This is a genomic window from Rothia koreensis, assembly GCF_052232265.1.
Lineage (GTDB): Bacteria > Actinomycetota > Actinomycetes > Actinomycetales > Micrococcaceae > Rothia > Rothia koreensis.
The window spans coordinates 288,358-519,043 of record NZ_CP197643.1; the positions used below are offsets into that span (position 1 = coordinate 288,358).

The window sequence follows — 230,686 nt, forward strand, 5'->3', positions numbered from 1 at the left end:
GGAGGCCGGCTTCCTCGAAGATGCCTGCCCACAGGGAGGCGGAGAGCGGGGTGAACTCCGCTGGCTTCAGCACCACGGTGTTGCCGGTCGCGATCGCCGGGGCAAGCTTCCAGGACTCGAGCATGAAGGGCGTGTTCCAGGGGGTGATCAGTCCCGCGACGCCGATGGGCTTGCGGTTGACGTAGTTGGCCTGGCGGCCCGGGACCTTGAAGGCGTCGTCGTGCTGGGCGACGATCAGGTCCGCGAAGAAGCGGAAGTTCTCGGCGGCGCGGCGCCCCTGGCTCAGCGCCTGGCTGATCGGCAGCCCCGTGTCGAAGCACTCCATCGCGGCCAGCTGGTCGCCGCGGTCCTCGACGATGTCGGCGATCGTGTTGAGCACGCGAGCGCGCTCCCGAGGAAGCATGCTGGGCCAGGGGCCTTCGTCGAAGGCCTTCTTCGCGGCGGCGACCGCGGCGTCGATATCGGCCTGTTTGCCGGCCGCGGCCGTGATGTACGGGTCGTTGGTCACGGGGTCGATGACGTCGAATGTCTCACCGTCCAGGGAGTCGACGAACGAACCGCCGATGTAGTGACGGATGGTTTCGGGCAGGTTCTCCGGACGGGCGTTGACCTGGTGTGCAGTGGTCATGGTGCTCCCTTCGATCAGGAATTCGTGCTGAAGTCTGTGTCGGCGGCGTCGGACTGCTTGCTCTTCAAGTAGCTCGCCAAGGTGTTCTGTCGGTGTCCGCGGGCGGCGCGCTCGATCTCCACGGTGCTCGCGCCGCTCTCGATGAGTTCGAGCATGCGCGCGTGCTCCTCGACGGATTCGCGGGCGCGCCCCGGCACGAACGAGAAGGTCGAATCGCGCAGGTGCCCCAGACGTTCCCACTCGGCTCCGACCAGGTCCATGAGGCGCTCATTCGGGCACCGGGAAAACAGAACCTGGTGGAAATCGTGGTTGGTCTGCGTGAAGGCGTGGGGGTCGAAATCTTCGAGCGAGGCCGCGAGGCGGTCGTTGAGCTCGCGGGCCCGCGTCAGGTCCTCGGTCGTGAGGTTCGGGGCGGCAAGCGCCGTCGCCGCGCCCTCCAGGATCCCGAGGGTCTCCATCGAGTGGCGGTACCTGGACTCGTCGACCATCGCGACCTGCGCCCCGACGTTCCGTCGAAAAGTCACGAGCCCTTCGGCCTCGAGCCGTCGAATGGCCTCCCGCACGGGAACGACCGACATGTCCAGACGCTGGGCGATGGTGCTCAGCACGAGCCGGTATCCCGGGGTGAATTCCTGCTCGGCAATCTTTTGTTTGAGCCACTGATAGGCCCGCTGCGCCTTGCTCACATCCGGTGACATCGAGGTCAGGGTCTGGTCCTGGGTCGTTGGTTCTCTCCGCTCCCCGTGGAGGGCTGGTCCCTGGAGGCCAGCCACGACTCGTATTCGTCCTTCCACCGGCCGACCGGGGGAAACAGCCCGTCCACCGGGTGGCCCTCGGCCACTCTCTCGGCGACCCAGGCGTCCTGGATTTCCTTCGTCTCTGCGCCGTCGACCACGTCCTCGACCAGGTCGCGCGGGATCACGATGACGCCGTCGTCGTCGCCCACGATCACGTCCCCCGGGAGTACGGTCGCATTTCCGCAGGCGACGGCGACGTCGGCCTCCCACGGGACGTGCTTCCGCCCCAGGACCGCGGGGTGCGAGGCGCTCGAGAACACCGGCAGCCCGATGTCCCGGACGGCGGCGGAGTCGCGAACCCCGCCGTCGGTGACCACGCCGGCCGCGCCCTGCGACTTGGCCCGCAGCGCCAGAATGTCGCCCAAGGTCCCGGACCCGGGTTCACCACGGGCCTCGATCACGATCACTTCGCCGTCCCCGACCGCGTCGAAGGCTTGCTTCTGGGCGTTGTACCCGCCGCCGTGCTTCTTGAACAGGTCTTCGCGAGCAGGGACGAAACGCAGGGTCTTCGCGACGCCGACCAGCTTGGTGCCCGGTTGCGACGGGGCGACGCCCTCGATGCTGACCTGATTCAGGCCGCGCTGACGCAACTGCGCCGAGAGCCCGGCCGTGGGGAGATCGAGGAGCCGTCGCCGCAGGTCCTCGGGCAGCGCAGATGGTGAGCCGGGGGCGGTGGCGGCGTCGCCGGAGGCGGGGCCTGCCGGGGCGGGGCCGGCGTCGGCGGAGGCGGCCGGGGCGATCGCGGGGAGCCCCGCGGCCTCGCGGGACCCCCAGGCCTCTTCGCGCTGCTTGTCGTCCACGGCGGGAAGCGCGCCGAGGGACTCGTCGAAACGACCCGTCCCCTCGACGACTCGGGTCCGCAGACGCCCCGATGACGGCGCGCCCGGTGCGTTCGGGGCGTCGACCTCGACCTCGACGACGTCGCCCGGTGCCACGACGCTCGAACCCGCGGGTGTTCCGGTCAGGATGACGTCGCCCGGCTCGAGGGTCACGTGCTGCGACAGATCGGCGACGAACTGGGACAGCGGGAAAATCAACTGCTCGTCCGAGGTACCGTCCTCCTGGGCCAGGGAGCCGTTGACCCAGGTGCGCACCCGGAGTTCGGTGGGTTCGACGCCGCGCGCGTCGATGAGCCGGGGGCCGACGGGGGTGTACCCGTCCCGGCCCTTGTTCCTGAGGTTGGATCCCTTGTCCGCGGCCCGGTAGTCGTAGATTCCGAAGTCGTTGGACGCGGTGACCGAGGCGACGTGGCTCCAGGCGTTCTCCAAGGACACGTTCTTGGCGGCCCGGCCGATGACCAGTGCGATCTCGCCCTCGAACGCCAGCAGTTCGGTTCCTTCGGGACGCTCGATCATTGCGCCGGAGCCGGCGAGCGAGCTGGCGGGTTTGATGAAGTAGGAAGGTTTCGCGGGTCGGCGACCTCGCTGGGCCGCCCGGGATTCGTAGGCCACGTGGACGGCGATGATCTTCCCCGGATCCACCGGCACGTCGGCGACCTCTCCCCCGGAATTCTGCGCGGCGCGCTCTGGCTCCTCGTACGGAGTGGTCATGCAGCCTCCTCGTCGATGAATGCTTCGCCACAGATCGTATATCATTTCGGATTTGGCAACAAGTAGCCCAAGTCACAAAGTAATGAGCCTGCTTGGTGAGGCTGGGGTGCAGGGCGGCTGATTCGCTCGGGCGGGGCAGCTGAGGTGGCCGCCTGGCCGAGGTGGCAATGGCGTGCGGTTGCGGGATCGAAGTGGCAATCACGTGCGGCTACGTGGCCGAGGTGGCAATTTTGTGCACTTTTAGGCCCCAAAAAGTCCCAAAACTGCCACCTCGCGAGCAACGCCGCACGAGGTTGCCACCTCGCCAGCAGACCCGCACAAAATCGCCACCTCGTCGCGCGTGACCGCACGAAACTGCCACCTCGCGGACAACACCCCGCACGCCATTGCCACTTCGCCGCCTCGCCGCACAAAATCGCCACCTCGTCGCGCGTGACCGCACGAAACTGCCACCTCGCGCACAACACCCACCCAGCCAGCACGCGCCCCACCTCCGCCTCGCGCAGGACGACGACGTCACACGCCCGACCGCCCTTGACCTGAACCGCACATCGTATATCATCCAATATCACATCGAGAGTATTCTGGATCACAACCTTCGGGCATCCATGCGCCCGTCCGGCCCGCGACAACGGGGTTCTGCGGGACGCGGCCATGGAGCAACCGCACCGCAAGCCGAAAACCGAAATGCGGAAACCGAAATCCAGAAACCACACACTCGCACCGCACGACGAAGGAGTCGAGATGACGACCCACCACGATCCAACAACCAGGACGGCGGCGTTGCGCACCGTCCAGCAGGCCAAGGAGCAGCGCCGCGTGATCGCCGGAACGGTGATCGGTACGAGCATCGAGTGGTACGATTTCTTCCTGTACGCCTCGGCCGCCGGACTCGTCTTCGGCAAGCTGTTTTTCGGCCCCCTGGGACCTCAGGCGTCGGTCATCGTCTCCTTCATGAGCGTGGGCCTCAGTTTCCTCTTCCGACCGCTCGGAGCTTTCGTCGCGGGGCACCTCGGCGACAAATGGGGTCGCAAACGCGTACTCATGGTGACCCTGGTCGGGATGGGCGCCTCGACCACCCTGATCGGTGTCCTTCCCACCTACGCGAGCATCGGTGCGGCCGCGCCGATTCTCCTGATTCTCTTGCGCCTGGTCCAAGGCGTTTCGGCGGGTGGCGAATGGGGAGGCGCCGCACTCATGGCGGTCGAGCACGCCCCCGTGGATCGTCGCGGCATCTACGGGTCGGCACCCCAGATCGGTGTTCCGCTTGGCTTGCTCATGGCTTCCGGCATGCTGACCCTGATGACGACGATCGCCCCCGGCGATGCCTTCATGCAGTGGGGCTGGCGCGTGCCTTTCCTGTTGAGCGTGGTACTGATCGCCGTCGGGTACTGGATCCGCCACGGCGTCGAGGAATCACCCGTGTTCAACCAGATCGCCGAGCTCAAGGACGAACGCAAGGCCCCGATCGGTGTCCTCTTCCGCAAGCATGGCGTGCTCGTAATCTTTGCCGCGCTCATCTTCGCCGGCAACAACGCCGCCGGCTACATGACCACGGGTGGGTTCATCCAGAGCTACGCGACCGACCCCGAGGGGCCCCTCGCCTTCGAACGCGGCCCCGTTCTTCTGGCCGTGACCGGGTCCGCTGTGACCTGGTTGATCTTTACGCTGGTCGCCGGTTGGGTTTCGGATCGGATGGGTCGCCGCAACAGCTACATCTTGGGGTGGATCCTCTTGTTCGTCGGCGTCGTCGCCCTCTTCCCCCTGGTCAAGAGCGGAAGCATCGGGATGCTGTTCTTGGGACTGGTGGTGCTGACCGTCGGCCTCGGCTTCACCTACGGCCAGCAGTCGGCGACCTACACCGAGCTGTTCCCCGCATCGGTCCGATTCTCGGGAGTCTCGATCTCCTACGCCATTGGGGCAATCGTCGGCGGCGCATTCGCACCGACCATCGCCCAGGCGCTCCTGAATGCCACGGGGAGCACCCAGTCCATCGGCATCTACCTGAGCATCATGGTGATCCTGGGAATGGTCGCGACGCTTCTGCTGCGAGACCGCACCGGGATTCCCCTGGGCCACGGCAGTGAAGAGGAGCAATCGCGCAGCCCGCTCGTCTTCGTGAAGTCGAACGCGCAGTAACCCGGCCCGAACGACGTCGGCCGCTCGTACGGGGGGGGGATGTGGACGCCGGAGTGTCCGCGGTTTATTTGCCGTTCGTGATGAGGTCGATGACTTCGTTGAAGTGGGTCGACCCGTAGGTCAGGAACGAGCCGTGGGTTTCTCCGTAGAGGAGCTTCAGGTCGGCCTGACCACCCCGGGCCTGGAGAGTCTGGACGTACCGCTGGGAGTTCTGCCACGCGACCGTCGAGTCCGCGGTGCCGTGCACGGCGGTGACGGGAATCTGGGGATCGAGGTTCTGGATAGGGTCGACGGCGGAGTAGTTCGTCGGAACCTGCGACGGCTTCCCGCCCATGACGTGGAACAGGTCGTGATCATCCGTCGTCGCCTCGAAGGTCATGTCCATGGGACCGGACAGCGCGACGATGCGCGATGGCCTGAATTTCGGGGCACTCAGCCCCGGAACCAGCTGGGAGTCGCCACGCGTACTCGCCCACGTGGCCAGTTGGGCCCCCGCGCTGTGGCCCACCGCAACGGCGCGCCCGGAAAGCTCCGGGTGCTCGGCCATCAGCTGCTTCACGTGGTCGAATGCTGCGGCGACGTCGGTGAAGGTGGTCGGCCAGCCGCCGCCGGACCCGACGCGACGGTACTCGATGTTGTAGACGGCGTAACCGCGCGCGGAGATGGCACGCGCGTAATCATCGAAGGTGCTCGCGCCGATGGAATGGTGCCAGGCACCGCCATGGACCAGGACCACCATGGGTACGGTGCCTCGCTTGTGGACTCCACCGGGAAGGTAGAGGTCTCCCCAGTTCTGGCTGGGATCCCCCTGACCACCCACAGGATAGGGGACGCGCTGCGCGGTGGGTTCCGCCCTCTCGGAGACTGGTTGCTCGGCCGAGGCGATGGTCGAGTCCTGGATCTTCAGAGGCCCAGGATCCTCTTTCGAAAAACATCCCGAGCAGGCCACGAGCAGAACCAAGGCCATCGAGCCGGCCGCGATCTTGCCGGCGCGAGGAACGCGTGTCGGCTTGGTCAGTCCGATCTTCACAGGATCCTTTCAACGGTGGTTCGCCGAACTCCCCACACCCATTCATTCAACAACCACACAAGATCCCACGGATCGTCAAAATCTTATGTCACGGATACGGAGAACCTCAACGACGTCGATCACGTTTCCACAGACGGTCGTCTTACCACCGGATCACGAATCCGGACGTGCATCAAGGTGCAGTATCTTCGGGACACAAGCCATGTTTTGACCGACATCACTCCACGGAGCGGCCATGAAAAAGTCCCATGCATTCCGTCGAATCACACACTTCGCCCGGACCGCTTTTCTCGTCCGGACCGCTTTTCTCGCAGCGCGGTTCATCTGGGGCGTCGTCGTCCTCTCGACGGTCACGCCGCGGACGAGGCCAGGGCACCTGTGGCGAGTCCGGTTGAGAGCATGGTCAGGTCAGCGCCGGGCGACGATATCGCCACAAACACTCCAGGCGGCCGGACACGTCTGTGTCCGACCGCCTGTTGTTCACGAGTCGTATGCCCTTCACCCTGTGCCACCCGATGTGGGTGCCCTCAAGTGTGGGCCGGTCCGGGCCGAGGGCTCCTCAGCTCCACGCCGGTGGGTTCCACGTCGTGGGGTTCCACGTCGGTGGGTGGGACTCCGATGGCTCACGCATGCAGGTGACGCCCGCCGACTTCGTGCGCGCTCCCCCGGTCACCATTCGTGCCGCGACCGCCACAGGCCGCACCCGAAGGGTTCCAGGATGAGGTGTCCATCCCGAGCATCTCCTCGACGTGCGGGGCCGCCCGACGCGCCTCCTCCACCGTCTCGATGATCCAATCGGCGCGGACGCTGTTCGTGATGCGGCAGTCCAGGACATAGATCCCGTCTTCCTCGGCGGCGATCCACTGCTCGAAGTCCCTGAGGTCCGCCAAGGTCCGCACCGTATCGCCTTTGGCTCCCAGGGCGCGGAAGATTCCGGCGAAGTCGACATCGGGGATCAGCATGGGCTCAGGGGCCAGCCCGCGGGCGGCATACTGGTGCACCTCGGCGCCGTAGCCGGCATCGTTCAAGAACACGACGACGCCGCGGCGAGTCGTGCGCACGAAGGTCTCGGCGTCGGCGATTCCCATGAGCCCGCCCCCGTCGCCGGAGACCAGCACGGGCAATCTCTCGCCCGACGCCGCCAGAACACCCGCGGCGCTGGCGAAGCCCAGACCGATCGACTGGAATTGCGTACCCACAGTCACGTGACTGTCCGGCTCGTTGACCTTCAGATAGGTCAGCGGCCACTGCATGAAGTGCCCGCCGTCCGTGAACACAACACGGTCCTCGGGCAGCAGGTCGTTGAGGCGGCTCATGACCCGCCGGGGATCGAGCCGCCCATCGGGGGCCTGTTCATCGCCCTCGGTGCGCCATTGGGCTTCTTCCGAGGTCGGGGAGACCACGGGCGTGCGTCCGCTGACCCCGAGCTGCAGGATTTTGTCGTGGATCAGCCCCACGGCGTCGGCGGCGTCGGCGCGGCAGTACTGGTCAACCCGCGAATTGGTCGGCTCCTCGGTGTCTCCGACCTGGACGACTCGGGCGTCGTCAGAGAAGGCAGTGCCGAATGCCATCGTGAACTGGTTCAGGCCCGCTCCGACCACGAAGACGACGTCGGCACGTCGGATCTCGCGCAACGCGCCGGGTGCGGAGAATCCGCCGCACACCCCGAGATCACGGAAGTTCGTCGGTCGCCTCGCGGGGACGGAGAAATAACCCTGGGTGGGAACGGTCGTGACGACGTCGGCCCCCAATGTTTCCGCGAGCGCCAGCAGGTCGGAACGCGCCCCGATCGCGCCCCTGCCCGCCAGGATGAGCGGCCGCTCGGCGTCGGCGAGGTGGTGAGCAATCCGCGCGGCCTCGATGTGGTCGGGGGACGGCAGACGCGTTGGTTCGGGCAAGTCGGGAATGATTTCCCCGCGCTCGCCGATGAGTTCGGGAGCCAGGTCGTAAGGAATCGCGAGCACCACGGGCCTCGAATTCTCGATCGCGTCGGCCAGGGCCTGAATGGTCACGGTTCCGGCGTCCTGGACTCCCACGGTGTATGTGGGTACGTCCATGGATGCGGCCGTCATGGTCTGGTCGATGTCGAGCGGTCGAGGACCCGCGGTCGGTGCGGAGCCGACGACAAGGACCAACGGCATTTTTGCCAACGACGACTCCGCCAGCGACGTCAGCGTGTTGGTGAATCCGGCGCCGTAGGTGGCCGTAGCCACGGCGACTTCTCGGGTCATTCGATAGTAGGCGTCGGCCGAGGCGACGGTGCCCGACTCATGGCGCACGGGAATCGGCGGGACGCCGAGACGCTCGAGAGCGTCAATGAAGTAGGCGTTGCCGTTGCCCATCAGGCAAAAGAATTTTTCGACATGGCGCGTCAGGGCGCGCGCAACCGTTTCGGATACGGACTGCATGGTGTTCCTCCGGAACCACATATGAACTTTTAGGCCATATATGTCTCGTTCCGGGATCGCCGCAACTGAGTGCCCCTTTTTCGAACACCGGACATGCTCTGTGATGTCGGACACGCTTAACATAAGTCTTCGGTCACGATTCCGCAACCGTTCCTGCGTCGGTGCGCCCGGACGTTCGACGGTGCCGCGCGAGGTGGCAATCACGTGCGCCTCCAACGCCGAGGTGGCAATTTTGGGACAAAATCCGCCCAAAAACCGCACGCGGCTGCCACCTCGCCACCGAAACCGCACACCACTGCCACCTCGAGCGCCCGAGCAACACAGAATCACCGCCTGGAGCGCCCGAGCAACACAAAATTGCCACCTCGGGCGGGGACCTCCTAGTCAGAACCCAGAGTCCACAAACCTGAACCCAGAACCCTGAACCCACAACCCAGAACCCAACCCAACCAACCACCCCTCAGGCGCCGCTTCTCGAAATGACGTCGGCGGCTTGGCGCAGTCTCGCCGCGATGGCGGGACGGTCGCCGTCGCCCACAAAGACCGCAGCGAGCGCCGCGGCCTGGCCGCCCCGGAGATCCAGGGGTACGCCGACCGAGTGGAGCCCGGTGATGACCTCGTTGGTGGTTTCGGCCCAGCCGTTGGCCCGGACCCCGTCGACTTTTTGGCGATCGGCATCGGTGACCCCTTCAGGCCATTGGTCCTCGGGGAGCATGGAGAGGATCGCCTTCCCCGGGGCGCCCAGGGCCACCGGGTGTCGGGTACCGGGACGTTGAGCGACCACGGCCACCGTCTGCGGGGGCTCCACGCTGGCGAAGGTCAGACACTCACCCCGGTCATGCACGCCCAGAAAACAGGTCATCCCCAGGTCCCGGGCGGCGAGGGTCAGCTCGGGAACGGCGACCGCCTGCAGGTCACGCTCGACGCCGCCGGCGAGCGCCGCCAGCCGGTTCCCCAGGGCCAGCCGGCCATCGTTCTTCCTGACCACGAGCCCGTGTTCCTCAAGGGTCCGGATCAGGCGGTAGGCGACGGAGCGGTGCACGCCGAGGTGCGCGGCGACGTCGTCGATACCGAGGGGGCCGCTGGCGTCGGCGAGGATTTCGAGGATGCTGAGGCCGCGGCTCAGCGTCTGGGAGGGGGCTCTGGTGGGAGTGGGCATGACCGACCTTTGGTGAGACCCTTGCCACACAGGATGCGGGTCGTATATGATTTAGCGAGTTTCGTTATGTGAACGCCATATTCGCATATGGAACATGGAGAATCAATCAACGCTCCAACACCGTGGTTGGGGAGGGAGTTCGTCTCATATGCAGTTCCATCATCATGGATACGTTTCGGGTGACCCGCGGATTGAGGAGGCGGCCGGCCACGGCGTCGATCGTCCCGAGGAACTGCCCGATGACATGGACGTCCTGATCGTCGGCACGGGTCCGGCCGGCATGATCCTCGCCGCCCAGCTGTCCCAGTTCCCCGAGGTCTGCACTCGGATCATCGAGCGCCGCCCGGGCCGCCTGGAGATCGGTCAGGCCGATGGGATCCAGGCCCGCAGCGTCGAGACCTTCCAGGCCTTCGGTTTCGCGAACCAGATCGTGGACGAGGCCTACCACATCACCGAGATGTGCTTCTGGAAGCCGGACCCGGAGAACCCCGAGAACATCGTTCGCACGGCACGCCCGCTCGATGATCCCCAGGGCATCAGCGAATTCCCGCACCTCATCGTCAACCAGGCCAGGGTCCTGGACTACTTCGCCGAATTCGCCGCGCACTCCCCCGGGCGCATCACCCCGGACTACGGGATCGAATTCCTCGACCTGCAGAACACCGGGGAGGGCGAGTACCCCATCCACGCTCGTCTGCGCTACGCCGCCGGGAATCGGGAGGGTGAGGAGCGCACGGTTCGGGCGAAGTACGTGGTCGGGTGCGACGGCGCCCGCAGTCCCGTCCGGTCGTCGATCGGCCGCAAGCTGACCGGCGACGCCGCCAACCATGCCTGGGGCGTGATGGACGTCCTGGCGAATACGGACTTCCCGGATATCCGCACCAAGTGCGCGATCCAGTCCGTGAACGGTTCGATCCTGCACATCCCCCGCGAAGGCGGGCACCTGTTCCGCATGTACGTGGACCTGGGCGAGGTGCCCGTGGACGACAATCACGCCGTCCGCGACACATCGCTCGAGGACATCATCGACAAGGCCAATTCGATCCTGCACCCCTACTCGGTCGACGTGAAATCCGTGGCCTGGCACTCCGTCTACGAGGTCGGACACCGACTGACGGACAAGTTCGACGACGTCTCCGAGGCAGAAACCGGAGAACGCACGCCGCGGGTCTTCATCACCGGGGACGCCTGCCACACCCACTCGGCCAAGGCCGGCCAGGGAATGAACGTCTCGATGCAGGACGGCTTCAATCTCGGGTGGAAACTGGGCCACGTCCTGACGGGGACCAGCCCGGAGGAGCTGCTGAGCACCTATTCGGAGGAACGCCAGGTCATCGCCAAGAACCTGATCGACTTCGACAAGGAATGGTCCACTCTGATGGCCGCCAAGCCGGAGGACCTCCCCGACGAATCCACCCTGGAGGACTTCTACGTCAAGACCGCCGAGTTCCCGGCAGGGTTCATGACCGAGTACACCCCCTCGCTGATCACGGGCGGGACCGAGAACCAGGGGCGGGCCAGCGGGTTCCCGATCGGGAAGCGTTTCAAGTCGGCCAAGGCCAACCGTGTGTGCGACGCGAATCCCGTTCACCTGGGGCACCAGGCGGTCGCGGACGGACGGTGGCGCATCTACGTCTTCGCGGACCGGCCGGCGGCGGGCGAAGCGTCCCGTCTCGCGGATTTCGCGGAATGGTTTGCCCACGACGACGCCTCGCCCCAGGTCCGCTGCACGCCCCAGGATGCCGACGACGACGCCGTCTTCGACACCAAGGTCGTCTACCAACAGCTCCACACGGACGTCGACCTGTCCCGCGTCCCGCAGGCCTTCTTGCCCAAGGTCGGCGAATTCGGGCTGGTCAACAGGGACAAGGTGTACGCGACTCTGCCCGATGAGGACATTTTCGAGGAGCGAGGGATCAGCCGGGATGGCGCGATCGTCGTCGTGCGGCCGGATCAGTATGTCTCCGCGGTTCTGCCGCTGACCGACAGGGAGGGTCTGGCGGAATTCTTCGGGCCGATCCTCGTCGAACGCTGAGATCTCATTCCGGCGAGTCGGTGGACACTCCCTGAGCGGGCCGACATCATGGATGGACAATCCGATGTCGGTATATAACGGAGATGATCATGGCTGAGAGCCGCGTTCCGAACCAGCAGTCCCCCAACTTCCTCTCGGAAGCGACGGTCCTCGCGAATGAGCTCAGCCATCTCCGACGGACCCTCCACCGGAATCCCGAGCTGGGCAACGATCTGCCCCAGACCCAGGCGACCGTGATCGAGGCCCTCTCGGGGTTGCCCCTCGAGATCCATCGCGGCACCGACGTGTCCTCCGTGATCGCGGTGCTCGAAGGCGGAAAGCCGGGCCCGACCGTTCTGTTGCGAGGCGACATGGACGGCCTTCCGGTCGAAGAGAACTCCGGCGAGGAGTTCGCCTCGACGAACGGCGCGATGCACGCGTGCGGGCACGATCTTCACACTTCCGGGCTCGTCGGCGCCGCGAAGCTGCTCAGTGCCCACCAGGAGGATCTTCCGGGCAAGGTCGTGTTCATGTTCCAGCCGGGCGAGGAAGGACCCGGCGGCGCCAAGCCGATGCTGGACGAGGGCCTGCTCGATGTGACCGGGGAGCGCCCGGTCGCGGCCTACGGGTTCCACGTGGCCCCGGGCGAACGCGGAGGCTTCGCCTACCGTTCGGGAACCGTGATGGCCGGTGCCTACAACCTCAGCATCACCGTGCACGGCAAGGGCGGTCACGGCTCCGCCCCGCACTCCTCGCTCGATCCCGTTCCCCCGCTGACCGAGATCGCCTCGGCCCTGCAGAACGCGGTGACCCGGCAGTTCAACGTCTTCGACCCGGTGGTCGCGACCATCACGCAGCTCGAGGCGGGAACCGCGGCCGTCAACGTGATTGGCGACGACGCCCGCCTCGGAGCGACGGTTCGGGCCATGACCCGGGAGTCCGGCGAGAAGTTCGACGTCGTGGTGCGGCGTATCGCGGAAAATATTGCCGCGGCGCACGGGTGCACCGCTGAGGTCGAGTTCTCGACTCTCTACCCGCCGACAATTTGCGACAAGTCCGAGACCGAATGGGCCGCCGACACCCTGCGCGGCGTCCTGGGCGAGGAAGGGGTCCGGGAGGTTCCGGAACCTCGCATGGGCTCCGAGGACTTCTCGTTCGTGCTCGAAGAGGTCCCGGGAACGTTCATGTTCCTCGGCGCGTCGTACCCGGGAACCGACCCGATGACGGCGCCGATGAACCACTCGGCCGAGGTGCGTTTCGACGACGCGGTCCTTCCCACCCAGTCCGCGGCCTTGGCCACGCTCGCCTTCGAGCGCCTGCTCGCGGCCTGAGGCGAGCGACGCTCCGTCGCGTCCTCCGGGCGGCTCATGCGGCGTCGGCCTGGAGGACGCGAGCGCGGTAGGCGGACGGCGATTCGCCGTATTCCGCCTTGAACGCCTTGCTGACGTGCGACGGGTCGTAGAGACCGTACCGTGCGCTGATCGTGTGCACGGTCTCGTTGCCCAGGAGCGGGTTCGCGAGGTCCTGCCGAATGGCCTGCAGGCGCCTGTTCCTGATGTAGGAAGCGACCGTGAGCCGGTGCGCGGCAAACCGGCTGTGCAACTGGCGGACCGAGATGTACAGGTAGTCCGCTATCCTTGCCGGGCCCAAGTCCGGGTCGTCCAGGTGGTGCTCGATGTACGAAATCGCCTCGTGCAGCAAATACCCCTCCGACAGGTCCTGCCCGCTGTCCCGGGCCTCCGCGGAAAGAACCGTGACCAGCATGTCCAGGGACGAGCGGATCAGATTCATCGCGTGGGCACCGTGCAGGAGGTCCATGTTCTGGGCCAACTGCTCGAACAGGGGAACGGCGACCTTCCCCAGGCCGCGGCCGCGGGTGATGGGCCTGGCCGTGACCATCCGCACCTGGTCGGGAGGCATCTGGACGTAGGAGGCAGGAAAGTGCACCACCAGGCCGTGCTGCGGCTCGGTGTAGGACAGTTCGTACGGCCGCTGGGTGACGTACAGGGCCAAATCACCCGGGTACAGCCTGCACTGGCGGCCGTCCTGTTCGAGCCCTGATGTGCCCGCGAGCTGCAGGCTCAGCTTGCAGTAGGCGACCTCGCCCTCGGTGATGAGATCCGGGCTGCGCGTCACGATGTGAGGATCCGTGACCATGTCGTGCAGGTGAACGTCCCCGACCGCGACCTGGTGCACGTCGGCACGGAAGTCCTGGCCCTCGGGGAAGGTCATCCGGAGGGGCGCAAAATACCGTGCCGCGAAATCCTGCCACTGCCGCGGGGTCAGCCCCGACCGGGAAGCTCGGGTTTCTTGCGCAGGGTATTGGGTCATCTCAGCACCTTCGGGGGGGTCACGGCGCGGCGTCGTTGCCGGCCGTCGCGGTGGTATCCGTCCACCGGTTGCATGCTTCAAAATATCATCGATGTGACCTGGAGCACGCTCGTGGACAACAACGTTGCACTGTACGGCAATTGTTCTGCGCCGGTCGCTGGGGACCATGAGGGAAATGCACCCTACGAAGCAAGGAACCCTCATGAGTCAGCTTCCTTCCACGTACGCCGACCTTCTTGCCGCCGTCGACGCCGGCACGGGCGGCCGCGAAATCCGGGATCCCGCGACGGGCGAGACGATTGGTCACGCACCGCGGGACACGACAGAAGATCTCGACGACGCCATTGCGGCCGCCACGGCTGCTCAGCCCGCATGGGGTCGCCGCAGCCACAAGGAGCGCAGCGACCTGCTTCTGCGCGCCGCCGACGCCGTGGAAGCGTGCGCCGAGCCTTTGGCCGAGCTCCTCTCCCGCGAACAGGGCAAACCGTTGAATGGACCCAACGCCCGTTTCGAGGTGGGGGCCTGCGCCTCATGGCTGCGGGCGACCGCCGGCTTCGAGCTCGAGGAGAACGTGCTCGTCGACGACGGCGAGACCCACGCGGTGCTGCGCTACCGGCCGATCGGCGTCGTCGGCGCCATCAGCCCCTGGAACTGGCCCATGATGATCAGTGTCTGGCAGCTCGCTCCGGCCCTGCGGATGGGCAACACCGTGGTCACCAAGCCTTCGGAGTACACGCCGCTCAGCGTCCTGGCCCTGTGCGCCGTGCTCAATTCGGTGTTCCCGGACGATGTGCTCCGCGTGGTTTCGGGTGAACGGGAGATCGGTTCGGCCCTGAGTTCCCACCCGGACATCGACAAGGTCACGTTCACCGGCTCGACCGCAACGGGCCGGAAGATCATCGAGTCCTCCGCGGAAACGATCAAGCGCCTGACACTGGAGCTCGGCGGCAACGACCCCGGGATCGTGGCTCATCGCATTTGAGGGTGTAGGTGGTTCCTGAAGCCGCCGGTGTCGAGCAGCGATCGGGCTATGTAGTTCGTGAGGTTCCGGAATCCGAGGGCGGAGCCGCGGAGGTGTTCCAGGCGCCCGTTGATCGCCTCTGTTGGCCCGTTGGACGTGCCGGGCCGGTCGAAGAACGCGAGGATGTCGGCGGCGCGCTGCTTGAGCGTGCGGCCGAGCTTGCGGACCTCCACGAGCGCGGCGGGGACGCCGCTGGAGACGGAATCGATGACGGCTGTCATCAGCTTCTTCGCCGTCTTCCGATCGGGTTCGCGGTAGGCAGCGATCACGCGCTGGTAGATGCCCCAGGTCGCCTCGACCTCGACGTGCTCGGAGACCGCGAACAGTGCCTCGAGACGGGTCTGCTGCCGGTCAGTGAGCAGCTGCGCGCCGGTGTGGAGGATGCGGCGGGCCTTGTAGAGCGGATCGTTTTTGCGGCCCCGCCGGCCGTGCAGGCACTGCTGGACGCGACGACGGCAGGTGTCGAGGGCGTCGCCGGCGAGGCGGACGACGTGGAACGGGTCCATCACCGCCTGCGCGTCCGGGAGCTCCTCGCTGACGGCGGTCTTGAAGCCGGTGAACCCGTCCATCGCGACGACCTCGACACCATCGCGCCAGTCCTGCGGGCGTGCGGCGAGCCAGGTCTTGAACACGGCTTTCGAGCGACCCTCGATCATGTCCAGCAGACGGGCGGGGCCGGTCTTGTCGCGGTTCGGGGTGAGGTCGATGATGACGGTGACGTACTTGTCGCCGACTCTCGTGTGGCGCCAGACGTGCTCGTCGACGCCGATCACGGCGACGCCGTCGAACCGGGCGGGATCGTCGATCAGCACTCGACGCCCTTCAGCGAGGACCGCGTTGTTCGCCGTGTGCCAACCGACACCGAGTCCGGCGGCGACGCGGGCGACGGTGAGGTGGTCGATCACGAGCGCTTCCAACGCCCACCGCATCCCGCTACGGGACAGCTTGGCTCGCTCGGGCGCCGCTGCCGTGAGGTCCTCACGCCAGGACCGTCCGCATCCCGAGCACTTGTAGCGGCGGACCCGGACCAGCAGCGTCGTCGGGCGATGACCGAACGGCTCGTGGGCGAGACGCCGCGTGTCCGTCCCGCGCGAGAGCGCCTGGCTACCGCATCCCCGGCACCACGGATCCGGCTCGGCGACGCGGCACTCGATCACCGCGCGATCCGGCTCAAAAAGCTGACCGGTGGCCACGAGGCCGAGCTCGTCGAGATGGCAGAACACGGTCAGATCAGGGGTCGCGAAGGTAGCGTGGTGCACGTCGAGGTCTTCCGGCAGATGGTCAGTGTGAGAACTTCCATCATCGGAAGGCCTCGACCCTCATCCGGCGACCGACGCGCTCAGCCACCTACCCCCTCAACTGCGAAGAGCCTGTTACATGGCGCGAATCACATCAACAAGAGTTTCTCTCAATTTAATTTTGGATGTTGAAATATACTTTTTCTATCTAAGTGACTCGTGCGCGTCGTGGGGGAACACGGGACGCAGTCACCGCAACTCGCGTGCCGTCACTCCCCGACCAGGTGTCCTCGCAGCGTCGCGGCGTCGTACTCCGTCCGGAAGCGACCGCACCTCTGGAGCTCCGGGATCACCAGGTCCACGAAGTCTTCGATGCCTCCCGGCAGGGTGGGTGGCATCAGGTTGAACCCGTCCGCTCCCCCGCGGTCCAGCCAGAGTTCGATCCGGTCAGCAATGGTCTCCGGTGTGCCGACCATCGTGCAGTGGCCGCCTCCGGCTGCCAGACGGCCGAGAAGTTCACGCACCGTGGGCTTCTCGGACTCGACGATGCGCAGAATCGTCGCGTATCGCCCCTTGGGGCCGGTGAATTGTTCGAGCGGCTCGAGATCCGGAACGGGCGCATCGAGTTCCCAGTCGCTGCAATCGCGCTGCACGAATTTCCCCAATTGGCGCAGGGAGGCCTCGACCGGCAGGAGCGCGTCCAGGTCCTTCCGCTTCCGTTCGGCTTCCTCCACGGTCGAGCCCACGTACGTCACGAGACCGGGCATGACGACGACGTCGTCCGGGCGACGTCCAGCAACCTCGGCCCTCCGACGGATGTCGGATCGGTATTCCTCACCCTGATCCAGGTCGTAGGCGACGGCGTATATGCCTTCCGCGCGACGCGAAGCAAGGTTGCGCCCGGGCTCCGAGGCACCGGCTTGGAACAGCACCGGCCGCCCTTGGGGCGGTTGGGGCACGTTGAGCGGACCGGCCACCGAAAAATGCTCGCCCGCGTGATCGACGCTCCGGATCATGGTCGAGTCCGCATAGCGTCCCTCACGGTCGGCAAGGATGGACTCCCGCGGCCACGAATCCCACAGGGCCTGGACGGCGTCGACGAACTCCTCGGCCCGACCGTAGCGTTCCTCATGCCCGGGCAGGGACTGGCCACCGTAGTTGCGGGCTTCGGCGTCGAACATGGACGTCACGACGTTCCAACCAACCCGCCCACCGCTGATGTGGTCGAGACTCGCAAGGATCCTGGCCGCGTGGAACGGCGTCCAGAACGAGCTGGACACCGTGCTGACGAGGCCGATTCTCGACGTCGCCCGCGCCATCGCGGACAGGCAGGTGAGCGGCTCCAGAAACCACGCGGGAGAGTCCTCGAGTCCGCCGGGGCTCAAGGACTGCCCGTCGGCGAAGAAGACCGCGTCGAGCTTGCCGCGTTCGGCCACTCTCGCGAGTTCCTCGTAATAGGCGATGTCCCCGAGCCTGTCGACCGAGGAGCCCGGGGCGCGCCAGGCCGCGTTGTGATGCCCGCAGCCGTAGATGAACAGATTGATGTGTGCTTGCTTTTTCCGGTCGCTCATCCTTTGACCAGCCCTCCGTCGACGATCAGGTTCTGACCGGTCACCGCACGTGCCCACGGGGATGCGAAGAACAGGACGGCGTCGGCCAGTTCGTCCGGAGTGGTGACGGAGCACAGGGGCGTGCCTTCGGCGATCGCGTCGAAGACTTCGGCCGGCGTCGCCGAACTCGCGTCGGTCTCCCGCAGCAGACCGCCCGAGACCATGTTGACGGTGATGCCCTCCGGCCCCAGGTCATGCGAGAAGGTCCTGGTCAGGGACAACAATGCGGCCTTGGCGGCCGTGTAGTCGTGGTACGGGACCACGGGGTTCTGAAAAAGGTTCGTACCGATGTTCACGATGCGCCCGAATCCCCGTTCGGCCATCCCCGGCCGGAGCGCCTGGATCATCGCGAGCGGCCCGTGGAGGGACCCGTCGAGTTGCGTCCGAAATTCCTCGGCGGAGATGTCTGCGGCCTTCGGCCGGGCCTCGCCGTTGAAGCTGAAATCCACCAGGGCGTTGTTCACCAGCGTGGTCGGGGCGGCGCCGAAGAGTTCGGAGGACGACGCCGCAAACTCCTGGATGCTCTCCCGGTCGCGGATGTCCAGGTGCGCGCACCGGGCCCGGTCGGGGTAGTCGTCGACGATGCGCTGGGCATCGTCCTGACTGCGGTGATACCCGATCACCACCCGGGCGCCTTCCCCGAGGAACGCTCGGCTGATGCTCGCCCCCCAGGCCCCGTGCGCCGCCGGTCACGACGACGATGTGCTCGTTCAGGGGAATCGCGGTGCGTGCTTCTGTCATGGTCTCTGCCTCTCTGCCGAGGCGAAGGCACCCCAAAGAGCGAAGCCTCCCTCGACGAGAGCGGAGGTGCGCGGGTGCGCGAGCGCTCTGCGGACATTCCCTTCGCCAGTGCTAACTGCATCAGGTTCGACGGGTCTCATCTCAGCCTCCCTCGGAGGCACCCCGTGTCGCGCGTCTCATCGTAGCACCGCTAGTCGAACAGGCGCTGGCCCACCAGGGCGTCCCCTTCCCGAATGCCCGGCGGTACCGCGAAGAGGGCCGAGGCCTGGTGCTGGAGGTACTCCGTGAGGGCGTCCTTCTCGGTCATCTTCTTCAAGACCGGGTAGAAGCCCGTCCGCGGATCGCGCACGAATGCGACGAAGAACATCCCGGCGTCCAGACGGCCAAGCGAGTCGTTGCCGTCGGTGTAGTTGTAACTGCGGCGGAGCATCCGGACGCCCTGGTTGTTGTCGGCACCGACCACCGCCACATGCGAGTCGGCAGGAATAGCGGTGCCGCCGTCTCGGCCGGGAGCGGCGAAGTCGGGGCGGGCGAATTCGTCCGAGTCCTGTGGGTCGGAAACCGACAAGGGCGCACCGTGGTACTTGTCCCGACCGATCACCTCCTGCTGTTCGGAGAGTCGGACACGATCCCAGACCTCCAGGTGCATGTGGATCTTGCGCGCGACGACGTAGGTCCCGCCGTTCAGCCACGAGGCCGCGGCGTCGTCCTCCGGCTGGACCCACACGTGGCGGCGAAGCAGCTCGGCGTCGTCCTCCGCCTTGAGGTTTGCGGTTCCGTCCTTGAAACCGAGAAGATTTCGCGGGGTCCGCTGCTCCTTCGACGTCGACGAGCTGCGTCCGTATCCGATCTGGCCCCACTTGAGTGTCGCGGACCCGAAGGCGATGCGGGTCAGGTTTCGAACCGCGTGGACGCAGACCTGGGGGTCGTTCGAGCAGGTTTGGATCAGGATGTCCCCGTCGCTGGCCGCCGCCCGCAGGGCCTCGTTCGCGAATTTGGGAACGCCGTCGGCCAGGACCCGCGGCATTCTGTCCTTGAGGCCGAAACGGTCGCCGCCGTGCTCGTCCACGAACAGGGAACGCCCGAACCCGAAGGTGATGGTCAACCCGCTCGGCGGATACCCCCACACCTCGCCGGTGTCGGACGGCGGCAGCTCGACGTCGTTCTCAGCGCCTCCCACCGGTTCGCCCGCAACCATCTTCTCCGCGGCGGACGTCCATGCGGTGAGCAGTCGGCGGAGCCCGTCCCGATTGCGGGTCGTGACCGTGTAGGCGACCGTATACATGGTGTCCTGCGCGGGAGTCAGGATTCCTTGTTGGACCTCCCCACGGAAGGGGTACCGGAGTTCGTCCGGGCTGGAGGCCGCGGCGGCGTCGAGCCCCCTCCGGCGCCCCAGGACCTCGCCGCCGAAGCCCGAGACGCCCATGAGACCCGCGACGCCGGCCGCGCCGACCAGCCTGCGCCGGGTGAACCCCCGGTCCCGCCCGCCGGCCGACACGGCCTCATCCCCTGTCACGGCCTTGATCCCGTTCCCGGCATGCTCGTGTGCTGACATCGTCGCGGTCGTGTCCTAGTGGAGGACCGTTCCGGCGATCTTCGACAGCGGCTCGCTCAGAGCGTTGACCGCATCGGAGAACTTGCGCTGCGTCTCGGTGTAGGCGGAGGCATCTGGCGCCTCCCCGGCGTCTTTCTGGACCGCGGCGACCAGGGAGTAGTCCCGGAAGGTTTCCGTGCCGTCGTCGGTCCTGCCCGAGACCTGCTCCTCGATCAGGGCCTTCACGGTCTCGAGATTCGATTCGATCGACTCCGCCGGGGCGGGGTCCTTCTTCCGCACCAAATCAGCCACGTTGCCGTAGGCGACCTCGGCCCCCTCGACGTTGGCCCTGAAGTCGTACATGTCGGTGTGGGAGAAGGTCTCTTCCTCGCCGACGATCTTGGACTTCGCGACCTCCTCCAACAACGACGACGCCCCGGTCGCCACGTCCGCCAGCTTCAGTTCGAAGTCGCCGTCCACGCCCTTGATCTGCCGTAGACCAGGTCGTAGAGCTTCTGGGTGTTCTGGGTCAGGTCGTCCGCGGCCTGCTGGCGTTCCTCGTCGCTGGCAAAACGGAAGGGCGAGTCGTCGTTCCCGAACAGGTCCGCCTCGATGCGGTGCCATCCGGTCCACCCCTTGAGGACCTCGGGGTCGGTGGGCTCCTTGTGGGCATCCGTCGAAAGGTCCTGGACTCGGGCGTCCAGGGCGGCGTCGAGGTCCCCGGCCTCTTCGATCCCGAAGGCCTCGGCCGTGGGCTCGATGCGCTCGTAGTGCTGGCGCGCCAGCGGGTAAAGGGTTTTGGCTTTCTCGACCTCGCCCGAAGTGTAGGCCTGCGCAAATTCCTGGGTCGCGGTCAGCAACTGGCCCGTCTGGTCCTTGACGTAGGACGTGTATCCGGCGATCGCCCGATCTTCTGCGGCCTTGGTGTCCTCGGAGACGTCGACGTCGTCGCCCTGGGAGACCTCGAACTCGGACAGGCCCACGAAGTTGCCCACCATGTTGGGCTTGCACGCGGTGTAGTAGGTCCCCTGTTTGAGCGCGGTCGTGAGCTCGGCGGTGGTACCGGGGCCGAGGTTCTCTTTCTCGGAGGCGATCTGGAGTTTGTTCTCCGTGAGGATCTCGAACTCATTGGGCTTGGTTCCCTTGTTCGAGATGCTGAATTCGACCTTGCCGGACGGGATCTGCGAGGGGTTCGTGGTGCACGTGTCGTCGGTGATGTCCACCGTGACCTTGTGGGTGTCCCCCGCGCTTGCGGACGCCCCGGACGAAGCCTGGGGATTGTCGGCGCAGGACGCCAGGCTCAGTGCCAGGGCGAAGGTTGCGGGGACGAGAAGATATTTGGTGTTCTTCATGATTTCCTCTGGGTGCGGTGAGGGCCCGAGCGACGTCGTCCGGGCCTGCGGTGTGGAAGAAGGCCTGTGGGGCGCCAGGTGGCGACGGGTCCCCGCGGATCAGTGGGGTTTCGCCGCCGGCACGGTCTCGGAGGGGGCTCTTCGTACGATCCCGGAGCGGTAGGCGTACAGGGCGGCTACGGGGACGAAGTACGCGATCCACGCGATGACCTGAAGAATCGTGGGCTGGAGGTTCACCTGGAAGATGGCCTGACCGAGGACGTACAGCCAGAACAGAGGGGAGCCCGCGGCCGGGAGACTGCCGCTGAGGTCCCACGCGTGATTCATGACGCCGGGAAGAACGCCCGCCTCCTGGAGGTCTCCGACCCCGTAGGAGCAGATGCCGGCCGCCACAAGAATCAGGAAGCAACTCGTCACGGAGAAGAACCTGCGGAGGTCGATGGTGCGGGCCCCGCGGTAGACGAGGTGGCCGAGCAGGAGGGCCAGGAGCAGGCCGGTGACAACTCCGGCGGTGCTCGCCACGGCGTTGGTCTCGATGGAGGAACGAACCGTGGCCCAGATGAACAGCGCGGTTTCGACCCCTTCCCGGCCCACGGCCAGGACAGCGATCCCCACCATCCCCCAGCCCGAGGACCGTTCGACCAGGGATCGCCGCGTGGACGATTCCAGCTCCTCCTTGAGACCCCCGGAGTGTCGGCCCATCCAGAAGATCATCCACGTCACCATCGCCACGGCGACCAGAGACAGGCCACCACCGATGATTTCCTGGGCCTGGAACGTCAGGGTCTTCGGCCCCCAGGTCAGCGCGGCGCCGATCGCCAGTGGAAACAGGGCCGCCAGGCCGACTCCGAGCCAGAGCCGGGGAAGCACGTCCCGTCGATCGGCTTTGACCAGGCATGCGACCAGAATCCCCACGATGAGGGACGCCTCGAAGCCCTCACGGAGGGCGATCAACAGGTTTGCGAGGAACACAGAATCTCCATGACACCGTGAATCGTCGGATGCCTGCTGCGGACCCCCGACGGCCGGATAGACAGAAGAAGTATATCCTAATTCGCTATGAAGTGTACCCTATCCACATAGTATCCCGAACCTTCTACGGGGACATCGTGTCAACAGGACGGTGCTTCAGGCCCGGATCCACACGTCGGACCGCGAACGCCATCCCAAGGTGATACCCCGCAGACCCATGAAGCCCATCGCGTAGGCGAGCCATATGCAGACGAACCCCCAAGGATCGACGCCGTCACCCCGGTCGCCGCTCACGGCCAGAATCCACCAGAGCAGCGGAGCGTAGACGATCAGGCACACGAAGGAGGCCAGCGCCAAGTACTTGACGTCCTGGGCCCCGATCAGCACGCCGTCGAGAATGAAAACGTACGAGGCCAGAGGCTGCCCGATGGCCACCACGATCATGGCGATCGCGAAGAGATGCTGGACCTGGGGGTCGGGGGTGAAGGCCCAGCCGAATCCGTAGCCCAGGATCGGGCAGATGAGTCCGGTGATCACGCCGAAGCCCAGCGACCACCGGATCAGTCGGTGCATGAGGCCACGGACGTGCTGCTTCTCGGAGTCCAAGGTCAGATCCCTGCTGCCCATTTCCTTCCCGAGCAGTGCCTGTGCGGCGATCGCGAGCGCGTCGAGCCCGAAGGCCATGAACCCAAAGAGCGACATGGTCAGCTGGTAGCCGGCGAGGTTGACGGGTCCCTGGTGGGTGACCACGAAGACGGTCAGGAGCATCGCGGCACGCATCGAGGCGGTTCGCAACATGAGCCAGGATCCGACCGAGAGGATCTCGCCGATCCGCCGCGACGTCGTCCTCCACGAGATGCCGTGCTCCCGAGACCCGCCGATGATCATGCGCAGATAGATCGCCGCCATGCCCCACTGGACCAGGGAGGTGCCCATGGCAGAACCCGCGACCCCGAGGTCGAGGAGGAACACCAGGATCAGGTTGAGGACGATGTTCACGCCGGCCCCGACCGAGGCGACGTACAGCGGCGTCCTGGTGTCCTGGAGGCCGCGCAGAATTCCCAGTGCGGCCAGGACGATCAGCATTCCGGGAAGGCCGGGCATCGACCACCGCATGTACGCCACCGCGTGGTCCAGGGTCTCGCCCTGCGCGCCCATGTGCCCGAGCACCGTCGGCGCGAGGATGGTCCCAGCGACGGCGAGCACGACGCCGATCCCGAGCGCGACCCAGAGACCGTCCCGACCCTTCTCATAGGCGGCCTTGAGATTCCGTGCGCCGAAGAATCGTGCGACGGCCGGGGTGGTCGAGTAGGACAAGAAGATCATGAGTCCGATGACGGTCTGGACCACGGTCGATGCGACGGAGAGACCGGCCAGTTGCTTGGTTCCGAGGTGACCGACGATCGAGGTATCGGCGAGGATGAAAATGGGCTCGGAGATCAGAGCTCCGAAGGCGGGGAGTGCGAGGGCCAGAATCTGCCGGTTCAGGCTTTTCGCGGACGTCTCGGCAGGGCTCTGGTCAGGAGGATTGTTCACCTGATCAGTCTAGGAGGACCCTGGGTCCCGGGTCATCTGGTTGAATCACATCATGAGCACCCCCTCAGCCCAGGTCCACCCCGCCGACTCCCACGACCTCATCCGGGTGCATGGCGCCCGGGAGAACAACCTCAAGGACATCGACGTCGAGCTCCCGAAGCGACGCCTGACCGCGTTCACGGGCGTGTCCGGCTCCGGAAAGAGCTCCCTGGTCTTCGGAACCATCGCCGCGGATTCCCAACGACTCATCAACGAAACCTACAGCGCTTTCATCCAGGGCTTCATGCCCAGCCAGGCACGGCCCGAAGTAGATTTCCTGGACGGTCTCACCACCGCGATCATCGTGGACCAGGAGCGGATAGGCGGCAATGCCCGGTCCACGGTCGGCACGGTCACGGACGCGAACGCCCTGTTGCGGACGCTGTTCAGCAGGGTCGCGGAGCCCTCGATCGGCGGGCCCAAGGCGTACTCCTTCAACGTGCCCTCCGTGAAGGCCTCGGGCGCCATCACGGTCGAGAAGGGACACCGGAAAGCCACCAAGGCGACCTTCTCGGTCACGGGTGGCATGTGCCCCAGGTGCGAAGGCATGGGGTCCGTGACCGACGTCGACCTCAAGGAACTCTACGACGAGGACAAGTCCTTGGCCGAGGGGGCCATCAAGGTCCCCGGGTACACCGGCGGCGGATGGAACGTCCGGCTCTTCAGCGGGTCGGGGTTCGTGGATGCGGACAAGCCGATCAAGGAATTCACGCAACGGGAGATGCACGATTTCCTGTACAAGGAGCCGGTGCGCATCAAGGTCGAGGGCATCAACATGACCTACGAGGGTCTGATCCCCCGCATCCAGAAGTCGATGCTGTCCAAGGACAAGGAGTCGATGCAGACCCATGTGCGAGCTTTCGTGGATCGCGCGGTCACCTACGTGACCTGCCCCGATTGTGGGGGAACGAGGCTCACGCAGGGCGCGCTGTCCTCCACGATCGAGGGCAAGAACATCGCCGACCTGTGCAGCATGCAGATCAGCGACCTCGCTGACTGGGTTCGGAATCTGGAGATTCCCTCGGTCGAACCGCTGCTGGCCACCCTGCGCCATCTCCTCGACTCGTTCGTGGAGATCGGTCTCGGCTATCTCTCCCTCGACCGCTCCTCCGGGACCCTGTCCGGCGGCGAGGCCCAGCGCGCCAAGATGATCCGGCACCTGGGGTCGTCGCTGACGGACGTCACCTACGTCTTCGACGAGCCGTCCATCGGTTTGCACCCGCACGATATCGAACGCATGAACAAGCTCCTGCTCCAGCTCAGGGACAAGGGCAACACCGTGTTGGTGGTCGAGCACAAACCGGAGATGATCCGCATTGCCGACCACGTGGTGGATCTCGGTCCCGGCGCCGGGACCGACGGCGGAGAGGTGTGTTTCGAGGGCGACGTCGATGGGTTGCTGGCCTCGGACACGATCACCGGGAAGCACTTGGAGGACCGCGTCAGCCCCAAGGAGACCGTGAGGACGCCGACCGGGGCGCTCGAGATACGCGGAGCGAACCGAAACAACCTCCAGGACGTCGACGTCGATATCCCTCTCGGGGTACTGACGGTGGTCACCGGCGTCGCCGGCTCCGGGAAGTCCACGCTGCTTCACGGGTCCCTGCTGAAAGGCACCCGTGCCGAGGACGAAGGGGTCGTCGCAATCGACCAGTCGCCGATCAAGGGGTCACGGCGCAGCAACCCGGCGACCTACACCGGGCTCCTCGACCCGATTCGCAAGGCGTTCGCGAAAACCAACGGGGTCAAGCCGGGTTTGTTCAGCTCCAACTCCGAGGGTGCGTGCCCGACCTGCAACGGAGCGGGCGTCGTCTTCACCGACCTCGGCATGATGGCGGGGCTCTCAACCGTGTGCGAGGACTGCGGGGGCAAGCGCTTCCAGCCGGAGGTGCTGGAATACACCTTCGGCGACAAGGACATCAGCGAGGTCCTGGCCATGTCCGTCGCGCAGGCCCTGGAGTTCTTCGGTGCGAGCGAAAGCAAGGTGCCGGCGGCCCACAAGATCCTCAAGCGGCTCGACGACGTCGGCCTCGGCTACCTGAGTCTCGGCCAGCCGCTGACCACTCTCTCCGGCGGCGAGCGCCAACGCCTCAAACTGGCCTCCCACATGGGGGAAAAGGGCGGGGTGTACATCCTGGACGAACCGACCACGGGGCTGCACCTGGCCGACGTCGAGCAGCTTCTCGGCCTCCTGGACCAGCTCGTGGACTCGGGGAAGTCGGTCATCGTGATCGAGCACCACCAGGCGGTCATGGCTCACGCGGACTGGATCATCGACCTGGGACCGGGCGCCGGGCACGACGGCGGCCGGGTGGTCTTCGAAGGGACACCGGCCGAGTTGATAAGGTCCGGATCGACGACGACCGGCCGCCACCTGAAGGAATACGTCGAATCATGAGCACCCGCCACGGAACCTCGGAGCGCGGACCAACGGCTGACGTGATCGAAGGGTCCGGGCCCGGGGCTTCTGGGGCGGAGGTCCCCGGAGCGGCGGGCTCTTGGGCGACGTCCGGGCCGGCGGCGCCCGGGTCGGCAGCGTCCGGGCCGGCAGCGTCGCGAGACCACGCCCGCTTCGCGCGCTCCGCGGCGCTTTCCGGTTGACCCGGGGCACGCTCCTGGCGGCGCCGGCGGCCTTCAGCCTCGGTGGCCCCAGAGCTTTTCGAGCTCGCGCCGTTCCTTCTTCGTCGGACGACCTGCGCCCGGTTCACGACGTGGCACCGGTGCCGACAAGGCGCTCGGCTTCGGCGGCGAGTGGTCGACGTAGCACGTGCGAGCGATCGGCGCCCCAACCCGCTTGGTCAGCAATTTGGTGACCTCGAAGACCCGTTCCCAGCCGGGAGTCCTGACCTTGACGACGTCGCCCACTCGAATCGCCTGCGAAGCCTTGACGGGCTGGTCGTTCAGCCTCACGTGCCCCGCCCGACACGCTGTCGTGGCCGAGGACCGGGTCTTGTAGAGCCGGACCGACCAGAGCCACGCGTCGAGCCGGACGCTTGACGGCCCTTCTTGCGGAGCCTGGTTCTGGGAAGTCATGGGCACCATTCTAAATCGCGCGGTCGAGACCACCCCAGCGGCCTGGGGCCGGGGCCGGGGCGCGGGGTCGGGGTGGCTGGGACGCGGGGTCGGGGTGGCTGGACATACGGAGGGGGGACGGTTGGTTTGGGCGGCTGGTTTGGGCGGCCGTTGAGGCGGCGGTTCGAACGGCCAGCTCCGGTGGCGGTGTGGGCGGCCAGCTCCGGTGGCGGGGTGGACGGCCAGCACCGGTGGCGGTTACCGAATTCGGAGGCGGTTCCCGACGCCGGCCCACGCTTCCTGCTCTCGTGTGCTCCCCGTTAGGTGGCGGTTGCCCACTTCGGAGGCGGTCGCCGACGTCGACCTACCGTCCTTTACCTCGTTGATTCGCACGTTGGGAGGCGGTTGCCCAATCCGGAGGCAGTTCCCGCCCTCAACCACCGATTTCTGACGCCGTTGGCCGCGCCGTTGGGAGGGGGTTAGCCAATCCGGAGGCATTCCCCGTCGTTAGGTGGCGGCTAAGCCCCCACCTAACGACGGGGAATGCCTCATTTTCGGGTAACCGCCACCCAACCCGCGGTCGGCCAATCACACAGACCGCATCCGCGGTCATCCGAGCTTGTCCATCGCGGCCGCGATTCGCAGACGCAGACCGGCCGGATCCCGGGTAACTTCGTTCCAGTTCGTCCGCAGGATCGTCCAGCCCTCAGCGACGATCAGTTTCTCCCGATGCCTCTCCTTGAAGACCACCTGATCCGTGGGGGCGAAGTCGAAGTACTTGGACTTTCCGTCGACCTCCAACCCCAGCTTGAAGCGCGGCCACCCGAAATCCAGATGCTTGGTCCCCTCTCTCGTACGAACGGGTTGCTGCGAGACGGGAGGAGGCAGGCCAGGCAGGCACAGAACGAATCTGGTCATTGTTTCGGCGACGGACTGGCACCGTGGGTCGGCGAGCTCAAGAACCTGGCGCGCCCTTCCGATGCCGTGCCGACCTCGCCCACGTACCACCATCGATTCGACCTCGGACTTCTCCACTCCACGTGCCAGGATCTGGTCCATAACGATCAGCCCCTCGCTCACCGGAAGGATCATCGAGCACTCGAAGGCCGTCCTCGCCAGCGGTGTCACGTGTGGCCCTTCCCTGTATCTGACCCAATCAGCCAGTGCATGCGGGCGAGCATGCGCCCTCACCAGAGGGTTGCTCGGGAAGGTGCGCTGCGGCGTCGTGATGTGGATGCGGTCCGGAAGACGAAGAAGGCTGATGTCGTGAAACAGCGCCGCCGACGCATGAGAGAAGACGAACGAGAGCTGAGTTGTCTTCCATACCGCGAGGTGCCGGGCGATTGTTCTTTCACGCTCATTCGCCTGATGCCACCGGTCGGCGCGGACATAGACCCCGCGCGAGATCCGGGTGAACTCCCCTGAGCGAATCTTGTGGCTCAGTGTCTTCTCCGTCTCGCCCTGAGCCAGCAGAAATCTGGTTGTCATGACGTCCGAGGACGCTATCGGAGGGCATTTGTCGTTCATACGACCACTATCGACGCCGTTGACTGCCCCTGGCACCCGTTCCGGCAATCTGTGGAAAACGGAATGGGAGGACGACGCCGCAAAGTTGGACGTCGGCACGCGTCGGGCGGAGGCTCCTTCGAGGAACAGTTGCCCAATTTGGTGGCGTTCGCCCGGTTCGGTGGCGGTCGCCCGGTTCGGTGGTAGTCGCCCGACTCAGTAGCGATTCCCGGCGTCAACAACCGGTTCTCGGCTCCGCCCCGACCTCCGTCAGGTGGTGGTTCCCCGCTGAGGTGGCGGTTTTCGGCGCCAACCGGCGGACTGCCTGAGGACCCGACCCCACGCTGGGAGGCGGTTGCCCAATTCTGTGGCGGTTTCCGTCCCCAAACGCGATTCCGGACCCGAGTTTGCCCCCCACGTTGGGAGGCGGTTTCCTGCAAAAGTGGCGTTCTCCGTCGTTAGGTGGGGTTTTGGCCACCACCTAACGACGGAGAACGCCTCGCAATCGGGTAACCGCCACAAAACCGAACCTGCGGCGCGCAAAGAACCACGGGCCGCAGCAGAACCGTGGGACGGCGCAGGCGCGCGTCGCGCAAAGACGCATGAGCTCCGGTCGAACGTTGGGGCGGTGCCGGAGCGCGGGCCGCAGCAGAACCGCGGCCCGACGCCGACCCGGACGCGAAGCGGGACCGCGGCGGCGTCGAAGTCCCGTTGCCAAGGACGCCGGATCCAACCGCGCCGCCCACGGCCCGAAACCCTCGTCCCGAAGCCGCCCCGTTAAAAACCAAAGGCCGGGAGTGGAGCTATAGGGAAAACGCTCCACCCCCGGCCGATGATCCGAGACGGATTCGCGGTCCGCCTCTCATCAATCACTCGCACCTTATGAGGTAGTTATTAACCTAATCGCCCCGGCTGGAACACAACCCCACATGGCCTGAAAGCCTCCTGTTAAACAGATAACGACTTGGACACGAAGCTGAACGCCGCGCCTACCTTGTGACCAGGTTAAATGGAACGTCCCGCTCGAGTGCGAGCACGAGCGGGACGTCAGCTTCCGCAATTCCCCCATATGGAGGGGCGCCGTACGACGTCGGTCGCCAACCTCCGTGCGGAAGCAGTTTCGGTCGCACGTGTTCGGCCGGAACAGCGTCGGACACCCTGGGTACAAACCTGACCCACTTCCGGGCGTTGGACGGTGCCCGATGCTCCGCTGCGGAAGTGACTTTCCCCAGGACAGGAAAAGGATCACGGAAAGTCGGGGGACCGCCTCGCCGGGCAGTTTGTACAAGGACTTGTATCCGTTGCTGGTACTGATAATAACGGATGGGAGGTCGATGGCAACACGCTCGACACGCAGGTATTCATGATTTGTAGCACCCCGATTCCCGACCCGTGCGGCAACGATTCCGGTCACCTCTCCCCTTGATCACACCCTGGCCGTAAAGTGACATGCATGAACGATTCGACCGTCACACCGAACACCGTGTCCGAATCCCTCGAGAGGATCCGAGACCTCACCGCATCCCATGAGAACCATCCCGTCGTCGTCGTGACGGGGGCTTCCGGCGGGATCGGCTCCGAAGTTGCCCAGGATCTCTCCCGCGACCGTTTCGTCGTCGCCATCGGGCGCAATCGGGAAAAACTTGCAGAGCTCGCCGAATCGGGCGGCCCCGAGGGCGGGATCGTGCCGCTGGTCATGGACTTGAACGACGTCGACGCCATCGCGGGGGTGCTCAACCTCCTGCCGCGCGTCGATGCTCTGGTCAATGCGGCGGCCGTCGCGCCTCGGTTCACCCTCGAGGACGCACGCCCCACCGACTGGCAGGATGCATTTCGGACCAACGTGACCGCGCCCGCCGAGGTCACGCGGGCCGTGCTGCCGCAACTGCGTGAGAGTCAGGGGAACGTGGTGTTCCTCGGTTCGGGAGCGTCCCGGGGGTCGAACCAGTACAACGTAATCTATTCGGCCACCAAGCACGCCCTTCAGGCAACGGCCGACGGATTCCGCAAACAGGTCGCGGAGGACGGCGTCCGGGTCGCGACGGTCGCCCCCGGACCGACGGATACGAAAATGGTCCAGTGGGACGACGACTACCCCAAGTCCGAGCCGCCCCAGTTCATCGAGCCCTCGACCGTGGCCCGCTCGATCCGCCACGTGATCGACGCCCCGACCGACACGCAGATCACCGAGGTCTGGGTCAGGCCCCGAGTCGAGGCCAAATAGTCGGGACGCGGCCTCCGAACCCCTGCCGACGACGCCGCGCCGTCGCCCGCCCTATCAGACGGGAGCGCGGTCGCGGCGTCGTCGGACACAAAAAGCCACAGACATCGCGCCCGGCGGAATCGACCGCCATCGTGACAGATCGTTCACACGCGACGTCCAACGCCTGGTAGGGTTGAATCCGCACACGCCGAGCCGCAGACGCACAAAGAGGTCCGTCAGCACCGCCGGCAATTACCGTCGAAACCACCGCTCCCCTGAAAAATACCGCGAGCATCCCATCACCAACCGGAGCGGAGACAACACTATCCCGCTTCAGCACCCCCAAAAATTTTTGAGTTCTTTAAAGCAGTACGTCTGCGTTCAGCAGCTCAAGAACCGCGTCGGCAGAATCGTCGCGGAGTACATGGTCACCCCAGGTGACCGCCACGAAGGAAAGTTAGAATAATGGCTACAGGCACCGTCAAATGGTTCAACAGCGAAAAGGGCTATGGCTTCATTGCCCCGGATGACCATTCCAGTGATCTCTTTGCTCACTACAGCGCTATCGAGGGCAGCGGCTTCCGCAGCCTCGAAGAGGGCCAGAACGTCGAGTACCAGGCCGAGCAGGGCCCCAAGGGTCTCCAGGCCACGAGCATCCGCGTTATCTGAGCGTGATTCCCCCTCGTCAGGGGGACTGCCGAAGGGCCGTTGGCGAACAAGAGTTCGCCAACGGCCCTTTTTTGTTTGCCGCATACCCCCGGAATGTACTTTGGAAACCCTGACCTAAATTCAGCCGATGCACACCTGAAGTCGGTCTGAGGAAAGGCTGTACACGGCTGACAAGCCGCACAAACGGGCATATTCTCGAACCTATGAAGATGTCTACAGATCTTGAAAAGAAGTTCCAGGACCAGATCACCCTCGAGTTCGAAGCGTCCATCACCTACCGTCAGCTCGCCATCGAGGCGGACGAGCAGGACCTTCCCGGCATCGCCTCGTGGCTGCGCCACCAGGCCGATGAGGAAATCGTCCACGCCAACAAGTTCATCGATCATCTCTCCGACCGCGGCAACCACGCCGAAATCGGTCAGATCAACGCACCTGCCGTGAAGACCGGCCTGTCCGTTCTGGAAATCTTCGAGGCCGCACTGGCCCACGAGGAGAAGGTTTCCCAGTCGATCCGCGATCTCTACCGCGAGGCAGAGGCGGAGGGCGATTTCGATTCCCGCCCGCTGCTGAACTGGTTCGTCGACGAGCAGATCGAGGAAGAAGCCACGGCTTCGGAGATCATCGGCCGCGTCAAGCTCATCGATGGCGAAGGATCCGGAATCCTCCGTCTCGATGCCGAGCTCGGCCAGCGCCCCGAAGAGGGCACCGAGGACTGATCGCCCGGTACCCCACGCAACCAAGGGCCCCGAACATCCATTGATGTTCGGGGCCCTTTTTCGGTGCAGTCACTTCTCGGAGTTCTTGCCGTCCTTGTCGATGCGCTGTTCCTCGGCCTCCTGGGTGGTTTCGCCCTGGCCGGGAACCTCCTCGGACAGTTCCTTTTCTTCCTTGTCACCATTCGAAGCGGTCATGGTGTCACTCCTTTCGTTGCGACGTTCCGGCCCGTTCCGGACCGGCGGCGTGACCCGGGGCCGATGAGCCCGGGGCGAGGGAAGGGAACCGTACCCGCTCGGTCGCGGTGGTCGGGTCCCTGGGCACACGATTCCAGAGGATCCCGGCGCGGGGATCGCTCCTGTCCTTGGGGATGATCCACCCCAAGGAGATCATGGTTCTGGTCAGTTCCTTGATGTCCTTGGCGAGGAGGTTTCCCGCGGCGTCGCGGACCTCACCGCTCGTCGGGTGACACTCCCACTGGTATTTCGCGCACACCTGGAGGGCCCATTGGGACTCGTGGCGCACGTATCGTGCGGGAATCGTCAGCGCAGTGACCGGTATCGGTCGTGTGTTGTACAAGATGCTGAGCTCCTTAGCTCGGCAGAACAGTCACGCGATCCCGACCGCAGGGCGACTTCGGTGCGCCCTGGGGGCATCCTCGCCCCGTCGGCGGGTGAGGGAACGCGTTCTCGTGTACTGGTCAGCCATTATCGTTCTTCTCGTGATGTCACGGCTGTACGCTTCACTGCCCACTCAACCCTGCCAGAGCCGTCAGCGCAAGTATTTTCCCTTGTCAACGCCCTTTAATTCCGTCTTGCGCACCTTCTTGGCGACACTGTTCCGGCCGGCGTCGTTCCGCCGATCCATCTCACGCATGTATGCCGAGAACCCATCGGGCACGCGTCCCTCCCGTCTCGCGGAGGTCACCACCCGGGTGATGTCGGTCGCTGTCCACCGCGCGCCCGATGCCTTCAGGCGCTCGACGGCGTCCACGTCCTCCCCCAGGCGCAGGTCCCGAAAGTTTCCCACCGACAAAAGGCTCGACATTCTCACACCCAGGTTTGCGCCATGAATCGCAGAGTGGCCCTCGCCCGGAGGATGCCCCTCGAGCCACAGCCTGTACGTCGGCGCCCCGACGGGTTCGTCTGGCTCAACGCTGCCGATGACGACGTCGTGGCCCGCTTGCGCCAGGTCAACCTGACGACGCAGCCAGGTCGGGGGGACCCGGGTGTCGGCGTCGGTGTGGGCCGTCCAGACAGCCTCGGGCGGCAGGCCCGGAAAGGCCTCCACAAGGCTGCGCGTGCCCGCGGCTCGGGCCGCCCCGACGCTCGAATACTGCCCCTCGAGCACCGTGATCACGGTTGAGGCCCCTCTCGTTCCGGTTGGACCGATCAAGGACGCGACGACGCGGGCACTGGCATCCGTGCACCTGTCCAGGACCACGACCACGCGAACCGGGAGGACAAGGTGCTCGGTCGCCGCCAGAAGGGAGGCGAGGCATGGGCCGAGGTGCTCTTCCTCATTGTGCGCGGGAACGACGACGCCGACGGCGCGCACGGCGTCGGGCCGCCCCAAGTCATCACGCCCCATCAGGGCCACCGCCCCATGAGGACGTCGCCGACCACACCGCGAGATCGAAGTCCGGGTCAGTCAGCGTGACCGTGCGCGGCACAACCATTCTTTCGTCGAGGATTCGATGGACCTCGCGCGCGGTCAGGGGCCACCCGACCACGGGATGTACCCAGTGGCAGGCCACAACGGTGTGTGCTCCGGAATCAGCGATGCATTCGGCGAGACGGGCCAGGCGGTCGGGGCTGAGGAAGTATCCGACCTCAGACAGGATCACGGCGTCGAATGGTGCCCTTTCGGCCACCCTCTCCCAGTCCTCCGGGACGGAGGCCTGCACCCAGTCGATGTCGGGCGAATCGCAGACCCGACGGGCCCGTTCCAGCGCCTTCGCGCTCTCGTCGACGGCGACGACCTTCTCGCACCGTTCGAGCAGGTCGCGGGCCAGTGTTCCCACGGAACACCCGAGCTCGAGCACAGTCCCGTACCGGGGGACCGGCAAAGAAGCCACGGTGAGGTCGCGCTTGCGCCGTTCGTACCAGCTGCTCCGGGTCCGCCAGGGGTCCCCGGAGAGACGATGAAGCTCGTCGAACGGGCTTTCCGCGTCATGCCGCGGGCTCACGAAAATCTCGAACGGCCGCTCGAAGTGGCTGGTGACCTGCGGTGGCAGCAGGACTTCGTTGCCCGGTTCGCTCCCGAGAGGGGTCGTCTGCGACGCGTGCGCGACCATGGCGGAGCGTTTGGCCGCCATTGCTGCGGCGTCGAGGTCGAGGCGCAGAAGCGCCCGGTCACCGGCCAGCGCGGACAGGTCCTCCGGGGTTCCCCAGTGCCAGAGCCACAGGGGCGCCTCGAGGTGAGTCGCGTCGGTCCGCCATGCGGCGGCCGCGGCCGCCTGACCCGCCGCCTCGTGGTCGGTGTGTCCGTCCGTACGGCACGTCGAGACGACCAACGTCCGACCTGCCGTCTGCCCGATCACGTCCACCAGTGCGGCGACCAGCTGGTGGACGCTCTCCCGAAGGCGGCCGTCGCCCAAATCGAGGCTATGGACGCGAGCGCTCGGGTCCAGCGTACCGACGGCTTCTCGCACTTCCCGGTCCCGGATACCACGCAAATCGTCCGGACCGTGTGTAGGAGAGGCCGGGTGGGATGCCTCGCCGGCCGTCGCGACGACGACGTCGACCCCAATCCCTTGTGACGAAGCGGCGGCGATGAGGCCGCCCGCCGTCAGGGTTTCGTCGTCGGGGTGGGCGGCCACGACCACGAGGTTGTCGAAGCAATCGAGCCGCAACGGGTCTGCACGCTCGAGCAGCGACTCTGAGGCCCACACGGACTCCGGTGTCCCGGCGTCGTCGTGACGGAACGCGGGGGCACGACGCGGGGTCAAGGGAGACCCCCAAAGATCGAGGGACCGTCCAGAATGGACTGGCCCAGGGCGGCGACGTCGCGTTCCGGCTTGTACTGTTGCAGGTATATCTGCAGGTCAGCGACGCGGCTGGCGTATTCGTCATCCTGCGTCAGGGGCCCAGGGCCCAGCGTGTGGCCAACGGCGGTCAGGACCACTTCGCAAGCGCGGTGCACCGACCCTCGCACTCGCAGGGCCGTGGCCCAGGCGGCCTCCGAGCCTTCCGCGGTAGAGCCAACAGCCAGGTCGAGGGCGTCCGCGCGGTGTGCGGCATCGGCCAGCACCGACTGGGCGGCCTCCAGGGCAAGTGAGCATTGGCCCAGGTGAAACTGGGCTATCTGGTCGGGAGTGCGCGAACGGCAGGAGCTCTCGAGCTGCGCCGCCAGCTTGCACGCCGCACCCCACCACACTGCCGCGACCCCGATGCCGCCGAAAGCGAAGCCGGAGCGCGTGAAATACCATTCGTCGTCGCCGACCGGCGCCGCGGGAGCCGCGTCGAACTCGAGGGATGACGTCCGGAGGCGGCTGAGCCCCCTGGCGACCCAGCGGTCCTCACCGGCACGAACCCGCGACGACGCGAGATCCACCGCGAAGAGCCTGCGCGCCGTGGTCGACGTCCAAGCCGTCACGAGAGCATTCGAGACGGACCCCGCCAGGGAACACCAGGGCTTGTGACCCGTGATCCTCCAGCGGCCGTCATCCGACTGATTGGCCTCGAGCCGATGGTCCGGGGACTCGGCGGCGTAGACACCCCAAGTCCGCGCTCCACCGGCGTCTTCCGGGACCAGCCCTACGTCTCGTGGTTGCCCAGGTATCCCTGCTTCGGGATCCCCGACGAACGAACCGGCTTGATCGAGGATTGCTCGGGCGTCCAGATCGGGTTCGAGGGTGCGGGCCACGGTCAAGTCGATGGCGCCCAGCTCGGCCAGGCCGCGCCATAGGTGCCGGGTGTTGCCCCCTCCCGGCCGCCCGAGGGCCTCCGCGACGTCGGGAGCGAGCCGCAACGCGGCCTCCGGGTCGCCGGCCGCCTCGCGCGCGGACCGAACGAGGGCGGGTGGAAGTGATGGACTGTCAAACACTATTCACCTCGAGTGTGGTTCGTTTTCCCTAGTCAAACCGAGGTTACCAGTACCCTGACCGGCCCTGTCGCTAGTGCTCGCCGGGCGTCACCATCGATACGGCGTCGTGCGCCGCGCTGTACTTCAGGAAGCCGAGGTGGGCCTCGAAACGGTCCAGGACGTCGTCGATCACCTGTTGCTGCGTGAGCCCCATGAGGTCGTAGCCTTCCGAGCCGGTCTGGGTAAAGACCTCGAGCCGGTAGTACACGTCGACCTCGCGGGACATGCGGCCACCGAACATCGGGACGGGCGCCTCGACCGCGGCAACCTCGTACCGGAAGGTGCGGTGATCCGGGATCTCGACCAGGAGCGTGCGCTCGTCCACGCCCGTCTCCTCGTTGGACTGGGCAGACAACGTCGCCGCATATCCTTGCTCCACGAATTCGGCGGCCACGGCCTCGAGCGCGGGCCCGATCGTCTGCTTCTCGAATTCCTTGACGGCTCGCTGGGATGGGTAGGAACGCATCCTGGCCAGTCGTTGCCGCCAGGTCTTCTCGGGCTTGACGCCGCCGTCGGGCGCTATCGACGACCTCATCAGCAGACGTCCCTCGCGCTCGGCGCGTTCCATGCGCAGAACCTTGGAGAACGAAGCCATGACCAGGTAGGCCACGATCGTGACGGGCAGGGCGAAGATCAACGTCGCGTATTCCATGGTCGTGACGCCGCCGGCGACCAGCATCGCGATCGTCAGCAGTGCGGTCAGGACGGCCCAGAAGATCCGCAACCACTTCGCGCCGTCCTGGGAGGGGTCGGGAATCGTCGAGGAGAAGTTCGACATGACCATCGCGCCCGAGTTCGCGCTGGTCAGATAGAACAGCAAGCCGGACAGCGTGGCCAGGCCGATCAGGAAGGCGGCCCCCGGGAAATTCTCCAGGAGCGCGTACCACCCGGCTTCGGGCGAGTCCATCGCGAGCTTCGCGAAGTCCTTGTCACCGCTCATGACCCGGGAGAGAGCGCTGTTGCCGAAGATGGTGACGATGAAGAAGTCGCACATCACCGGAGCGGTGATCGCGGCGATGACGAATTCTCGGAGCGTGCGGCCCCGGGAGATGCGTGCCAGGAACAGCCCGACGAAGGGCCCCCAGGCCAGCCAGAAAGCCCAGAAGAACAGGGTCCACATGGACATCCACCCGGACCCGCCGTCTTCATAGGCCATGGTCTGCATGGTCCGCTCGGGGAGGGACCACACGAAGCGACCGATGTTTTCGACCATCGCGTTGAGGAGGAAGGCCGTCTTGCCCGTGACCAGGATGTAGATCATCATCGCCGCCGCGGACCACAGGTTCAGCTCCGAGATCAGACGAATCCCCTTGTCCACGCCGGAGGTGCAGGCAGCAATCGTCATGACGACCGCAACCAGGACCAGTGCGATCTGGAGGGCAAGCCCTTCGGGAAGTCCGAAGAGCCAGGCGAAGCCGACGTTGAGGAGAACGACGCCGATACCCATCGACGTCGCCACGCCGAACACCGTGCCCACCAGGGCGAAGATATCGATCACGTCGCCGGTGGCCCCGCGAACGTGCTTGCCCAGCAACGGGTAGAGCACGGCACGAATCGACAAGGGCATGCCCCAGCGGTAGGCGAAGTAGCCCATGGCCATACCGAGCAGCGAGTAGGTGGACCACCCGGCGACGCCGTAGTGGAACATCGTCCAGACGACGGCCTCGTGGGCGGCCTCGGAGCTCTCGGGAGACGCGTTGATCGGCTGGATGTACTGGGTCACCGGACCGGTCACGGAATAGAACAGCATGTCGATCCCCACGCCCGCGGCGAAGAGCATCGACACCCAGGTGAAGAGTTTGTACTGGGGCCTGGAGTGGTCCGGCCCAAGTCGGACGCTGCCCTGCTTGGAGAAAGCCACCCAGAGGACGAAAAGGATCACGCAGGTGACCGTGAGGACGTAGAACCACCCCAGGTTCTCCGAGATCCAGGCGACCACCTGGCTCATCGTCGATTCGGCCGACTTCGGTACGACGATGGCCCACAGCGAGAAGGCCAGGACCACGGCTGACGAGATGAGCAGAACTTTCCAGTTGACCTTCGGATCCGCGGCCTTGCGCAGTTCGGAGGGGCCGCGCCGCATGTCCTCGCTCGAGCTAGGAGGTCGGTTCTCCTGACGTTCGACCACGTCCGCGAAGGAACGCTGGGAACCGCCGAAGCGTTCGCGCTCCACCCCTCGGGACGTCGCGTTTTCCGGCGAACTGAACTCCTGCGAATCCGACACTTCTCTCCTGACTGCTTGGGGCACGGTCCACGAGCCGTGGGCGGCAGGCACACACGTGCCCGGAGTCCCACGGGATCTCGATCGCGCACTCGCTCTCGGGCTCCGTCCGCGAGGCGATGTGAGCCGGTTTCTCGGCTCCGGGTGGCGGCCCGACATACGGCCGCACACGAATAGGCGCACTATTCAAATTAGTAGCCTGTGAATTTTCTGGCAATTTCGTGACGGCCGCGGGGTCGGTGGGGCGGAGATCGTCTGGCGAGGCTGTCCGGGCGGTGCGGGGGGGGGGCGAGCGGGGGGGCGAGGGGGCGAGCGGCGCGGGGGCGAGCGGCGAGCGGCGAGGCCAGCGTGGCGATGCGGCGAGGTGGCAATCTGGTGCGGCCAACGCGCCGAGGTGGCAACCCCGTGCACACTTCGGCGCGAGGTGGCAGTTTTGGGACAAAAATCGACGAAATTTGTCCCAAAACTGCCACCTCGTGGAGAGACCCGTCCCGAAATTGCCACCTCGGCGCGTCAGGCCACCTCATCGGCGTCGTCGGGCCGCCTCGGGCCACCTCCGGCCTCGTCGTCGGGCCGCCTCGGGCCGCCTCGGACCTCGCCGGGCGCGTCGGGCCACCTCGACGACGCCGTCACGCCCGCGCCCACACCCGCACCCAGGCCCGTATCGCCCCTGGCGGCACGGCGATTCCGTCATACGAACGAATATTAAGGAGCAGATCAGCGCGAACGATACTGTGATGTTCGGTGACCGGGGCCACGCGCAAGGACGCGCGCGGTCGAGGCCACTGACGCCGTTCGGTTCCCGTCCGTGCTCGGTGCGCGAACCGGTCGACGGCGTCCGCTCCTACAGCCGGAAAGAGACCGACTCCATGACCTCAGCGGGACACGCGATCGTCCGCTCCCTTGAAAACCACGGCATCGACAGGATTTACACCGTTCCCGGGGAAAGCTTCCTCGACGTCCTCGATGGCCTCCACGACTCGTCGATCGACACCGTCGTCTGTCGACATGAGGGCGGGGCCGCATACATGGCCGAAGCCGAAGGAAAACTGACCGACTTGCCCGGCGTCGCCATGGTCACTCGCGGGCCCGGTGCGGCGAACGCGCACGTCGGACTGCACACGGCGTGGCAGGATTCCACGGCGATGGTCCTTTTCGTCGGACTGATCCCGTTCGAGCACAGGGAAAAAGAAGCATTCCAGGAATTCGACCCCAAGGCCTGGTTCGATACTGGCGCCAAACGTGTGATGGTGCTGGACCACCCGGAGCGGGCCAACGAACTCGTCGCTGAGGCGATTTTTGCGGCGCGTTCGGGGCGGCCCGGGCCCGTTGTCTTCGGCCTCCCCGAGGACATCATTCAGCAACAGATCAATCCCGTTCCGCATCCGGAGATCCCGATCGCGATGGGCGGCATGACGGTCAGCGACTGGAAAGAACTCCACAATGCCCTCCTCGACTCGGAGAAACCGTTGTTCGTGTTCGGGGGAAACGACTGGACCCAGAAGGCCGCGGCCGATTTCACCGCGTGGCTGGAGGCCCACGATCTGCCGGCGGGCGCCGAGTGGCGCTGCGAGGGCACCGTCCCCTTCACATCCCCCAGTTACATCGGGCCCCTCGGATACGGGCGTCCGGCGCATTCTCAGCGGGTTCTGGACGAGGCGGACCTGATCGTATTCGTGGGAACGGTTCCGGGCGACGTCATCACCGGCGGCTTCACCTCTCGACAGGACTGGAACAAGAGGAACTTCCTGGTGACCATCGACCCGGGGCTCCGGGGACGCTCAGGCCCGGTCACGCACCAGATCGTGGCGAAACCGGACGTCTTCGTGCGAGATCTTCTGCGCATGGACCTTCCCGTCAACGACTCGTGGAAGAGCTGGCGTGACAAGCTCAGGGGCCTTCAGGTCGAGTTTTCGACCCTCCCCGAGACGAAGACTTCGGGGCAGGTCACCATGGACTCGTTGATGAGCCACCTGGTCCCCCGCCTGCCCGAGGACTGCATGGTCACCTTCGGGGCCGGTGAGCACACCAACTGGGCCCACCGCTATTTCCCGACCCACGGCTATGCGCGGATGATTTCGGCGCGCAACGGTTCGATGGGTTATTCGGTGCCGTCCGCGGTCGCGGCTTCACTGCGCCACCCGGAACGACTCGTTGTCTCGATTGCGGGCGACGGCGAGTTCCTGATGAACGGCCAGGAGCTGGCGACGGCGACCCAATATGGCGCGAAACCACTGGTCATCGTGGCCGACAACGGCGAGTACGGAACCATCCGCACCCACCAGGAGCGCCAGTATCCCGATCGGATCAGCGGCACCCAGCTGCAGAACCCGGACTTTGCCCTTCTGGCCCAGGCCTACGGCGGTTTCGGGATCCGCGTCGAGGACAACGAGTCTCTGCCCCAGGCCCTCGACGACGCCCTGCACGCCGTCGACGACGGCCGGTTCGCGGTCATCCACCTGGTGGTCCCCCAGCGCGACAAGGCCTACTGAACCTTCCACTTCAAGTACTGATACCGGATGAAGGCATCACGGTCGGCTGGAGTCCTGACGATAGGAATGCGAGGTGAAGCCAAGGACCCGACGAAAGTCGGCGGTGAGGTGGGCGTGGTCGGCGTATCCAAGGCGGGCCGCAACAGCGGTGATCGTCAGTGACGGATCATCGCGCAGGTGCTGCGCGGCTTCTTGGAGCCGATAACGTCGGATCATGCTCAGAGGCGACACGCCAACATAACGATGCGCCAGACGCTGTACTCGACGGACCGAAATGTGCAGGGACGACGCGAGCTGATCCACTCGTCCTATCGAAGCGTGGGAAGAGATGCGTTCTTCCATCTCGTTGGCGAGAAGGCCACTGTCGTCCGGTGCGGGACAGTGCTCGGAGATCCACGCACTGTAGGCGTGAATCGCGCGCTCCCGGCCAAGAGCCCGGTCTTCCAGAGTCATCGCTGCCGAAACGCTGCGATGCAGCTCGGGTGCTTCGGAGGGCACCTCGACGTCTCGGTTTCCAGACGGATTCTGACTGATGGCGAAGATGGCGGCCGGGCGCAATAGAGCCCCGACAGCCCAGCCCTGACCGCTCAGATCGCGCTGTGATGGCCCGGTCGTCGGGCCGGCAAGAATTGCGCCACCAGGCTCGACGACCAGGTTCGACGCCGGAAACGGGAGCACTTGTTGCCGAATGGTTCGTCCGGGTGGAAGATCCCAACGTGGAATCCAGAACCAGCGAACCAGTTCACGCAAGGCTCCTGGCGCAGGCTCTCGGTGGAAAGACGGGAGTCTGGCCGGGTAGAGGACTCCGCGGCCATCAAACTGGTCGTCCACCATTGCTGCCTTCCCCCTGATCGTCGCGAATCTTCAAGCACGCTCGGTGCGGGAAGTGCGACAGTAATTCCATGAATACAAACGACACACCCCAAACCGGAGTATCAGGAAAGTACACCAACAATGGCATACCGAACGGGACAACAAGTCTGACACCATTCTTGGTGGTTGTACATGCGGCCGACGCCATCGAATTTTACCGTTCCGTGTTCGGCGCCCGCCTGATCGACGTCACCGAGATGAGCGACGTCGTGGTTCATGCCGATCTGGATTTCGGCACCGGACGACTGCAATTGGGCGCGCCCAATACCGAGAACGGACTCGTTCCTCCCCCCGCGGGAGACGGAGACTGCTATTCGATGGGATTGTATTGTGCGGACGTCGATACGACCTTCGCGCGAGCCGAACAAGCCGGGTCGGAAGTCCTCGCTCCAGTCAGCACTTTTGTGTCCGGTGACCGGTTCGCATCCATCCGAGATCCTTTCGGAGTTCGCTGGTCAATCATGTCCCGGGTCGAGGACCTCTCCGAAACCGAAAGCGCACGCCGGGTCGCCGAGTGGGCAGCTGAACAGGGCGCATGAACCGACGAGTGCATGGAGCCCGATCAGTCGGCTCCGAACGCCTCAGCGTTGCCCGGGGCCCCATGACGGACAGATATTCTGTCAGGACCCGCGATCAAGAACACCGTCGAGGTTGCCGCCCAGTTGCGAGCTGCCATCGCCCGGTCAACCTCGGTCGACGCCCGCGTTCTCGTGCGAACCCGTGACGAACTACGTGACCTGGTGAGAGCCAACCCGTTCTCGGACGGACGAGCGGGGTCCAACCAGCTTCATGTTGTTTTCCTGCCCTGTGACGCTTCCGACGCCTCCGCTTCCGTCGCCGGCGTCGACCTCTCGCGCTACCTGCCCGAAGAAGCTGCCTTCATGGGGCACAACGTGTACATGCGTCTTCCACAGGGGCCCGGAAGCAGCAAGCTGGCTGCGGCGATCGCGAGGCACACGCAGGGATTGGGCACGCAACGCAACTGGCGCGTGGTGCTCAAACTCGCCGAACAAGCCGACCAGTTGCCCGAATCCTTGTAGCCGATCGACCTTCGTCCGACCAGCTATCGGCACGGGGCTGACGACGTCGGCAGCCTCAGGCGCGCGGCGTCGTCGGGCGTCGGTGTGTTTCTCCCGTCATGGTTTCGAGCTCTTGTTTCTTCGTTTCCGGCACGAACCGCAGGACGAAGAAGAAGGAAGCCAGCGCGAAGAAGGCGAAGGCTCCGTACAGCCAGGACAGACCGACGCGCTCGGTCATGGGCTCGAAGGCGAACGTGACGATGAAGTTGAAAATCCAGTTCGAGGTCGTACCCACGGCCAGGGCCATGGCTCGCATTCTGTTCGGGAACATCTCGGCCAGGAGGATCCACATGACCGGTCCCCAGGACAGAGCGAAGAACACCACGAACGCGTTGGCCCCGAGCAGAGCGAGCGGGCCGTATGCGCCGGGCAAGCTCACGTTGTCACCGCTGCCGAGTTGGTGCGAGAACGAGATGGCGGTCAGCAGAAGCGACACGAACATGCCGATCGACCCGATGGTCAGCAGACGACGACGACCGATCCGGTCGACAAGCAACATCGCAACCACCGTCATCACAACGTTGATGCCCGCCGTGATGACCGAGGTCGTGAAGGAATCGGATTCGCTGAAGCCAACGGACTTCCACAACGTCGTGGAGTAGTAGAAGATCGCGTTGATCCCGACGAGTTGCTGGAACGCGGCAATGATGATGCCGACCCATACCAGAGGCTGGAGACCGAACCTGTTTCCACGAATGTCGTTGAAGGTACTCTTGTGCTCCTTGTCCAGCGTCTGACGGATTTGCTGGACCTTGGCTTCGGGGTCGGGCTCGCCGGATACCCGTTTCAACACGCTGGCAGCTTGGTCGAACCGGCCGCGCAGGACGAGGAACCGGGGGGACTCTGGGATCGACAGTGCCAGGATGCCGTACACGAGTGCTGGCAAGACACCGACCAGGAACATCCAACGCCATGCCGGAATGTTCAGCCACAAATCCTGGGAGGACCCGCCAGCGGCACCGGCAAGGCTCTTGTTGGAGCTGAGGACGACGAGCTGGCCGATCGTGATGGCCAACTGTTGCAGGGACCCGAGAGCACCGCGGCCCTTGGCCGGCGCGACTTCGGAGATGTACGCCGGGGCGATCACCGAGGCGATGCCGATTCCCAGGCCACCGATGACGCGCCAGACCAACAAGTCGACCACTGAGAAGGCCAGGCCTGAGCCGAGTGAGCTGATGATGAACATCGCGGCGCCGAGCAGCATGACGTTGCGTCGCCCCCAGCTGTCTGCCAGTCGCCCGGCGTACCAGGCACCGACGGCGCAGCCCAGCAGGGCAATCGAAACGACGAAGCCCGACAGGAAGGACCCCAATTCGAAATGGGAGCTCAGCGCGTCGACGGCACCGTTGATGACCGAGGAGTCGAAGCCGAAAAGAAAACCGCCAACCGCGGCAGCAATCGAAACTGCTACGGCCTTTCCTTTGCCGGTAACTGCTTCGGCGCTGTCGTTAGCACCTACCGTCATCCTGTTCATCTCCGTTCGATTGCAACCGGTCATCGGCCGCCCTCTGGGTACGTGTGGGTGTGTGTCGCCGGCAACACTACTCCGACACATCGCCAAACGGGAAAAAGGTTGGATACGACATACCGCACTGACCTGGTAGTTCGCTCAACTAGGCCCGTTTTCCCGTCAGATCCAGTGGTGTCTTGACCCGGTCAGAGGCGGGTCGGTTTCCATATCCTCGGGGCATCGCCGACCAGGAACGTGGTCGGGTTCGGCCGGTGTGCAAGCAATCAAGTCAGCTGAGAACTGGGGAAAACAAAAAACTCCCCGATCACTGGGTGATCGGGGAGTTTCGCTCCATTGTCGCGAGAGATTCTCTCTGGAGCCTTTGGTGCGCGAGGGGGGAGTTGAACCCCCACGCCCTCTCGGGCACACGGACCTGAACCGTGCGCGTCTGCCTATTCCGCCACTCGCGCAAGTGACTCGCTCGCCACCAAGCAGGCGACGCGCGAAAAGCAACGCTGATTATCGTACCCAGACCTTCAACGGCCTGTCCAATCGCGGAGCGGGTGTCTTCCGACACCTCGACCGGGCGTTTGGGGTTCACCTCGGCCGGGCGCTCGGCGTTGGGTGGCTGTTACCCGATTCGGCGGCGTCGTCCGCCGTTAGGTGGCGGCTCAACCCGCACCTAACGACGGTAAGTTCCTCTCCATCTGGCAAACCCCACCCAAACGCAGCACCGCCCTGGGAGCCGACGGGTACGTTGCCCCACCGGGCAGGCGCTGTTCTTGTTCCGACGCCCGCCTCGCCCGTCTCGCCCGCCTCGCCCGTCTCGCCCGCCTCGCCCGTCTCCCGTCGCGAGGTGGCAATCTGGTGCGACAAACGCGCCGAGGTGGCGATTCCGTGCGCAAATCGACCCCAAAAGTGCACAAGATTGCCACCTCGCGCCGGAGAACGCACTTGATTGCCACCTCGCGCCGGGAAACGCACATAATTGCCACCTCGCGCCGGGAAACGCACGAAACCGCCACCTCGCCGCGCCGAACAACCCACAGGAAAAGTCCGAGACCCGCCCCGGGCCTTGCCCACGACTGACCCGGTCGGCATCCGCTCCTCGCCCGCTCTTCCGCGCATCTAACGGTTCGTCCACATGCTGCATATCAAGGTCCGCGACCACTGTTCGTCCACGCGGGGGCGGCCTTGATGCGCCGTTGACGGTCTATTCAGGATGAGTCTCTACTATCCTTGTGTCCGAAGCCGTACGCGGTTGCGGTAGCCCGTACCCTAAAACAGGGGCGGCTCGGAACCGACGTCGCAGAACCAGGAGGCAACCCATGGGACTCATTGAAAACGTTGAGCGGAGTCTCGAAAAGGCTGTGCGAGGGGTTTTCTCGGCCGGGTCGAAGAGCCGCATCGAGCCGGTGGACGTCGCGAGTCGACTGCGTTCGGAGATGGACAAGAAGTCCTACGCGATCGCCGAAGGGCGCACCATCGCGCCCAATGTCTTCACCATCGAATTTTCCGACGCCGATTTTTCGCGCGCCCAGTCCTGGGGTCAGGACCTCGCGGAGGAATTGTGCGACGTCGCCATCCGCCACGCCAGGTCCCAGGGTTACACCCTCAGGGGCGCCGTGCGAGTGACATTCACCCGGGCCCACACGGAAGAGCTCCAGAGGGGCGAGTTCCTGGTGCTCTCGGCCCAGGAACGGGCCGGTCGCTCGGCGTCGAGGGGACAGTCGACCCGCACGGCACCGCCGACGTCGGCCGCCGCGGCCAGCGAGCGCTACGGTGCGGCGCAGCAGCGCGGACGGGCCGAGGCATCGCCGGTCGCACAGCAAGCGACCACCACGCCGTCCGAGCCCGAACCGACGTACGCGCCCGAGTACGAGTCGGATCCGGCCGACGCCGCCGCCTCCGCGGCTCCTGCGGCCACCGCGGCCGCATCCAGTGGACGGCTTCCCAGCGGCTCGTCCCGGATAGCTCCTCGCGTGCCCGGACGCGGCGCGGGAGGCGCGAACCGGCACCATGGCGAGGACCAGAACGCCACCCAGGCCATTCCTTCCCCGCAGCGGCAGGAACAACCCCGGCGTGCTTCTCCGAACTACAAGCCTGTTCTGGACATCAATGGGCAGCGGTTCTCGATCCAGGCCAACTCGATCGTTCTCGGTCGGTCGTCGGAAGCGAATATCACCGTCGAGGACACGGGTGTCTCACGACGTCATTTGGAAATCCTCAACCAGGACGGCGTTTTCCTCGCCGTGGACCTGGGTTCGACCAATGGATCCTCCGTGGACGGAACCCGGCTCAGGGGTCGCCGCGAGCTCGTGGACGGGACAGTCATTACAATGGGTCGGACCAAGATCACTTTCCGTCTGCTGGCCCCGAGGAGTAGTCGCTAATGGCCTCAGAGCTGACCGTCACGCTGCTCCGTTTCGGATTCCTCGCCCTGTTGTGGGTTTTCGTCTTCGTGATCCTCGCCGGACAGCGTCGGGACCTCGGTCTCGGACAGACCCTGCGATTCACGTCCCTGCCCGGCAGGAAGAAGAACAAGAAGAAGGGCGAAGCCGGCGCGGCCGGCACCGCGGGCACCGAAAAGCAGCAGGCCCCCAAACGGCCCAGCCAGCTCGCGATCATCGGTGGACCCGGAACCGGGAGCATTGCGCGCCTGGGCGATTCCCCCGTGCTCCTGGGACGCGCCCAGGACTGCACCCTCCCCCTGGACGATGACTACTGCTCCGGACACCACGCGCGCCTCTTCCCGCAGGGGTCGCGCTGGTTCCTGGAGGACCTCGGATCCACCAACGGCACTTTCGTCAATGACCAGAGACTCACCCGCGCCACGCTCGTCGAGCCGGGCGTTCCCTTCACCGTGGGACGCACCGTCATCGAGTTGAGGGCGTAAGGCCCATGAATATTGCCTTCCGGTATGCCGCCCGCTCGGACACGGGTCGAGTGCGCAGCAAGAACGACGACTCCGCGTACGCGGGGCGCTACCTGGCCGTGGTCGCCGACGGCATGGGAGGCCATGTCGGTGGCAATGTGGCTTCGGCGTCCACGGTCCTGGACCTGACGCCCCTGGACCATTCGGAGTACGACGGCTCGGCCGGGACCATTCTCGCCGACGAAATCCAGACGGCAAACATCATCCTCAACCAGTTGGTCGAGATGAACCCCCTTCTGGCGGGCATGGGCACCACCTGCACGGCCCTCCTGGTGGACGGCGACGAACTCGAGCTCGCCCACATCGGTGATTCTCGCGCCTACCGGCTCCGCGGCAAGAAGTTCGAGCAGATGACCACGGACCACACCTTCGTTCAGCGTCTGGTCGAGGAAGGCCGGCTGAAGCCGGAGGAAGCGGAGAATCACCCGCACAAGAACGTGATCATGCGCGTCCTCGGCGACACGGACGCCTCTCCGGAGCTCGAGCTCAAACGCGTGGACGCGCAGGTCGGAGACCGATGGTTGCTGTGCTCGGACGGCCTGTCCGGCGTCGTGTCCGACGAAGTGATCGAATCCGTCCTCGGATCAACCAATGACCTCCAGGAGATCTGCGAATCCCTCGTGGAACTGACCCTCGACGGCGGCGCACCCGACAACGTCACCGTGGCCGTCGTCGAGATCAACGACTCCGCCAACCTCGCCAACGCCGTGACGAGTCGTCTCGACGCCGTCGGTCGGGACAGTCGCGCGGACGAACACCCGGAGGGCGTTTCGGAGGAACCCCAGGCACCGGCGTCCGGTTCCGGCACCTCCGAACCGGAGGCGGATCACGGCTGGCCCGAGTTCCGGGAGATTGATGACGACTCCGGACTGGCGCCCTGGGAAGAAACCTCCCCGGAAACCGGCGCCTCCGACGTGGGCCCGGACGACGTCGCCGGCGTCGGAAGCACCTCCCACGGGTCGCACTCGGGTGAGCAGGACCCTGGGGACGACCCCGAGGACAGGCGAGCGCCGTGGCGGCGTCGTCTTCCGCGCCAGAGGGGAGAGAGCTTCCGGCACACCCTCCGGCACGGCAGGTGGCGGGGAGATTCGTTCTCCGACTCCGTGCTGAACGCCATGGTCCAACGCTCGGGCATCGACCTGGAGGAAGCCAGCCAGCAGGAAGAGAGCTCGGCCTCCGTGCTGCGTCGCGAGCTCGAAGAACGGCCGCACCTTCTGGTGGGGGCGGCATCGTCGGCGACCCACACGGGCCAGATCCCCACCGTCACGGATGCGACTGTGCAACGCAGGGCGACTCTGGCGCGAACGCCCTCGATGGACACGGACGAAGGCGAGGAACTCCCGGACGAGCTCCTGGAGGAGCTGGACAGCCCACGACGTCGCAAACGTCGCTGGGGCTTGGCCGCCTTCATTTGGGCGTTCATCGCGGTGCTGATCGTCGGCGCCGCCTGGGCCGGCCTGACGTGGGTCAACAACCAGTATTACGTCGGCGTGAACGAAGGCAAGGTCGCCATCTATCGCGGCGTGGACCAGTCTCTCGGGCCGTTGCATCTGAACAGCCTGGAGAAGGAGACCGACGTGAAGGTCTCCCAACTTCCGAACTATTCCAAGTCCCGCGTCAAGGAAGGGATCCACACCTCGTCGAAGGCCGAAGCCGAACGGGTCATCTCGGATCTCGACCTGGGCGCCCAGGGAGACGATCCCAGTCCGGCGCCGCAGGGAACGGTATCGAGTGCCCCGCCGTCCGGTGATAAATCCTCGGATTCGGGGAATGATGATCAGAAGCCCGATCGCAACGACCAGGGAGGTGACAACCAGTGACAACACGTGCACAGTCTTCGCAGGAGCAGTCCACCGCTCCCGACGCCGAGCAGCATGTCCCCAAGCCGCGGCGGTTCTTCGAGCTGCTGTTGCTGGTCCTCTCGTGGATCGTCGCCATCGGCGCGATGTGCCTCGTGGACCTGGGCAATACGGCCTCATGGGACCATCGCATCGTCGCTGCCGCGGCAGTGCTGATCTTGGGCTCCCTGATCATCCACGTGATCCTCCACCTCAAGGCGCGGTACGCGGATCCCTTCATCCTGCCCATTGTCGTGGTTCTCAACGGAATCGGCCTGACGATGATCTATCGGATCGATCTCACGACGCCGAACTCCTCGGTCGGCTCCCAGACGGCCTGGAGCGCCGTCGCGATGATCGCGTGCGCCGCCGCGCTCTGGTTCCTCACCGATCACCGGGTCCTGGTCCGGGTGACCTACATCAGCCTTGCCGCCTCGATCTTCCTCCTGCTGCTGCCGCTCGTGCCCGGCCTCGGGACGGAGATCAACGGCGCCCGGATCTGGATCTCGATCGGCGGGCGCACCTTCCAGCCGGGAGAGGTCGCCAAGATCACGCTGGCCATATTCTTCGCCGGGTATCTTTCGACCAATCGTGACCTCATCCTCCTGGCCGGAAAGAAGATCGGCAGGGTTCGCCTGCCGCGTTTCAAGGACTTCGCCCCGATGTTCGTGGCCTGGCTCGTGAGCATCGGCGTGCTGGTGGTCCAGCACGATCTGGGCTCGGCCATCCTCTTCTTCGGGCTTTTCCTGGCGATGCTGTACTTGGCAACCAACCGGTTCACTTGGGTCGGCGTCGGGCTGATCCTCGTGGCCATCGGCGGTTTCTTCGCGTACAAGACCATCAGCCACGTCACCGTCCGCATCGACTCCTGGCTCCACGCCTTCGACCCCGCGGTCTACAACCAGCAGGCCGGCGGTTCCGGCCAGATCATCCAGGGCCTGTTCGGCCTCGCCTCGGGCGGGTTGTTCGGTCGCGGCCTCGGCAACGGACGACCGGATCTCGTCTCTTTCGCGAACTCCGACATGATCGTGACCGCAATCGGCGAGGAGCTGGGTCTCCTGGGTCTCGGCGCGATCCTGATGCTGTTCCTGATGCTGGTCTCTCGCGGCTTCCGCGCGGCATTGGGCACCCCGGACGCCTTCGGCAAGCTCTTGGCAGCGGGCCTCTCCGCCGCCATGGTCCTGCAACTGTTCGTGGTGATCGGTGGCGTGACCCGTTTGATCCCCCTGACCGGGCTGACGACGCCGTTCATGTCCGCCGGTGGTTCGTCCCTCCTGGCGAACTGGTTCATCGTCGGGCTGCTGCTCGCAATCTCCCATTCGGCCCGCTCGCCGCGCGTGGTCAACGAGGACGCCGGCGACGCCGAGGACATTGCGGACACCGGTCAGTTGGGGGCCACCGCGGCCATCTCCAAACTTGGTTCGTCTTCTCATGAGGAAACTGCTTCTTCCCCACATACAGCAGGAGGTCACTCGTGAATCAGGCCATCCGAAGAACATGGCTCGCCGTCGCGGGCGTGTTCATCCTCCTCGTCGGTTCCCTGACATACGTTCAGTTCATCCACGCCGGCGCCCTTGAGGACAATCCCTGGAACTCCCGGCAGCTGTACGACCAGTACGGCTCCGCCCGTGGGTCCATCCTCGTGAACGGGTCCGAAATTGCACAGTCCGTCCCCTCGGACGACAGCTTCGGATACAAGCGCGAGTACTCGCAGACGGACGAATACGCCGCCCTGACCGGCTACTTCTCGATGGTGTACGGCTCCACCGGGCTCGAATCCGCGCTCGGCGAGGAACTGTCCGGCAAGTCTGACTCGCAGTTCTACGACCGCATCGCGCAGATCTTCTCCAACAAGGAGACCCACGGGGCCTCGGTGGAGCTGACGATCGATCCGAAGTTGCAGAAGAAGGCGACCGAGTTGATGTCAGGGCACAAGGGGTCGATCGTCGCGATGAATCCCAAGACGGGTGAGATCAAGGCGATGGTCTCGGCACCGAGCTACGATCCGAACCAGCTCTCCTCCCACGACTCGAAGTCGGTCATCCAGTCCTATTCCGAGCTGAACCAGGACCAGGACAAGCCGTTGTACAACCGCGCGGTGTCGGGGGACCTCTACTCGCCGGGTTCGACGTTCAAGATCATGGACGCCGTCGCGGCCCTGGAATCCGGGAAGTACAACAAGGATTCCGAGCTGGACAACCCGCAGAACCTGCCCCTGCCGGGCACGGACACAACCTTGCCGAACTACGTCAACGGCCAATGCGCGTCCCGTTCCAAGGCGGATATCCAGTGGGCTCTGGAGCAGTCCTGCAACACTCCGTTCGCTCAGATCGCCATGGACCTCGGTGAGGATAAGATTGCCAAGACGGCCAAGAACTTCGGCTACGGACAGGATCTGTCCGTTCCGTTGAAGGTCACCCCATCAAACTTCCCCAGTGGCATGTCCAAGAGCGAGCTCGCGTTGTCTTCGATCGGTCAGTACGACGTCAAATCCACCCCGATGCAGGTGGCCATGATGTCTTCCGCTATCGCCAATGACGGCGTCCAGATGAAACCGAACATGGTCAAGACCGTTCGGTCGAACAGCTTGAGCACGCTCTACGATTTCTCCGCGGAGAAGCTGCGCGAGTCGACCTCGCCCGACGTCGCTCACCAGGTGCGCGACTGGATGGTCAACGACGTCGACAACGGCATCGCGTCCGGGGCCCAGGTGGACGGAACCAAGGTCGCAGGCAAGACCGGTACCGCCGAGACCGGCACGGACGGGAACAACCAAGCATGGTTCACCGGCTTCGCGCCGGCGGACGACCCGGAACTAGCTGTTGCTATTGTCTATGAAGATGTAGACGCGGTCACAGGAGCCCAGCTCACGAGCCCCGGTGCCAAGCAACTTTTCGAGGCGGTGTTGAATCAGTGAGGCCCTCATCATCGACGACCCTCGGTGGTCGCTACGGCCTGACCGAACGCATCGCCGTCGGAGGCATGGGCGAGGTCTGGAAGGCCAAGGACAAGGTCCTGGGCCGCATCGTCGCCGTCAAGATCCTGAAAGAGGAATACACCGGCGACCCGGGCTTCCTCGAGCGTTTCCGCGCGGAGGCACGGCACACGGCGTTGCTGAACCACCCGGGCGTCGCCAACGTCTTCGACTACGGCGAGGAAGAAGGCTCGGCCTACCTGGTCATGGAGCTGGTCCCCGGGGAACCTCTGTCCAACATCATCGAACGGGAGAAGACACTCCCGGCGGACCGCACGCTCAACATCATCGCCCAGACGGCGCGTGCTCTGGCGGCCGCGCACGCCCAGGGTCTCGTGCACCGCGACGTCAAGCCCGGAAACATCATGATCACGCCGGACAACCGCGTGAAGGTGACCGATTTCGGCATCGCCCGCCTCGCCGACCAGGTTCCGCTGACGGCGACCGGGCAGGTCATGGGCACCGCCCAGTATCTTGCCCCGGAGCAGGCAACCGGGCAGACCGCCACGGCGTCGTCGGACCTGTACTCGCTGGGCATCATCGGGTACGAGTGCCTCGCAGGCAAGCGCCCCTTCACGGGCGAATCCCAGATCGCGATCGCGTTGGCCCAGGTCAACGATCCGCCGCCGTCCCTGCCCAAGTCGGTTCCCGTACCGGCGCAGGCGATGATCATGTGCCTGCTGTCCAAGGACCCGGCGCAACGACCGGCGAACGCGACCACGTTGGCCAGCGCGGTGGACGCCATCCGGCGCAACGACCTCAAGGCAGCGGTCAAGGCCGTCCCCGGCCTGTCGACCTACCTTCCGATCAGCACCGATACCGGACAGACGCAGCCGGTGACGGCCCCCACGGAGTCGATGGGCAGCACGGACGCGACCCGGCAGTTCGGTTCCGGTGCGTCGGCGGCCGGATACCAGCCGCAACCGACGACCTCGCAGTTGCCCGCCGTGGGCGAGCCCCGGTCCCTCCAGTACCAGGGCGACTACACGGACAAGGGCGAGAAGAAGTCCCGTCAGGGCACGGCCGTGTGGAAGTGGCTCGTCCCGCTCCTGGTCCTGCTGCTGGCCGCTGGTCTGGGGATCTGGTGGGTCGTTCAGTCCGACTCCGGCACGGACGCATCGGCCTCTCCGAGCACCGCGGGGCCGGCCGCCACGAGCGCGCCGTCGTCCTCATCGCACCCGACCTCCAGTTCGAGTTCGGCGAAGATGCTCACCATCAAGTCCTCCGACTACAAGGGCAAGAAACTGGACGATGTCGTCTCCCAGCTCGCCAGCATGGGCTTGTCCGTCCACTCCGAGGGCAAGAGCTCGAGCGAGGAGAAGAACTCCGTGCTCGAGGTGTCCCCCGAAGGTGAGGTCGCCGCAGGTTCGAACGTGACCGTGGTGTACTCGACGGGTCCCGAATCGGTGACCCTGCCGAACAAGATGGTGGGCCAGGATGCGCAGACGGTGATCGACGAAATCACGCAACTGGGCGTCAACGTGACCCGCCACGACGAGAACTCGAGCGAGCAATCCGCCGACAAGGTCATTCGGACCTCGCCGAGCGAGGGCAACAAAGTGACGGTCGGCTCCAACGTGGACGTCTACGTGTCCAAGGGCTCCGGGAAGACCTCATCGTCCGCTCCCGCCCCGGAGAATCCGAGCCAGGAGCCCTCCACAACCACGCCCACCCCTCAGCCGAGCGAACCGTCAGCCCCGTCGACCGGCTCACCACAGGCCGCGCCATCTGCGGCCCCCGAGAACGATCACCGGGATGAGCCGTCGGGAGACGGCACCCAAGGCTCCAACGAATAACTGAAACCTATGAATCTGCGCGTTCCACGTATTCTCGACCACCGGTACGAACTGGGTGAGATCCTGGGCTCCGGCGGCATGGCGACCGTCTATGCCGCCGAAGACAATCGCCTCGGCCGTCAGGTGGCCATCAAAGTCTTGCGTCCCGAGCACGCGGAGAACGGCGTGTTCCGCACTCGCTTCCGTCGGGAGGCCGAGGCCATTGCCTCGATGAACCACCCGACCGTGATCGCCGTTTTCGACACGGGGACATTCAGTCCCGTGACCGAGGAAAAGGCATTGGAGGACCCGGAAGCGACGGCGCCGATGCCCAAGGTCGAACCGGAGCATCCCGAAGACGACGTCGAACCCGTCGAAGAGGTCGACTCGGACTCGGTCCCGTACATCGTGATGGAACGCCTGAACGGGAACACGCTCAAGGACGTCCTGTCCGAGAAGGGGCAACTCCCGATCGACGACGCCCTCAGTTACGCCGAAGGGATTCTGGACGCGCTGCAGTACAGCCACGAGCGCGGCATCATCCACCGGGACATCAAGCCCGGGAACGTCATGGTCCTCGACCGCACCGAAGAGGACGAGGCCCTGGGCCGTCCGGCCAGGATCAAGGTCATGGACTTCGGCATCGCCCGGGCCATGACCGAGACCGCGCGTCCCCTGTCCGAGGCACAGACGATCATGGGCACGGCCAGGTATATTTCCCCCGAACAGGCGCGGGGAGAAACCGCCGACGAACGCTCCGACCTGTACGCGGTCGGGTGCCTGCTCTATCAGATGCTCGCTGGACGGCCGCCCTTCGACGGCTCGTCGAGCGTTGAGGTCATGGAGCAGCACATGCGCGATACCGCGGAGCCGCCGAGCACGTTCCGACCGGAGATCTCGCGGGCGCTGGATGCCCTCGCCCTCCGCTCCTTGGAGAAGAACCGGGCGGACCGTTTCCAATCCGCCGAGGACTTCTCCTTCGCCCTCCAGAACGCCTCGCACGGGATCAGCGTGGACCACGCCGGAAACCCCGCTGAAGATCCCACGCAGGCCATCGGCGGTGTGACCGGCATTGCCGCGGGAGCAACGGCCGCAGGCGCCGGGGCAGCCGCATCGCGGTCGGCGGACGATGCGAACGTCGCAAACGGCGACCACGCGTACACGTCCTCCCTGAACTCTCCCGAGGACTCGGCGGGCGGCCAGGACTCGGAATACACCATGCACGAAGGGCGCACTCCCCAGATGGAGGACTCCAGCGTCTCGGGCTTCTTCCCTTCGGCACAGGATGAATACACCGACGAGGAGTTGTACGACTACGAGCGGCACAAGGCCTTGGCCGCCAGGAAGCGGCGTCGTGCGGCGTGGAAGAACGTGATCCTCGGACTCATCATCTTCCTGCTGGCGGCCACCGCCCTGGGTGCCTGGCTCTACTACCAGAACGAACTCAACAAGCCGGTCTACGTCAATGTGCCCGCGGTCGAGAACCAGTCCGAATCCGACGCTGAGAACCGCCTCCGCAACGAGGGGCTGAAGGTCAAGGTCTCGGAAGACTTCTCGGACAAGGTCGAGAGCGGAAACGCCATCAAGACGGACCCGAGCAAGGGAACCGAAGTAGAGAAGGATTCGACCGTGACCCTGCACGTGTCCAAGGGCCCGGAGAACCTCAGTCTGCCCGATGACCTCGCCGGCCAGTCGGAGGCCTATGTCCGCTCCCGCCTCGAGGAGCTGGGGCTCAAGGCCGGACGCGTCGAGACCGCCAACAACCCGACCATCCAGGCCGGTCTCGTGGTGGGGACCCATCCGAACCTGGGCGAGCAGGTCAAGGCCGGCAGCACCGTGAACCTGGTGCTCTCCACCGGCAAGGTCCAGGTCCCCGACGTCGTCGGCAAGACCCGCGACGAGGCCGTGGCCGAGCTGACCGGCAAGGACACTCTGCTCTCCACGGAGATCACGACCGAGAACTCGAGTCAGCCCGCCGGAACCGTCGTCCGACAGTCGGCCCAGGGCGGAACGTCCATCGCCCAGGGCTCCACGGTCACGATCACCGTTTCCTCGGGCCCGCGGCCGACGTCGACGCCGTCCCCCAGCCCCTCGAGCAGCCACGGCACCTCGAACGGGTCGGGCCAGGGATCCAACGGTTCAGGGTCGAACAACGGCTCGGGCAATGACCGTGGCAACAATGGGAACGGCAACAACAACGCCAACGGGAACGACAAGCCGGGGAACAGCCCGTCTCCCAGCAGCAGCCCCTCGAACGCCTCGCCGTCGCCCAGCCCCAGCCAACCGCGGTGACTCCCGGTCCCAACAGGGACCGGCAACGGATCACCGGGCCGTGATCACGCCTCGATCAACGGGGACAGGTCGCGGCCCTTCATGACGGCCCCCGAGAGCCCGAGGGATTCGAGCCAGTTCCCCACCATCAGGTAGCCGTCCTCCGTCAGCACCGATTCGGGGTGGAACTGCACCCCGTGGATCGGGGCCGTGCGGTGACGCACGCCCATGATGATGCCCGACTCGGTCCAGGCGGTGGCTTCCAGGACCTCCGGCAGGGTCCCGTCCTGAATCGCCAGCGAATGGTATCGGGTTGCCGTGAACGGGGTCCTGACCCCCGAAAAGACCGAGGTCGAGTTGTGGGTCAACCGGGACGTCTTGCCGTGCATGAGTTCGGGCGAATGGGTCACGGTCCCGCCGAAGGCCTCGGCAATCGCCTGGTGACCGAGGCACACCCCGAAGAGAGGTCTGTCGCGCTCGGTGGCCCAGTTGATGAGGTCGATGCAGACACCGGCCTCGGCGGGTGCGCCGGGGCCGGGCGAGAGCAGGACGCCGTCGTGCTGTTCGGCCAAGTCCCTGGCCTCGGCCGAGGTCAGATCGTCGTTGCGGATCACGGTGGTCTCCGCCCCGAACTGTTGGACGTATCCGACGAGAGTGAAGACGAAGCTGTCGTAGTTGTCCACCACAAGGATCTTGATGGTCATGGGATTCTCCTACTCGTCGACGGTCACATTGGGGCTCAGCGGGCTGTACTCGGCAAGCCAGGGAAACAGGTACTCCACCATGAGGCAGACCACCGCAACCACCAGAACTATCGCAATGATGATCCGGACCCACAGGGGACCTGGCAAGTGGGCGAAGATCCAGCCGTACATCTATTTTCCGCCCTCTCCCACCTGGTCGGCAATCTCCGTGGGCGGGCCCTCCGCCTGGGGCCGCCATCCCTCGTAGACAGCGTAGGCGATGATCCGTTCGGACGACCCGAAACGGGGGTTGCAACTGGTCAGCGTCATGAGTCGGTCCTGGGGTTCCGCCCCGGGGTTCCCGGGAACGGGGGCGGTCACGTCCGTGGCGGAGGGGAGCACGATTTCGTTGTTTCGGAAAACGTAGGTGTAGTAGCCCGAAGCGGTCCTGACATAGATGCGGTCCCCGGCCACCAACTGGTCGATCTGGTCGAAAACCTTGCCGTTGGTCTGGCGATGTCCGGCCACGGCGAAGTTGCCCACGTCCCCCGGCATGGCGCTGGATTCGTAGTGCCCGATGCCCAAGGTGTCCAGGACGTCGCGTCCCGTTCCCTGCATGATCGGGCGTTCGTAGTCGTGCCCGAATCGCGGAATGTACATGATGCCGATGCCTTGCCCGTGGCCCGGGGCGGCGTCGACGACGGGGTTCTCTGAGTCGCCCTTCGTGTCTTCGGGTGGCGAGGAGCGGAAGTCCTCCTTGAGGTGGGCGACGGCGTCGGCCTGCGTCCGGTCGGATTCCAGGTTGGTCCACCACAGCTGCCAGGCGACGAAAAGAACCAGCACGAGTCCGGCAGTGATGAGAAGCTCACCGAAGACCTGGACCACTGTTCCCACGACTCCGCCGCGACGTCGTCCGGCGCATTCGGGCCTCTCACTGGCCGACACGTCTACCTCCAGGCGCAGAATGTGTTGCCAAAATCATTGGGGCGAGCTGTGAATCCACCTGCCCGTATCGGCAACACCCTGGCGGATTGGTTAGACTCGACAATCAGGCGAACGGACGCCGAAGACGGGCCGTTGCGCGCAAGAATCATACCTGATGTGGACACCGCGGTCGTCGAGCGCGGGATTCCAGGAGGACCGAGAATGGCCGAGGACAAGAACAACGGCGAGGACACGCCCACCGGCGGCACGTCGCCCGACAAGAAGGCCCGGCGCGGGCGCTTCGGATCGCGCCGCTCCGGCTCGAGCGTCGCGGGTTCTGCAACCGACGCCGCGTCGAACGACACCGGGGACGCCGTCGCCGAAACGGACCGCCAGACCACCCTCGTGGCCGACAAGCAGGACGAGACCGAGACCTCGGAGACCCGCTCGACCGTGAAATCCAAGCGGTCGCACGAGAGCGCCGAGGACGAGCGTCTCCGCAAGATCGCTGACGACATGACCTCCAACATCCGGCAGTCCTCGCCGACCCCCACGTGGTACATCGCGATCATGCTGGGCTTCATGATCATCGGGCTGCTGTGGATCATGACGTTCTACATCTCCAACCAGGCCCTCCCCATTCCGGATCTCAGCTTCTGGAACATCGCAATCGGCATCGGACTGATGATGATCGGACTCATCATGACCACCAGGTGGCGCTGAGTGGCCGTTGACCGGTCTCCCCTCGGCCCCGAGGACGAGCCGGAGCGTGACCCCGACGCGGTGGACGGCACCAGCGGCGGGACCGAGGACGGGCGCGGGGACGCGCGTGGGGACGGGCGCGGAGGGACCGGCGACGCGCGTGGGGATGCGCGTGGAGATGCGCGTGGAGACGGGCGCGGCGACGACGTCGTTCGTGGCGACGAACCGGATCCCGGGCCGGTCGCTCACTTGAGGAGCGAGCCCGACGCGGATCCCGGCGCCCACGCGCAGGAACCCCGACCCGACATCAGGGCCGCAAAAACCGAAACCCGACTCCGGCGGTGGGCTCTCCTCCTGCTCGTTCTGGTCCCGGCGATCTACTTCGTGATCCAGAAATTGGTTTCGTAGCGGGTTTTGGCGCCGTCCTCGGGGTCGAAGTGGCAATTTCGTGCACTTCCAGGGCCGCCCCGGCGTCGAAGTGGCAGTCTTGTGCAGTTGCAGCGCCAGCCCCGCGGTCGAAGTGGCAATTTCGTGCACTTTCGGCGCCGAAGTGGCAATCACGTGCACTTCCGGCGCCGAGGTGGCAATTCCGTGCGGAAACCGGGCCTAATTCCGCACGGAATTGCCACTTCGCGGGCCGAAACGCACGTGATTGCCACCTCGCGGGGGTGAGCGCACAAAGCTGCCGCCTCGCGGATCAGCGACGCACGTAATTGCCACTTCGCGGAGAGCAACGCACAATACTGCAGCCTCGCGGGCCAGGGGCGCACAACACTGCCACCTCGCGGGGTCAGAGCCGCACAAGATTGCCACCTCGCGGACGGCCGGGGCCGAGGCCGGCCGGGGGTCTCGCCGCGGCGCGAGGCCGGGGGGGGGTCGCGCGGCCGGCCAGCCGCGGCCGACCCCCCCCCGCGAGCCCCGCGAGACCGAACCGGACTCAGGCGTTCAGGGCGGTGAACCCGGCGTCGATCGCCATGAACAGGGGGATCACCCAGAACACGGCCAGGACAAGGGGCGACGTCGAGCGTTTGAGTCGCAGCGTGGAGATCACCGCGATGGCCAGAACCCCGAGGATCGCGACCACGGCCAGCAGCACCGGGGTCCCGGAAAAGACCATGGGGAGGTCGGCCCGCGACAGGACCGCGCCGGCGACGCCCATGACGATGGCGATTCCGAAGACGATGCCGAAGACCCATGCGTTGTAGATCGCGGTGCTCCCCCAGGCCGTCGTCGCCGTGGTGACCCCGACCAGCGCGACCAGAACGATCCAGCAGATCAGGGTGCCCATGTTGATCACGAGGTCGGTGCCCGTGATCCAGTCGCGGATCGCGTAGGAACCCACGAGCAGCAGGAGAACCTGCACGACGACGGGCAGGGCGATGTGGAGAATTCCTCGCTTCTCCGTGGACTTGGGTTCGAATCCCAAGGACCGCACGTAGCTTTCGGCGTCGCCGTACTCGTCCTCGGGGAACCGGTCGACGTCGTCGCACTGGGCGTGCACGGCGGAGAGACGGTCGGCGATCTCCTCCGACGTCGCCCCCGCGCTCCTGAGGCTCAGAACGAAGTCATCGACCCACGATCGGTGGGCTTTCGTCCAGTCTTCGAGCGTCGCCATGGCGAACCTCCGTCGGCGGGTCGGTCAATGTATCTCCTTCGACCGTAGCGCACGGTCGAGGACGCCCGAACGGCGCAAGGCCTCCGGCCTCGGGAGGAGGTCGGGAGGCCTTGCGCGGGCGGGGATGCCGTCAGGCTTTCATCACGCGGTCGGAGCCACGAATGCGACGTCGAGCGAGATCGTGACCTTGTCGGACACCAGGACTCCACCGGTCTCCAGGGCTGCGTTCCAGGTGATGCCGAATTCCTTGCGGGAGATCGACGCCGCCACCGAGAAGCCGGCGCGGGTCGCACCGAACGGGTCGACGGCGACGCCGCCGAACTCGCCCGTGAAGGACACGGGACGGGTCTCGCCCTTGATGGTCAGGTCACCGTTGAGGGTGAAGTCTTCGCCATCGGACTCGATCGACGTCGAGGCGAAGGTCATTTCCGGGTGGTTCTCGGTGTCGAAGAAGTCGGCTCCCTTGACGTGCGCGTCGCGGTCGGCGTTGCCGGTATCCAGGGATCCGACGTTCACGGAGGCGGTCACGGAGGATTCCTCGCAGACGTTGAGATCTGCGGAGACCTCGTTGAAGGTGCCGCGCACCTTCGAGATCCCTGCGTGGCGGACGGTGAACTCGACCTCGGAGTGAGCGGGGTCGAAGGTCCAGGTGCCGGGGGTGAGCTCGTTGAATGCGGTCATGGTGATGATCCTTTCTCGATCTGTGTTCGCCATTTACTTTACAAGTAAACCTTTTCCACCGTAACCCCCTGGCGTCGAAATCTATTCCCGACCCCACGCGAGCTTTCCGTTGCGCGGCAGCGGCAAGTCATGACGGAAATTTTCCCTCGATGACGTCCGCGCCTCGACGCCGCCGCACACCTGTCACACCACGAGATTTCCATCTACCCTGTTAGGTACACCTAAACCGATGGAGGACATGTGACTACCGCACCCGTGTTTGAGCCCCGCGAAGAATCCGAGCAGTACGAGGCAGATCTCGTCGTGCTCGGTGCGGGCGGCACAGGAATTGCAGCAGCACTGGCCGCGGCCGAACAGGGAATCAGGGTCGTCCTGCTCGAGAAGGGCAACCGCCCGGGCGGGGCCGCGATGTTCGGCGCCACCGGCTTCGCCGCCTACGAGTCGGATCAACAGCGCGAGGCCGGCGAGACCTTCAGCGTGCAGGACGCCTTCCACGCGATCACCGAGTACAACCGTCACCGGTGCAACGAGAAATTGGTGCGCGCCGTCGTCGGACGATCGGGCGAAACCGTCTCCTGGCTCGAAGGGCACGGGCTCAAAACCACCCTGGCCGAGCACGACGACGCCCACGTCGCCCCGGTCCGCGCCGAAACGGGGATCCTGACGGCCCATCGCAACGCGCGCACGTACCACCGGTACGCCTCCAAATTCGGCGGGTTCAAGAAGATGCTGAAGTCCTTCGAAGCCATGGGCGGAACCCTCCTGACCGAAACCGCGGCGACCTCCATCGAGATCGGCGACGAGGGAGAAATCCTGGGCATCCGGGCCGACAAGACGGAGGCCGGAAAGCCGATCTCCACCCCGACCGCGCTCAGCAAGGATGCGACGGAGGATCTCGCCTCGGACGAAAACTCCGCCCCCATCCATGTCGACATCCGTGCGCGTGCCGTCGTGATCGGCACGGGTGGATTCGTCGGGAACCTCGAGCTGGTCCAGAAGGAACTCGGCCCCATTGACGCTTCGACCCTCCACTTCACCGGGGAACGCAAGTCCGTGGGAACCGGCCTGGACATCGCTTCTGCGGCGGGCGGCGTCGCGACCGCCGACCGGACCTTGGACATCCCGAGCTTCACGGTCCCCGGGCGCTTTTCCTCCCGCGCACTCGCAGTCCTCGCGAACCTTCCCTTGTTGTGGGTCAACACCGCGGGCAAACGGTTCATCGACGAGGCCGTGACGTATCGGTTCGGGCAGCGCGGGTCGGCGGTCTACCAGCAGGGCGGTCATTTCTGGATGATTCTGGATTCGGAAACGGTCGAGAAGCTGTCCTCGGACGGGCTCGATCTCTCGCCGGCCGAGGACCACGGCGCACCACTGCCTCCCGGAACCGTGGGCACTCCGGCCCAGCCGCAACTCGTGGAGGCCCTGGGCGAAGCCGTGGATTGCGGATCGGCTTACATGGGCACTTCCGTCGAGGAGTTGGCCGGCGCCGTCGGCTTCCAGGCGCAAGAGTTCGCCGCGACCGTCGACCGTTACAACGAAGCCGTGGAGAACGGCGACGACGACGAATTCTTCACTCCCGCCTCGATCCTCCGCCACCGAGTGAGCGAAGGGCCGTTCTACGCCGTCAAGGTGGTCAACACCGTCCGCGGGACGCTGGGCGGAATCCGTATCGACGAACGTGCCCGCGTTCTGGATGCGCACAGTGTTCCGGTTCCCGGCCTGTTCGCCGGCGGCAACGAAACCACCGGTTTCTACGGAGGCACGTACCCTCAGATCGACGGCCTGACCCTTGCCTTCGCGTTCAACTCGGGCCGCATCGCCGGCGAGACGGCCGCGGAGTACCTGAGTCGATAGAAGCACCTCACGCTGGCGCCGGGCACGCCGTGTCCGGTCGATTCGTTTCGCCCTGAGATGGGGGGCAGCCCCGGGACGGCGTTCGCCGTCATTGGCGGAGGCGGGCGTGGGCCGTGGCCCTGATGGCTTCGGTGAGCGTCTGGAGCGCCGGCGAATCGATCGTCCACCGTTGCCAGTAGATGGGGATGTCGATGGGCCGGTCTACGAGCTTGATGAGCTCACCCCGTTCGAGCGCTTCCTCCGCCTGCAGGTCGGGCACGGCGCCCCACCCCATGCCCAGAAGAACCGAACGGTAGTACTGGGTCGATGAAGGGATGTACACGCGGGGAGCCTGCGTCTGCGGCCTGAGACCGTGGCTCTCCGCGAGCAGCTGGACCATGTCATCGAGCATGATATCCTTGCGCTCGAACTGGATCACCGGTGCCTCGCGGAGCCGCTGTTCCGTGAGCATGTACGGGAGGCCGTCGGCCCCAGGAAAGAAGTGGTCGATGAAGTCCGGGGACGCGGCAATGAAGTAACGCGTGGATCCCAGGACTTCCACGGAACACCCCTGAACCGGTTGGGGATCCACCGTGAGCGCGCCCATGACCGACCCGGACCGCAGCAGGGCCGAGGAATGTCTTTCGTCCTCTCGGTGGACCTCGCAGTAGATGCGCTCGTCACGGGGCACCGAGGCGAGCGCGTCCAAGAGCCAGGTGGCCAGTGAATCCGAGTTGGACGCGATCGCGAGTCGCCGAGCCTGGTCCCCGCCGGTGAGTCCTCGTTCCGACTCCACGGTCAGCAGTTCGATCTGCTTCGCGAGCCGGAGGACCGTGGCCCCGGGGTCGGTGGGTTCGACAGGGTTGGATCGCCGGAGGAGGATCTGCCCACACGATTGCTCCATGGCCTTGATTCGTTGCGATACTGCGGACGCGGAGACCCCCAATACTGGTGCGGCTTCTTCGAAGGTTTTTTCTTCCACCACGGTGGCGAAGGTTCTGAGCTGCTCGGCGGTAAATCTCCTCATGGCCTCATCCTAAGATGATCTAAGGTATCCTGAAACAGTTTAGCTGTACTGTTTCCTGCGGCCGTCCTACCGTGGTTCCATGACCATCGACTTCTCGCTGATTCTCCTGGGCCTCGGGACGACTCTCGCCCTCATCACGGCCATTGGCGCGCAAAATGCGTTCATTCTGAAGCAGGGGATCCTGGGACGCCCGATGATGCCGATCATCATTTTCTGCATCGCTGCCGATGCCCTGCTGTACGCGGCCGGCATCGGCGGAATGGGATACCTGGTCCAGGAGGTTCCGTGGGTGCAGACCGTGCTGCTCTGGGCGGGCGTGGCCTTTCTGCTCGGCTACGGCCTGATGGCCGCCAAGAGGGCGATCTGGCCCAGCGGTGAGGCCTTGGTGGTGACGCCGCAGGACGCCATCGGGCCCGGCGCGAGAGTTCCTGACGAAGGTTCGACCGTCCAGGATCTCGAGCGAGACGAGGTCGACGCGATGCACCGGGGCGGCGTCGCCGTGAAGAGGCGCGCGAAGGCCCGCGCCCGTTCCACCGCTCGCAGGTCAACGACGTCGGAACCCAGCGTGCTGGCCCTGCTTCTCACCTGCGCCGCGATGACCTTTCTGAATCCGCACACGTACCTGGACACCATGGTGCTGATCGGGTCGGTCGGCAACCAACAGGGCGATCCGGGTCGGTGGCTCTTCTTCGTGGGTGCCGTATTGGGCTCAACCGTGTGGTTCTTCGCCCTCGGCTTCGGAGCGCGGCTCCTTCGCCCCTTCTTCGCGCGCCCCGGAACGTGGAGGATCCTCGACGGCTTCATCGCGCTGCTCATGTTCTTCATCGCAGGTCACCTGATCCTGGGGTAGGCATCTGCCTCTTTCTCCTGTGACGCCGCGTGCGCTGCTGCCACGGGCGCCGTTCATGCCTGGAGTTTGAACGCTACTATGTTTATGTTCAAGGTATCCTTATCAGTTACATAGGAAAGATTAAGTAGTGTCTTTCTCCCACTCGCACACCACTCCTCCGGATTCCGACTACCGCCGCGTAGGCCGCGACCTCCTCTGCGCAGGAGCTCACTGGCTCGCCGCCCCCAAGGGGGATGAGCAGGGCGCGAATCGTGCCCTTGCGCTCCTCCGGTGAGGAATACCTGAAGGGCACTGTCATCCGTGTGAGCATCAGGAGAACCGCACTGGGGGCTGTCCAGGTTTCACTGGAACCTCCCGCCATCGCCGTGCGACACCTCCGATTGATATTCGAATGGCTCGGGCCTCATCGGAGCGGCACCCGACCATCGGCCCGACCGTCGTGGGTCACGAACGGGCAATGAGCCTCCGGCTCTCATGGCAAATCCTGACGTGTGGCAGGTGTCGGGCCGAGACCCCCAGCGCCACGAAGGATGCTGGTCAAGCATCAGCGAGGCCCCTGGCCCAGCGGCCGAGGCCAATCCCCTGGATGTGGGCTACAAGGCCGCGCACCCTCCTCCTGTCCGACGAGAGAACCACCGTCCACGTGCAGTGCACGGACAACCCTTCAGGAAGACCCCCGGCACCTCTGCACGTCGAGAAGTCCTGCCCTTCGGATCCCCAACGAGTGCACCACCGCCCCAGCGCCGCGATGCTCCTTCCGCAGACCTTCTGGGAGAGGTCACGGGCAGTTCAGCTCGCGTTCGTCTGGGCAAACCTACCGTGAAGCGTCGAGAGACCCGCCGGCCCGCGGCACGGGCCATCACATACAAGGAAAGCAGACATGAGAATCGCAATTTTTGGTTCGGGATACGTCGGGCTCGTGACCGGGGCCTGCCTGGCCGACGGTGGGCACCACGTCACCTGCATCGATGTCGATCGAACCCGTGTCGACATGCTCCGGTCCGGGGGCTGCCCCATCTGGGAGCCCGGCCTCGAGGACATGATCCGTGCCAATACGGCTCAGGGTCGCCTGAACTTCACAGACGACGCCGCCGAGGGGCTTCGCGATGCCCGAGTAGCTTTCATAGCAGTGGGAACGCCCCAGAGCCCGGACGGTTCCGCGGACCTGACCTATGTCGACGCCGTGGCCCGTGACATCGGTCGGCTCGCCGAGGATCGGCTTCTGATCGCCAACAAGTCCACGGTTCCGGTCGGCACCGCCGCGCGCGTCCAAGCCATCGTGGACGATGCCTTGTCGCACCGCGAGAATCGCCCCACGATCACCGTGTGCTCCAACCCGGAGTTCTTGAAAGAAGGGGCCGCGATCCAGGACTTCAAGCACAGCGAGCGGATCGTGATCGGCACGTCGTGTCCGGAGGATGAGCAGACGATGCGCGACGTGTACAAGCCCCTCAACTGGCAACACGAGAAGATCCTGGCCATGGATGTCCCGTCGGCCGAGTTGACCAAGTATGCCGCGAACGCGATGCTCGCCACCAAGATCAGCTTCATGAATGAAATCGCGACCATCGCGGAGGCGACCGGGGCCGACGTCGAGAAGATCCGTGTGGGTATCGGATCGGACTCGCGCATCGGATACCCGTTCCTCTATGCCGGTGCCGGATACGGCGGGTCGTGTTTCCCCAAGGATGTCGCGGCGCTCGCCCACACCGCCCGGACCACGGGGTGTCAGCCGCGTATCCTCGACGCCGTCGACGCCGTGAACGTGACGCAGAAGGCGTCGTTGTTCCGCAAGCTGGCCAGGGCCGTACCTTCCCTCGAGGGTGCGAAGGTGACCGTCTGGGGCCTCGCGTTCAAGCCGAAGACCGACGACGTCCGGGAAGCGCCTTCCCTCGACCTGGTTCGTTCCCTCATCGAGGCCGGCGCCAATGTTCGGGCATACGATCCGGTGGCTATGGAGACCTTCCGGGCCGCCCTGGGCCGTCAGGCCGACCGGGTGGTCTTCACCGGCGGCAACCTGGACGCGCTCACCGGCGCGGACGCCTTGGCTATTTGCACCGAGTGGGAAGAGTTTCGCATGTTCGATCCCGATCGTCTCGCGTCCCGAATGCGTGGCCGAGTCATTGTCGACGGCAGGAACCTCTACGATCCGTCCCGCGTGGCAGAAGGCGGGTTCCACTACATCTCGGTCGGACGTCGGGAAGCGGAACCGACGGTTTCCGCCGATGCCCGGTAACGGCCGACGACGCAGCAGCCCCTCGCGCGAGGAGCCAACCCCCAGCATCCGAGACCGCGCGAATTCACACTGCGGTCACATTGGGAGATGAGACGTAAGAATACGTCTTCGCCTGCGTGGCGCCGGACGGCCGCTCTATCGTGAGACGAAAGGCAGGCCTAGCGGGAATCTGGAGCGAACCCGCTGAAAGGATGATCGATGACTGACGCGAGCCCAGAGAACAGGGAGACCATCTCCGAGATCTTCAAGGAGATCTTCGGGCACCACCCCGCGGGCGTCGCCATCATTACGGCCACCGACGAGGAAGGGCCGGTGGGCCTGACCGCCTCGTCCGTTTCCTCCATATCCGCCGACCCCGCCATCCTGGGGTTCTCCCTGGCCGCTCGGCGCGGGTCGGCGGCTCACATAGCCGACGCAGACACCTACCTGGTTCACCTCCTGGACGCGGAGAACGTGGAACTGGCCAAGACCTTCGCGACTCACGGCGCGCCCCGCTTCGGCGACGTCATGAACTGGGAGACCCTGCCCACCGGTGAACCCTTGCTCACGGACGTGAGCCGTGTGCTCCGGTGCCGCACCCTGACGCAGGCCCAGGCCGGCCCCGCCCTGGTTTTCACCGCCGAGGTCATCGAAGCCGCACGGAACGACGATCCGGGAACTCCCTTGGTTTATCACCGAAGAGCATTCCATTCCTTGGGCGAACACTCATACATAATTTAGTTACTGTCCAGTCCGCTATCAGGAAAAGTATTTTCTCCGTAATTTGTTGAAATAATTATTGTGGTCGCTCGCGGACAGGCTAGCTTTGTGGGGCTGGGTTGCTCGTGTGCACAGTGCGGCAATTCGGTGAGATGCGGTCAGACCCCCATAGACCGATCGCGTCATTCAATCACCGAAAATCACTACGGCATCTGATCCCCCAATTTTGATGCCGTCGGCACACGGCAACCCAGCGCTTCTCTTCGAGCAGCGAGGCCCTCGCGATCGCACGAAACGAACTTCTTTCCGCCGGCGAGCCACGGACTAGGCTGGGCCTATGGGCGTTGACAAGGTTTCCACTGAACAGACCGTGCACACTTCCGGGCCGGCGGCCCTCCCCTCCTCCTTCGAGCAGATCGACCGGCTCCTCCGTTTTCCCACGGTGAGTGAGACCTCGAATCTCGACCTGATCGAGTACATCGAGGAGCAGTTCGAGCGCCATTCGATCCCGACACACCGCACGTATTCCGACGACGGCGAGCGAGCCAATCTTTTTGCGACCGTCCCGGCCGCCGACGGTCGCACGAGTGGCGGCGTGGTCCTGTCCGGCCACACCGACGTCGTTCCGGTCGAGGGCCAACCGTGGGACACGGATCCGTTCGTGCCGACCATCAGGGACGGCAAGCTCTACGCCCGCGGCGGCGCCGACATGAAATCCTTCATCGGCGTCGCGCTCTGGCTGCTTCCGCGCGTGGTCGAGCAGGAACTCTCCGACCCGATTCACTTCGCCTTCACCTATGACGAAGAGCTCGGATGCCTGGGCGCGCCCCGCATGATCGAGGAATTCGTGGAACGCGGCGTCCGGCCCCAGTACGCGATCGTGGGCGAACCGACGCTGATGAACATTGTGGTGGCCCACAAGGCACCCCAACGCGGCCGCCTGACGTTCCGCGGCGTCCCCAAGCACTCTTCCCTGGCACCCCTGGGAATCAACGCCGTGAAACACGCCGGCGAATTCATCCACTTCTTCAACGGGCTGGTCGACGACCTGCGGGACAACGGCCCCCGGAAGGAAGGCTTCAACATCACCTACACCACCGGAGGCGTGAACTTCGCGCAGGGAGGATCGGCCTACAACATCGTGGCCGATCGTTGCGTGCTGGAATACGACTTCCGGATTGTCCCCGGCATCGACCCGGACGACCTGGCCGAACGGATCCGCAAGTACCTCCGCACCACCGTCGAGCCGGCTCTCGAACAGGAGATCGACCGCGTGCGCTCGTTCGGTGGTGCGGACGAGAAGGCCCTGGGCAAGGTCGGTGTGGATTTCGAGCTCCTGGCTCAGGTCCCCGCGTTGAATACCGACGCCGATGCCCCGATCGTGAAATTCGCCAAAGAACTCGGCGCCGTGCTCGATGGCGGCGGCGAGTCGCCGTATGTCTCCTACGGGACCGAAGGCGGTCAATATTTTGCCGCCGGAATTCCGGCCATCGTGTGCGGCCCCGGGTCCATTGCTCAGGCCCATACGGAAAATGAATGGGTCGAGTTGTCCCAGATCGAAGCCTGTGAACGGTTTATGATAGAAATCTTGAAAAAATCGAAGGCGTAAACCGACCGGCCTCACCGTTCAATGCGTGCCGCGCGAATAGCTTTTTATCGAAGAATATTGGCCGGGGAGGGTGCAGACATCACACATATTCGGAGGAGATGACATGCCCCGGAAACGGCGTATGGAACACGAACAAGCACGCGAACTGATTCTCGGAACGGCGCTGAAGGCCTTTGCCCATCAAGGATTTCACAGCACCACGATGGATGAGATCGCGGAGACCTCGAACTTGTCCAAGCCGTTCCTGTATCGATATTTCAAGAGCAAGGACGATCTGTACCTGGCCGTTATCGAGGACTGCTCCGAACAGTTCCTGTCCATGATGTACACGCCTCTCCACGCGGACTTGGCCTCCGAAGAGCGTACGGAAAGTTCCATCCACGTCCTGACCGATTTCGTGATCCAGGAGCCCGATCGGTACACGATCCTGTTCGAGTCGGACATGCTCAACACCAAGGCGGTCGACCAACGCGTCGGAAAGTTGCGCGATCGTCTCGTCGACACCCTCACCGAGGTTCTCCGCGAGGAATCGAAATTCACGGAGGAAGCCGCCTGCCGTCTCTGCGCGGAGGCCATCATCAGTGCGGCCCTGACGGCCTCGAAGGTGATTTCCACCGCCGAGACTCCCGAAGAGCAGAAGAGGCTCAGTGACGTTCTGGTCCGCTTCACCTGGGGCGGCATCAAGCACATGGACGACTGACCGACCAGCGGCCGCCCGCCTCCCGGCCCCAGAGCGAACCTCGGGGGGGGCCGGGAGGCGACGCGACCTGCGCGGCCTTTACTTTTCCTTGGTCAGGTCGTAGACCGTCGTGCCGCCGACGGTCGAGGCCTCGTAGTGGGCCTTGACCCATTCCTGGATTTCGGAGGACGACGACTCCCCCATTCCGCCGCCGCCCATGCCGCCGGCCACGAAGTACCGGATCCGTCCGTCATCGACCATGGACTTGAACTCGTCGACGGTCGGGTAGGGGTCGGACCCCATCCAGCCGCCGATGTCCAGGACCTCGGTATCCGAGGACAGCATGTAGCTCGCGGCACTCGTCGCGCCGACCGTCGCGGCGGAGTATTCCGTCCCGGCGTTCTTGAGAAGGTCGGTGAGCTCGCTGTTCGCTTCTTCTCCGCCCATTCCGCCGCCGTTGGCTCCGCCACCGGGTTGCGAGGACTGGCCCTGTCCATCCTGTTGGGCACCCTGCCCCTGTCCTGCTTGTTGGTCCACCTGATTCTGGCCGTCCTGACCGTCCTGGCCGTCGCCCTGTCCTTGGCCTCCTGCGCCATTCTGAGGACCTCCGGCGCCTTGGCCCATTCCGCCCTTCTCGCCCGCGGCCGAGGGGCCCGACGTCGGAATCGACCCATTGTGCGCATTGCCGACCGTTGCCAGGGCCCAGGCCCCGGAGCCCAGACCGCCGAAGACGAGGGCCGCCACCGCCAGAACCGCTGCGCCGCGTCGGACCGACCCGGTCCCGGACCTCGGCAGTCCCACGAAAATCAGGACGGAAGTCACCGAGCCGCCGATCAGAAGCACCCACCGGAGCCACGGCAGCCAATCGGGGGCCTCGCGCTGCATCAGGGCGAAACTCCAGATGACGGTCGCCAGCAGAGCAAGAGCGGCGGTTCGCCGGGTCACCGAGTGCCGCCGTCCTCGCCAGAATTCGGCGACGCCGATACCGACGATTGCGGCCACCGCAGGAGACAGAACCACCACGTAATACGGGTGGATGGTCCCTTCCATGAAGGAGAAGACCCCGGCGTTGACGATCAGCCAGCCGCCCCACACGATGAGTGCTGCCCGCGTGTCGTCGGTCCGCCGCGCGCGGCGCGTCAGCCAGAAGCCGGCGACCAGAATGATCACCGCGGCCGGAATCAGCCAGGAGATCTCGGCACCGAACCCTGAATTGAACATGCGGAAGACTCCGACGTCGCCGCCGAACATCGTGCCGCCGCCGGGCCCGCCGCCACCGGGGGCTCCGCCCGCCGCGGCCCCGGCCGCCGCGCCGCCACCGGCGGTCTCCGCGGCCTGGTCACTCGCGCCGCCCGGCGCACCCCCGCCACCGGAATTTCCGAAGATCCTGGCCAGGCCGTTGTAGCCCATGACCAGCTCCCAGAACGAGTTCGATTCCGTTCCGGCCATGTACGGACGTGATCCCTCGGGCCACCACGCGAAGACTGCCGCATAGGCACCCACGGGGAGGCACACGCCGATACCGGCCACGACGACGTCGCGGATCTTTCGCAGCCAGCCGGCTTGGGCCGCGATCGCGAAAGCCACCACGAGAGCCGGAATGGTCATGAACCCCTGAAGCATCTTGACCAGGAACGCCAGGCCGAGGATCAGCCCGGCCCCGAGCATCCACCCGGCCGATGCGAACCTCGCGGCGCGGTCGGACTGGATCGCGCGGATCGTGAAGTAGGCTCCCAGCACCAGGCAGAGCGTCAGCATGGCATCCGGGTTGTTGAACCTGAACATCATCACGGCGACCGGGGTGAGGGTCAGCGTCGATCCGGCGACGAGCCCCACGATCTTGCCGTTGGTCCGCCGGACGGCCAAGTACAGGACCCACACCGTGGCGATTCCCATGAGGGCCTGCGGGAGCAGGACCGTGAAGGAACTGAAGCCGAAGACGCGGGCGAAGAGGGATGGTATCCAGTAGGCCGCCGGGGGTTTGTCCACCGTGATGCCATTGTTGGCATCCAGTGACCCGAAGAGCATCGAGGTCCACGAGGTGCTCCCGGCTCTGACCGTTGCGGCGTAGAAACTGTTCCCGTAACCGGAAATCGTCAGATTCCAGAGGTAGACAGTCGTCGCAGCGACCATCATCGCCGCGATGGCGGGGTTGATCCAGGCGGGCTCCCCGGGTTCCCTTCGAAAGAGTATGGGCCGACGGCGCGGCACGGGGTCGGCGTTCGGCGCCTCCGCGGTCGGTGCGGTCCTGGTCATGGCGTGTCTGGTGATAGTTGAAGGAGTCATCGCATTCCTGGGTCGGTCGATTCGGGCGGGCCGGTTACGCGGCGGTCCGCGCGGCGTCGTCGGCTTCGTTCGTGCGCTTGGATTCCGCATCGGGGCGGAAGACCCACCACCGGAACATGAGGAACTTCAGCAAAGTGGCCATCAGGTTGGCCATGACCAGCGCGCCCGTCTCGACGACGGCGTGATCGCCCCGCAATTGGTGGACGCCCCACAGGGCCCCCGAAGTCAGTGCCCATCCCAGCCCGAAGACGAGCAGGCCCTGGACGTGATGGGTCATGGCCTTGTTCCGGCCGGTCACACCGAAGGTGAAGAACCTGTTGACCCCGGTATTGGCCACGGCCGTGATCAGCAGCGCGGCAAAATTGGCCCATTGCGCGCCCAACGCCGAACGGAGAAGCAGGAAGACCACGATGTAGGCGAGGGTCGATCCGACTCCGACGACGCAGAACCTCACGACCTGGCCGAAGAGATTGTTCGTCTGGCCGGCGATCGCGCCGCGGCCCAATTCCTCACGCAGCGCCGAGATCGGGATCCTGCCGTTGGCCATGGCCGCGGAGAGTCGAACCATGCCTTTGAGGTCGTCGGTGGCGGTTCTGACGACGTCGACCGAGCTGTCGGGGTCATCCGTCCAGTCCACGGGAACCTCGGCAACGCGCAGGCCGATTCTCTCGGCAAGCACGAGCATCTCGGTGTCGAAGAACCACGCCCCGTCGCCGGTGTGGGGGATGAGCTGACGGGCGACGTCGGCCCGAATGGCCTTGAACCCGCATTGTGCATCGGAAAAGTGGGCGCCCATGAACGTGCGGAGCAGAAGATTGTAACTACGAGAAATGAATTCCCTCTTGGCGCCCCGCACCACCCGGGCGTTACGAGCGAGCCGGCTCCCGATCGCGAGATCGGAGTGACCGGTGAGCAGTGGTGCCACCAGCGGCTGAAGGGCGGCGAGGTCGGTCGAGAGGTCCACGTCCATGTACACGAGGACGGCGGCGTTGGGCTCGCTCCACACCCGCCGGAGGGCGTTGCCTCGCCCTTTTTCGTCCAGGTGCACGACCCGCACGTGGGGCAGTTCCCGGGAGAGCCGCTCCGCGATCACCAGGGTCTGGTCGGTCGAGGCATTGTGGCTCATCGCATTTGAGGGTGTAGGTGGTTCCTGAAGCCGCCGGTGTCGAGCAGCGATCGGGCTATGTAGTTCGTGAGGTTCCGGAATCCGAGGGCGGAGCCGCGGAGGTGTTCCAGGCGCCCGTTGATCGCCTCTGTTGGCCCGTTGGACGTGCCGGGCCGGTCGAAGAACGCGAGGATGTCGGCGGCGCGCTGCTTGAGCGTGCGGCCGAGCTTGCGGACCTCCACGAGCGCGGCGGGGACGCCGCTGGAGACGGAATCGATGACGGCTGTCATCAGCTTCTTCGCCGTCTTCCGATCGGGTTCGCGGTAGGCAGCGATCACGCGCTGGTAGATGCCCCAGGTCGCCTCGACCTCGACGTGCTCGGAGACCGCGAACAGTGCCTCGAGACGGGTCTGCTGCCGGTCAGTGAGCAGCTGCGCGCCGGTGTGGAGGATGCGGCGGGCCTTGTAGAGCGGATCGTTTTTGCGGCCCCGCCGGCCGTGCAGGCACTGCTGGACGCGACGACGGCAGGTGTCGAGGGCGTCGCCGGCGAGGCGGACGACGTGGAACGGGTCCATCACCGCCTGCGCGTCCGGGAGCTCCTCGCTGACGGCGGTCTTGAAGCCGGTGAACCCGTCCATCGCGACGACCTCGACACCATCGCGCCAGTCCTGCGGGCGTGCGGCGAGCCAGGTCTTGAACACGGCTTTCGAGCGACCCTCGATCATGTCCAGCAGACGGGCGGGGCCGGTCTTGTCGCGGTTCGGGGTGAGGTCGATGATGACGGTGACGTACTTGTCGCCGACTCTCGTGTGGCGCCAGACGTGCTCGTCGACGCCGATCACGGCGACGCCGTCGAACCGGGCGGGATCGTCGATCAGCACTCGACGCCCTTCAGCGAGGACCGCGTTGTTCGCCGTGTGCCAACCGACACCGAGTCCGGCGGCGACGCGGGCGACGGTGAGGTGGTCGATCACGAGCGCTTCCAACGCCCACCGCATCCCGCTACGGGACAGCTTGGCTCGCTCGGGCGCCGCTGCCGTGAGGTCCTCACGCCAGGACCGTCCGCATCCCGAGCACTTGTAGCGGCGGACCCGGACCAGCAGCGTCGTCGGGCGATGACCGAACGGCTCGTGGGCGAGACGCCGCGTGTCCGTCCCGCGCGAGAGCGCCTGGCTACCGCATCCCCGGCACCACGGATCCGGCTCGGCGACGCGGCACTCGATCACCGCGCGATCCGGCTCAAAAAGCTGACCGGTGGCCACGAGGCCGAGCTCGTCGAGATGGCAGAACACGGTCAGATCAGGGGTCGCGAAGGTAGCGTGGTGCACGTCGAGGTCTTCCGGCAGATGGTCAGTGTGAGAACTTCCATCATCGGAAGGCCTCGACCCTCATCCGGCGACCGACGCGCTCAGCCACCTACCCCCTCAACTGCGAAGAGCCGGCATTGTCCGCGACCGTGACGGAGAAGGAATAGGGAAAATGTCCTTCCAAGTAGTTGCCGAGCCTGCGGATGCAGGTCTCGATGTCCTTCTCCTCGTTGTATACCGGGATGGTGATGTCCAGGACGGTTTCGGGGGCGTCCGTGTCAATTGCCCGCCGACCGATGTCTGTGATTCTGGACGACGCCGCGGGCGAAGTTACTGCCCGGTCGGATTCCGGGGAAGTTTTTCCTCCGAGGCGGTCCAAGGGCTCCGTGGTTGCCGTGGGCTCCGTGGGATCGAGAGTGCGGCTGCGGCCTGTCGTTGCGCTGCTGGTTGATGTGATCATGCATCCAACGGTTCACGTCGGACTTATGTCGTCGATGGGGCTCTGCTGTGCCGCTCCTGTGACTGATTCCGAGGGGCTCCGGGGGCGCCTGGTCACACAGCATGTGGACAGAGAAGAGGCCCGTGTTTGGGGGAACCACAACCACAAACACGGGCCTCTTCGACCCCGAGCGTACCTTAAAAGTTTAAAACTTCATAAGGCCCTAGGGAGAGGGCTCGGGGCGATGAGCGTACCGACCGGTTACCCAGCGGTACAAGAATTATCTCCGGTCACCAACCCTATCGCAAGATCTTCACCGGCGCATCGTCTCCGACGAATGAAACTGCATGCAATACACCACGGAGTATTCACGCCCCGGTGCCGCCCGAGCTCGCGGGCTTCTGCCCGTCCGCTCCGCCACCTGGTGGATCGCCGGCACCCGGCGCCTGCTTCGACCCGCCTCCCGGATCATTGCCGGCGCCGGAACCGCCGTTGGCACCATCACCGTCGGTGTCGCCGTCAGCAGCGCCGCTCTCTCCGTTGCCCTGTCCGGGGGCGCCCTGACCGTTCGTCGAACCGCCTGCGCCGGTCGAGCCCTGTCCACCCGCATCGGCCTGACCGCCGTCGTCGCCGTCTTGCCCAGAGCCTGCGGCGTTGCCGGAACCGCCGGAACCTTGGGCATCGCTCGCCCCCTGATTTTCTCCGGCCTGTTGGGAATCGGACGAGGTCTCCCCCGCCGTGGAGAGCCCGTATGCTGTTGCCGTTGCACCCCCGGTGACGGCGAGCGCGAGCGCGGCCGTGGCCACCGCCGTCTTGGCCGTGCTCGCGGGACCCTTCGGGATTGCCGCCCTACGGTACTCATTCCATTCCGAGGCGGGGGCTCCCCACGCGGGCCGGCCAGCGGCGGGTGTGGCCGGACGCGTGGTCCGATCCGGATGGACGTTCCACGATGTGTTCATTCTCTTCGAGGTCATGTACAGCCTTTCTGTCGACCGGATGGCCTTCCGCCTGGTCGCCCTGGCGGCCGATGCAGCGGGTCATCCGGTAGGTCCTCGACCCGTTGGTCCCCGACTCTGTCCCTGCATCTTGTGAATGGCCTGTGTCCGGTCGAAGGCGTGTCTGTGAGCTCCGGGAATTCGCGCTTTCGGCCTCCCGCCATGCCGTCTGCGGGATTATTCTTGGAGCCATGAGCCAATCCCCTTCGTCCTCCTCGGCCGCGCAGGTCGCCAAGAACCTTCCCTTGCTGGAGCACCCGGACGGCAGTCCGATTCGTGCCCTCGTGGTCGACGACGAAGCCATGCTCGCCGAACTCGTCGGCGTCGGTCTCCGCATGATCGGCTGGGACGTCCGGCAGGCGGGCGACGGCCCCACCGCGCTCGATACGGCCCGCCGGTTCCTGCCCGATGTGCTGGTGCTGGACATCATGATGCCGGGCTTCGATGGGCTCGAGGTACTGTCCCGCATTCGACGCACCCAACCCGAGGTGCCGTGCCTTTTCCTCACGGCCAAGGATGCCGTGGACGATCGGATCGAGGGCCTCGCGGCCGGCGCGGACGACTACGTGACCAAGCCCTTCTCGATGGAAGAGGTCATGATCCGCCTGCACCGCCTGGTCCAGCGCTCCGGGGTGGCGGCGGCCGACGACGCCGAGCTCGTGGTCGGAGACCTCGTGCTCAATCAGGACACCCGGGAGGTCACGCGCGGTGGGGAAGAGATCCAATTGACGGCGACCCAGTTCGATCTGTTGCGGTACCTCATGGAGAACCCTCGGCGGGTCGTCTCGAAGGCACAGATCCTGGACAACGTGTGGAAGTACGATTTCGGCGGCCAGGCCAACATCGTCGAGTTGTACATCTCGTATCTCCGCAAGAAGATCGACGTCGGCCGCGACCCGATGATCCACACGGTCCGTGGCGCCGGATACGTCATCAAGCCGGCGGTGTGATGCGGCAGGCCACCGGCAGGGACAGCGATTCGACGACTCCTCGGAGGGGCCGCGCGTGGCGCCTGAGAACCCGACTCATCCTGATCCTGATGCTGCTCCTCGGGCTGGCCAGCATCGTGATCGGTGTCGTGAGCTACGGAGCCATGAACGCGACGCTGACCAATCAACTCGGTTCCCAGCTGACGGAAGCCTCGGATCGGGCCACGAATTTCTCGGGGGTCCGACCGGGCGACGCCGGCGACGTCCCTCAAGGGGCACCCAATCCCCTGAACGCGCCCGGACAGGCGGCGGGAACGCTCAACGCAAGGATCGACGACGGCCGGTTCCTCGCGGGCGGCATCCTGGACACGGGCGGATCCGTGGTGAATCTGACCGACTCGGATCGCGAGACCCTGAAGAATCTCGAGCCCGGTAGTCCGGCCACCAAGGTCGACCTGTCGAAGGGCAAGTACCTGGTGGTCTCCGACGTCGACCACACGGGCCAGGTGGTCGTGACCGGACTGCCCCTCAAGAATGTTCAGCGAACCCTGAATATTCTGGTCGCGATCATGGTGGGAGTTTCGGTTGCTGCTCTGCTCCTGGTGGGTTTGTTGGGGTCGGTCGCGGTCAGACGCACCATGAAACCCCTCGAGCGCGTGTCGGCGGTTGCGACCAGTGTGTCGAGGCTCGACTTGGAATCGGGGCAGCTTCCTGGTGCCAGCCGCGTGGCCCGCAGGGACGCCCACCAGGACACGGAGGTGGGCGCCGTCGGACATGCCCTGAACCGGATGCTCGACAACGTGGGCGCCGCGCTCACGGCTCGGCAGAAGTCCGAGGACCGGATGCGGGAGTTCATCGCCAACGCCTCGCACGAGCTTCGCACGCCGCTCGCCGCGATCCGCGGTTACTCGGACCTTCTGAAGTGGACCGAGGACTTCACCCCGAATGGGGAGAAGTCCCTGGCCCGCATCGACTCCCAGTCCCAACGCATGTCAGGACTCGTGGAGGATCTGCTGCTCCTGGCCCGGCTGGACGAAGGCCGCCCGCCGGAGAAGGAGGCGGTGGACCTGACCGAACTCGTGGTCGAGAACGTTTCGGACCTCCAGGTCGCCGCGCCGGACCACGAATGGGAGCTGGCCCTGCCGGAGGAGCCCGTCACGATCCGGGCGGACCGGAGGCAGATCCAGCAGGTCCTGCTGAATCTGCTCTCGAACGCCCGCAAGCACACGGACCCCGGAACTCGGGTCTCCACGGGGCTGTACGCCTCGGCAAACCACCGCGACGCGATCCTGAAGGTCGCCGACGACGGCCCCGGGATCGATCCGGAATTCCAGGACAAGATCTTTGCGCGGTTCGCGCGTGCCGACCAGGCGCGATCCGGCGAGGTCGGCACCTCGGGCTTGGGGTTGCCGATCGTCAAGGCGATCGTCGAGGCCCACGGCGGCACCGTCTCCTTCACCTCTCGGCCGGGGAACACCGAATTCGAGGTGAGGCTGCCGCTGCTGCTCGAGGCCGAGGACTCTGACGAGAACGACACGGCCACGAGCGGGATGAGACCGTCACCGGAAGACTGAGGCGTCCATCCCGGTGACGTAGGTGGCCTGACCCAAATGCTGCAGAGCGTCCTCGGTGACGCTGACCAGGCGAGGGCCCCGGCTGACCGGAGGATCCCACTGCTCGTCGATGATGTCGTCGAGGTCAGCGGGGCCCAACGTATCGATGTAGTCCTGCTCGGCCGCGACCACGGCGTCGAGGTGCTCGAAGAGCAGGCCGGCATCGTCGACGACGATGGAACGTGCCCTCTCCGCCGACTGGCCGAAGCCCAATTCGTGCGGTTCCAGATCCAACCCGAATCGTTCGTCGAAGTTCTGCGAGACCCAGACGGTCTCCTGCCCGGACAGGGCGCTGACCTGCTCGTCGATCTCGCGCGCGGTGTGCCAGAGCAACCATGCGACCGAATTGTCGTGCTCGCCGGGATGGGCATTGAGCATCTCATCCCTGACTCTGTCCTTGAGTCGGACGGCGACTTCGGACGGACGGTTGGCCAGATCCTTCAAGAGTTCGATCGCATCCATGGTCTCGACCCTACGCTCCGCCGCACGGGACCGTAACCCCTCGCCGCGAGTGCCCCAACATGGCTCCGAGAAGTGCATTTGCCCAGGTCAGAGCGGATTCATTAGAATAAATAGTGCTCGAGCGGCGTGTTGGCTCAAGAGCCGCTCGGGGGTTACCCCGGGCAGAGATCTTGTACGCTTCACCTGCCCGGGTACCGGGCCGGTACTGAAGCTGTTGCTTTCGTACCGGCCCCTCACTTGACCGCCACCCAACGGCGGAAACGGCAAATCCCCCTCATTCCGTGATGCAGTGCCGGGAACCCCGTGCGATGTTGCCGCCATGGAGCGCCCGGACATCACCGCGTGCCGCACCCTTCGCTTTTCGCAGGACCCGAATTATCCTGGCGATCAACAAGCCTGCCCTGACCAGGGAATAGAGGAGCTGAATTCTTGAGTACACCATCCGATTCGAAACCGAGCATCCTCGTGGTCTCAGATCCGGGGGTCCCGACCGCAAGGATCAAACACTTCCTGCCGGACATCCAAACCGAGCTGAACACGGTGGTCGGCCACGAGGTCGACATCAAACACATCAAGCATCTGATCCCGATCACCCCGGAGAACCAGATCACCAGCGACCTCGACCTCCCCGACGAGGCGCGCGACATCGACTACGCCGTCCGGATCCTTCTCACCGAGATGCCCCTGCACCACGGCAAGCATCCCGTGGTCGCGCAGGTTGATTTCGACCGCGGCATCCTGGTGGTTTCCTGCCCGCCCATGGGAATGCTCTACCCCCGACGCCGCCTCGTGAGCACCATTGGCCGCGGCGTGGAGTCCTTGATCCAGAATTCCACGTCCGACGGCGAACACGTCCAGAACTGGAACGAATGGAGCAGCGAGGGCGATGACTCGTTCACGCGGCTCTACTCCAACACGTGGACCGGCGTTCCCCGCACGATCTTGGGCATGGTGCGCTCCAATCGACCCTGGAAGACCGCGCCCAAGCTCTCCAGTGCGCTGACGGCGGCCTCCGCGGCCGGGGCGTTCGGCATCTTCTACAACTCGATCTGGCAGATGGCGGAGTCGCTGTCCAGTCTGAGGATGGCGATCATCACGCTGGTCGCGATCTTGGTCATGACCACCTGGCTCATCCTCCGCAACCAGCTGTGGGACAGGCCGATCCACGACCGTCTCGCCCGGGTCGTCGCCCTCTACAACATCTCCACGGTAGTGACGCTGGTGATTGCGATTTCGATCCTCTACATCGCCTTGTTCATTCTCATTCTGCTCGGCGGCCTCGTGGTGATCAGCCCCGGATTCATGCAGGAAACGCTGGGGATCCCCACCCAACCGGGGAATTACTTCAACATCGCGTGGCTCAGCGCGTCCATGGGTGTCATTGCGGGTGGGCTGGGATCCGGATTCGACTCCGAGGCCGACCTGCAACAAATGACCCACGGACGCCGCGAACGCCAGCGGGTTCTGAGCAAGGACAAGGACGAAGACGACTGAGTCCCGGTGCCTCAAGAGAGCGGGTCGACGGCGTCCCAGCGACACCGCTCGGGCCGCGGCCCAAGCGGTGAACACACAAAGAGGGGCGGACTGTGAACAGTCCGCCCCTCTTCCGGTTCAGAGAAAGCTTCGGGCTATGCCTTGTTCTTCCGACCGAAGATCAGGCCCCAGATGAAGAGCACGATCAACGAGCCGACGAGGGCGAGAATCCATGTGGTCAATGAGAAGAACCCATTGCCGTGGACGCCGAAGATGGCGCCGCCCAACCAGCCGCCCAGCAGGCCGCCGACGATGCCGAGGATCATCGTGACGATGATCCCGCCACCCTGGCGCCCCGGCATGATGAGCTTGGCGAGAGCGCCGACGATAATTCCAATAACGATCCAGCCAATAAAACCGAGTCCCATGATATATACCTTTCGCGAGCAATTATATGTTTCTGGTGTTGGCTCTCTTTCAAGGATACCTGGTCAGCCCCGAACAACAATAGTCCAAAATTCACGCATTGCTCCGGCCGAATATATACTCCGGAAATCACATGAATATTGAGACAAAATGTGGTGCCGAGTTCGATGGAGTACGCAACCCGTCGGTGCGCCTGACGCGCCCGAAAATCCGCCCGAAAAGGGGCAGAAAACCGGAACATCAAGGACACAGGAAAGGCCTGCGGGTTGGAACCCGCAGGCCTTCTCTTCTGCCCGATACCGGGCTCCGGAGTCGTGGAGTCCCCCAATACTCCCCGGCCGAGCGTGTCGCGAGCGCCACGCCCGGTCCAGGAAACTCCACGACTCGACCCCTACTGCAGCTTGACCTGTCGCTTGGACCGCGACTGTCGGGAGACGGCGTAGACGATCCCGACGCTGCCCAGGGGGCTGCCCAGCGCGGACTTCACCGAGGGAAGCACCTGTTCTCGGATTTCCCGTGTGACATCGGCGAGGTCGGCACGCTCGTTGACCGTGACGTCCAGGACGAGACCGGCATTGGTTCGCTGGCCCTTGAGGCCTGCCTTCGCGTCCGTGACGTACGTCAGGTCTTCGAGGTGCGCCGCCACCGCATCGGTGATGACTTTGGGCTCCACCTGCGTGAATCCGCGCTTGGGATCCTTGTGGAAGCGGAACGTCGAGGCCTTCTCGCTCCTCGGGATCTGGCGGACGAGCCACCAGAGCGCAAGGATCACGAGGACTGCACCCGCCACGATGAGCACGGGCGCGAGCCAGGTTCCGTCGAGCGCGGACGATGCTCCCTGGAAGGGCTTGCCGGATGGGCCCCAGTGCCCGCTCGAGGCGCCGGAGGAGGCCAGCAGTCCCGCGGCCACGATTCCCCACAGCACGCCGGCCGCGAGAAGGACCACGCCGATGATCGCGAGCCATGTTCTGTTGAATGATCCAGCGGTTTTCTTCATGACACGTCCTTGCTCTGTGCGCTGACCCGCACCTTCGGGAATCGTGTGAGATCCGCCGATGCGAGTCGCTCCTCGACCGCGGCCTTGACCTCGCCCACGAGTTCGGAACTCTCGTGCAACGGCGTCGTCACGCGAACGATCACGGTCTTGGCCGTGGCCGATGATTTGACTCCCGACACGCCGTCGATCTGGGCCGCCGCGGATGAGGCCAGCGTGGCCAGACCTCGGTTGCCGATCACGGCCTCGATCGGAGCACCGGAGTAGTCAGCGTCCACCGGCTGCCTGTTCAGGCGTGCCGCGTTGAACCCGCCGGGCAATACTGCACACAGGAGCAGGATGAGTCCGAGAACCACGGCAACAGCGGCCGCGCCCCACCCCCAGGGAGAGTTCCAGGAGGCGGAGGACGCGGAATCCGCGGCACTGCTCAGCTGCGGCCACCACTGTCCCGTGGACAGCTTCTGGATCCCGGCCCACAGCAGGCCAACGCCCACAATCAGCACAAGGACCAGCACCACGACGGATGGTATGGCGCGAGAGGGGCGCCGTCGAAGTGATTTCACAGCAATACCCTTTCCTTCCGGCCCCGTTGAGGCACGAGGTACGTGACCCTGATATCCACCTGCCGGACGTCGACGCCGGCCAGGTCGGACACTCTGCGCACGAGAGTCTCTCGGACTCTTTCGGTTGTTTCCTCGATGGGAAGCGGGTACTCGATGCCCAGATCCACGCTCAGTACGGCGATCGAACCGGTCAGTTCGACCCTGACACGCGGCCGGGAATCCAGATCCGCGTGGCTTCCCACACCGAGGAAACCTCCCTCTCGACCCCCGATACCGGGGATCTCCGAGGCGCATTGCGCGGCGATCTTCTCGACCACACGGTCCGCGATGACGAGACCCCCGCGGCTCTCCGCCGATGAGGAACCGTCAGCCGACCCTGTGTCCTCGCGATGGGACGGAGCCGGCCGATGTGCGCTGGCCATCATCTCTACCTCCTGTCAGAGCCGCGGCCCGTCATGGAGCGAAGATCCAGCCGACCCTCCAGGAAGAGCCCGACGGCCGCACCGATCACGGCGAAGACGGCGGAGACGAGGAATGCGAAGAATCCGCCGAAGAAGGCGATCGCGCCCAACGCCAGACCGACGATGAGTCCCAATTGGCTCGGTTTCATGCTGATATCCCTTTCCATGGTGCGAGGGCAGGCCCCGAAGCCTCGGCTCCGGGGCCCGTTCTCATTACTGGAGCTCGCGGTCGGTGGAGTCCTTGTCGTCGTCCTCCTCGTTCGGGAGGTGGACGTCGGTGACATCGATGTTGACCTCGATGACCTGCAATCCGGTGGCCTGCTCGACCGTGCGGATCACGTTGCGACGGATGCCGTCGGCGACGTCGACCACGGAGGTGCCGTACTCGATGACGATGCTCAGGTCGATGGCCGCCTGCTTCTCACCCTTCTCGACGGAGACGCCGCCGGAGACGTTGGTCTGCGATCCGGGGATGCGCTCGGAGATCGAATCGAAGGCGCGGCGGGCAGCGTTGCCCATCGAGTAGACACCGGGGACCTCGCGGGCGGAGACTCCGGCGAGCTTCTGCACCACGGTGTCGTTGATGGTCGTGTTGCCCTTGGACGTCTGCAACGGGCTGTTCCGCTCGGCCTCATTGCCCTGCTGTGCGGTCTTGACGTTGTTTTCGGTAGCCATGATTTCTAACTCCCTAAGTTCTGGTCGAAACGGGCTTGTACTTATACTGACGGGCCGTGTGCGGATTCGTCACGAAGTTTTTCGAAGTTTTTTTCGGGGTGCAGTTTCGCCGGCCATTCTGGAAGTATGGTCCGTGAGGGATACGGCCGATTGCGGCAAAAAATGGATCGACATCGAGGGGACTATGAGTTCGGACAGGAATGGCTCTTCCGAGCGCATCACCACGCTCGTTCTCCGCGCACAGGACGGCGACGTTGATTCCTTTGAACGACTCGTGGACACCTACCAGGCGCCGCTGTTGCGATTGGCGTTCCGCATGCTCGGGAATCGGGCCGATGCGGAGGACGTCGCCCAGGAGTCCCTCATGAACGCGTGGGTCAAGCTCGACCTCCTGGAGACCCCACAGGCCTTCCCGACGTGGCTGTACCGGCAGGCCGTGAACAAGTGCAGGGACATCCTCAGGTCACCGCGGCGCGATTCCACGGTTCCGATCGACGAGGCACCCGAGGGAAACCCCGTGTGGACGGATACCCGGGCGTCCTCGGATCCGCAGCGCGCCGCGGAGAACAGTTCGAGCATGGACGCCCTGTCGGCCATGTTGCAGAAGCTCCCTGCCGAGCAACGCGCCTGTTGGATTCTCCGGGAACAGACGGAACTTTCCTACGGCGAGATATCGCAGACGCTGGCGATCCCTGAAGCCACGGTGCGGGGCCGTCTGGCGCGAGCACGCAAGACGTTGGCCAACGAGATGAAGGAGTGGCAATGACGGACGACGAGTCACTCGAGTGCGGGCGCACGGTCGAGTCGGTGTGCGAGACCGTCGACTCCGAGCCCGATGCCCACCAACGCGACTGCCCCTACTGCGGCGAGGTCCGCGAGCGATTGAAACAGCTCGATCGCTTGGCCCGCGAGGCGAAGGAGGCGGACAGTTCCCTGGAGATCGAGCCGCATGTTCGACGCCGCATCGTCGACTTTGCCCGTAGCAATCTTCGCCGCGGAGCGGACATACCGGTGCATCGCGAACCTGCGGCGACCGTCTCCTTCAGCGAGATGCTGATCGCCCGCACAGCGCGTGAAACGGTGGACACGTTCCCGGGCTTCACGGCGCGCCGGTGCAGGGTCAGGACCATTGCGACCCCCGATCACGGCCACCAGATTCTGGGCCTCTCGATCGGTGTGGTGATGGCCCCGGACGCGGTGGTCGAGAATCTCGACCGGAGCGTTCGCGACGCCGTCATCGACGCAGTGGCCCGCAAACTCGGCGCTCACGTGGCCGAAGTCGACTTCACGGTAGAGGATGTGCACTATGGCTAATCATCACTCGACGGGTTCTCCGGTTTCCCCGACCGAGGAGGCCGGATCGACCGGCCTTCTCGCAGAGGTGGCCCGGACGGTCGACGCGGTGCCCGGCGTCGCGAGGCGGGAGCCCAGCGTCGGCGATTTTCTGCGGACACTGTGGAAGAAGTCGACGTCGGCGGAAGACCAGGCTCCCGACACACAGGGACTGCGCCTGGACCAGGTGGACGGGAAGGCTTCGCTCACGGTTGCCGTGTGGGTGAGTCGCGAGGCACCGGGCAACCCCTTGATGGTTTCCCAGGAGGTGGCCGCCAGGGTCAATCACACGCTCATTGAGCGCGGTATCGCACCCGGTTCCCACCAGATCATCGTTCGCGAGACCGAGTAGGCGCCTCCGGGGCGAAGCGTCCGACACTCGGTGGTGCGAGCGCCGGACGCGCCGTAACGGGTTACTGGAGCCTGCCCGTGACCGATTCGACGGCGTCCAGAAGGGCCCCGGAGGAGACGAGCTGGACGACGCTCTCGATTTCGGGCGCGAGGAACCGGTCCGTGCCCGGTCCCTGGACCCCGGACTCCCGGATGGCTGCGATGACGCGGGCCGTTGCCGGCGATGCCTCGGGTTCCCGCAGGTCGATGCCGCGCGCGGCCGTCAGGATCTCGATCGCGAGGACCCGGGTCAGACCGTCGATGGCCTTGCGCAACTTGCGCGCGGCGGACCAGCCCATCGAGACGTGGTCCTCCTGCATGGCCGAAGACGGTATCGAATCGACCGAGGCCGGATTCGCGAGACGCTTCAGCTCGGAAACCACGGCCGCCTGAGTGTACTGGGCAATCATGTGGCCGGAGTCGACACCGGCGTCGTCCGCAAGGAACGGAGGCAGGCCCCGGTTCCTTGCGGCGTCGAGGAAACGGTCGGTGCGGCGTTCCGAGATGGAGGCGGCGTCGGCAACGGCGATCGCCAGGAAGTCCAGCACGTAGGCGACGGGTGCGCCGTGGAAATTGCCGTTGGACTCGACGCGACCGTCCAGGGTGACCACGGGGTTGTCCACCGCCGAGGCGAGTTCGCGGCCGGCGACCATGCGAGCGTGCTCGATCGTGTCCCGGGCCGCGCCGGCCACCTGGGGCGAGCACCGAAGGGAGTAGGCATCCTGGACGTAGGTGCAGTCATCGCCCTTGTGGCTGAACACGATTCCGGAATCGGCGAGGATCGCGGACATGTTCGCCGCGGAGGCTGCCTGACCGGGGTGCGGGCGAAGCGCCTGGAGGTCTGCTCGGAACACCCGGTCCGTGCCGAGCTGCCCCTCGACCGACATTGCCGCGGCCAGGTCGGCCAACCTCATCAGGCGGTCCAAATCGGAGATGGCCAGGACCAGCTGCCCCAGCATGCCGTCGGTGCCGTTGATGAGGGCGAGGCCTTCCTTCTCCGCAAGTTCCACGGGCTCCAGACCGGCCTCGGAGAGGGCTTCGGCCGAGGTCGTGAGCTCTCCGTCCCTGGTCCTGACGGGCCCTTCGCCGATCACGGCGAGCGCGCAGTGGGCCAGGGGCGCCAGGTCGCCTGAGCAACCCAGTGATCCGTATTCGTGCACCACGGGGGTGATTCCTGCCGAGAGCATTCCGGCGTAGGCCTGCGCGACCTCGGGGCGAACCCCGGTGCGTCCGGTGGCCAGAGTGGACAGGCGGAGCAGCATCAAGGCCCGGATGACTTCGCGCTCGACTTCGGGTCCGGACCCCGCGGCGTGCGAGCGGATCAGGCTCCGCTGGAGTTGGCGCCGCATGTTCTGCGGGATGTGGCGGGTCGCGAGCGCACCGAATCCGGTGGAGACCCCGTACACGGGACGTTCGAAACCGGCCAGTTCACGAATCCGCGCGCTCGATTCGGCGATGGCCTCGAGAGCGTCGTCGGAGATGCGCACCGGGGCATCGTGACGCGCGACGTCGACGATGTCCTGGATGCTGACGGGGCCGACGCCGACGACGACTTCGTGCCGGCCCTGCTCCCCGTGGCTGTGCTGGTTTTCGCTCATTGCTCCTCCTGCTGGTGCGCACTCGTGTTCTGCGCGGTGGTGGCGATTCGGTGGACCAGGCGCGCGGCGCTGCGTGCGGTCCGGCCGTCGACGTCGTACTTCGGGTTCAGCTCGGCGACGTCGCACACGGCGAGCTTGCCGCTCGCCGCAACGATGTCGCAGGCCAGTTGGACGATCTCGAGCGGAACACCGTAGGCCGCGGGGGCGCTGACCCCTGGGGCGGTCGATGCCGGGAGGCCGTCGAGGTCGATGGTCAGGTACACCAGGTCCACACCGTCCAGGAAGGATTCGACGAAACGGCGGACTTCCGGTGAATTCGTGACGGAGCAGTCTTCGTCGAGCATGTACTGGACGCCGTACTTCTCGGCGGTGTCGAAGAGGATCTGCGTGTTGCTCGGCTGGCTGATCCCCAGGACGGCGTACTGCATCGACGTGCCGGCCGCTTCCTCGGCTTCGAGCATCTGGCGGAACGGGGTGCCCGACGAGGGGACCGGGTCGGGGCGGAGATCGAAGTGGGCGTCCAGGTTCAGAACACCGAGTTTCTTGCCCTTCCGAACGACGGAGTTCGAGACGCCTTGGTAGGTTCCGAACGCGATCTCATGGCCGCCGCCCAGGACGATGGGTAGCCGACCCTCGTCCAGCAGTGTGGTCACGGCCGCGCCCAAGCGCTCCTGGCCTTCCTCCATCCGGTCGTCCGTGACGGCGACCGTGCCTGCATCCCAGGCCCGGATCTCGGAGTCCTTGCCGGCTATGGCGAGCCCGCCGAGGGCTCCGCGCAACGCCTTCGGGCCTTCCGATGCGCCCCGACGTCCCTTGTTGCGTTCGACGCCCTCGTCGCTCGAGAAGCCGAGGAAGACGACGCCGCCCCGATCCTCCGTGCGGGCTCCCTCGTAGGGGCGCACCACCTGGTGCCACCGGAGGTGTTCGGTGCCCTGACCGTCGGTTCTCCCGGTCCAGGCGGGCGCGGGCTCGTCGACGCGCAGTTCGGGTGCCGTGCTGTCAGTCATGCTTGACCTCCGATGCCGAGTACTTGAGCCGACCTGCCTGCCACACCGACGAGATCAGGGGAACCCCCGGGCGATACGCCAGGTGAAGATGGTTCGGCGCGTCGAGGGCCATGAGGTCGGCCCGCGCGCCCGGGCGCACGACTCCGACATCGTCCCGTCGGAGCGCGCGGGCACCGCCGGCCGTTGCGGCCCAGACTGCCTCGTCGGCGGTCATGTGGAGGTCCCGCACGGCAATGGCGATGCAGAACGGCATGTTGGTGGTGTAGCTGGTTCCGGGGTTGCAGTCCGCGCCGAGAGCCACGGTGACCCCGGCGTCGATCAGTCCGCGTGCATCCGGATAGGCATTGCGGGTCGAGAAATCGGCTCCGGGCAGGAGCGTGGCCACGGTCTCGCTTCCGGCGAGGGCCTCGATGTCCTCAGAATCGATGTGGACCACGTGGTCCACGGAGGCCGCGCCGAGCTCCACCGCGAGCCGGACGCCCGGCCCCTGATGCAGTTGATTCCCGTGGACGCGGGGGGTGAGCCCGTGATCGATGCCTGTCTGGAGGACGCGGCGCGACTGGTCCTCGTCGAAGGCACCCTGTTCGCAGAAGACATCGATCCACCGGGCGAGCGGTGCGCACCGGGGAATGATCTCCTCGCAGGCAACCCGCACGTATTCCTCGGTATCTCCTTCGTATTCCGGGGGCACCACGTGGGCCGCGAGCAGGGTGACCTCGTCCGTCAGCGACCGTGCGACCTCGAGGCTGCGCAACTCGGCCTCGACCGATTGACCGTACCCGGACTTGCACTCGACCGTGGTGGTTCCCGAACGCAGCGATTCGTCGAGCAGGCGACGCATGTTGGCCCGGAGTTCCTCTTCGGAGGCCTGACGGGTGTGTTTGACCGTGCCGCGGATGCCGCCGGCGGTGTACTTCTCGCCGGCCATCCGCGCCGCGAACTCTTCCGACCGGTCCCCGGAGAACACCATGTGGGAGTGCGATTCCACGAAACCGGGCAGGACGGCCCTGCCGTGGAAGTCGTGCTTGGCATCCGTGGACGGGGCCTCGGCCGCTGGCCCGACCCAGGCGACGGCGTCATCCTCGATGACCACGGCCGCCTCGTCCACGATCCCGAGCTTTCCCCGCCCGAGCCCGGGGTCGTTGGTCACGAGTTCGGATATGCCTGTCAGCAGAGTCGATGTCATGCATTGCCTTCCGTCATCGGGATGCGGACGCCGCGCTCCTCGGCAACGTTGGCCGCGTGTTCGTATCCCGCGTCCACGTGGCGGATCACGCCCATCCCGGGGTCATTGGTCAGAACCCGTTCGAGCTTCTGCGCTGCCAACTCGCTGCCGTCCGCGATGCACACCTGGCCGGCGTGGATGGAACGCCCCATGCCGACACCACCACCGTGGTGGATCGAGACCCACGATGCTCCGGAGGAGGTGTTGACCAGCGCGTTGAGCAGGGGCCAGTCCGCGACGGCGTCCGAACCGTCCTTCATGGCCTCGGTCTCACGATACGGCGAGGCCACGGATCCGGAGTCAAGGTGGTCGCGGCCGATGGCGACGGGTGCCGAGAGCTCACCGTTGGCCACCATTTCGTTGAATTTGAGGCCTGCGCGGTGACGCTCGCCGTAACCGAGCCAGCAGATCCGTGCGGGAAGGCCCTCGTAGGCGACCTTTTCTTCGGCCATCGTGATCCAGCGACGCAGGTGGTCGTTCTCCGGGAAGAGCTCCAAGAGCGCCCGGTCGGTGGCCTCGATGTCCTTGGGGTCCCCGGACAGCGCCGCCCAGCGGAACGGGCCCAGGCCTTCTTCGAACAGCGGGCGAATGTAAGCGGGCACGAAGCCCGGGAACTCGAAGGCACGATCGTAGCCGGCCTTGCGGGCCTCGTCCCGAATCGAGTTGCCGTAGTCGAAGACCTCGGCGCCGCGGTCCTGGAACTCGACCATGGCCTGCACCTGTGCGGCCATCGACTCGCGGGACTTCTTGGTGAACAGCTGGGGGTCGCGCTGCGCCTCCTGCTTCATCTCGGCGAACGGGATCTCCGTGGGGAGGTAGGCCAGCGGATCGTGTGCGGAGGTCTGGTCGGTCACGATGTCGATCGGGGCGTCGCGCTTGAGGAGCTCGGGGAAGATCTCCGCCGCATTGCCTTCCAGGCCGATGGACAACGGCTTCTTGGCGTCACGGGCCTCGATGGCCAGCTCCAGGGCGTGGTCCAGATTGTCTGCCTTGACGTCCAGGTACCGGTGTTCGATGCGGCGGTCGATGCGCGTGACGTCGCAGTCCACGCAGATCGCGACGCCCTCGTTCATCGTCACGGCCAGAGGCTGGGCCCCGCCCATTCCGCCGAGCCCAGCGGTCAGCGTGATGGTTCCGGCAAGTGTCCCGTCGAATCGTTTGCGGGCGACGGCGCCGAAGGTCTCGAAGGTTCCCTGAAGAATTCCCTGGGTTCCGATGTAGATCCAGGAGCCCGCGGTCATCTGGCCGTACATCATGAGGCCTTCGGCCTCGAGCTTGCGGAAGTCCTCCCAGTTGGCCCAGTCGCCCACGAGGTTGGAGTTGGCGATCAGCACGCGAGGGGCCCACTCGTTGGTCCGGAAGACGCCGACCGGCTTGCCCGATTGGACCAGAAGGGTTTCATCCGACTTCAGGGTCTTCAGCGTGCGGACGATGCCGTCGTAGGCCTCCCAGGTGCGGGCAGCCTGCCCGGTGCCGCCGTACACCACGAGGGCATCCGGATGCTCGGCAACCTCGGGATCAAGGTTGTTCATGAGCATGCGCAGAGCGCCTTCCTGCTGCCACCCCAGGGTGTTCAGTTCGGTTCCGCGAGGCGCAGAAACCGGGCGGGCCTGGTGCTCGGGCGAAGAAACCTCGTGCATGTCGTTTTCTCCTTACGGCTGATACGGGGCATCCTGGGCACGTGGCCCACGGACACCAGCTCGATGGGACGCTTCCGGCGTCACCTCGATGCAATGTGGATCACAAAAGTTCTATACGTCGTATAATCCTGTATATACAACCCGATGTCAAGCAGACGAGGAACCTGTGGATACCCAAGAGCTCACGAGGTCGTACCTCGCCCAAGGAACGCACAGCGGGCCGGCCTACCGCCGAATCATGGAAGCCATCGTCACCGGCGTCGAGGCCGGAACGTGGTCGGCCGGCGAACAGGTTCCTTCCGAGAACGAACTCGTCGAAGCCCTCGACCTCTCGCGCATGACCATCAACCGCGCCTACCGGGAACTCACCACGGAGGGCGTGCTCAAACGCGTCCGCGGCGTCGGCACCTTCATTGCCGATTTCAAGATGCCGTCGTCCCTGGTCGAGATCCGTAATATTGCGGACGAAATCCACGAGCGAGGCCATTCCCACCGCACCGACGTGTTGTTCGCGCGGGAAGAGACCGTTGAGGAGGACGCCCCTTGGCTGTCCGCGGAGGGGATCACGGGTACGGTGTTCCACTCGCTCGTCGTCCACTACGACAACGACGCTCCCCTGCAAATAGAGGACCGTTTCGTCGCCCCCTCGGAGGCGCCGGACTACCTCGACCAAGACTTCACGACCACCACTCCGAATGACTACCTCACGCGCGTGGCCCCGTTGGTCAGGGGCAAGCACATCGTCGAGGCGGTTCTGGGAACCAACGAGGAATGCCGCCTCTTGGAGATCGACGCGTCCGAACCCTGCCTTCTGGTTCGACGTCGCACCTGGTCCAAGGATGGCCTGGTCAGCCTGGCCCGACTCGTGCAGCCGGGGTCCCGAGGCCGCCTGGAAGGGGGATTCGGGCAGTCCTGAGGACAGCCTCCTGCCATCGGCTGACGCCGCGGCGTCCGCATCGTTTCGGGCCCTGCAACCCAGACAATCCGGTATCCACCGTTTCTCCGGAAGACTGTTTGACCGCAATGCAGGAGAGCATCATGACGACGACGTGTGCGCCTGGAGGGAGAATTCTGAGGTAACCCCTAGTGGAGCGGTTCCATATGCGCGCTGATCAATGCACCTTCGTCGCGAACAGGGGCGGAGGGAAGAATCATCGCGTGGACTTCAAGCACGTCATCCACGGAAAGAGGGTAGTGGCTCACCGGTCCTCGAGGAGCTTGTTCACTCCGGCAAGACGTGCTTGCGAATCCTCGAGGAGCTGCCGCTTCTCCTCAATAGTGAGCCCCCCGCGAAGTATCAGTCTCAGGATCCTGCGCTGCCGTGCCGTGCTCTTTTCGTCTGGGACGAGTCTACGGCCAAGGCGCGGACCAGGATACCGTTCGCAGCAAGAACCAGCGGCAACGGACGAAGGCTGCAATGTCCTCAGCTCGCCGCGCCGAGGACCACCCCGCCGAACTCGTGGAGCCGGTCGGAGTAGCGTCGTCAGGATAGCCAAACCGGCCCTGACAAGGCACGCCATGGCCCGCCCCAGGTGTATTCGAAGCCTTCCGACTGTGTAGGGTGGAGCACAATTCTGGAAGGAGAGCCATGGCCGATTCTCGCGAGCCGAAACCCAAGAAGTCCGCGACGTCCGACTCCGCGTCTCGACCGGGCAGAGACACATCGTCCCGCCCCGCATCCCCCGGGCCCGAGAGCGCGGGGACTGCACCCGCCGACAAGTCCGCAACGTCCCAGACGTCCGGCGGACCGAAAAAGCCCTCACGATCCGACGGGCCCGGCAAGTCCGGCGGATCCGGCAAGTCCCAGTCCCCTCGCGGATCCGGCAAGTCCCAGGCGTCCGGTCGCAAACGGTCGAACCGCAAGGCATCGAAGCAGACCGGATCCCCCAAGTCGCCGGGCCCGGCCCAGACGCGCAACAAGGCCGGCACCACGGCGGGAAACAACCGGACGGAGCGGCCCGCGGCGTCGTCGAAGGCGAACGGTGGAGCCGCCGAACCCTCTCAGGAACAGGACAAACAGGCTCCGCAGGAGCGTCCCAACAGCGCCAAGGGCCCTGGCACGTTGGCCGCCGCCGCAGCGGCCGCCAGCCCGACGTCGAGTACGGGAGATGCCGGCACGGCGAACACCGGTGCAACCGGCAAGAACCAGGCCGCGACGCCTCGGAACGGCGGGAAGCAGACAGCCGCACCCGGATCGGGTCAGGGCAAGAAATCCGCGGGCACACCTCAGAACAAGCGCCCACAGGAGCCCCGCCGCCCCAAGTACCCCGGAAGCACAACCAGCAAGGTTTTGTTGACCGGCCTGCTCGTCATCGGTTTCGCGCTATTGATCGCGGTCCTGGTGATTCTCGTCGGATTCCCGCTCATGGAGTTCTGAAGAACGCACTGACAATCCTCTGCCCCGCCGTAAGATGAACCGGGAAGCGGCGGGGCACACAACTTCCACCGCGCCGGGAGGAAGGAAGACTCAAGGATGCGAATCCACCGCATTTACAACAACAATGTGGTCCTCGCATGTGAAGATTCCGGCGACAACGTGGTCATGATCGGCCGAGGCCTGGCTTTCGGCAAAAAACGGGGAGACCCCGTGGACCCGGACAGGGTCGAACAAAGATTTGTCCCCGAAAATCAGGGGGAAGATCATCTCACGGCCCTCTTGTCCGATATCCCTGCCGATGTCCTGTCCGTGGCGACGGAACTCGAGACCATGGCGAGGGAACACCTGCAGTCGGACATTTCCCATTCCTTCATCCTCCCGCTCGCCGACCACATCAATTACGCCCTGGTTCGCGCGAGGGACGGGCTCCGCATCGAATACCCGTTGAGCGTCGAAGTCGGTCAGCTGTATCCGAAAGAAGTCGCCTTCGGGAAAAAAGCCATTCGCGTGATCAACGAGCGCTTCGATTCGGATCTCCCCGAGGACGAGGCGACGCCGCTGGCCCTGCACCTGGTCAATTCCCAGTTCGCGACCGCTGACCTCGTGAAGACCTTCAAAATGACGGAAGTCTTCGCCCAGATCTTCGAGATCATTTCCTCCGCCTACGGGTACCAGGTGAATCAGTCGCACCTTTCCGTGGCCCGATTCGTGACCCACCTGCGCTACCTCTTCGTCCGCGCCGAGCAGGGGAAGGCCACCAGGGCCCAGGACGCTGCGTTTCCTGCCGTTCAGGACGCCGTCCGCCGTGGGTACCCCCGAGCCTACGACTGCGCCCACAAGGTGTCCCTGCTCCTGCAAATGCATATGGACCAGGAGCTGACGGAGGACGAGCACACCTATTTGACGATGCATATCGCTCGACTCGCCACGGACCTGTGGGGCGAAAGCTCGTCGGCGCACCATGCTTCCTGAGCCGTGGCGTCGGCGACAGATTCTCGGAAGACCCATTGGCAACCTTAGAATATGAGGGCGATCCTGCGCCTTCAGCGCTCCCGACAGAAGGAAGACCGTGACTTCACCCCAGAGCCCTCGGACATCCGTCATCATGCCGGTCTACAACACGGAGAAACGCGTTGTCTCGGCGATCACCTCAGTTCTCGCCCAGACCGACCCGGACTTCGAGCTGCTGGTCATGATCGACGCCTCCCCGGACCAGTCGTCGGAGACAATTCATCGATTCCTGTCCGAGAACCCGGACTCCCGCGTCAGGGTCTTCGACAATCGAACCAACCTCGGCGTCTCCGGGGTTCGCAATCAGGCGCTGGACGAGGCAAAGGGCCGATGGGTCACGTTCATCGACTCGGACGACCGCTACCGTCCGAATTTCCTGTCCACCATGCACGCTTTCGCCCAGACGCACGACGCCGATCTGGTGGTCTGCGGGCACACCCTGGTGAGCACGGACGGGTCCCACCGGGACCGTTCGGCCGGATCAACGGGAGTGCGCACAGGGAAGCATGCCGGCCTCGAACTCCTCGAGGACAACCTCACGCCGTATGTCTGGGACAAGCTGATCTCCGTTGATGCCATGACGGACGTCCGTTTCCCCATGGACATTCACCGGGCCGAGGACGCCGTCTTCTGCCTGGGTGCCTACACCGGCTCGGAACGGACGGTCGTGATTGAGCCCTCCCTGTACGAGTACACGGTCGACGCGAACTCGGCGACATGGGGGAAGGTCGTACCGGTCGAGGAAAGCGACAGGCTCCTGGAACACCTGAGCCAACAGGCCGGGCACCTGCTGGACGAGCCGCAAGGGCTCAGTGCATTCAAGATTTCCTGCATACTGACCTACCTCAACAATGCCCAACAGGCCATTGGTGGCTCATCGCATTTGAGGGTGTAGGTGGTTCCTGAAGCCGCCGGTGTCGAGCAGCGATCGGGCTATGTAGTTCGTGAGGTTCCGGAATCCGAGGGCGGAGCCGCGGAGGTGTTCCAGGCGCCCGTTGATCGCCTCTGTTGGCCCGTTGGACGTGCCGGGCCGGTCGAAGAACGCGAGGATGTCGGCGGCGCGCTGCTTGAGCGTGCGGCCGAGCTTGCGGACCTCCACGAGCGCGGCGGGGACGCCGCTGGAGACGGAATCGATGACGGCTGTCATCAGCTTCTTCGCCGTCTTCCGATCGGGTTCGCGGTAGGCGGCGATCACGCGCTGGTAGATGCCCCAGGTCGCCTCGACCTCGACGTGCTCGGAGACCGCGAACAGTGCCTCGAGACGGGTCTGCTGCCGGTCAGTGAGCAGCTGCGCGCCGGTGTGGAGGATGCGGCGGGCCTTGTAGAGCGGATCGTTTTTGCGGCCCCGCCGGCCGTGCAGGCACTGCTGGACGCGACGACGGCAGGTGTCGAGGGCGTCGCCGGCGAGGCGGACGACGTGGAACGGGTCCATCACCGCCTGCGCGTCCGGGAGCTCCTCGCTGACGGCGGTCTTGAAGCCGGTGAACCCGTCCATCGCGACGACCTCGACACCATCGCGCCAGTCCTGCGGGCGTGCGGCGAGCCAGGTCTTGAACACGGCTTTCGAGCGACCCTCGATCATGTCCAGCAGACGGGCGGGGCCGGTCTTGTCGCGGTTCGGGGTGAGGTCGATGATGACGGTGACGTACTTGTCGCCGACTCTCGTGTGGCGCCAGACGTGCTCGTCGACGCCGATCACGGCGACGCCGTCGAACCGGGCGGGATCGTCGATCAGCACTCGACGCCCTTCAGCGAGGACCGCGTTGTTCGCCGTGTGCCAACCGACACCGAGTCCGGCGGCGACGCGGGCGACGGTGAGGTGGTCGATCACGAGCGCTTCCAACGCCCACCGCATCCCGCTACGGGACAGCTTGGCTCGCTCGGGCGCCGCTGCCGTGAGGTCCTCACGCCAGGACCGTCCGCATCCCGAGCACTTGTAGCGGCGGACCCGGACCAGCAGCGTCGTCGGGCGATGACCGAACGGCTCGTGGGCGAGACGCCGCGTGTCCGTCCCGCGCGAGAGCGCCTGGCTACCGCATCCCCGGCACCACGGATCCGGCTCGGCGACGCGGCACTCGATCACCGCGCGATCCGGCTCAAAAAGCTGACCGGTGGCCACGAGGCCGAGCTCGTCGAGATGGCAGAACACGGTCAGATCAGGGGTCGCGAAGGTAGCGTGGTGCACGTCGAGGTCTTCCGGCAGATGGGCAGTGTGAGAACTTCCATCATCGGAAGGCCTCGACCCTCATCCGGCGACCGACGCGCTCAGCCACCTACCCCCTCAACTGCGAAGAGCCCCATTGGTCTCGACAAGGCGGAGGGAGGCGAGATCATTTCCCAGTGCCAACGCAGAATTTCCTGGAATCAGATCGCGGCCGCCCTCCGAATCAAGCCTGTTTTCGGGTTCGCCGGAATTCTACTCAAAGCCTCTCCCGCCGCCTATCGCCGGCTCTACGGCACGTACGTCCGGCGAATGTACGGTATTTGAGCCCGAGTCCTTAATTGACAAGAGACAAACCCTGAACAAAAATTTTGCGGGAGACCCCGCTCACCCCCGAATTCCCGGGTGGGGCCTCGACACTCGATTCATCACTCCATCTCTCGCACCTTTGACCAAGGGTTTACATGCGCACATATCGCACTGTGGCCGGAATCTGCCTCGTGGCAGGCATCGCCATCTCAACCGTTCCTTCCGCCTACGCCGCTCCCCCGAGCGGACCGACGAATCAGCAACAGTCCCAGGTCAAGTCGTCGGGTGATTCTTCACTCGCCCAGGCTTCGGGCCAGGCCGAGGACACCCCCTCGACCGTCGAACCGACCACGGATCGCCTGGTGGTCAAGTTCAAGGATTCCACGCCGGAGGACACCAAGTCCCAGCTCCTGCAGAAGACGGACGACGTCGCCCCCTCCGAAACCTCGAAGCTTCTCAAGGCGACGGCCAACCAGTCCGACGTCGTGCAGATGTCCAAGAAGCTGGATGCAACCGCGCAGGACAAGGTCGTCTCGAAACTCGAGGAAGATCCCGCGGTGGAGTATGCGGAGCCGGACAGGATCGTCAAGAATGCGGCGTCGTCCTATCCCAGTACTCCGAATGACCCCATGTACTCGTCGAACCAGTGGAACCTGAGAACCATCGGCGCCTCGGGAGCCTGGCAGCACGCGACGGGCGCCGGTCAGACGATTGGCGTGGTCGACACCGGGATCACGGACCACCCCGATCTCAACGCGAAGGTCACCGGCGGATACGACTTCGTTTCGCCCGACTACGACAGGGACGGTACGAGCGGTCGCGATGGGGACCCGAGCGACCCCGGGGTGCTCAACGCTTCGGAGAACTGGCACGGGACCCACGTCGCCGGAATTGCCGGGGCATCAACCAACAACGGCATCGGGATTTCCGGCGTCGCCCCCGACGCCACCATCGAACCCGTCCGCGCGCTCGGCATCGGGGCATCCGGTTACGAATCGGATTTCGCCGATGCCATCACCTGGGCCTCGGGTGGAGCCGTCGCGGGAGCGCCGGCCAACCCCCATCCGTCGTCCGTCGTCAATTTTTCGGCCGCCTGGGACGGGCAGTGTTCGGCGACCATGAAGTCCGCCGTCGATGGCGCCCACGCGCGGAATGTTCCGGTCGTCGTCGCCGCCGGAAATGCAGGGGTCAACGCGAACGATGTGACACCGGCGAATTGTCTCGGTGCGATCGTCGTCGGGGCCTCCGCCTCGACCGACGTCATGACCGGGTACTCGAACTGGGGTCCGATGCTGGATGTCCTCGCGCCGGGCGGGACCACGGGTGCGGACATCTACTCGACGTACAACACCGGCAACGAGTCGCCCGCGCAGGCCAGCTACGGTCCCCTCAACGGGACCTCGATGTCAGCACCGCACGTCGCCGGCGTCATCGCCCTGATGAAGCAGCGCGACCCGGGGCTGGACGTGGAGAGCATCCGGAACACCCTGGTCAGCACCGGGGCCGGCGTGAACGGGTACTCACGCATCAACGCGGAGGCGGCCGTGAGCGCGGTCGAGTCGGTCGACAGCGGACCCGTGGTGGTCAACGGGATCAAGGAGCTCTACGACGCCCAGGGAGGGGCCGCCAAATTCGGGACTCCCAGGAACAACGAGAGCGGCGGACTGGTGGACGGCGGTGTCTTCCAGGAGTTCAGCAACAACTACACCATCTACTGGACCCCGTTCACCGGCACGCACTCGGTGAATTTCTCGGGCGCCATCGGTGCCAAATTCCGTGACGGCGGGTACGAGAACACCTACGGCTACCCCACGTCCGAAGAGGTCAGCGCGGACGGGTACGCGTACCAGTGGTTCCGAACCGCCTCCGGCCGGTCGAACCTCATGATGTGGACCCCGCCCGACGGCGCCCACACCATCATCGAGACCGGCGCCATCGGCGGTGCCTGGATCGAGAACGGCCGTGAATCGGGGTGGGGCAAGCCGACGACGGACGAGTTCCAGGGCTCGGACGGGAAGATCCACCAGAAGTTCAGCAACGGCGTCGAGGTCACCTGGACCGCCGACGAGGGCATTCGCGTGCTCAGCTGACCCGCCCCGCGGCTCCCCGGACCCGCGGTCCCCCGGCTCGAGGTGGCAGTCTCGTGCAGTTTTTGCCTCGAAAACCGCACAGAATTGCCACTTCGAGCCGGGACACGCGGACGGGATGCACGCCATGGCCACTTCGCGGGGGCCGTCCGCGTCTAGCTCTCGGAGGAGGCCCTTCGATGCATCTCGGCCAGCGCACGTGTCTCGGAAGAGGTGATGATCAACCGTCCGACGAGAGCAATCACCGCGATGCCGATGAGGGTGGATACCAGGGACACGATCGGTCCGAACCAGTGCGAACTGAGACTCGACCAGACAATCCCCAGCAGCACGACGAACGGGACAACGATCATGGACGTCTTGCTGTTGAAAGTCATGGTCCGATCATAGGGGCGCGACCCCACCCGCGTCAGGACTGCCCCGGCCCCTTCCGAAGGGTCAGGATCTGTTCCGCGCGGCCGAACGGGCCGTCCTCGTCATGGAAGATCGAGGAGGTGAGGCCGATCCCGTCGGCACCGAAGGACACGGAATTGTCGATCCCCAACCATTCGCCCGCAGGTTCCCGGTACATGTGAATCTGCAGGTCGACGTTCGGGAAGATCCAGCTGTCCGGGCCGGGGGCCACGCGGGTCGCGATGCCGTTGGTGGCATCGGCGACACCGATGAGTCGGACCCAGTCGGGTGAGTCGACGCCGTCGATCAGGGGAACGGTCGGCCGAATCCACGCCGTGCCGCGACCCGGCCGGTGCGTGGACGCGTGGACCGAGTCGATGGACCGGATGAAACCGCCGGGCCACACGTCCGAACCGTTCCAGACGACGCACTCGTCCCTGGGTGGAATGGAAGGGTCTTCGATCGCGGAGATCGAGGAGGTGTCGGAGGTGATGAGCCGCCAGGCCTGAGCCCTGATCGCGACCCGACCACCGGCCACGAACTCGGCCTGGATGAGTTCGATGGTCCTTCCCGGGCGAATCGTGGAGGTGACGACCTCGAAGTCGCCGCCGGGAATCATCCCCAGAATCTCGAAACTGATGCGCGCAATCCGCATGTCCTCGCGAGGTTCATGCTGCGCCAGGCAGTGGGCGAGAATTCCCGAGGCGGGCCCCATGTGCTGCTCGCGCTCGTTCCAGGCGCCTTGCGCGTGGATCGAGGAACGGAAATGACCGTTGCCCCGGTCCTCGTAGTAGGCCTCCACGTCGGCCAGACCCGGAATGTCCGTCCGCTCCTCGTTCTTGCCCATTATTTCTCCTTGTCCCTTGCCTGTTCGTACTCGAATCCAGATCGAGCATATCGATCCGGAGTGATCGATGACACTTTGACGACGGGCCGCCCGACCCACCGCCGCACGGTGGAACCCCGATCGCCCCGTAGAGTTGTCCCCAGGCCATTCCCCGTATCACTTCGCAAAGGAGCCCGCATGACGCCGAAGCTCATGGCGTTCGACCTGGACGGCACGCTCATGTTCGACGGCAGGATCGAGCAGGAGAGCATCGATGCGATCCACGAGTGGCAGGCCGCGGGCAACCTGGCAGTATGCGCGACCGGCAAGTCCATTGCCGCGACGAAGCATTCCCTGGAAGGTACGGGACTGAGTTTCGACTATTACGTGCTCTACACCGGTGGTGCCGTGACGGACTCAGAATTCACCGTGCTGATGAGCCACACCCTGCCCAATGAAACCGTCCGGGAGATCGTCGGCACCCTGACACGCCAGGACGGCATCGCGGTCTACGGGACCACTCTGGATGCGCCCGACGACGTGCAGTTTCCCTCGACCACGGGCGAGAAGGCCAGCTCCATCCTCGCCTATTTCCGCCCGATGGAGCCGAGCGAGATTCCCGAGCACGAGTTCGTCGGCATCCCGCTGTGGATCGAGGGCGCCGAAACGACCTTGGAGCGGACCCGGGCCTGGATCGAGGAGCACTTCTCGAACCAGGTCGACTGCCACAGGAACCAGGATTTCCTGGACATCGTGCCGCCCGACTGCACCAAAGGCACGGGCCTGATGTGGCTCGACGACGCGCACCTCGGTGACCGCTACGAGACCTATTCCATCGGGGACTCGTGGAACGACCTGGCCATGCACGCGTGGGCGAAGCATTCGGCGTCATTCGATTACTCGCCGCAGGTCGTGAAGGACGCGACCGACGTCGTCGTGGATACGACCGCCGAATACATCCGCACGGTGCTGGACCGGAACGACTGACGCCGCCCTGGTTCGCGCCACGGGCAGCCCACCACGGGCAGCCGCCGGATTGTATGACGGCCCGCTAACCTCCGAAAGCACACCTCGAAACGCGGTGTCACCTGCGTACACGCCGCGACGCATCCTTTGGGGAACCGCGCGACGCCTCCATAGAGTGATCGAAATCTTGTACCTCGATCTCTGGAGCGACCATGCGCACGTTGATCCTCTTGGGCCTGATCGGCCTGGCCGCGCAACTCGTGGACGGTTCGTTGGGGATGGCCTACGGCGTGACGTCCTCGACGTTGTTGCTGACCGCCGGCCTCGCCCCTGCCTCGGTCTCTGCCACCGTGCACCTGGCCGAAATCGGGACGACGCTCGCCTCGGGTGCATCGCACTGGCGCTTCGGCAACATCGACTGGAGGGTCGTCGGTTTCATGGCGGTCCCCGGCGGGATTGCCGCGTTCCTCGGAGCGAACGTCCTCACGGCCTCGGGGGAGGCCGCCGAACCGGTCATGTCGGCTCTCCTGCTGCTCCTGGGTATCTACGTGGTCTGGCGGTTCCTGCGCCTTCCGGACCGACGCCCCAGTTTCTCCGGCAAGGTCCCGGGCTTTCTGCTGGTCCCGCTCGCGATGGTGGCCGGTTTCATGGACGCGATCGGCGGAGGCGGATGGGGACCCGTGGGGACGCCGACTCTGTTGGCCTCCGGGCGGATCCGCCCCCGCAAGGTCGTCGGGTCGATCGATGCCTCGGAGTTCGTGGTCAGCCTCGGCGCCTCGGCAGGATTCCTGCTGGCTCTGGGCCACACCGGCATCAACCTCCCCTTCGTTCTCGCGCTCCTGATCGGCGGAATCATCGCGGCCCCGGTGGCCGCCTGGCTGGTTCGGCTGATGGCCCCGCGAATTCTGGCGGTGGGAGCCGGCGGGCTCATCATTTTCACCAACGCACGCACGTTGCTCTCGATCGACGCCGTCGACGCCGTTCTTCCGGCCGCGGCCAGCGCGATCATCCTTCTGGCCATCGCCGCCCTGTGGGCCGCGGCCCTGACCTGGGTGATCCGCAAGGAACTGGCCGAGAAACGCGCGGAGGCGTCCCTGCCGGAAGAACGGGTCGAGGCGTAGGAAGCTCGGCGTCTACCGCGGGAACTCACCCGAGACGAACGCCGTCCTGATGGACTCGGCGTCGCCCCCGACGAGCCCGAGGGATTCGGCCGTGCGCCCCTCGCGTTCCCACTCGCGCCCGCAGAGCACTCCGCTGATGGTCACGAACGAATCCGTGATGGGCATCGCGACGCCGATCTGCTCGGCAATGGTGCTCCACGTCAGGAGCCCGAACGGGATGTCCTCCGTGAAGTACCGGTGCGTGAGGGAATCGGGTTCCGGGAAGGCCTGACGCCCGTACCCTGCGACCACGCGGTCGACGAAACTGCCCTCACGAACGCCGTAGGACGTTTCGAGGAAGTCCCAGAAAGTGGGCAGCTCGACGCCCAGTGCACGGCCGAAGGACACCCGTTCCTGGTCGAGTTCGTTGACCACTTCCCCGATCCGGTCGGTGACGAGCGTGTGCTGCGGACGTCGCTCGGCCTCCTCGACGGTCTTGAAGTTCAGGATCGCCGGAGGCACGTGGTAGACGGGATTGATGTTGGTCAGGCCGACCCTGAGCGTGTCCCCGCCGTCGACGTATCGCTGACCGAAGAACGGCTCCAAGCGGTCCAACACCGTGGGGGTCGCCGATTGGGGAATGGCCGAGACGGGCACGGCATTCTTGACCGCACCCACATACACCTCGGCGGGTCTCTGGAGCCTGCAGGTGTACAGGCTGGTCGAGGTCTCGGCGACCACGCCCGGTTCGCGACCGGCAAGTTTCGTCTTTCGCGTGAGTTCGAGGGCGCTGCCCAGAACGGCCGGCTGGAAGAGCACGAGCTGGTCGGGCTCGATCACTTCGGCAAGCTCCCCGGACAGGTACGGGTGGGCGAACGCGGGAGCGGCCACGACGATCACGTCCACGCCGTCGACGGCGCGCGCCAGATCGGTGGTCAGCAGGTCGGGTACGGCTTCCCCCTCGATGTCACCGGTGAGCCGGATGCCGCCGCGTTCTTGGATCGCGGCGTAGTCACTTTCGAAGCGCGAGAAAACGTGGACGCTGTGCCCTTTCAGCGTCATGTGGCCGGCTATGGCCTGACCCACGTTGCCCGCGCCGACGATTGCGATTTTTCCCATGAGAGTTCCTAACGGTTGGAGAACGAAAAACGGTACGCCGCTTTCGGCGGCGAAGGAGTGGTCAGCGGACGGGGACTCCGGGTCCCAGCGGTATGCCCAGCACGTACCAGAGGACGAAGAGCCCGACCCACACGAGAAGGACGACGCCCGCGATGGGGATCGTGAACGACAGCTGGGTCCCGATGCCGGCACCCTTGCGGAATTGCTGGACGAAGCCGAGGGCGAGCACGAAATAACCGTTGAGCGGGGTGAGACAGTTGGTGACCGAGTCCCCGATCATGAAGGCGACCGTGGCCGCCTCGGGCGTCATGCCCACGTACATGACCAGCGGGACCACCACGGGTGCCAGGATCGACCACATCGCCGATCCGCTCGTGATCAGCATGTTCAGGATGCAGATCGCGAGGGTGATGGTCAGGAGGATGACCAGGTGGGGCGCTTGGAGAGACCGCAGCAGGTCGGCGCCGTTGACGCTGATCACGGACCCGATGTTGGTCCAGGTGAAGAAGCTGAGGAATTGGGCGACCACGAAGAACAGGACCAGCACGGGCGCCAGGGACCGGATGCCCTCGGCCATGGCCGGCGGCACGTCGCCCAAGTGTGGGATGGTTCCGGTGATGCGTCCGTAGGTGATGCCCATGAGGGCGAAGACGATCGAGATGAAGATCGCGATGTGTTCGACCACGTACGAATCGAGCAGCCCGCCGTTCTCGCCCCGGAACGGTGAACCCGGGAGCAGCATCAGGATGATCACGGCGACGCACAGCGCAAACACGATCCCCGAGGCCAGCGTTGCTCGTCGTTCGGTCGTCGAGAGTTTGATCTCGCCCATGGGAGGGACGGAATCGTCGGGACCCGTCGTATTGAACAGGGTGTCGGCGACCGCGAAGTCGGCGTCCAACTGTGTCGAGGAAAAATCGGGGCGTCGAGCGAGAAGGCGGTCGACGACGAGGGCGATCGCTATCGAAAGGACCACCGACGAAGTCGCGGTGAAGAACCAGGTCGCCACCGGCGTCATGACGTAGTCCGGATCGACGATCTGGGCGGCCGCGGTGGACAGGGAGGAGCGGATCGCGTCCTGCGGGGTCACGAGCGGGCTCGCGTTGAACCCGACGGCCGTGGACGCATACGCGACCATGAGGCCAAGGACAGGGCTGCGCCCCGCGGCTCGGAACGCCAGGGCCCCCAGGGGGATCATCACCAAGTACGCGGAGTCGCTCATGATGTGCGCGGTCATCGAGCTGAAGGCGAGAGCGAAGGTCAGGAGCCGATTCGGGAGGCGACCCACGGTACATCGCAGGAGGGCGGTGAGCAGGCCGCTGCGTTCGGCCACGCTCACGCCCAGGAGGACGACCACGACCATCGCCAAAGGCGGGAACGTCGCGTAATTGTCCAACGCGTTCTTGATCGCGTACTGGGCACCTTCGACCGAGAGCAGGTTCTTGACCGCCGCGGTCTTTCCCGACGACGGGAGAGTGACTTCCACGTTCATCGACGCCAGGACGGCGCTCGCCACGGCCAGGACCGCAATGAGAATCACGAAGAGCCAGAACGGGTGCGGCAACCGATTGCCCGCTCTCTCGATCGCACTCAGGGCCCGGTAGAACCGGTTGAGCGGTGTGCTCGCACTCGTATCGTCTGACGTCGTCGTCATACTCTTCGCCTCGCCTCGATGGCCGACGCCGCCGGGAATCCGGCGACCGGTGGGGAAACCACCTGAAATCACGGTGATATTTCTGTGATATTTCTGATAGACGCTAGACTAGGGTCCTAGCGAAGTCAACAGCCAGAAGAAGCGAAACGGAGACCGGCATGGGGCGCCAGCAGTCGATGGCCGATCGGGCTTACGAGGCGATCAAACGGGACATCATTCAGTGCACCCTGCGCCCTGGCGAGGTCATCGTGGACGCCTGGCTGGCCGATACATACGGCATGAGCAAAACGCCGATACGCCAGGCGATCAATCTTCTCGAGCGAGAGTCCCTCGTGGTCGTGGTGCCTCGCCGAGGAACCTTCGTCAAGAACGTCGACTTCACTGAAACACAGGACACGTACCGGTTGCGAGCGCTGCTCGAGCCGGAAGCGGCCGTCCTCGCGTCCAAGCGCGCCAGTAGCGAGGAACTCGATGAGCTCGAAACCCTGAGCCAGGCGACGGTGCACAGCGGTTCGGACAGTGCGGCCCGGAACGCTGCGAACCGAAACCTGCACGTCCGCATCGCGGAGTTGGCCCGGGTGCCCATCCTCGCGCGGACCATCACGGCCCTCAACGAGGAAATCGAACGGTTCCTGAACCTTCGCAAGGAGCTGGGCAAGCCCTACACGGCCGTGAACCACGGCCGGCTCGTCGAGGCGATTCGCCGAGGCGACGAGGCCGAGATCCACGACGTCGTCACCACGGGCATCGAACGGGCGCGGAGGCACATGGTCGAGACGATGCTGGACAGCGGTACTTTCTCAACCGGCCAGCAGTCCTGAGGTTCCCACCGGTCATGCCAGCGTTCGGTCGAGGGACGCGCCGACGTCGGTCGGGTTCAGGCCGTGCTCCTCGGTCAGCACGCCCGGCCGGAGAACAGCGGGGCGGTCCCAGAGGTATGCCTGGTTGCGCAGCTCCGCCATCATGGGGCTAACCCGACCGGCCGCGGCCAGAAGGGCTCGGGGAATTCGCGTCAGCGTCTTGTGGCGAACGCCGACCCTGCCCGATACGGTCCGGTTGAAGTCCTCCAAGGATCCCGTGTCCTGCGATGGGGCGTGGAGGACGGCGTCGCCCTCGGGCGCCACTTCCGATGCATGGTCGGCCGCATAGGCCATCGCCCGGGTGAGATCAGGAATGAACGTGAGCGTGTGCGGCATGGTCGGGTTGCCCATCGCGAAGCCGCGCTTGCCCTGGGGTCGCGGCACGAGAACGGACAGGTGCGCGACCGACGTCTTGGGTGCGGCCGTCGGCCCCCAGAGGTCGGAGGCAACGACGCTGATCGTGCGGGCCCGGTGCTCCTGTCTGGCCTTCAGCAGCCGAGCGCGCACGTCGCCCAGGGGACTGACCGGGGCGAGTTCCGCGCCCTCGGACAGATCCACGGATTGCACGCCGAAACCGTAGACCGATTCGGGAAAGACGACGGGGGCCCCGGCGTCGGCCGCGGCGTCCATGACCGCCAGCTCGCGCGTCGGCAGCACCTGGTCCCACTGTTTGGCGTCATACGCGGTGTGGATGCAGTGGAAGACGGCGTCCACCCCATCCATGGCCGTCGCGAGCAGATCGCGGTCCAACACGTCTCCCACCAGCACCTGGACACCACCCCTATCCACTTGCCGACGACGCAGGACCACGACGTCGTGCCCGGCGTCGACGAGGTCCTGGGTCAATTGCGATCCGATTTGCCCCGCTCCGGTCACGAGATATTTCATGATGACATCCTTTCCGAGAGCACCGCTCTCTGTTTGATGCCCTCAGCCTAATCGGGTGCGTGTCGCACTTCAAGAGCACCGCTCTCGTTTCAGGAATGGCACACTGAGGTCATGAGCACCCCACACCTGTCCCGGGCGGAGGCCCGGGCGCACATGGAGTCCGCGATCATCACGGCAGGACGTGAGCAGCTCGTTTCACGTGGAGCGGCGAACCTTTCCCTGCGCGAGGTCGCACGGTCGATCGGCGTCGTCTCCTCCGCGGTGTACAGATACGTGTCGAGTCGCGATGAGTTGTTGACCCTCCTGGTGGTCGACGCTTACTCATCGCTGGCCGACCACGCGGAGAGCCGCATCGACGGGGCCGGAGCCGCCACCGACCGCTTCCGCCGACTGGCCTTCGGCATGCGGGAATGGGCGCTCGACCATCGGGAACAGTGGGCCCTGCTCTACGGCTCCCCGGTGCCCGGATACAGCGCACCGGCGGACAGGACCACGGGGCCCGGCACGCGAGTCATCCGTCTTTTCCTCGAATCGATTCCGTCTGACGTGGACGCCCCCGAACCGAGCAGTGGATTCGCAGCCCAGATCCGGCCCGAGCTCGAGACTCTGGGGGTCGCGGCCTCACCGACTCAGACGGCGTTCTGCATCGAGGCATGGGGAAGCATCGTGGGGTGCATCAGCATGGAGATTTTCGGACAACTCGGCCCGGCGATGGAGGGCCTGGGCGAGGAAATCATGTCACGGACGGTCGATTCCCTGACCCGGAGGCTCGGGCAAGGCTGAGCCTCAGGTGAAGTTCACGCTCGGGCGGAAGCGCGGCCGGGAAGGGCGCGCGGCGTCGTCATGAGGTCGACGTCCCCTTGAGAGCGTCAACGATCTCGAGCAGATCCTCGAGCCCCTGCGGGCTGACCGTGGAGATGCCGAAATTGGTTCCCTCCGGAATTGCATCGAGCACGCCCTCGACGCCCCCGCCGGCGAGGGCGGCGTTGTAATAGAGGCCGTCGCCAATCAGGAGGATGGCCGATGCGATGGCGGGTTGTCCGACTTCCTCGAGAATGATGTCGTACCAGTCCGCGTGGATGCGGCTCATCGCCTCCCGGGCCTTGGGCTGGGCGTCCTGCCCCAGGCTCAGCACAGCCACGAAAGTGCGGTCGATCGCGGCGGCCTGGCCCGACTCCTGGTCCAGGTAGAACGCGGAAGTTCGGACGTAGTACCGGGACGGGCCTTCGGGTGACGCCCGCATGGCGGCGTTGTCCTCCGCGGCGTACTCCAGGAGGCGTTCGATCAGCCCCTCGGCCAACGAGGTCTTGTCCTTGAAGTGATAGAGCAATCCGCCCTTGGAGACGTCCGCGCGGGCCGCGACGGCATCCATGGTGGCCGCCCGCTCCCCCTCGGCGATCAGGATCGACTCGTAGGCGTCCAGGACACGGCTTTTCGCACTCATGACCTCGACCATACTTCCTTGGCACTAAACCGTCCAGACGGTACAGTAATGCGGAAACAATCGTCCCGACAGGAGAGGAGAGCCATGCCTATCGCCCCGAAACGACGCACCGAGCGTCCGGCACTGCATGACCGTCGCTGGCTGGCTCTCGCCGCCTTGATGTCACCGGTTCTTCTGGTTTCGGTCGACAACACGGTCCTCTCCTTCGCGCTGCCGCCGATCTCGGCGGCCCTGAACCCGACCGGTACGCAGTTGCTGTGGATCGTCGACATCTATTCCCTCGTGTTGGCCGGGCTGCTGGTTCCGATGGGCAGTTTCGGGGACCGCATTGGGCGCCGTCGGCTGCTCATGATCGGAGCCACGGGGTTCACCGTCATCTCCGTGGCGGCTGCCTTCGCCCCCAGCGCGGCGTGGTTGATTACCGCCCGCGCCGCGATGGGCCTCTTCGGTTCCGTGCTCATGCCGGCCACGTTGTCCCTGATCAGGAACATCTTCATCGACCCGAATGAACGGCGGAAGGCCATCGCGATCTGGGCCTCGGGATTCTCCGGAGGAGCCGCACTCGGCCCCATCGTGGGCGGCTTCCTTCTCGAACATTTTTATTGGGGATCGATCTTCCTGATGGCCGTGCCCATGCTTGTTCCGTTCCTGATCTTCGCGCGCCTGCTGATCCCCGAGTCACGCGATCCCCACCCCAGCCCAATCGACATCACCAGCATCGTCCTGGTCATGGCGACCATGACTCCCCTCGTCTACGGCATCAAGTCCTTCGCGAGCCACGGGCTCGGGACCGCCGTGATCATCTGTTTCGCGGTGACCGTGCTGGCCGGAGTCTGGTTCGTCCGCCGTCAGCTTCGCCGACCGGACCCCATGCTGGACGTCCGGCTGTTCACCAACTCCGTGTTCTCCGGGGCCGTCGGATCGAACCTTCTGAGCGTGTTCTCGCTCGTGGGGTTCCTGTACTTCGTGTCCCAGCACCTTCAGCTCATCAGCGGGATGACGCCGATGGAGGCCGGCGTCGCCCTGATTCCTGGACTGGGAGCCACGATTGTGGCGGGACTGGCCGTTGTCCCCGTGGTCCGGAGGTTCAAACCCGCCCACGTGGTGGCAACCGGTCTCTTTCTGAACGCGATCGGTTTCGGCGTCATGTTCTTCGCCGGCCCTGCCGGGTCGGACGCGGGCCTGATCCTGGCTTTCGTGATTCTCGGCATCGGCATCGGGTCCGCGGAGACCATCTCGAATGACCTCATCCTGGACGCCGTCCCCGCCCACAAGGCCGGTTCGGCCTCCGCGATCTCGGAAACAGCTTACGAGACCGGCGCGGTTCTCGGGACCGCGGTGCTGGGGTCGATCCTCAACGCCACATACCGAGCAAACGTCTCGATCCCGGACGAGGTTCCCGAGGCGTCCCGCGATGCCGCCCGAGAAACGCTGGGCGGTGCGACCGACGTCGCCGCGCACCTCGGCGGGCCCGCCGGCGAGTCCCTCCTGCACTCGGCCCGGGCCGCATTCGACTCCGGGGTGGGGATCACGTCCGGAATCGGCGTCGTCCTGATGCTCGGCGCGGTACTCATGGCCCTGCGGACTCTCCGCGACGCCAAGTCGTAGCGCCCCTGGCGTTCACGCCGGTATCAGCTCCAAAGGCCGTCTGTGCGCACGCCGTCATACCCCTTGCCCGCGGGATGAAATAGGCTCGACTCAGGCAACCATCCCCCGTTGAACCACGCCGATGCGGAAAGGAACCATTGGAGTCACCCGTAAGGAAGTACCTGCACCAGCTCTTCAATGACACGACCGCCATGGATGGAGGCGATCTCGCCGATTACATTCCCGAGCTCGCCAAGGCGGACCCGGAGGTTTTCTCGATCGCCCTGACCACCATCGATGGTCGCACCTATTCCGTGGGCGACGACGAGCGCGAGTTCACGATCCAATCGATTTCGAAGCCATTCGCCTACGCCTCGGCCCTCACCGACAGGGGCCTGGAGGCGATCAGCGCGAAAGTCGGCGTCGAGCCCACGGGTGAGGCTTTCAACGAGCTCTCCCTCGAGAAAGGGACGAACCGGCCGAAGAACCCCATGATCAACGCGGGGGCCATCACCATCCACAGCATGCTGGCGGAGCCCGATTCCTCCCTGGAGGACCGGGCCAACCACACCGTGGAATTCTTCTCTCGCCTCGCGGGCCGGAAACTCGAAATGGACGAATCCGTGTTCCGCTCGGAGCTCGAGACGGCGGACCGGAATTTCGCTCTGGCCCACATGCTGAGGAACCTCGGCGTCTTCGAGGAGCACGCGCACCAGGTCGTCGCCGGGTACGTCGCCCAGTGCGCCATCAAGGTCAACGTCCGCGATCTCGCCGTCATGGGCGCGACCCTGGCCAACCGCGGCATGCACCCCTTCACGGGTGAACGCGTGGCGAGCCGGGACGTGGCCCGCCAAGTGCTCGCGGTCATGGTCTCGGCGGGGATGTACGACGCCTCGGGGACCTGGTTCTCCGACGTCGGAATCCCCGCGAAGTCCGGGGTCTCGGGCGGAATCCTCGGGGTCCTGCCCGGTCAGGTCGGTATCGGCGTGTTCTCCCCCCGCCTGGACCCGAAGGGCAACAGCGTCCGGGGAGTCAACGTGTTCAACAAGCTCTCGCAGGACATGGGCCTCCACCTGCTCAACGCCGGTATTTTCGGGTCCAACACCATCCGCTCGGTCAGCGAGGGCGACGACGAGACCGTGATGCGGCTCCAGGGAGTCATCCAGTTCTCCGGGGCCGAGGCGATCCTGCACCGCATGGCATCCCTCGAATGCGACCCCGGAACCATGGTCTTCGACCTCACCAAGGTGACCCGTTTGGACGCCATGGCCCGCCGCATGTTCCTCGAGGGCCTCCGACGGCTCACCGCCGACGGCCACCGTGTGGAACTCATCGACCCGGACGAGGTCCTTCCCGATCCGGATCTGGGCGGCAGCACGTACCCGATCCGGCGCGAGACCCCTTAGGGGCCGTTGGCCGGGATCCCGGGGTCAGCGCACTCCGGCCAGGGCTCGATCGAGGTCGGCCTGCAGATCCTCGACGTCCTCGATGCCCACCGACAGGCGGACGACGTCGCTCGGCGGGGCCTCGGGGGTTCCCTTGGTCGACCCGTGGGTCATGGTCGCGGGGTGGGATATCAGCGACTCGACTCCCCCGAGACTCACGGAGAGCCCGAACACCTCGGTGGACTCCGCAAACGCCCTCGCCGCTGCTTCGCCGCCCCGGACACGCAGGGACACGACCCCGCCGAATCCGGACATCTGCCTCGCAGCGACGTCGTGCCCCGGGTGTTCCGGAAGACCCGGGTACCAGACCCGTTCGACGTCGTTTCGGTCCGCGAGCCATTCGGCAATGGTTTGGGCGTTTTCGCAGTGCTGCCGGATACGGACTCCGAGGGTCTTGAGGCTGCGCGAGGTCAGGAACGCATCCTGCGGACCCGCGACGGCACCGCCGGCGAATTGTTGGAATTGCAACACCTCGGCCAGGGGCTGGTCCTCCCACACCGCGTCACCGACGACCAGCGCACCGCCCAACACATCCGAATGCCCACCGATGTACTTGGTGGTCGAGTGGACCACGACGTCGGCACCCCACGTCAAAGGATTCTGGAGCGCAGGCGAGGCGAACGTATTGTCGACGACCAGCAGCGCCCCGGCGGCATGAGCGGCCTCAGCCCATTCGCGGAGGTCCACGATGCTCAGCAAGGGGTTGGTCGGCGTCTCGACCCAGAGGACGGTCGTCGACGGATCAGCGAGCAGGCGGTCGCGCTCGTCGGTCCTGGTTGGGGGCACGAACGCGGTCTCGACCCCCCCACCTGGAATACAACTGGCTGAGGAGCCGATGTGTCCCGCCATAGGTCTCCGCCGCCGCCACCACGGTGTTCCCGGGTCGGAGCACCGAACGCAGCAGGGCGTCCTCCGCGGCGATCCCGGATGCGAAGGCAAAGGCGTGGGTCCCGTTCTCGACCTGCGCGAGTTGCGTTTCCAGGGCGGTGCGCGTCGGGTTTCCGCCACGCGAGTACTCGTATCCGCTCTTGAGCGTCTCGACCCCGTCCTGCGTGAACGTCGAGGTCTGGTAGATGGGCGGGATCACGGCCCCCGTCAAGGGGTCCGGCTCCTGTCCTGCGTGGACGGCGGCCGTCCTGAATCCGGGCCGGACCACGGACGGCTGCGTCCTCGCGGAGGTCCCGTCCTGCGCAGGCCGGCGTGACCCGAGGTCGTTGATTTCTTGCGTCGCGGTCATGCTCGAACGGTCTCCTTCTCGCGTGCGGTGGGTGCCTGGTTCGGGCTGGCTCCGGTGACCCTGTCGAGCGACGTCGCGAGGTCCTGCCACAGGTCCTCGACGTCTTCGCGTCCGAGGGCCAGCCGAACGGTCTGCTCGGTGATCTCTCCCGCCTCCCTGAGTTCGGGGGTGAGTCGACAATGGGTCGTCCACGCCGGGTGGGTGGCCATCGATCGTCCGTCGCCGAGGTTGGCGGCGAGCTTGAACAGTTCCAACGAGTCGAAGAATCGCTCGACGTCGTCCGTGGTCCCGTCGATCTCGAAGGAGAGGACCGCCCCGGTACCGCGTGGGAAGTCGCGGTCGGCGATCGCGGCGTCGCTCGAGCCGGGAAGGCTCGGGTGCCGCACGCTCCGCACGCGCGGATGGGAAGCCAAACGCCGGGCGATCCCTTCCGCAACCCGGCAGTGACGGTCCACCCGGACGTCCAGGGTCTCGATCCCGTCCAGTGCCTGCTGAGCATTCCACGGTGCCAGGCTCGGGCCGAGATCGTTGAGCAGCTGCGCCCTGACGAGGTGAAGGAAGGCCCCGTGCTCGCCGTGCCCCGCAACCAGCGACTGATTGCCGAACCGGCGGCGCGGCGCGGTGAACTGGGGCCATCGGGCCGCATCACTGCTCGGCGAGAACCGTCCGGTGTCCACAACGATTCCGGCCAGCGCGCTGCCGTTGCCGGTCAGGTACTTCGTGACCGAGTGAACGACGACGTCGGCCCCGAGCTTTCCCGGTTGCAGGAGGTGCGGCGTCGCGAGGGTGTTGTCCACCACGAGCGCGGATCCGGCGGCGTGTGCGATGGCCGCGATGTCGGGAATGTCCGGGAGATCGGCGTGCGGGTTCCCGACGGATTCCACGAGGAATGCCCGGGTCCGTTCCGTCACGGCCCGTTCCCACTCGTTCGGTCGATGAGGGTCGACCCAGGTGACCGCGATGCCCGCCTCTGCGAGCGTGTCGTTGAGGAGGTCGGCAGTACCGCCGTAGATGCGGTTCGAGGCAACCACGTGTCCCGCGGGAATCTCGGGGTGCGGCTCGCCGTCCTGGCTCTGCCCCGAACGCCCGGCCAGGGCAAGGAGGGTCAGGGTCAGCGCGGCCTGTCCGGAGGACGTCGCGACGGCGCCGACACCGCCCTCGAGCTCGGCCAGCCGACGCTCCAGGAGTCCCACGGTGGGGCTTCCGGTCCTCGAGTACGTGAATCCGGGTTCCCGCTGACCGAAGCACTCCCTGGCATCGCGAAGAGTATCGAATTCGTAGGAGGCGGTCAGGTACAGCGGCGGTCGAACCGGGCGGGCCGACGGCGGGTCGGTCGTGCCACCGTGGATCTGCACCGTGCCGAGCCCGGGTCCCTGCGGGTATTCCTCTGCTGACATCGTAATCCCCTTCGAAGGCGGGGCGCCGAGTCCTTCTCGTGACGCCGTGCTTGCCGGGGAGCGGTGTGCTCCCGGCCGGATCTTCATCTGGGGCACCCCATCACAGCGGAAAGGGTTGCCGACCGGTCAGCCAGAGCTTCACGACCGGTGCTCGTGATCCTGATAGCGAACTTACAACCTGGTCAGCGGCCTCGAAAGGACATGACCTCCGATTCCGCCGCCACGTCACACACGGTTCACCCGAAGCCCGACGACGTCATATGACGTTCGCCCGGGCGCTTTCGTGACGGGTTCCGGGAACCGCCTCGATGAGTGTCCGAGTCAGCTGCTCCCGCGGGGTATCGAAGACTTCCCCCGCCGGTCCGGACTCGATCACGCGTCCCTCGGCCATGACCAGGACGTCGTCGGAGATCTGGCGGATGACGGCCAGGTCGTGACTGATGAACACGTATGACAACCCCAGCCGCTCCTGGAGGTCCGCGAGGAGATCAAGGATCTGGGCCTGGACCGAGACGTCGAGCGCGGAGACCGGTTCGTCCAGCACGATGAGCTCGGGATCGACCGCGAGCGCCCGGGCAATGGAGACGCGTTGCCTCTGGCCCCCGGAGAGCTCCGCGGGTCGGCGACCGGCCAGGTCACGAGGGAGGGCCACGAGGTCCAGGAGCTCGTTGACGCGTTCGGCCCGCTCCGCGCGGGTTCCGATGCGGAAGCCGCGCAATGGTTCCCCGATCGATGCGGCGACGGTGTACTTCGGGTCGAGGGGACCGGTCGGGTCCTGATGGACGAAGCGCGCCCGGGTTGCCAGTTCTCTCCCCTGCCGCCGGTTGTGTCCCAGGGGCTTCCCGAAGACTTCCAATTCCCCCTGGTCGTAGGATTCCAGGCCAAGGAGAATGCGTGCCGTCGTCGATTTTCCGGACCCTGACTCGCCCACGATCCCCAGCGTCCGGCCTGGGGCCAACTCGAAGTCGACGTCGGTCACCGCCTGGACCCGGTGCGGTCCCGTCCCGAAAGCCTTGCTCAGGCCCTTGGCGCGAACCACGGGCGTGGTTCCTTCCGGAACGATGCCGGTCTTCCGGTGCGGAACCGCGTGCACCACCGGCGAGGCCGACATCAGTCTCCGGGTGTACTCGTGCTGGGGGTCGGCGAAGACGCGTTCGGCGCGCCCTTCTTCCACCACACGCCCTTTCTCCATGACCAGGATGCTGTCCGCGCGGTCGCGGGCAACACCGAGATCGTGCGTGATCAGCAGAAGGCCCGCTCCTGCACGGGCGACCCGGTCTTCCAGGAGGTCCAGGATGCTCTTCTGGGCCGAGACGTCGAGCGCGGAGGTCGGTTCGTCCGCGATCACGAGGCGGGGTTCGCGCGCGAGAGCCAGCGCGATGAGGACCCGTTGTCGCTGGCCCCCGGAGAGTTCGTGCGGGTACCGCGACCCGTGGAGTTCTGGGTCGAGGCCGACGTCGGCGAGCGCCGTCGCGATCCGGGCTGCGGCCTGGCGGCGCGCGGTTCCCGCGGCCCGCAGCGTCTCGGACAGCTGGGAGGCAATCGTGCGCACCGGGTTGAGACCCGTCCCGGTGTCCTGGGGGACGTATCCCAGCAGGTCGCCGCGGACGTTTTTCCACACCTTGTCGGAGGCGCCGCGCATGTCCTGCCCCATCAGCCGTTGTTCGGCCGTTCGTGCGTGCGCGGAACCCGGGAGCAACCCGGCGGCCACGGCGGCGGTGGTCGATTTGCCCGATCCGGATTCCCCGACGACGGCCAGGGTCTGCCCGACCGGGACGGTCAGCGATACGCCTTCGACGGCGGGGGACGCGGCGGGGGCGTAGCGCACCGTCAGATCGCGCAGGGTGAGGGCGGCGACCTGGTTGTCGGTCCCGTGCTCCGTGTGAGTGCGGCCGGTCTCTTCGGCGTCGACCTCGTGATGGTGCGCGTCCGCGGGTCCCGACGCCGCGGGTTGTGTTGCCTCGGTGCGCTGCTGTGCGCGGGATCGGGTCAGGGTTGGGGTCCAGGGAGTCATGATGGTCTCCTCTCCGTTTGGAGGGCGTGGGCAATGCGATTGACGGATACGACGACGCCCGCGATCACCAGCCCGGGGATCACGGTCATCCACCACGAGCTGGCGAGGTAGTCCCGACCCTCGGAGATCAGGAGGCCCCATTCGGGGTCGGGCGGCTGGGTCCCGAATCCGAGAAAGCTCAGGGCCGAGATCGCGAGAACCGCCGCGCCGAACTCGATGGCGGCGAGAGCGCCGACGGGTCCGATCGCGTGGGGCAGGACGTGGCGCAAGAGGATCTCGGGTGTCCTGATGCCCGACATGGTCGCGGCTTCGATGAACAGCGAATTCCTCCAGCGCAGCACTTCGCCCCGCATGAGCCTCGCGAAGGAAGGCACGGAGGCCACGGCGACGGCGACCGCGATGTTCACCGGCCCCGAGCCCAGCGATGCGACGACGGCCAAGGACAGAAGCAGGGAGGGGACGGACTGGAGGACGTCCACGATTCTCATGAGAACGGTGTCGACCACGCGGCCGGCGGTCCCGGCAACCAGTCCCAGGAAGGTACCGGTCACGAAGGACATGAGGACGGCGATGGCGGTGGTTCCCAGTGATGCCCCGGCGCCCTGGACGACACGAGAGAAAATGTCTCGGCCCAGGTGGTCGGTTCCGAACCAGTGGTGGGCGTTCGGCGGCGACAACCGGATGTCGGGATCTCCCAGCAACGGGTTCTCCGTGACGAACAAGGAGGGAAGGACCGCCCAGGCCAGAACCACCAGGACCACGAGAGAGGACAGGATCAGGCCGAAGGGAAGACGAAGCATCGTCGTCGTGGTCCTGCGCCCGCGCCCCTGGGTGCCCACCGGTTCTTCCTCGGGGTCCTCCAGGCGCGTGCTGAATTCGGTGGCAGTCATGAGCGCGACTCCTGGACGGGACGGGTTCTGGGATCGAGGATCGGGTAGAGCAGATCGACCACGAGGTTGACCACCACGAACACGAGAGCGGACAACATCACGACGCCGAGGACCACGGGCATGTCCTGTCCCGTGACCGATGTTTCGGCGAGCCGACCGATCCCGTTGCGGGTGAAGACCGTCTCGACGATGACCGCGCCACCCAGAACGTTGCCGAGGACCACGCCGGCGATCGACAGGAGCGAAACCCCGGCCGGTGGAAGCGCGTGCGAGAGGAGGAGGCGCACTCGGCTCAGGCCGGCGGCACGGTATGTCGTGACGAATTGCCGCGTCCACTCGTGGGTGAGGGATCGCAACAACACCTGGGCGATCATCGCGCCGAGAGGAAGCGAGAGCGTCAGTGCGGGGAGAATGACTCCGGCGAAACCGCGCGCCCCGATCGCCGGGATGAGGCCCAGTCGGAAGGAGAAGAACTGCAGGAGGAGCAGGCCGACCCAGAAGGTCGGCAGGGAGACCCCCACGCTCGGGAGACCCGAGAGCAGATTGCGCAACCACGGGTTCCGCGCGCCGACGGCGGCGAGTGCCACCAGGATTCCCCCGGGGACGGCGATGAGCAGCGACCATGCCGCCAACTCGATCGTCACGGGCAGGGCCTGGCCGATGGCCGCCGTCACGGGCTGTCCGGTGGTGTACGACGTCCCGAGGTTTCCTCGCACTGCGTCGCCGAGAGAGGTCAGGTACTGGACGATCAGCGGCTGGTCGAAACCGTACTGGTGCCGAATCTCGTCGATTTCCTGTTGGGTGGCCGTCGAAAGGTCTCCGCCCAGCACCGCGGCCACGGAGTCTCCGGGCAGAGCGTACAGCAGCAGGAAGGCCAGGGTGTAGGCGGCCCAGAGCACGAGCACACCGAAACCGAGGCGACGCAGGATCATCGCGACCACCGGGTTCATTGGGTCGCTCCTCTCGCGGAGTCGGAGTTGGCGCCGGCGTCGGAGCTGGGGCCGGATCCGGGGCCGGTCGTGCCGTCGGCGTCGTCCAGCCAGGTGTCGTACAGCTCGAAGCGTGAAGACGCCTCGTAACGGAACCCCTGGACGTGGGGCGACGTCGCCATCACACCGGACAGCTCGACCAGCGGGACCGAGTGCGCGTCCTCGATCAGGGCGGACACGGAATCATCGACGAGCTTCTTCCGCTCCGTCGGATCCTTGACCCCGGCCGAGCGGTCCAGGTCCTGGTCGACCTGCGCGGGCTCCCGCCTGTTCCGGTTGGCACCGTTCGCGTCGAAGACGGTTCGGAGCACGTCCGGATCCGACCGGGTCAGATTCATGAACTCGGCGTCGGCCTCTCCGGATTGCCTGGCCGCCTCGGTGTTGGCGACCGTGGTCTGCTCGAGCTTCATCTCGATGCCCGACTCCCTCAGCTGCTGCTGCACGAGTTCCAGGAAGGGCGCGGACTGCCAGTACTTGACCGTGAAGCTCAGGGTCCGGCCGTCCTTCTCCCTCAGACCGGTCTTGTGGTTCATCGTCCATCCGGCCTGGTCGAGGAGTTTCGCGGCGCCGTCGGGGTCGTGGCCCAGCAGATCGGAGACGTCCTGGTAATCCGGTGTGGACCGGGCGAGCAGCGACGTCGCCGGTTCCTGGTACCTCGAGAGCAACGCCCGCAACTGGTCGCGGTCGATGGACTTGGTCAGGGCCTTGCGCACACGTTCGTCGGAGAAGAGCGGCCTGGACTCGTTGAGGATCAGGTTGTAGACGACGCCGGGGTTCGGCCGGTCGAGGATCTTGTAGTCCGAGGCCTGGAGGAGTTCTTCGTCCTGGGGCTGGACCACGGTATCGACGTCGATCTGGTCGGAGGCCAGGCTCCCGTTGCGGACGGTCGCTTCGGGGACGATCGACATGTCCACGGCGTCGAGGTAGGCCGCACCCGTATGGTCTGCCGAGTCAGGGGCCCAGGCGTAGTCATCGAACCTGTCGAGGTGGACGCTCTGTCGCGGAGTGTATTTCGCGAGCCGGAAGGGCCCGGTGCCCACGACGTCGCCCCCGCACCGGTCCTCGGCGGATTTGGCCAGCGTGGCGTCGGAGTAGAAACCGAGGGTCATGGTGGATGTCGCTTGGAGGAACTGGGCGTTGGGTTCGTCGAAGTCCACCGTGACGGTTCGGTCGTCGGGTGTCCGTATGTCCGACAGGCCCGTCAGGTAAGTGGACCCCAGGCTGGCCTTGGCCCCCAGGTCCTGGATCGCCCGCAGATTGTTCTTGACGGACTGGGCGGTGAAATCCGTTCCGTCCTGGAATGTGACCCCGTCCCGGAGGTGGAACGTGAACTCGGTCGAGTCGTCATTCACGTCCCACGATTCCGCGAGCCAGGGCTCCAACTCACCGGAATCGGGGTCCTGGTAGGTCAACGAGTCGGTGACCTGTCGGGTCACGTTGAGGGCGACGTTCTGTCCGGCTTGTTGTCCGTCCACGCACCCGGGATCGGCGTCGAAGGCAAGGCGGAGCGTTCCCCCGGAGACGGGGGAGTCCGAGGTGTGCTTGCTTCCGGCGTTCTCGGAGGATCCGCACCCGGTCAGCACGAGCAACGTGCTGAAGCCGAGAGCAAGGAGACTGGCCCACCGGAAATGAGGCTTCCGGTCTCGGGGCGGCAAGGGCATGAGAATCTTCCTGGGGAATTGTTTCGGGCATCATGACGACGGCGACGCCCGACCCGCCCAAGATTCACGGGGATTGCGGCGCCGCTCAGCGGATAGGACAGTCCAATGCCTCGAAGCGCGAGGCCAGCGCCCAGGTCTGGGAATTCCTGAAAGCGGTCACGATGCGATTCCTCTGGATTGCGAGTGACACGGGGTGATGCCGTGCGTCTGCCATCAGGCTATCCATCCCGGTCGCGAGAGTCAGAGGAATTGAAAGAATCCGTCATCTGGCTCAAGAAAACGCAGTCTTGGGCGATCGACGTCGGCATCTCCCCCGCCCCTGCACTCCCCGCCCCTCCCTGCGATCACGCGATCACACGATCGCGGGATCGCGCGAGGTGGCAGTTTTGTGCGGCTGCGACCGCGAAGTGGCAGTTCTGTGCAACCACGACCGCGAAGTGGCAATCTTGTGCAACCGGAACCGCGAAGTGGCAGTTCTGTGCACCCACGCCCGCGAAGTGGCAACCCCGTGCACTTTTCGGGCCGAAACCCGCACAAACCTGCCACCTCGCCACGAAAACCGCACGAGATTGCCACCTCGCCCCCGGGAAGAAGCACGCCAGCCCCCGGGAAGAAGCACGCCGCCAACTCCCCCCCCCCGGCGTTACTCCGTCAGCCGCAGGTCGGGTTCCGGTGCGGTTTCTCCCCGGACGGCTTCCTGAAACGCCTCCCGACAAGCGAGGATGGCGGGGTGGCTCGCTCGGCCCGTGCGGTTCGATGTGTAGACCATCCGGTGGTCGTCCCCCGGGAGGCCGATCAGCCGGGTTCCGGCCAGGTACTGCCGGTTGAGCAGGGCGGGGATCAGGGCGACGGCGTGCCCCGTGCGGACCAGGTGGGCCTGGATGAGGGGGTTCCTGGTGTCGAATCGGACCCTCGGCTCGAATCCGGCGCTGCGGCAGATTCCCCGTGCCCACTGACCCGTCGGCTGGTCCGCGGGGTCCATCGCCCAGGGTGCGTCCTTGAGGTCGCTGAATCGACGGGGAGTCTCGGCCAGAGGACCCTCTCCCGGGATGACCAGGTTCAGCGGATCCCTGATCACGGTGGTCCTGTCGACCCCTTCCCGTACCGGTTCGGCCAGCCCCGGATATTCCTCTCCGATGATCACGTCGAATTCGTGGGCAAGGAGTCCTTCGTAGGCTTCCCCGACTTCCCGCTGAGTGATGTCGACCGCGAGCTTCGGGTGCCTCTCGTCGAGAATGTCCAGAGCCCGCGAAGCGACCGTCATGACCGCGGTCTGGAAGGCCCCGATGCGCAACGTGCCTCCCACCTCGGTGTGGGAACCCGCCAGTTCCGACTCGGCGAGCTCCATGCGGGCGAGCATGGCGTCCGCGTGGTGAACCAGATTCTCCGCCTCGGGAGTCAGACGCACCCCGCGTCCCACATGCTCCAGGAGCACGACGCCGGCCTCCCTCTCCAAAAGAGCCAACTGTTGGGACACGGCCGACGGCGTGTACGCCATCGACCGCGCGACCTTCGCCAACGTCCCCATGCGTTGGACCTCGCGAAGCATACGGAGCCGCTGAAGATTGAGCACAGTTTTCTTCCTCCCGGGATCCACGGGCGCCAGTCGTTTCCCCGGATATTCCGGGATCTCGTCAGTACGGGCTGTTGGTGAGTGGGGGTGCCCGACGTCGGCGCTCACGTCGGCGGTCACCTCGGCAGCCGACGTCGTTCGGCGGCTCCGCCCGATGATTATTTTTTCTTACCTTTTGGGGTTAGATACATTCGCTAGACTACCCATTCCCTGAAGGCCCATGCTTAATACCTGCCCCTCCCGCGTTGTTCCGGGGATCAGGGCGACGTCATCAGATTCGTTCCTTCAGGAGGTGACCCGTGAACACCATGAGCACCGGACCCGCAACAGGTGTGACTCCGGCCGTCGTGACCACCGGCTCGATACCCACCGTGAGCCCGGGGTCGGACTCTCCTCGGAGCATGGCCCCCGGGATCCTGTTCGTCATCGGTTCCTGCACGTCACTCCAGCTGGGTGCCTCGATCGCGACGTCGCTGTTCCCGCAGCTCGGCCCCTGGGGCGTCACCTCGTTGCGGATGTTGTTTGCGGCGGTCATTCTTCTGGTCATCACGCGGCCTCGGGTCGCCGGGTGGACCGGCAAGCAGTGGCGTTCCGTCGTCCTTTTCGGGCTCGCTCTGGCCGGCATGAACGGCTTCTTCTACGCGGGCATCGCGCGTATCCCGCTCGGGGCGGGTGTGGCCATCGAGTTCCTGGGCCCCTTGGCGCTGGCCGCCATCCTCTCCCGCAGGATCGTGGACTTCCTGTGGGTGCTGCTCGCCCTGGCCGGGATGGCCGTGCTCGGCGTCGAGAGCGTGACGGCCGCGAGCGCCGCTCTGGATCCCCTCGGGGTGGTCTGCGTGCTCATCGCGGGCGCATTCTGGGCCGTCTACGTCCTGACGAGTGCCCAGGTCGGGCGCACGGTCCCCGGCACCGGCGGTCTCGCCGTCGCGATGGCGGTCGCGGCCGTGGTTCTTGCCCCAGTCGGTGGACCCTCCGCGGTCCATGCGTTCTCCGACCCGAAACTCCTGGTGATGGGGGCCGTGGTGGGGCTGATGTCCTCGGTCATTCCGTACACTCTCGAGCTCAAGGCGTTGCGGCGCCTTCCGAATGCGACCTTCAGCATTCTCCTGAGCCTCGAGCCCGCTTTCGCTGCCCTGTTCGGTTTCCTTCTGCTGCATCAGGTGGTCGGTCCGCTCCGGTTGCTCGCCATCGCGCTGGTGATTCTCGCGTCGATGGGCACCACTCTGTCCGCGACCAAGGTCCGACGTCCGGGCTCGGCACGCCGTCGAGGTCGGAAGGCCCAGCGGTCGGATGAGAGGGAGAACCGGGAGCAGGTCCCCACGGGGTGAGACACGACTCGCCCGGGAGGGCTATGGTCGGCTCATGCGAACATTCGTGTACGACGACGCCTGCGGGCTCTGCGTTCCGGCGGCCAGATTCCTGGATCGCCGAACCCGCGACCGCCTCGACGTCGTCCCCTTCTCCCGGGTCCAGGAAGAACTCACGGATGGTGAGTGCGAGAGATTTCTCGAAGAAGCCGTCTATGCGGAGGGCCCGCGACCGCCCGAAGGAAAGCTCGTCCCCGGGGCGAGGAAGTTCTGGGGACACGAGTCGATCGGAAAAGCCCTTCTTGCCTCGCCGCATCGGGTCGACAGGCTCACGGGTCGGCTGATTCTGGCCCCCGTGGCGTCGGTCGGAGCCCGGTGGGTCTACGCGTGGTTCTCCTCGAACCGGTGGCGGTTCGGCGGGGGATCCTGCGGCGTCGGAGGGTAGACGCGGCCGAGTACGTCTCGCACGCACGCCTCCTCGGCCGCGTCGTCGGCCGCGTCGCCGGCCGCCCAGCACGGCCGAGGTGGCAATCCCGTGCATTCCCCGCCGCGAGGTGGCAATCCCGTGCGCTCCCAGCGGCGAGGTGGCAATCCCGTGCGTTCCCAGTAGCGAGGTGGCAGTTTTGGGACAAAAACCCGCCAAAAACCGCACGATTCTGCCACCTCGGCGCTGAATCCGCACGAGATTGCCACCTCGGCCACCACACCCCAAGCCGCACACCCACCCCTCAAACTTGCTTTACGATTCAAATAATTTTTGCCGGGAATAAGCGGAAGTGGAACCGTGTTGTGCAGGATGATTCACCCAAACCCCCACGGGTCACGCCGACGGCGCCGGCCCCGAACCAGTCAGCAGGAGGTCACCTTGCAACTCGGAATCATGACGATCGGGGACGTCACCCAGGACCCCACCACCGGCACCACTCCCACGGAGCACGAGCGCATCAAGGCCACCGTCGAAATTGCCAAGAAGGCCGAGGACATCGGTCTGGACGTGTTTGCGACCGGCCAGCACCACAATCCGCCGTTTGTGGCCCCGGGGAATCCGCCCACGCTCATGGCCTACCTCGCGGCGCAGACCGAGAACCTGATCCTCTCGACGTCGACCACCCTGATCACCACGATGGACCCGGTGCGTCTGGCCGAGGACTACTCGTACGTCCAGCACCTTGCGGAGGGGCGCGTGGATCTCATGCTCGGGCGCGGGAACACGGGCCCGGTCTACCCTTGGTTCGGCAAGGACATCCGACAGGGCGTGAACCTCGCGGTGGAGAACTACAACCTGCTGCACCGCCTGTGGAACGAGGACGTCGTGAACTGGCAGGGCAAATTCCGTACCCCGTTGCAGTCGTTCACCTCCACTCCTCGGCCGCTCGACGGCGTCGCACCGTTCGTGTGGCACGGGTCCATCCGTACGCCGGAGATCGTGGAACAAGCGGCGTACTACGGCGACGGCTTCTTCCACAACAACATTTTCTGGAACAAGGAACACACGGCCCAGATGATCAATCTGTACCGCGAGCGCTATGAGCATTACGGCCACGGCAAGGCCGAACAGGCGATCGTCGGCCTGGGTGGGCAGTTCTTCATGCGCCAGAAGACGCAGGATGCGTGGCGGGAGTTCCGTCCGTACTTCGACAACGCACCGGTCTACGGCCACGGCCCCACCCTGGAGGAGTTCACGGACCAGACCCCGTTGATCGTGGGTTCGCCGCAGGAGGTTCTGGAGAAGACCCTGTCGTTCCGGGAGTACGCGGGTGATTACCAGCGTCAGCTGTTCCTGGTCGACCACGCCGGCCTGCCGCTCAAGACGGTTCTTGAGCAGTTGGACATGTTCGGCGAGCAGGTTCTGCCGGAGCTCCGCAAGGAGTACGCGGCCTCGCACAACCCCGAGGTCCCGGAGGCCCCGGTGCATCCGCGCGTCGCCGAGGCCCGCACGGTCCAGGGAGGAGAACATCATGCGTAAGGCCACACTGGTCGTCGTGACGGACGGTCTGTCCGAGCCGTCGTCGACCGCCCTTCTGGGTGAGAGGATCGCGGATTCGGTGCTCGCTCGGCTCAGGAGTGAAGCCCATGAAGTCGAGGTCGAGACCGTTTCCCTGCGCGGCCTGGCGCACGGGATCGCGGACTACATGACCATGGGCTTCCCCTCGGGAGAGGTAGGCCGTGCACTGGACACCGTTCGGTCCGCGGACGCCCTGATCGCGGTGACGCCGACATTCAAGGCCGGGTACACCGGGCTGTTCAAGTCCTTCTGGGACCTGACGGACGACGACGACCTGGTCGGCGTCCCCACGGTCGTCGCGGCCACGGGCGGCACCGCTCGGCACTCGCTCGTGATCGAGAGTTCCTTGCGGCCTCTCTTCGCGTACCTGCACGCCGACGTCGTTCCCACTGGTGTTTTTGCCGCCACCGACGACTTCGGCGCGGACGACTCGTTGCAACATCGCATCGACCGGGCGGGAGCGGAGCTGGCGGACCGCATCGCGTGGAAGCTCGGCGGCGAACACCCGGGCGAGAGCGACCCGGTGACGGCGGAACCGAAACCGGCGTCGCCTTCCCTCGCCGGAGGCAACGGGCTGCCCCCGCTCAAGGTCACCCCTTTCGAGGATCTCCTGAACGGCTGATCACGGGGACCGTACGGCGACAGGTGCCCGGGGACTCCCCGACCCCTGTCGTCGACCCGGCGTCCGCAGTAGCCTGTGGTCACGATCCACGCGCGAGGAGTCGAGTCGTATGAACACCCCAGCACTGTCCGGAATCCACCACGTGAAGATTCCCGTGACCGATATAGAGCGCAGTCGTCGCTGGTACGAATCGGTGCTGGGCCTGAGGGTCCAGCGGGATTTCCGGGACGACGACGGCGTGGTGCGCGGTCTCGCCGGGACGCTGTCCTCCCCAGAGGGCGAAGCTTTCCTCTCGATCGCCCTCCGCCAGAACCCGCAGGCCGCCCGGGGGATCCACGGATTCGGCCCGCTCTCCCTGTATGTTCCGGACCAGGAGGAGCTCGAGGCATGGACGGACCATCTCGAACGTCTGGGCCACGGTGTCCCCGATGCGACCCCCAACGGCAACGTGCTTCTTCTCCACGACCCGGACGGCATCGAAATCCGGATCTTCGGCACCAGGCCCTGACGCTTCGGTCGGCAGACGAACGCGCACCGGCGTGACTCGGTGATGACGCGAGCTTTCACGTCCCGGGTGCGCCGAACGTACGATGATGCGGTGAACACTTGCCTGACCGTGAGCCGAGAGTCGATCGAGCTCCAGGGGCGCGAGCGCACCCTGACCGTCGTGGCACCGAGTCATGTGGAGGAGAACGCACCGCTCGTGCTCCTTTTCCACGGGTCGCAGCAGAATTCCCGGGTCTTCCGCAAATTCACCGCCGGAACCTTCGACGACGTCGCTGCCCGCACCGGAACCGTGATGGCGTACATGGACGGCTTCGAGCGTCACTTCAACGATTCCCGCGTGGGCGCGGACTTCCGGTCCCGTGAACTGGGGATCGACGACGTCGCATTCGCCGCGGCCACCATCAGACGGCTCCGGCAGACGCACGGCATCGATCCGGCCAGGGTCTTCGCCGTCGGGTATTCCAATGGCGGCCACATGGTCCTCCGGCTGATCCATGAGGCGCCCAAGCTCTTGTCGGGCGCGGCGACGATCGCAGCGACCCAGCCCACCCCGGAGAATTTCTTGCGCGCGGACGGGTTGCCGACTATTCCGAAACCCGTTCGCCTGCTCGCGATCCACGGCACGGCGGATCCTCTGGCCCCCTACGACGGAGGCCAGGCATCCCTCTGGGGCAAGCAATCCCGCGGCGCCGTCCTGTCGGCGCCGGAATCCGCCGGCTACTTCGCCGAGCGCAACGGGATCAGCACCGCCCCGTCCGAGACCCGACCCCACCGCGACGTCGTCGTGTCCGAATGGTCGGAGCGAGGCAAAGAACCGGTGCACCTGTGGACGGTGCACGGCATGGGGCACGTGGTTCCCGCACCGCACGACGTCGTCGCGAGTCTCGGGCCCGGCACGCGAGCCTTCGTGGCCGCCGATGTCATTGCGGATTTCTTCGGCCTGGGCACTCGAGTCGGCACGCGTCGGGCATCCGGGACCGAGCCGTTGTCCGCTCCGGATTCGACGGGGTAGAGCCAGCTCTACCCCGGGTTCAGAGCGTTCCCCACTGATCCCGGCACGGGTGTGCGAGACCATGAATATGCAGCGTCCGGCCGACCCTTAGAAGAGCCCGCTCCCGCTGGTGCCGGCGAATCCGTCTCGACCAAAGCATCCTCGCCCACCAAGTCATCGGGCACTTCCAGGGTCGGCCCGTACGCGACGAACAGGGTAACGTCTCCCGCACGAGCGACGGACGTCAACGAGAGGAACCATGAAAGCATCGATGTGGCGCAAGCTGACGAGCCCTTGGTACCTCGTCTCTTCGGGCCCGTGGGTTGCCCTGTGCGCGCTCCTCCTCCAACCCATGATGTTCCTCGTCGCAATGGTGGCCGCATTCACGCTCGTCGGTCTCGTCTCGACGAATGATTCCTTCCTGAGCATCACCTTCTTCGGATTCCCTGTGCTGGCCCTCGCGCTCCTTCCCATCATCGGGCTGTGGTTCGGATACATCGAGCGCGGCCGACTGTGGATGCTGGGCTTCCCGGAGGTTCCGCAGGCCAATGTGAGCATGCCGCTCAAGCCGTTCATGGAGTGGGTCAGGACCAGGTACCGGGAGCCGGCCTCCTGGCGCAATGTGCTGGCCCTCGTGGTCGCCGGGGTCTTCGGGATCTTTTCGACGATCCTGCTGATCTTCGAAGCTTTCACCCTGGCGAGCATGGCCGGTCTGTGGTTCTTGACCGGCTCCTTCGACAGAACGTTGTCGAGGGGCGAGGTTCCGGGCGTCTTCTCGTTCCTCCGTCTCGTCGTCCACGGCGACATCACGCCCGAGGACTGGTGGAAATTCCCGCTCATCGCCGTCGTGGCGATCATCGTCTTCGCCTACACCAACGGCCTGGTCGCCGCGACCACCGGGTCCGTCTCGAAGACCCTCCTGAGCCCCCGGCCCGAGGAGATCGAACGGCAGGTCCGGCAGCTCACCTCGTCCCGGGCGCGCATCATGGACTCCTTCGAGTCGGAAAGACGACGCATCGAACGGGACCTGCACGATGGCGTCCAACAGGAACTCGTGAACCTGACTCTGAGACTCGGAATGGCCGAGTTCGAGCTCCAATCCCTCGAAAGGCAGGGGATCGACGTCGACGCCGCCCGGCACGAGGTCTCCCGAGCCCAGGAGCAGATGGACCACGCCCTGCAGACGCTGCGGAACACGGTTCGAGGAATCTACCCTGCCGTCTTGGAGGACCACGGCCTGAGGGCAGCCCTTGAGGAGCTCGCGACGCACTCGATGCTTCCGGTGGAGCTCGTCTACCGGGCCGAAGACCGGCTGCCGAAGGATATCCAACGCACCGCGTACTACATCGCGAGCGAGGCTGTGACCAACGCCCTCAAGCATTCGACCGCGAACACCATCTGGATCACCGCCTACACGGAAAACAACGTCTTCACCATCGAGATCACGGACAACGGCCAGGGTGGTGCCGACTCCAGCGCGGGCGGCGGGATCTCGGGCCTGAACGAGCGTGTGCAGACCATGGACGGAAGCGTCCGACTGGTTTCGCCCCTGGGCGGCCCGACCACGCTCTACGGATCGATACCCTTGGGGGAGAACCCACCCGCGGTCGACGACGAGGCCGCCACCGCCCATCGCCCCTAGATCACCCCCTTCCCCGCCGACACAGCAACCTCCTCAGAAAGGTCACCGTGCGCATCGTTCTCGCCGAAGATTCGACCCTCCTCCGCGAAGGACTCGTGATGGTCCTCAAACGCCTCGGGCACGAGGTGATCCGTGAGGTCGGGGACGCCCCCGGGCTGCTGACAGCGGTGGACCAGGCACAGAGCGAGGAAGGGGTCGACGTCGTGATCACCGACGTTCGTATGCCCCCGAACAACTCGTCGGACGGATTGCAAGCAGCGCATTCGCTTCGAGCGAAGTATCCGCAGCTCCCCGTCCTGGTTCTCTCGCAGTACATTGCGTCGGCCTACGCCCGTGAGCTGTTCTCCTCGGATTCCTCGGCGCTGGGGTATTTGCTCAAGGATCGGGTGGGCAAGATCGAGGACTTCGCACGCGCCCTGGAGACCGTGGCCGAGGGCGGGACCGTGATCGATCCCGACGTCGTCAAACACCTCATGGGCAATGCCGCGGCGGACAGCAGATCCACCGCGATGGACAAGCTGACGCCGCGGGAGCTCGAGATTCTCAAACTCATGGCCGAGGGGAAAGCGAACACGGAAATCGAACAGGAACTCTATGTTTCTTCGGCGACCGTCGCCAAACACATTGGAAACATCTTCGACAAGCTGGGCCTGGATACCGATGCCGGGAATCGGCGCGTACGTGCGGTCCTCGCTTTCCTGGACCGCTGAATCATGCTCTGACTAGGGGCGTTGCATCCCCCTGCGGGTGCGGCCCTTCTCACAGGAAGGTCACATAACACTGTGAAGCGAATGCCTTGACGGGCAGAATTGCGAGTACTCTTTGAATTTGTGGCGTCATAGCCGTCACCTCGCGTTGCCGCGCGGGACGGATGGCTCCGCACACAAATGGACCACCAAGGGGGAATCAAGTGACAGAGTTGCAACAGGAACCAGTTGATACTGATGCACGAATAAGAACGGCCTCGTGGCGACAGTTCTTCGAGACATCGCAGATGCTCACGAACCGCCTCGATCAGTTGCTCCGCAAGGACACGCCGTTGCGCCTGGCCGACTACGACGTCTGCCAGTTGTTGTACAACGCGCCCGACAACCGCATGCGGCTCGGGGACATCGCCCACATCATGGTCTTCTCACCGTCACGGCTGAGTTATCAAGTCGGGGTCCTCTGCGACAAGGGGATTTTGCGTCGCATCGAGGACGTCTCGGACGGCCGGGCCGGGTTCGCCGAATTGACGAAGCACGGCCTCGAGGTTTTCCTCGAGGCTCGTGAGATGCACGGCCGCCACGTGGAGGAGATCGTCGCGGACCTCGTCACCGTCGAAGAGGCCGAATCCGTGGAACGCATTTTCGCTCGCGTGCGCGAACGCCTGCTCAACGATTAGGCCCTGGGGAGGCACGGAAGACTTCGACCCGGGGTCGCGACCACTGTCGCGGCCCCGGGTCTTCTTGTGCCGTCAGTCGAAGACCAGGCGGCCTCCGGGCCCTACGACGCCGGGGTCCGGCCCTCGCTTTCGGCACGGCGGAGCTCCTCGCGGTTGTGGCTCACCATGGATGCAACGACGTTGAGGGCGACCCCTGCCAGAACCAGGATCCACCCCAGGACTCCCAGATGGGCGGTGATGAGAATCGCCCCCACGAGGAGCACGAGCAAAGAGGTCAGATACGCGGGAGTGAGGAAGACGCGATAATTCATACTCCTATTTCATCATGACCCGCTGTGCCGGCGATAAGCCCGGCCCGAGGCCGGACGGGGCAACTACTTCAGGAGCATCGTCGCGGTGTCAATGGACTCGTCGTCGTCCTGCCCCTTCTCGAGCTCCAGAGCCTCGCGCCGCGTCGAGACCATGGGCACCGAGCCGATGAGGGGCCGGCCGGCGGATTCCCGGAGGAACAGCGTCGCGACGACGGCCAAGACCGAGAACAGCATCACGTAGAACGCGGGGACGTAGCTGTTGCCCGTGATGTCCACGAGGAACTGGCTGACCAGCGGCACGGTTCCGCCGATGATCGATACGGCGAAGTTCTGCGTCATGCCCACGCCGGCGTACCGCGAGGCAGTCGGGAACAGTTCGGACTGCACGGCCGCGTTGATGGACAGGTACATCGTCCCCGGAACCATGATGAGGATGAGGCCCGCGTACAACGCCCACAGGGTCCCGGTGTGGAAGAGGGCGAAGGCCGGGATCAGCAGAATGAGGTTCGAGATCGCGGCGGTGAAGTACATGGGGCGTCGACCGATTCTGTCCGAGATCCTGGCGAAGACCGGCAACAGCACGGCCTGCATGAGGAGGATGACCACGGTGGCCGTCGCGGTATGGAACGTGGCCATACCAATCTGCGTCTCGAGGTAGGTCGGCATGTAGCTCGTCAGTGTGTACGAGCAGGCTCCGTCCGCACCGATGATCGCGATCCCGATGACGATTTGGGGCCAGTAGTGGCGGATCACGTTGCGCAGGTTGTGGCGCACGAAGATCGGGCTGGAGTTCGGGTTCTCCTTGATGTCACGGGCTTTCTCGAAGCTCGGCGACTCCGTGATGCCGCTGCGCACGAGCATCGCCACGATGCCCAGGATGGCGGCGAAGAGGAACGGAATGCGCCATGCGCCGTCGACCATCGCGTTCTCGCCCCACAGGTTGGTGGCGATCGCGGTGGTCGCGGCGACGACGCCGGCCCCTGCCGCGAATCCGAGCTGGGAGCCGCTGTTGAGCAAGGAGGTCCAGACTCCGCGGCTGCGGTCGGGTGCGTATTCCGCGATGTAGGTTGCGGCACCGGCGTACTCGCCGCCCGTGGAGAAGCCCTGGATCATGCGCAGGACGTACAGCAGGACGACCGCCCAGAGGCCGATGGAGTCGGCGCTTGGCAAACAGCCGATGAGGACCGTGGCCACGGCCATCATCATGATGGTGAACAGCATGACGGACCGGCGCCCGATCTTGTCTCCCAGGGGGCCGAGGATCATTCCGCCGAGCGGGCGTACGAGGAAGGACACCGCGAAACCGAGAAGCGTGACCAGCAGGCCCACGGTCTCGCCCATCCCCGCGGTGAAGACTTTCGTCATGACGGTGGCCAGATAGCCGTAGACCCCGACGTCGTACCACTCCATGAAGTTTCCGACACCAGCACCAATCTGGGAACGAATCAGCCGGGGTTTGTCGACGACGATGCAGTCATCGGCCTTGAGCCGACGCGGCGAATCGGGCAATTCATCCTTGAGATTGAGGTTGACATCGGACTTCACGATCTTCCTCCTGCGGCCGAGCGGCGGCGGGCAATGCGCCCCGGCAATGGCCGAGTATTTGATGGTGGGGACCCCCATGTATGGCGTGGGCCACCCGCTGTAAACACCTCATATAGGTTAGCGAGATAAATGCGGATGTCCAGCGAGAGGCTCAGTTCCGGCTCAACACATGGCTAGGCGTCGGACCGTGGCGTCTTCCGGGTCGGGGGCTGGGTCCTGTCCTGGGTCTTGCCCGGTGGCGGGGACGTGAAACCGGGCTGGAAACCGGGAAGGATCGTGGCCATGTCGGGGTTCTGGACCGCCGACATCTGGTCGAGTTTGCGGAGCACATGGTCGACAGTCGCCGGGTCCACGCCTCGATCGGAGCGCGCGCTGATGATTTCGTCCTGGGCCGCGCTGAGGGCCGTGTCTCTCATGGTGGCGAAGAGCTTCCGCCGTTTGTTCCTCTCAGCCACCTGAGCCTCGTAGAGCTCCTGGTTCTCGACCTCTTGCGGGCTCTTCGGAACCATGCGCCGGTAGATGTCGGAAACCATCGACACGACTTCCGGCGGCGCATCTTCGGAGTGCTGCCGCACGGCCTGCATGGCCGCGCGCCGGGCCCGCTCGAGCAGCTCGCGCTCCTGACGGTCCTGGTGGTCCTCCCGATCCAGTCCGAGCATCTTGACCAGGATCGGCAGGGTCAGACCCGGGAAAACCATGGTGAACAGAAGAACCATCGTCGCGATCACCAGGACCTCGGATCGGAATCCGAATCCCTCGGCCGGCAGGGAAAGTGCCAGGGCCAAGGTCACGAGTCCGCGCATTCCGGACCAGGTCATCACGAGCGCCTCGCCCAGGGATCGTGGCGTCATCGACTGGCTCTTCTTGACGTGATTGAAGGCCACGATCAGAACCATCCAGGCCAGGCGGAGCAGAATCACGACCGCGGCGATGATGCCTCCGTGAAGGATCATCTCCCCGATGCGGTCCCCGGCATCGACGATCACCTGACGCACCTGGAGCCCAATCAGGCCGAAGGCGACGCCGGTGATCAGCATTTCGATGACTTCCCAGAATGCGGTACCGGTCAGTCGGTCCTCGGGTTCCAGGTCGCCCATCGTGCTGGACATCTGAACGGCCGCGACCACCACGGCGATGACGCCGGAGGCGTGCACTTCCTCCGAAGCGATATATACGGCAAACGGAATAATCAGGGTCAATCCGGACCGGGCGACGCTCGAGTTGAGGTGACGACGCGCGACTCCGCCGAGCCACCCGAAGAACAGGCCGATCGCCACGGCAGCGACGGCCGTGTACAGGAATTCGAGAACCAGCAACGGTGCGGACAGATGGCTGTTGACCGTGATGGCCGCGAGCGCGGCCTGGAAGGCGACCAGGGAGACGGCGTCGTTGAAGAGCCCCTCGGTCTGGAGCGTCGCGACGATTCGTCGGGGGATGCCCACGGGTTCCGACACGGCTTCCACGGCCACGGGGTCGGGCGGCGCGACGGCGGCACCGATCGCGACGGCCGCGGCGACCGTCATCCCGGGGATGAAGACCATGGACGTCCACATGACCGCAAGGATGGTGAGGGTGACCAGGACGACCGAGTAGGTCACGATCGCACGCCAGTTGGTCCGGAACATCTGCCAACTGGCCCGTTGGCCGAGCGCCCACAACAGGGGCGGCAGGAAGATCGGCAGAATGAGTTCGGGCTGGACCTTGACGTTCGGAACGCCCGGGATGAAAATCATCGCGGCCGTGGCGAGGGTCAGCAGGACCGGCCACGGCAGGTTGAATCTGTCGCCGACCCCCACGAGGACGAGGGTCGCCAACAGAATCACGATGACGACGATCAAGAAATCCACAGTGGGACCACTTTATCGGACTGGCCCCATGCGCGCGTCACACGATCGCCCGTCCCCACGCCGAAGTGGCATTTTTGTGCAGATTTTTACCGAATTCGTGCACGCGAGTGCCACCTCGGCCCGAAGTGTCTCTATTCCGCCTCAGACATTCGGGGCGACGGAGGTTCCGACGCCGCGCCGTCGGATCGTCAGGGGGACGGACCCCGAAGCACCATTCTCCTTCGAGCAACTCGCGACCTGTCCGCAGGGCGCCACGGCCTGGGCAGGTGCCGTGGACTCTTCGGCACCGGTATCCGCATCGGACAGATCCTGCTGATGCGCTTGGAGGTATGCTTCGTGCTCGGCCACGAGGTCCCGATCCTCCGCCCCGAGGACCACGAACCCTGAGTCCTGGATCATGCGGAGATCGTCCACGGCGGATTGCCCCTCGCTCGTCAGGTAGTCGCCCAGGAAGAGCGAATTGACCACGCGCAATGCGGTCGGCTGGAGCGAACGCAGGTGCATCTCGCGCCCTCCCGCCATACGGATCTCCTTGTCGGGTGCCGCGAAACGGACCATGGAGAGGATCCTCAGGCACTTGAGCGGGGTGAGCTCCCAGGTTCCCTCGAGAGGGGTTCCTTCGAAAGGCATCAGGAAGTTGACGGGAATCGATTCGGAATCCAGTTCCACCAGGGAGAACACGGCGTCGACCAGCTGCTCGGGGCTCTCCCCCATACCGACGATCAGACCCGAGCAGGCCTGAAGCCCGGCGTCGTGCGCCTGATTCACGGTCGCGACGCGTTCCGAGAAGGAGTGCGTCGAGCAAATTTCGGCGTAGTGGTCCTCGGACGTGTTCAGGTTGTGGTTGTACGCATCCGCTCCGGCCTGTTTCAGTCGCTGGGCCTGACCGTCCTTCAGGATGCCGAGGCACGCGCACACTTCGATATCGGGGTTGGATTCCTTGAGCCCCTCGATCATGCGAGACACACGGTCGACGTCGCGGTCGGTCGGCCCCTTGCCACTCGCGACCATGCAGATGCGTGACGCCCCTCCGACCACGCCCAGGCTCCCCTGACGCACGGCCTCTTCGGGCTTGATCCATGAGTACTTCAGGATCTCGGCCGCCGAGCCGAGGCGCTGGGAACAGTACGAGCAATCTTCCGGGCACAGCCCGGACTTCAGATTGACCAGGTAGTTGACCTTGACGGTGTTGCCGAAGTGTTGGTGTCGCAGGGTGGAGGCGGCGTGGACGACGTCGAAGGTTGCTGCGTCGTCGGCCGAAAGGATTTCCAGGGCCTCATCGCGGGTCAACCGGTGGCCTTCCGAGATCCTGTGAGCGAGTTCCGTGTACGAAGTGTGCATGGATGCATTGAACCGTGTTTTTGAACACCGTTCAAGTGGTGACGGTTCCCGCGTTTCGGGCCATCAGCGGCCGGTTGGCTGTGAGCGCACACCTGTTCCCAAGCCATCGTCCGAGCCATAGATTGGTCTCGACAACACCACACAGAAAAGGGGTATTGGATCATGTCAGACCTGTCCGGAAAGAAAATCGCATTCCTTCTGACCAATGGCGTCGAGGAAGTCGAACTGACCCGTCCGCGCAAGGCGCTCGACGACGCCGGCGCGCAGACCGTGATCGTCTCTCCCGCGGAGGGCACACTGACGGCGATGAACGGCGACTGGGACCACGGCGATTCCTTCGACGTGGACCTGCCGCTGTCCGAAGCGAAGCCCGAGGAATTCGACGCGCTGGTTCTGCCCGGCGGCACCATCAATGCCGACACGCTGCGGATCGCCGAGGGCGCCACCGACTTCGTCCAGGCCTTCTTCGATCAGGAGAAGACCGTGGCGGCGATCTGCCACGCACCGTGGATCCTGGCTCAGGCGGAGCTGGCCCGCGGTCGACGGCTCACGTCGTTCGAGTCCATTCGCACCGACCTGATCAACGCCGGTGCCTCGTGGGAGGACTCGCAGGTCGTAGTGGACGGCAACCTCATCACGAGCCGCAACCCCAACGACATCGACGCTTTCAACGCGGCGGTCTCCGAGGCTCTCTCCGCCTGAGAACCACGGGACCGAGTGAGGGCACGGGAATCGAATCGGTAGACTCGTCCCGTGGCCCTCACCCGTGAACGCATCCTCGAAACAGCCCTGTCGTTGCTGAGCGACTACGGGCTGGGCGACCTGTCCATGCGCAGGCTCGCCACGGAGCTCGGCGTCGCCCCAGGAGCGCTGTACTACCACGTCAGGAACAAGCAGGAGCTGCTCACCCGTCTGGCGGGCAGGATGCTTGGGCCCGCTCCGGCTGTGTCACGGAATGACCCGGGGGATTCGCCCCATACCCAGGGGGTCAGCGAGCGCGAGGTCACCGAGACCGTCGTCGAACAGGCACGTGCGGCCAGGGAGGCCGTACTGCGGTACCAGGACGGTGCGGACGTCATCGGGATCGCCCTGGCGGCGGACCAGGAGTCTGTCTCCTCGTTCGTGGCGATGCGCGAGACCTTCGAGCGCGGATCGATCAGCCCGACCCACGCGGATTGGGCGGCCAGAACCGTCCTGCACACGGTCCTGGGGTTCGTTTCGACGGAGCACAACCGACTCAGGCTCGAGGCGTCCTCCGCGCCGGCCGAGGATTCGGGAGCCCGCGACATCCAGGATGCGCGCGCGTGCGAGTTCGGAGTCCGGGCTGTCATTCGGGGTGTGCTCGACGAGGCATCCGAACAGTAACGGGGACGGCGGGGACCTCGCCCTACAATGTATAGCGCGCCCAGTGAACCTGGCAGTCCGCAGCGAGTGCCGTGGCCGGACGCGTCCCGGCTCTTCGCCGAATCACATCACCGAGAAGAAGAATTCAGGTACAACTCCATGACCGAGGCCTCGATCGCGGCCCAGTGGGCCACCTTGCCGGACCACACCGCGCAGGTGGAATCGTTGCGTGAGGCTTTCGTCGAGAGGTACGGATCGGAACCGGACGGCATCTGGTCCGCCCCCGGCCGCCTGAATCTCCTGGGCGAATACGTCGATTTCAACGGTGGGTCCTGTTTCCCCACCCCTCTCCCGTACAGAGCCCTCATCGCCGGCCGACTGCGCCGTGACGGCATCCTCCATGCGGAGTCCTTGCAGATGCCCACCCCGGTCGAGCGCCCCCTGCGCGAGATCGCTCCGGGCACGGTCTCCGGGTGGTTCGGGTACGTCGGCGGCGTCGCCTGGTCGATGAATCAGGAAGGCGGCGAGGACATTTCCTTGCCCCCGGACTTCGGAGCGGATCTTCTCATCGATTCCACCGTTCCCGTCGGTGGTGGTCTCTCCTCCTCCGCGGCGCTCGAGTGCTCGACCGCCCTGGCTCTGCTCGAACTCTCCTGTCCGCTCCGGACCGAGGCATCTCTCGAGCCGCTCCCGGTCGGTGGTTGCGGCCCGGACAACGACGACCTCCGTGCTCGCCTCGCCCGAGTCTGTATGCGGGCGGAGAACGAGGTCGCGGGTGCCGTGACCGGTGGCCTCGACCAGACAACATCGTTGCGGTCGCTTCCCGGACAGGCGATGGTCATCGACTTCCGTGACTTCTCGTTCGAACCCGTGGACGTCAACGTGACCGGGGCCGGACTGGCCTTTCTCGTGATCGACACCCGCGCGCCCCACGATCTGGCGGACGGGCAGTATTCGAGCCGCCGCAATGCCTGCGAGGACCTCAGGCAGGCCACGGGTGCTGAGAACCTGCGTGCCCTGCTTCCTGACGACCTGGGTTTCCCGGACCTCGATGCCGAGGAGGCACGCCGGGCGCGAGAATCGACCGTCGCGGACACGCTCGAGCATTGCGCCCGGGTTCCGGGTGTGCTCGAGGGCCTCGGCGAGGACAAGCTCTACGGCTGGACCAAACACGTCTTCACGGACATGATGCTCGTCGAGCGGGCCCGAACCCTGTTCACGGATCGAACCCCCACCACACCGGAAACGTGGCGGGAGCTCGGTCAACTGTTCACAACCTCGCACGCATCCATGAGGGACGACCTCGGGGCGTCGCGCGACGAGCTCGACGTCGCCGTCGACACGTGCCTGGATCACGATGCGCTGGGTGCGCGACTCGTCGGCGGAGGATTCGGCGGCGCCGTCCTGGCCCTGACGACCCGCGAGCGCGTCCCCGAGACGGCCCAGGCCGTCGCGGACGCTTTCGCCGATCGAGGATATGAGAAACCGGTGTTCCTGCCGCTGGCCCCAGGGCGTCCCGCGAACCGAGATCTCTAGGACTCGACGCCGGAGTGCCAGGCCGCGGGTTGCCCGGCACGCGAGACCGGGGATCGGAGCGGCACGTGGGAGCGGGGACGGAGCGGCACTCAACCGATCCGCCCCCGTGCCTGGCTCACGTGGTTCATTCCCTTGATTCCGCCGCATTGCAGGCGCATGCGGCCGAATATGCGATGTGCGCACACATCCGTCGATATCGACGGGTTCAAATAAAACACTCGCGAGTACACCTCACAAGGTGGCACGCGGGTCTTTATCAAAACGTGATGTCGTCTCGGTCGCTCCGGGGTGTGCGATGCGCGACAGTGAGGGCCCTGCACCCGGTGAAGGGGAATAACAACCCGTCGTGCCAAGTTGCGATGGGCGCACTCTGCAACACATCGTCCCTCGAAAGGCGACCCCATGGCGTACTCGTATCTCTTCCAGCCGTTGACCCTGCGCGGTCTTGAATTCAAGAACCGCGCCTTCGTCGCCCCCATGTGCCAGTACAGCGCGGCCGACGACGGCATCCCGACCGATTGGCACCTCATGCACCTGGGCTCCTTCGCGACCGGAGGCTTCGGACTGATCATCGCCGAGGCTTCCGGCGTTGTCCCCGAGGGCCGCATCTCGCCAGGGGACTTGGGGCTCTGGAATGACGATCAGGCTCGCGAATTCGCGCACATCGCGGACTTCGTGCACACCCACGGTCAGGGTGCGAAGTTCGGGATCCAATTGGCTCACGCCGGACGAAAGGCCTCCACGTACCACGCCCTGCCCGGTTACCCGGAAGGTTCTCTCAGCCCGGAGGACGGCGCCTGGACCACGCTGGCCCCCACGGACGAGCCCTTCGGGCCGTTCGATGCTCCCCGTGCGATGACTGAGTCCGAGATCCTCGAGACCGCCCAGGCTTTCGCTGATGCGGCGCGCCGCGCCGTCGACGCCGGGGTGGACACCGTCCAGATCCACGCCGCCCACGGCTACCTGCTGCACGAGTTCCTCCAGAAGGACGTCAACACCCGCGATGATCGTTGGGGCGGCGCCGATCTGGAGAACAGGATGCGGTTCCCCCTCGAGGTCGTCCGCCGGGTCCGCGAGGCGATCCCCGATGACATGCCGTTGATGCTCAGGGTTTCCGCTGTCGACTGGAAGGAAGAAACGGGCACGGACGCAGCTCGTGAGGCCAACGACGCCGACTTGGCGGATATCACCGAGTTCGTCCGCCAGGCCGCGGCCGCGGGAGTCGACATGGTCGATGTCTCGTCCGGCGGCAACCTGCCGCAGCCCCAGGTGCGCCCGGTTCCCGGATACCAGACGGAGTTCGCGGCTCACATCCGCCGCGAAACCGGGCTGCCCACGAGCGCGGTCGGCATCATCACGGATGCGGTCCAGGCCGAGCACGTCATCGCCACCGGACAGGCGGACGCCGTCAGCCTGGCTCGCGAGGCACTGAGGGATCCTCGGTGGGCGCTCAGGGCGGCGCAGGAGTTGCGTCAGGACATCGAATGGCCCGACCAGTTCTATCGCGCCAAGCGGTAATTCGGTCTCCCCGAACGCCAGCACCACAAGAACTGAACAACCTTTCTTTTGTCTCACAACAACCTGGGCGATTCTTAGGAATTGCTACGTGACGTTTTGCCAGGGGTGAACAACGGACCGTGTTCCGTACCAGCGGTTCACATCACTCGCCATTTGCCCTAATGTCGAAGGCAAGTGGCGATCCGCATCACTGACAGAGTATGGATCGCCGGGATGAAAGGAGCCGATTATGGGTTTCGATATTGGTGACAAGGCAGGCGACGCTCTGAACAAGGGCAAGGACGCCGTCAACGACAAGACCGCCAAGGACACCGTCAAGGACGAGCATGTCGACAAGGCCAAGGACGCGCTGAACGACAAGTTCGGCAACAAGGACTAATTCTTCTTCCTGAGGTCATTCTTGCTTGTCCCTCGGATGATTCCTGAGGGAACCCCAAAGAAAGGAGTCCCGTATGGGTATCGAGGACAAAGCCAACAACAAGTTCCAGGATGCCACCGGCAACGCCAAGGAAAAAGTCGGCGAAGCCGTGGGCAATGATGATTTGAAGAATGAAGGAAAGGGCGACCAGCTCGGCGCCGCCGTGAAGGACGGCGCGGAGAAGGTCAAGGATGCGGCCCGCAATATTGGCAACAAGCTCAAGGGCTGAGGCCAGCATCGCCTGAACCTGCCTGTGGCGGGCCACCCGAGAAGGTGGCCCGCCACAGGTTTTTTTGTCTCCGGTTCGAGGCCGTACGGGATGCCGCGGTTCGACCAAGCCCCTCACCCACTGGGACCCAGGGACATCGCCCCCGGCCCCAGCCCCTCAAGCCCCCAGCCCCTCAAGCATCCACAGTCCGGGCAGAGGCGCGGACGACGTCGCGCGGTTGCCCCTTTCACGTGGACATGGAAAAGGGCCGGCTGCCGAGCCCGTCCGGGAGTCGATGCCTCCCGTCCGGTCGCCAGCCGGCCCCGCCCCGTGAAGGGCCTGCCGATCGTTTTAGCCGAGGGCCGGGGACGTGTAGTACCCGTCCACGGTCATCATTCCGCCGCCATCAACGGCAGTGACCTGGGTTCCCTGTTCCGGGTTGAGAGCAGAAACCATCTGCCCGTCTCCCAGGTAGATCCCCACGTGCGCATAGTTGTTGGTGAAGACGACGTCGCCCGCCTGCGGATTCGCGGTCGGGGTCAGCTGATTCACCATGCTGTAGGTGTACGAATCCAGGTTGACCCCGGACTGCGCGTAGACATAAGAGACGAAACCTGAGCAGTCCCAGGCCATGTAGTCGCTTCCGCCCCAGACGTAGGCACCGCCCACGCCCGCCATCGCGTCCTGCACGACCTGTGCACGGCTGCCGGTGACGGCGTCGGTCTGCGCCGCAGGCTCGACCTCGGTCGCCTGGCCGTTGTAGGCCTCGGCCGACTGGGCCTGGTCTGCGGGAGCAGCCTGGGTCTGATCGATCGCCAGGCCGTCCGCGGTCTGCGGGTCGGTCTCGGCGGCCGGAATCGTCTGGATCGTGCCATCGGCTCCCACCTGGGTGCCATCCGCGGCGGGAGCGGCCGCCTCGGCCTGGCCCTGCACAGCCGGATCCTGCTGAGCTGCACCGGAGTCCCACGGCGCCGCCCCAGCGTCAACGGCAGGTGCCGCATCCTCTGCGGGAGTGATGTCCGCGGCGGGTTGGATCGTGGCATTGTCAGAGGCCGGAGCCGCAGGAGCTTCGGCCGGTGCCGGCTCGGCCTGGGCGACTGACTGCTGTGCCCACGGTTCCTGGACCGTGTTGTCGGCCGGCTGTGCCTGGACGGAGGGGGCCGGAGCGGCCTGCTCGGGCGCCTGCTGCTGGACAGCCGGTGCCGCCTGGCCGGAAGCCTGCGCAGACACGAAGTCGTGCGAGACCGACGGCGACGTCACCAGCGCCAGGCTCGGCGTGACCTGAGGCGTCGAAGGAGTAGTGGACGGAGTTGCGGTTGCGAAGGCGTTCGCCGAAGTCATGGATCCGGCGACTGCTCCGAGAGTCGCCAATCCGATTCCTGTGTTGCGGAAGAAGTGTGACTGGGTAACTGGGCGAACACGAGTGATTTGCTGAGCCATGAGAAATGGGTTTCTCCTCTTTGCCTGCGCGGTTGGTGCAAGATCCATCAAGGAACCCCAGTCAGCAAAACCACTTACCCTCGGAGTCTTGTGAGGAAGAGAACCCTCATCCAACACCTCGCCCCCGCCAAAGGTTGTCCTGTGTACAGGTTCCCTGGGCCGCGGCAGGGTTAGGCAAACAACCCAAGGAAGCCGACCTGAATTTCAATCGGCGGACTCAATATAGCACAGTGATTTTTTCTTAGGTATCCCCAGTCACCCCTAGTCAAACGCAAGTCAGTGGATCCCCGGCACAATGCCGATGCGCACGATTTATGTGAATCCCGGAACGCCTTCTCGATATTCGAAGATTTGTCCTATTGCCTCAGGGAAAGAAGTATTGTAATTGACCTTTTTGTTCGAATGGAACGAAGTTAGTCAATTGTTCATGTTCTTCCGGATCGGGGTCCGAAGGCCCCGGAGGCCGCCGGCAGCGCACCGACAGATCCCGCCGGCCGATCACAAATTACAACTTTCGGCCTTTGCGCTCCGTCCGGAAATCCCCAACTGTGCACAGAGTTTTCCACAGGTGTGGGTAACCGAGGGATGGTTCCCCGGACCTCTCTCCCCAACTCCTCGATCTGGCGGGCAAGACCGCTATCCACAAGGTTATTAACACATGTGGAGTTACAGCCCTGTAGTTATTAACAGCTGTGGGAAAGTCCTGTGGAAAACCTGTCGCTCACGGAAAATCTTGTAATCACATCTTTCCGCCCGCTCGTCCCTTTTGCCGGCCACGATGCTGCGCGATGTCGAAGATCCACGCCATCACGGCTCCCACCACGAGGCCTCCGATGTGTGCCTGCCAAGCGATCCCTGGAACCAGGAACCCGAACACCAGGTTGACGGCCACGAGAACCAGCAGACCCCGAGTGTCGCCTCCGCGGAACCGGGTCCAGGCAAAGAGAGCACCGAACAGGCCGAAAACCCCGCCCGACGCGCCGACCACCAGTGTGTACGGACTCGCCAACAGGTAGACGGCGAAGGAACCACCAATGATCGACAGCAGGTAGACCGCGAGGAATCTCCATCTCCCCATGCGCGGTTCAAGAGCGGCACCGAAGATGTACAACGTGTACATGTTCAACGCGATATGGAGCAGGTTCCCCGGCGAATGGACGAAACCGCTGGTCAGGAGACGCCAGGGCTCGGCCGTGGTGAGGATCGGGGCGTAGGCCAGGGTATTGAGGACCAGGTGCCGCGGGATGACCCATTGCAGAACGAAGACAACGACGGTCACAGCGATCACGGTCCAGGTCACGGTGAGCCCCGATCCGCCGGGCAGGAGTCCCCCGCCTCTCCCCCGCGCATGGTCACGACCTCGGGCGTTCTGGTCGACCTCGTGCACACAGTCCACGCACTGGATACCGACCGGGGCCTGGACCTGGCAGCGCGGGCATACGGGGCGGTGGCACCGAGTGCAGGTCACGTAGGAGACGGTGTCCGGATGCCGGGGACAGACCGGCCGGCCTTCACCGTGGGAGGCGGCTTCATCGCGTTGTCCGTACCGTGGCGGTTCCTGATTCATGAACGGGGGTTCCTCTCAGAAGGTGACGTGCCCAGAGACAGAACGAGGCCCAACCGCAGTACAGCGGAAGGGCCTCGCTCTTCGATACACCGGGTTCTCCCGGTGCCGATGTTCTCGGACTCAGAGTTGTTCGATATCGATGTTCTTGATGACGACGTCCTCGACCGGACGGTCCATCATTCCCGTGGCCACGCCCTCGATCTCGTCGACGACCTTCTTGGAATCGTCATCGGCAACTTCACCGAAGATGGTGTGCTTGCCCTGGAGCCACGTGGTCGGAACGGTGGTAATGAAGAACTGGGAGCCGTTGGTTCCCTTGCCGTTCTGGATGCCGGCGTTGGCCATGGCCAGCATGTAGGGCTCGTTGAAGTTCAGGTCCGGGCTGATCTCGTCGTCGAACTGGTAGCCGGGACCGCCAATTCCCTGGCCGAGCGGGTCGCCGCCCTGGACCATGAAGTCCCGGATGATGCGGTGGAAGATCACGCCTTCGTAGAGCGGGGTGTTCTTCTTCTCGCCGGTCTTGGGATCGGTCCATTCCTGGGAACCATCGGCCAAACCGACGAAGTTCTTGACGGTTTTGGGTGCTTGGTGACCGAACAGGTTAACCACGATGTCGCCGTGGTTCGTGTGAAGGGTCGCTTTGGCAGTGGGAATCGCAGTCATGACAAATATTTTCCCATGATGCCGCCCTACCCCCAACACTGTTCCGCCTACAGTGAAAACAACACGCTCCCACCCCTTGAGGTTGGGGACACGTCGGGCCGTATTACATATCCTGAGAGTGGACTACAACTGACTCGGTAAAACATCCCGTTTTCCACGGATGGCGCCGACAGAGATTCTGTCTGCGCACCGGATCCACGAGGAGGTAACTCATGGGATGCCAGAAGAAGGCTGAAAAGAAGGCCCAGCAGGCCGCGAAAGAGGCCCGGAAGACGGCGAACGCCCGCTACTCCGAGGGTGTCGACAAGGTCAACGAGCTGAGCAACAAGTTGCAGCAGCGGGCCGATCAGGCAAACGACTGGGCGCAGAAGGAGGTTGCACCCCGTATCCAGGAGCAGATCGATCGTGCGACCCCGGCCGTCGAGAACGCCGTGGCCAAAGGTCGCGAGCGCGCCGGCGAGGCGGCCACGGCCATCGCAGACAAGCTGAACTCCACCGAGGCCCACCCTCAGGTCGAGGCACTGGCGGCCAAGGTCACCGGTGACAAGAAGTCCGTGAAGAAGGCACAGAAGGCAGCCGCGAAGCGGGCCGAGGAATTCGCCAAGCAGCAGAAGAAGGCCAACAAGAAGTCGCACAAGGGCCTCGTCTTCTTCGGGTTGCTCGCTGCGGCCACCGCTGCCGGCGTCGCCGCGTGGCGTGCCTCCCGCCCGGTCGAGGATCCCTGGAAGACTCCGGCGGATGCAGAGAAGAAGCCCGCCGCCAAGGATTCCGCCGATTCCTCGGCCGCCGGGGCCAAGGCAGATCCTGCGGAGCAGAAGGTGAGCAAGCCGTCCTCGGCCGCCGCGCCTTCCAACCAGGAGGTCAAGTCCCTGAACGATCCCAAGGACACGAGCCACCCGGCTCCCGGTGCTCCGATGGACAAGCCGGCCACTCCGGTTCAGGGCACGCCCGCAGCGGACAAGGCCTCGGAAACCAAGAAGGCTGACGAGACCAAGTCCTCGACTCCTCGCCAGGGTGAGGCCTCGCAGAGCAACACCGAGGAAAAGCCCGCGGGCAAGCACCAGGCTCCGAAGTCGGGACAGGATGACAAGTAAATAACTGACTGCCCCGGCGTCCTGGACGCCGCACCACGCCGCCGCGCTCATCGAGCGCGGCGGCGTTTTTTGTTGGTCTGATGGCTGTTCCGGAACCATGGATGTCTGAGGACGGCACCTTCCGGAGCGGAGGCCCGGCGCAGTCGGCCATGGTATGTGGGGTCAGAGATCCCAGCCGACGTGCCGCAAATGTTCCTCGACGCGGGCGACGTCGCCCGGCAATGGCATCTCGTCGGTAATTTTCGTGATTTCGACGCCGATGTCCACGCTGCCGGCCGGCATGACGCCTTCGGCAATGAGTTGGCGGCAGATCTCGACGACTTCGTCCTCGGCCAGCCTCCGCCGGAGGACGGCGACGAGCGGCACGTAGTCCTGCGACGGCAGGCCATTGGGGTAGCCGGCTCGGAGCCATCTGATCACGGAGGCAGCAAGGTTTCGCATGTCGCCCCCTTTCCTAGAGCTCCGGTGCGGTCCCTACTTCTTGGCGAGACCCAGGAAATTGAATCCTGTCATGTGGAACAGAAAATCTTTGGCAATCCAGAGGATGCCCATCACGATGGCCACCAGGATGATCGCGAAGATCAGCCCTCCGATGGCTCTCATGGCCGTGGAGGGAGGGCGCACCTGGATGACGCCGCCGTCCTCGGTCCGTTGCGTCTGTCCGGCAGAGATCCGCATCCCCAAGGCAAAGAGCGCGGGGAGGCCGGCGCCGAGGAGCAATCCCGCGATCGTCACGGGAACGAGGTTCGAGAGAAGGTGGAGAAAGTTCATGCTCGGACTCCCGGGTTACTGGTTGGAAAAGTGCTTGTGGGCGCCGGCTCGTGAATCGTGACCGATGATCTCGCCCACCTTGGCGTGAACCATGGTTCCGGTCAAGGCGTTGTCCTGGTCGGGCGTCTCGGCCTGTTCCACGACCGGCGTCTCAGGCTCTTCCTCGACCCACTGGTCGTTGACGTTGTCGTGCGTGACGGGGGCCTGGCGGGAGCGGTGCCACATGTACCCGGCAAGCACCACGAGCAGGGCAAAGATGACCAACGCACCCACGAGTTCGTTGGAGACCATGGCAACCATGTGCCCGATGAACCAGGTGACGGCGCCGACGAGCGCGGCCGCCGGAATGGTGATGATCCAGGCGACAACCATCCGACCGGCTACTCCCCACCGAACCTCGGCACCCTTGCGGCCGAGACCGGTGCCCAGGATCGATCCCGTGGCCACGTGGGTCGTCGAGAGGGCCATACCGAAGTGGGAGGAGGTCAGGATGATGGCTGCGGAGGCACCCTCGGCGGCCATGCCCTGCGGGGACTCGATTTCCACGAGACCCTTGCCCAGGGTGCGGATGATCCGCCATCCGCCGAGGTAGGTTCCCAGGGCGATCGCCGCGGCGCAGGTGAGCTTGACCCAGAAGGGGATGTCGGCGCTCGGATCGATCGAGGAAGAGGCGACCAGGGCCAGGAAAATCACGCCCATGGTCTTCTGGGCGTCGTTGGTCCCGTGGGCCAGTGACACCAGCGATGCGGTGCCGACCTGTCCCCAGCGGAACCCGCGTTCCTTCTGCTCGTCGCCCACGGAGCGCGTGAAGCGGTAGATGAGGGCCGTGCCGACCGTCGAGATGATTCCCGCGACCAGCGGGGCAGCGACCGCGGGGATGATGACCTTGGCGACAATGCTGGTCCACAGGACGCCGCTGAGTCCGAGACCGGCAATCGTGGCACCGATGAGGCCGCCGAACAGGGCGTGTGAGGAACTTGAGGGGAGGCCGAGCAACCAGGTCAGGAGATTCCAGGTGATGCCGCCGACCAAACCGGTGAACACGATGATCATCAGGTCGCTGCCGGAGGTGAGATTCAGGTTCACGACCTCTTTGCCGACCGTCTTCGCGACCTCGATGGAGAGGAACGCTCCGACCAGGTTCAGGATCGCCGAGAGAGCGACCGCCACCTTGGGCTTGAGTGCGCCCGTGGCGATCGACGTTGCCATGGCGTTGCCGGTGTCGTGGAAGCCGTTGGTGAAGTCGAAGACCAACGCCGTGACGATGACAATTGCGAGGATGATGAGTTCAGGTGCCACACCTGAATTATGCGGACATGGAACTGAAGTCCTGGAGGTGAATACGTGAACGGAAGGTTAACTTCGCCGCCGTCGGACTGTGATTTCGGCAATCATCGTCGCGCTTGAACCGCTGGTGGCGATCAGCGTAACGATTGCTGGTACTTGCCCGGTATCATCCCTACCAGCGACACGAAAGCCTCTATGAAACCACTGGGGTTGGACCAACCGCAAGCAATAGCCGTGTCTACCACGGACACCCGCTCGGTCAGCATGATCAGGGACCTGTGGACCCTCAATTGAATACGCCACTGCCTGTAGCTCATCCCGGTTTCCTGGTGGAACAGCCGACTGAGGGTCCTCTCGCTCGCACCGATGCGGCGGCCCAGATCCGCCAGGGTCATGGGCTCCTCGAGGTCCCGACCCACCAGGTGTGTTGCCGCCAGCAGACGGTCCTCGTGCGATTCGGGAAGGTCCAGCGGCTCTTCCGGCGCCGCAGAGAATTCGTCGATGATGAGTCTCCTCAGCCAGTCACGGGCCTCGAACGATCGCGAGGACGGCTCCGTCAGTGCCACGACGGCTTCCCTGGCCACTGGAGTCAGTGCAAACACCGCGGGCCTCTGGGGCAGGAGTTCTGCCATGCTCTCGGACATGAATGCGATCCGCATATCGGTGCTTCCGTGGGCGCGGTGCTGATGCACGAAACCCGCCGGAATCCACACGGCTCGATTGGTTGGAGCAACCCAGGACCCGTCCTCGGTCACCATCGACAGAACCCCTGTGGAGGGATAGACGATATGCCCGCGATCGTGGGCGTATGCCGGCGTGTGTTCATCGTTCCCCAGCAGCTGGATCTGCTCGGGATTTTTTTTGCACGTGGCGGGATTCGGGCATAGGACGCCGGGATGGATCCCGGTACAGCGGGATGGATGTTGTCCTTCTCCGCATTCCCGGGAATCCTCGCGTCATTGGTGCCACCCGTGGTGGCGCAACGGATCCGTCCCACGTGGCTTCCGGTTGCGGTGGCGGTGGCACTGACCGGGGTCGCGTATCTCGGGGTCGGTGTGATGCCCCTTGCGGGGTCCTATCTCTGGATGACCATGCTCGGACTGGGCCAGGGTGCATCCATCAGTTTGTCACTCACCTACATTGTGTGGCGCTCCCCTGATACTCATCACACGGGGCAGTTGTCCACGATGTCGCAGGGGTTCGGTTACCTGTTGGCTGGCCTGGGACCGTTGGGAATCGGTGCGGCTCATTCACTGACCGGTTCGTGGACGGTTCCCCTGAGCATTTTGGGGTTGCTCCTGGTGGTCCAGTTGGGATTCGGCACGTGGGCAAGTCGTCCGGTCCACGTCGGCCGGGAGTAGTCCTTGGCCGGGTGATTCCTCCGGCCGACGACGCCGCGGAGCCGCAACACCCGGGTGACCCGTTCCGATGGGGGACGTACCATCACGGTAGGAGTACAAAAAAGAGGACCCGGCTCGATGCCGGGTCCTCTGTGTTCGGTGGAGGCGAGGGGACTCGAACCCCTAACCCTCTGCTTGCAAAGCAGATGCGCTACCAATTGCGCCACGCCCCCGAGGGTCAGTCAACCGTGTCTGTGGAAGCCTTCCAGGTTTCCTTGGTTTCCTGAGCGTCCTTCACACGTTTGGTCACCACAAAGGCTACCGCGCCGGCTGCAAGAGCCGCCAGCGTTTTCCTCATGGGAACCTCCTCGTGAAAAGGATTGTGGGCGTACCAGGAATTGAACCTGGGACCTCTTCGTTATCAGCGAAGCGCTCTAACCGTCTGAGCTATACGCCCTTATTGGCCCTCGGACCGAGATTAAACATTACATGACGACCCGGTCCGGGCCAAATCAGGCCAGGGGTGACCTCCCGCACAGGGAGGCACCCCGATCAGTCGTCCGTCAGCGTGACTCCCACGCCGCCCACGAGGCGGGCGGCGATGTTGTACAGGAAAGCCGAAATGACACCCAGCAGGGTCATCAGCACCACGTTCACGATGGAGAGGATCGTCGCGTAGAGCGCCACCTGACCCAGGGACAAGTAGTCCGTGATGGACACGGCGTTGCCCTGGCTCGAGAGCATGGAGAGCACCGAGTCGATGCCACCGAAGATGCCCGTGATGTCGAAGACGAGCCACAGGATCACACTGGCCACGACCACGACGATCCCGACGGCCACGGACAACAGGAAAACCAGCTTGGCGATCGACCAGAGATCAACCTTGGCCACGGTCAGGTGCGCGCGACGCACCTTGGACCGGGGCGCGGGTCGAACGAGCGGTCGGCCGTTCGAGGAGGCCTGGCGCTTGTTGCCGTTCGCGGGCCCGTTCGTGGGAGCGGACTTGGAAGCGGTCACCGAATCTCCGCGTCCGGAACCAGCGGCCGGTTTGCGTCGGTTGTCCGCGGGCTTTTGCGCAGAGGAGCTCGCGGACGCGGAAGGTTTCCCCGCCGCGTTACCAGGATTGTTCGTGCTCACTCATTACCTCCGTGTGATGAAGTTTCCGACTCGGCCGGAGTATCGGTCTGTTCAGTACCGTTGTCCAACGGTACTTCATTTTCGCCGTCCAGCACCTCAACGGAACCGTCGTCGGCAATCTCTTGGCCTTCGTCAATGCCCTTGTCCTGATTTCGGGCGATGGAAAGAATCCTGTCGCTCTTGCCAGGCTTGGCAAATATTACGCCCATGGTGTCCCGGCCCTTGGCAGGAACTTCCGACACGAGGGACCGGGCGACCTTACCGGACTGCATGACGACCAGGACTTCGTCGTCGGCACCGACGATCAGGCCACCGACCAGATCTCCGCGGTCCTCGACGAGTTTGGCCACCTTGATGCCCAGACCGCCACGCCCCTGGACCCGGTATTCATCGACCTTGGTCCTCTTGGCGTAGCCGCCTTCGGTCACCACGAAGACGTAAGAATCATCGGTGACCACGTTGGCGGCCAAGAGTTCGTCGCCGTCCCGGAACTTCATGCCGGTCACACCGCTGGTTGCGCGGCCCATCGGCCGGAGCGCGTCGTCGGTCGCCGTGAACCTGAGGGACTGCCCCTTGCGGGAGATGAGCATGAGGTCGTCGTTCGAGTGGGTGAGCTGCGCGGAGATGAGTTCGTCGTCCTCCCGCAGATTGATCGCGATGACGCCCGAGGTCCGGTTCGTGTCGTAGTCGCTGAGGCGCGATTTCTTGATCAGACCGTGCTTGGTGGCCAGAACCAGGTACGGCGCATCCTCATAGGTGCGCAGGGCCATGACCCTCTGGATCTTCTCGTCCGGCTGGAAGGCCAGCAGGTTGGCCACGTGCTGCCCCTTCGCATCCCGCCCTGCCTCGATGAGTTCGTAGGCCTTGGTGCGGTAGACGCGCCCGAAGTTCGTGAAGAACAGGATCCAGTTGTGGGTGGTCGTGACCACGAGATGCTCGACGACGTCGTCGCCGCGCAACTGGGCCCCGCGGATCCCCTTGCCGCCACGGTGTTGCGATCTGTACTGGTCGATGCGGGTCCGCTTGACGTATCCGCCGCGCGTGATCGTGACGACCATGTCTTCCTCGGGGATGAGGTCCTCGATCGACATGTCGCCGTCGTAGCCCATGAGAATCTGCGTCCGACGGTCGTCGCCGTAACGGTTGACCACGTCCCGCATTTCCTCCGAGATGAGGTCGCGTTGGCGCTGTTCGGAGTCGATGATCTCCTTGTATTCCTCGATCAGACGCATGAGTTCGTCGTGCCGGTCCTGGATCTTCTTGCGCTCCAGTGCGGCGAGACGGCGCAGCTGCATGTTCAGAATGGCCTGGGCCTGGGCTTCGTCGATGTCCAGGAATTCCATGAGCCCCGTGCGGGCGTCGTCGGCCGTGGACGAGTTGCGGATCAGCTGAATGACCTCGTCGAGGGCGTCCAGCGCCTTGAGGAGCCCCCGCAGAATGTGGGCTTCTTCCTCGGCCTGGCGCAGGCGGAACCGCGTTCTCCGGACGATGACGTCCATCTGGTGCTGAACCCAGTGGCGAATGAAGGCATCCAGCGAAAGCGTCCGGGGCACACCGTCCACGATCGCGAGCATGTTGGCGGAGAAGTTCTCCTGCAACTGGGTGTGCTTGTAGAGGTTGTTCAGCACCACCTTGGCGACCGCGTCCCGTTTGAGGACGACGACGAGGCGCTGGCCCGTGCGGCCCGAGGTCTCGTCCCGGAGATCGGCGATGCCGCTGATCTTGCCCTCGCGGATCAGATCGGCGATTTTGATCGCCAGGTTGTCCGGATTGGCCTGGTAGGGCAGTTCCGTGATCACGAGGCACGTGCGACCGTGGATTTCTTCCACGTCGACGACCGCGCGCATCGTGATTGAGCCGCGCCCAGTCCGGTAGGCGTCCTCAATTCCCTTGTGACCCAGGATCTGGGCGCCCGTGGGGAAATCGGGTCCCTTGATGCGAGCGATCAGGGCATCGAGCAATTCCTCGTTGTCCGCCTCGGGGTGCTCCAGGTACCACTGAACACCCTCGGCGACCTCGCGCAGGTTGTGCGGGGGAATGTTGGTCGCCATGCCCACCGCGATGCCGGAGGACCCGTTGACCAGCAGGTTGGGGAACCGTGCGGGAAGCACCACGGGTTCCTGGTTCTTGCCGTCGTAGTTGTCCTGGAAGTCGACGGTGTCTTCCTGGATGTCCCGCACCATCTCCATGGCCAGCGGTGCCATCTTGCACTCGGTGTACCGAGGCGCAGCGGCGCCGTCGTTGCCGGGGGAACCGAAGTTTCCTTGTCCCAGCGCGAGCGGATACCTCATGATCCAGTTCTGGATCAGACGCACCAAGGTGTCGTAGATGGCGGAGTCACCGTGGGGGTGGTACTGACCCATGACCTCGCCGACCACGCGGGCGCACTTGTTGAAGGAGCGGTCCGGCCGGTATCCGCCGTCGTACATCGCGTAGATGACGCGCCGGTGAACCGGTTTCAGGCCATCTCGCACGTCCGGGAGTGCACGGCCGACGATCACGGCCATCGCGTAATCGAGGTACGACCGCTGCATCTCGGTCTGGAGGTCCACGTGCTCGACTCGGTCGGTGCCCGTGGTGGCCGCGACGTCGCCGCCCACGACCTCGCCCTCGATGGGGGCGCCCTCCTGAGGATTCTGATTCGAACCGTTGTCTTCGGTGCTCATGTTTCTCTGTGTTCCGTCCTGCTGAAAGTCTTCAGTCTCTCGGTGCCGATATATGCCTCATGCCAAATATTCGGCTTCGGCTAGATATCGAGGAACCGGATGTCCTTGGCGTTCTTCTGAATGAATTCGCGGCGGGATTCGACGTCCTCGCCCATCAGCACAGAGAAGACCTGGTCGGCCGCGGCGGCATCGTCCATGGTCACCTGGAGAAGCGTCCTGTGCTCCGGGTCCATGGTCGTTTCCCACAGCTCGCTGTAGTCCATCTCGCCCAGACCCTTGTAGCGCTGGATGCCGTTCTCCTTGGGAAGGCGCTGGTTGTTGGCCAGCCCGCGAGCAACCGCCTCGTCCCTCTCCGCATCCGTGAACACGTAGTCGTCCGGGGCATTGGACCACTTGATCCGGTACAGCGGAGGTTGGGCGAGATACACGTATCCGGCTTCGATCAGCGGACGCATGAAGCGGAAGAGCAGGGTCAGCAGAAGGGTGGTGATGTGCTGGCCGTCGACATCGGCATCCGCCATCAGAACGATCTTGTGGTACCGGGCCTTCTCGATCTGGAACTCTTCGCCGATGCCCGCACCGAAGGCGGTAATCATCGATTGGACCTCGGCGTTGGAGAGGGCACGGTCCAGCCGCGCACGCTCCACGTTCAGGATCTTGCCTCGCAGGGGAAGGATCGCCTGCCGTTCGGGGTCGCGCCCCTGGACCGCGGAGCCGCCCGCCGAGTCGCCCTCGACGAGGTAGATCTCCGAGATCTCCGGGTTCTTGGAGGAGCAGTCCTTGAGTTTCCCCGGCATTCCGCCGGACTCCAGCAAACCTTTGCGGCGTGTGGTCTCGCGAGCCTTGCGCGCTGCCATACGGGCCTGGGCGGCGGTGATCGAACGCCGGACGATGTCCTTGGCTTCGTTGGGGTTGCGTTCGAGCCAGTCCCCCATCTGGTCCCAGACCTCACGCTGCACGAAGGTCTTGACCTCCGAGTTGCCGAGCTTGGTCTTGGTCTGGCCCTCGAACTGGGGCTCGGCGATTTTGACGGAAATCACCGCGGTGAGACCCTCGCGGACGTCGTCGCCCGTGAGGTTCTCGTCCTTCTCCCGCAGCAACTTGTTGTCCCGCGCGTACCGGTTGATCAGTGAGGTCAGCGCCGTGCGGAATCCTTCTTCGTGGGTTCCGCCCTCGTGGGTGTTGATGGTGTTGGCGTAGGTATGGACCGATTCCTTGTAGGACTCGGTCCACTGCATGGCCAGCTCGAGGGAGAGCTTTTTCTCGGTGTCCTCGACCTCCAGCGCGATGACGTCATCGTGGATCACGTTGGTCTTCTGGCTGGCGTTGAGGAACTTGACGTAGTCGAGAAGGCCGTCGTCGTACTGGTAGACGACCACGCGGTAGCCCTCGGACGTGGTGCCTTCTTCGTTGAGCTTCTGCTCCGAAGTCTTCTTCTCCTCGGCAACCTCGTCGTCGAAGTCGGCGGCTTCCCGCTCGTCCGTCAGGGTGATACGCAGTCCTTTGTTCAGGAATGCCATCTGCTGGAAACGGGCGCGAAGGGTTTCGTAGTCGAAATCGACCGTCTCGAAGATCTCGGGGTCCGGGTAGAAGACCTGTTCGGTACCGGTCTCACTGGTTTCGGCACCGCGTTCGAGCGGCTGATCGATGTGGCCTCCGTTGTGGAAGCTCGTGGTCCAGACGTACCCCTGGTTGCGCACCGTGGTGATCACCCGCGTGGAGAGGGCGTTGACCACGGAGATGCCGACGCCGTGCAGGCCACCGGAGACCGCGTATCCCCCGCCACCGAACTTACCGCCCGCGTGAAGAACGGTCATGACCACTTCAACGGTCGGCTTGCCTTCGGTCGGGTGCATGTCCACGGGGATGCCTCGGCCGTTGTCCACGACCCTGACGCCGCCATCGGCGAGCAACGTGATCTCGATGTGGTCGCAGTATCCGGCGAGCGCCTCATCGACCGAGTTGTCCACGACCTCGTAGACGAGGTGGTGGAGGCCGCGTTCTCCGGTGGAACCGATATACATGCCCGGTCGTTTGCGGACCGCTTCCAGTCCCTTGAGGACCGTAATGTCGCTCGCACCGTATTCGTGATTTTCTTCGGCTGCCACTTTGAGGTTTCAGCTCCTAGCTTCCGGACCCACGAGGGGTCCGGTCTGGGGATGGCGGGCAGGTGCGCGAAATCGATAACATTGCAATGTGGTCGGATCGCGAAGCTGGCCACCGTTGGATCTGACATCCATTCTACCGGACTCGGGCGCTCACAGGGGCCAATTCGCTCCGCTCAGAGCATCCTTTGAGGAGGTCAGTGGCTTTCACAGGCCTTCGACGGCCCTCAGACGGCGTCGGACCCTCGCACCTGTGGGTTCACACTCAGACAGTCCCGAGCCCAAGAGAAGCGGAATGAGCCCGTCGCCCCATTCCCGATCCTCACCATCCGAAAAGCCCACCGCAATCCGCCGCGGTGGTCGAGAAGAAAGCGAAGAGTTCGAAATGACCGATCAGCATCTGCCGAATCTCACGGAGTGGCTCGAGATGGTCGCGGTCGAACTCGACCTGCCGTCCGACGTGGTGGCGCCCGGCCCGATTCTCGAGATGACCAAGGACGTGGCTCACGGCATCGTACGGCCCGGAGCCCCGACGAGTTCCTACCTCGTGGGCGTTGCCCTGGGACTTCGTCTGGCCGCGCAGTCCGAGGCGGGAGAGGACACCGTGCCCGCCGAAGACCAGCTCAAGGAGCTCTCGGAACAGGTACGCGACCTGGTCGCCCGAACCCGTCGCGACGCCGGCGTCGACACGGAACCGAAGGACTAGGGTCCAATGAGCCGCAGCGAATCCCGCACCAGAGTCATCCGCGTTGATCAGGAAGGTCATCGCGATTCTCGGGCCGACATGGTGGCCACCGAAGAACCGCTCGAAATCCGGGTCAACGGCCGTCGTCTCGCCGTGACCATGAGGACGCCGACCGAGGACTTCTCCCTGGCCGCCGGGTTCCTCCTGAGCGAGGGCGTCATCACCGACGGCAAGCAGGTCTCGTCCATTCGATACTGCCGCAAGGACTTCGGCCCGGGAGCCGAGGACGGCGACAACACGGTCGACGTCGTCCTGCACAAGTGGGTGCTCCCGCCGTTCCACTACCAGGAACGCAATGTTCTGATGTCCAGCGCCTGCGGCATGTGCGGTCGCACGAGCATTGACCAGGTGCACCAGAAATCTCTTTTTCCCGTGGCCGATGACCCGATGCGCCTCTCGGAGGACTTCGTTCTGGGGATGCCCGAGACCCTGCGGGCCAAACAAAAGGTCTTCGACCGCACGGGCGGACTCCATGCGGCTGGCCTTTTCGACGGGCGAACCGGCGAACTGGTCTCGATCCGAGAGGACGTGGGCAGGCACAACGCCGTGGACAAAGTCCTGGGCGGGGCACTGCTCGACGGGAAGCTCCCCCTGAGCAACCACGTGCTGATGGTTTCCGGGAGGGCGAGTTTCGAACTCACCCAGAAGGCCGCGATGGCGGGCATTCCGATGCTGGCCTCCGTCTCGGCGCCGTCGTCCTTGGCCGTCGACCTCGCGAAGGACGCCGGCATGACCCTTGCCGGCTTCGTGCGCGGCAACCGCTTCGTCATCTACAGCGGGGACCACCGGGTGGTACCCGCAACGGAACTCGCCTACCCGTAGGTGTCCCGCGGGCCGCGGCCCCCGGGGGCCACTCTGCGCCCTTTGCGCCAGCTCGGAACGTTGGGTCCGAACACGCTGATCTTGGTCACGATGCCCGGTCCGAGTTCGGTCTCGAAGGTGTGCATGAGTTGTGGCGTCATGGTGCGCAGGATGGTGGCGTAATTGGTCGAGTCGCACCGGATCACGACCTCGGAGTTCTCATAGTTCTCCGGCGTCGAGTGCGCGGCGATCGAGGGGCCCACGATGTCCGACCAACGCGCCAGGACGCTGCTGACCGCAACGGGCTCCTTCCACCCGCGTGAGGCGATCATGTGATCGAGCACGGATCCCAGCCCCTGGGGGTCCCGCGAGGATTTGCCGGGCCCCGTATATCCTCCGAGCGTGCGCGGGTCCCAGCCTTCCTCGCGCCAACGCCTCTTGGTCGACGTGCCGGGCTCGGCAGAGACGATGTCTCCGAAGTCGCGGATGATCTTCTTGGCGGCATTTCCCGTCAGCCGTCCCTCGCCCCTCTGCTTCGCCGCGGTGCGCAGGCGTTGAAGGAGCGACGCCGGGGCATCGACGCGATTCTGTTCCATCGATCGACGGGCGCTCTCTCCCCTGGGATCGTCGGACCGGAATGAGCTCACGATGATCCCTCGCGTTCCGTCGGATCGATATCACCCTCGGGGTCCCGTTCGGCGTCGGCCGCCGTGACATCGCCGACGACGACGGCCCGGCCCGGCTCGACCCGCACAATCCTCCGGGCGGAATCCAATTCTTCGGGAAGGTCCTGTTCAACCGCACACGTGACCAGGACTTGTTCGGCGCCGGATACGATGCGAGCCAGTCGTGAACGGCGCGTGGCATCGAGCTCGGCGAAGACGTCGTCGAGAATCAGGATCGGAGATGCCGTGGGATCCTCATGATCCGCTTGGTGGAGGTACCAGGACCCGAGCCGCAAGGACAACGCGTAGGACCAGGTCTCACCGTGAGAAGCATATCCCTTGGCGGGAATATCTCCTAGCATGAGTGCGATCTCGTCCCGGTGCGGACCCACGAGACTCATTCCGCGCTCGATCTCATCGGCCGCTCGCTCTTCGAGGGCCGACTCCATCATGGAACCCAATTCCGGAAGCGGAATACGGGCCAGGGACGTGATGTCCGAACCGTCCCGAGGGCCGAGTGCGGAGGATTCGTAGACGAATCCGAGATCCTTGCCCCCATCGGTCAGTTGCCCGTACGCGTGGTCCGCTTGGGGCAGCAGGGCAGCGAGAATCTGAAAACGCGCCTGCATGATGCGTGAGCCCAGGTTGACCAGTTGCCCGTTCCATACATCGAGCGTGGCCCGTTCGTCCTCGCTCAGTTTCTTGCCCGGCCCTTGTTTGCGCAGCGACTTGAGCAGCGCGTTCCTCTGGCGCAGGACTTTTTCGTAGTCCGCGCGGTACCCGCCCAGAACGGGTCGGAGAGAGACCGCAAGGTCGTCCACGAAACGACGTCGTCCGGCGGGATCCCCCTTGATCAGGTCGAGGTCTTCCGGCGAGAACAGGACGGTTTGGCATATACCCAGCGCCTCCCGGACCCGCACGGGAGCGGCACGATTGATGCGCACCCGATTGGCCTTGCCAGGAGTGATTTCCAGTTCCATGACGGTCTGCTGGTGTCCCCGGACCACTCGAGACCTGATGTACGAACGGTCAGCTCCCACTCGGATGAGCGGGGCATCGTTGCTGACTCGGTGGGAGGCCAAATTTGCGCTGTAGTCGACGGCCTCGACGATGTTGGTCTTGCCCACACCATTCGGGCCGACCATGACGGTCAGCCCAGTGGTCAGCGGGAGATCCAGGAACCCATAGGTCCTGAAGTCCATGAGCGAGAGGTGATCGATGTACACCTCGCGGCCCCTTTATTGGTTGGGCAGGCGTACTGGCATCAGCAGATAACGGTAGTCCCTGCCGTCGTCGCCCTCGAGGTCGTCCTGAGCCGACAGAACCGCTGGTTTGGGCGGCGTCGTGAACGAGAAGCGCACGTACTCGCTGCCGAAGGCGTGAAGACCTTCGCTCAGGTAGACCGGGTTGAAGGCAACCGTGATGTCGTCGCCGTCGAGTCGGGCATCAAGGATTTCGTTGGCCTGGGCGTCTTCGCCGGTACCGGCGTCGAGCGCAAGCTGTCCCTGCGAGAACGCCAGGCGCACGGGTGTGTTTCTCTCCGCGACCAGGGACACGCGGCGTACGGCCTCGACCAGTTCGGAGGTCTTGACGACGGCGTGGATCGGCGTCTGGTCGGGGAACAGGGACCGGATCTTCGGGTACTCGCCGTCGACCAGCAGGCTCGTGGTGCGTCGTCCGCCGGATTCGAAGCCGACCAGCTCGTGGGAATCCGAGAGTGCAATGTTCATCTGGCCGGCATTGCCCAAGGTCTTGGCGACCTCATTGAGGGTTTTGGCCTTGATCAGGGCAGCAGTCGAGATGTTCGGATCGGTGGGCTCCCAGGTGAGCTCCCGCATCGCGAGACGGTAGCGGTCGGTCGCCAGCAGGGTCATGGTGGATCCCTCGATCTCGACCCGGACACCGGTCAGGATCGGGAGGGTGTCGTCCTTGCTGGCCGCAACGATGGTCTGCGAAATCGCGTGCGCGAATGCGGCGCCGTCGATCGTCCCCGAGATCTCCGGAAGTGCCGGAAGCTCCGGGTACTCGGAAACCGGCATGGCAGCGAGGTTGAACTTCGAGGAACGGCACGTGAGGTAGACCTTCGAGTCACGTGTTTCCAGATCGACCGGTGCGGAAGGCAACGAACGGCAGATGTCGGCCAGCAGGCGGCCGGAGACCAGGGTCTCCCCTTCTTCCTGGACCTCGGCAACGATGTTCAATTTGGCAGAGGTCTCGTAGTCGAAGCTCGCGATCGAGACCTCGTTGCCGGAGGCCTTGATCAGAAGACCTGACAGAACCGGCGCAGGAGGACGGGGTGAGAGGGAGCGAGCCGTCCATGTGACGGCTTCGGCCAGTACGTCTCGGTCAACTGAGAATTTCACGTGCGCGAAGTCCCTCTCTCGAAGATGGTGAGTCCTAGGACAGAGCCTACCGGAGACGGAGTCTCCATAGGATTCTTGTAATTACCGATTCCTTGGGCGACTGGGGTCGCACCTGGTCCCGCCGGCAGGCCTCGGAGCGGAACTTTGTTATTCGGAATGATCTCTTTAAACGATGGGTAGTGTTAATAACCCGTGTGGATACTGTGGATAACCGCCTTCATCCGCACCAGGATGCCATCGAGTCTGTAGAAAATTTGTGGTTTAAATCGAGGGCACCGGTGGAGCCGATGTGAAGACTTTCGGGCGCTCTGACGGCGATTTCACAGCGCCGGCCCGGCTGTCCCCTTAAGCTCCACAGAAAAAGGGCATTGATCCACAGAGTTGTCCACAGGTGTTAATAAACAGGTCTTGGGGCGGTATCCCGCGGAACTGTGGACAGGGGTCAGCCTTCGCGCTGCTGTTGCTTGATGCGGTTGGTCAGCTCGGTGACCTGATTGAAGATCTGCCTGCGCTCGGCCATGAGCTTCCGGATCTTGCGATCGGCGTGCATCACGGTCGTATGGTCGCGTCCCCCGAATTCCTGGCCGATTTTCGGCAGGGACATGTCGGTCAGCTCGCGGAGCAAATACATGGCGATCTGGCGGGCCGTCACGAGTGTCCTGTTGCGAGACTTGCTGCGCAGCTCCTCCAGAGAAATCTCGAAGTAGTTGGCCGTCTGACCCAAGATCGCGGACGCGGTGATCTCCGGGACGCCGTCATCCGTGATGAGGTCCTTGAGCACCAACTCCGCCAACGGAAGATCGACCCGTTGCTTGTTCAGCGAAGCAAAGGCCGTGACCCGGATCAGGGCGCCCTCGAGCTCACGGATATTCGTGGTGATGTTGGAGGCGATGTATTCCATGACGTCGCCGGGCGCATCCAGATTCTCGTTCTGGGCCTTCTTCCGGAGAATCGCGATGCGGGTCTCCAGCTCGGGCGGCTGGACATCCGTGATCAGTCCCCACTCGAAGCGCGACCGCATACGCTCTGCAAAGCCCGAGAGCTGTTTGGGCGGCAGATCCGACGTGATCACGATCTGCTTCTTGTGGTTGTGCAGCGCGTTGAACGTATGGAAGAACTCTTCCTGGGTGTGCTCCTTGCCCGCCAGGAACTGGATGTCGTCAATGAGCAACAGATCGACATTGCGGTAGATCTGCTTGAAACTCGATCCCTCGTCGTCGCGGATGGAGTTGATGAAGTCGTTGGTGAATTCCTCCGAGTTCACATACCTGACCCGGTGATTCGGGTAGAACCGCTTGGCGTAGTGGCCGATCGCGTGCAGAAGGTGGGTCTTTCCGAGCCCGGAGTCCCCGTACACGAACAAAGGGTTGTACGCGCTGGCCGGATTCTCGGCCACGGCCAGCGCAGCGGCATGGGCGAAGCGGTTGGACTGACCGATCACGAAGGTGTCGAACATGTACTTGTCGTTCAGACGGGCCGAGCTGTCCCATTCGATATCGCCCTGAGAACGCTCGTATGATTCCTTCGGAATATCTCGTTCCTGGGCGGGCGGATCGACCCTGGGAGCGGGCAACTGGACCTCATCGCTGCGTGACCCGGAAGCGAGATCCGTGGGCTGCCTGTCCAGAGGCGACGTGTGCGACGTGGCGTGCCCGCGCTCGGCCTCGAGCTCATTGATCGGAGGGATCGGCACGCCGGAGACGGTGACCGAATTCTCGTGAGCGACCGACGGTTCTGGCTGAGGAACGTTTCCAGCCGACGCGGCGGCGGGAGCGGCGGCGTCGTTGTTCACGGATTCGTTCCGGGGCTGTTCGGCAGAGGCCGACGACGCCGTCGACTGCGGTTCGGAGACATCCATCTCCGGATCGATCACGAAGGCTTCCGTGATGTTCTCGCCGAAGGACGTCGAGATCGCGTCCTTGAACGCCTCATGGATATCCGACTGGAAGATCCCACGGGTGAACTCGTTCGGGACAGCAACGATGAGCGTCGTCCCGAAAAGGCCTTGGGGCTTGGCGAGGGGAAGAAAAGCGCGCAAGCGGCGGGCGATGGCGGCGTTTGCCTGGAGATCAGCAATGCAGGCGTCCCACTGGGCCTGGATCTCGTTGTTGCCCTGAATGCTCACTGTTCTCCTTGTTGTCGAGGGGGACATCTGACACAGCCTTCGACACCCGCGAACCCCGCGTCCGGTCCGTCAAAGGACGCGGAAACGGCAGAGAATGACGATGCCCAGGCCGCTCATCCACGGGCTGTACCCAAGTTCTCCACATCGTTCTCCACAGCTGTGGAAAATGTGGACAACCGTGGATGGCTCTAGCTAGCTTAGGTCATAAATCCGGGCGTCTGGCGCTCGAATTCGCGGGAAACTGTAATCACAGGTTTGTAGTTTCCCGTCATCCCGCGGCCTGTGGGCCGGCAGAAAAATTTGGGATTATCCACAGCTGTGCATCGAGCCGAATGCACAACGTGGTGGGTCCGGCGGAGGAACGAACCCCGTGGCCGGACACGACGGTGTTCTTCGTCGCGGGACGTCGGTTCGCGGGGTGCGGGACTTGACCACCAGCTCGGTGTGCTCGTATTGTTTGTTAGTCGTCTGTGCGTCGGATTGTGCCCGCGTGCCCGATTCCGCCGTCTTCTGGGACCCGGAGGGCAGCAGAACTCCGACGGCGCAGCAGAACCGAAAGCGCCTGCCTCGTGTTCCTTCGCATGAACATCGCCCGCAAGGTCCCCTGAACGGGCAGGCCCGAACAAACAGTCTTGGAGTTACCACAGTGAGCAAGCGGACTTTTCAGCCGAATAACCGCCGTCGTGCCAAGAAGCACGGCTTCCGTCTTCGTATGCGCACCCGCGCCGGCCGCGCCATCCTGGCGAACCGCCGTTCCAAGGGTCGCGCTTCCGTTTCGGCCTGACCGACTCCCCTCTCGAAGGGGCGTCTCCTGAGTCATGGTTTCCACCGGGGCTCAGACGCCATCCGGTTCGCGTTGAAGGAGCCTTGACGTGCTGGCACAACAGCACCGAATGAGGACGTCCACACAGTTCTCAATGACTACACGTTCCGGCGTCCGAAGCGGACGCCGGAACTTAGTTCTATATGCGAGCCGATCAGAGGGCTCATCCCCCAGCATCGCCGGATTCGTGGTGTCGAAGGCCGTGGGCAACGCCGTCGTGCGCAACAGGGTCAAGAGGAGACTTCGCGAGCTGGCCGCCGAGTCCGTGCGGGAGAATCCGAACGGCCTCGCGTTCGTGGTCCGGGCGTTGCCGGCGTCGGCCGACGCAACGTGGGACGACCTGGCCCGCGACTATCGCAGCGCACGGCGCAGCCTCCGGAAGAAGCTCGGCGAGCCGGATTTCGAAGAAGGCCGTGACCCCTCGATCGTCGGCGCACGCGATGAACAGTGAACACGGAATGAGCCGGAATCCGTCGGACGGTTCCCCGGAAGAGCGCCTCGCGTCGGCGCCGAGAGAATACGTGCACCCGGATGGGTGGGTTCACGCCCTGTGGACGTTCCCTCAGAACCTCGCGATCGCGTTCCTCCGGGCGTACCGACGGATTGTCTCTCCCCTGTACGGAGATGTCTGCAGATATTTTCCTACCTGCTCGGCCTACGGGCTCGAAGCGGTCGCTATTCACGGTCTCGTCCGAGGAACCGGTCTGACCGTGAGACGATTGTTGAGGTGTCACCCCTGGGCAACCGGAGGTGTGGACCCCGTGCCCGCCGGTCGGCGCAAATTCGCGCCGGGACGCGAACCGAAGATCTTGCTGTTGAACCATCCGCCAGAAGCGGAGAACACGATGCCCCACCAGCCTCGGGGCTAGGAGTCAATTCCTGATGAACCCAATCGACATCATTCTGTGGCCCTTCAAATGGATCGTCTCCGCGGTCCTGTGGGTCTTCCACAGTTTGTTCACTGCCATTGGCATGGATCCGGCCTCCGGTTGGACGTGGGTCCTCGCCATCGTGTTCATGACCTTCGTCATGCGTATCCTGACGGTTCCGCTGTTCCTGAAGCAGATCAAGTCCATGCGCGGCATGCAGGAGCTTCAGCCCGAAATGGCCAAGATCCAGGCCAAGTACAAGGGAAAGAAGGACCAGCTGTCCCGCCAGGCCATGGCGCAGGAGCAGATGGCCCTGTACAAGAGCAAGGGAGCCAATCCCCTCTCCTCGTGTTTCCCGATCATCGTGCAGATGCCCGTGTTCTTCGGGCTCCTGCAGGTTCTCCGCGGGGTTCCCGCGGCCTCGGGAAATCACGAAGGCATCCTGGTGCTTTCGGCCGACATGGTCCACCAGTTCAACGACGCCTTCATCCTCGGCGCCCCCCTGTTCTCGACGCTGACTCATCCGGGCAACGGTAACCACACGAGCACGATTGCTCTGGCCATCATCATGATCGTGGCCATGTCCTTGAGCCAGTTCATCACCCAGCGGCAGCTCACGGCCAAGAACATGAGCGCCCAGGCCAAGGAATCCCCGATGTATCGGCAGCAGCAGATGCTCATGTATCTGTTCCCGATCATCTTCGCCGTGGGTGGTATCAACTTCCCGCTCGGTGTGCTCGTCTACTGGACCGTCTCGAACTTCTGGGCCATGGGTCAGCAGTGGTGGGTCATCCGCAACAATCCCACGGCCGGTTCCCAGGCCGAGAAAGAGCTCAACGAGCGCCGGGCGGCCAAGGGACTTCCCCCTGTCGGCAAGTCCCGTGAAGAGCACGAGGCGGAGCTCGAGGCACAGCGTGAGCGCGCCCAGGGCGGTCAGCGGAACCAGCCGGTGAGCAAGAACCGGCAGAAGAAGAAAAAGAAGAACTAGCGGGCGTGTGGCGGCTCGGAATGTTCCATGCCGTCCACACCGTATGCAGCTCGTGCGAGGTGCACTGAGCGGTCGAATCGATGACTGCGCCGGCTCACCGGTGCGGAGCAGGAGAACCGATGGTCGAACAGAACGAGGAAACGCCGGACCGGTCCGCGAACCAGGAGCGGACGGATGAACTCGGCACCCCGGACAAGGCTGCAGAGCCGGAAACGACGCCGACCGAGACCGCGGCAGAAGAGCCCGCCGAGGGAAACGACGACGAGGTCGTTTCCGGTGACGCCGAGGTCAGCGGCGAAGACGAGAGTGAAATCGCCGCCGACTATCTGGAAGAACTTCTCGACATCGCGGACCTGGACGGGGACATCGACATCGAGGTCCGCCAGAACCGCGCGTACATCTCCGTGGTGACCGAGGAGAACGAAGAGGACCTGGAACTGCTGGTCGGCCGCCGTGGTGAGGTTTTGGATGCTCTGCAGGAACTGGTTCGGCTCTCCGTGCTCGCTTCCACGGGGCAGCGGTCACGTCTGATTCTCGACGTCGCCGGTTACAGGGATCGTCGTGGAGATGAGCTGAAGACCATGGCAGAGGACGCCATCGCCTCGGTCAAGGATTCGGGCAATGCATGCCACCTCAAACCGTTGAGCCCGTACGAACGCAAGATCGTCCACGACATCGTGGCCGAGAACGGATTGCACTCCGAATCCGAGGGCGAGGGATCGAAGCGGCACATCGTCATCTCGGTCGAGGCAACAAGGGACGACGTCGTCGAGGGTGACGCGTGAGCTCCGAGAAGATCGAACTCTCCGGTGAAGACCTCCTCGCGGCGACATCGGTGTTCGGAGATCGCCTTCCCCAGGCGGAACGCTATGTAGAGCACCTGGCGACCAGCGGCATCGAGCGTGGCCTGATAGGCCCCAGAGAGCTCCCCCGCCTCTGGTCCAGGCACGTCCTCAACTGCGCTGTGGTCCAGGAGCTCATCGGGCCGGACCAGCGTGTTGCCGACGTGGGCTCCGGCGCGGGCCTGCCCGGTCTGTGCCTGGCCATTGCCCGGCCCGACCTCGACATCACGCTCATCGAACCCCTCGAACGCCGGATCATATGGCTGGACGAGGTGATCGAGGACCTCGGAATCGAGAACGTCGACCTGCGACGCGGCCGTGCGGAGCAATTGGTCGGTGACATCGACGTCGACGTCGTGACCGCCAGAGCAGTATCCGCCCTCGTCGGGTTGCTGGACATTACGTTGCCTCTGTTGCGAGGTACGGGGCAGCTCTTGGCCCTGAAGGGCAAATCGGCCGAGGAAGAGATCCAGAAGTCGAAGAAGAAGCTCGACAAGTACGGGGTGAGGTCCACAGAGATCGTCACAGTCGGGGAAGATGTCCTCGAACAACCGACGACAGTGGTCCACATCGGCCTCTGAGCGTCCTGTGGCGCTGTGAGGCGGACTCCGGCGGGCGTTCGCGCCTTCGAGTGTGTTTCGTCCACACAACGGGATCGTGCCACTTCCTTAAAGCCTGAACGGGTACCCTGGATTGAGGTGTAATCAAGCATCGGATCGTGAAATGGAGACCTGGTGGTAGGAAGACATAGGGCACCCGACGACGGGATGCCACCCAACCCACAAGATCAATCCGAAACGGTTGTTCCGGATCAGGGACGCCATGTTTCACATGAAACGATCGATTCCATCACGTCGCGGATCGCCATATCGGACCGCCTCAAATCCCCCGTTGCGAGAGAGCTAATGAACGAGAAGAAGCGCTGGAAGCAGCTGGCCAAGCAACCGGTTCCCCGTCCCGATCACACGCGAGTGCTGACCATCAGCAACCAGAAGGGCGGAGTCGGCAAAACGAGCACGGCGGTCAACCTGGCGGCGGCCATGGCGGACCGTGGCTTCGAGACGCTGGTCGTGGACATCGATCCCCAAGGCAATGCGTCGACGGCACTGAATATCGAGCACGGCATGGACGTCGACTCGACCTACGACGTGCTCATCGAGGGGACGCCCGTCAAGGACGTCGTCAGGCAGTGTCCCGATTACCCCAATCTGTACTGCATTCCATCCAATATCGACTTGGCGGGAGCCGAGATCGAGTTGGTGTCACTCGTGGCCCGGGAACAGCGATTGGATCGGGCTCTGCGGGAGTACGCGGAGGCTCGTGAGGAAGCGGGACTCCCCCGCCTCGACTACATCTTCATCGACTGCCCGCCGTCCCTGGGCCTACTCACGATCAATGCGTTCGTGGCCGCCAAAGAGGTTCTGATACCCATTCAGTGCGAGTACTACGCACTCGAAGGGTTGAGTCAGCTCCTCAAGAATATCGAATTGGTGCAAAAGCACTTGAACCCCACGCTTCGGGTCAGCACGATTCTCCTGACGATGTATGACGGTCGAACCAATCTGGCGTCGCAAGTCGCGGACGAGGTCAGGCAGCACTTCCCGGACGAGGTTCTGAATGCCATGATTCCCAGGTCCGTCCGGATATCCGAAGCTCCGAGTTACCAGCAGACTGTGCTGACGTACGACCCTCAGTCCACGGGTGCATTGTCCTACCTCGAAGCAGCTGTAGAAATAGCGCAGCGAGGCACGAACTGAGTCCCAACTGATCGACGTTCTGCTCCCATCGCGCATGTGCACGTCGCGTGGTCTTTTTCCCCGTCGCTCAGAGAGCGTTCGTTGGTGTCCGTGAAAGTGTTGCGCAATCGGTTGAGCTTAGAACGGCCAAGGCAAGTGACGCCTGAGGACCTGCGCGGCGGTTGAGGCCGAGCTGGTTCTGGCTATCCGACATGGTCTGGAAGCGCGGCCGTTTCACGTGAAACGATCCGCGAATGCCCCTACTTCGTCCCTACCACGGTGTGGACCTGGAAGTAGCGGGTTTCCCCCAATCCTGGAGCCTCAAGAGTGTCACCGTTTCACGTGAAACGTACTGCAAGCTCGTCCACGCGTGATAGATGGACGGTTTTGGGCGCGTCGGCTCAAGGAACAGTACGCTGATCGTGACTTCGGAACGTAGGCATGAGGCGCGTCAGATCCTTCCGGGGCTGGTTCTGTGGTCGTACGTTCATTTGGCCCGTTTCACGTGAAACCGGGAGTAGGAATACCAACTCGCTTGTACGTGGAAAAGTGTCGAAGCCTGTGAATGTGAACCCCCGAGGTCCATGGTGAGTTCAGCGCCAGGCGCAGGTTTGGCCGCGGGGTGCAAAGGATTCATTCGATAGTATCTAGTGGCGCTGTGGCCTGTCGGTAAATATCGGGAACGGCCCTGGTGTCCGTGTGGTCACGTGGCCTAGTCCTGCCGTTGTGCATGCACCCCGTTTCACGTGACACGGACGAGGCAGGAGTGGATGCCGAGGGTCCGACCGCACCGGATCGAAGAGAACAGGACCAGCAGCCTACTCCGTTGATTGAGCGCCGGACTCCTGCACATCATTGTCCACGGTTTCACGTGAAACGGTCGCCGCGGACTCCAGTTCGTAAGGTGCACGAATGACATGAAATAGATGGTGCCGGACCGACCGCATTGCCAACAATGCTGTTGGGGCACTATAGACTGGAGTCAGTACCCAACATATGAAGAAGGAGCACCGTGGCTGAAAAGAGACGTGGACTGGGCCGGGGCTTGGGATCGCTCATTCCGAGCTCACCAGCAGGGGAGTCCGAGGAACAAGGGGTCGACAGCACGTCTGGGCCAAATGGGAAGGTGGAGCCCGAAGGCGGCGTTTCACGTGAAACAAGTGAGGCATCGACTGCTCGCGCATCCAAGACGTCCGCTGCCTTCAAGAAATCGAACGCAAGCTCGACCAAGGGCTCCGGCGAGAATCGGGAGAACAGATCCGGCACACAGTCCAAAGCCAAGAACGGGAAGGCGAGTGCCGCATCGGCTGGTCGAAAGAACGAGAATTCCGGCGCCGACGGCAAGGAGTCGTCCCAGACGTCCGGTAAGACATCGTCACGTCGGACGTCCAGTAGTTCATCGAACAAATCGTCGAAGGTGTCTGAGAACTCGACCGAGGGAACCGGGCCCAAAGGCAGGTCGTCGCAGAAGACCGCCGGGTCGGAGGGCGCCTCGGGCTCGGACGGCAAGGCACGCGGTACTCGAAAATCCAGCACCCCCAGGGCAGACATGGGCGCGGCGTTGCGAAAGAGTGCGGGTGGCCGCCGGCCCGTGGACTTCTTCTTCCAACCGTCGGAGTCGGCGAGTGCTGATGCCCCGGACTCAAGCTCCGGGCTGGACAACCGGCGTGAGCCCCTGGGCTCCGCCGAGAAGTCGATCGATGAATCCGCCGTTCCTGCAAGCGGTGCTTCTACTGATTCCGCAGAAGACAAGAAGTCGGGCACGAATCAGTCCGTTTCACGTGAAACGGTGCAGAATGCGACCGCTTCTTCATCGACAGCCCAGCCTGAGGAGACTGCCAATGGGGAAGCGGAGGGTCCTACCCTGATTCCCGTGCCAGGGGCGCATTTTGGTGAGATCCCGGTCTCTGACATTCACCCCAACCGGAAGCAACCACGACAGGAATTTGATGAAGACGAGATGGAGGAGCTAGTCCACTCCATCCGGGAAATCGGGCTTCTCCAACCCATCGTGATTCGTCCAAGTCGGGAAGAGGGTGACGCCAAGTACGAACTCGTGATGGGTGAGCGACGCTGGCGAGCTACCCAGAGGGCCGGTCTCGAGACCATTCCCGCGATCGTTCGCCAAACCCAAGACGTTGATTTGTTGCGCGATGCACTGCTGGAGAATCTCCACAGGAGCCAACTCAACCCCTTGGAAGAAGCGGCCGCGTATCAACAGCTTCTCAACGAGTTCGGTACAACCCAGGATGAGCTGGCCCTGAAAATCGGCCGGTCAAGGCCGCAGATCTCCAATACCATCCGGTTGCTGCACCTTCCTGCCTTGGTCCAGCGTCGGGTGGCCGCCGGAATTCTCTCCGCGGGCCATGCACGTGCGCTATTGGCTCTGACCGATCCTGCGGCCATGGAGCGCCTCGCGCAGCGCATTGTGGCCGAGGGCCTGTCAGTTCGTTCGGTCGAGGAGATTATTCAGTCGGGCGCGGCAGAGAAGGGCGAGCAGAAGCCAAGGAAGCCCGCGACCCCGAATAAGCACCACGAACGACTGGACTACATTGCAGACGCGTTCTCGGACAAGCTCGATACGAACGTGAAAATCAATCTGGGAGCTCGCAAGGGCAAGATGACGATCGAGTTCGCATCGGTCGACGATCTGAACAGGATCATTACTGTTCTGGACCCGAAGATCGGGGGGGGGGGGGGGGGAGAGGGGGGGAGTAGGTGCCCCGGATTCCTCCTGAGCGGGGATTGATGTAACTACAAAGACGCCGCCTCGTTTCACGTGAAACGAGGCGGCGTCTTTGTTTCGGGGTGTCAGCTGACGAGAGAGTCAGCCGAGGAATTCGGCGAATTCCTTCTCCAGGACGGCCTTCGGCTTGGCCCCGACAGAGGTCTTGGCGACGTCGCCGTCCTTGAACACGTAGATCGCGGGAATCGAGGTGATGCCGTACTTCGCAGCCGTTTCACCGTTTTCGTCCACGTTCAACTTCACGACGTCGACCTTGCCCGCGTGTTCTTCGGCAATCTGATCGAGAACCGGGCCAACCTGGCGGCAGGGTCCGCACCATTCTGCCCAGAAATCGACGATGACCGGACGGTCGTTCTTGAGGACATCATCTTCGAACGTGGCGTCAGAGACAGCCTTTGCGTTGCTCATTGTGTTTCCTTTCGCTGTGGTTGGTAGTCGACCTCGTCGTAACGACGTCGGTCAGAGGGATTCGAGGTAGTGCTGGGCGTCGATCGCGGCCACACAACCCGAGCCCGCGGCCGTAATGGCCTGCCTGTAGGTGGGATCAATGACGTCGCCGGCAGCGAAAACGCCAGGAACATTCGTTTTGGAGGACCTGCCGTTCACTGCAATGGTTCCCTCAGGAGTCAGCTCCAATTGGTCCTTCACGAGGTCGGTACGGGGATCCGAACCGATCGCCACGAACAGACCGTCGACCTCGAGGCGCTGAGTCAGTCCCGACTTGAGGTTTTCCACCTGGAGGGCCTCGGTCTTGGCCTCACCTTCGATACCGACCACTGCGGAGTCCCAAATGAAGGTGATCTTCGGGTTGTTGAGTGCCCGCTCCTGCATGATTTCAGATGCCCTGAGCGAATCGCGTCGATGAATGATCGTCACGTTCGATGCGAAGTTGGTCAGGAACAGGGCCTCTTCGAGAGCGGAATCGCCGCCGCCGACGACGGCGATCGGCTTGTCCTTGAAAAAGAAACCGTCACAGGTTGCGCACCAGCTGACTCCGTGGCCGGACAGGCGGGTTTCGTCGTCCAGACCCAACTTCCGGTATTCCGAGCCCGTGGAGATGATGACGGCCTTCGCCCAGTGAACCGTGCCGTCCTGGAGGGTGATCTTCTTGACCTCGCCTTCCAGCTCGACCGAATCGACGTCCTCGTACTGGATGTCGGCGCCGAAACGTTCCGCCTGCTGCTGCATATTGGCCATCAACTCGGGTCCCTGAATGCCTTCAATGAAGCCCGGGTAGTTCTCCACCTCTGTGGTGGTCATGAGGTCACCACCTGCCGCGACGGAGCTGGCGAACACCACCGGCTGCAGATTGGCCCGTGCAGCGTAGACGGCCGCGGTGTAGCCGGCCGGGCCCGACCCGATGATTGCGATGTCGTGAACACGGTCCGAACCGTCTTCTCGTGGTTCGGTCTCCGCTACGTTCTGGGTCTTCACGTCGATCAGGGAACCCGATCCCTGGGAGAACACGCTGTCGGTCACTTATTTCCTTCCGTGCGGGCCATGCGCTGGCCTGTGCGAGAAGGCCCGCGCACTCCGGCGTCGGGCCCCTACGATGATCTGATGGTTGAAACCTGAGGAGGTCCGTAAATATTCCGCATCGAAAGAGCCGACCCCGCGGAGACCCGTGGTCGGCTCCACAGGAGATCAGAAGGCGGTGCCCAGAGGCTACTTCGCGCTGATCTCTCCGACGTGGAGACCGTAGTTGTAGCCGCCGATGGGCTGGCTGACCTGCGGGAGCTGGGTCACGTAGACGATCACGTACTTGGCGTCTTTCGACGCGGCGTCGCCGGACAGATCCACGGTGGTCGGGCCGTTGGAGAAGGAACCTTCGCCGGCCTTGGTCGCGCCGTCGATGCTGGGGGAGTCACTCGTGTAGACGGTGAACTGGCCGCCATTGCTCTTGGGGGTGTTGACCGTGACCTGCTTGACCTTCGTCGGTTCCTTCAACTCGGCCGCGATCCCCAGCCCCTGAATCAGCTGACCGAAGCTCGGATTGGAGAACCCATAGCTGGTCCAGTAGGAGGACGGATTGCCGTCAAAAGCTTTGCTCAGGGTCGAGTCCTGGTCGGACATGAAGTCCGGATTGTCAGGGATCACCCGGGACACGTTCGCGACTTCGGGCTTGGCGGAGGACCCCGAGGTCGAAGTCTGTGACTCGGACGGGGATTCGGAACCACTCTCGGCCGAACTCACGGTCCCGCTGGGTGAAGAGCTGGAGCCCGAAACCAGGGAGCCCAATTTGTTGAACCCGAAGATCACCAACAGGACCAACAGAATGACGACGACCGCGGCGGTGATCCACACGCCCGCCGGAGTTCGGCGACGCGGACGATCGTCGTAGTATTCGTCGTCGTCATCGTAGTACGGTTCCTCGGGTTCGTCGTAGTCCCCATAGTTCCCGTAGTCCCCGGCCGGCGCGAAGTCGTTGTCCTGGTACTGGTAGCGATTGTCGCCGTCGTAGGAGCTGTCCTCGTCGCGCAGTGACGCCGCAGCGGCCGCGCTGGATCCCCCGGCGACGTCGGTCGCGGCACGGTCGAAGAGGGTGCCACCGCCCTGGGAGGACTGGGACGAACGCCGCGCGGGGGGCTCCTCCCCGAAGGCCTCGTAATCAGCATCCGTCCACTCGGTGACCGGGGAGGTCTCTTCCGCGTGGTCCTGCGCGACCTCTTCCTGGGGGGATGTCACCGTGCCGACCTGCTCGTAGTCGGACGACGTCGCTGCCGGTGCGCTGTCCGCGCCGAAGATCTCGCCGCCGAGCTCCTCGTTCTCCGAGCCCTCTTCTTCCCGGCTCTCTGTCAGGAGCAGATCCAGGAGATCGTTGGCGGGAGCGTGGGATGTGATCAGGTAGGTCACTTCGTCGGATTGCCCGAGGTCCAAGACCTGGAGAGTCCCGGAGCGCGAACCGGTCGCGATGTCACGGGCATTCTCGATCAGAAGATCACTGTGCTCAGCGCTGGCAACGAGAATTGAAACCTTGCGCTCCAGGACCTGGTCCTTGCCGTCGAGCACTTGGTCCTGCGCCGCGGTGGTAACGATCTGAGCGGTCACTTTGTACCGGCCACCGAGTACGGTGCCGAGCTGAATCGCCTGCGTCAAGAATACCCCCGCGCTGAGTTGGGTCGTAGTAACAGTTAGATGATACCGGCGTCACGGTCCGAGTGGTCCGAATTACCTGCCGAGACGCGACATCAACGGTTTGAGCATGCTGTCCAGCTCGCGGACTCGGAAGACCCGGAGGGCACAGAAGTAGACGGCTCCCATGACCAAGCCGCCGATCAGAATCGTTACGAGGGCCGTGATCTGGTTGCGCCAGGCGAAGCCGTCGAACGCGGCGCCACCCATCAGGTGCAGGACCACGAAGCCGACGACGCCGGCAACGATCGCGGAAATCGTGACCCGCAGGTGAGTCTTGACGATGCTTCCGAGGTCGTAGTCCCCGAGCCAGCGACGCAGCCCCCGGTGGAAGAGGAGCGTGGCCAGAATATTCTGCAACGCGTAGAGCCCAGCAAGGCAGAACACGATGTACTGCGGCGGGAGCTTGCCGACCGCGAAACCCAGGACAATCACGATCACCGCGGAGATCGCCTGGTTGATCATGGGCGTCTTGGCATCCTCGTGGGCATAGAACGCACGCCCCATCATGAAGGCGATCGTCAGGAACGGCCCACCGAGGGCAATGATCGAAATGACCTGTCCGATGACCGCACCCTGGGCCGGATCTCCACCACCGAACAGCATGCCGACCGGCCCGGCGTAGACCACGAGGGCGACCGCGCAGAAAATGGTCGCGACCGAAGCCACGCGCAGACCGCGGGAGAGGGTTTGCACCAGGGAGGCGTCGTCGTTCTCGTCAGCGAAGCGAGACATCTGGTTGAAGAGAACCGTGGCGATAGACAGTCCGATGACGCCGTGCGGCAACTGGTACAGCATGGTCGACTGGTCGAGAACGTTGTTGCCGGCAATCGGATGGGAGAAGTCCTGTTGGGCTCCCTCGGGCTTGGTGGCAATACGGGCCAGGAACAGGAAGGACAGATTGGCGACGACGCCGGTCGCCAGGGTCCAGCTTCCGATGCGCGCCGCCGTGCCGAGACCGATACCCCGCCATCCCAGCTTGATGCCGAGACCGAGCTTCAATGCCTTGAGGGGAATAAACAGGATCAGCGCCTGGGCCGCGACGCCGAGGGTCGCCATGCCGGCGAGCCAGAACGTCTTGTTCGCGTTCCAGTTGGACGGGTCGTGGTGCGCGGTGCCCCACGAGCCGAACATGAAAATGAACACCAGGAGCGAGACGATCGCCACCAGATTGTTCAACACGGGAGCCCACATGTAGGCGCCGAACGCGCCTCGCGCATTGAGGATCTGCCCGACCACGGTGTAGAGGCCGTAGAAGAAGATCTGCGGGAAGCACCAGAGGGCGAAGGTCGTGCCGAAATCAATCTTCTCGGGCGACCAACCATTGGCCATGATGGTGATGATCGGGCGCGCACACAGGACCACGATCGCGGTGATGACGAACAAACCGATGATCGCCAGAGACAGAAGGCGGGAGATGTAATCCGCACCGCCGTCCGGCTTCTTGGACGCCTTGATGATCTGGGGGACCAGGACGGCATTGAATACGCCGGCAGCGACCAGCACGTAAATCAGGTTCGGCAAGGTGTTGGCGAGTGCGAAGACGTTGCCGGCCGTCGTCGAGGCTCCGATGGCAATGGCCAGGAGCATGGTCTTGACGAAGCCCAAGAGGCGGGAAACCATGGTTCCCGCGGCCATGATGGCGCTGGAACGAGCACCAGTTCGTGCCATATTTGCTAAGCCCTATCGATGAATTCTTCGGATCGGCACCCGCCCGGAAAGCCAGCCCTGCGGTTCTAGATCTGGTGGATGATGTATTCCCGAGCGATGTCCGCAATCCTACGTTCGTTCGGAAACGAGAGTTTACGCCCCAAATCGTCGATGTCGGACCATGCCACGTCGATCGCCTCGTGGTCGGGGTCCTTCTCGGTGGTCAGGTAGCCGCCCGTGGCCTTCAGCAGGAAGTGGTGCACCGTTTTGTGGACCCTGTGGCCGGAAACGGTGAACCAGTAGTCAATCGAGCCCAGCGGGGCCAGGATACGACCCGCGATGCCGGTCTCCTCCTCGATTTCCCGACATGCTGCTTCCTCGTTGCTCTCTTCGCCCTCCGGGTGTCCCTTCGGCAGGCACCACTCCAGGCGCCCCCCTCGGTTGATGCGGGCGATGATCGCGACAGGATGTCCCGGGGTCTCCAGATCGACGACGATACCCCCGGCAGAGACTTCTTCCACCGTGGGCAAGGGGGAAGGCGGGGTGAATGCCCGCTTCTTCGGCGCCCGGGGTACTGGAAAAGTCATACGTCCACCTTACAGAGTCACACCTTGACACGTGCTGGGAGACCGCGTGTGTGACCTTTGTTCAATGGGTCCTTCTGCGCTTCGAAGCGCCCCATGGCGGGGTTTTCTGGCACGATTTAAGGACTATGGTTAACCTCTTTGACAGCTCATCCATTCACCCTGCCGCCCTGGACCTCGGAAAGCTCTTCGAAGCCAGAGGATTCGAGCTGTCGCTCGTGGGTGGCCCCGTGCGCGATCTCTTCCTCGGGTCGGCGGCGCTGGACCTCGATTTCACCACCAATGCAACGCCCGACGAGACGCTCGACGTCGCCCGCGACTGGGCCGATGCCCACTGGGAAATAGGCCGCGACTTCGGGACCATCGGCCTGCGCAAGGGTGACGCGATGATCGAGGTGACCACCTATCGCGCCGAAGCATACGACCCGGACTCCAGGAAACCCATGGTTGCGTTCGCCAGGAAGCTCGAGGACGACCTCTTCCGGCGCGACTTCACGATCAACGCGATGGCGCTGAGGCTTCCGAGCCTGGACCTGGTTGACCCCTATGGCGGCATCAAAGACCTCTCGGCAGGCATTCTTCGCACACCGGGCAAGCCTGAGGACTCCTTCTCCGATGATCCCTTGCGGATGATGCGGGCCGCGCGGTTCGTCTCCCGGCTCGATGTCGACCCGTCCACGGACCTGGTTGCGGCCATGACGGACATGGCCGAGCGCATCCGTATCATCTCCGCAGAACGGGTCCGGGACGAACTGATCAAGCTGATCAACGGTGACAACCCGCGTCGCGGCGTCGAACTCCTGGTCAGCACGGGGCTCGCCGACTATGTGCTGCCGGAGATCCCTGCCCTCAAGCTGGAGACCGACGCTCAGCACCACCACAAGGACGTCTACGAGCACTCACTGACCGTGTTGATGCAGGCGAAGGACCTGGAGACCGACGGCGACGGCCCCGTTCCCGCCCCCGAGTTCACCTTGCGATTCGCGGCCCTCATGCACGACGTCGGGAAGCCCGCCACACGGAAACTGGACGGTACCGGGGCGGTGAGTTTTCGTCACCACGACGTCGTGGGAGCGAAACTGGTCAAGAAACGCATGCGCGCCCTCCGGTTCGACAACGAGACGATCAAGAACGTGGCGCGCCTGGTCGAGCTGCATATGCGTTTCTACGGATATGGGGAGGCAGGGTGGACCGACTCCGCGGTTCGCCGCTACGTGAGGGACGCGGGGGAGCAGCTCGAGAGGCTTCACCGTCTGACCCGGTCCGATGTGACGACGCGGAACAAGAAGAAGGCCCAGCGCCTGGCCCACGCCTACGACGACCTGGAGCGCCGCATCGGGGAACTGGCCGAGCAGGAAGAACTCGATTCGATGCGCCCGGACCTCGACGGCCAGCAGATCATGGCGATTCTGGGGATCGATCCGGGACCTATGGTTGGCAAGGCATATAACTATTTGCTCAATGTCCGGTTGGACGAAGGTTCCCTCGGCGAGGAAGAGGCCGAACGACGCCTGAAAGAATGGTGGGCCTCCTCCGACGACTCATGATGCGGACTGCGAAGGCACCGTCGGCGATCCAGCCCGGGGTGGGCTTCACGCGGAGACTCCGAGGCTGAGGTAGAGACAGCTCTACTGTCATTCATACCCTGGTATGAAATCCTCCTCGTTCCCCGGATTCTCAGGGGGCGAGGAGGTTTTTGCTTATAGGGTGGGGCACAGACGACGTTGGACCCGGGTGTTCCGGGTCCGGAAAGGAGCCCCATGATCGAGGTCTCAGGTCTCTCGAAACACTATGGGTCCAAGCGCGCCGTTGACGACATTTCCTTCACCGTTCAACCGGGCAAGGTCACCGGATTCCTCGGCCCGAACGGTGCCGGCAAGTCCACCACGATGCGCATGATCCTGGGCCTTGAGCGGCCCACCGCGGGACAGGCGCTGGTGGACGGCAAGAAATACAGTCAGCTGTCATCGCCGCTCACCTCGGTCGGCGCCCTGTTGGAAGCGCGTGCCGTGCACCCCCGCCGTAGCGGAATCAACCACCTACGGGCCCTCGCCAGAACTCACGGGATCCCCAATTCCCGGGTGGACGAGGTCATCGACATCACCGGACTGAGCAGCGCGGCCAAGAAAAAGGTCAGCGGGTACTCGCTCGGTATGGGCCAGCGCCTGGGCATTGCTACTGCCATTCTCGGTGACCCCAGCACCGTGATCCTCGACGAACCGGTCAACGGGCTCGACCCCGAAGGCGTCATCTGGGTTCGCCAGATGGCCCGCTACCTTGCCTCACAGGGCAAGACCGTGTTCCTCTCCTCCCACCTCATGTCGGAGATGTCCCAGACCGCGGACCACCTCATCGTGATCGGTCAGGGCAAGGTCCTCGCCGACCAGCCGCTTCAGGACTTCCTCAATCAGACCGGTGATGACCAGGTCCTGGTGCGCACGGACGACCCGGATGGTTTCGCGGAGGCTCTTCGCAGGGACCAGGTGGGGGTCAACAAGCAGGACGACGGTGCCCTCGTCGTGAGCGCCGATGGCCGCGACGTCGCCCAGCGTGCCCAGTCGCAAGGCGTCCTGCTGTGGGAAATCACTCCTCAGCAGGCATCCCTGGAGCAGGTCTACATGTCCATGACCAGCGACTCGGTCGAGTACCGTTCCTCGGACCCGAACGCCGGTTTGGGCTCGGGTGCCGCGAATTCGACGGCGGGTGCCGAATCCACTGGTGGGCATTCGGGCGGCGGCGCGCACACCGCGGCCCAGCCGGAGGCCACCCCGACCGGCCAGGGCGAGAATTACCAGCCTTCGCACTCCACCGAACAGGCTCCCTGGAACCAGGAGGAGAAGTAAGCAATGAGTACTGTCGCAGATACGAATTCTCCCCGAGGCGCGGACACCGCGCGCTCGGCGTCGTCCAAGTACAAACTCTCGTTCTTCGGAGCGTTGAGGTCCGAGTCCCTCAAGTTCCGCACCCTGGTCTCCAGCTGGGTCCTGATGATCGTGACTGCGGTCATCATGATCGGTTTCGCGGCGCTGAGCGCGTTCCAGGCCAAGGACTACGCGGATCAGATGCACGAGGCCATGACCGGGGGAAAGAAGATCCCCGAGTACTACCTGCAGCTCGGTGACCCGAGTGAGTTCGCCCGACAGGCTGTGGACTCCGGTTACGTGTTCGGATACATCATCCTGGGCGCGATGGCCGTGGTGTTCATCGCCTCGGAATTCGGTACCAAATCGGTCATCTCCACGCTGACGGCATCGCCCCGGCGCGGCATGGTCTACGTTGCCAAGACCGTGCAGATCACGGTCGTCGCGGCGATCGTCGCGATCGTTTCGGGAGTTCTGGCCTGGGCCGTGACGCAGTGGGTCCTTTCCACCTCGGACATGGACATCACGTTCAAACTCTTCGAAGAGCAGACGCTGATGAACATTCTTGGTCTCATCGTCGTCTTCGTGCTCACGGCGTGGATGGGCGTCGGCCTCGGAGCGATCATCCGGAACAACGCCGGAGCGATCGTGATCCTGGTGGTCCTGCTCTTCATCCTGCCGTTGCTGCTCATGCCGTTCCAGTGGGAATGGGTCAGGGACTTCCAGAACTACATTCCCTCGGCCCTGGCGGCGAACCTGACCAACCCGGTCGAACCGATGAAGGACCCCAAGTACGTGGAGTCCGGCGTCTGGTACGCGGTGTGGTCACTGGTTCCCCTGATCCTGGGGTACTTCTCCTTCACGCAGCGCGACCCGAAGTAGAAGCAGGACCGGACCCGGATCGCTCCGGAACCCCTGTGACGATGGCGACGGGAACAAACCCGTCGCCATCGTTGTATCCATGGGCAGAAGGACGCGGTTGTGACCCGACCTGGTCCTGCGACCGGCGGGGGAGGCCGAACCGACCCGGCGTCGTGCCCATTACCCATTCATGGAGGAGAAACCTTGAGCCACCCCACCCCCGAACACCACACACCCCAGTACTTCAATCATGGATCCGGGCCCGGTCCCAATCCGGGGCCCGTCTACGTGGTCCGGAAGAGCATTCTGCTCTCCTACATCCTGTGGTTCTTTCTTGGGATCTTCGGGATCCACAAGTTCTACCTGCGGGCGCCCTTCATGGGCATCTTCTACCTGATCCTGCACGGTCTCGGATGGCTGCTGGCCCCGATCTTCGTCGGTTACTTCTTCTTCGCTCTCCTGGGTCTGCTGATGTTCATCGACCTGTTCACGATGCCGTTCAGAGTCGGCCTGATCAATGCGGCCGAGATCTCCCGCGCCAACAATCGTCGTCGCTTCTGACGCGGTTTTCGTCGCGAGGTGGCAATCCCGTGCGGTTTTCCTGGCGAGGTGGCAGATTCGTGCGATATTTGGGTCCAAAACCGCACAAAAGTGCCGTCTCGCGCCGGAATCCGCACGTGGTTGCCACCTCGACCGCGGAGGCCGTCCCTGGAATGCCCCGAAAGCCCCGGCAAAAGCGCCCATCGGAGCCGCTGTCGACGACGACGTCGTGAACTCCGTCCCACCGTGGGTGTCAGGCGGCGTTGTGTGCTGTAAACTCTGTGAAGTCTGTGCCGACTCGGCCAACCCCCGAGCTCGCAGGCAACGCGCAAGCGAACCTCCTGCTGCGGAAAGACCGTAGCCGCCAAAGACCAAAGGAGGTGGGTTCAAACATGCGTGAATACGAACTCATGGCCATCATCGACCCCGAGGTTGACGACCGTGCCGTTGAGCCGACCCTCAACAAGTTCCTCGACGTTGTCCGCAATGGCAACGGCACCATCGAGAACATCGACATCTGGGGTCGCCGCCGCCTGGCCTACGAGATCCAGAAGAAGTCCGAGGGCATCTACGCCGTCGTCAACTTCACGTCGGATCCCGAAGTTGCCAAGGAACTGGACCGCGTTCTGAGCCTGAACGAGTCCATCATGCGCACCAAGATCATCCGCCCGGAAGAGCAGAAGATCTCCTAAAGTTTCCACACATTCACCGGATGGGGTCTCAAGGGACCGCGACCGGTGCTTGACTGGAGACACTCTTCAATACGACTCAGGAGGTCATGATGGCTGGAGAAACCATCATCACGGTTGTCGGAAACCTCACCGCCGACCCTGAACTGCGGTTCACCCCTTCGGGCGCCGCAGTCGCGAACTTCACGATCGCCTCGACCCCGCGCACTTTCGATCGTCAGACCGGCGAATGGAAGGACCAGGAAGCCCTGTTCCTTCGTTGCTCGATCTGGCGCGAGGCCGCGGAAAACGTGGCGGAGTCCCTGACCAAGGGACAGCGCGTGATCGCGCAGGGTCGTCTCAAAGCTCGGTCGTATGAAACCAAGGAGGGCGAACGCCGTACCTCCATGGAGCTGGACGTCGATGAAATCGGCCCCTCGCTCCGCTTCGCCACAGCGTCGGTCAACCGCAACCAGCGCTCCGGAGGAGGAAACTTCGGAGGCAACCAGGGCGGGCCCGGTGGAAACTTCAACCAGGGCAACGGCGCCGGTGGCAACCAGGGAGGCTTCGGAGGCAACTCCGGAGGTTCCAACGGGTACGGCGGCAACGGATTCAACCAGGGCAATTCGCGGGGCGGCCAGCAGGCTCCCGCGGCGGACCCCTGGGGCCAGAGCTCCGGCGGAAACTACGACTGGAGCGCCGGTCAGGACGACGAACCGCCGTTCTAATCCGGGGCCAACCCTCCGAACCAATCAATAACCCATCCCGCGGTACACAACCTGCGGGCTCCACAACAATGAAGGAGCACCACGATGGCTAAGGCTGAAATTCGTAAGCCCAAACCAAAGCAGAACCCGCTCAAGGCTGCTGAAGTCACTGAGATCGATTACAAAGACGTCGCTCTCCTGCGCAAGTTCATCTCCGATCGCGGCAAGATCCGTGCCCGTCGCGTCACCGGCGTGACCGTGCAGGAACAGCGCAAAATCGCGCAGGCGATCAAGAACGCCCGCGAAGTTGCTCTGCTGCCCTACTCCGGCGCCGGTCGCTAAAGAGAAGGAGAGTAGAAGAACATGGCAAAGATCATCCTTACTCAGGAAGTCAACGGCCTCGGTGCCGCTGGCGACGTCGTCGACGTCAAGAACGGCTACGCACGCAACTACCTGCTGCCCCGCGGCTTCGCCGTGGTGTGGACCAAGGGCGGCGAGCGTCAGGTCGAGTCGATTCGTCAGGCTCGCGCCGCACGTGCCCAGCACAACCTCGAGGACGCACAGGTCCAGGCGGAGAAGCTCTCGGCTGCGGTCGTGAGCGTCCCGGTCAAGGCCGGCGCCGAGGGTCGCCTCTTCGGTACCGTCAAGCCTGCTTCGATCGCGGAAGCGATTGAGGCCGCCGGCCTCGGTTCCGTCGACAAGCGGGCCGTGACCATCCAGAACAACATCAAGAAGACCGGACGCCACACCGTGATCGTCCGTCTTCACGAAGACGTTGTTGCGAGCGTCGAACTGGACGTTGTTGCGTCCTAGTTCGATGGGCTCTGCGGGGAGCGCGTAAATCGTGTTCCACCGCGCATCCGGTGATGCCCGGCATATCCTTTCGGGGACATGCCGGGCATTGCTGTATTCCCGGACAGGGGGTCGCATCCGATCCCGAGATTCGCATGAAAAGATGAGTACATGGCGCACACTGACAAACAGTCCGACTGGGAGACCATGTGGGACGAAGCGACGAACGACGCCCGGACCGAGACGCCGCGCAAGCGCCGGGGCAAGAACGGGCGCAGAGCGTTGCTCCCGAGCACCAAGATGCTGGTCATCGCGACCGGGTTCTGGATCGCCGCTGTTCTCCTGATTGTTCTCGGCTTCGTTGCAGGCAATACGGGAACCAACTCTTCGATCCTTGCATTCTTCCTGGTGTGTCTGGTGGTCTCCTCGATCGCCGGAGCGTTCGCGAGCTTCCTGGCCCTGTTCGGTCTGTTCAAGTACCGACGCCGGAAGGTCCTCAACCTGTTGCTCCTGATCATTTCCGTGGCAACGAATCCCCTCATCCTGATCATGCTCGCGACGAGCGCCATCGCCTGACCGGACCGACCAAGGAGAATTCATGGCACACATTGTGATCGCCTGCGACAAATTCAAAGGCTCGGCCACGGCCTCCGAAGTTGCGGAAGCCCTGCGTCTGGGTATCTCGGACGTGCTCGACGACGCCGAGATCACGTGTGTACCGGTGGCGGACGGGGGCGACGGTACGACAGATGCCGCCTTGTCCATATCCTTTGAACGGCATACATGCCGAGTGACTGGTCCATTCGGGCGGCCCACCGAGGCCGTCTACGCCTACGATCCTGGACGCGGCACCGCGGTCCTCGAAGTCGCCGAAGCCTGCGGGCTCGGGCTGATTCCCGCCTCGGAGGTCGGCACCGAAACCGCCGACGGCAAGGACGCGAGCTCGAGCGGCGTCGGTGAATTGATTGCCCACGCCCTGGACAAGGGGGCTCGACGAATCATTCTCGGCCTCGGCGGCAGCGCAACCACGGATGGCGGTGCGGGCATGATTACCCGCCTCGGTGCTCGATTGTTGACGGATTCCGGAGACGAGGTCGGCCCCGGAGGCGCGGGCCTGAAGGAATTGTCGACAGTGGATCTTTCGGGGATCGACCCCCGGATCGCGGAGGCCGAGATCGTGATCGCTTCCGATGTCACGAATCCCTTGTGCGGGGACGAGGGTGCCGCCGCGGTCTACGGGCCGCAGAAGGGCGTGGCCGCAACCGATGTACCTGACCTCGACGACGCCCTCTCCCGATTCGCGGGGCTCGTGGAAGAGGAACTGGGCCTTCGTGCTGGGTCCTTCGCTGAAACGCCGGGTGCGGGCGCGGCAGGTGGCCTGGGCTTTGCTTCGCTCGCGGTGCTCGGCGGAACGATGGAATCCGGTGCCGACCTGGTGCTCGATCTGGTCGGTTTCGACCGATCGGTCGACGGCGCCGACCTCGTGGTCACGGGCGAAGGACGCTTCGATACCCAGACCCTCCAGGGCAAAGCGCCCGCGCGGGTGGCCCAGCGGGCTCGCGAGGCGGGAGTGCGAACCATGGCGATCTGCGGGGCAACGGACTTGTCCGCTGCCCAAGTCCGCGGGGTCGGCATCGAGGAGATCCACGCGCTGACCGATGTGGAGCCCGACGTCGCCCGGTGTCTGTCCGAACCCCTGCCGCTCATTCGGAGGCTGGGGCGACGGATCGCCTCGAACATGGAATGAGCGAACGGTAGACTCCTTGTGGATAACTTGAGGACAACCCGCAGAATCCAAAGGTTCAACCCTCACGTGAGGGGTGATGGTTGGACGGTCGTGGGATTGTTATCCACAGGATGTGTGGCGTCATGAGCGCGGAATGACGGGGTCTTCGGTATGCGGCAGGGCCTTGTCCACAGCGCCGTCCCCAATGACTCCACAACTGCAAGAAATTTGTACACAGGTTTTCCACAAGAACTATGATGTGATGCCCACCGGGCGTGACCACGAGGGTCAGAAAGAGGAGACCACCACCGATGTCTGATGCGGTCCAGGAGCAGGATGTAGGGCGCACGCCGCCCCAGGACAATGTCGCCGAGCAATCGGTGCTCGGCGGCATGATGCTGTCCAAGGACGCCATCGCCGACGTCGTCGAGGTGCTGCGCGGGGTCGACTTCTATCGCCCCGCCCACGAGTCGATCTATGACGCGATCATCGACCTGTATGGCAAGGGCGAACCTGCTGACGCCATTACGGTCGCCGACGAACTGACCAAACGCGGCGAATTGAGCCGAGTCGGCGGCGCCGCCTATCTTCACACGCTGATCTCCTCTGTCCCGACCGCCGCCAACGCAGGCTTCTACGCCGACATCGTGCGCGAACGCGCCGTGCTCCGCCGGCTGGTCGAGGCGGGCACGCGGATCGTCCAGTTGGGCTACACCCCGGACGGCGAAGTCGACGACGTCGTCAACCAAGCGCAGGCCGAGGTCTATCAGGTCGCGGAACGGAGAACCTCCGAGGACTACGTGGTCCTCAAGGAGATCATCGGCGAAACGGTCGAGGAGATCGAGGCGAACGGGGACAAGACGGATGGTATGCAGGGCGTGCCGACCGGCTTCTACGAGTTGGACGAGCTGACCCACGGTCTCATGGGTGGCCAGATGATCGTCGTCGCCGCCCGTCCGGCCGTCGGCAAGTCGACCCTGGCACTGGATATCGCCCGTTCGGCGTCGATCCACCACAACATGGCCAGCGTCATTTTCTCGCTCGAGATGTCCCGCAATGAGATCGCCATGCGACTGCTTTCCGCGGAAGCCTCCCTGAACCTTTCCGACCTGCGGCGGGGCTCGCTGGAAGACAGCCAGTGGTCGAAGATCGCGGAAGTCATGGGCCGCATGGACAAGTCGCCGCTGTTCATCGACGATTCACCGAACATGTCCATGATGGAGATCCGAGCGAAGTGCCGCCGACTCAAACAGAAGAACAACCTGCAATTGGTGGTTCTGGACTACTTGCAGCTCATGTCGTCGGGCAAGCGCGTCGAATCCCGCCAGCAAGAGGTCTCCGAATTCTCTCGGTCCCTCAAACTCCTTGCGAAGGAGCTCGAGGTTCCCGTGATCGCCCTGTCCCAGCTGAACCGTGGGTCGGAGCAGCGCAACGACAAGAAACCGATGGTCTCGGACCTGCGTGAATCCGGGTCGATCGAGCAGGACGCCGATATGGTGATCCTCCTGCACCGCGAGGACATCTACGACAAGGAATCGCCTCGAGCCGGTGAAGCCGACGTGATCGTTGCCAAACACCGCAACGGTCCGACCAAGACGATCACCGTTGCTTTCCAGGGCCACTACTCCCGGTTCGCCAACATGGCCAACGACGGCGGCGGGTTCTAGGCCGCGCTCGTGCCTTGGGGCAAGAGACAAATGTTGCCCCGTTCACTCAGGGCAGGTTCACGAGTAGCCTGACAAGTGAGCGACTCGTTTCCACTGATGCTGGCGCCTTGCCGGCACCCACTGTGAGTCCCGCTCTTGTCAACGAGTTCAGGAGGAACCATGACTGAGTCGAACAACAATTTCAACGAAGACGAAGGACCTGCTGACGGCGGAGCTGCTGGTACCCCGGGTGTTCATGACGGTGGTGCTGATGGTGGGGCCGAGGGTCCTGCTGACGGCGGTGCTGCTGGTACCCCGGGTGTTCATGACGGTGGTGCTGATGGTGGGGCCGAGGGTCCTGCTGACGGCGGTGCTGCTGGTACCCCGGGTGTTCACGACGGCGGAGCCGATGGAGGAGCCGACCGCTCTTGAATCCCTTCGATAGCACCTCCCAACGCCCCGGATCCCGAACAGGGACCGGGGTGTTGGACTCTCTGCTCACGAACTGCGACCAAGACACCTTCGCCCGCGAGGTGTGGGGCAAACGAGCCCTGCTCTCCAAGGGCGCGAGCGACTTCTCCGACCTCTTCTCGGGCCGGGCCGTGGACGAGCTCATCTCTCGTCGTGGCTTGCGGTCACCGTTTCTGCGCGTGGCAAAGGACGGGTCGACTCTCCCTACCTCTTCATTCACCGGGCCGGCCGGTGTGGGGGCCACGATTGCGGACCAGCTCGATGACACGGCCCTGTGGCGCCAGTTCGACGACGGCGCAACCCTGGTTCTCCAGGCACTCCAGAGAACGTGGGGACCGGTCGGCGATTTCTCGGCCCTGCTCAGTTCCGAACTCGCGAACCCGATCCAGGCGAACGCCTACATCACGCCTCCTCAGAATCAAGGTTTTGACGACCACTACGACGTCCACGACGTCTTCGTCCTCCAGATCGAAGGCACGAAGCGATGGGTCATCCACGAACCGATTCTCTACTCCCCTCTGCGGGACCAACCATGGACCGATCGTCGGGATGCGGTGGCCACCGCGGCCGCTGGGGAACCCTACATCGACGCCGTCCTCGAACCGGGAGACGCGCTCTACCTGCCTCGAGGGTGGCTGCACGCGGCCACGGCCCAAGGTGAGGTATCGATCCACCTGACTCTCGGCATCCACAACAGGACGCGATACGCCGTCGCCGAACAGGTGGTCGCCTCGGTTCTGGCGAACCTGCGCGACGATCCGCGGATGCGCGCCAGCCTGCCGCTCGGAATCGACGCCCCGGACTCGGCGGATCTGGACATGGTCAAGGAAGCAATCCTCTCCGCGGTGCCGGACGCTGATCCCTATCCTGACCTGGCCCGAGTCCACCGTTCCCAAGCCCGGCCCGGACCACTGGGGCCCTTGGCACAGCACGAACTGTTGCAGAACCTGACGGCAGAGACGCCACTCCAGTTGCGCGACAGTCTCGATGCGAGATTCGACGGCTCACGTCTGTGGACCCGCGTGGGCTGGCTGGAGTTCTCGGACGAGGATCTCGAGCATGTCCGTGCCCTGGTCGCGGCCCGGATCACGACTGCGGGGAACCTCGGCGTCGACCTCGCCGAACGTCTCGTCAGAGCGGGCGTGCTCGTGCCGGTTGCCCACTGATCTGTCGTGTCGGCGTCATCATTCCCCGCCCGCTGCGCCGATGCGGCCCGGCAACGCGGTGACTCCATCGGTGGCACGGCACCCCGCGGAACATACTGGGTACTCATCGAATACCGCGGCGGTTGGCCTGTCAACGGCTTCGACGGGCTCGACCTCGATTCGGACGTGAAAACCGAGGTGTTCAATGCTGCCCGGGCCCTCCGCGCCAGGATCCTGCTGATCAGGCGACACGGAAAGCGGGCCCGGGAAGGAAGCGCACACTGGGCCGTCATGCACCTCGGCGGGCCCGGGAACCTGGTACAACTCTGGGGGACCTGGAGCGAGGACTCGGACTTGCTCGGCATCGTCTCCGCCTTGCAACGGTGTACGGACGCTTCCGCATCTTCGATGGCCACGCAGAACCCGCTCGTCCTGGTCTGTGCCCACGGCCAACACGACGTCTGCTGTGCCATCCGGGGGCGGCCGGTGGCGGCTGCCCTGGACCAACGGTGGCCCGAGTACGTCTGGGAATGCACACACGTCGGTGGAGACCGTTTTGCCGCGAATATTCTCCTCGTTCCCGACGGCGTCTACTACGGAAACATGGACGCCGACTCGGCGGTGGGCGTCGTCGACCGTTACCTCTCGGGCCGGGTGGTCGGCGAATATCTTCGCGGATACACGGACCATGGGCCCATGGAGCAGGCGGCGATCCGCGCCGCACTGAACCGCAACGGTCCTGCCGGCCGGTTCGACTACACGATCGCGGACGTTGCGGTCGACGACGGCTTGTGGACGGTGCGCGTCCGCGGCCGACGACCGGGCCAGACCGACCTCGACGTCGGTCTGCGTGTGAGCCGGTCAGATCCGGAATACCTGACGTGCCGCGGCCTGGAAAGGGCCGTGGCCTCCAGGATCGGCGTCGTGAGTGTCCGGCCGGTGGATGCTGGGACGCGGTGACCTCGGGCGGACGGCAAACACCACTCCGGCCCGCTGCTTGCTGATGGCAGGCGAAGTTCAGGTGAAGATCCCGGACACGAGGCTGACACCGGTAGCGAGTATCACCGTTCCGAAGACGAAGGACAGCAGTCCGTGGCGGAGCACAAAGGCACGCAACGTGGTGGTCAGTACCCCGACGTCGGTGGTTCCGTACGTCATCCCGACCATGAAACTGAAGTAGAGGAAATCGATGTAACGGGGTTTTCCGGGCTTCCCGAAATCCAGGCCGCCGGACTCATGGCCGCTGAAATAGACGTGAGCATACTGGGTCGTATACATCACGTGAAGCATCACCCAGGCGAGAAACACCCCGGCCAATCCGACGAGTGCGGCAAGGGATCCGTGCCCCGAATCGTCGATGACCATCACCATGACCAGTCCCACCATGCTGATGACAGCGACGATGGTGATCAACAGTTCTTCCAAGACCGGGTTGTACCGCTCGCGCATGGCATGTCTTTGCGTCTGATCCGGATCCATGGGCCACAGAACCAACCAATTCAGAACCACGAAAGCCAGGGCCACCACGGTCAGGCCCACCAGAACGCCCCAGGACACATTCACGCCGAGCGCCGTGAAGAACCCCACCAGAATCCCCAGAACGAGGGAGTGCAGGAGTCGTACGTGGGCGGAGAGCGGAAGAAGCCTGCGCATGGTCTCAGGCTATCTTCCACAACCGTTGCTGAGGAGGGGTCGGACTCGTCGCCGTTCCGGTGAGTCGCTCTCCGGGAGTGACTTTCGGGTATGTCCTTGCGCGACGGCGCATGACGTCACCGCCGAAACACCACTCCACATAATTCGTATTGACCGTCCTTTGTCCCCTTTTCCGCGACGGGAAAACGGCGTTGGTCAGCGCCCGTTCAACTATTGCATTCCATGACGGATTTCCCTGCGAGTCTCCGCGTGAATAGGCCGTTGACCGGGCTTTTTGGCTCCTCTAGCGTCCTCAATCAATACCTGTTGGACAGCAGGAATTGTAAAAAGCGCACACGCATCACTCATGCATCACGAGCAGTCACCGGGACCTGACGATTTCGGGTCCCGGGCGAAAGGTCACACACCATGCCATCTTTCCCGAAGGGTCTTGCCTCACGCCATGGACCGGACCCGTCGCCGTCCCTCGATGGAGGCCTGACGAGGCGAACCGCGCTTCTGGGCCTCGGTTCCCTGGCGGCGTTGGGTTCGGGGGCGCTGCTCACGGGTTGTGGTGGTGACGCGAAGGCCGCCCAAAGCAGCGACGTCGTCCGTTATCAAGGCTGGCCCCAGACGGTGCTGTTCGCTGAGCTCGCCCAGGATCTCGGGTACATCCCCCACGTCACCCTCAAACATATTGGAAGCACCACGAGCGGCCCCCAGGACATTCAGACGGTCGCGACCGGGGACGCCGAAATCGGCCACGCTTTTTCCGGTGCAGTCATCAAATTGGTGGAAGCAGGAATTGATATTCGCGGGGTATCCAATTATTATGGTTCGGATGACGAAACGTTCGTGGGGGTATTCGTGGACAAAAAGAGCCCCATCACCTCACCGCGAGACCTGATCGGAAAGACCGTGGGCATGAACACGCTGGGAGCCCACTCCGAAGCCTTCCTCTACGAATTTCTCTCGACAAGCGGCCTGAACGCGCAGGAAATCAGCGACATTACTTTCGTCCCCATCCCGCCGAGCGACCTCGAGATATCCATTATTCGGGGGCACCTGGACGCGGGGGTGATCGACGGGATCGCTCAGGACGTCGCCATGGACCATGGCACCCTCAGAACGCTGGGTCGCGACGTCGACCTCTTCGGAAGCTTCCCCGCAGGGCAGATGGTCATGCGGCAGGAGTGGATCGATGACCATCCCGAGACCGCCGCCGAGTTGGCGCAGGGGGTCGACCGCGCCATCCGTTGGGCCAACGATCAGCCCCGGGAAGCCGTGGTCGAACGATTCACGCGGATCGTCTCCGAGCGTGACAGGGGAGAGGACCCCTCCCCGCTCAAGTACTGGAAGTCCACCGGCCTGCCCCGCGGCGGGGTGATGGAGTCGGAGGACTTCCCCCGGTGGGAAACCTGGTTGCGCGACAACCACATCCTCAACGGTCCGCCCTCCCCGCGCCGCTATTTCACCAATTCACTGATCCACACCACACCGTCGAAGGAGGCATCGTCATGACCAGCGCCAAGATCCGCGTCAGCGACGTGAACAAGATCTTTGAAGTACCGGGCTCGCGTCGAGTACCGGGGCACCTCGCGACCGCCGTCGAAGGAGTCGACTTCGATGTCCACGACGGCGAATTCGTGACCATGGTCGGTCCCTCCGGTTCCGGAAAGACCACCATCCTCGACCTGGTAGCCGGGCTGACGACACCGACCTCCGGCAGCATTCTCGTGGACGGGACGCCGATCAACGGGCCCGGGCGCGACCGCGGCGTCGTCTTCCAGCAGTATGCCCTGCTTCCGTGGAAGTCCACGCTGGACAACATCGTCTTTGCCCTCAAAGCCGCTGGTCGGGGTCGTCACCGGGCGGAGAGGCGCCGTTTGGCCAGGGAATATGGCTCATCGCATTTGAGGGTGTAGGTGGTTCCTGAAGCCGCCGGTGTCGAGCAGCGATCGGGCTATGTAGTTCGTGAGGTTCCGGAATCCGAGGGCGGAGCCGCGGAGGTGTTCCAGGCGCCCGTTGATCGCCTCTGTTGGCCCGTTGGACGTGCCGGGCCGGTCGAAGAACGCGAGGATGTCGGCGGCGCGCTGCTTGAGCGTGCGGCCGAGCTTGCGGACCTCCACGAGCGCGGCGGGGACGCCGCTGGAGACGGAATCGATGACGGCTGTCATCAGCTTCTTCGCCGTCTTCCGATCGGGTTCGCGGTAGGCAGCGATCACGCGCTGGTAGATGCCCCAGGTCGCCTCGACCTCGACGTGCTCGGAGACCGCGAACAGTGCCTCGAGACGGGTCTGCTGCCGGTCAGTGAGCAGCTGCGCGCCGGTGTGGAGGATGCGGCGGGCCTTGTAGAGCGGATCGTTTTTGCGGCCCCGCCGGCCGTGCAGGCACTGCTGGACGCGACGACGGCAGGTGTCGAGGGCGTCGCCGGCGAGGCGGACGACGTGGAACGGGTCCATCACCGCCTGCGCGTCCGGGAGCTCCTCGCTGACGGCGGTCTTGAAGCCGGTGAACCCGTCCATCGCGACGACCTCGACACCATCGCGCCAGTCCTGCGGGCGTGCGGCGAGCCAGGTCTTGAACACGGCTTTCGAGCGACCCTCGATCATGTCCAGCAGACGGGCGGGGCCGGTCTTGTCGCGGTTCGGGGTGAGGTCGATGATGACGGTGACGTACTTGTCGCCGACTCTCGTGTGGCGCCAGACGTGCTCGTCGACGCCGATCACGGCGACGCCGTCGAACCGGGCGGGATCGTCGATCAGCACTCGACGCCCTTCAGCGAGGACCGCGTTGTTCGCCGTGTGCCAACCGACACCGAGTCCGGCGGCGACGCGGGCGACGGTGAGGTGGTCGATCACGAGCGCTTCCAACGCCCACCGCATCCCGCTACGGGACAGCTTGGCTCGCTCGGGCGCCGCTGCCGTGAGGTCCTCACGCCAGGACCGTCCGCATCCCGAGCACTTGTAGCGGCGGACCCGGACCAGCAGCGTCGTCGGGCGATGACCGAACGGCTCGTGGGCGAGACGCCGCGTGTCCGTCCCGCGCGAGAGCGCCTGGCTACCGCATCCCCGGCACCACGGATCCGGCTCGGCGACGCGGCACTCGATCACCGCGCGATCCGGCTCAAAAAGCTGACCGGTGGCCACGAGGCCGAGCTCGTCGAGATGGCAGAACACGGTCAGATCAGGGGTCGCGAAGGTAGCGTGGTGCACGTCGAGGTCTTCCGGCAGATGGTCAGTGTGAGAACTTCCATCATCGGAAGGCCTCGACCCTCATCCGGCGACCGACGCGCTCAGCCACCTACCCCCTCAACTGCGAAGAGCCGGGATACGAGTCCACGGACGAACTCAACGACGACGCCGCCCTCAAGGAACTTCTCGAAGACCTGCGTATCGAAGGAGCGGAACTCATGGGTCTCGGAGATGTGAGGGACAAGAGTTACCCGAAGATGACCCTCCTCGCCGAACCGCGCGGTGGGGGCGCGGTCTCCACGAGATGCTTCATCCCGCACGTTGCTCACGAGTCCATCGGAGTGCTTGCCGCGGTAACGGTGGCGACCGCCGTCTGCACGGACGGAACCGTGGCCCAGGACCTGGCCGATCCCGGGACCGGCCGACAACGCACCCTCGAGATCGAGCACCCCAGCGGCGACTTCGACGTCGACCTGGAACTGTCCGACCGCGGAGAGGTGCTGCGTGCCGGGATCACCAGGACGGCACGTCTGCTGATGTCAGGAAATCTCTGGGTTCCCCGCACGGTGTGGGACCCCGAGAGCGAGATTCCAGGAACGGAGAAAACGGAGTCATGATCGTCGATTGCCACGGGCACTACACCACTGCCCCGGAAGCGCTGGGGCGCTGGCGGGAACAACAGATCGCGGCGCTGGCCGGAGGTCCCGAGCCCGACCCCGCCGGTCCGGAGATCACGGATCAGGAGATCCGCGAGAGCATCGAGGCCAATCAGTTGCGCCTGATGGACGAACGGGGCATCGACCTCACCGTCTTCTCGCCGCGGGCATCCTTCATGGCACACCACGTCGGGGACTTCCGCACGTCGTCGGACTGGGCACGCATCTGCAACGACCTCTGTGCACGCGTCGCATCCCTGTACCCGGACCGGTTCGCGCCCGCGGCGATGCTGCCCCAGTCGCCGGGGGTCGACCCCGTGACCTGCGTGGATGAGATCGATCGTTGCGTCCGGGAACACGACATCGTGGCGATCAACCTCAACCCTGATCCGTCAGGCGGCTACTGGACGGCTCCACCACTGACGGACGAATCCTGGTTCCCGGTCTACGAGGCCATGACCGAGCACGGGCTCCCTGCCATGATCCACGTTTCGACGTCGGTCAACCCCGCCTTCCACACGACGGGGGCTCACTACCTCAATGCCGACACGACCGCCGTGATGCAGCTGATCCAGGGCGACCTGTTCGCCCGCTGGCCCGATCTGAAGTTCGTGATCCCCCATGGTGGGGGAGCCGCGCCGTACCACTGGGGACGTTTCCGGGGCCTGGCCCAAGCACTGGGCAAGCCCCACCTCGAGGAGCACCTGCTCGGCAACGTCTATTTCGACACCTGCGTCTACCACCAGCCGGGAATCGACGAGCTGCTGTCCGTGATCCCGCACCGGAACGTCCTGTTCGCGTCGGAAATGATCGGTGCCGTACGTGGCGTGGATCCGGAAACCGACCAGTTCTTCGACGACACCGCCCAGTACATCAAGTCCGCCGCGCTGACCGACGACGACCGGGCGGACATCTTCGAGCACAACGTCCGAAGGGTCTACGGGCGATTGGACCGGCGCATCACGACCACCCGTTCCACCGAAGAGAAAGAGAACCGTACTCATGTTTGATCTCGGAATCGTTCACACCGACGTCCACCGGCCCGACCCCGAGCACGTTGCGGCCCTGGACCGATTCGACGTGCCGACCATTCACGAAGCCATGGGGCGCGTCGGCCTCATGCGCCCCTACATCCGCCCGGTCTATCCCTCCGCCAGGGTGTGCGGACCCGCCGTGACTGTGCTTCTGCAGCCGGGAGACAACTGGATGCTCCACGTGGCCGCGGAGCAGGTCCGGGAGGGCGACGTCGTCGTGGCGGGGTGTACCACGGAGAGCGAGGACGGTTTCTTCGGCGAATTGTTGGCGACGTCGATGCGGGCTCAGGGGGCCAAGGGGCTTGTGATCGACGGCGGATGTCGGGACACGACGCAGCTCGAGGACATGGACTTCCCGGTCTTCGCACGGGCCATCAACTCGAAAGGAACGATCAAGGTCACCCTGGGATCCGTCAACGTGCCGGTGGTCTGTGCCAACGCGCTGATTCACCCGGGGGACGTGGTGGTGGCGGACCATGACGGCGTCGTCGTGGTCCCGAAAGACCGTGTGGTATCGGTGGCCCGGGCGGCGCAGGACCGAGTGGATCGGGAAGAGAGCAAGCGCGGGAAATTCAGGGACGGAACCCTGGGACTCGACCTCTACTCGATGCGTGAACCGCTCGAAGCCGCCGGGCTGAAATACATCGACTGAGCCGACGATCGAGAAAGGACACCTCATGGCCGAGACAGAGAATTTCGACCTCTCCCACGTGGGAGCCGTCGAACTCCACACCCCCGAATTCGAGAAGAGCCTCTGGTTCTTCCGCGACCTGCTCGCAATGCGCGAGATCGCCCGTATCGGCGACTCCTCGTACCTTCGTTGCTGGGACGAGTACGAGAACTACACGATCAAACTCACCGCATCAGAGACCAATGGCGTGGGGCGCACGCTTTACCGAGCATCCAGTCCGGAAGCCCTCGAACGGCGGGTCACCGCGATCGAGGCGGCCGGACTCGGGCACGGTTGGAAGGAACCCGAAGTCGGAGTCGGCCGGTCCTACGAATTCGAGGATCCGGACGGCCATCTCATGGCGGTGTACTACGAGACGGAACACTATGTTCCCGACGACGAGGACACACCGGCGCTCAAGAACCAGGCCGCGGCCTACCCCGGGCGAGGAGTCAATGCACGGCGGTTGGACCACATCAATTACCTTGCGAAGGACGTCAATGCGGTCGGCGAATTCTGGCGTGATGTGATGAAGGCACGAGAATCCGAGCGCGTCAGGCTCGACCGAGGCGGGTATGGCGCCTGGTGGTTCAGGTTCCAGCAGAAGTCCTACGACGTCGTGTACTCGGACGACTGGACGGGTGAACGCGGACGTTTCCATCACTTGGCCTTCGCTCCGGATACACGCGAGGACATCCTCAAGGCCGCGGACATCTTCCTGGAAAACGGCGTGCACATCGAGTACGGGCCGTACAAGCACGCAATCAACCAGACCTTCTTCCTGTACGTGTGGGAGCCCGGCGGCAACCGCATCGAACTGGCGAATGCCGGTGCGCGACTGGTGATGGACCCCGACTGGCCGGTGGTCGAATGGTCCGAGGCGGAACGTGCCAAGGGGCAGGCCTGGGGCATGAAGACGGTACCGACCTTCCATACCCACGGCACACCGTACGTGAAGGACCAGGAGCGCATAGACCGGGAAGCCATGGAGGGCGTCAGGCACGAACGGGTCAAAGAGGTCTACACGGACTGACCCCGATGCCTGCCGGAGTGCGCGGACTCGTTTCGCATAGTGATCCCGAAATATGGGGTGCCCCGATGCCGGAGTAGCCTGGGGCACAAAGGCCTGGGTCGCCGGTCACACGGCACGTTCCGGGTCTCGCACCAGCACCTCCGAAAGGATCCGCACTTCACGATGTCCGTCTTGTCCGACCAGATCAGCGCAACTGTCTCGAGCAATGGGAGCGAGATGATCGCGTTGCGCCGCGAGCTCCATCAGATTCCCGAGCCCGGGCTGCACCTCCCCGAGACCAACGCCCGGCTCCGGCGGGAATTCGAGGCGCTGGGCATGGAGATTACCGATGCCCAGGAGGTCTCCGGGTTCACCGCCGTGCTCCGGGGCGGCGCCGGTGCGTCGTTGCCGATCGAGAAACGGCCGATCGTTCTCCTGCGCGCCGACATGGATGCCCTGCCCGTGACCGAGGAGACCGGGCTGAGCTGGGCCTCGACCAACGGGGCGATGCACGGATGCGGCCACGACATGCACATGGCCGGCCTGGTCGGGGCCGCACGGGCGTTGCATGCTGTGCGCGAGGAGTTGAAGGGCGACGTCGTCTTCTTCCTCCAGCCCGGCGAGGAGGGGTGGAACGGGGCCCAGCACCTGATCGATGAAGGGCTGTTGGAGTCGGCGGGGCGGCTGCCCGACCACGCCTACGGTTTGCACGTGTGGTCCGCGCAGTACCCGAGCGGAACCATCGTGTCGAAACCGGGGGCGCTGATGGCCTCCTCGGACACGATCAACGTGCGGGTTCACGGCACCGGCGGTCACGGGTCGGCCCCGCACAAGGCATTGGATCCCGTGCCGGTGGCCGCGGAAATGGTGACACAGTCCCACGTGGTGGTCACCCGGGAGTTCGACATCTTCGATCCCGTGGTCGTGACCTGCGGCAGCGTGGTGGCCGGCTCGACGGCCAATGTCATCCCGGATCACGCAACCGCCAAATTCACCCTCCGGGCCTTCGACCCCGAGACTCGCAACCGACTCATCGACACCCTGGTCCGCCTGTTCGAGGGCGTCGCGGCCGCGCACGGCACGACGTGCGAGATCGAGGTCAAGAAGCTGTATCCGGTCACCACGAATCACGACGACGAGACGGGCTTCCTCTCGGAGGTCACCGAGGAGGTCTTCCCCGGACGCTGGTCGGAGTTGACCGATCCCGTGGGTGCCTCCGAAGACTTCTCCAAGGTCCTGGAACGCATCCCGGGAACCTTTGCGTTCGTCGCCGCGGTGGACCCGGACAAGGACCCGGAGACCGCGGCCTTCAACCACTCGCCGTTCGCGACCTACGACGATTCGGTACTGGTGGACTGCTCACGCCTCCTGGCGGAGCTCGCCGCACGACGGCTCAGCGCCTGAACTTCCCCTCACTACACCTCGAAAGGACCAGTATGAGTTCCTCGAGCACCGCGACGGCGCCCGCCCCGAGCAGGCAGTCGCACGCCAAAACCCTCCTCGGCACCGGTATCGGCAACGCCCTGGAGTGGTTCGACTGGAATATCTACGCCAGTTTTGCCGTATATTTCTCGACCCAGGTCTTCAACGACGACAACCCGCAATCGGCTTTCCTGGAGACCATGGCGGTCTTCGCGGTCGGGTTCGTGGCACGGCCGTTCGGAGGTTTCGTCTTCGGTTTCCTGGGCGACCGGTGGGGGCGCAAACGCTCCCTGACCCTTGCCGTGGTCAGCGCCTCGGTGGGGTCGCTGATCGTTGCTGTCTGCCCCACGTACGACAAGGTCGGCTGGTTGGCTTCGGCCCTCCTGCTGCTCGGCCGGCTCATCCAGGGGCTGTCCCACGGTGGCGAACTCCCGGCGGCCCAGACCTATCTGGCGGAACACGCACCGCGCGAGAAGCGCGGCCTGTTCGCAAGCTCGATCTACGTGACCGGAACGATCGGTCTGGTCTGCGGACTGGTGCTCGGGCTCGTCCTTCAGGGCGTCCTGACCGAGGACCAGATGAACTCTTGGGGCTGGCGGGTGCCCTTCCTGGTGGGCGCGTTGCTCGGCGTCGTCGCCATTTGGATCCGCTCCTCGATGGAGGAGTCCGAGCTGTTCACCGAGCACATGGAGGCCGTGGAAAAGCAGGAGGTCAAGAAGGAGAACATCCTGGTGGCCGTCCTCAAGAACTGGAGGACCGGTCTGCAGGTCATCTTCCTGACCGCGGGTCTCACGATCGCCTACTACGTGTGGTCCGTATCCATGGCCTCCTTGGCGACGACGACGTTCGGATACGACTCCCAGACCGCCTTCACCGCTTCCCTCATCGGCAACGTGGTGTTCATCCTGGTCCTGCCGTTCTGGGGCATGTTGTCGGACAAGATCGGGCGGAAACCGTGCATCCTCATCGCGATGCTCGGGAGCTTGGTCCTGTCGATCCCGATGATCAAACTCGTCTCCGGAGGGGAAGGGTGGCAACTGATCCTCGCGATCTGCGTTCAGCTGGTCCTGCTCGGCGGGTTCCTCAGCCACGCCCCGGCCACGTACGCGGAGATGTTCACGACCGACCAGCGCACGGCCGGTTTCGGGATCCCGTACTCGATCGCCATCGCCCTCTTCGGCGGCACCGCAGGATATGTGCTGACGGCGCTCGGCGACCCCTACAAATTCGCGATCTACGCCATGGTGTTCCTGGTGCTGTCGGCCCTGACCGTCCTGACCCTGCCCGAGACGAAGGGCAAGGACCTGAGGTAGCCGGCGCTCGCGGTCGATCGCGGACCCGCGCATTGCGGGTGTCTCTCGGCCGGGTCAGTCATAGCGTTCGTCGGCCGTGACCCAGACCGGGAACGGATCGGGCATCACATTCCACGTCTCCGGCGCGCTGAGCAGTTCACGGTCATTGAGTGTGGCCTCGTCGAGGGCCTCCGTCAGGCGAGTCGGTTGGAGATCGACGCCGGTCAGGATGATGTCCTGACCAAAGCTGAGGGGCTCTTGGGCGGCGTCGTCCCTGGCCAGGGGCTCTATCACCATGGCGCCACCGGCGTGGCTCCACTGGGCCGTGACGCCCTGCCGCGTGGCGAGGCGGCAGAACCCGCACGACCGGATCACCGAGCCACCGGTGCCGGGCTCGATGTACTCGTCCAGGACTCGCTGCAAGCGCAGCGGGTGGAACGGCCGGGGGTTAGTGTACCGCATGGAGGCCACCCGAGGGTTCCGGTGCGGCGTCGTGTGCTGGCCGTTCAGGTGGGCGACCCATCCCGGGCGGATGCGCAGTCCCGGGTGGCGCAACTCGATGTGGTCGGTGGCCACGGACCCGGATTCCTGGTGGGCTTCGGGTTCGACGGTGTGCGACCGATGGCCGCGATAGGCGTCCCGGACGACGTCGGCCAGGGGACTGAGCTCTCCGATCACGGAAACCATGAGGGAATCGTCTTCGGGCGGAAGATTCCCGCCGTTGACCACGAGGGCCGTCGAGCAGTACTCGAGGTGCTGGGCGGCGAACAGCGACCTGGCCGTCACGGCCCGGAACGGCATGCCGTGATGCACCTGGAGATGCTCGACCCGGTCCGTCCGGGACAGCTCGCTGAAGAAGTGCGTCGCGTCGAGCACGCAGACGACGTCGACGAGTCGCGTGGGCTCCTCGGGGTCCGCGAGCGAGCCGATGACGTCCAGAATCGGCGCCTGGATCGGGTATTCCACCACCACGCCGTCCGATTGGGCCCAGGGGATGAGGGCCATCGCCTCCCGGACGGGATCCATCGCAATAGCCAGTCTCTCGGCAGTGATCACCTCGAAGCCGGTTTCGCTCGCGATTTTCTGCGCGTGCAGGCGACGCTCGGGTTCGCACGTGCCGACGACGGCGATCACGGCGGTCCTGTCCATGGGCTTCTCCTTAGTTCGGCCGGGTCCTGATTCCTGATGCATGGCTGAGGTTCGTGTGGTCCGATCTTCTACTGTACTCTGGTAATGAGAATCAGTAGCAATAAGGAGAATCATGAAGGTTCGAGCATCACTTCGATCGTTGAAGAATCAGCCCGGTGCGCAGGTCGTCAAGCGCAAGGGGCGGATCTACGTGATCAACAAGCAGAACCCGCGCATGAAGGGCCGGCAGAAGTAAGTCCGACGGGGTCTTGTGCGGCCTTCCGGGGGCGAGGTGGCAGATTCGTGCGGCTCCTGTCGCGAGGTGGCAGTCTTGAGCGGTTACTCCCGCGAGGTGGCAATCTTGAGCGGTTACTTCCGCGAGGTGGCAGTCTTGTGCGATTTTTGGCCCGATTTCGTCCCAAAAGTGCCACCTCGCGGGGGAAGATGCACGAGATTGCCGCCTCGCGGGGGACGACGCACGAAATCGCCGCCTCGCGGGGGAGCTGCGGGTAGTGTCACGTCGCGGGACGGCTTCTGACCGGGGCATCCCGGCGGCACCCGTCCCGTTGGCACCCGTCCCGACCGGCCCCGTCCCGACCCCATCCCGACCGGCCGCCCCACCCGGGCCGACCCCACCCCGACCGGCCGAACCGCTGTCGACCCGAATGAGGACCCATCGTGAGCACTACCTTGATCACCGGCGCATCGTCCGGCATCGGCGAGGAACTTGCCTCCCGATTCGCGCAGCGGGGAGAGGATCTCGTGCTCGTGGCGCGGCGCAGGGACCGGCTGGACGCGCTCGCGGACAGGATCGGCGACGAGTTCGGCGTCGACGTCGAGGTGATCGACATGGACCTCGCCGATGTGCACGCCGCCCGCGAACTCCGTGACCGGGTCGGTTCCCGGCGGATCGACACGGTCATCAACAACGCAGGATTCGGTTTGAGCGGCGACGTCGCCGACCTGGATCCCGAGGACCTGGACGCGATGGTCAAGGTCAACTGCCTCGCCCTGACCGGGATCACGTCACGATTTCTGGGTGACATGGTGGCGCGGAACCACGGAACCATCGTCAACATCGCCTCGACCGCCGCCTACCAGCCCGTTCCGCACATGGCGGTCTACGCGGCATCCAAGGCCTTCGTGCTGTCGCTGACCGAGGCCCTGTGGGCCGAAACCGCCGAGCACGGGGTCAGGGTCCTGGCCGCCTGCCCCGGCCCGACCGAGACCGAATTCTTCGAACACGCCGGGCGGAAGGCCGCCGTCGGCCGCATGCGGTCTGCCGGGCAGGTGGCCGACGCCCTCATGGAGGCACTCGACGGACGCTCTCCGAGCTTCGTCGACGGGTGGCTCAACCGCCTCATCGCCAAGGGATCGTCATTTCTGCCGAAGGCATGGGTGCTCAAGATCGCCGGCGCGGCCGTGAACTGATTCGCGCACCGACCCGTGCGCCCGACGTCGGCCCCACGGAGTGGGCTGACGGCGAATTCCTGGACAGCTCTCAGCCGCGGGGAGCACCCTGGGATACATGCACGAACACCGCGGTGACCACGAGCGAATCGCCCAACTCATGACCGGATGGTTGTACCGCGACGTGGGATGCACCGCGCACACCCGCCTCTTCGATCGGCTCGAAAAAAGGGACGGCCAGTGGTGCATCAGCTACCGGAACTGCACCTACGACTTCGCGCATTTCAACTACCCCGTGGGTGCGGTGGACGTCGACCGGGATGTCCTCGCCCAATATCCCTGGGCCTGCGCGGCGCTGGCCTACATCCTTCACCTCAGGGGATACCCGCTGACCCAGGAGTACCCGATCCAGGGCAGCGCCATGGAACGAGACGTCAAGGAGGCCGCCTTCGCGTGGCTCGACCAGGAGAAGATTTCATGAAAACACTCATCAGTTCCGTCAGCGTCTTCAACGGGGAAATTCTCTTGGAGGGTCTCCACGATGTCGTCTTCGACGACTCCGGTATCCTTTCGGTCCAGCCCGCCGGAACGCATGAGGCCGCAACCGCGGAGGTGGCCCTCGACGGGACCGGACGGACTCTCCTTCCCGGACTCATCGACTCCCACGTGCACATCACGGACCCGCAGCAACTGGACCAGTTGCTCGATCACGGCGTCACCACCGCGTTGGACATGGCCATGTGGCCGTACGAGTTCCAACAGCAGATTCGTTCGGCGGGACACGGCACCGCGATCTTCACCGCGGGTGCCCCGCTGGTCTCCCACCACGGAACCCACGCCCGGATCCCGAACTTTCCCGCAGAGTCGATGACGGACGACGCCGAGGGCGCCCGCAGGCTCGTGCGTGAGCGCGTTGACCAGGGCAGCGACTACATCAAGCTCATCCTGGAGAGCCCGGGACATGGTGGTTTGGAGGCCGATGTCGCCCGGGCCGCGGTCGACGAGGCGCACCGTGCCGGGAAACTGGTGGTCGCCCATGCCGCGGCCGCCGGTGCCTACGAGATCGGGGTGGAGGTCGGTGTCGACATCCTGACCCACGCGCCGCTCGACAAGAAACTGCCGCCGCGCCTGCTGACCGACATGCTCCAGAAGCACATCGCCACCTCGCCCACGCTGACCATGATGAAGGGGACCGCCGACTTCTACGCCGCCCAGGGGCTCGACTTCGCCTTTGCGAACCAGGCGGTCGCCGACATGCACAAGGCCGGGACCACGATCCTGGCAGGCACCGACGCCAACCAGGCGCCCGGCGTCCCGGCGAACGTGGTCCACGGAACCTCGATCCACGAGGAACTCCGGCTGCTGACACAGGCCGGCCTTGCTCCCGTGGAAGCGCTCCAGGCGGCCACGAGCCTCAACGCCAAGGTTTTCGGGCTGGAGGATCGCGGCGTCGTCGAGCCCGGGCGTCGCGCCGATCTGGTGCTCGTGTCCGGGACCCGACCCGTGACATTGCCGTGACCGAGAACCTCGAAGGGGTCTGGCTCGGAGGTCGCCCGACGGAAGGAACGAAATGACTCTGAAACTCATCACGCTCGAAGAGCACTACATGAGCCCGGAGGTCGCGCGGGCCACCGGGCCGGAGATCGCCAGGATCAGCCCCGGTTTCGCCGAAGCCTTCTCCGGTGAGGGCGGCGGACCCGGGTCCCCCGACGTCGAAGCGCTCGGCGACCTCGGCGACAAGCGCCTGGCGGACATGGACGCCTACGGAATCGACGTCCAGGTCCTCTCCGGCCTCAACGCTCAGCATCTGCCGTCCGACGTCGCCCCCGATCTGGCTCGTGCGACCAATGACAGGCTTGCCGCTGCCATGAATCGGCACCCGGATCGTTTCGCGGGGTTCGCCTCGGTGCCGACCTCGGCCCCGGACCGTGCCGGGGACGAGCTGCGCCGGGCGGTCGGGGACCTGGGGATGTCGGGAACCCTGGTGTTCGGCCGTACCGAGGGCAGGTTCCTGTCCGACCCGAGATTCGAGGGCCTCCTGGCAGCCGCGGAGGAAACGGGTGCGCCCGTGTACCTGCACCCGTCCCCGGCCCCGCTGGCCACCACCGAGGAGAATTACGGCGGGCTGAGCGAGGTCGTGACGACCCGGCTCCAGACAGCCGCGTGGGGGTGGCACCAGGAGACGGCCGTCCACTTCATGCACCTGGTTCTTTCGGGCGTGTTCGACCGTCACCCCGATCTCAAGCTCATCCTGGGTCACTGGGGTGAGATGATTCCGTTCTTCCTGGAGCGTCTCGACGAGATGTTGCCGACCCGGATCACAGGGGTCGAGAGGTCCTTCACGGAATATATGCGTGAGAACGTATGGATTACCCCGAGTGGGATGTTTACGCAGGCCAACCTCCAGTACTGCGTAGAGACCATCGGCGCGGACAGGATCATGTACTCGGTCGACTACCCGTTCGTCCGGATGGACGGTGCCCAGGAGTTCCTGAGCGAGGCACGGTTGGACGACTCCCAGAAGGAGGCCATCGCGCACGGAACCGCCGAACGGGTCCTGCCGAATCTCGCGGTCTAAGGGAGCGCTCCGACGTCGTCGATCACGTAACATGTATCACTGGCCACTGTGATCTGACGGAAAGACCAAGCATGAGCGAGTCCTCTTCGACACCTGCCTCGACCAGCACCCAGGGAGAGAACCTCGAGCGGGGACTCAAGAACAGGCATCTCCAGCTCATTGCGATCGGCGGAGCCATCGGGACCGGGCTGTTCTTCGGGTCGGGCAAGCTGACCAATGTGGTCGGCCCCGGTCTGCTTCTGGTCTACGCGCTGATCGGCTTCGTCCTCTTCTTCGTGATGCGCGCCCTCGGCGAGTTGCTGCTGTCCAACCTCAACTACAAGACGTTCGGCGACATCGCGAAGGACAACATCGGGCCGTGGGCCGGGTTCATGGTGTCGTGGAACTACTGGTTCTCCTGGGTCGCGGGGTGCGTTGCCGACCTGGTCGCCATCACCGCCTACATCCAGTTCTTCTGGCCGGACGTGCCTGTGTGGTTGCCGGCGCTGGTCACGGCGATCGGTCTGATCGTGTTGAATCTTCAGCCGGTCAAGGCCTTCGGCGAGACGGAGTTCTGGTTCGCGATCATCAAGATCGTCGCGATTCTTGCGCTGATCTTCGTGGGCATCGTCCTGGTGCTGACCGGGTACGAGAACGGTGACGGAACCCGGGCGGCGGTTTCGAACCTCTGGACCCACGGTGGCTTCTTCCCGACCGGAATCACCGGATTCGTGCTCGGTTTCCAGCTGGCGATCTTCTCCTTCATCGGGATGGAGCTCGTGGGCACCACGGCCGCCGAGACGGAGAACCCGCACCGCAACCTGCCTCGGGCTATCAACTCGATCCTGGTGCGCATCGTCGTCTTCTACATCGGATCGCTCGGCGTGATCATGATGGTCACCCCGTGGGATCGCATCGATCCCGAACAGAGCCCCTTCACCACGATGTTCAGCAACACGGGATTTGCCGCCGCCGCGTTGGTGGTCAATCTGGTGGTCCTGACATCGGCGGCGTCAAGCGCCAACTCGGGCGTGTATTCCGCTACGCGCATGTCTTTCGGGCTGGCGAAAGACGGTCACGCCCCGAAGGCGCTGAACTATACGACCCGGCGTGGTGTGCCCATGAAGGCCGTCTTCTTCACGACCGTCTTCCTGTTCGCAGCGATCCCGCTCCTGTTGGGCGGCGACGCCCTGACACAGGCGTTCACCGTGGTCAGCTCGATTTGTTCCGCGGACATCCTGTTCACGTGGGGATCCATCGTGGTCAGTTACATCATCTACCAGCGGCGCCACCCGGAACGGCACCGTGCGTCCGGGTTCCGCATGCCGTTGCCGCGCATTGCTCCGTGGGGGGTCTTGGCCTTCTTCGTGTTCATCGCCTTCACCCTGACGCTCAGCCCCGACACCCGGATCGCCGCAATCCTCAGTCCCTTCTGGTTCCTGCTCCTTGCGGTGCTGTGGCAGGTGGTCAAGCGACGCCTCCAGAAGCAGCATCGGCCCCTGACCTCCGAGATCCCGATGGTCTCGCCCCGGGAAATCCGCCAACACTTCGACGACGCCGAGGGCAAGTAACCGTCGGACCGGAGGCGCCGCCAGACTCACACTCATAGTCACACTTTTGAAAGTCTCACACTCACACTCCTAAAAGTGTGAGTGTGAGTGTGACTGTGGCATGAGGTTCATGCGGTGGAGGCGCCGGACCAGCGCGGAACGGTCTACACTGTGGATTGACCCGATGGACCGACCCCCACCCGCACGCAAAGGACCCCATGTCTGAGCACATCATTGGACGCAGAAGCTTCGACTTCGAGAAGCAGATTGCGGTGATGGCGGTGGTCAACCGGACGCCGGACTCCTTCTACGACCGCGGCAGAACCTACGAGATCGACGCCGCCGTCTCGTCCGCGGTGCAGGCCGCCGAACAAGGTGCCGACTGGGTCGATATCGGTGGCGTCCCCTTTGGACGCGGACCCGCGGTCAGCTCCGCCGAGGAACTCGAGCGCATTGTGCCGGTGATCGAGCAGGTTGCGGCTGCGAGCGACGTCGTCATCTCGGTGGACACGTACCGTGCCGAGGTTGCGGAGGCGGCGACCTCCGCGGGCGCATCCGTCATCAACGACACCAGCGGATTCTCCGACCCCCGGATGGCGGCGACGGTCGCCGGGTCGTGGGCGCACGTCGTCATCACTCACAGTGCGGGCAGGCCGCGCGAGGAGAAGCCGCCGGCCAGGTACGCCGACGTGGTCGATGAGGTCCGCGCCTTCCTTGCCGAGCGGGTCGACCGGGCCGTGGAGGCGGGCATCCCCCGTGAGAACATCATCCTGGACCCCGGGCACGACCTGGACAAGAACACCCTTCACACGCTCGAGATCACGCGCCGGCTCGACGAGATCGTCGGGCTCGGCCTTCCGGTGCTGGCGGCAGTTTCCAACAAGGACTTCATTGGCGAGGCCATCGACCGTCCGCAGGGAGAACGCATCCACGGATCGATTGCCGCGATGATGGCGTGCATCGAACGAGGCGCGCGGATCGTCAGGATGCACGACGTCGCCTCCGCCGTGGACGCGGCTCGCATGTATGAGGCCGTCGTCGGGTGGCGGGAACCCGTCCGCGTCGAGCACAACGCCCAGCCAGGAGGAAACGTATGAGCATCGACCAGTTGTTTCCGACCGCGCGGGAGGAACTGACCGACGAGCAGTTGCTGACCCTCTACGCGCCGCGGACCGCCGACGACGGGGCCTGGTTGCGCATGAACTTCGTGACCAGCCTGGACGGCGCCGTTGCGGTCGACGGGGTGTCGGGGAGTCTGGGCGGCCCGGGTGACTTCCGTGTCTTCGAACTCCAGCGGTACCTGGCCGACGTCGTCCTGGTGGGTGCCGGAACGGTGCGGGACGAAGGGTACGGAGCCATGGTCCTCCCACAGGAGGCCACCCGGTGGAGGGCGGACCACGGTCTCACGGACCACCCCGTCTTCGCCCTGATCAGCGGGTCGGCCGATCTGTCCCCGGAGTCGGAAACCTTCTCCCAGGCACCCGTCCGGCCCCTGGTCTTCGTGTCTGCCGACGCCGACGAAGCGCGCCGCGACGCACTCGCGGAGGTCGCCGACGTCGTCATTGCCTCGATCCCCGGCGGAGCGGCCATCGATCCTCGCATCGTGCGAGCGCACCTGGTCTCCCGCGGACTGACGCGGATCCACGGCGAAGGCGGCCCCCGGGTCTTCGGTTCGTTCCTCGAGGCCGGCGTCGTGGACGAACTGTGCCTGACCATGGCCCCGAAGCTGATGGGCGGACGGGCCGGCCGCATCTCTGCCTCGGAGTCGTCCATCCCGACGCATATGGACCTCGCCTCCGTGCTCCGGTCCGAGGACGAGCTTCTGCTCCGGTACATCAGGAAATAAATCGCCGGGCCGGGTGAGTCGTGCCGTCAGGGCCGGGATCGTGGCGTGCTGGCGAGCGCTCGCCGTCAGCCCTGACCACGCAGCCACTGTCCCGTCGCGGACTCCTCGCACGCGGCGACGTCGGCGGGGGCACCGGAAACCAGGATTCGTCCACCGCGGTCACCGGCGCCCGGCCCCATGTCGATGACCCAGTCCGCACCGGCCACGACCCGCAGGTCGTGCTCCGCGACGATCACGCTGTTCCCTTGGTCGACCAGCTGGTTGAGTTCGCCGACCAGGAGGTCAGTGTCCGCGGGGTGCAGCCCCGTGGTCGGCTCGTCGAGCAGGTAGACGGTGTGCCCGCGGGGTGCCCGCTGGAGTTCCGTGGCGAGCTTGATCCGCTGGGCCTCGCCGCCGGAGAGCTCGGTGGCGGGCTGGCCCAGGGTGAGATAGCCGAGACCCACGGCGTTGAGTGCCCGCAGGGAGCGGGACACGTTCTTGTCCTCGTCGAAAAAGTCGAGTGCGTCACGGACGGACAGATCCAGGACGTCCGCGATGGTCCTCCCGTTCCATGTGACCTCGAGCGTCTCCGGGTTGTACCGGGCACCGTGGCAGTCGGGGCACGGAGAGTAGCTGCCCGGCAGGAACACGAGTTCGACCTCGATCTGCCCCTCGCCCTGGCAGGTGGGGCAACGGCCCTCCGTCACATTGAACGAGAACCTGCCGATGCCCCAACCGCGCGCCTCGGCCTCCGGGGTGGAGGCGAAGAGCTTGCGCACACGGTCGAACAGGCCGGTGTATGTGGCCAGGCACGACCGCGGGCTGCGCCCGATGGGCTTCTGGGTGATCTGCACCAGGCGGTCCACGACGTCGGCCCCGGACACCGAGTCGATCGCGGCGGACTCGCCCGGGTCGTCGTCGTTCTCGAGCACGCTCGAACGGGCGCTGTCTCGGAGAACCGGGGCCAGGACCTCGCTGAGGAGCGTGGACTTGCCCGCGCCGGACACACCGGTCAGTGCCGTGAACGTTCCCAAGGGGAAGGACACATCGATGTTTCGGATATTCCGCGCTGTCACACCGCGCAGCGTCACGTGGCTCGTGGCGTCCCGGGCGTCGTCGGAGGTTCGCGGATCGGGCAGGGGCCGGTACAGGTACGGCGCGGTCTTCGACTCGGCGACGTCGGCGAGATCGCGCACCGGCCCGGAGTGCAGGACCCGTCCGCCGTCGACACCGGCCGCCGGCCCGACGTCGACGGCCCAGTCCGCCTGTTCGACCAAGCGCATGTCGTGCTCGACGAGGAGCAACGAATTGCCGTCCTCGATGAACCGCTCGAACAGGTCCAGGAGAACACCCTTCTCGCTGGGGTGCAGGCCGGCCGAGGGCTCGTCCAGAACATAGGCGACGCCGAAGAGCCCGGACCGCAGCTGGGCCGAGAGCCGGAGCCGTTGCATCTCCCCGGTCGAGAGCGTCCGTGCCGGGCGGTCGAGGCTCAGATGACCGAGCCCCAGCCCGACCATGGTCTCCAGGACGGGAACGACATTGGGCAGGAGAAGACGTTCCGCCTCGACCTCGGGTGTGTCCGCTTCGTCGAGGACCTCCGCCCACCTGTGCTGCAGCAGCGTCAGGGCCTCTTCGGCGGAGCGGGCGTTGAGCTCGTAGATCTTGAACCCCAGGTAGTCGACCGTGAGCGCATCGGGGTTCAGGCGGTGGCCGTGGCAGGTCGGGCACTCGAAGGTGTCCAAGTAGCGGAGGGCGCGGGCCCGGGTCTTCTCCGACTTCGCCTGCTCCACGGTCTGCAGCAGGTACCTGTTGACCGAACGCCACCGGCCCTTGTAGGTGCCCTGGGCCTGATCGACGCCGCGCACCGGGCGGACCTCGACCACCGGTTGCTCCTCGGTGAACAGGATCCAGTCCCTGGTTTCCTGGGGTATTTCGCCCCAGGGTCGGTCCATGTCGACGACGTCGAGCGTTGCCAGGATGTCGTGAAAATTCTTGCCGAGCCATGCTCCGGGCCACGCCTGGATCGCGCCGTCGTTGATGGACAGACGGGGGTCGGGAACCATCGAGCGTTCCGTGGGTTCGTGAAGAACGCCCGAGCCGTGGCACTGCGGACACATGCCTTCCGGGGTATTGGGGCTGAACGCCTCGGCGAGCAGGCGACCCCCGTGCAGGGCGGATCCGCGTTCGAGCGGTTCGTCCGGGTGCTCACCCGCACGAGAGTAAAGCAGACGAATACCGTTGGACAGCGTCGTGATGGTGCCGACGCTCGAGCGGGCGCCCCCGCCGCTGGTCCGCTGCTCGAGCGCCACCGTCGGAGGAAGTCCGGTCAGAGACTCGACACGCGGGTCCATCGTGCTGCCGATCAATCGGCGAGCAAAGGGGGCGATCGACTCCAGGTAGCGCCGTTGGGACTCGCCGTGGATCGTCCCGAACGCGAGCGACGACTTCCCCGATCCCGAGACCCCCGTGAACGCAACGAGAGCTCCCCTGGGGAACGCGGTACCGACGTGTCGGAGGTTGTGCAGGTGGGCGTCCCTGACGACGACGTCGCCCCCTCGCGACCGGGAACCGGCGGGGCGTTCGGTGGGGTGTTCGGCGGCGCGATCGGCGGGGTGTTCGGTGCCATGGGGGCCGGATGCGGACCGACTGGTGGTCGCGGGCTGACGTGGTGCGGGCGGGGCGTCGTCGGCGGGGTTCGTGGGTCCGTGCTGGTCGGGGCGTGGTTCGGAATGCGGCATGTCTTCGAGGCTAACGGGAATTCGAGTCGATGCCACCGACGCGAGGGTCGGGGTCGGGGCAGGTGCGGGGGCGGGCAGGGCTCGAGGTGGCAGGTCTGTGCGGTTCCAGCGCCGAGGTGGCATTTTCGTGCGCTTTCTTCGCCGAGGTGGCAGTTTTGTGCGGAAATCGGGGTGTTTGTCGCACGGGATTGCCACTTCGGCGGGAATGTCGCACGGGATTGCCACCTCGACGCCGGGGCTACACGAAATTGCCACTTCGGCGCCGGCGTCGGGCTCGGACGCCCTGGGGGAGGAGCGGAGGATGGCCGAATACCCGTTGCCAACGCCGCCGCTCAAGAATGCAGGCGGCAGTCAGCGTCGAAACCGCCCGTCGCACCTACTTTTCGAGCGCCCGGCCGTGACACTGCCCTCGAGGTGGCATTTTCGTGCGGTTTCTTCGCCGAAGTGGCAGTTTTGTGCGGAAATCGGGGTGTTTAATCGCACGGGATTGCCACTTCGGCGGGAATGTTGCACGGGATTGCCACCTCGGCGCAGGGCCTCGCACGAAATTGCCACTTCGACGCCGGGGCTCGCACGAAACTGCCACTTCGGCGCAGGGCCTCGCACGAAACTGCCACCTCGGCGCGGGCACCCCGGCCCCCCGCGGCCCCCGCGCCACCCCCGACCCGGCCTCAGGCCTTGCGCTTCTGGATCCCCTTCGGCAGGTCCATGGAGCGGGCGAAGACCCCGGCCCACACGGCGCCCAGGATCGTGAGCACCCCGGTCGCGACCACGGCCAGGGGCAGTGACGCAAGGCTGAGCAACAGGGCCACGATCGCGGGCCCGCCGAGTTTCCCCGAATTGTTGAAGACGGCCCAGATGCCCAGGAACCTGGCCCGTCCGACCTTGGGGCTGAGGTCGGCGCCGATGGTCATATTGACCCCTGCACCCAGACCGTTGCCCACGGCCATCACGACCACGGCGATGATCGTCCACACCAGGACCGGTTGGATGCTCATGATCAGGAATCCACCACCGAAGACCACCAGGCACACGATGAGCACGGCAGTGCGTCCGAGGCGGTCCTTGATGTACCCGCCGGGGAACATCAGGACCAGTTCGAGCGCCGCCCCCAACGCGACCAGCAAGGAAATGCCCGACTCGTGCAGGTGGATGTGGACGCCCCACAGCTGGATCAGGGTCGGTTGGGCCGCCCGGGCGATCGAGAGAATCGTGACCGCGATACCGGCCAGGAGCACGGCCTTCCACCGAACCTGCAGTTTCCGGGGCGCGGGTTCGTTCGGGTCGGCGAGGGCGGCGGTCGGCGTCGTCGCGGTGCTCGTGGATTCCATCGCATCGAATCCGCGGTTGAGGGCGGGGATGCACAGAACGACGACGGCGAGCACCGCACACATCGCGCTGAACACGTAGACCGACCACAGCGGGAACCACAGCAGAAGCATTGCACTGATCATCGGCCCCACCAGGTTGCCCACACGTTGTGTCCCACCGAGTGCCGTCATGGCCTTGCCCATGTGCATCGCGGGCATCTTGTCGGCGACGACGGCCTGCCGGGCCAGACTCCAAATGTCCTGGACCGGTGCGAGCAGCATGAGCAGGACGATGTACATGACCAGGGCGAACGGGTCAGGAAGCGAGCCGCTCAGGGAGAGCACCAACAGGCCGGTCACCACCACGGCAGCGCCGGTTCCGAAGATCATGGCCCGGCGGTCGCCCACTTTGTCGATCAGCACGCCCACCGGCACCGTCAGGATGAGGCTCGCCGCGCCCATCAGGGACACGACGGCGCTGGCCAGAGCACCGCCGGCGCCCAGACTCAACGCCGAGAGGATCAGCACCGGGACGGTGGACCCCACCCCGATCGCGAACAAGAGGGAAGGCACGATAACCGGCCAGAAAATGGGGCGGAGCATGGCTTCCACCCTACTCGCGGCGTTTGGGCTCGTCGGATGACTCTCATGCCGGCCATCTGCGGCCGACCGAGCCGCCGCGCACGACGTCGGAATCGGTGGCCCCCGACACAATGGCCGAATTCACACCCAAATTTCATTCGAACCAGAAATAAACCCCCCGCGCTCGCAGTTGTTCTGCGAGGTCGCGGGTTCTCGCGGCCGCCCACATTGTTTGAGAAGGGAGGGATCATGTCGGCAAGCCGTATGTTCACTTTGAATCGGAATTCATCCAATACTCGACTCGTCACCGTCCTGCTGGCGGTCGGTACTTTTGCCTTCGGGGTCGGCGAATTCGCCTCGATGACTCTCTTGCCGTCGATCTCTTCCGAGATGGGCGTCGACGAGGGCACCGCAGGGCACATCATCACCGCGTACGCCCTCGGCGTCGTCCTGGGCGCGCCGGTCATCTCGGCCGTGGGCGCCAAATGGCCTCGCAAGCCATTGCTCCTGGCCCTTCTGCTCCTGCTCACCGCGGGGAACCTGTTCGTCTCGGCGGCGCCGTCGATGTCCTGGCTCGTCGCGGGGAGGTTCGTTTCCGGTATTCCCCATGGAGCCTTTATCGGCCTGGCCATGGTCACGGCCTCGAGCATCAACCTGCCCACCAAGCAGGCCCGCGCCGTGAGCACCGTGCAAATGGGAATCACCGTGGCAACCATTGTCGGCGTCCCGCTGTTCACCCTCGTGGGGCAATTCGGCGGCTGGCGCGCAAGTTTCGTGCTGATGAGTGTCATCTCCGCGATCGCCCTGGGCATGCTGTGGAACACCGTGCCGAACCAGGCCGGGAACAAGGCAACGAACTCGCGCGTCGAACTGTCCGCACTGACCAATCCCAAGGTCCTGCTGACCCTGGTGACCGGGGCGATCGGGTTCGGCGGCATCTTCGCCGTGTACTCGTACTTCAGCTCGGCCTTCGAGGGCTCCCACGCGGGCCCCGGCTGGGCGATGTCCCTGATCCTCATGCTCTACGGAGTCGGTTCGACGGTCGGTAGCTACGTCGCCGGGTTCATCCACGCCAAGATCCTGCTGCCCGCCGCGATGGCTTTCCAGGTGCTTCTGGGGCTCTCGGCGGTGCTCTACGCCGTCGGGATCGGCAACGCCTGGGTCACCGGGATCGCGATGGTCCTCATCGGAGCCAGCGGGGGAATGGTCGTTCCCCTGCAGACCCGGCTGATGATGGCAGCGGGCGACGCCCAGACCATGGCGGCCGCGATGAACAACGTCGCGTTCAACCTCGCAAACGCTCTCGGCCCGTTCCTCGCGGGAACGGCGATGTCGAACGGTGGCACCTGGGCATCGACCGGTTGGATCGCGGCGGCGCTCGCGCTCGGCGGACTGTTCCTCCTCGGGGCCAACGTGCTCTCCGACCGGCGCACGCCCGTGACCCGCTACGCCGTGCGTTTCGAGCCGCAGACTCTGACCGTTCCGATCACCGGAGTCGTCCCGGTCGCCAAATGACGTCCGGTTACCGAACTGTCGACGTCGTCGGCCGGGCGCGCGTACTTTCAACCTGATCAATCGACGCACCGAATGAAAGCAGACAGTTCACTATGATCCTCACCGGACTCGTTGTCGGCGCCCTCTTGGGAATCGTCATGCAGCGCGGACGCTTCTGCGTGACGGGCATGCTCAGGGACATCTTCCTCCAACGCTCGTGGCGGACGTTCACGGCACTCATGGTCGTGATCGCCGTTCACGGCGTGGGCATCGCGGCGTTGACCTCGGCCGGCGTGATTTCCCCCGAGTACGAGGGGTTCGCGCCCGTCGCCGTCGTCGTCGGAAGCCTCATGTTCGGCCTGGGCATCGTTCTGGCCGGCGGATGCGCCTCAGGTACGTGGTACCGGGCGGCCGAAGGGCTGGTCGGATCCTGGATCGCCCTGGCGATGTACGCCGTGTCCTCCGCCGCCATGAAGAAGGGCGCCCTGGGCGGATTCACCACCTGGATGAAGCAGTGGGACACCGGCCTCACCACCGTACCCGCCGCCCTCGGCGTCTCGCCGTGGGTCTTCGCGATCCTCGTGCTCGTGGTGGCGGGCCTGATGGTTCGGCACTTCCTGCTCAAGGAGCGTCGGATCGCCAAACCGGCAACACCCAGCAACCGCCCGCGCTGGAAGCGGCCGCTGCACTTCTACACGGCCGGCGCTCTGATCGGCCTGATCGGCGTCGTTGCCTGGCCGCTCTCCGCGGCCACTGGGCGCAATGACGGACTCGGCATCACGACTCCGTCCTCCAACATCGTGAAGTTCGTGGTGACCGGGGACGGCGGCTCGATCGACTGGGGCGTCATGCTGGTGCTCGGCCTGTTCGTCGGGGCCTTCGTGGCGGCGAAGGCCAGCGGCGAATTCCGCGTCCGCGTGCCGGATGCCAGGACCGCAACCCGGTCCGTCGCGGGCGGAGTCATGATGGGCGTCGGGGCCTCCCTCGCGGGCGGATGCACCGTGGGCAACGGCATGGTTCAGACGGGCCTCTTCACCTTCCAGGGGTGGGTCTCGCTCGTGTTCATCGCCCTCGGCGTCGGACTGGGGGCCAGGCTGTGGCTTCGCCCGACGACGTCGCCCCGCGTTTCTCGCGGCGCCACCGGGACCGACGGGGTCACCACTTCGACCGCTGCGTCAGGCTCGGAGGACGGCACGTACTCGACCAGCGAGAGCCTCGACAACACCCTGATCGTGGCCTCCGACGGACGGTCGATCGATCCGGCTCCGATCGGTTCGGGATCGGTCGGTTCCGAACCGGCGGGGGTCGGCACCGGACGGGCGGGGACGACGTCGGGTTCTGCGGTTTTCGGCGGGTTCGCCGCGGTCCCCGACGCCGTCGGGATCAAGGAGAAAACTCAGGCCTCGTCGACATTGCGCGAACTCGGGAACGGGTACTACGCCTTGGACTCCCTGGGTGCCGTCTGCCCCTTCCCGCTGATCGACGCGAAGGACGTCATGACGACCCTGGACTCCGGCGACCATTTGGTGATCGATTTCGACTGCACCCAGGCGACCGAGGCCATCCCCCACTGGGCGGCCGAGGACGGTCACGAGATCACCGACTTCCGGGAGAAGGGCGACGCGAGCTGGCAGATCACCCTGCGCAAGGCCTGACGCCGCCCGCGGACGACTCCGTCATCGTCCCGCGAGCGGAAGCCGCTCCTACGGCATGAATGATGTGAAAGAGGGCCGGTGCGGAACATGTTCCGCGCCGGCCCTCAGTGTGGTTCTGGCTTGAGGCGTCAGCCGACCCAGCTGACGTTGACGAAGGGTTCGAACGGGGCGCTCTGGACCAGCGTGGAATCCTTGAGATCCAGGCGGCCGTTCTCGGAGGCGACCGTGAAGTGCTCGGTCTGGCCGCCGACCGTGATGTCGACACTGTAGGTCGCATCCGGCGCCGGCGCTTCACCGATGCCGTTCGGGCTGGGAACCTTCAGGTAGTAGACCGTGGGATCGGTGACCGACTTGACCAGTACGGCCTGGTTGATGACCTCGGGACCGCTCTGCTGGGTGGCCTCCGCCTGGTGGGTGCCCTGATCCTGCGCCGCGCCGGCATCGGTTGCGGCAGGAGTCTCTGCGTGTGCCGGACCCATCGCCAGCATTCCCCCGCAGAGGGCCAATGCGGCACCAGCGGCTGTCATGGAAACCTTGCGGCTGATTACCTGAGTGCGGGTCATTTTTCATCTCTCCTTTGTCGATGGATCCCGGAAACCTTGCGGCTCAGCAGGACGTTTTCACGCTATCGCACGATTTTCGGGGGTAGACGAGACCGTGATGGTGGCGTTCGGTCGGTCACGGATTGATAACCCGCGAACGGCCGGGACGAAAAGGGAGAACCACGACGCCGATGGGCTGCGTCGTCAGCAGACCGTAACTCGATCGTTATCGAACCTGGAGGGAATTCACAGCCTCGGCATGGTCCGGAGCACGCCGGCCCGGCCTCGCGCCCATACAAGAACTCTCCACGGCCAGGTGAAAGCGCCATGAATGCATACGTTCCCAATGTTTGCCTGTCCGAAAACCTCGACGGATAGCTTGATCGGGTCAATCCCCCAGTACACACGACAGTGAGGTATGACCCCGTGCATCACGCATCGCCATCGTCGCACCAAGGCCTGAGCCGTCGAAAGCTGCTCCAACTCAGCGGAGTCTCCGCAACCGCTCTCGCCTTGGGCATGAATCTTCCCCGGGCAGAGGCTTCCGTCGCGGCCCCGGATCCGCAACTGACTGCACCGTTCGGCTTGGGGGTGGCCAGCGGCGCCCCGAGGCCGGACGGCGTCGTCCTCTGGACACGACTCGCCCCGCAGCCTCTGGCCGAGGACGGAAGCGGCGGGATGCCGCAGAGTCCCGTGGCCGTGACGTGGGAGGTGGCGCGGGACCAGAATTTCGTCGGCGTCGAAAAGAAGGGCGAGGCCCTCGCCCAACCCGATCTCGCCCATTCCGTCCACCCGCGGGTCGACGGGTTGCGGCCCGGCACGGAGTACTTCTACCGGTTCCGCGTGGGCGACCAGATCAGCCGGGTCGGCAGGTTCCGGACCCTGCCGGCCGCCGGGACTTCGGTCTCGACGTTCTCCTTCGGTTTCGTGTCCTGCCAGGCCTGGTACCACGGGCATTACATGGCCCACAAACACCTCGCCCAGGAACCGGACCTCGATCTCGTCCTGTTCCTCGGCGACTACATCTACGAATACGGGATCACTCCGGAGAACATGTGGCGGCAGGGGGCCGACGTCGGGCCCGCGCACTCCGTGGAGGCCGTGACCCTGGAGCAGTACCGGCTCCGGTACTCCCTGTTCAAGACCGACCAGCACCTCCAGGACGTCCACGCCCGGGCGGCCGCCGCGGTGATCTGGGACGACCACGAGGTGCAGAACAACTACACCGGCAAGACCCCGGCGGTGTCCACCCCGGACCCGAACTTCCGCACCCGTATCGCCGCGGCCTACCGGGCCTTCTACGAGAACATGCCGCTCGACGTCGAGGCCCTCCCGCAGGGCGACACGAGCGACATCACCACGTCGATCGACGTCGGGAACCTGATTCGATTCGCGCTGCTCGACAGCCGGCAGTTCCGTGACCCGGCACCCGTGGACGAGGTGGATCGGACGAGTCCCCAGCGCACGATCCTGGGCGCCGACCAGGAAGCGTGGGTCGCGAACCAGTTGCGGACCAGCTCCGCGACCTGGAACATCCTGGCCAACGGGGTGGTCCTCTCCCCGATCTCGCCCGACAAGGTCGACATGTGGGACGGCTATCCCGCAGCCCAGACCCGGATGCTCGAGGCGATGAGCAAGGCCTCCAACCCGGTCATGCTGGCGGGGGACATCCACAAGCACGTGGCCGCGGAGCTCAAGGCCGACTATGCGGACCCGAACAGCCGGACGACCGGCGTCGAACTCGTGTGCAGCTCGATCGCCTCGGACGGCGACGGCGCCGTGACCGACAAGCACACCGCGGACTGGACCCAGCATCCCTACGTCAAGCACTACGACGGCCGTCGTGGCTACGTCCACGTGACCGTGACCCCCAAGGACATGGTCTCGACCTTCTACTCGGTCGACTGGGTCCAGAGCGACGACCTGGCGCCCAAGCAGGTTTCCGCACGCTTCTACACCCGGGCGGGCCAGATGGGGCTGAGCCCCATGTGACTCGGCCCAGGGCTAACCGATCGGATTCCTCAGGCTCCCTGTGTAAATCAGGGAGCCCGAGGCGTCCTGGAGGTCGACCATCTCCAGGGTGTTCCGCAACTGGAGACGGTTGAGGCACGAGTGGCGGAACTCCGGAACCTCAAGATCCAGGTGACGGCGACGCGGGAGCCCGCGGGCCCGGTACGCGTCCACGTTCTCCCTCACGAGGGACCAGAACTCGGCATGATCGAGGACACCGTCCCGGTGGAGGATTCCGGAAAGGTGCCGGAGGACGCCCACGAAGACGTCGGTGAAGATCAGCTGAGCGGCTTCGTCGTCGTCGATCACGTGGCGCATCCGTGAGATCTCTTCCGGCAGGTCACGATCGCCGATGATCGCCGCCTCCTCTCCGATGTCCTTCATGAAGGTTCCGACGACGCGGCCCTCCTTCACCCGCAGGATCAGGTTCTCCCCGTGGGGCATGAACGCCAGGTCGTGCCCTTCCACGGAGTGCAGGACGGGTGTCAGGTAGGCGGCAAGGTACTCGCGGACCCATGTCCGAGCGTCGGTCCCGGAGGCACGGATCAACTCGGTGACCACCGACCTGCCGCGGGCATCCCGGTGGAGCAGGGACGCCATCGAGAGAATGCGCTCGTCCTCGTCCAGGAACGGCAGAGGGCTCTCGCGCCACAGGGCCGCGAGCATCTTCTGCTGGTCGGACTTGGTCTCGGTCACGTGGTATGCGTCGCCCGTGTAGCCGATCGACGCGTGTTCGCGCAGCACGTCGAAGTTGAGTTCGCGGAAGAGCTCGTCCCCGCGAACGAGCTCGGCCACCCAGTCGTTGATCGCCGGGGTGGCACGCATGTAGGCGGGCGAGAGTCCGCGCAGGAAGCCCATGTTCTGGATCGAGAGGGCGGTCTTGATGTACGACTTCGCGGGGTGGTCCCGGTTGAAGGCCGTACGGATCGACTGCTGCGGCTGGTATTCGTCCGATGCCTCACCCAGGACCACCAGGCGGCGCGCGGCGATGTCCGGGGCGAAGCTCACCGCGAGCCGATGCTGGAACTGCCACGGGTGCACGGGGATCCACACGTAGTCCTCGGGGCTCAGACCCAGGTCGGTCAGGCGATCGGCGAACTCGCGCCGGGTCTCGGTCGAGAGCTCGTCGGCCCAATGCGTCTCCTCGGTGCCCGCCCGCGAGACCTCCAGGGTCGTGTGCTCCCGGTGTGCGGCCACCCAGACATAGCGGAAGCGTGCACCGGCCTCCGGGGCGTAGCGGCGGAATTCGTCCAGACCGAACCCGATGCGGCCATTGGTCGCAACGAAGCACGGGTGACCTTCGGTCATCGCCGACTCCGTCTGCTGGAAGTCCGCCGCGACGTCAACATCCTTCCGGCCCAGAGCCAACTGGTGCGCGGTGGGGCCACCACGGAAGTTCTTGAATGCCCCACTGGCCAGGGTCGAGGCGAGTTCCTCAAGGTAGGTTCCCAGGAGTTTCTCCGGGATTCCGAGCGTCTCGTGCAACTGCGCCACGAACTCCTGCGCGTCGAGCGGCAGGCCCTCCGCACTGCCTTGGGCGTGCCGGGTGACGGAACCTTCGTCGATGACCCAATGATTGAGGGGCAGGACCTCGGCGCAGAACCGGTAGACCGAACCGTCGGGGAGGGTCAGCTCCCACAGGTCGTTCTCGATCCGGGTCGGTCGGATCAGGTGCTCGTGGCTGAATTCGGCCAGGGCCTTCGTGACCACGTGGCGTTGCGCGGCATCCATGGACTCGGGGTGCAGATGGGGCGTGGGGTCCGAGGCGAGGGGCCGGCCGGCGTCGTCAGCCTCGACAATACTGAGCGCGGCGACCTTCCCCGGGAGGTCGACGTGACGGAGCACTCGGAAGCCGACCTCGCGGTTCTTCGCTGCGATCGCGTGATTGCGCACGTCGGGTTCGACGACGACGCGCCGTGCGCCCAGCTCCCGGACACAGTGGTCGAGGACGGCGCGCATCACGCGCCCGGTCAGGCCGCTTCGGCGACGGGACCGGTCCTCCGGCGGGGGAGCAACGAGAAGGTGCATGCCCACGTCACCGGGTCGCGCGTCGAAAACCTCGCTCAGGAGCACGCGGGCCGGATCGTAGGTTTCGGCGTACCCGATCGGCTCGTCGGCGTCGTGGATCAGCCACGCGTTCTGGGCGTCGTCCGCGGCGATGTCGGTGAGGTAGGCCCGCGTCTTCTCCGGAGTGGTCTCCTGCATGTCCCAGAAGTGCGACGCCGGGTGCGTCAGCCAGTCGGTGATGATCCGCGAATCTGCGTCCGGGTCGACGGGACGGAAGGTCAGCGAGCCCGTGATCTGCTCGCCGTGCTGGGGGGTGTCGAGGGTCGTGGTCACTTGATGTCCTCCTTGGCCTGGGACGTACCGAAGTCCTGGAACGCGATGCTGCGCTCGATGGGATAGACCTCCCGGCCGGTGATCTGTCGAAGAATGGTGGCATTGCGCCATGCGCCCATGCCGAGATCGGGCGCCGTGAGGCCGTGCGTGTGCTCCTCGGCGTTCTGCACGAAGATGCGGCCACCCAGGGTGTCGACGTGGAATTCCAGGTCGACGTCGAACCGCCCGGCCGTGTCCCGTGCGATGAGGTTCTCGACGGGTTCGAGGAATTCCGGGTCGCGCGGGGCGTAGCCCGTGGCCAGGACGAGCTGCTGGGCCGTGCGCTCCGACGTCTCGCCCGTCTCCTCGTGGCGCAGGGTCAGGCGGACCTCGTCGTTGCCGGCGTCGTACTCCGAGCCGACGACGGCCGTATTGGCCAGCAGTGTCGTCGGCACGGTGCGGTCGACCGATTCCCTGTACAGGGTTTCGTAGATCTCGTCGATGGTGCTCATGCTGATGCCCTTGTAGAGGCCGCGTTGTTCGCGTCCCAACCGGTCGCGCATTTCTTCCGGAAGGCCGTGGAAATGACGCACGTATTCGGGGGAGGTCAGCTCGAGGGTCAGCTTGGTGTCCTCCATCGGGAAGAACCGAGGCGAACGGGTGATCCAGTCGAGACGGTACCCGTGGTCCTTCTGCGCGTTCAGGAGGTCGAGGTAGATCTCGGCGGCCGACTGACCACTGCCGACGACGGCGACCGACTCGGCGTCGAGCAGATCCTCTCGTTCGTGCAGGAATCGCGAGGAGTGTCGAGTGTTCCGGTCCAGGCCGCGGAGGGGCTCCGGGACGCGTGGGCCGGTTCCGATGCCGGTCACGACGTTCCGGGCCAGGTGCTTCTCGACTCCTTGCGGGGAGAGCGCCGTGACCCGGAAGACGTCGTCGTCCTCGAGGTACTCGACCGATTCGACGCGGTGCTGCCAGCGCAGACTGGACAGCTGGTTCGCGGCCCAGCGGCAGTACGCGTCGTATTCACGGCGGAGCGGGTGGAAGTCCTCGCGGATGTAGAGGGGATAGAGCCGGCCGGTCTGTTTGAGCCAATTCAGGAACGAGTACCTGGAGGTCGGGTCGGCCATGGAGACCATGTCCGCGAGGAAGGGCACCTGGATCGTGGCGTCGTCGAGCATCATTCCGTGATGCCAGGCGAAGTCGTCGTTTTCGTCGAAGAACAGGGCATCGACGTCGTCGAGCGGCTCGCTCAGGCAGGCCAGTCCCAGGTTGAACGGGCCGATCCCGATCCCGATGAGGTCGTGGACGCGTTCTGCGGGGTCACTTCGTGTCATTCAGGCTCTCCTCGTATGTGGGGGTCGGGCGCGTGGTGTGCTCGTGCATCCGTGCGGCAGTGGCGGCGATCTCCTCGAGGCGCTCGGCGATGCGATCGAGTTCGGCGCCGGGATTCAGGAGGGTCAGTTTGAGGCAGGGCCGGTTGGCGATGACCGTCTTCGCGACGAGCAGGCTGCCGGCCTCCTGGAAGTGGCGTCGGATGGGGGCAACCAGGGCGTCGGCGTCGACATCGGTCACTCCCTCGGGCTGCCACCGGAAGACGACGGTCGACAGGTCCGATCCGGAGACGAGACGCAGATCGGGATGCTTCTCGACCACCTCGTGCACTTCGTGCGCGAGATCGACGACGCGGTCGACCGCCCGGCCCAGGGCGTCGGCCCCGGTTCCGCGGAGTGTCGCGAACAGCTTGAGCGCGTCGAATCGGCGCGTGGTCTGAAGGGACTTGTCGACCTGGTTCGGCTCGTCAGATTCCTCGGGATTGAGATAGTCGGCGTGCCACGTGCCCAGACGGAAGTCCCGGGGGTCGCGGAGCAGCAGCGCGGAGGAGGATACGGGCTGGAAGAACCCTTTGTGGAAGTCCACGGTCACGCTCCGTGCCCGCTCGATCCCGGACAGGAGATCCCGGCGCGTGGGGGAGAGCAGGAGCGCCCCGCCGTAGGCCGCGTCCGCGTGGAACCAGATGTCGTATCGCTCGGCGATCCTGGCGATGTCGGGGAGCGGGTCGATCATTCCCCGATCCGTGGTTCCGGCCGTCGCGCTGATGGCCATGGGGACCTTCCCGGCGTTCAGTGCGCCCTTGAGGCTCTCCTCGAGTGCCGCGGGGTCCAAGCGTCCCTCGACGTCGGACCGGACGGTGATCACGGCGTCGTCGGCGAGGCCCAGGAGCAGCGCCGACTTGTCCACGCTGAAATGGCTCTCCTCGCTGGTCAGAATGACGAGTCGGGACTGTCGTTCGCTGCGTTGGCGCCCGGAGAAACCGTGGAGTGCTGCCTCGCGGGCCAGGAAGAGGGCTTGCATGTTCGACTGCGTCCCGCCCGAGGTGAAGACCCCGTCCCCCTGGGGGAAACCGATCTTGCCGGTGGTCCAGTCGATCAGTTTCCGCTCGATGAGGGTTGCGATACGGGACTGGTCGTAGGTGTCCACCGACGTGTTGACCGCGGCCAACGCCGTCTCTGCGGCCACGGCGTTCACATCCACCGGGCAATTCAGGTGGGCGAGGTAGTCCGGGTGGTGGAACCAGACCGCCTCCTGGAGGAACAACCGGTCGATTTCTTCGAGGACCCGTTGCCCGCCGAGGGGTTCGGCATCCATGTCGATGTCCTCGACGCGGCGCCGCAGTTCGTCGATCGGCGTCGAGGTTGCGGGGGCCGATGCCGCGCCGAGACGGCCGGCGACGCGGCCTGCCATGTCCGAGACGAGGTCGACGTATTCACCCGTCGAGTTCGCGTCCAGGAGATCCAGACGCCCCCTCTTCACTGTATTGACTGCACTCAATTTTAGGTAAGCCTAACCATAGGGGATGAATCCATTCAGAGAAGCTAGCAGAGGTGAACATGGCGTTCTACCCGGCAAAACGCCCGACCCCAGGGTGTTTGACACGTGGATTCCTTGAGGGAAAGAAAAGTTCGCTAATTATTACTTGAGAAGTAAAGTTTGTTGCTCGACTATGCGAATTGTCACTGTGGGGCGGGGCCGGGTGGTTGTGTGGCGGGGCAGGGGCTTGGTGGGGGTGTTGCTCGGGTGGGCGGGGGCCGGGTGGCTGGTGGAGGAGTCCCGTTCGGTGGCGCTTACGGCCGAAGTGGGCCGGTTGAGTGGCGGTTACCCGATGGAGAGGCGGTTTCCCGACGACTCGGCGTCGTTCGCGCGGCGAGTCCGCGGCCCCGCGCAGCGGACTTGCGGCAGTTGTGTGGCGGTTTCCCGATGGGGTGGCACTTACCCAACGGATCGACGTCGTTCGAGCGGTCATTCTCGGGCAGCTGGGTGGGGGTTACCCGAAAGGGTGGCGCTGAACCTTGTTTGGAGGCGGTTGAACCTCCACCTAACAGGGGCTGACGCCTCCCGATCGGGTAACCCCCTCGCACGTGGGCCTTGGCGCGAATCGAGGGCGCCTTGACTCGGGAAGCGCCGGCCTGGACCCCGTGAGCACCGGCCTTGACCCGGGAAGCGCCCGCCTTGACCCCGTGAGCACCCGCCTTGACTAGGAATGCGACAATGGCACTATGACCAGGTCAGGTATCGATGCCTTGTGGCGTCAGGAGGTTGCCGGCGGGTTGACCGTCGGCACCAGATAGCCCCGCTCCGACGGGTTGCGCTCCCACGAGCAGCGCAACCCGTGATCGAACCTGCCCGATGAGAGTCCGCCGCTTCCAGCGAGCGGACGTAGCGCGGAAACCGACATCGAACGCGCGTCGCCCGGGCCCGCCGCGTCGGCCAGTCGACGGGAGCCTTTCGCTTCCACAGACCTCGGCACCCGGCCGGACACGCCCGACGTCTTCGCCCCGCCGCAGCAATGCCGTGACGACGACGTAGCAGCGTCCCTCGATGCCAGACCGTCGCCAGGCCGTCGCCAGAACACTCCCCGCTACGCCCAGCCGCGGCCGCGCCGTCCGACCACGAGTCACGGAACGGCGTCGCCCTGGGCTTCCATCCAGGCAGGATGCACCTATCCAATCCCGCGCGGGACCCCGACCGTGGTGTCCCCGCGCCATCAGACCAACGAGGTACTGACCATGCAGCAGCACAGCGAGAAAGAGATCCGCAAGAGTTTCATCAACTGTTCCAAGGGGGCGGCCCAGCGGCTGAACGTTCCCAAGGGTCTTGCCGAGACCGACTGGGATTCCGAAATATTCCTCGGATGGATCGACCCGAAGGCACCGCAGAATGCCTATGTCGTCGCGGAGACCGAGAACGGGCTCGGAGGCCTCGTCCTTCAGAAGAACGACCAGAAGACGCGCGGAGGGGCGCAGATGTGCCAGCTCTGCATGACGCTCCATCCGGGCAGCGGCGTCTCGATGTTTTCCATCCAGCGATCCAAGAGCACCAAGGAGCACTACAACAGCATCGGAACCTACATCTGCTCCGATCTGAAGTGTTCCGACTACACCTGGGGAAAAAAGAAACCAGAGGGTGTGCGTCAGATGGAGGAGACGCTGGCGCCGGAGGAACGAGCCGAGCGGACCCGACGCAACGTCGAAGGGCTGATCGAGCGGGTCTCCGAAAAGATGAAGTGATCGGTCGGTCGCGGAGCCGTGCCGGGAGCGTGGAAGCAGTAGGATTCTGACTATGTCCATTGCATCCAGTTCAGCCCAGCACGGCTCCAAGATCACCGGCCTCGGTCACTACCAGCCCGAGAAGGTCCTGACCAATTTCGACATCGCCAAGATGGTCGACACGAGCGACGAGTGGATTCAGGAACGTACCGGGATCGTCGAGCGGCGCGTCGTCGAGGACGAGACCGTGGCCGACCTGGCGGTGGCCGCCGCACGTATGGCGCTTGAGGATGCCGGTATCGAGGACGTGGACCTGGTCGTCGTCGCGAGCACGACGTCGACCGACCGCAGCCCCAACACCGCCGGCCGCGTGAGCCAGCGCCTCGGCTTCACGTCCCCGGCCATCATGGACGTCAACACCGCGTGCTCGGGATTCGAGTACGCCGTGGGCATCGCCGACCAGGCCATCCGCGCCGGGAGTGCCGAGTCGGCCGTCGTCATCGGGTCCGAGACGCTGAGCACCGTGACCGATTGGACCGATCGTCGAACCTGCATCCTGACCGCCGACGGAGCCGGGGCCGTGGTCCTGCAGAAATCCGAGGAGCCGCTCGTCAGCCAGACCGTGTGGGGTTCCGTCCCCTCGATGGCCGACGCCGTAGTGATCGACGGCGACCCCGAATACTTCTCCCAGGACGGTCGGCAGGTGATGCGTTGGGCATTCACCGATGCGTCCAAACAGGCGCACAAGGTGCTCGACGCCGCCGGGCTCGGCCTGGGCGACATCGACGTCTTCGCCTTCCACCAGGCGAATCTCCGCCTGGTCGAGCCCCTCGCCAAGGCGCTCAAGGCCACCGACGAGCAGATCGTCATCAAGGACGTCATCGAATCCGGGAACACCTCGGCCGCGAGCGTTCCCCTCGGCCTGTCCAAGTACTGGCACCGCGGGGACCTGCCCCGGGGCGGCACCGCACTGTTGCTCGGGTTCGGCGGAGGATTCACCTTCGCGGGCCAGGTCGTGAAGTTGCCCGAGTAAGAGGTTGCCCGGGTGATGGGCTGCCTGGGCGATGGGTTGCCTGGGCGGATGTCTTCCGGACCAGGGGCTGCCCGGGTGATGGGCTGCCCGGGCGAGATGTCTCCCGGACCAGAGGGTGCCCGGGCAATGGGGCCTTACCCGTCCGACCGGCGGGGTCTGTGCGGACTCAACTGTTCTGCGATGCCTTGTGGCGTATGAGGTCAAGCGCGATCATGCCGCCGATCAGACCCATGCGGTCCAGCGGGGTGACGTCCGGCCGGATGTCCAACGCGTAGCGGCTGTGTCCCAGCATTCCTCGGCCGAGGCCGGCCCATCGGCGGGTGGTCCGGGCGATTTCGACGTCGCCGACCTCGGCAACGAACTCCATGCCGAAGGGCTTGCCCCTGAGCAAGATGGTGGACCCACCGCCGATCTGGATCTCGACTCTCAGCCCGATCATGGAAAACCGCTTCTTGATCAGCGCAAACTGATTGCCGTACGCGTCCGAGAGCTCGTAGGTGTCGCGCATGAAGTCCATGGGGTCGGTGACCCCCATGAGGAATCGGCCGTCCGCTTCCGTTACGGCGAAGGAGCGACTCCCGATGAGCCACCGCGGGCCGGCGTCGTTGGTCGTGGCGACGTTGCCGACGGCCGCACCGGAATCATCGAGGATCTGGAAATCATTGGACATGAAGCCGGTGACCTGTTGCATGACCAGAGTGTTGTGGTTCAGGAGCGACTGCGGACAATTGCTGTGTTCCATGTCTCCAGTATGCGCGGTCGCCCGACAATCGCCGACTGGGGGAGGGTCGTGGGCGTGCGAGCCTGGCCGGCGCGCCCGAGGTTGGGTGCGCCCGAGGTTGGGTGCGAGGCCGGGTTCGAGCCGGCGGCGGCGTCGGACTTGCCGAACACGAAGCCGGGCGGGGCACGAGGTGGCAGTTTTGTGCCGTTCCCCGGTCGAGGTGGCAATCCTGTGCGGTTTTGACGCCGAGGTGGCAATCTGGTGCGGAATCTGTGCCGAGGTGGCAATCTCGTGCGGTTTTCGGCCCGATTTCGTCCCAAAATTGCCACTTCGCGGGCGGAGCTGCACAGGGTTGCCACTTCGCGGGCTGAGACCGAGGGTGCCAGGGCCGAGGTGGCAATCTGGTGCTGAATTCGTGCCGAGGTGGCAATGTGGTGCGGTTTTCGGCCCGATTTCGTCCCAAAATTGCCACCTCGCGGGCGGAACCGCTCAGGACTGCCACTTCGCGGGCTGGGATCGGGGGTGTCGGGGTCGAGGTGGCAATCCTGTGCGGAATCTGTGCCGAGGTGGCAATCTGGTGCGGTTTTAGGCTCGAATTCGTCCCAAAATTGCCACCTCGCGGGTGGAACCGCTCAGGGCTGCCACTTCGCGGGCCGGGGCCGCACGAGACTGCCACCTCGGCGGCGTCGATCCGACCCGGAACCCCCGACCCTCGCCCCGCCCCGCCTCGCCCCACACACCGCCGCCCCCGAAACCCCGACCCACCCCGGTAACAATTCGCCGCGAGACGAAACGGACGCGACATGCGGCGTCATGCCCGCAACGGCGGGACACAGCCTGTCTTGATGACGGCTGTTTCTCCTAGCCTCGACCTAAATGGTTCGTCCCCAGAGAAACGAGGCCCCATGACGGACATACCGAGCCTGCCCAGCGATTACCCCTCTTTGGCGCAACATTTCGCCCCGCTCTTCGAGAGCATTGCGCAGGGGTCGTTGGAACGCGACGTCGAGCGGCGTCTCCCGTACGAGGAATTCCGGCGACTCGAGGCCGCTGGATTCAGCACGCTCAGAGTCCCCGCGGAGCACGGTGGTCCCGGTGCCAGTATCGAAACCTTCACCCGTCTCCTGATCGACCTCGCCGCTGCGGATGCCAACGTCGCGCACGTCTACAGGTCGCATTACGGGTTCGTCGAGTCGCTGAGGTTCCAGCCTCCGGAGATCCAGGCCGCCTGGTACCCGCGTGTCCTGGCGGGTGAGACGGTGGGCAACGCCTCGACGGAGATCGGTGGCAACTCTCTGGGCACCCTGAACACCCGACTCGTGCACACGCCGGAAGGCTGGCGGGTGCGCGGCGAGAAGTATTACACCACCGGGACGATTTTCTCGGATTGCACCCGCGTCTCGGCGTCGCTCGAGGAAGGTGAGGGTCGCCGCTTCGCCGTCGTACGGACGGACGCCCCCGGGGTGAGTATCGCCGACGATTGGGACGGCTTCGGGCAGCGCCTGACCGGCACGGGCACGACGACGTTCGAGAACGTCCCCGTCGAAGAGCACGGGGTCCTGGACAGGGTCACCGGATCCCCCGAGGCCATCCACGAGGCGGCCTTCTTCCAGCTCGTGCTTCTGGCGGTCATGGCCGGTATCGCTCGCGCGGCCCGCGACGACGCCGCAGGGGCAGTCGCCCGGAGGGCGCGCACCTTCAACACGGGGTCGGGGCTGCCTTTCCGCGAGGACCCCCTGATCCAGGAGGCGACCGGGAGAATCGCGGCCAAGGCCTACACCGCCGAAGCAGTCGTGACCCACACGGCGAGGATTCTCGATGACGGTATCGCTGCGGCAGAGGCGGCCGGGGCGGCGTCGCCCGAATTCCTGGATGACCCGGACTTCGGTGCCCGGATCCCGGAAGCGCTCTCCTTCTCCGAGGTTGCGGTCGAGCATGCGCAGGTGAGCGTGCCGGAGGCCGCCCTCGGCGCCGCCCAGGAGCTCTTCCTCACGGGTGGGGCCTCGGCCACGTCGCGGTCGAAGGGCCTGGACCGTCATTGGCGAAATGCTCAGACGGTCGCCACGCACAATCCCATTGCCTTCCGCGCGCGCGCCGTGGGCGACTACTGGATCAACGGGACCCTGCCCGAAGGGCTCAATGCGATCGGCGACGCGACGTCGAGGAAGGGCACAACGGCATGACCCAACAGACCCTCGACGCCGCCCCCGGTCCCCAGGAGACCGTGAACCGGTCCCGTCCCGTCCGGGTTCTGGGCAGCGCCTTCGCCGGTACGACCCTGGAGTGGTACGACTTCTACCTCTACGGGATCGCCGCCGCGATCATCTTCAACAACCAGTACTTCCACGGGTCGACCCCGTTGATCAGCCTGCTCGCCTCGTTCGCGACCCTCGCCGTCGGGGTTCTCGCGCGCCCCATCGGCGGAATCCTCGCGGGGCACATCGGGGACCGGGTCGGGCGGAAGGCCCTGCTGGTCGTTTCGCTGCTGACCATGGGGGTCTCGTCGTTCCTCATCGGCGTGCTCCCGAACTTTGACGCCATCGGCATCTGGGCCCCGATCGCTCTGGTGGCCCTGCGCATTCTCCAGGGACTGTCCGCGGGCGCGGAATGGGGAGGGTCCGCGCTGCTGAGCGTCGAGCATGCGCCGACCGGACTCCGTGGATTCTTCGGATCATTCACACAGATCGGCTCCGCCGGGGGAATGCTCCTGGCGACCGGGCTCTACGCGATCGTCCAAGGCGTCTTCACGGACGAGCAATTCGCTTCCTTCGGGTGGCGGCTCCCCTTCCTCGCCTCCGGAGTGTTCGTGCTGGTGGCCCTGTGGATTCGTCTCGGCGTCACGGATGCTCGTGAATTCACCGAGATCAAGGGCGCAGGGCAGACCGAACGGGCGCCGGTGTGGACCATGGTCAAGAAGTACCCTCGGGCGCTGGCCGTGACCACCTTCCTCCGCGTCGCGCAGAACGGGATCTACTATCTGGTCACGGTGTACCTGCTGACCTACCTCAAGGACACGCAGCGCGGGTCCGGGCCGGTGCTCACCGCCGTCATGATTGCCTCGGCCATTGGGCTGGTGTCCGGGCCCTTCTGGGGGTGGGTCTCGGACCGGGTCGGTCGACGGCCCGTGTCCCTCGCCGGGTACGCTGCGATCGGCGTCTTCGGCTGGGCCATTTTCCTTGCCGCCGACGCCGGAAGCTTCTCGACCCTCCCGCTCATCATCATCGTGGGTCTCGTCTTCGCCCACGACTCGGTCTACGGGCCACAGGCCGCGTGGTTCGCCGAGCAGTTCCCCGTGGAAGTCCGGTACTCCGGGGTGAGCATGGGCTACCAGCTCGGAACCCTCATCGGTGGCGGCCTCATGCCGTTCACCGCGACCTTGCTCTATGCCTGGGGCGGCGAGACCCCCTGGCTGATCACCACTTACCTGACCGTACTCGTGGTTCTTTCCATCCTCGCGGCGCTGTTGGCCGCGGATCCGGTGAGGACTGCCGTCAAGGAGAACCGATGACCCGTCCCCTTCTCATCAACGCGTTCGACATGCTCGTGCCCGTCCACCAGACCCCGGGTCTGTGGCGGCACCCGGAGTCACGGATCCAGGAATTCGACACGTTGAGCTACTGGACTGACCTGGCCAAGACGCTCGAGGACGGCGGATTCGCCTCCCTCTTCCTCGCGGACATCCCCGGGATCTATGACGTCTACGGGGGAGACGGCGACGCCGCGGCCCGCGGGGGCGTCCAGTACCCGCTCCTGGACCCTCTGGTCGTCGTGACCGCCATGGCCCAGGGGACCGAGAACCTCGGCTTCGGGGTCACGGCCTCGGTCAGTTACGAACAGCCCTACCTCCTGGCACGGACGCTGAGCACCCTGGACCACTTCACCGACGGCCGCGTCGCCTGGAACATCGTGACGAGCTACCAGGACTCGGCGGCCAAGAACTTGGGCATGGCCGGGCAGATCCCGCACGACCAGCGGTACGACCGCGCCGACGAGTACATGGAGGTCATGTACAAGCTGTTCGAGGGATCCTTCGAATCAGGGGCCGTGCAGAACGACGCCGAGGCCAACGTCGTCGTCGACCCGGACCGGGTGCACCCCATCGAACACGAGGGCCGGTACTTCTCCGTGCCGGGAGTTGCGCTTGCTCACCCCGGCCCCCAGGGGACGCCGTTCCTGTTCCAGGCCGGCGCATCCAAACGCGGCCAGCAGTTCGCCCTGGATCATGCCGAAGCGATCTTCTTCTCGGGCGGCACGCCTGAACTCGTCCGCACCTGGACCCAGTCGGTCCGGGACCAACTGGAAGCACAGGGCAGGCCCCGTGACTCCGTCAAGATCTTCAGCCTGGCAACCGTCGTCGTGGCCGAAACGGACCAGGAGGCCGAGGCACGGCTCGAGGAATACAAGAAGCTCGTGGACACGGAGGCCACCTTGGCCCTCTTCGGCGGGTGGACGGGCGTCGACCTCTCCGGCGCGGACCCCGACGACGAGATCGAGCACGTGACCACGAACGCGAACCAGTCCGCGCTCGCGAGTTTCACGACGCTGTCCCCGGACAAGACGTGGACCGTGCGCGACCTGGCGGAGTTCGTCGCGATCGGAGGTCGTGGTCCCGTGATCGTGGGGTCGCCGGAGACCGTCGCGGACGAGCTCGAGCGCTGGGTCGAGGAGGCCGACGTCGACGGTTTCAACCTGTCGGCGGCCGTGCGCCCGGCCGACCTCGAACGATTCGCCCGCCTGGTCTCGCCCGAACTGAGGCGCAGGGGGCTGCTCGACGAGCCGCAGGGGAGGACGCTGCGCGAACGGATCAGCGGTCGAGGCCCCCAGCTGCCGGACGACCACCGAGGCGCCTCGTACCGACGGTAGGAACGCGGGGACTTCCCGGAAGTTCGCCGAGCATTCCCTCGGCATCTCCCCACACCGTGCTCCGCCCTCGTAGGATGTGGTGAGCCATGACTGGTCATGGCATCCATCTCGGACCGAGGGATTGGGAGAGAAGCTTATGGCGACTTCAGACGGTGCTCACGCGTCTTCGCGCGAGCAGCAGACGCGGCGGGGGCAAGCTCGTGGAGCCGACCCCGCCCCGCCGGCACCCAAGCAACTCTGGAAGGACTCGTTCGGCCGGGCATCGATCCGTGCACTGCAGATCCTGCTGATCGCTGGGGCCGTGGCGCTCCTGGGGTACCTCGTGGTGGCCCTGAAGCTCGTGACCCTCCCCCTGCTTCTGGCCCTCATCATCGCCTCGGCGATGCACCCGATCATCCGGATGCTGCATCGCGCCCACTTCAACAGGATCTGGGCCGCCATCACGGCCCTTCTGGGAATCATCCTGGTGCTCGTGGCCGTGATCTCCTCGGTGGTCATGACCGTGATCTACGAGTGGTCCGACCTTGCCGTCCAGACGCAACAGGGCATCAACAAGCTCATCACGATCCTGAGCGACTGGGGAGTGCCCCTGGACGAGACCCACCTCCAGGAATACCTCAACAAGGGGAGCCAGTACCTGCAGACCAGCGGCGCCGGAACGAGCGCGGTCGAAGGCGTGTCCATGGTGACCGAGCTGGTGGCCGGGGCCCTGCTGATGATCGTCATGCTGTTCTTCTTCCTCCTGGACGGTCCCCGCATGTGGCGTTTCATCCTCGGTTTCGTGCCGGAGCGACTTACCTCCAGGATCAACGACGCCGGCCTGGCCAGCGTCCATGTGTTGGGCAAATACATCCGAGGAACCGTGATCATCGCGGCCTTCGCCGCCGTCGTGGACCTCATCGCGATGCTCGTGATGCGGGTTCCCCTCGCGTTCCCGCTCGCGGCCATGATCTTCCTCAGCGCGTTCATCCCGATCGTCGGCGCCTTGGTCAGCGGGATCTGCGCCGCCCTGATCGCCCTCGTGGCCGCCGGCCCGATGGCAGCTGTCGTTCTCGTCGCCGTCGTGGTCGTGGTGAACCAGGTCGAGCACCATATCCTGCAGCCCAAGGTCATGGGGTCCGCGCTGAGCCTCCATGGGATCGTGATCATCGCCGCGCTCGCCGTCGGAGCGAATCAGGGCGGTGTGGCCGGTGCGCTTCTGGCCGTTCCGCTCTCCGCCGTGATCTGGGCCAGTTACAAGGCCTTCCGTTCCACCAGGTTGGCGTCCTCGACCGAATCCGAACTCGCCCAGGAGCAGGCGGAGTACGACGACGAGGCCGGTTCCGAGGAGGCCCCGGCGCAGTCCTGACCGCGGTTCCCGGGGGAGGGGGGCGGCAATCCTGAGCAATTTCCCGGCCGAGGTGGCAGTTTCGTGCGGTTCTGGCGCCGAGGTGGCAGTCTCGTGCAACTTTTCTGTCGAGGTGGCAATTCCGTGCGGTTTTTGGGCCAATTTCGTCCCAAAACTGCCACCTCGCGGGCGGGGACGCACGAGACTGCCACTTCGAGCCGGAGGGGGGGCGGGACTGCACGAGACTGCCACCTCGAGCCGGCCGGGAGGGGGCGAGGCCGCACGAGACTGCCACCTCGGGCGTGTTCGTATCGTGAACACGCGTTCGACCTGTGTGCTGGGACACGCCTAAGCTGTTTCGAGTTCATGCACGGACCCAGAGTGGGACGGTGCACACGTCTTCGCTGAGAATTCTGGAGTAGTGATCCCGCGAAGAACATCAATTGGTTGCAAAGGTGCAAAGGTAGGCTCATGTCCACTCACGGCGACGAAGAAACGGCTGTCCTGCCGGCCAAATCCCCCAGACGCGCGGCTCTCGCCGGCTGGATCGGTTCGGCCCTCGAATACTATGACTTCGCGGTGTACGCGACGGCGGCGGCCGTGGTGCTCAACCACATCTTCTTCCCGGAGGGCAATGCCGCGGCCGCGGTTCTGCAATCCATGGGAGTCGCAGGCGTCGCCTACGTGGTCCGCCCGTTCGGTGCCCTGATCATGGGCCCGCTCTCGGACCGGCTCGGCCGCAAATTCGTGCTGATGATGACCCTGTTCCTCATCGGTGGTGCGACGTTTGCCATCGGATGTCTTCCCACCTACGGGTCCGCCGGCATCCTGGCGCCGATTCTGCTGGTCCTGTGTCGCGTGATCCAGGGCATGTCGGCCGCGGGCGAGCAGGCATCGGCGATCTCGATGTCGCTCGAACACTCCGAGGATCGCAGTCGCGGCCTGATCACCAGTTGGTCCCTGCAGGGCACCCAGGCGGGCTCCCTGTTGGCCACGGCAGTATTCATCCCCTTCACCGCCTTCCTGAGCGAGGACCAGCTCTTCGCCTGGGGGTGGCGAGTTCCTTTCTGGTTCTCCGCCCTGGTGGTTCTCGCGGCATACCTGATCCGTCGCAAGCTCGAGGAGCCCCCGGCCTTCGAGAAGCAGGACCAGGAACAATCGGTGCTGGACGAGTCGACGCCGTTGGCCATCACCTTCCGCTACCACAAGGCCGCGATCATCCGGGTCGGGGTGTGCTCCCTGGTCAATACCGTCAACGTAGCGTTCACGGTCTGGGCCGTCTCTTACGCGACCAACGGCGTCGGCATCGAGCGCTCGACCATGCTCTGGGTGCCCGTGGTCTCCAACTCGGTCGGGCTGCTGGTGATCCCGCTGTCGGCCATGGTCTCGGACCGGGTCGGTCGCAAACCGGTTTTCGCGCTCGGAGCCCTGCTCTCCG

General features: G+C 64.9%; 202 protein-coding genes, 3 tRNA genes, 3 pseudogenes and 2 riboswitches (2 of these 210 running past the window's edge). Of the genes and pseudogenes, 110 read left to right on the top strand and 98 right to left on the bottom strand.

The genetic code is table 11. The features are described from left to right. The 3 genes in view from hpaE to ACTSLZ_RS01295 are tightly spaced (at most 14 nt apart) and all read right to left on the bottom strand, a layout consistent with a single transcriptional unit that may run on beyond the window. Positions 1–628, bottom strand: partial view of a 5-carboxymethyl-2-hydroxymuconate semialdehyde dehydrogenase gene (gene hpaE / locus ACTSLZ_RS01285; protein ID WP_178980497.1) — the 5' portion only. Its footprint begins 884 nt before the window's first position; only the first 628 of its 1,512 coding nucleotides appear in the window; the start codon lies at positions 626–628; its stop codon lies off the left edge, out of view. A 14-nt stretch (positions 629–642) separates the two neighbouring features. Further along, entirely contained in the window at positions 643–1,326 is a 684-nt protein-coding gene (locus ACTSLZ_RS01290; protein ID WP_443096076.1) for a GntR family transcriptional regulator, read from the bottom strand. 5 nt (positions 1,327–1,331) lie between these two features. Further along, positions 1,332–2,975: a fumarylacetoacetate hydrolase family protein gene (locus tag ACTSLZ_RS01295; RefSeq protein WP_443095452.1), complete on the bottom strand. Its 1,644-nt coding sequence runs from the start codon at positions 2,973–2,975 to the stop codon at positions 1,332–1,334. A gap of 744 nt (positions 2,976–3,719) precedes the next feature. Between ACTSLZ_RS01295 and ACTSLZ_RS01300 the strand changes: the two genes are divergently transcribed. Then, positions 3,720–5,114, top strand: coding sequence for an MFS transporter (locus ACTSLZ_RS01300; RefSeq protein ID WP_443095453.1), 1,395 nt, complete (start codon positions 3,720–3,722; stop codon positions 5,112–5,114). A gap of 64 nt (positions 5,115–5,178) precedes the next feature. Here ACTSLZ_RS01300 and ACTSLZ_RS01305 read toward each other — a convergent pair whose 3' ends face one another. From ACTSLZ_RS01305 to ACTSLZ_RS01315, 3 genes are all read right to left on the bottom strand, one after another. Further along, positions 5,179–6,144: an alpha/beta hydrolase family protein gene (locus ACTSLZ_RS01305; protein ID WP_129316354.1), complete on the bottom strand. Its 966-nt coding sequence runs from the start codon at positions 6,142–6,144 to the stop codon at positions 5,179–5,181. Between the two features lie 623 nt (positions 6,145–6,767). Beyond that, positions 6,768–8,552 (bottom strand): thiamine pyrophosphate-binding protein, encoded by a 1,785-nt coding sequence (locus ACTSLZ_RS01310; RefSeq protein WP_443095454.1) that lies wholly within the window; start codon positions 8,550–8,552, stop codon positions 6,768–6,770. Positions 8,553–9,012: 460 nt separating this feature from the next. Next, positions 9,013–9,711 (bottom strand): IclR family transcriptional regulator, encoded by a 699-nt coding sequence (locus tag ACTSLZ_RS01315; RefSeq protein ID WP_129316356.1) that lies wholly within the window; start codon positions 9,709–9,711, stop codon positions 9,013–9,015. A 148-nt stretch (positions 9,712–9,859) separates the two neighbouring features. On the opposite strand from ACTSLZ_RS01315, the gene ACTSLZ_RS01320 reads away from it, so the two are divergent. Beyond that, complete coding sequence (locus tag ACTSLZ_RS01320) at positions 9,860–11,746, top strand: FAD-binding monooxygenase (protein WP_443095455.1); 1,887 nt, start codon at positions 9,860–9,862, stop codon at positions 11,744–11,746. Between the two features lie 89 nt (positions 11,747–11,835). Further along, positions 11,836–13,056, top strand: a complete 1,221-nt coding sequence (locus tag ACTSLZ_RS01325) for a M20 metallopeptidase family protein (RefSeq protein ID WP_129316358.1) — start codon at positions 11,836–11,838, stop codon at positions 13,054–13,056. A gap of 34 nt (positions 13,057–13,090) precedes the next feature. Here ACTSLZ_RS01325 and ACTSLZ_RS01330 read toward each other — a convergent pair whose 3' ends face one another. Beyond that, positions 13,091–14,056 (bottom strand): helix-turn-helix domain-containing protein, encoded by a 966-nt coding sequence (locus ACTSLZ_RS01330; RefSeq protein WP_129316359.1) that lies wholly within the window; start codon positions 14,054–14,056, stop codon positions 13,091–13,093. 202 nt (positions 14,057–14,258) lie between these two features. Here ACTSLZ_RS01330 and ACTSLZ_RS01335 point away from each other — a divergent pair. Beyond that, positions 14,259–15,023 (top strand): annotated as a pseudogene (locus tag ACTSLZ_RS01335) (aldehyde dehydrogenase family protein); the annotation flags it as partial. Between the two features lie 2 nt (positions 15,024–15,025). On the opposite strand, the gene ACTSLZ_RS01340 reads toward ACTSLZ_RS01335, so the two are convergent. The 8 genes and pseudogenes from ACTSLZ_RS01340 to ACTSLZ_RS01375 form a co-directional block, all read right to left on the bottom strand. Continuing rightward, complete coding sequence (locus tag ACTSLZ_RS01340) at positions 15,026–16,336, bottom strand: ISL3 family transposase (RefSeq protein WP_179628043.1); 1,311 nt, start codon at positions 16,334–16,336, stop codon at positions 15,026–15,028. A gap of 248 nt (positions 16,337–16,584) precedes the next feature. Next, positions 16,585–17,886 carry an LLM class flavin-dependent oxidoreductase gene (locus ACTSLZ_RS01345; protein WP_443095456.1) on the bottom strand — a complete coding sequence of 434 codons (1,302 nt, stop codon included), beginning with the start codon at positions 17,884–17,886 and terminating at the stop codon, positions 16,585–16,587. Continuing rightward, positions 17,883–18,666, bottom strand: a pseudogene (locus tag ACTSLZ_RS01350) (3-oxoacyl-ACP reductase). Before ACTSLZ_RS01350 ends, ACTSLZ_RS01345 begins: the two are co-directional and overlap by 4 nt. A gap of 79 nt (positions 18,667–18,745) precedes the next feature. Beyond that, positions 18,746–18,841, bottom strand: a riboswitch (TPP riboswitch). A gap of 15 nt (positions 18,842–18,856) precedes the next feature. Beyond that, complete coding sequence (efeB, locus tag ACTSLZ_RS01355; protein ID WP_443095457.1) at positions 18,857–20,221, bottom strand: iron uptake transporter deferrochelatase/peroxidase subunit; 1,365 nt, start codon at positions 20,219–20,221, stop codon at positions 18,857–18,859. Between the two features lie 15 nt (positions 20,222–20,236). Continuing rightward, a complete protein-coding gene (locus ACTSLZ_RS01360; RefSeq protein ID WP_443095458.1) occupies positions 20,237–20,680 on the bottom strand; it encodes an imelysin family protein in 444 nt (147 codons plus the stop codon). Beyond that, positions 20,659–21,552, bottom strand: coding sequence for an imelysin family protein (locus ACTSLZ_RS01365; RefSeq protein WP_443095459.1), 894 nt, complete (start codon positions 21,550–21,552; stop codon positions 20,659–20,661). Before ACTSLZ_RS01365 ends, ACTSLZ_RS01360 begins: the two co-directional genes overlap by 22 nt. Positions 21,553–21,651: 99 nt before the next feature. Then, positions 21,652–22,524: an iron uptake transporter permease EfeU gene (gene efeU / locus ACTSLZ_RS01370; RefSeq protein WP_443095460.1), complete on the bottom strand. Its 873-nt coding sequence runs from the start codon at positions 22,522–22,524 to the stop codon at positions 21,652–21,654. Between the two features lie 156 nt (positions 22,525–22,680). After that, a complete protein-coding gene (locus ACTSLZ_RS01375; RefSeq protein ID WP_129316137.1) occupies positions 22,681–24,060 on the bottom strand; it encodes an MATE family efflux transporter in 1,380 nt (459 codons plus the stop codon). Positions 24,061–24,112: 52 nt separating this feature from the next. Here ACTSLZ_RS01375 and ACTSLZ_RS01380 point away from each other — a divergent pair, with 52 nt between their 5' ends. Then, the gene (locus ACTSLZ_RS01380) at positions 24,113–26,497 is read left to right on the top strand and encodes an ATP-binding cassette domain-containing protein (RefSeq protein WP_443095461.1); all 2,385 of its coding nucleotides are present in this window, start codon (positions 24,113–24,115) and stop codon (positions 26,495–26,497) included. A gap of 236 nt (positions 26,498–26,733) precedes the next feature. Here the strand turns inward: ACTSLZ_RS01380 and ACTSLZ_RS01385 are convergent, their stop codons facing one another. Then, positions 26,734–27,132 (bottom strand): RNA-binding S4 domain-containing protein, encoded by a 399-nt coding sequence (locus ACTSLZ_RS01385; protein ID WP_129316139.1) that lies wholly within the window; start codon positions 27,130–27,132, stop codon positions 26,734–26,736. Between the two features lie 588 nt (positions 27,133–27,720). After that, positions 27,721–28,599, bottom strand: a complete 879-nt coding sequence (locus ACTSLZ_RS01390) for a hypothetical protein (RefSeq protein ID WP_443095462.1) — start codon at positions 28,597–28,599, stop codon at positions 27,721–27,723. A gap of 1,471 nt (positions 28,600–30,070) precedes the next feature. Between ACTSLZ_RS01390 and ACTSLZ_RS01395 the strand changes: the two genes are divergently transcribed. From ACTSLZ_RS01395 to ACTSLZ_RS01405, 3 genes are all read left to right on the top strand, one after another. After that, positions 30,071–30,841, top strand: coding sequence for an SDR family NAD(P)-dependent oxidoreductase (locus ACTSLZ_RS01395; protein WP_443095463.1), 771 nt, complete (start codon positions 30,071–30,073; stop codon positions 30,839–30,841). Between the two features lie 444 nt (positions 30,842–31,285). Then, on the top strand, positions 31,286–31,489 hold the full coding sequence (locus tag ACTSLZ_RS01400; protein ID WP_129316142.1) for a cold-shock protein: 204 nt from the start codon (positions 31,286–31,288) through the stop codon (positions 31,487–31,489). Positions 31,490–31,692: 203 nt separating this feature from the next. Further along, positions 31,693–32,205, top strand: coding sequence for a ferritin (locus tag ACTSLZ_RS01405; RefSeq protein ID WP_129316143.1), 513 nt, complete (start codon positions 31,693–31,695; stop codon positions 32,203–32,205). A 69-nt stretch (positions 32,206–32,274) separates the two neighbouring features. Here ACTSLZ_RS01405 and ACTSLZ_RS01410 read toward each other — a convergent pair whose 3' ends face one another. The 6 genes from ACTSLZ_RS01410 to betT form a co-directional block, all read right to left on the bottom strand. Further along, positions 32,275–32,400 carry a hypothetical protein gene (locus ACTSLZ_RS01410; protein ID WP_321201143.1) on the bottom strand — a complete coding sequence of 42 codons (126 nt, stop codon included), beginning with the start codon at positions 32,398–32,400 and terminating at the stop codon, positions 32,275–32,277. A gap of 4 nt (positions 32,401–32,404) precedes the next feature. Next, complete coding sequence (locus ACTSLZ_RS01415) at positions 32,405–32,782, bottom strand: hypothetical protein (protein ID WP_397555318.1); 378 nt, start codon at positions 32,780–32,782, stop codon at positions 32,405–32,407. A gap of 192 nt (positions 32,783–32,974) precedes the next feature. Then, on the bottom strand, positions 32,975–33,793 hold the full coding sequence (locus tag ACTSLZ_RS01420) for a glycosyltransferase (protein ID WP_443095464.1): 819 nt from the start codon (positions 33,791–33,793) through the stop codon (positions 32,975–32,977). Continuing rightward, a complete protein-coding gene (locus ACTSLZ_RS01425) occupies positions 33,783–35,153 on the bottom strand; it encodes a PIG-L family deacetylase (protein WP_443095465.1) in 1,371 nt (456 codons plus the stop codon). Before ACTSLZ_RS01425 ends, ACTSLZ_RS01420 begins: the two co-directional genes overlap by 11 nt. Further along, positions 35,150–36,250, bottom strand: coding sequence for an acyl-CoA dehydrogenase (locus ACTSLZ_RS01430; protein WP_443095466.1), 1,101 nt, complete (start codon positions 36,248–36,250; stop codon positions 35,150–35,152). The genes ACTSLZ_RS01425 and ACTSLZ_RS01430 overlap by 4 nt, the downstream gene beginning before the upstream one ends. Positions 36,251–36,320: 70 nt before the next feature. Next, positions 36,321–38,513 carry a choline BCCT transporter BetT gene (gene betT / locus ACTSLZ_RS01435; protein ID WP_443095467.1) on the bottom strand — a complete coding sequence of 731 codons (2,193 nt, stop codon included), beginning with the start codon at positions 38,511–38,513 and terminating at the stop codon, positions 36,321–36,323. 866 nt (positions 38,514–39,379) lie between these two features. On the opposite strand from betT, the gene ACTSLZ_RS01440 reads away from it, so the two are divergent. Then, positions 39,380–41,002: a thiamine pyrophosphate-dependent enzyme gene (locus ACTSLZ_RS01440; RefSeq protein WP_443095468.1), complete on the top strand. Its 1,623-nt coding sequence runs from the start codon at positions 39,380–39,382 to the stop codon at positions 41,000–41,002. Positions 41,003–41,038: 36 nt separating this feature from the next. Here ACTSLZ_RS01440 and ACTSLZ_RS01445 read toward each other — a convergent pair whose 3' ends face one another. Beyond that, on the bottom strand, positions 41,039–41,752 hold the full coding sequence (locus tag ACTSLZ_RS01445; protein WP_443095469.1) for a helix-turn-helix domain-containing protein: 714 nt from the start codon (positions 41,750–41,752) through the stop codon (positions 41,039–41,041). A gap of 152 nt (positions 41,753–41,904) precedes the next feature. Here ACTSLZ_RS01445 and ACTSLZ_RS01450 point away from each other — a divergent pair, with 152 nt between their 5' ends. Together ACTSLZ_RS01450 and ACTSLZ_RS01455 are read left to right on the top strand one after the other, a co-directional pair. Continuing rightward, positions 41,905–42,414 (top strand): VOC family protein, encoded by a 510-nt coding sequence (locus ACTSLZ_RS01450; protein ID WP_443095470.1) that lies wholly within the window; start codon positions 41,905–41,907, stop codon positions 42,412–42,414. Between the two features lie 93 nt (positions 42,415–42,507). After that, complete coding sequence (locus ACTSLZ_RS01455; RefSeq protein WP_443096077.1) at positions 42,508–42,915, top strand: DUF1697 domain-containing protein; 408 nt, start codon at positions 42,508–42,510, stop codon at positions 42,913–42,915. Between the two features lie 55 nt (positions 42,916–42,970). Here the strand turns inward: ACTSLZ_RS01455 and ACTSLZ_RS01460 are convergent, their stop codons facing one another. Both ACTSLZ_RS01460 and ACTSLZ_RS01465 read right to left on the bottom strand, forming a co-directional pair. After that, positions 42,971–44,419 (bottom strand): sugar porter family MFS transporter, encoded by a 1,449-nt coding sequence (locus ACTSLZ_RS01460; protein WP_129315942.1) that lies wholly within the window; start codon positions 44,417–44,419, stop codon positions 42,971–42,973. Positions 44,420–44,787: 368 nt separating this feature from the next. Beyond that, positions 44,788–44,874 (bottom strand) — tRNA-Leu (locus ACTSLZ_RS01465). Positions 44,875–45,732: 858 nt separating this feature from the next. Here ACTSLZ_RS01465 and ACTSLZ_RS01470 point away from each other — a divergent pair. From ACTSLZ_RS01470 to pknB, 7 genes are read left to right on the top strand one after another with little or no spacing between them, the layout of a single operon-like run. Further along, positions 45,733–46,797: an FhaA domain-containing protein gene (locus tag ACTSLZ_RS01470; protein WP_443095471.1), complete on the top strand. Its 1,065-nt coding sequence runs from the start codon at positions 45,733–45,735 to the stop codon at positions 46,795–46,797. Next, positions 46,797–47,300 carry an FHA domain-containing protein FhaB/FipA gene (locus ACTSLZ_RS01475; protein WP_129315939.1) on the top strand — a complete coding sequence of 168 codons (504 nt, stop codon included), beginning with the start codon at positions 46,797–46,799 and terminating at the stop codon, positions 47,298–47,300. The genes ACTSLZ_RS01470 and ACTSLZ_RS01475 overlap by 1 nt, the downstream gene beginning before the upstream one ends. 5 nt (positions 47,301–47,305) lie before the next feature. Beyond that, the gene (locus ACTSLZ_RS01480) at positions 47,306–49,159 is read left to right on the top strand and encodes a PP2C family protein-serine/threonine phosphatase (RefSeq protein ID WP_443095472.1); all 1,854 of its coding nucleotides are present in this window, start codon (positions 47,306–47,308) and stop codon (positions 49,157–49,159) included. Next, the gene (locus ACTSLZ_RS01485; RefSeq protein WP_443095473.1) at positions 49,156–50,655 is read left to right on the top strand and encodes an FtsW/RodA/SpoVE family cell cycle protein; all 1,500 of its coding nucleotides are present in this window, start codon (positions 49,156–49,158) and stop codon (positions 50,653–50,655) included. Before ACTSLZ_RS01480 ends, ACTSLZ_RS01485 begins: the two co-directional genes overlap by 4 nt. Then, on the top strand, positions 50,652–52,094 hold the full coding sequence (locus ACTSLZ_RS01490; protein WP_129315937.1) for a peptidoglycan D,D-transpeptidase FtsI family protein: 1,443 nt from the start codon (positions 50,652–50,654) through the stop codon (positions 52,092–52,094). Before ACTSLZ_RS01485 ends, ACTSLZ_RS01490 begins: the two co-directional genes overlap by 4 nt. Further along, a complete protein-coding gene (locus ACTSLZ_RS01495) occupies positions 52,091–53,947 on the top strand; it encodes a protein kinase domain-containing protein (RefSeq protein ID WP_443095474.1) in 1,857 nt (618 codons plus the stop codon). The genes ACTSLZ_RS01490 and ACTSLZ_RS01495 overlap by 4 nt, the downstream gene beginning before the upstream one ends. Before the next feature lie 9 nt (positions 53,948–53,956). After that, the gene (gene pknB, locus ACTSLZ_RS01500; protein ID WP_443095475.1) at positions 53,957–56,218 is read left to right on the top strand and encodes a Stk1 family PASTA domain-containing Ser/Thr kinase; all 2,262 of its coding nucleotides are present in this window, start codon (positions 53,957–53,959) and stop codon (positions 56,216–56,218) included. Positions 56,219–56,262: 44 nt separating this feature from the next. On the opposite strand, the gene ACTSLZ_RS01505 is transcribed toward pknB, so the two are convergent. The 3 genes from ACTSLZ_RS01505 to ACTSLZ_RS01515 are packed head-to-tail and all read right to left on the bottom strand — an operon-like array spanning position 56,263 to position 57,825. Continuing rightward, positions 56,263–56,901: an anthranilate synthase component II gene (locus tag ACTSLZ_RS01505; RefSeq protein ID WP_443095476.1), complete on the bottom strand. Its 639-nt coding sequence runs from the start codon at positions 56,899–56,901 to the stop codon at positions 56,263–56,265. A 9-nt stretch (positions 56,902–56,910) separates the two neighbouring features. After that, positions 56,911–57,072 carry a hypothetical protein gene (locus ACTSLZ_RS01510; RefSeq protein ID WP_178979144.1) on the bottom strand — a complete coding sequence of 54 codons (162 nt, stop codon included), beginning with the start codon at positions 57,070–57,072 and terminating at the stop codon, positions 56,911–56,913. Beyond that, positions 57,073–57,825 (bottom strand): class E sortase, encoded by a 753-nt coding sequence (locus ACTSLZ_RS01515; protein WP_443095477.1) that lies wholly within the window; start codon positions 57,823–57,825, stop codon positions 57,073–57,075. It abuts the gene before it with no gap. Positions 57,826–58,026: 201 nt separating this feature from the next. Between ACTSLZ_RS01515 and ACTSLZ_RS01520 the strand changes: the two genes are divergently transcribed. Beyond that, positions 58,027–58,527, top strand: a complete 501-nt coding sequence (locus ACTSLZ_RS01520) for a cell division protein CrgA (protein WP_443095478.1) — start codon at positions 58,027–58,029, stop codon at positions 58,525–58,527. After that, on the top strand, positions 58,528–58,914 hold the full coding sequence (locus tag ACTSLZ_RS01525; RefSeq protein WP_443095479.1) for a hypothetical protein: 387 nt from the start codon (positions 58,528–58,530) through the stop codon (positions 58,912–58,914). 529 nt (positions 58,915–59,443) lie between these two features. On the opposite strand, the gene ACTSLZ_RS01530 is transcribed toward ACTSLZ_RS01525, so the two are convergent. Beyond that, positions 59,444–60,121 (bottom strand): hypothetical protein, encoded by a 678-nt coding sequence (locus ACTSLZ_RS01530; RefSeq protein ID WP_443095480.1) that lies wholly within the window; start codon positions 60,119–60,121, stop codon positions 59,444–59,446. Positions 60,122–60,262: 141 nt separating this feature from the next. Continuing rightward, positions 60,263–60,802, bottom strand: a complete 540-nt coding sequence (locus ACTSLZ_RS01535; RefSeq protein ID WP_443095481.1) for a YceI family protein — start codon at positions 60,800–60,802, stop codon at positions 60,263–60,265. A gap of 240 nt (positions 60,803–61,042) precedes the next feature. Here ACTSLZ_RS01535 and ACTSLZ_RS01540 point away from each other — a divergent pair, with 240 nt between their 5' ends. Beyond that, entirely contained in the window at positions 61,043–62,656 is a 1,614-nt protein-coding gene (locus ACTSLZ_RS01540) for an FAD-dependent oxidoreductase (RefSeq protein ID WP_178979139.1), read from the top strand. A gap of 88 nt (positions 62,657–62,744) precedes the next feature. Here ACTSLZ_RS01540 and ACTSLZ_RS01545 read toward each other — a convergent pair whose 3' ends face one another. Further along, positions 62,745–63,662 (bottom strand): LysR family transcriptional regulator ArgP, encoded by a 918-nt coding sequence (locus ACTSLZ_RS01545; RefSeq protein ID WP_443095482.1) that lies wholly within the window; start codon positions 63,660–63,662, stop codon positions 62,745–62,747. Positions 63,663–63,741: 79 nt separating this feature from the next. Between ACTSLZ_RS01545 and ACTSLZ_RS01550 the strand changes: the two genes are divergently transcribed. The 5 genes from ACTSLZ_RS01550 (at position 63,742) to ACTSLZ_RS01570 (ending at position 69,756) form a co-directional block, all read left to right on the top strand. Then, complete coding sequence (locus tag ACTSLZ_RS01550) at positions 63,742–64,512, top strand: LysE/ArgO family amino acid transporter (RefSeq protein ID WP_443095483.1); 771 nt, start codon at positions 63,742–63,744, stop codon at positions 64,510–64,512. Positions 64,513–65,392: 880 nt separating this feature from the next. After that, positions 65,393–66,748 carry a UDP-glucose dehydrogenase family protein gene (locus tag ACTSLZ_RS01555; RefSeq protein ID WP_443095484.1) on the top strand — a complete coding sequence of 452 codons (1,356 nt, stop codon included), beginning with the start codon at positions 65,393–65,395 and terminating at the stop codon, positions 66,746–66,748. 198 nt (positions 66,749–66,946) lie between these two features. Beyond that, complete coding sequence (locus ACTSLZ_RS01560; RefSeq protein ID WP_129315924.1) at positions 66,947–67,468, top strand: flavin reductase family protein; 522 nt, start codon at positions 66,947–66,949, stop codon at positions 67,466–67,468. A gap of 349 nt (positions 67,469–67,817) precedes the next feature. Continuing rightward, the gene (argE, locus tag ACTSLZ_RS01565) at positions 67,818–69,056 is read left to right on the top strand and encodes an acetylornithine deacetylase (protein ID WP_443095485.1); all 1,239 of its coding nucleotides are present in this window, start codon (positions 67,818–67,820) and stop codon (positions 69,054–69,056) included. A 103-nt stretch (positions 69,057–69,159) separates the two neighbouring features. Next, positions 69,160–69,756, top strand: coding sequence for a TetR/AcrR family transcriptional regulator (locus ACTSLZ_RS01570; RefSeq protein WP_129315922.1), 597 nt, complete (start codon positions 69,160–69,162; stop codon positions 69,754–69,756). A 78-nt stretch (positions 69,757–69,834) separates the two neighbouring features. Here ACTSLZ_RS01570 and ACTSLZ_RS01575 read toward each other — a convergent pair whose 3' ends face one another. The 5 genes from ACTSLZ_RS01575 to ACTSLZ_RS01595 form a co-directional block, all read right to left on the bottom strand. Then, positions 69,835–72,021, bottom strand: a complete 2,187-nt coding sequence (locus ACTSLZ_RS01575; RefSeq protein WP_443095486.1) for a glycosyltransferase family 39 protein — start codon at positions 72,019–72,021, stop codon at positions 69,835–69,837. A 34-nt stretch (positions 72,022–72,055) separates the two neighbouring features. Next, a complete protein-coding gene (locus tag ACTSLZ_RS01580) occupies positions 72,056–73,147 on the bottom strand; it encodes a GtrA family protein (RefSeq protein WP_443095487.1) in 1,092 nt (363 codons plus the stop codon). Further along, positions 73,144–74,454, bottom strand: a complete 1,311-nt coding sequence (locus ACTSLZ_RS01585; protein ID WP_179628043.1) for an ISL3 family transposase — start codon at positions 74,452–74,454, stop codon at positions 73,144–73,146. The genes ACTSLZ_RS01580 and ACTSLZ_RS01585 overlap by 4 nt, the downstream gene beginning before the upstream one ends. Before the next feature lie 88 nt (positions 74,455–74,542). Continuing rightward, on the bottom strand, positions 74,543–74,893 hold the full coding sequence (locus ACTSLZ_RS01590) for a hypothetical protein (RefSeq protein WP_443095488.1): 351 nt from the start codon (positions 74,891–74,893) through the stop codon (positions 74,543–74,545). Positions 74,894–75,240: 347 nt separating this feature from the next. Continuing rightward, a complete protein-coding gene (locus tag ACTSLZ_RS01595) occupies positions 75,241–75,846 on the bottom strand; it encodes a hypothetical protein (RefSeq protein ID WP_443095489.1) in 606 nt (201 codons plus the stop codon). Between the two features lie 212 nt (positions 75,847–76,058). Here ACTSLZ_RS01595 and ACTSLZ_RS01600 point away from each other — a divergent pair, with 212 nt between their 5' ends. Both ACTSLZ_RS01600 and ACTSLZ_RS01605 read left to right on the top strand, forming a co-directional pair. Further along, on the top strand, positions 76,059–76,817 hold the full coding sequence (locus ACTSLZ_RS01600; RefSeq protein WP_397555337.1) for a response regulator transcription factor: 759 nt from the start codon (positions 76,059–76,061) through the stop codon (positions 76,815–76,817). After that, positions 76,817–78,370: a HAMP domain-containing sensor histidine kinase gene (locus ACTSLZ_RS01605; RefSeq protein ID WP_443095490.1), complete on the top strand. Its 1,554-nt coding sequence runs from the start codon at positions 76,817–76,819 to the stop codon at positions 78,368–78,370. The genes ACTSLZ_RS01600 and ACTSLZ_RS01605 overlap by 1 nt, the downstream gene beginning before the upstream one ends. Here ACTSLZ_RS01605 and ACTSLZ_RS01610 read toward each other — a convergent pair. Continuing rightward, positions 78,356–78,871 (bottom strand): mycothiol transferase, encoded by a 516-nt coding sequence (locus tag ACTSLZ_RS01610; RefSeq protein ID WP_443095491.1) that lies wholly within the window; start codon positions 78,869–78,871, stop codon positions 78,356–78,358. The two genes, ACTSLZ_RS01605 and ACTSLZ_RS01610, sit on opposite strands and share 15 nt — an antisense overlap. 429 nt (positions 78,872–79,300) lie before the next feature. On the opposite strand from ACTSLZ_RS01610, the gene ACTSLZ_RS01615 reads away from it, so the two are divergent. After that, positions 79,301–80,365: a hypothetical protein gene (locus ACTSLZ_RS01615; RefSeq protein ID WP_443095492.1), complete on the top strand. Its 1,065-nt coding sequence runs from the start codon at positions 79,301–79,303 to the stop codon at positions 80,363–80,365. A 134-nt stretch (positions 80,366–80,499) separates the two neighbouring features. Here the strand turns inward: ACTSLZ_RS01615 and ACTSLZ_RS01620 are convergent, their stop codons facing one another. The 6 genes from ACTSLZ_RS01620 to ACTSLZ_RS01645 form a co-directional block, all read right to left on the bottom strand. Continuing rightward, positions 80,500–80,772 (bottom strand): GlsB/YeaQ/YmgE family stress response membrane protein, encoded by a 273-nt coding sequence (locus ACTSLZ_RS01620; protein WP_129315915.1) that lies wholly within the window; start codon positions 80,770–80,772, stop codon positions 80,500–80,502. Positions 80,773–81,161: 389 nt separating this feature from the next. After that, a complete protein-coding gene (gene amaP / locus ACTSLZ_RS01625; protein ID WP_443095493.1) occupies positions 81,162–81,767 on the bottom strand; it encodes an alkaline shock response membrane anchor protein AmaP in 606 nt (201 codons plus the stop codon). Beyond that, positions 81,764–82,327 (bottom strand): DUF6286 domain-containing protein, encoded by a 564-nt coding sequence (locus ACTSLZ_RS01630; protein WP_443095494.1) that lies wholly within the window; start codon positions 82,325–82,327, stop codon positions 81,764–81,766. Before ACTSLZ_RS01630 ends, amaP begins: the two co-directional genes overlap by 4 nt. Next, positions 82,324–82,752 carry an Asp23/Gls24 family envelope stress response protein gene (locus ACTSLZ_RS01635; protein ID WP_238692413.1) on the bottom strand — a complete coding sequence of 143 codons (429 nt, stop codon included), beginning with the start codon at positions 82,750–82,752 and terminating at the stop codon, positions 82,324–82,326. The genes ACTSLZ_RS01630 and ACTSLZ_RS01635 overlap by 4 nt, the downstream gene beginning before the upstream one ends. A gap of 2 nt (positions 82,753–82,754) precedes the next feature. Beyond that, positions 82,755–82,937, bottom strand: a complete 183-nt coding sequence (locus ACTSLZ_RS01640) for a hypothetical protein (RefSeq protein WP_129315912.1) — start codon at positions 82,935–82,937, stop codon at positions 82,755–82,757. Between the two features lie 64 nt (positions 82,938–83,001). After that, positions 83,002–83,463 (bottom strand): Asp23/Gls24 family envelope stress response protein, encoded by a 462-nt coding sequence (locus ACTSLZ_RS01645; protein WP_129315911.1) that lies wholly within the window; start codon positions 83,461–83,463, stop codon positions 83,002–83,004. A 184-nt stretch (positions 83,464–83,647) separates the two neighbouring features. Here ACTSLZ_RS01645 and ACTSLZ_RS01650 point away from each other — a divergent pair, with 184 nt between their 5' ends. The 3 genes from ACTSLZ_RS01650 to ACTSLZ_RS01660 are packed head-to-tail and all read left to right on the top strand — an operon-like array spanning position 83,648 to position 85,147. Beyond that, complete coding sequence (locus ACTSLZ_RS01650; protein ID WP_162421452.1) at positions 83,648–84,229, top strand: RNA polymerase sigma factor; 582 nt, start codon at positions 83,648–83,650, stop codon at positions 84,227–84,229. After that, the gene (locus ACTSLZ_RS01655; protein ID WP_443095495.1) at positions 84,226–84,777 is read left to right on the top strand and encodes a hypothetical protein; all 552 of its coding nucleotides are present in this window, start codon (positions 84,226–84,228) and stop codon (positions 84,775–84,777) included. The genes ACTSLZ_RS01650 and ACTSLZ_RS01655 overlap by 4 nt, the downstream gene beginning before the upstream one ends. After that, positions 84,770–85,147, top strand: coding sequence for a hypothetical protein (locus ACTSLZ_RS01660; RefSeq protein WP_443095496.1), 378 nt, complete (start codon positions 84,770–84,772; stop codon positions 85,145–85,147). The genes ACTSLZ_RS01655 and ACTSLZ_RS01660 overlap by 8 nt, the downstream gene beginning before the upstream one ends. A gap of 61 nt (positions 85,148–85,208) precedes the next feature. Here ACTSLZ_RS01660 and hutH read toward each other — a convergent pair whose 3' ends face one another. From hutH to hutU, 4 genes are read right to left on the bottom strand one after another with little or no spacing between them, the layout of a single operon-like run. Continuing rightward, positions 85,209–86,783, bottom strand: coding sequence for a histidine ammonia-lyase (gene hutH, locus ACTSLZ_RS01665; RefSeq protein ID WP_178979125.1), 1,575 nt, complete (start codon positions 86,781–86,783; stop codon positions 85,209–85,211). Beyond that, the gene (hutG, locus tag ACTSLZ_RS01670; protein ID WP_443095497.1) at positions 86,780–87,790 is read right to left on the bottom strand and encodes a formimidoylglutamase; all 1,011 of its coding nucleotides are present in this window, start codon (positions 87,788–87,790) and stop codon (positions 86,780–86,782) included. Before hutG ends, hutH begins: the two co-directional genes overlap by 4 nt. After that, entirely contained in the window at positions 87,783–88,976 is a 1,194-nt protein-coding gene (hutI, locus tag ACTSLZ_RS01675) for an imidazolonepropionase (protein WP_443095498.1), read from the bottom strand. The genes hutG and hutI overlap by 8 nt, the downstream gene beginning before the upstream one ends. Further along, positions 88,973–90,655 carry a urocanate hydratase gene (gene hutU / locus ACTSLZ_RS01680; protein ID WP_129315904.1) on the bottom strand — a complete coding sequence of 561 codons (1,683 nt, stop codon included), beginning with the start codon at positions 90,653–90,655 and terminating at the stop codon, positions 88,973–88,975. Before hutU ends, hutI begins: the two co-directional genes overlap by 4 nt. 166 nt (positions 90,656–90,821) lie before the next feature. On the opposite strand from hutU, the gene hutC reads away from it, so the two are divergent. From hutC to ACTSLZ_RS01700, 4 genes are all read left to right on the top strand, one after another. Further along, positions 90,822–91,571: a histidine utilization repressor gene (gene hutC, locus ACTSLZ_RS01685; protein WP_443095499.1), complete on the top strand. Its 750-nt coding sequence runs from the start codon at positions 90,822–90,824 to the stop codon at positions 91,569–91,571. 672 nt (positions 91,572–92,243) lie between these two features. Then, a complete protein-coding gene (locus tag ACTSLZ_RS01690; RefSeq protein WP_443095500.1) occupies positions 92,244–93,032 on the top strand; it encodes a hypothetical protein in 789 nt (262 codons plus the stop codon). A 96-nt stretch (positions 93,033–93,128) separates the two neighbouring features. Beyond that, complete coding sequence (locus tag ACTSLZ_RS01695) at positions 93,129–94,004, top strand: PRD domain-containing protein (RefSeq protein WP_129315901.1); 876 nt, start codon at positions 93,129–93,131, stop codon at positions 94,002–94,004. 97 nt (positions 94,005–94,101) lie between these two features. Continuing rightward, entirely contained in the window at positions 94,102–94,938 is an 837-nt protein-coding gene (locus ACTSLZ_RS01700) for a glycosyltransferase family 2 protein (RefSeq protein ID WP_443095501.1), read from the top strand. Here ACTSLZ_RS01700 and ACTSLZ_RS01705 read toward each other — a convergent pair. Beyond that, on the bottom strand, positions 94,918–96,228 hold the full coding sequence (locus ACTSLZ_RS01705) for an ISL3 family transposase (RefSeq protein ID WP_179628043.1): 1,311 nt from the start codon (positions 96,226–96,228) through the stop codon (positions 94,918–94,920). The two genes, ACTSLZ_RS01700 and ACTSLZ_RS01705, sit on opposite strands and share 21 nt — an antisense overlap. A 440-nt stretch (positions 96,229–96,668) precedes the next feature. Between ACTSLZ_RS01705 and ACTSLZ_RS01710 the strand changes: the two genes are divergently transcribed. After that, complete coding sequence (locus tag ACTSLZ_RS01710) at positions 96,669–98,603, top strand: S8 family serine peptidase (RefSeq protein WP_443095502.1); 1,935 nt, start codon at positions 96,669–96,671, stop codon at positions 98,601–98,603. Positions 98,604–98,755: 152 nt separating this feature from the next. On the opposite strand, the gene ACTSLZ_RS01715 is transcribed toward ACTSLZ_RS01710, so the two are convergent. Both ACTSLZ_RS01715 and ACTSLZ_RS01720 read right to left on the bottom strand, forming a co-directional pair. Then, complete coding sequence (locus tag ACTSLZ_RS01715) at positions 98,756–98,977, bottom strand: hypothetical protein (protein ID WP_178979119.1); 222 nt, start codon at positions 98,975–98,977, stop codon at positions 98,756–98,758. Between the two features lie 32 nt (positions 98,978–99,009). Then, positions 99,010–99,840 carry a thioesterase family protein gene (locus ACTSLZ_RS01720; protein WP_129316249.1) on the bottom strand — a complete coding sequence of 277 codons (831 nt, stop codon included), beginning with the start codon at positions 99,838–99,840 and terminating at the stop codon, positions 99,010–99,012. Between the two features lie 177 nt (positions 99,841–100,017). Here ACTSLZ_RS01720 and ACTSLZ_RS01725 point away from each other — a divergent pair, with 177 nt between their 5' ends. Both ACTSLZ_RS01725 and ACTSLZ_RS01730 read left to right on the top strand, forming a co-directional pair. After that, positions 100,018–100,806 (top strand): HAD-IIB family hydrolase, encoded by a 789-nt coding sequence (locus tag ACTSLZ_RS01725; RefSeq protein ID WP_443095503.1) that lies wholly within the window; start codon positions 100,018–100,020, stop codon positions 100,804–100,806. 191 nt (positions 100,807–100,997) lie between these two features. Next, positions 100,998–101,906, top strand: coding sequence for a sulfite exporter TauE/SafE family protein (locus tag ACTSLZ_RS01730; protein ID WP_129316247.1), 909 nt, complete (start codon positions 100,998–101,000; stop codon positions 101,904–101,906). 12 nt (positions 101,907–101,918) lie between these two features. On the opposite strand, the gene ACTSLZ_RS01735 is transcribed toward ACTSLZ_RS01730, so the two are convergent. Next, positions 101,919–103,004, bottom strand: coding sequence for an NAD/NADP octopine/nopaline dehydrogenase family protein (locus tag ACTSLZ_RS01735; RefSeq protein WP_436595031.1), 1,086 nt, complete (start codon positions 103,002–103,004; stop codon positions 101,919–101,921). Between the two features lie 61 nt (positions 103,005–103,065). Then, the gene (locus tag ACTSLZ_RS01740; protein ID WP_443095504.1) at positions 103,066–104,658 is read right to left on the bottom strand and encodes an AbgT family transporter; all 1,593 of its coding nucleotides are present in this window, start codon (positions 104,656–104,658) and stop codon (positions 103,066–103,068) included. 158 nt (positions 104,659–104,816) lie between these two features. Here ACTSLZ_RS01740 and ACTSLZ_RS01745 point away from each other — a divergent pair, with 158 nt between their 5' ends. Beyond that, positions 104,817–105,479, top strand: a complete 663-nt coding sequence (locus tag ACTSLZ_RS01745) for a GntR family transcriptional regulator (protein WP_443095505.1) — start codon at positions 104,817–104,819, stop codon at positions 105,477–105,479. Between the two features lie 12 nt (positions 105,480–105,491). Here the strand turns inward: ACTSLZ_RS01745 and ACTSLZ_RS01750 are convergent, their stop codons facing one another. Next, positions 105,492–106,406, bottom strand: a complete 915-nt coding sequence (locus ACTSLZ_RS01750) for an NAD-dependent epimerase/dehydratase family protein (protein ID WP_443095506.1) — start codon at positions 106,404–106,406, stop codon at positions 105,492–105,494. A gap of 111 nt (positions 106,407–106,517) precedes the next feature. Here ACTSLZ_RS01750 and ACTSLZ_RS01755 point away from each other — a divergent pair, with 111 nt between their 5' ends. After that, positions 106,518–107,189 (top strand): TetR/AcrR family transcriptional regulator, encoded by a 672-nt coding sequence (locus ACTSLZ_RS01755; protein WP_443095507.1) that lies wholly within the window; start codon positions 106,518–106,520, stop codon positions 107,187–107,189. A 58-nt stretch (positions 107,190–107,247) separates the two neighbouring features. Here ACTSLZ_RS01755 and ACTSLZ_RS01760 read toward each other — a convergent pair whose 3' ends face one another. Then, positions 107,248–107,850 (bottom strand): TetR/AcrR family transcriptional regulator, encoded by a 603-nt coding sequence (locus ACTSLZ_RS01760; protein WP_238692438.1) that lies wholly within the window; start codon positions 107,848–107,850, stop codon positions 107,248–107,250. An 84-nt stretch (positions 107,851–107,934) separates the two neighbouring features. Between ACTSLZ_RS01760 and ACTSLZ_RS01765 the strand changes: the two genes are divergently transcribed. Both ACTSLZ_RS01765 and ACTSLZ_RS01770 read left to right on the top strand, forming a co-directional pair. Then, the gene (locus ACTSLZ_RS01765; protein ID WP_443095508.1) at positions 107,935–109,458 is read left to right on the top strand and encodes an MFS transporter; all 1,524 of its coding nucleotides are present in this window, start codon (positions 107,935–107,937) and stop codon (positions 109,456–109,458) included. Between the two features lie 137 nt (positions 109,459–109,595). Then, positions 109,596–110,843: a glutaminase gene (locus tag ACTSLZ_RS01770; RefSeq protein WP_129316238.1), complete on the top strand. Its 1,248-nt coding sequence runs from the start codon at positions 109,596–109,598 to the stop codon at positions 110,841–110,843. Between the two features lie 24 nt (positions 110,844–110,867). Here ACTSLZ_RS01770 and ACTSLZ_RS01775 read toward each other — a convergent pair. From ACTSLZ_RS01775 to ACTSLZ_RS01805, 7 genes and pseudogenes are all read right to left on the bottom strand, one after another. Further along, positions 110,868–112,119: pseudogene (locus tag ACTSLZ_RS01775) on the bottom strand (cystathionine gamma-synthase). Continuing rightward, on the bottom strand, positions 112,116–113,516 hold the full coding sequence (locus ACTSLZ_RS01780) for a PLP-dependent transferase (protein WP_443095509.1): 1,401 nt from the start codon (positions 113,514–113,516) through the stop codon (positions 112,116–112,118). The pseudogene ACTSLZ_RS01775 and the gene ACTSLZ_RS01780 overlap by 4 nt, the downstream one beginning before the upstream one ends. Positions 113,517–113,557: 41 nt before the next feature. Then, a riboswitch (SAM riboswitch) is annotated at positions 113,558–113,675 on the bottom strand. A gap of 97 nt (positions 113,676–113,772) precedes the next feature. Beyond that, the gene (locus ACTSLZ_RS01785) at positions 113,773–115,530 is read right to left on the bottom strand and encodes a dipeptide ABC transporter ATP-binding protein (protein ID WP_443095510.1); all 1,758 of its coding nucleotides are present in this window, start codon (positions 115,528–115,530) and stop codon (positions 113,773–113,775) included. Beyond that, positions 115,527–116,420, bottom strand: a complete 894-nt coding sequence (locus tag ACTSLZ_RS01790; protein ID WP_443095511.1) for an ABC transporter permease — start codon at positions 116,418–116,420, stop codon at positions 115,527–115,529. The genes ACTSLZ_RS01785 and ACTSLZ_RS01790 overlap by 4 nt, the downstream gene beginning before the upstream one ends. Further along, positions 116,417–117,370 (bottom strand): ABC transporter permease, encoded by a 954-nt coding sequence (locus tag ACTSLZ_RS01795; RefSeq protein ID WP_206064438.1) that lies wholly within the window; start codon positions 117,368–117,370, stop codon positions 116,417–116,419. Before ACTSLZ_RS01795 ends, ACTSLZ_RS01790 begins: the two co-directional genes overlap by 4 nt. Beyond that, positions 117,367–119,070, bottom strand: a complete 1,704-nt coding sequence (locus ACTSLZ_RS01800) for an ABC transporter substrate-binding protein (RefSeq protein WP_443095512.1) — start codon at positions 119,068–119,070, stop codon at positions 117,367–117,369. The genes ACTSLZ_RS01795 and ACTSLZ_RS01800 overlap by 4 nt, the downstream gene beginning before the upstream one ends. A gap of 643 nt (positions 119,071–119,713) precedes the next feature. Beyond that, positions 119,714–120,643: a LysR family transcriptional regulator gene (locus ACTSLZ_RS01805; protein WP_129316232.1), complete on the bottom strand. Its 930-nt coding sequence runs from the start codon at positions 120,641–120,643 to the stop codon at positions 119,714–119,716. A gap of 308 nt (positions 120,644–120,951) precedes the next feature. Here ACTSLZ_RS01805 and ACTSLZ_RS01810 point away from each other — a divergent pair, with 308 nt between their 5' ends. The 9 genes from ACTSLZ_RS01810 (at position 120,952) to ACTSLZ_RS01850 (ending at position 129,101) form a co-directional block, all read left to right on the top strand. After that, complete coding sequence (locus ACTSLZ_RS01810; protein WP_443095513.1) at positions 120,952–121,971, top strand: EamA family transporter; 1,020 nt, start codon at positions 120,952–120,954, stop codon at positions 121,969–121,971. A 34-nt stretch (positions 121,972–122,005) separates the two neighbouring features. After that, complete coding sequence (locus ACTSLZ_RS01815; protein WP_443095514.1) at positions 122,006–122,395, top strand: DCC1-like thiol-disulfide oxidoreductase family protein; 390 nt, start codon at positions 122,006–122,008, stop codon at positions 122,393–122,395. A gap of 420 nt (positions 122,396–122,815) precedes the next feature. Next, entirely contained in the window at positions 122,816–123,916 is a 1,101-nt protein-coding gene (locus tag ACTSLZ_RS01820; RefSeq protein ID WP_443095515.1) for an LLM class flavin-dependent oxidoreductase, read from the top strand. Further along, positions 123,909–124,577 (top strand): CE1759 family FMN reductase, encoded by a 669-nt coding sequence (locus tag ACTSLZ_RS01825; protein WP_443095516.1) that lies wholly within the window; start codon positions 123,909–123,911, stop codon positions 124,575–124,577. The genes ACTSLZ_RS01820 and ACTSLZ_RS01825 overlap by 8 nt, the downstream gene beginning before the upstream one ends. Before the next feature lie 109 nt (positions 124,578–124,686). After that, entirely contained in the window at positions 124,687–125,085 is a 399-nt protein-coding gene (locus tag ACTSLZ_RS01830; protein WP_443095517.1) for a VOC family protein, read from the top strand. 90 nt (positions 125,086–125,175) lie between these two features. After that, positions 125,176–126,096 carry an alpha/beta hydrolase family esterase gene (locus tag ACTSLZ_RS01835; protein WP_443095518.1) on the top strand — a complete coding sequence of 307 codons (921 nt, stop codon included), beginning with the start codon at positions 125,176–125,178 and terminating at the stop codon, positions 126,094–126,096. Between the two features lie 238 nt (positions 126,097–126,334). Further along, positions 126,335–127,717 carry a sensor histidine kinase gene (locus tag ACTSLZ_RS01840; RefSeq protein WP_443095519.1) on the top strand — a complete coding sequence of 461 codons (1,383 nt, stop codon included), beginning with the start codon at positions 126,335–126,337 and terminating at the stop codon, positions 127,715–127,717. 47 nt (positions 127,718–127,764) lie between these two features. Further along, complete coding sequence (locus ACTSLZ_RS01845) at positions 127,765–128,427, top strand: response regulator (RefSeq protein WP_443095520.1); 663 nt, start codon at positions 127,765–127,767, stop codon at positions 128,425–128,427. 284 nt (positions 128,428–128,711) lie between these two features. Next, positions 128,712–129,101, top strand: coding sequence for a MarR family winged helix-turn-helix transcriptional regulator (locus tag ACTSLZ_RS01850; RefSeq protein WP_443095521.1), 390 nt, complete (start codon positions 128,712–128,714; stop codon positions 129,099–129,101). Between the two features lie 101 nt (positions 129,102–129,202). Here ACTSLZ_RS01850 and ACTSLZ_RS01855 read toward each other — a convergent pair whose 3' ends face one another. From ACTSLZ_RS01855 to bioB, 4 genes are all read right to left on the bottom strand, one after another. Beyond that, complete coding sequence (locus tag ACTSLZ_RS01855; protein WP_443095522.1) at positions 129,203–129,412, bottom strand: hypothetical protein; 210 nt, start codon at positions 129,410–129,412, stop codon at positions 129,203–129,205. Between the two features lie 63 nt (positions 129,413–129,475). After that, complete coding sequence (locus tag ACTSLZ_RS01860; protein ID WP_443095523.1) at positions 129,476–130,957, bottom strand: MFS transporter; 1,482 nt, start codon at positions 130,955–130,957, stop codon at positions 129,476–129,478. A 173-nt stretch (positions 130,958–131,130) separates the two neighbouring features. Continuing rightward, positions 131,131–132,804 (bottom strand): cation:proton antiporter, encoded by a 1,674-nt coding sequence (locus ACTSLZ_RS01865; RefSeq protein ID WP_129316001.1) that lies wholly within the window; start codon positions 132,802–132,804, stop codon positions 131,131–131,133. A 141-nt stretch (positions 132,805–132,945) separates the two neighbouring features. Then, positions 132,946–134,145: a biotin synthase BioB gene (gene bioB / locus ACTSLZ_RS01870; protein ID WP_443095524.1), complete on the bottom strand. Its 1,200-nt coding sequence runs from the start codon at positions 134,143–134,145 to the stop codon at positions 132,946–132,948. A 162-nt stretch (positions 134,146–134,307) separates the two neighbouring features. Here bioB and ACTSLZ_RS01875 point away from each other — a divergent pair, with 162 nt between their 5' ends. From ACTSLZ_RS01875 to ACTSLZ_RS01900, 6 genes are all read left to right on the top strand, one after another. Then, entirely contained in the window at positions 134,308–134,847 is a 540-nt protein-coding gene (locus ACTSLZ_RS01875; RefSeq protein WP_443095525.1) for a type 1 glutamine amidotransferase domain-containing protein, read from the top strand. A 51-nt stretch (positions 134,848–134,898) separates the two neighbouring features. Next, positions 134,899–135,510 (top strand): TetR family transcriptional regulator, encoded by a 612-nt coding sequence (locus ACTSLZ_RS01880; protein ID WP_178979093.1) that lies wholly within the window; start codon positions 134,899–134,901, stop codon positions 135,508–135,510. Between the two features lie 138 nt (positions 135,511–135,648). Then, positions 135,649–137,025 (top strand): galactokinase, encoded by a 1,377-nt coding sequence (locus ACTSLZ_RS01885; protein WP_443095526.1) that lies wholly within the window; start codon positions 135,649–135,651, stop codon positions 137,023–137,025. Between the two features lie 402 nt (positions 137,026–137,427). Beyond that, complete coding sequence (locus ACTSLZ_RS01890; protein WP_443095527.1) at positions 137,428–138,543, top strand: NADH:flavin oxidoreductase/NADH oxidase; 1,116 nt, start codon at positions 137,428–137,430, stop codon at positions 138,541–138,543. A 229-nt stretch (positions 138,544–138,772) separates the two neighbouring features. Next, a complete protein-coding gene (locus tag ACTSLZ_RS01895) occupies positions 138,773–138,922 on the top strand; it encodes a ribosome recycling factor (protein ID WP_443095528.1) in 150 nt (49 codons plus the stop codon). A gap of 73 nt (positions 138,923–138,995) precedes the next feature. Then, on the top strand, positions 138,996–139,190 hold the full coding sequence (locus ACTSLZ_RS01900; RefSeq protein WP_129315994.1) for a CsbD family protein: 195 nt from the start codon (positions 138,996–138,998) through the stop codon (positions 139,188–139,190). Between the two features lie 330 nt (positions 139,191–139,520). On the opposite strand, the gene ACTSLZ_RS01905 is transcribed toward ACTSLZ_RS01900, so the two are convergent. The 3 genes from ACTSLZ_RS01905 to ACTSLZ_RS01915 all read right to left on the bottom strand — a co-directional run bounded on the left by ACTSLZ_RS01905 (position 139,521) and on the right by ACTSLZ_RS01915 (position 142,839). Continuing rightward, a complete protein-coding gene (locus ACTSLZ_RS01905) occupies positions 139,521–140,510 on the bottom strand; it encodes a C40 family peptidase (protein WP_443095529.1) in 990 nt (329 codons plus the stop codon). An 838-nt stretch (positions 140,511–141,348) separates the two neighbouring features. Next, entirely contained in the window at positions 141,349–142,176 is an 828-nt protein-coding gene (locus tag ACTSLZ_RS01910) for a rhomboid family intramembrane serine protease (RefSeq protein ID WP_443095530.1), read from the bottom strand. 120 nt (positions 142,177–142,296) lie between these two features. Next, positions 142,297–142,839, bottom strand: coding sequence for a peptidylprolyl isomerase (locus ACTSLZ_RS01915; protein WP_129315992.1), 543 nt, complete (start codon positions 142,837–142,839; stop codon positions 142,297–142,299). 212 nt (positions 142,840–143,051) lie between these two features. Here ACTSLZ_RS01915 and ACTSLZ_RS01920 point away from each other — a divergent pair, with 212 nt between their 5' ends. Then, positions 143,052–143,933, top strand: a complete 882-nt coding sequence (locus ACTSLZ_RS01920; RefSeq protein ID WP_193554048.1) for a hypothetical protein — start codon at positions 143,052–143,054, stop codon at positions 143,931–143,933. Positions 143,934–144,095: 162 nt separating this feature from the next. Here the strand turns inward: ACTSLZ_RS01920 and ACTSLZ_RS01925 are convergent, their stop codons facing one another. From ACTSLZ_RS01925 to ACTSLZ_RS01940, 4 genes are all read right to left on the bottom strand, one after another. Further along, on the bottom strand, positions 144,096–144,374 hold the full coding sequence (locus ACTSLZ_RS01925) for a DUF3349 domain-containing protein (RefSeq protein WP_129315991.1): 279 nt from the start codon (positions 144,372–144,374) through the stop codon (positions 144,096–144,098). A gap of 33 nt (positions 144,375–144,407) precedes the next feature. Continuing rightward, positions 144,408–144,704 (bottom strand): hypothetical protein, encoded by a 297-nt coding sequence (locus ACTSLZ_RS01930; protein ID WP_129315990.1) that lies wholly within the window; start codon positions 144,702–144,704, stop codon positions 144,408–144,410. A gap of 15 nt (positions 144,705–144,719) precedes the next feature. Continuing rightward, positions 144,720–146,003: an inorganic phosphate transporter gene (locus ACTSLZ_RS01935; protein ID WP_443095531.1), complete on the bottom strand. Its 1,284-nt coding sequence runs from the start codon at positions 146,001–146,003 to the stop codon at positions 144,720–144,722. A 122-nt stretch (positions 146,004–146,125) separates the two neighbouring features. Continuing rightward, entirely contained in the window at positions 146,126–146,650 is a 525-nt protein-coding gene (locus ACTSLZ_RS01940; protein ID WP_443095532.1) for a helix-turn-helix domain-containing protein, read from the bottom strand. A 237-nt stretch (positions 146,651–146,887) separates the two neighbouring features. Between ACTSLZ_RS01940 and ACTSLZ_RS01945 the strand changes: the two genes are divergently transcribed. Further along, positions 146,888–147,352, top strand: a complete 465-nt coding sequence (locus tag ACTSLZ_RS01945; protein ID WP_443095533.1) for a hypothetical protein — start codon at positions 146,888–146,890, stop codon at positions 147,350–147,352. Positions 147,353–147,491: 139 nt separating this feature from the next. Here the strand turns inward: ACTSLZ_RS01945 and ACTSLZ_RS01950 are convergent. From ACTSLZ_RS01950 to gyrB, 6 genes are all read right to left on the bottom strand, one after another. After that, positions 147,492–147,564: transfer RNA gene (locus ACTSLZ_RS01950), tRNA-Ala, on the bottom strand. Positions 147,565–147,569: 5 nt separating this feature from the next. Then, positions 147,570–147,689, bottom strand: a complete 120-nt coding sequence (locus ACTSLZ_RS01955; protein WP_443095534.1) for a DLW-39 family protein — start codon at positions 147,687–147,689, stop codon at positions 147,570–147,572. A gap of 25 nt (positions 147,690–147,714) precedes the next feature. After that, positions 147,715–147,788: transfer RNA gene (locus ACTSLZ_RS01960), tRNA-Ile, on the bottom strand. Positions 147,789–147,883: 95 nt separating this feature from the next. After that, positions 147,884–148,468, bottom strand: a complete 585-nt coding sequence (locus ACTSLZ_RS01965) for a DUF3566 domain-containing protein (RefSeq protein ID WP_443095535.1) — start codon at positions 148,466–148,468, stop codon at positions 147,884–147,886. Beyond that, on the bottom strand, positions 148,465–151,134 hold the full coding sequence (gene gyrA, locus ACTSLZ_RS01970) for a DNA gyrase subunit A (protein WP_129315987.1): 2,670 nt from the start codon (positions 151,132–151,134) through the stop codon (positions 148,465–148,467). Before gyrA ends, ACTSLZ_RS01965 begins: the two co-directional genes overlap by 4 nt. Before the next feature lie 80 nt (positions 151,135–151,214). Next, positions 151,215–153,242, bottom strand: a complete 2,028-nt coding sequence (gyrB, locus tag ACTSLZ_RS01975) for a DNA topoisomerase (ATP-hydrolyzing) subunit B (protein ID WP_129315986.1) — start codon at positions 153,240–153,242, stop codon at positions 151,215–151,217. 382 nt (positions 153,243–153,624) lie between these two features. On the opposite strand from gyrB, the gene ACTSLZ_RS01980 reads away from it, so the two are divergent. Both ACTSLZ_RS01980 and fdhD read left to right on the top strand, forming a co-directional pair. After that, complete coding sequence (locus ACTSLZ_RS01980) at positions 153,625–153,945, top strand: DUF6457 domain-containing protein (protein ID WP_397555386.1); 321 nt, start codon at positions 153,625–153,627, stop codon at positions 153,943–153,945. 6 nt (positions 153,946–153,951) lie between these two features. Then, complete coding sequence (fdhD, locus tag ACTSLZ_RS01985) at positions 153,952–154,806, top strand: formate dehydrogenase accessory sulfurtransferase FdhD (protein WP_129315984.1); 855 nt, start codon at positions 153,952–153,954, stop codon at positions 154,804–154,806. Here fdhD and ACTSLZ_RS01990 read toward each other — a convergent pair. From ACTSLZ_RS01990 to dnaA, 4 genes are all read right to left on the bottom strand, one after another. After that, positions 154,797–155,432: a DUF721 domain-containing protein gene (locus ACTSLZ_RS01990; protein WP_238692419.1), complete on the bottom strand. Its 636-nt coding sequence runs from the start codon at positions 155,430–155,432 to the stop codon at positions 154,797–154,799. The genes fdhD and ACTSLZ_RS01990 overlap by 10 nt on opposite strands. After that, positions 155,429–156,676 (bottom strand): DNA replication/repair protein RecF, encoded by a 1,248-nt coding sequence (recF, locus tag ACTSLZ_RS01995; protein WP_397555388.1) that lies wholly within the window; start codon positions 156,674–156,676, stop codon positions 155,429–155,431. Before recF ends, ACTSLZ_RS01990 begins: the two co-directional genes overlap by 4 nt. A gap of 12 nt (positions 156,677–156,688) precedes the next feature. Beyond that, positions 156,689–157,813, bottom strand: coding sequence for a DNA polymerase III subunit beta (dnaN, locus tag ACTSLZ_RS02000; protein WP_443095536.1), 1,125 nt, complete (start codon positions 157,811–157,813; stop codon positions 156,689–156,691). Positions 157,814–158,255: 442 nt separating this feature from the next. Next, positions 158,256–159,938 (bottom strand): chromosomal replication initiator protein DnaA, encoded by a 1,683-nt coding sequence (gene dnaA, locus ACTSLZ_RS02005; RefSeq protein WP_443095537.1) that lies wholly within the window; start codon positions 159,936–159,938, stop codon positions 158,256–158,258. 646 nt (positions 159,939–160,584) lie between these two features. On the opposite strand from dnaA, the gene rpmH reads away from it, so the two are divergent. From rpmH to ACTSLZ_RS02045, 8 genes are all read left to right on the top strand, one after another. After that, positions 160,585–160,722, top strand: a complete 138-nt coding sequence (gene rpmH / locus ACTSLZ_RS02010) for a 50S ribosomal protein L34 (RefSeq protein WP_129315980.1) — start codon at positions 160,585–160,587, stop codon at positions 160,720–160,722. Positions 160,723–160,810: 88 nt separating this feature from the next. Continuing rightward, positions 160,811–161,212 carry a ribonuclease P protein component gene (gene rnpA / locus ACTSLZ_RS02015; RefSeq protein WP_443095538.1) on the top strand — a complete coding sequence of 134 codons (402 nt, stop codon included), beginning with the start codon at positions 160,811–160,813 and terminating at the stop codon, positions 161,210–161,212. Next, the gene (gene yidD / locus ACTSLZ_RS02020; RefSeq protein WP_443096078.1) at positions 161,202–161,630 is read left to right on the top strand and encodes a membrane protein insertion efficiency factor YidD; all 429 of its coding nucleotides are present in this window, start codon (positions 161,202–161,204) and stop codon (positions 161,628–161,630) included. Before rnpA ends, yidD begins: the two co-directional genes overlap by 11 nt. 13 nt (positions 161,631–161,643) lie before the next feature. Then, positions 161,644–162,618 (top strand): membrane protein insertase YidC, encoded by a 975-nt coding sequence (gene yidC / locus ACTSLZ_RS02025; RefSeq protein ID WP_129315977.1) that lies wholly within the window; start codon positions 161,644–161,646, stop codon positions 162,616–162,618. A gap of 119 nt (positions 162,619–162,737) precedes the next feature. Next, positions 162,738–163,403: a Jag family protein gene (locus ACTSLZ_RS02030; protein ID WP_443095539.1), complete on the top strand. Its 666-nt coding sequence runs from the start codon at positions 162,738–162,740 to the stop codon at positions 163,401–163,403. Next, the gene (rsmG, locus tag ACTSLZ_RS02035; protein WP_443095540.1) at positions 163,400–164,041 is read left to right on the top strand and encodes a 16S rRNA (guanine(527)-N(7))-methyltransferase RsmG; all 642 of its coding nucleotides are present in this window, start codon (positions 163,400–163,402) and stop codon (positions 164,039–164,041) included. Before ACTSLZ_RS02030 ends, rsmG begins: the two co-directional genes overlap by 4 nt. A 186-nt stretch (positions 164,042–164,227) precedes the next feature. Beyond that, a complete protein-coding gene (locus tag ACTSLZ_RS02040) occupies positions 164,228–165,217 on the top strand; it encodes a ParA family protein (RefSeq protein WP_443095541.1) in 990 nt (329 codons plus the stop codon). Positions 165,218–166,787: 1,570 nt separating this feature from the next. Further along, entirely contained in the window at positions 166,788–167,945 is a 1,158-nt protein-coding gene (locus ACTSLZ_RS02045) for a ParB/RepB/Spo0J family partition protein (RefSeq protein WP_443096079.1), read from the top strand. A gap of 78 nt (positions 167,946–168,023) precedes the next feature. Here the strand turns inward: ACTSLZ_RS02045 and trxA are convergent, their stop codons facing one another. The 5 genes from trxA to ACTSLZ_RS02070 form a co-directional block, all read right to left on the bottom strand. Beyond that, a complete protein-coding gene (gene trxA, locus ACTSLZ_RS02050; protein WP_129315974.1) occupies positions 168,024–168,350 on the bottom strand; it encodes a thioredoxin in 327 nt (108 codons plus the stop codon). A 51-nt stretch (positions 168,351–168,401) separates the two neighbouring features. Further along, on the bottom strand, positions 168,402–169,382 hold the full coding sequence (gene trxB, locus ACTSLZ_RS02055) for a thioredoxin-disulfide reductase (RefSeq protein ID WP_238692425.1): 981 nt from the start codon (positions 169,380–169,382) through the stop codon (positions 168,402–168,404). Positions 169,383–169,607: 225 nt separating this feature from the next. Then, positions 169,608–171,038 carry a discoidin domain-containing protein gene (locus ACTSLZ_RS02060; protein WP_443095542.1) on the bottom strand — a complete coding sequence of 477 codons (1,431 nt, stop codon included), beginning with the start codon at positions 171,036–171,038 and terminating at the stop codon, positions 169,608–169,610. A 72-nt stretch (positions 171,039–171,110) separates the two neighbouring features. Beyond that, complete coding sequence (gene murJ, locus ACTSLZ_RS02065) at positions 171,111–172,745, bottom strand: murein biosynthesis integral membrane protein MurJ (RefSeq protein WP_443095543.1); 1,635 nt, start codon at positions 172,743–172,745, stop codon at positions 171,111–171,113. A gap of 65 nt (positions 172,746–172,810) precedes the next feature. Continuing rightward, positions 172,811–173,311 (bottom strand): NUDIX hydrolase, encoded by a 501-nt coding sequence (locus ACTSLZ_RS02070; RefSeq protein WP_129315970.1) that lies wholly within the window; start codon positions 173,309–173,311, stop codon positions 172,811–172,813. 125 nt (positions 173,312–173,436) lie between these two features. On the opposite strand from ACTSLZ_RS02070, the gene ACTSLZ_RS02075 reads away from it, so the two are divergent. From ACTSLZ_RS02075 to ACTSLZ_RS02140, 14 genes are all read left to right on the top strand, one after another. After that, on the top strand, positions 173,437–174,855 hold the full coding sequence (locus ACTSLZ_RS02075) for a CCA tRNA nucleotidyltransferase (protein ID WP_443095544.1): 1,419 nt from the start codon (positions 173,437–173,439) through the stop codon (positions 174,853–174,855). A 213-nt stretch (positions 174,856–175,068) separates the two neighbouring features. After that, the gene (locus ACTSLZ_RS02080; protein WP_129315967.1) at positions 175,069–176,151 is read left to right on the top strand and encodes an ABC transporter ATP-binding protein; all 1,083 of its coding nucleotides are present in this window, start codon (positions 175,069–175,071) and stop codon (positions 176,149–176,151) included. Positions 176,152–176,154: 3 nt separating this feature from the next. Continuing rightward, on the top strand, positions 176,155–177,051 hold the full coding sequence (locus tag ACTSLZ_RS02085; protein WP_129315966.1) for an ABC transporter permease subunit: 897 nt from the start codon (positions 176,155–176,157) through the stop codon (positions 177,049–177,051). A 183-nt stretch (positions 177,052–177,234) separates the two neighbouring features. Next, entirely contained in the window at positions 177,235–177,591 is a 357-nt protein-coding gene (locus ACTSLZ_RS02090; protein ID WP_156265523.1) for a TM2 domain-containing protein, read from the top strand. 371 nt (positions 177,592–177,962) lie between these two features. Beyond that, positions 177,963–178,262 carry a 30S ribosomal protein S6 gene (gene rpsF / locus ACTSLZ_RS02095; protein ID WP_129315964.1) on the top strand — a complete coding sequence of 100 codons (300 nt, stop codon included), beginning with the start codon at positions 177,963–177,965 and terminating at the stop codon, positions 178,260–178,262. Positions 178,263–178,351: 89 nt separating this feature from the next. After that, positions 178,352–178,966: a single-stranded DNA-binding protein gene (locus ACTSLZ_RS02100; RefSeq protein WP_129316006.1), complete on the top strand. Its 615-nt coding sequence runs from the start codon at positions 178,352–178,354 to the stop codon at positions 178,964–178,966. Positions 178,967–179,050: 84 nt separating this feature from the next. Next, positions 179,051–179,287, top strand: a complete 237-nt coding sequence (gene rpsR / locus ACTSLZ_RS02105) for a 30S ribosomal protein S18 (protein WP_048680746.1) — start codon at positions 179,051–179,053, stop codon at positions 179,285–179,287. A gap of 21 nt (positions 179,288–179,308) precedes the next feature. After that, positions 179,309–179,758 (top strand): 50S ribosomal protein L9, encoded by a 450-nt coding sequence (gene rplI / locus ACTSLZ_RS02110; RefSeq protein WP_443095545.1) that lies wholly within the window; start codon positions 179,309–179,311, stop codon positions 179,756–179,758. Positions 179,759–179,908: 150 nt separating this feature from the next. After that, the gene (locus ACTSLZ_RS02115) at positions 179,909–180,313 is read left to right on the top strand and encodes a hypothetical protein (RefSeq protein WP_443095546.1); all 405 of its coding nucleotides are present in this window, start codon (positions 179,909–179,911) and stop codon (positions 180,311–180,313) included. Between the two features lie 22 nt (positions 180,314–180,335). Next, positions 180,336–181,484 (top strand): glycerate kinase, encoded by a 1,149-nt coding sequence (locus tag ACTSLZ_RS02120; RefSeq protein ID WP_443095547.1) that lies wholly within the window; start codon positions 180,336–180,338, stop codon positions 181,482–181,484. 290 nt (positions 181,485–181,774) lie between these two features. After that, positions 181,775–183,130, top strand: a complete 1,356-nt coding sequence (gene dnaB, locus ACTSLZ_RS02125) for a replicative DNA helicase (protein ID WP_129315960.1) — start codon at positions 181,775–181,777, stop codon at positions 183,128–183,130. Positions 183,131–183,359: 229 nt separating this feature from the next. After that, a complete protein-coding gene (locus tag ACTSLZ_RS02130) occupies positions 183,360–183,554 on the top strand; it encodes a hypothetical protein (protein WP_443095548.1) in 195 nt (64 codons plus the stop codon). Next, positions 183,538–184,746 (top strand): cupin domain-containing protein, encoded by a 1,209-nt coding sequence (locus tag ACTSLZ_RS02135; RefSeq protein WP_443095549.1) that lies wholly within the window; start codon positions 183,538–183,540, stop codon positions 184,744–184,746. The genes ACTSLZ_RS02130 and ACTSLZ_RS02135 overlap by 17 nt, the downstream gene beginning before the upstream one ends. Positions 184,747–184,752: 6 nt before the next feature. Next, complete coding sequence (locus tag ACTSLZ_RS02140; protein WP_443095550.1) at positions 184,753–185,685, top strand: sucrase ferredoxin; 933 nt, start codon at positions 184,753–184,755, stop codon at positions 185,683–185,685. 57 nt (positions 185,686–185,742) lie between these two features. Here the strand turns inward: ACTSLZ_RS02140 and ACTSLZ_RS02145 are convergent, their stop codons facing one another. Then, a complete protein-coding gene (locus ACTSLZ_RS02145; protein WP_443095551.1) occupies positions 185,743–186,378 on the bottom strand; it encodes a DUF1345 domain-containing protein in 636 nt (211 codons plus the stop codon). A gap of 408 nt (positions 186,379–186,786) precedes the next feature. Between ACTSLZ_RS02145 and ACTSLZ_RS02150 the strand changes: the two genes are divergently transcribed. Both ACTSLZ_RS02150 and ACTSLZ_RS02155 read left to right on the top strand, forming a co-directional pair. Next, positions 186,787–187,878 (top strand): ABC transporter substrate-binding protein, encoded by a 1,092-nt coding sequence (locus ACTSLZ_RS02150; RefSeq protein ID WP_443095552.1) that lies wholly within the window; start codon positions 186,787–186,789, stop codon positions 187,876–187,878. Next, positions 187,875–188,282 (top strand): ATP-binding cassette domain-containing protein, encoded by a 408-nt coding sequence (locus ACTSLZ_RS02155; protein WP_443095553.1) that lies wholly within the window; start codon positions 187,875–187,877, stop codon positions 188,280–188,282. Before ACTSLZ_RS02150 ends, ACTSLZ_RS02155 begins: the two co-directional genes overlap by 4 nt. Here ACTSLZ_RS02155 and ACTSLZ_RS02160 read toward each other — a convergent pair. Next, positions 188,262–189,572: an ISL3 family transposase gene (locus ACTSLZ_RS02160; RefSeq protein WP_179628043.1), complete on the bottom strand. Its 1,311-nt coding sequence runs from the start codon at positions 189,570–189,572 to the stop codon at positions 188,262–188,264. The genes ACTSLZ_RS02155 and ACTSLZ_RS02160 overlap by 21 nt on opposite strands. Positions 189,573–189,634: 62 nt before the next feature. On the opposite strand from ACTSLZ_RS02160, the gene ACTSLZ_RS02165 reads away from it, so the two are divergent. The 6 genes from ACTSLZ_RS02165 (at position 189,635) to ACTSLZ_RS02190 (ending at position 195,658) form a co-directional block, all read left to right on the top strand. Further along, positions 189,635–190,168, top strand: coding sequence for a PrpF domain-containing protein (locus ACTSLZ_RS02165; protein WP_443096080.1), 534 nt, complete (start codon positions 189,635–189,637; stop codon positions 190,166–190,168). Beyond that, complete coding sequence (locus tag ACTSLZ_RS02170; RefSeq protein WP_443095554.1) at positions 190,165–191,217, top strand: amidohydrolase family protein; 1,053 nt, start codon at positions 190,165–190,167, stop codon at positions 191,215–191,217. Before ACTSLZ_RS02165 ends, ACTSLZ_RS02170 begins: the two co-directional genes overlap by 4 nt. After that, on the top strand, positions 191,210–191,893 hold the full coding sequence (gene ligK / locus ACTSLZ_RS02175) for a 4-carboxy-4-hydroxy-2-oxoadipate aldolase/oxaloacetate decarboxylase (protein WP_443095555.1): 684 nt from the start codon (positions 191,210–191,212) through the stop codon (positions 191,891–191,893). Before ACTSLZ_RS02170 ends, ligK begins: the two co-directional genes overlap by 8 nt. Before the next feature lie 25 nt (positions 191,894–191,918). Then, positions 191,919–192,944 (top strand): VOC family protein, encoded by a 1,026-nt coding sequence (locus tag ACTSLZ_RS02180; RefSeq protein WP_443095556.1) that lies wholly within the window; start codon positions 191,919–191,921, stop codon positions 192,942–192,944. A gap of 162 nt (positions 192,945–193,106) precedes the next feature. Beyond that, positions 193,107–194,327 carry a M20 metallopeptidase family protein gene (locus ACTSLZ_RS02185; RefSeq protein WP_443095557.1) on the top strand — a complete coding sequence of 407 codons (1,221 nt, stop codon included), beginning with the start codon at positions 193,107–193,109 and terminating at the stop codon, positions 194,325–194,327. Positions 194,328–194,359: 32 nt separating this feature from the next. Continuing rightward, positions 194,360–195,658, top strand: a complete 1,299-nt coding sequence (locus ACTSLZ_RS02190; protein WP_178980559.1) for an MFS transporter — start codon at positions 194,360–194,362, stop codon at positions 195,656–195,658. Between the two features lie 54 nt (positions 195,659–195,712). Here the strand turns inward: ACTSLZ_RS02190 and ACTSLZ_RS02195 are convergent, their stop codons facing one another. Next, positions 195,713–196,786 (bottom strand): GTP-binding protein, encoded by a 1,074-nt coding sequence (locus ACTSLZ_RS02195; protein WP_443095558.1) that lies wholly within the window; start codon positions 196,784–196,786, stop codon positions 195,713–195,715. Between the two features lie 112 nt (positions 196,787–196,898). On the opposite strand from ACTSLZ_RS02195, the gene ykgO reads away from it, so the two are divergent. From ykgO to ACTSLZ_RS02235, 8 genes are all read left to right on the top strand, one after another. Further along, complete coding sequence (gene ykgO / locus ACTSLZ_RS02200; protein WP_129316372.1) at positions 196,899–197,021, top strand: type B 50S ribosomal protein L36; 123 nt, start codon at positions 196,899–196,901, stop codon at positions 197,019–197,021. Positions 197,022–197,443: 422 nt separating this feature from the next. Next, positions 197,444–198,196, top strand: a complete 753-nt coding sequence (locus ACTSLZ_RS02205) for an SDR family NAD(P)-dependent oxidoreductase (protein WP_443095559.1) — start codon at positions 197,444–197,446, stop codon at positions 198,194–198,196. A gap of 97 nt (positions 198,197–198,293) precedes the next feature. Then, the gene (locus ACTSLZ_RS02210) at positions 198,294–198,656 is read left to right on the top strand and encodes a hypothetical protein (protein ID WP_443095560.1); all 363 of its coding nucleotides are present in this window, start codon (positions 198,294–198,296) and stop codon (positions 198,654–198,656) included. Next, positions 198,653–199,693: an amidohydrolase family protein gene (locus tag ACTSLZ_RS02215; protein ID WP_443095561.1), complete on the top strand. Its 1,041-nt coding sequence runs from the start codon at positions 198,653–198,655 to the stop codon at positions 199,691–199,693. Before ACTSLZ_RS02210 ends, ACTSLZ_RS02215 begins: the two co-directional genes overlap by 4 nt. 52 nt (positions 199,694–199,745) lie before the next feature. Further along, positions 199,746–200,753, top strand: coding sequence for an amidohydrolase family protein (locus ACTSLZ_RS02220; RefSeq protein ID WP_443095562.1), 1,008 nt, complete (start codon positions 199,746–199,748; stop codon positions 200,751–200,753). A 71-nt stretch (positions 200,754–200,824) separates the two neighbouring features. Then, positions 200,825–202,303: an amino acid permease gene (locus ACTSLZ_RS02225; RefSeq protein ID WP_443095563.1), complete on the top strand. Its 1,479-nt coding sequence runs from the start codon at positions 200,825–200,827 to the stop codon at positions 202,301–202,303. Positions 202,304–202,500: 197 nt separating this feature from the next. Then, positions 202,501–203,379 (top strand): dihydropteroate synthase, encoded by an 879-nt coding sequence (folP, locus tag ACTSLZ_RS02230; RefSeq protein WP_443095564.1) that lies wholly within the window; start codon positions 202,501–202,503, stop codon positions 203,377–203,379. Continuing rightward, the gene (locus tag ACTSLZ_RS02235; protein ID WP_443095565.1) at positions 203,376–204,128 is read left to right on the top strand and encodes a pyrimidine reductase family protein; all 753 of its coding nucleotides are present in this window, start codon (positions 203,376–203,378) and stop codon (positions 204,126–204,128) included. Before folP ends, ACTSLZ_RS02235 begins: the two co-directional genes overlap by 4 nt. A gap of 65 nt (positions 204,129–204,193) precedes the next feature. On the opposite strand, the gene ACTSLZ_RS02240 is transcribed toward ACTSLZ_RS02235, so the two are convergent. After that, positions 204,194–206,845 carry an excinuclease ABC subunit A gene (locus ACTSLZ_RS02240; RefSeq protein WP_443095566.1) on the bottom strand — a complete coding sequence of 884 codons (2,652 nt, stop codon included), beginning with the start codon at positions 206,843–206,845 and terminating at the stop codon, positions 204,194–204,196. 671 nt (positions 206,846–207,516) lie between these two features. Next, positions 207,517–208,758, bottom strand: a complete 1,242-nt coding sequence (locus ACTSLZ_RS02245; RefSeq protein ID WP_443095567.1) for an MFS transporter — start codon at positions 208,756–208,758, stop codon at positions 207,517–207,519. 228 nt (positions 208,759–208,986) lie between these two features. Here ACTSLZ_RS02245 and ACTSLZ_RS02250 point away from each other — a divergent pair, with 228 nt between their 5' ends. Beyond that, positions 208,987–210,252, top strand: coding sequence for an MFS transporter (locus tag ACTSLZ_RS02250; protein WP_178980549.1), 1,266 nt, complete (start codon positions 208,987–208,989; stop codon positions 210,250–210,252). A 92-nt stretch (positions 210,253–210,344) separates the two neighbouring features. Continuing rightward, positions 210,345–211,886 carry a YeeE/YedE thiosulfate transporter family protein gene (locus tag ACTSLZ_RS02255; RefSeq protein WP_443095568.1) on the top strand — a complete coding sequence of 514 codons (1,542 nt, stop codon included), beginning with the start codon at positions 210,345–210,347 and terminating at the stop codon, positions 211,884–211,886. 128 nt (positions 211,887–212,014) lie between these two features. Here ACTSLZ_RS02255 and ACTSLZ_RS02260 read toward each other — a convergent pair whose 3' ends face one another. Next, on the bottom strand, positions 212,015–212,449 hold the full coding sequence (locus tag ACTSLZ_RS02260) for a hypothetical protein (RefSeq protein ID WP_443095569.1): 435 nt from the start codon (positions 212,447–212,449) through the stop codon (positions 212,015–212,017). Positions 212,450–212,854: 405 nt separating this feature from the next. Between ACTSLZ_RS02260 and ACTSLZ_RS02265 the strand changes: the two genes are divergently transcribed. Continuing rightward, the gene (locus ACTSLZ_RS02265) at positions 212,855–214,420 is read left to right on the top strand and encodes an alkaline phosphatase D family protein (RefSeq protein ID WP_443095570.1); all 1,566 of its coding nucleotides are present in this window, start codon (positions 212,855–212,857) and stop codon (positions 214,418–214,420) included. A 12-nt stretch (positions 214,421–214,432) separates the two neighbouring features. Here the strand turns inward: ACTSLZ_RS02265 and ACTSLZ_RS02270 are convergent, their stop codons facing one another. The 3 genes from ACTSLZ_RS02270 to ACTSLZ_RS02280 are packed head-to-tail and all read right to left on the bottom strand — an operon-like array spanning position 214,433 to position 219,571. Next, positions 214,433–216,778, bottom strand: coding sequence for a GNAT family N-acetyltransferase (locus ACTSLZ_RS02270; protein WP_443095571.1), 2,346 nt, complete (start codon positions 216,776–216,778; stop codon positions 214,433–214,435). Further along, positions 216,775–218,094, bottom strand: coding sequence for a lysine N(6)-hydroxylase/L-ornithine N(5)-oxygenase family protein (locus ACTSLZ_RS02275; protein ID WP_443095572.1), 1,320 nt, complete (start codon positions 218,092–218,094; stop codon positions 216,775–216,777). The genes ACTSLZ_RS02270 and ACTSLZ_RS02275 overlap by 4 nt, the downstream gene beginning before the upstream one ends. After that, complete coding sequence (locus ACTSLZ_RS02280) at positions 218,081–219,571, bottom strand: pyridoxal phosphate-dependent decarboxylase family protein (RefSeq protein ID WP_443095573.1); 1,491 nt, start codon at positions 219,569–219,571, stop codon at positions 218,081–218,083. Before ACTSLZ_RS02280 ends, ACTSLZ_RS02275 begins: the two co-directional genes overlap by 14 nt. 1,253 nt (positions 219,572–220,824) lie before the next feature. Between ACTSLZ_RS02280 and ACTSLZ_RS02285 the strand changes: the two genes are divergently transcribed. Next, positions 220,825–221,325 carry an FBP domain-containing protein gene (locus ACTSLZ_RS02285; protein ID WP_443095574.1) on the top strand — a complete coding sequence of 167 codons (501 nt, stop codon included), beginning with the start codon at positions 220,825–220,827 and terminating at the stop codon, positions 221,323–221,325. 52 nt (positions 221,326–221,377) lie between these two features. Then, on the top strand, positions 221,378–222,337 hold the full coding sequence (locus ACTSLZ_RS02290) for a beta-ketoacyl-ACP synthase 3 (RefSeq protein WP_129316476.1): 960 nt from the start codon (positions 221,378–221,380) through the stop codon (positions 222,335–222,337). Positions 222,338–222,503: 166 nt separating this feature from the next. Here the strand turns inward: ACTSLZ_RS02290 and ACTSLZ_RS02295 are convergent, their stop codons facing one another. After that, on the bottom strand, positions 222,504–223,079 hold the full coding sequence (locus tag ACTSLZ_RS02295) for an LURP-one-related/scramblase family protein (protein ID WP_443095575.1): 576 nt from the start codon (positions 223,077–223,079) through the stop codon (positions 222,504–222,506). A gap of 884 nt (positions 223,080–223,963) precedes the next feature. On the opposite strand from ACTSLZ_RS02295, the gene ACTSLZ_RS02300 reads away from it, so the two are divergent. The 5 genes from ACTSLZ_RS02300 to ACTSLZ_RS02320 form a co-directional block, all read left to right on the top strand. Continuing rightward, positions 223,964–225,241: an acyl-CoA dehydrogenase family protein gene (locus ACTSLZ_RS02300; protein WP_443095576.1), complete on the top strand. Its 1,278-nt coding sequence runs from the start codon at positions 223,964–223,966 to the stop codon at positions 225,239–225,241. Continuing rightward, positions 225,238–226,566 carry an MFS transporter gene (locus ACTSLZ_RS02305; RefSeq protein WP_443095577.1) on the top strand — a complete coding sequence of 443 codons (1,329 nt, stop codon included), beginning with the start codon at positions 225,238–225,240 and terminating at the stop codon, positions 226,564–226,566. The genes ACTSLZ_RS02300 and ACTSLZ_RS02305 overlap by 4 nt, the downstream gene beginning before the upstream one ends. Then, positions 226,563–227,921 carry an LLM class flavin-dependent oxidoreductase gene (locus tag ACTSLZ_RS02310; RefSeq protein WP_443095578.1) on the top strand — a complete coding sequence of 453 codons (1,359 nt, stop codon included), beginning with the start codon at positions 226,563–226,565 and terminating at the stop codon, positions 227,919–227,921. The genes ACTSLZ_RS02305 and ACTSLZ_RS02310 overlap by 4 nt, the downstream gene beginning before the upstream one ends. Before the next feature lie 136 nt (positions 227,922–228,057). Next, entirely contained in the window at positions 228,058–229,269 is a 1,212-nt protein-coding gene (locus tag ACTSLZ_RS02315) for an AI-2E family transporter (protein ID WP_129316471.1), read from the top strand. Positions 229,270–229,719: 450 nt separating this feature from the next. Beyond that, positions 229,720–230,686, top strand: the 5' portion of a protein-coding gene (locus ACTSLZ_RS02320; RefSeq protein WP_443095579.1) for an MFS transporter. Its footprint extends 470 nt past the window's final position; the window shows 967 of its 1,437 coding nt (coding positions 1–967); it begins with the start codon at positions 229,720–229,722; the stop codon falls past the right edge of the window.

Excerpts from the sequence above, each read along its gene's own strand:
- ACTSLZ_RS01550 (WP_443095483.1), top strand. The coding sequence starts at position 63,742 with ATGACCATCGACTTCTCGCTGATTCTCCTGGGCCTCGGGACGACTCTC.
- efeB (WP_443095457.1), bottom strand. The coding sequence starts at position 20,221 with ATGTCAGCACACGAGCATGCCGGGAACGGGATCAAGGCCGTGACAGGG.
- ACTSLZ_RS02245 (WP_443095567.1), bottom strand. The coding sequence starts at position 208,758 with ATGCTCCGCCCCATTTTCTGGCCGGTTATCGTGCCTTCCCTCTTGTTC.
- ACTSLZ_RS02170 (WP_443095554.1), top strand. The coding sequence starts at position 190,165 with ATGATCGTCGATTGCCACGGGCACTACACCACTGCCCCGGAAGCGCTG.
- ACTSLZ_RS01460 (WP_129315942.1), bottom strand. The coding sequence starts at position 44,419 with ATGACGGTAGGTGCTAACGACAGCGCCGAAGCAGTTACCGGCAAAGGA.
- ACTSLZ_RS01320 (WP_443095455.1), top strand. The coding sequence starts at position 9,860 with ATGCAGTTCCATCATCATGGATACGTTTCGGGTGACCCGCGGATTGAG.
- ACTSLZ_RS02180 (WP_443095556.1), top strand. The coding sequence starts at position 191,919 with ATGGCCGAGACAGAGAATTTCGACCTCTCCCACGTGGGAGCCGTCGAA.
- ACTSLZ_RS01810 (WP_443095513.1), top strand. The coding sequence starts at position 120,952 with ATGAGCACCGGACCCGCAACAGGTGTGACTCCGGCCGTCGTGACCACC.
- hutG (WP_443095497.1), bottom strand. The coding sequence starts at position 87,790 with ATGACTGACAGCACGGCACCCGAACTGCGCGTCGACGAGCCCGCGCCC.
- ACTSLZ_RS01890 (WP_443095527.1), top strand. The coding sequence starts at position 137,428 with ATGGCGTACTCGTATCTCTTCCAGCCGTTGACCCTGCGCGGTCTTGAA.
- ACTSLZ_RS01560 (WP_129315924.1), top strand. The coding sequence starts at position 66,947 with ATGACTGACGCGAGCCCAGAGAACAGGGAGACCATCTCCGAGATCTTC.
- ACTSLZ_RS02085 (WP_129315966.1), top strand. The coding sequence starts at position 176,155 with ATGAGTACTGTCGCAGATACGAATTCTCCCCGAGGCGCGGACACCGCG.
- ACTSLZ_RS01780 (WP_443095509.1), bottom strand. The coding sequence starts at position 113,516 with ATGTCAGCAGAGGAATACCCGCAGGGACCCGGGCTCGGCACGGTGCAG.
- ACTSLZ_RS02040 (WP_443095541.1), top strand. The coding sequence starts at position 164,228 with ATGCCACCCAACCCACAAGATCAATCCGAAACGGTTGTTCCGGATCAG.
- folP (WP_443095564.1), top strand. The coding sequence starts at position 202,501 with ATGTCTGAGCACATCATTGGACGCAGAAGCTTCGACTTCGAGAAGCAG.
- ACTSLZ_RS01740 (WP_443095504.1), bottom strand. The coding sequence starts at position 104,658 with ATGACGACGACGTCAGACGATACGAGTGCGAGCACACCGCTCAACCGG.
- ACTSLZ_RS01855 (WP_443095522.1), bottom strand. The coding sequence starts at position 129,412 with ATGAATTATCGCGTCTTCCTCACTCCCGCGTATCTGACCTCTTTGCTC.
- ACTSLZ_RS02275 (WP_443095572.1), bottom strand. The coding sequence starts at position 218,094 with ATGACACGAAGTGACCCCGCAGAACGCGTCCACGACCTCATCGGGATC.
- ACTSLZ_RS01535 (WP_443095481.1), bottom strand. The coding sequence starts at position 60,802 with ATGACCGCATTCAACGAGCTCACCCCCGGCACCTGGACCTTCGACCCC.
- ACTSLZ_RS02300 (WP_443095576.1), top strand. The coding sequence starts at position 223,964 with ATGACGGACATACCGAGCCTGCCCAGCGATTACCCCTCTTTGGCGCAA.
- ACTSLZ_RS01720 (WP_129316249.1), bottom strand. The coding sequence starts at position 99,840 with ATGGGCAAGAACGAGGAGCGGACGGACATTCCGGGTCTGGCCGACGTG.
- ACTSLZ_RS01955 (WP_443095534.1), bottom strand. The coding sequence starts at position 147,689 with ATGAGGAAAACGCTGGCGGCTCTTGCAGCCGGCGCGGTAGCCTTTGTG.
- ACTSLZ_RS01315 (WP_129316356.1), bottom strand. The coding sequence starts at position 9,711 with ATGCCCACTCCCACCAGAGCCCCCTCCCAGACGCTGAGCCGCGGCCTC.
- ACTSLZ_RS01570 (WP_129315922.1), top strand. The coding sequence starts at position 69,160 with ATGCCCCGGAAACGGCGTATGGAACACGAACAAGCACGCGAACTGATT.
- amaP (WP_443095493.1), bottom strand. The coding sequence starts at position 81,767 with ATGAAGAAAACCGCTGGATCATTCAACAGAACATGGCTCGCGATCATC.
- ACTSLZ_RS01830 (WP_443095517.1), top strand. The coding sequence starts at position 124,687 with ATGAACACCCCAGCACTGTCCGGAATCCACCACGTGAAGATTCCCGTG.
- rpsF (WP_129315964.1), top strand. The coding sequence starts at position 177,963 with ATGCGTGAATACGAACTCATGGCCATCATCGACCCCGAGGTTGACGAC.
- ACTSLZ_RS02220 (WP_443095562.1), top strand. The coding sequence starts at position 199,746 with ATGACTCTGAAACTCATCACGCTCGAAGAGCACTACATGAGCCCGGAG.
- ACTSLZ_RS01790 (WP_443095511.1), bottom strand. The coding sequence starts at position 116,420 with ATGACTGCCACCGAATTCAGCACGCGCCTGGAGGACCCCGAGGAAGAA.
- ACTSLZ_RS01300 (WP_443095453.1), top strand. The coding sequence starts at position 3,720 with ATGACGACCCACCACGATCCAACAACCAGGACGGCGGCGTTGCGCACC.
- rpsR (WP_048680746.1), top strand. The coding sequence starts at position 179,051 with ATGGCTAAGGCTGAAATTCGTAAGCCCAAACCAAAGCAGAACCCGCTC.
- ACTSLZ_RS01440 (WP_443095468.1), top strand. The coding sequence starts at position 39,380 with ATGACCTCAGCGGGACACGCGATCGTCCGCTCCCTTGAAAACCACGGC.
- ACTSLZ_RS02075 (WP_443095544.1), top strand. The coding sequence starts at position 173,437 with ATGGTTAACCTCTTTGACAGCTCATCCATTCACCCTGCCGCCCTGGAC.
- ACTSLZ_RS01800 (WP_443095512.1), bottom strand. The coding sequence starts at position 119,070 with ATGCCCTTGCCGCCCCGAGACCGGAAGCCTCATTTCCGGTGGGCCAGT.
- ACTSLZ_RS01815 (WP_443095514.1), top strand. The coding sequence starts at position 122,006 with ATGCGAACATTCGTGTACGACGACGCCTGCGGGCTCTGCGTTCCGGCG.
- ACTSLZ_RS02100 (WP_129316006.1), top strand. The coding sequence starts at position 178,352 with ATGGCTGGAGAAACCATCATCACGGTTGTCGGAAACCTCACCGCCGAC.
- ACTSLZ_RS02310 (WP_443095578.1), top strand. The coding sequence starts at position 226,563 with ATGACCCGTCCCCTTCTCATCAACGCGTTCGACATGCTCGTGCCCGTC.
- ACTSLZ_RS02190 (WP_178980559.1), top strand. The coding sequence starts at position 194,360 with ATGAGTTCCTCGAGCACCGCGACGGCGCCCGCCCCGAGCAGGCAGTCG.
- ACTSLZ_RS01725 (WP_443095503.1), top strand. The coding sequence starts at position 100,018 with ATGACGCCGAAGCTCATGGCGTTCGACCTGGACGGCACGCTCATGTTC.
- ACTSLZ_RS01450 (WP_443095470.1), top strand. The coding sequence starts at position 41,905 with ATGAATACAAACGACACACCCCAAACCGGAGTATCAGGAAAGTACACC.
- ACTSLZ_RS01470 (WP_443095471.1), top strand. The coding sequence starts at position 45,733 with ATGGGACTCATTGAAAACGTTGAGCGGAGTCTCGAAAAGGCTGTGCGA.
- ACTSLZ_RS01915 (WP_129315992.1), bottom strand. The coding sequence starts at position 142,839 with ATGACTGCGATTCCCACTGCCAAAGCGACCCTTCACACGAACCACGGC.
- ACTSLZ_RS01555 (WP_443095484.1), top strand. The coding sequence starts at position 65,393 with ATGAGAATCGCAATTTTTGGTTCGGGATACGTCGGGCTCGTGACCGGG.
- ACTSLZ_RS01510 (WP_178979144.1), bottom strand. The coding sequence starts at position 57,072 with ATGTACGGCTGGATCTTCGCCCACTTGCCAGGTCCCCTGTGGGTCCGG.
- dnaB (WP_129315960.1), top strand. The coding sequence starts at position 181,775 with ATGTCTGATGCGGTCCAGGAGCAGGATGTAGGGCGCACGCCGCCCCAG.
- ACTSLZ_RS01750 (WP_443095506.1), bottom strand. The coding sequence starts at position 106,406 with ATGAAATATCTCGTGACCGGAGCGGGGCAAATCGGATCGCAATTGACC.
- ACTSLZ_RS01730 (WP_129316247.1), top strand. The coding sequence starts at position 100,998 with ATGCGCACGTTGATCCTCTTGGGCCTGATCGGCCTGGCCGCGCAACTC.
- ACTSLZ_RS01905 (WP_443095529.1), bottom strand. The coding sequence starts at position 140,510 with ATGACTTCGGCGAACGCCTTCGCAACCGCAACTCCGTCCACTACTCCT.
- ACTSLZ_RS01945 (WP_443095533.1), top strand. The coding sequence starts at position 146,888 with ATGGATCCCGGTACAGCGGGATGGATGTTGTCCTTCTCCGCATTCCCG.
- ACTSLZ_RS01760 (WP_238692438.1), bottom strand. The coding sequence starts at position 107,850 with ATGAGTGCGAAAAGCCGTGTCCTGGACGCCTACGAGTCGATCCTGATC.
- ACTSLZ_RS01385 (WP_129316139.1), bottom strand. The coding sequence starts at position 27,132 with ATGACTTCCCAGAACCAGGCTCCGCAAGAAGGGCCGTCAAGCGTCCGG.
- ACTSLZ_RS01390 (WP_443095462.1), bottom strand. The coding sequence starts at position 28,599 with ATGACAACCAGATTTCTGCTGGCTCAGGGCGAGACGGAGAAGACACTG.
- ACTSLZ_RS01650 (WP_162421452.1), top strand. The coding sequence starts at position 83,648 with ATGAGTTCGGACAGGAATGGCTCTTCCGAGCGCATCACCACGCTCGTT.
- ACTSLZ_RS02185 (WP_443095557.1), top strand. The coding sequence starts at position 193,107 with ATGTCCGTCTTGTCCGACCAGATCAGCGCAACTGTCTCGAGCAATGGG.
- ACTSLZ_RS01710 (WP_443095502.1), top strand. The coding sequence starts at position 96,669 with ATGCGCACATATCGCACTGTGGCCGGAATCTGCCTCGTGGCAGGCATC.
- fdhD (WP_129315984.1), top strand. The coding sequence starts at position 153,952 with ATGAGCCGCAGCGAATCCCGCACCAGAGTCATCCGCGTTGATCAGGAA.
- ACTSLZ_RS01380 (WP_443095461.1), top strand. The coding sequence starts at position 24,113 with ATGAGCACCCCCTCAGCCCAGGTCCACCCCGCCGACTCCCACGACCTC.
- ACTSLZ_RS02235 (WP_443095565.1), top strand. The coding sequence starts at position 203,376 with ATGAGCATCGACCAGTTGTTTCCGACCGCGCGGGAGGAACTGACCGAC.
- ACTSLZ_RS01595 (WP_443095489.1), bottom strand. The coding sequence starts at position 75,846 with ATGACCTCGAAGAGAATGAACACATCGTGGAACGTCCATCCGGATCGG.
- ACTSLZ_RS02240 (WP_443095566.1), bottom strand. The coding sequence starts at position 206,845 with ATGCCGCATTCCGAACCACGCCCCGACCAGCACGGACCCACGAACCCC.
- ACTSLZ_RS01505 (WP_443095476.1), bottom strand. The coding sequence starts at position 56,901 with ATGACCATCAAGATCCTTGTGGTGGACAACTACGACAGCTTCGTCTTC.
- rplI (WP_443095545.1), top strand. The coding sequence starts at position 179,309 with ATGGCAAAGATCATCCTTACTCAGGAAGTCAACGGCCTCGGTGCCGCT.
- hutU (WP_129315904.1), bottom strand. The coding sequence starts at position 90,655 with ATGCACGAGGTTTCTTCGCCCGAGCACCAGGCCCGCCCGGTTTCTGCG.
- ACTSLZ_RS01885 (WP_443095526.1), top strand. The coding sequence starts at position 135,649 with ATGACCGAGGCCTCGATCGCGGCCCAGTGGGCCACCTTGCCGGACCAC.
- ACTSLZ_RS02225 (WP_443095563.1), top strand. The coding sequence starts at position 200,825 with ATGAGCGAGTCCTCTTCGACACCTGCCTCGACCAGCACCCAGGGAGAG.
- ACTSLZ_RS01530 (WP_443095480.1), bottom strand. The coding sequence starts at position 60,121 with ATGGCGACGCTCGAAGACTGGACGAAAGCCCACCGATCGTGGGTCGAT.
- ACTSLZ_RS01795 (WP_206064438.1), bottom strand. The coding sequence starts at position 117,370 with ATGAACCCGGTGGTCGCGATGATCCTGCGTCGCCTCGGTTTCGGTGTG.
- ACTSLZ_RS02080 (WP_129315967.1), top strand. The coding sequence starts at position 175,069 with ATGATCGAGGTCTCAGGTCTCTCGAAACACTATGGGTCCAAGCGCGCC.
- bioB (WP_443095524.1), bottom strand. The coding sequence starts at position 134,145 with ATGCACACTTCGTACACGGAACTCGCTCACAGGATCTCGGAAGGCCAC.
- ACTSLZ_RS01755 (WP_443095507.1), top strand. The coding sequence starts at position 106,518 with ATGAGCACCCCACACCTGTCCCGGGCGGAGGCCCGGGCGCACATGGAG.
- ACTSLZ_RS01295 (WP_443095452.1), bottom strand. The coding sequence starts at position 2,975 with ATGACCACTCCGTACGAGGAGCCAGAGCGCGCCGCGCAGAATTCCGGG.
- trxA (WP_129315974.1), bottom strand. The coding sequence starts at position 168,350 with ATGAGCAACGCAAAGGCTGTCTCTGACGCCACGTTCGAAGATGATGTC.
- ACTSLZ_RS02120 (WP_443095547.1), top strand. The coding sequence starts at position 180,336 with ATGGCACACATTGTGATCGCCTGCGACAAATTCAAAGGCTCGGCCACG.
- ligK (WP_443095555.1), top strand. The coding sequence starts at position 191,210 with ATGTTTGATCTCGGAATCGTTCACACCGACGTCCACCGGCCCGACCCC.
- ACTSLZ_RS01520 (WP_443095478.1), top strand. The coding sequence starts at position 58,027 with ATGGCCGAGGACAAGAACAACGGCGAGGACACGCCCACCGGCGGCACG.
- ACTSLZ_RS01980 (WP_397555386.1), top strand. The coding sequence starts at position 153,625 with ATGACCGATCAGCATCTGCCGAATCTCACGGAGTGGCTCGAGATGGTC.
- ACTSLZ_RS02210 (WP_443095560.1), top strand. The coding sequence starts at position 198,294 with ATGCACGAACACCGCGGTGACCACGAGCGAATCGCCCAACTCATGACC.
- ykgO (WP_129316372.1), top strand. The coding sequence starts at position 196,899 with ATGAAGGTTCGAGCATCACTTCGATCGTTGAAGAATCAGCCCGGTGCG.
- ACTSLZ_RS01480 (WP_443095472.1), top strand. The coding sequence starts at position 47,306 with ATGAATATTGCCTTCCGGTATGCCGCCCGCTCGGACACGGGTCGAGTG.
- ACTSLZ_RS01620 (WP_129315915.1), bottom strand. The coding sequence starts at position 80,772 with ATGGGACTCGGTTTTATTGGCTGGATCGTTATTGGAATTATCGTCGGC.
- ACTSLZ_RS01330 (WP_129316359.1), bottom strand. The coding sequence starts at position 14,056 with ATGACCCAATACCCTGCGCAAGAAACCCGAGCTTCCCGGTCGGGGCTG.
- ACTSLZ_RS01850 (WP_443095521.1), top strand. The coding sequence starts at position 128,712 with ATGCTCACGAACCGCCTCGATCAGTTGCTCCGCAAGGACACGCCGTTG.
- ACTSLZ_RS01655 (WP_443095495.1), top strand. The coding sequence starts at position 84,226 with ATGACGGACGACGAGTCACTCGAGTGCGGGCGCACGGTCGAGTCGGTG.
- ACTSLZ_RS01695 (WP_129315901.1), top strand. The coding sequence starts at position 93,129 with ATGCGAATCCACCGCATTTACAACAACAATGTGGTCCTCGCATGTGAA.
- ACTSLZ_RS01715 (WP_178979119.1), bottom strand. The coding sequence starts at position 98,977 with ATGACTTTCAACAGCAAGACGTCCATGATCGTTGTCCCGTTCGTCGTG.
- ACTSLZ_RS01635 (WP_238692413.1), bottom strand. The coding sequence starts at position 82,752 with ATGATGGCCAGCGCACATCGGCCGGCTCCGTCCCATCGCGAGGACACA.
- hutI (WP_443095498.1), bottom strand. The coding sequence starts at position 88,976 with ATGACATCGACTCTGCTGACAGGCATATCCGAACTCGTGACCAACGAC.
- ACTSLZ_RS01365 (WP_443095459.1), bottom strand. The coding sequence starts at position 21,552 with ATGAAGAACACCAAATATCTTCTCGTCCCCGCAACCTTCGCCCTGGCA.
- gyrA (WP_129315987.1), bottom strand. The coding sequence starts at position 151,134 with ATGAGCACCGAAGACAACGGTTCGAATCAGAATCCTCAGGAGGGCGCC.
- ACTSLZ_RS01785 (WP_443095510.1), bottom strand. The coding sequence starts at position 115,530 with ATGACTCCCTGGACCCCAACCCTGACCCGATCCCGCGCACAGCAGCGC.
- ACTSLZ_RS01410 (WP_321201143.1), bottom strand. The coding sequence starts at position 32,400 with ATGACCGCTTCGAATGGTGACAAGGAAGAAAAGGAACTGTCCGAGGAG.
- ACTSLZ_RS02250 (WP_178980549.1), top strand. The coding sequence starts at position 208,987 with ATGTCGGCAAGCCGTATGTTCACTTTGAATCGGAATTCATCCAATACT.
- ACTSLZ_RS02260 (WP_443095569.1), bottom strand. The coding sequence starts at position 212,449 with ATGACCCGCACTCAGGTAATCAGCCGCAAGGTTTCCATGACAGCCGCT.
- ACTSLZ_RS01575 (WP_443095486.1), bottom strand. The coding sequence starts at position 72,021 with ATGACTCCTTCAACTATCACCAGACACGCCATGACCAGGACCGCACCG.
- ACTSLZ_RS01580 (WP_443095487.1), bottom strand. The coding sequence starts at position 73,147 with ATGAGCCACAATGCCTCGACCGACCAGACCCTGGTGATCGCGGAGCGG.
- ACTSLZ_RS01910 (WP_443095530.1), bottom strand. The coding sequence starts at position 142,176 with ATGAATCAGGAACCGCCACGGTACGGACAACGCGATGAAGCCGCCTCC.
- ACTSLZ_RS02295 (WP_443095575.1), bottom strand. The coding sequence starts at position 223,079 with ATGGAACACAGCAATTGTCCGCAGTCGCTCCTGAACCACAACACTCTG.
- ACTSLZ_RS01920 (WP_193554048.1), top strand. The coding sequence starts at position 143,052 with ATGGGATGCCAGAAGAAGGCTGAAAAGAAGGCCCAGCAGGCCGCGAAA.
- ACTSLZ_RS01825 (WP_443095516.1), top strand. The coding sequence starts at position 123,909 with ATGCGTAAGGCCACACTGGTCGTCGTGACGGACGGTCTGTCCGAGCCG.
- ACTSLZ_RS01840 (WP_443095519.1), top strand. The coding sequence starts at position 126,335 with ATGAAAGCATCGATGTGGCGCAAGCTGACGAGCCCTTGGTACCTCGTC.
- ACTSLZ_RS02305 (WP_443095577.1), top strand. The coding sequence starts at position 225,238 with ATGACCCAACAGACCCTCGACGCCGCCCCCGGTCCCCAGGAGACCGTG.
- ACTSLZ_RS01600 (WP_397555337.1), top strand. The coding sequence starts at position 76,059 with ATGAGCCAATCCCCTTCGTCCTCCTCGGCCGCGCAGGTCGCCAAGAAC.
- ACTSLZ_RS01610 (WP_443095491.1), bottom strand. The coding sequence starts at position 78,871 with ATGGATGCGATCGAACTCTTGAAGGATCTGGCCAACCGTCCGTCCGAA.
- ACTSLZ_RS01875 (WP_443095525.1), top strand. The coding sequence starts at position 134,308 with ATGTCAGACCTGTCCGGAAAGAAAATCGCATTCCTTCTGACCAATGGC.
- ACTSLZ_RS01345 (WP_443095456.1), bottom strand. The coding sequence starts at position 17,886 with ATGAGCGACCGGAAAAAGCAAGCACACATCAATCTGTTCATCTACGGC.
- ACTSLZ_RS02145 (WP_443095551.1), bottom strand. The coding sequence starts at position 186,378 with ATGCGCAGGCTTCTTCCGCTCTCCGCCCACGTACGACTCCTGCACTCC.
- ACTSLZ_RS01640 (WP_129315912.1), bottom strand. The coding sequence starts at position 82,937 with ATGAAACCGAGCCAATTGGGACTCATCGTCGGTCTGGCGTTGGGCGCG.
- ACTSLZ_RS01765 (WP_443095508.1), top strand. The coding sequence starts at position 107,935 with ATGCCTATCGCCCCGAAACGACGCACCGAGCGTCCGGCACTGCATGAC.
- ACTSLZ_RS01420 (WP_443095464.1), bottom strand. The coding sequence starts at position 33,793 with ATGGGGCGTGATGACTTGGGGCGGCCCGACGCCGTGCGCGCCGTCGGC.
- ACTSLZ_RS01745 (WP_443095505.1), top strand. The coding sequence starts at position 104,817 with ATGGGGCGCCAGCAGTCGATGGCCGATCGGGCTTACGAGGCGATCAAA.
- yidD (WP_443096078.1), top strand. The coding sequence starts at position 161,202 with ATGAACAGTGAACACGGAATGAGCCGGAATCCGTCGGACGGTTCCCCG.
- ACTSLZ_RS01660 (WP_443095496.1), top strand. The coding sequence starts at position 84,770 with ATGGCTAATCATCACTCGACGGGTTCTCCGGTTTCCCCGACCGAGGAG.
- ACTSLZ_RS01940 (WP_443095532.1), bottom strand. The coding sequence starts at position 146,650 with ATGCGGATCGCATTCATGTCCGAGAGCATGGCAGAACTCCTGCCCCAG.
- ACTSLZ_RS01475 (WP_129315939.1), top strand. The coding sequence starts at position 46,797 with ATGGCCTCAGAGCTGACCGTCACGCTGCTCCGTTTCGGATTCCTCGCC.
- ACTSLZ_RS01605 (WP_443095490.1), top strand. The coding sequence starts at position 76,817 with ATGCGGCAGGCCACCGGCAGGGACAGCGATTCGACGACTCCTCGGAGG.
- ACTSLZ_RS02070 (WP_129315970.1), bottom strand. The coding sequence starts at position 173,311 with ATGACTTTTCCAGTACCCCGGGCGCCGAAGAAGCGGGCATTCACCCCG.
- hutH (WP_178979125.1), bottom strand. The coding sequence starts at position 86,783 with ATGAGCGAAAACCAGCACAGCCACGGGGAGCAGGGCCGGCACGAAGTC.
- ACTSLZ_RS01290 (WP_443096076.1), bottom strand. The coding sequence starts at position 1,326 with ATGTCACCGGATGTGAGCAAGGCGCAGCGGGCCTATCAGTGGCTCAAA.
- ACTSLZ_RS02155 (WP_443095553.1), top strand. The coding sequence starts at position 187,875 with ATGACCAGCGCCAAGATCCGCGTCAGCGACGTGAACAAGATCTTTGAA.
- ACTSLZ_RS02195 (WP_443095558.1), bottom strand. The coding sequence starts at position 196,786 with ATGGACAGGACCGCCGTGATCGCCGTCGTCGGCACGTGCGAACCCGAG.
- ACTSLZ_RS01645 (WP_129315911.1), bottom strand. The coding sequence starts at position 83,463 with ATGGCTACCGAAAACAACGTCAAGACCGCACAGCAGGGCAATGAGGCC.
- pknB (WP_443095475.1), top strand. The coding sequence starts at position 53,957 with ATGAATCTGCGCGTTCCACGTATTCTCGACCACCGGTACGAACTGGGT.
- murJ (WP_443095543.1), bottom strand. The coding sequence starts at position 172,745 with ATGGCACGAACTGGTGCTCGTTCCAGCGCCATCATGGCCGCGGGAACC.
- ACTSLZ_RS02285 (WP_443095574.1), top strand. The coding sequence starts at position 220,825 with ATGCAGCAGCACAGCGAGAAAGAGATCCGCAAGAGTTTCATCAACTGT.
- ACTSLZ_RS01690 (WP_443095500.1), top strand. The coding sequence starts at position 92,244 with ATGGCCGATTCTCGCGAGCCGAAACCCAAGAAGTCCGCGACGTCCGAC.
- ACTSLZ_RS02215 (WP_443095561.1), top strand. The coding sequence starts at position 198,653 with ATGAAAACACTCATCAGTTCCGTCAGCGTCTTCAACGGGGAAATTCTC.
- ACTSLZ_RS02255 (WP_443095568.1), top strand. The coding sequence starts at position 210,345 with ATGATCCTCACCGGACTCGTTGTCGGCGCCCTCTTGGGAATCGTCATG.
- ACTSLZ_RS02290 (WP_129316476.1), top strand. The coding sequence starts at position 221,378 with ATGTCCATTGCATCCAGTTCAGCCCAGCACGGCTCCAAGATCACCGGC.
- ACTSLZ_RS01395 (WP_443095463.1), top strand. The coding sequence starts at position 30,071 with ATGAACGATTCGACCGTCACACCGAACACCGTGTCCGAATCCCTCGAG.
- ACTSLZ_RS01400 (WP_129316142.1), top strand. The coding sequence starts at position 31,286 with ATGGCTACAGGCACCGTCAAATGGTTCAACAGCGAAAAGGGCTATGGC.
- ACTSLZ_RS02030 (WP_443095539.1), top strand. The coding sequence starts at position 162,738 with ATGGTCGAACAGAACGAGGAAACGCCGGACCGGTCCGCGAACCAGGAG.
- ACTSLZ_RS01735 (WP_436595031.1), bottom strand. The coding sequence starts at position 103,004 with ATGGGAAAAATCGCAATCGTCGGCGCGGGCAACGTGGGTCAGGCCATA.
- ACTSLZ_RS01900 (WP_129315994.1), top strand. The coding sequence starts at position 138,996 with ATGGGTATCGAGGACAAAGCCAACAACAAGTTCCAGGATGCCACCGGC.
- ACTSLZ_RS01895 (WP_443095528.1), top strand. The coding sequence starts at position 138,773 with ATGGGTTTCGATATTGGTGACAAGGCAGGCGACGCTCTGAACAAGGGC.
- ACTSLZ_RS01310 (WP_443095454.1), bottom strand. The coding sequence starts at position 8,552 with ATGCAGTCCGTATCCGAAACGGTTGCGCGCGCCCTGACGCGCCATGTC.
- ACTSLZ_RS01590 (WP_443095488.1), bottom strand. The coding sequence starts at position 74,893 with ATGATCACATCAACCAGCAGCGCAACGACAGGCCGCAGCCGCACTCTC.
- ACTSLZ_RS01325 (WP_129316358.1), top strand. The coding sequence starts at position 11,836 with ATGGCTGAGAGCCGCGTTCCGAACCAGCAGTCCCCCAACTTCCTCTCG.
- ACTSLZ_RS01405 (WP_129316143.1), top strand. The coding sequence starts at position 31,693 with ATGAAGATGTCTACAGATCTTGAAAAGAAGTTCCAGGACCAGATCACC.
- ACTSLZ_RS01925 (WP_129315991.1), bottom strand. The coding sequence starts at position 144,374 with ATGCGAAACCTTGCTGCCTCCGTGATCAGATGGCTCCGAGCCGGCTAC.
- ACTSLZ_RS02315 (WP_129316471.1), top strand. The coding sequence starts at position 228,058 with ATGGCGACTTCAGACGGTGCTCACGCGTCTTCGCGCGAGCAGCAGACG.
- ACTSLZ_RS01545 (WP_443095482.1), bottom strand. The coding sequence starts at position 63,662 with ATGAGGAGATTTACCGCCGAGCAGCTCAGAACCTTCGCCACCGTGGTG.
- ACTSLZ_RS02115 (WP_443095546.1), top strand. The coding sequence starts at position 179,909 with ATGGCGCACACTGACAAACAGTCCGACTGGGAGACCATGTGGGACGAA.
- yidC (WP_129315977.1), top strand. The coding sequence starts at position 161,644 with ATGAACCCAATCGACATCATTCTGTGGCCCTTCAAATGGATCGTCTCC.
- ACTSLZ_RS01930 (WP_129315990.1), bottom strand. The coding sequence starts at position 144,704 with ATGAACTTTCTCCACCTTCTCTCGAACCTCGTTCCCGTGACGATCGCG.
- ACTSLZ_RS02150 (WP_443095552.1), top strand. The coding sequence starts at position 186,787 with ATGCCATCTTTCCCGAAGGGTCTTGCCTCACGCCATGGACCGGACCCG.